150 protein-coding genes, 1 tRNA gene, 2 pseudogenes and 1 riboswitch are annotated in these 188,719 nt (G+C 73.2%); of the genes and pseudogenes, 103 read left to right on the forward strand and 50 right to left on the reverse strand.

Going from position 1 to position 188,719, the window contains the following annotated elements; genetic code table 11:
* Window positions 1-135: 135 nt before the first annotated feature.
* Entirely contained in the window at window positions 136-846 is a 711-nt protein-coding gene (locus ABD358_RS12930; protein WP_344631100.1) for a DegT/DnrJ/EryC1/StrS family aminotransferase, read from the forward strand.
* Between the two features lie 78 nt (window positions 847-924).
* A tRNA-Thr gene (locus ABD358_RS12935) sits at window positions 925-997 on the forward strand.
* Between the two features lie 79 nt (window positions 998-1,076).
* Here ABD358_RS12935 and ABD358_RS12940 read toward each other — a convergent pair.
* Window positions 1,077-3,722, reverse strand: a complete 2,646-nt coding sequence (locus ABD358_RS12940; RefSeq protein WP_344631234.1) for a SpoIIE family protein phosphatase — start codon at window positions 3,720-3,722, stop codon at window positions 1,077-1,079.
* 451 nt (window positions 3,723-4,173) lie between these two features.
* Here ABD358_RS12940 and ABD358_RS12945 point away from each other — a divergent pair, with 451 nt between their 5' ends.
* From ABD358_RS12945 to ABD358_RS12980, 8 genes are all read left to right on the forward strand, one after another.
* Window positions 4,174-9,630, forward strand: coding sequence for a HAMP domain-containing protein (locus ABD358_RS12945; RefSeq protein WP_344631101.1), 5,457 nt, complete (start codon window positions 4,174-4,176; stop codon window positions 9,628-9,630).
* A 247-nt stretch (window positions 9,631-9,877) separates the two neighbouring features.
* Complete coding sequence (locus ABD358_RS12950; protein WP_344631102.1) at window positions 9,878-10,555, forward strand: response regulator; 678 nt, start codon at window positions 9,878-9,880, stop codon at window positions 10,553-10,555.
* Between the two features lie 135 nt (window positions 10,556-10,690).
* Complete coding sequence (locus ABD358_RS12955; protein WP_344631103.1) at window positions 10,691-13,423, forward strand: DNA translocase FtsK; 2,733 nt, start codon at window positions 10,691-10,693, stop codon at window positions 13,421-13,423.
* A gap of 188 nt (window positions 13,424-13,611) precedes the next feature.
* Window positions 13,612-14,412 (forward strand): helix-turn-helix domain-containing protein, encoded by an 801-nt coding sequence (locus tag ABD358_RS12960; protein WP_344631104.1) that lies wholly within the window; start codon window positions 13,612-13,614, stop codon window positions 14,410-14,412.
* Window positions 14,413-14,461: 49 nt separating this feature from the next.
* Entirely contained in the window at window positions 14,462-15,973 is a 1,512-nt protein-coding gene (rimO, locus tag ABD358_RS12965; protein WP_344631105.1) for a 30S ribosomal protein S12 methylthiotransferase RimO, read from the forward strand.
* Complete coding sequence (gene pgsA / locus ABD358_RS12970; protein WP_344631106.1) at window positions 15,970-16,626, forward strand: CDP-diacylglycerol--glycerol-3-phosphate 3-phosphatidyltransferase; 657 nt, start codon at window positions 15,970-15,972, stop codon at window positions 16,624-16,626. The genes rimO and pgsA overlap by 4 nt, the downstream gene beginning before the upstream one ends.
* Window positions 16,616-17,164 (forward strand): CinA family protein, encoded by a 549-nt coding sequence (locus tag ABD358_RS12975; RefSeq protein ID WP_344631107.1) that lies wholly within the window; start codon window positions 16,616-16,618, stop codon window positions 17,162-17,164. The genes pgsA and ABD358_RS12975 overlap by 11 nt, the downstream gene beginning before the upstream one ends.
* A gap of 94 nt (window positions 17,165-17,258) precedes the next feature.
* Entirely contained in the window at window positions 17,259-17,642 is a 384-nt protein-coding gene (locus ABD358_RS12980; protein WP_344323785.1) for a helix-turn-helix domain-containing protein, read from the forward strand.
* Between the two features lie 216 nt (window positions 17,643-17,858).
* Here ABD358_RS12980 and ABD358_RS12985 read toward each other — a convergent pair whose 3' ends face one another.
* On the reverse strand, window positions 17,859-18,656 hold the full coding sequence (locus tag ABD358_RS12985; RefSeq protein WP_344631108.1) for an Fpg/Nei family DNA glycosylase: 798 nt from the start codon (window positions 18,654-18,656) through the stop codon (window positions 17,859-17,861).
* Between the two features lie 102 nt (window positions 18,657-18,758).
* Window positions 18,759-23,477 carry an Lhr family ATP-dependent helicase gene (locus tag ABD358_RS12990; RefSeq protein WP_344631109.1) on the reverse strand — a complete coding sequence of 1,573 codons (4,719 nt, stop codon included), beginning with the start codon at window positions 23,475-23,477 and terminating at the stop codon, window positions 18,759-18,761.
* A 69-nt stretch (window positions 23,478-23,546) separates the two neighbouring features.
* Between ABD358_RS12990 and ABD358_RS12995 the strand changes: the two genes are divergently transcribed.
* From ABD358_RS12995 to recX, 6 genes are all read left to right on the forward strand, one after another.
* Window positions 23,547-24,398 (forward strand): helix-turn-helix transcriptional regulator, encoded by an 852-nt coding sequence (locus tag ABD358_RS12995; protein WP_344631110.1) that lies wholly within the window; start codon window positions 23,547-23,549, stop codon window positions 24,396-24,398.
* A 10-nt stretch (window positions 24,399-24,408) separates the two neighbouring features.
* Window positions 24,409-25,206: an AzlC family ABC transporter permease gene (locus ABD358_RS13000; protein WP_425576313.1), complete on the forward strand. Its 798-nt coding sequence runs from the start codon at window positions 24,409-24,411 to the stop codon at window positions 25,204-25,206.
* Window positions 25,203-25,511 carry an AzlD domain-containing protein gene (locus ABD358_RS13005; RefSeq protein WP_344631111.1) on the forward strand — a complete coding sequence of 103 codons (309 nt, stop codon included), beginning with the start codon at window positions 25,203-25,205 and terminating at the stop codon, window positions 25,509-25,511. Before ABD358_RS13000 ends, ABD358_RS13005 begins: the two co-directional genes overlap by 4 nt.
* Window positions 25,512-25,556: 45 nt before the next feature.
* On the forward strand, window positions 25,557-25,751 hold the full coding sequence (locus tag ABD358_RS13010; protein ID WP_344631112.1) for a DUF3046 domain-containing protein: 195 nt from the start codon (window positions 25,557-25,559) through the stop codon (window positions 25,749-25,751).
* A gap of 213 nt (window positions 25,752-25,964) precedes the next feature.
* On the forward strand, window positions 25,965-27,098 hold the full coding sequence (gene recA / locus ABD358_RS13015; RefSeq protein WP_344631113.1) for a recombinase RecA: 1,134 nt from the start codon (window positions 25,965-25,967) through the stop codon (window positions 27,096-27,098).
* Between the two features lie 3 nt (window positions 27,099-27,101).
* Window positions 27,102-27,629, forward strand: coding sequence for a recombination regulator RecX (recX, locus tag ABD358_RS13020; protein ID WP_344631114.1), 528 nt, complete (start codon window positions 27,102-27,104; stop codon window positions 27,627-27,629).
* Window positions 27,630-27,940: 311 nt separating this feature from the next.
* Here recX and ABD358_RS13025 read toward each other — a convergent pair whose 3' ends face one another.
* From ABD358_RS13025 to ABD358_RS13045, 5 genes are all read right to left on the reverse strand, one after another.
* Window positions 27,941-29,521 carry an FAD-dependent monooxygenase gene (locus tag ABD358_RS13025; protein ID WP_344631115.1) on the reverse strand — a complete coding sequence of 527 codons (1,581 nt, stop codon included), beginning with the start codon at window positions 29,519-29,521 and terminating at the stop codon, window positions 27,941-27,943.
* Between the two features lie 172 nt (window positions 29,522-29,693).
* Window positions 29,694-30,605, reverse strand: coding sequence for an amino acid ABC transporter permease (locus tag ABD358_RS13030; RefSeq protein ID WP_344631116.1), 912 nt, complete (start codon window positions 30,603-30,605; stop codon window positions 29,694-29,696).
* Entirely contained in the window at window positions 30,602-31,279 is a 678-nt protein-coding gene (locus ABD358_RS13035; protein ID WP_344631117.1) for an amino acid ABC transporter permease, read from the reverse strand. The genes ABD358_RS13030 and ABD358_RS13035 overlap by 4 nt, the downstream gene beginning before the upstream one ends.
* Window positions 31,280-31,375: 96 nt before the next feature.
* Window positions 31,376-32,206, reverse strand: a complete 831-nt coding sequence (locus ABD358_RS13040) for a glutamate ABC transporter substrate-binding protein (RefSeq protein ID WP_344631118.1) — start codon at window positions 32,204-32,206, stop codon at window positions 31,376-31,378.
* A 48-nt stretch (window positions 32,207-32,254) separates the two neighbouring features.
* Window positions 32,255-33,031, reverse strand: a complete 777-nt coding sequence (locus ABD358_RS13045; RefSeq protein ID WP_344631119.1) for an amino acid ABC transporter ATP-binding protein — start codon at window positions 33,029-33,031, stop codon at window positions 32,255-32,257.
* A 253-nt stretch (window positions 33,032-33,284) separates the two neighbouring features.
* On the opposite strand from ABD358_RS13045, the gene ABD358_RS13050 reads away from it, so the two are divergent.
* Entirely contained in the window at window positions 33,285-34,004 is a 720-nt protein-coding gene (locus ABD358_RS13050; protein WP_344631120.1) for a response regulator transcription factor, read from the forward strand.
* Window positions 34,005-34,023: 19 nt separating this feature from the next.
* Window positions 34,024-35,454, forward strand: coding sequence for a sensor histidine kinase (locus ABD358_RS13055; RefSeq protein WP_344631121.1), 1,431 nt, complete (start codon window positions 34,024-34,026; stop codon window positions 35,452-35,454).
* Here ABD358_RS13055 and ABD358_RS13060 read toward each other — a convergent pair.
* Window positions 35,420-38,461, reverse strand: coding sequence for an alpha-mannosidase (locus ABD358_RS13060; RefSeq protein WP_344631122.1), 3,042 nt, complete (start codon window positions 38,459-38,461; stop codon window positions 35,420-35,422). The two genes, ABD358_RS13055 and ABD358_RS13060, sit on opposite strands and share 35 nt — an antisense overlap.
* A gap of 141 nt (window positions 38,462-38,602) precedes the next feature.
* On the reverse strand, window positions 38,603-39,601 hold the full coding sequence (locus ABD358_RS13065) for a TAXI family TRAP transporter solute-binding subunit (RefSeq protein WP_425576314.1): 999 nt from the start codon (window positions 39,599-39,601) through the stop codon (window positions 38,603-38,605).
* A gap of 543 nt (window positions 39,602-40,144) precedes the next feature.
* Between ABD358_RS13065 and ABD358_RS13070 the strand changes: the two genes are divergently transcribed.
* The 8 genes from ABD358_RS13070 to ABD358_RS13105 all read left to right on the forward strand — a co-directional run bounded on the left by ABD358_RS13070 (window position 40,145) and on the right by ABD358_RS13105 (window position 46,803).
* Window positions 40,145-40,804 carry a 4'-phosphopantetheinyl transferase family protein gene (locus ABD358_RS13070; RefSeq protein ID WP_344631123.1) on the forward strand — a complete coding sequence of 220 codons (660 nt, stop codon included), beginning with the start codon at window positions 40,145-40,147 and terminating at the stop codon, window positions 40,802-40,804.
* A 61-nt stretch (window positions 40,805-40,865) separates the two neighbouring features.
* Window positions 40,866-41,237: an ArsR/SmtB family transcription factor gene (locus ABD358_RS13075; RefSeq protein ID WP_344631124.1), complete on the forward strand. Its 372-nt coding sequence runs from the start codon at window positions 40,866-40,868 to the stop codon at window positions 41,235-41,237.
* Complete coding sequence (locus ABD358_RS13080) at window positions 41,234-41,467, forward strand: hypothetical protein (RefSeq protein WP_344631125.1); 234 nt, start codon at window positions 41,234-41,236, stop codon at window positions 41,465-41,467. Before ABD358_RS13075 ends, ABD358_RS13080 begins: the two co-directional genes overlap by 4 nt.
* A gap of 260 nt (window positions 41,468-41,727) precedes the next feature.
* Window positions 41,728-42,717, forward strand: a complete 990-nt coding sequence (locus ABD358_RS13085) for a TauD/TfdA family dioxygenase (protein WP_344631126.1) — start codon at window positions 41,728-41,730, stop codon at window positions 42,715-42,717.
* A 131-nt stretch (window positions 42,718-42,848) separates the two neighbouring features.
* Window positions 42,849-44,372: an amino acid adenylation domain-containing protein gene (locus ABD358_RS13090; RefSeq protein WP_344631127.1), complete on the forward strand. Its 1,524-nt coding sequence runs from the start codon at window positions 42,849-42,851 to the stop codon at window positions 44,370-44,372.
* Window positions 44,373-44,516: 144 nt separating this feature from the next.
* Window positions 44,517-44,735, forward strand: coding sequence for an MbtH family protein (locus tag ABD358_RS13095; protein WP_344631128.1), 219 nt, complete (start codon window positions 44,517-44,519; stop codon window positions 44,733-44,735).
* A 37-nt stretch (window positions 44,736-44,772) separates the two neighbouring features.
* Entirely contained in the window at window positions 44,773-45,711 is a 939-nt protein-coding gene (locus ABD358_RS13100) for an ATP-binding cassette domain-containing protein (RefSeq protein WP_344631129.1), read from the forward strand.
* 90 nt (window positions 45,712-45,801) lie between these two features.
* Window positions 45,802-46,803: an ArsR/SmtB family transcription factor gene (locus ABD358_RS13105; RefSeq protein WP_344631130.1), complete on the forward strand. Its 1,002-nt coding sequence runs from the start codon at window positions 45,802-45,804 to the stop codon at window positions 46,801-46,803.
* An 81-nt stretch (window positions 46,804-46,884) separates the two neighbouring features.
* On the opposite strand, the gene ABD358_RS13110 is transcribed toward ABD358_RS13105, so the two are convergent.
* From ABD358_RS13110 to ABD358_RS13145, 8 genes are all read right to left on the reverse strand, one after another.
* The gene (locus ABD358_RS13110; RefSeq protein ID WP_344631131.1) at window positions 46,885-49,440 is read right to left on the reverse strand and encodes an FtsX-like permease family protein; all 2,556 of its coding nucleotides are present in this window, start codon (window positions 49,438-49,440) and stop codon (window positions 46,885-46,887) included.
* Window positions 49,440-50,234, reverse strand: coding sequence for an ABC transporter ATP-binding protein (locus ABD358_RS13115; RefSeq protein ID WP_344631132.1), 795 nt, complete (start codon window positions 50,232-50,234; stop codon window positions 49,440-49,442). The genes ABD358_RS13110 and ABD358_RS13115 overlap by 1 nt, the downstream gene beginning before the upstream one ends.
* A complete protein-coding gene (locus ABD358_RS13120) occupies window positions 50,231-51,037 on the reverse strand; it encodes a sensor domain-containing protein (RefSeq protein WP_344631133.1) in 807 nt (268 codons plus the stop codon). The genes ABD358_RS13115 and ABD358_RS13120 overlap by 4 nt, the downstream gene beginning before the upstream one ends.
* Window positions 51,034-51,267 (reverse strand): hypothetical protein, encoded by a 234-nt coding sequence (locus tag ABD358_RS13125; protein WP_344631134.1) that lies wholly within the window; start codon window positions 51,265-51,267, stop codon window positions 51,034-51,036. The genes ABD358_RS13120 and ABD358_RS13125 overlap by 4 nt, the downstream gene beginning before the upstream one ends.
* Window positions 51,264-51,590: an ArsR/SmtB family transcription factor gene (locus ABD358_RS13130; RefSeq protein ID WP_344631135.1), complete on the reverse strand. Its 327-nt coding sequence runs from the start codon at window positions 51,588-51,590 to the stop codon at window positions 51,264-51,266. Before ABD358_RS13130 ends, ABD358_RS13125 begins: the two co-directional genes overlap by 4 nt.
* A gap of 184 nt (window positions 51,591-51,774) precedes the next feature.
* Window positions 51,775-52,308: a flavin reductase family protein gene (locus ABD358_RS13135; protein WP_344631136.1), complete on the reverse strand. Its 534-nt coding sequence runs from the start codon at window positions 52,306-52,308 to the stop codon at window positions 51,775-51,777.
* The gene (locus ABD358_RS13140; protein ID WP_344631137.1) at window positions 52,305-53,588 is read right to left on the reverse strand and encodes a cation:proton antiporter; all 1,284 of its coding nucleotides are present in this window, start codon (window positions 53,586-53,588) and stop codon (window positions 52,305-52,307) included. The genes ABD358_RS13135 and ABD358_RS13140 overlap by 4 nt, the downstream gene beginning before the upstream one ends.
* A gap of 35 nt (window positions 53,589-53,623) precedes the next feature.
* A complete protein-coding gene (locus ABD358_RS13145) occupies window positions 53,624-55,174 on the reverse strand; it encodes a tryptophan halogenase family protein (RefSeq protein ID WP_344631138.1) in 1,551 nt (516 codons plus the stop codon).
* 334 nt (window positions 55,175-55,508) lie between these two features.
* Here ABD358_RS13145 and sbnB point away from each other — a divergent pair, with 334 nt between their 5' ends.
* The 15 genes and pseudogenes from sbnB to ABD358_RS13220 all read left to right on the forward strand — a co-directional run bounded on the left by sbnB (window position 55,509) and on the right by ABD358_RS13220 (window position 81,256).
* Window positions 55,509-56,570, forward strand: a complete 1,062-nt coding sequence (gene sbnB / locus ABD358_RS13150) for a 2,3-diaminopropionate biosynthesis protein SbnB (protein WP_344631139.1) — start codon at window positions 55,509-55,511, stop codon at window positions 56,568-56,570.
* Between the two features lie 15 nt (window positions 56,571-56,585).
* Window positions 56,586-57,563: a 2,3-diaminopropionate biosynthesis protein SbnA gene (sbnA, locus tag ABD358_RS13155; RefSeq protein WP_344631140.1), complete on the forward strand. Its 978-nt coding sequence runs from the start codon at window positions 56,586-56,588 to the stop codon at window positions 57,561-57,563.
* A 196-nt stretch (window positions 57,564-57,759) separates the two neighbouring features.
* Complete coding sequence (locus ABD358_RS13160) at window positions 57,760-59,979, forward strand: MMPL family transporter (protein ID WP_344631141.1); 2,220 nt, start codon at window positions 57,760-57,762, stop codon at window positions 59,977-59,979.
* Window positions 59,980-60,137: 158 nt separating this feature from the next.
* Window positions 60,138-60,932 (forward strand): AfsR/SARP family transcriptional regulator, encoded by a 795-nt coding sequence (locus tag ABD358_RS13165; RefSeq protein WP_344631142.1) that lies wholly within the window; start codon window positions 60,138-60,140, stop codon window positions 60,930-60,932.
* Between the two features lie 168 nt (window positions 60,933-61,100).
* A pseudogene (locus ABD358_RS13170) lies at window positions 61,101-61,292 on the forward strand (helix-turn-helix domain-containing protein); the annotation flags it as partial.
* A gap of 24 nt (window positions 61,293-61,316) precedes the next feature.
* Window positions 61,317-62,141 carry a LysR substrate-binding domain-containing protein gene (locus tag ABD358_RS13175; protein ID WP_344631237.1) on the forward strand — a complete coding sequence of 275 codons (825 nt, stop codon included), beginning with the start codon at window positions 61,317-61,319 and terminating at the stop codon, window positions 62,139-62,141.
* Window positions 62,138-62,416 (forward strand): acyl carrier protein, encoded by a 279-nt coding sequence (locus ABD358_RS13180; RefSeq protein ID WP_344631143.1) that lies wholly within the window; start codon window positions 62,138-62,140, stop codon window positions 62,414-62,416. The genes ABD358_RS13175 and ABD358_RS13180 overlap by 4 nt, the downstream gene beginning before the upstream one ends.
* 26 nt (window positions 62,417-62,442) lie before the next feature.
* Complete coding sequence (locus ABD358_RS13185; protein ID WP_344631144.1) at window positions 62,443-63,678, forward strand: beta-ketoacyl-[acyl-carrier-protein] synthase family protein; 1,236 nt, start codon at window positions 62,443-62,445, stop codon at window positions 63,676-63,678.
* On the forward strand, window positions 63,678-64,775 hold the full coding sequence (locus ABD358_RS13190; RefSeq protein ID WP_344631145.1) for a beta-ketoacyl synthase N-terminal-like domain-containing protein: 1,098 nt from the start codon (window positions 63,678-63,680) through the stop codon (window positions 64,773-64,775). Before ABD358_RS13185 ends, ABD358_RS13190 begins: the two co-directional genes overlap by 1 nt.
* A 187-nt stretch (window positions 64,776-64,962) precedes the next feature.
* Entirely contained in the window at window positions 64,963-65,709 is a 747-nt protein-coding gene (fabG, locus tag ABD358_RS13195) for a 3-oxoacyl-[acyl-carrier-protein] reductase (RefSeq protein ID WP_344631146.1), read from the forward strand.
* 37 nt (window positions 65,710-65,746) lie between these two features.
* Window positions 65,747-66,454 (forward strand): 2-hydroxychromene-2-carboxylate isomerase, encoded by a 708-nt coding sequence (locus ABD358_RS13200; protein ID WP_344631147.1) that lies wholly within the window; start codon window positions 65,747-65,749, stop codon window positions 66,452-66,454.
* A gap of 110 nt (window positions 66,455-66,564) precedes the next feature.
* Window positions 66,565-78,153 carry an amino acid adenylation domain-containing protein gene (locus ABD358_RS13205; RefSeq protein ID WP_344631148.1) on the forward strand — a complete coding sequence of 3,863 codons (11,589 nt, stop codon included), beginning with the start codon at window positions 66,565-66,567 and terminating at the stop codon, window positions 78,151-78,153.
* A complete protein-coding gene (locus tag ABD358_RS13210) occupies window positions 78,150-79,010 on the forward strand; it encodes an ABC transporter permease (protein WP_344631149.1) in 861 nt (286 codons plus the stop codon). The genes ABD358_RS13205 and ABD358_RS13210 overlap by 4 nt, the downstream gene beginning before the upstream one ends.
* Before the next feature lie 25 nt (window positions 79,011-79,035).
* Complete coding sequence (locus tag ABD358_RS13215; RefSeq protein WP_344631150.1) at window positions 79,036-80,304, forward strand: cytochrome P450; 1,269 nt, start codon at window positions 79,036-79,038, stop codon at window positions 80,302-80,304.
* Window position 80,305: 1 nt separating this feature from the next.
* Window positions 80,306-81,256 (forward strand): TauD/TfdA family dioxygenase, encoded by a 951-nt coding sequence (locus ABD358_RS13220; protein WP_344631151.1) that lies wholly within the window; start codon window positions 80,306-80,308, stop codon window positions 81,254-81,256.
* A gap of 80 nt (window positions 81,257-81,336) precedes the next feature.
* Here ABD358_RS13220 and ABD358_RS13225 read toward each other — a convergent pair whose 3' ends face one another.
* The gene (locus ABD358_RS13225) at window positions 81,337-82,140 is read right to left on the reverse strand and encodes an FkbM family methyltransferase (protein ID WP_344631152.1); all 804 of its coding nucleotides are present in this window, start codon (window positions 82,138-82,140) and stop codon (window positions 81,337-81,339) included.
* Between the two features lie 253 nt (window positions 82,141-82,393).
* On the opposite strand from ABD358_RS13225, the gene trpC reads away from it, so the two are divergent.
* Window positions 82,394-83,215 carry an indole-3-glycerol phosphate synthase TrpC gene (gene trpC, locus ABD358_RS13230; RefSeq protein WP_344631153.1) on the forward strand — a complete coding sequence of 274 codons (822 nt, stop codon included), beginning with the start codon at window positions 82,394-82,396 and terminating at the stop codon, window positions 83,213-83,215.
* On the opposite strand, the gene trpD is transcribed toward trpC, so the two are convergent.
* Entirely contained in the window at window positions 83,187-84,209 is a 1,023-nt protein-coding gene (trpD, locus tag ABD358_RS13235) for an anthranilate phosphoribosyltransferase (RefSeq protein WP_344631238.1), read from the reverse strand. The two genes, trpC and trpD, sit on opposite strands and share 29 nt — an antisense overlap.
* A 185-nt stretch (window positions 84,210-84,394) precedes the next feature.
* Between trpD and pdxR the strand changes: the two genes are divergently transcribed.
* Window positions 84,395-85,762 (forward strand): MocR-like pyridoxine biosynthesis transcription factor PdxR, encoded by a 1,368-nt coding sequence (gene pdxR, locus ABD358_RS13240; protein WP_344631154.1) that lies wholly within the window; start codon window positions 84,395-84,397, stop codon window positions 85,760-85,762.
* Here pdxR and ABD358_RS13245 read toward each other — a convergent pair.
* Both ABD358_RS13245 and ABD358_RS13250 read right to left on the reverse strand, forming a co-directional pair.
* Window positions 85,749-86,402 carry an anthranilate synthase component II gene (locus ABD358_RS13245; RefSeq protein WP_344631155.1) on the reverse strand — a complete coding sequence of 218 codons (654 nt, stop codon included), beginning with the start codon at window positions 86,400-86,402 and terminating at the stop codon, window positions 85,749-85,751. The two genes, pdxR and ABD358_RS13245, sit on opposite strands and share 14 nt — an antisense overlap.
* Complete coding sequence (locus ABD358_RS13250; RefSeq protein ID WP_344631156.1) at window positions 86,396-87,919, reverse strand: anthranilate synthase component I family protein; 1,524 nt, start codon at window positions 87,917-87,919, stop codon at window positions 86,396-86,398. The genes ABD358_RS13245 and ABD358_RS13250 overlap by 7 nt, the downstream gene beginning before the upstream one ends.
* A 235-nt stretch (window positions 87,920-88,154) precedes the next feature.
* Here ABD358_RS13250 and ABD358_RS13255 point away from each other — a divergent pair, with 235 nt between their 5' ends.
* Entirely contained in the window at window positions 88,155-89,513 is a 1,359-nt protein-coding gene (locus ABD358_RS13255) for a class II 3-deoxy-7-phosphoheptulonate synthase (RefSeq protein ID WP_344631239.1), read from the forward strand.
* On the opposite strand, the gene ABD358_RS13260 is transcribed toward ABD358_RS13255, so the two are convergent.
* Entirely contained in the window at window positions 89,425-90,210 is a 786-nt protein-coding gene (locus ABD358_RS13260) for a thioesterase II family protein (protein ID WP_344631157.1), read from the reverse strand. The genes ABD358_RS13255 and ABD358_RS13260 overlap by 89 nt on opposite strands.
* Window positions 90,211-90,461: 251 nt before the next feature.
* On the opposite strand from ABD358_RS13260, the gene miaB reads away from it, so the two are divergent.
* The 9 genes from miaB (at window position 90,462) to panD (ending at window position 100,945) form a co-directional block, all read left to right on the forward strand.
* The gene (miaB, locus tag ABD358_RS13265; RefSeq protein ID WP_344631158.1) at window positions 90,462-91,979 is read left to right on the forward strand and encodes a tRNA (N6-isopentenyl adenosine(37)-C2)-methylthiotransferase MiaB; all 1,518 of its coding nucleotides are present in this window, start codon (window positions 90,462-90,464) and stop codon (window positions 91,977-91,979) included.
* 75 nt (window positions 91,980-92,054) lie between these two features.
* Window positions 92,055-92,762 (forward strand): class III extradiol dioxygenase subunit B-like domain-containing protein, encoded by a 708-nt coding sequence (locus ABD358_RS13270; protein ID WP_344631159.1) that lies wholly within the window; start codon window positions 92,055-92,057, stop codon window positions 92,760-92,762.
* A gap of 117 nt (window positions 92,763-92,879) precedes the next feature.
* On the forward strand, window positions 92,880-93,818 hold the full coding sequence (gene miaA / locus ABD358_RS13275) for a tRNA (adenosine(37)-N6)-dimethylallyltransferase MiaA (RefSeq protein WP_344631160.1): 939 nt from the start codon (window positions 92,880-92,882) through the stop codon (window positions 93,816-93,818).
* Window positions 93,819-93,924: 106 nt separating this feature from the next.
* Window positions 93,925-94,410, forward strand: a complete 486-nt coding sequence (locus ABD358_RS13280; RefSeq protein ID WP_344631240.1) for a hypothetical protein — start codon at window positions 93,925-93,927, stop codon at window positions 94,408-94,410.
* Window positions 94,411-94,459: 49 nt separating this feature from the next.
* A complete protein-coding gene (gene dapF / locus ABD358_RS13285) occupies window positions 94,460-95,362 on the forward strand; it encodes a diaminopimelate epimerase (RefSeq protein ID WP_344631161.1) in 903 nt (300 codons plus the stop codon).
* 83 nt (window positions 95,363-95,445) lie between these two features.
* Window positions 95,446-97,536: a RelA/SpoT family protein gene (locus ABD358_RS13290; protein ID WP_344631162.1), complete on the forward strand. Its 2,091-nt coding sequence runs from the start codon at window positions 95,446-95,448 to the stop codon at window positions 97,534-97,536.
* 174 nt (window positions 97,537-97,710) lie between these two features.
* Window positions 97,711-99,210 carry a GTPase HflX gene (hflX, locus tag ABD358_RS13295; RefSeq protein ID WP_344631163.1) on the forward strand — a complete coding sequence of 500 codons (1,500 nt, stop codon included), beginning with the start codon at window positions 97,711-97,713 and terminating at the stop codon, window positions 99,208-99,210.
* A gap of 498 nt (window positions 99,211-99,708) precedes the next feature.
* Complete coding sequence (locus ABD358_RS13300) at window positions 99,709-100,017, forward strand: chorismate mutase (RefSeq protein ID WP_344631164.1); 309 nt, start codon at window positions 99,709-99,711, stop codon at window positions 100,015-100,017.
* Window positions 100,018-100,528: 511 nt separating this feature from the next.
* The gene (gene panD / locus ABD358_RS13305; RefSeq protein WP_031508764.1) at window positions 100,529-100,945 is read left to right on the forward strand and encodes an aspartate 1-decarboxylase; all 417 of its coding nucleotides are present in this window, start codon (window positions 100,529-100,531) and stop codon (window positions 100,943-100,945) included.
* A gap of 88 nt (window positions 100,946-101,033) precedes the next feature.
* Here panD and ABD358_RS13310 read toward each other — a convergent pair whose 3' ends face one another.
* Window positions 101,034-102,227, reverse strand: coding sequence for a trypsin-like serine peptidase (locus ABD358_RS13310; RefSeq protein WP_344631165.1), 1,194 nt, complete (start codon window positions 102,225-102,227; stop codon window positions 101,034-101,036).
* A 110-nt stretch (window positions 102,228-102,337) separates the two neighbouring features.
* Window positions 102,338-103,552, reverse strand: a complete 1,215-nt coding sequence (locus ABD358_RS13315; protein WP_344631166.1) for a trypsin-like serine peptidase — start codon at window positions 103,550-103,552, stop codon at window positions 102,338-102,340.
* 192 nt (window positions 103,553-103,744) lie between these two features.
* Between ABD358_RS13315 and ABD358_RS13320 the strand changes: the two genes are divergently transcribed.
* The 3 genes from ABD358_RS13320 to ABD358_RS13330 all read left to right on the forward strand — a co-directional run bounded on the left by ABD358_RS13320 (window position 103,745) and on the right by ABD358_RS13330 (window position 108,654).
* Window positions 103,745-105,787 (forward strand): IucA/IucC family protein, encoded by a 2,043-nt coding sequence (locus ABD358_RS13320; protein WP_425576315.1) that lies wholly within the window; start codon window positions 103,745-103,747, stop codon window positions 105,785-105,787.
* A gap of 17 nt (window positions 105,788-105,804) precedes the next feature.
* The gene (locus ABD358_RS13325; protein WP_344631168.1) at window positions 105,805-106,554 is read left to right on the forward strand and encodes a GNAT family N-acetyltransferase; all 750 of its coding nucleotides are present in this window, start codon (window positions 105,805-105,807) and stop codon (window positions 106,552-106,554) included.
* A gap of 78 nt (window positions 106,555-106,632) precedes the next feature.
* Window positions 106,633-108,654, forward strand: a complete 2,022-nt coding sequence (locus tag ABD358_RS13330) for an ATP-dependent DNA helicase (protein WP_344631169.1) — start codon at window positions 106,633-106,635, stop codon at window positions 108,652-108,654.
* Between the two features lie 119 nt (window positions 108,655-108,773).
* Here ABD358_RS13330 and lexA read toward each other — a convergent pair whose 3' ends face one another.
* Window positions 108,774-109,577, reverse strand: coding sequence for a transcriptional repressor LexA (lexA, locus tag ABD358_RS13335; protein WP_344631170.1), 804 nt, complete (start codon window positions 109,575-109,577; stop codon window positions 108,774-108,776).
* 395 nt (window positions 109,578-109,972) lie between these two features.
* Between lexA and nrdR the strand changes: the two genes are divergently transcribed.
* Both nrdR and ABD358_RS13345 read left to right on the forward strand, forming a co-directional pair.
* Window positions 109,973-110,629: a transcriptional regulator NrdR gene (gene nrdR, locus ABD358_RS13340; RefSeq protein ID WP_344631171.1), complete on the forward strand. Its 657-nt coding sequence runs from the start codon at window positions 109,973-109,975 to the stop codon at window positions 110,627-110,629.
* A gap of 111 nt (window positions 110,630-110,740) precedes the next feature.
* Entirely contained in the window at window positions 110,741-113,608 is a 2,868-nt protein-coding gene (locus tag ABD358_RS13345) for a vitamin B12-dependent ribonucleotide reductase (protein ID WP_344631172.1), read from the forward strand.
* Between the two features lie 327 nt (window positions 113,609-113,935).
* On the opposite strand, the gene ABD358_RS13350 is transcribed toward ABD358_RS13345, so the two are convergent.
* Together ABD358_RS13350 and ABD358_RS13355 are read right to left on the reverse strand one after the other, a co-directional pair.
* Entirely contained in the window at window positions 113,936-114,649 is a 714-nt protein-coding gene (locus tag ABD358_RS13350) for a DUF5710 domain-containing protein (protein WP_344631173.1), read from the reverse strand.
* 127 nt (window positions 114,650-114,776) lie between these two features.
* Window positions 114,777-115,307, reverse strand: coding sequence for a TerD family protein (locus ABD358_RS13355; RefSeq protein WP_344631174.1), 531 nt, complete (start codon window positions 115,305-115,307; stop codon window positions 114,777-114,779).
* Window positions 115,308-115,780: 473 nt separating this feature from the next.
* Between ABD358_RS13355 and ABD358_RS13360 the strand changes: the two genes are divergently transcribed.
* Window positions 115,781-116,608, forward strand: a complete 828-nt coding sequence (locus tag ABD358_RS13360; RefSeq protein ID WP_344631241.1) for an SDR family oxidoreductase — start codon at window positions 115,781-115,783, stop codon at window positions 116,606-116,608.
* Here the strand turns inward: ABD358_RS13360 and ABD358_RS13365 are convergent.
* Window positions 116,562-117,170 (reverse strand): TetR/AcrR family transcriptional regulator, encoded by a 609-nt coding sequence (locus ABD358_RS13365; protein WP_344631175.1) that lies wholly within the window; start codon window positions 117,168-117,170, stop codon window positions 116,562-116,564. The genes ABD358_RS13360 and ABD358_RS13365 overlap by 47 nt on opposite strands.
* Window positions 117,171-117,289: 119 nt before the next feature.
* Between ABD358_RS13365 and ABD358_RS13370 the strand changes: the two genes are divergently transcribed.
* From ABD358_RS13370 to ABD358_RS13390, 5 genes are all read left to right on the forward strand, one after another.
* Window positions 117,290-118,714: an amidase gene (locus ABD358_RS13370; RefSeq protein WP_344631176.1), complete on the forward strand. Its 1,425-nt coding sequence runs from the start codon at window positions 117,290-117,292 to the stop codon at window positions 118,712-118,714.
* Window positions 118,715-118,757: 43 nt separating this feature from the next.
* Window positions 118,758-119,366, forward strand: a complete 609-nt coding sequence (locus tag ABD358_RS13375; RefSeq protein WP_344631177.1) for a YdbC family protein — start codon at window positions 118,758-118,760, stop codon at window positions 119,364-119,366.
* Window positions 119,367-119,440: 74 nt separating this feature from the next.
* Entirely contained in the window at window positions 119,441-120,169 is a 729-nt protein-coding gene (locus ABD358_RS13380) for a histidine phosphatase family protein (protein WP_344631178.1), read from the forward strand.
* Between the two features lie 186 nt (window positions 120,170-120,355).
* Window positions 120,356-121,033: a ribonuclease HII gene (locus ABD358_RS13385; protein ID WP_344631179.1), complete on the forward strand. Its 678-nt coding sequence runs from the start codon at window positions 120,356-120,358 to the stop codon at window positions 121,031-121,033.
* 81 nt (window positions 121,034-121,114) lie between these two features.
* The gene (locus ABD358_RS13390; RefSeq protein ID WP_344631180.1) at window positions 121,115-121,723 is read left to right on the forward strand and encodes a hypothetical protein; all 609 of its coding nucleotides are present in this window, start codon (window positions 121,115-121,117) and stop codon (window positions 121,721-121,723) included.
* A gap of 24 nt (window positions 121,724-121,747) precedes the next feature.
* Here the strand turns inward: ABD358_RS13390 and ABD358_RS13395 are convergent, their stop codons facing one another.
* Entirely contained in the window at window positions 121,748-122,323 is a 576-nt protein-coding gene (locus tag ABD358_RS13395; protein WP_344631181.1) for a hypothetical protein, read from the reverse strand.
* A gap of 235 nt (window positions 122,324-122,558) precedes the next feature.
* A complete protein-coding gene (locus tag ABD358_RS13400) occupies window positions 122,559-124,724 on the reverse strand; it encodes a RecQ family ATP-dependent DNA helicase (RefSeq protein WP_344631182.1) in 2,166 nt (721 codons plus the stop codon).
* Window positions 124,725-124,854: 130 nt separating this feature from the next.
* Here ABD358_RS13400 and ABD358_RS13405 point away from each other — a divergent pair, with 130 nt between their 5' ends.
* The 4 genes from ABD358_RS13405 (at window position 124,855) to ABD358_RS13420 (ending at window position 130,006) form a co-directional block, all read left to right on the forward strand.
* Window positions 124,855-126,024, forward strand: coding sequence for a DUF4192 domain-containing protein (locus ABD358_RS13405; RefSeq protein WP_344631183.1), 1,170 nt, complete (start codon window positions 124,855-124,857; stop codon window positions 126,022-126,024).
* Between the two features lie 55 nt (window positions 126,025-126,079).
* Entirely contained in the window at window positions 126,080-126,814 is a 735-nt protein-coding gene (locus ABD358_RS13410) for an NUDIX hydrolase (RefSeq protein WP_344631184.1), read from the forward strand.
* A gap of 200 nt (window positions 126,815-127,014) precedes the next feature.
* On the forward strand, window positions 127,015-128,052 hold the full coding sequence (locus tag ABD358_RS13415) for a FadR/GntR family transcriptional regulator (RefSeq protein ID WP_344631185.1): 1,038 nt from the start codon (window positions 127,015-127,017) through the stop codon (window positions 128,050-128,052).
* A gap of 385 nt (window positions 128,053-128,437) precedes the next feature.
* Window positions 128,438-130,006, forward strand: coding sequence for an RNA polymerase sigma factor (locus ABD358_RS13420; RefSeq protein WP_344631186.1), 1,569 nt, complete (start codon window positions 128,438-128,440; stop codon window positions 130,004-130,006).
* 544 nt (window positions 130,007-130,550) lie between these two features.
* Here ABD358_RS13420 and ABD358_RS13425 read toward each other — a convergent pair.
* On the reverse strand, window positions 130,551-130,781 hold the full coding sequence (locus ABD358_RS13425) for a DUF7455 domain-containing protein (protein WP_344631187.1): 231 nt from the start codon (window positions 130,779-130,781) through the stop codon (window positions 130,551-130,553).
* Between the two features lie 469 nt (window positions 130,782-131,250).
* Here ABD358_RS13425 and ABD358_RS13430 point away from each other — a divergent pair, with 469 nt between their 5' ends.
* Window positions 131,251-133,353 carry a DNA gyrase/topoisomerase IV subunit B gene (locus tag ABD358_RS13430; RefSeq protein ID WP_344631242.1) on the forward strand — a complete coding sequence of 701 codons (2,103 nt, stop codon included), beginning with the start codon at window positions 131,251-131,253 and terminating at the stop codon, window positions 133,351-133,353.
* Between the two features lie 159 nt (window positions 133,354-133,512).
* Window positions 133,513-133,926: a DUF485 domain-containing protein gene (locus tag ABD358_RS13435; RefSeq protein ID WP_344631188.1), complete on the forward strand. Its 414-nt coding sequence runs from the start codon at window positions 133,513-133,515 to the stop codon at window positions 133,924-133,926.
* Window positions 133,927-134,019: 93 nt separating this feature from the next.
* Here ABD358_RS13435 and ABD358_RS13440 read toward each other — a convergent pair whose 3' ends face one another.
* Window positions 134,020-134,922: a ferredoxin family protein gene (locus tag ABD358_RS13440; protein WP_344631189.1), complete on the reverse strand. Its 903-nt coding sequence runs from the start codon at window positions 134,920-134,922 to the stop codon at window positions 134,020-134,022.
* Window positions 134,923-135,064: 142 nt separating this feature from the next.
* On the opposite strand from ABD358_RS13440, the gene ABD358_RS13445 reads away from it, so the two are divergent.
* Complete coding sequence (locus ABD358_RS13445) at window positions 135,065-136,111, forward strand: CobW family GTP-binding protein (protein WP_344631190.1); 1,047 nt, start codon at window positions 135,065-135,067, stop codon at window positions 136,109-136,111.
* Between the two features lie 92 nt (window positions 136,112-136,203).
* Here ABD358_RS13445 and ABD358_RS13450 read toward each other — a convergent pair whose 3' ends face one another.
* Complete coding sequence (locus ABD358_RS13450) at window positions 136,204-138,651, reverse strand: DNA gyrase/topoisomerase IV subunit A (RefSeq protein ID WP_344631191.1); 2,448 nt, start codon at window positions 138,649-138,651, stop codon at window positions 136,204-136,206.
* 227 nt (window positions 138,652-138,878) lie between these two features.
* Between ABD358_RS13450 and ABD358_RS13455 the strand changes: the two genes are divergently transcribed.
* From ABD358_RS13455 to ABD358_RS13470, 4 genes are all read left to right on the forward strand, one after another.
* Entirely contained in the window at window positions 138,879-140,258 is a 1,380-nt protein-coding gene (locus ABD358_RS13455) for a M16 family metallopeptidase (protein WP_344631192.1), read from the forward strand.
* A gap of 68 nt (window positions 140,259-140,326) precedes the next feature.
* Window positions 140,327-141,694 (forward strand): M16 family metallopeptidase, encoded by a 1,368-nt coding sequence (locus tag ABD358_RS13460; RefSeq protein ID WP_344631243.1) that lies wholly within the window; start codon window positions 140,327-140,329, stop codon window positions 141,692-141,694.
* Between the two features lie 351 nt (window positions 141,695-142,045).
* A riboswitch (cyclic di-AMP (ydaO/yuaA leader) is annotated at window positions 142,046-142,208 on the forward strand.
* Window positions 142,209-142,220: 12 nt separating this feature from the next.
* A complete protein-coding gene (locus ABD358_RS13465) occupies window positions 142,221-143,096 on the forward strand; it encodes a M23 family metallopeptidase (protein WP_344631193.1) in 876 nt (291 codons plus the stop codon).
* 215 nt (window positions 143,097-143,311) lie between these two features.
* Window positions 143,312-144,016, forward strand: a complete 705-nt coding sequence (locus tag ABD358_RS13470) for a GntR family transcriptional regulator (protein ID WP_344631194.1) — start codon at window positions 143,312-143,314, stop codon at window positions 144,014-144,016.
* Between the two features lie 208 nt (window positions 144,017-144,224).
* On the opposite strand, the gene ABD358_RS13475 is transcribed toward ABD358_RS13470, so the two are convergent.
* Window positions 144,225-144,506, reverse strand: coding sequence for an HPr family phosphocarrier protein (locus tag ABD358_RS13475; protein WP_344631195.1), 282 nt, complete (start codon window positions 144,504-144,506; stop codon window positions 144,225-144,227).
* A 188-nt stretch (window positions 144,507-144,694) separates the two neighbouring features.
* Here ABD358_RS13475 and ABD358_RS13480 point away from each other — a divergent pair, with 188 nt between their 5' ends.
* From ABD358_RS13480 to ABD358_RS13495, 4 genes are all read left to right on the forward strand, one after another.
* Window positions 144,695-147,442 (forward strand): bifunctional acetate--CoA ligase family protein/GNAT family N-acetyltransferase, encoded by a 2,748-nt coding sequence (locus ABD358_RS13480; protein WP_344631196.1) that lies wholly within the window; start codon window positions 144,695-144,697, stop codon window positions 147,440-147,442.
* 28 nt (window positions 147,443-147,470) lie between these two features.
* Window positions 147,471-148,064, forward strand: coding sequence for a DUF5998 family protein (locus ABD358_RS13485; protein ID WP_344631197.1), 594 nt, complete (start codon window positions 147,471-147,473; stop codon window positions 148,062-148,064).
* The gene (locus ABD358_RS13490; RefSeq protein WP_344631198.1) at window positions 148,064-149,263 is read left to right on the forward strand and encodes an alkaline phosphatase family protein; all 1,200 of its coding nucleotides are present in this window, start codon (window positions 148,064-148,066) and stop codon (window positions 149,261-149,263) included. Before ABD358_RS13485 ends, ABD358_RS13490 begins: the two co-directional genes overlap by 1 nt.
* Before the next feature lie 72 nt (window positions 149,264-149,335).
* Complete coding sequence (locus ABD358_RS13495; RefSeq protein ID WP_344631199.1) at window positions 149,336-150,010, forward strand: thymidine kinase; 675 nt, start codon at window positions 149,336-149,338, stop codon at window positions 150,008-150,010.
* A 42-nt stretch (window positions 150,011-150,052) separates the two neighbouring features.
* Here ABD358_RS13495 and ABD358_RS13500 read toward each other — a convergent pair whose 3' ends face one another.
* A complete protein-coding gene (locus ABD358_RS13500) occupies window positions 150,053-150,868 on the reverse strand; it encodes a VOC family protein (RefSeq protein ID WP_344631200.1) in 816 nt (271 codons plus the stop codon).
* Between the two features lie 249 nt (window positions 150,869-151,117).
* On the opposite strand from ABD358_RS13500, the gene ABD358_RS13505 reads away from it, so the two are divergent.
* Complete coding sequence (locus ABD358_RS13505; protein WP_344631201.1) at window positions 151,118-151,951, forward strand: sulfurtransferase; 834 nt, start codon at window positions 151,118-151,120, stop codon at window positions 151,949-151,951.
* 58 nt (window positions 151,952-152,009) lie between these two features.
* On the opposite strand, the gene sepH is transcribed toward ABD358_RS13505, so the two are convergent.
* Window positions 152,010-153,044, reverse strand: coding sequence for a septation protein SepH (sepH, locus tag ABD358_RS13510; RefSeq protein ID WP_425576316.1), 1,035 nt, complete (start codon window positions 153,042-153,044; stop codon window positions 152,010-152,012).
* 505 nt (window positions 153,045-153,549) lie between these two features.
* Window positions 153,550-154,881 (reverse strand): D-arabinono-1,4-lactone oxidase, encoded by a 1,332-nt coding sequence (locus ABD358_RS13515; protein ID WP_344631203.1) that lies wholly within the window; start codon window positions 154,879-154,881, stop codon window positions 153,550-153,552.
* A 167-nt stretch (window positions 154,882-155,048) separates the two neighbouring features.
* On the opposite strand from ABD358_RS13515, the gene ABD358_RS13520 reads away from it, so the two are divergent.
* A complete protein-coding gene (locus ABD358_RS13520; protein WP_344631204.1) occupies window positions 155,049-156,161 on the forward strand; it encodes a ferrochelatase in 1,113 nt (370 codons plus the stop codon).
* 89 nt (window positions 156,162-156,250) lie between these two features.
* Window positions 156,251-157,054, forward strand: coding sequence for an inositol monophosphatase family protein (locus ABD358_RS13525; protein ID WP_344631205.1), 804 nt, complete (start codon window positions 156,251-156,253; stop codon window positions 157,052-157,054).
* 87 nt (window positions 157,055-157,141) lie between these two features.
* On the opposite strand, the gene ABD358_RS13530 is transcribed toward ABD358_RS13525, so the two are convergent.
* Window positions 157,142-157,321 (reverse strand): hypothetical protein, encoded by a 180-nt coding sequence (locus ABD358_RS13530; RefSeq protein WP_344631244.1) that lies wholly within the window; start codon window positions 157,319-157,321, stop codon window positions 157,142-157,144.
* Window positions 157,322-157,687: 366 nt separating this feature from the next.
* On the opposite strand from ABD358_RS13530, the gene ABD358_RS13535 reads away from it, so the two are divergent.
* The 4 genes from ABD358_RS13535 to ABD358_RS13550 all read left to right on the forward strand — a co-directional run bounded on the left by ABD358_RS13535 (window position 157,688) and on the right by ABD358_RS13550 (window position 161,159).
* Complete coding sequence (locus ABD358_RS13535; protein WP_344631206.1) at window positions 157,688-158,341, forward strand: response regulator transcription factor; 654 nt, start codon at window positions 157,688-157,690, stop codon at window positions 158,339-158,341.
* 6 nt (window positions 158,342-158,347) lie between these two features.
* On the forward strand, window positions 158,348-159,625 hold the full coding sequence (locus ABD358_RS13540) for a sensor histidine kinase (RefSeq protein ID WP_344631207.1): 1,278 nt from the start codon (window positions 158,348-158,350) through the stop codon (window positions 159,623-159,625).
* A gap of 414 nt (window positions 159,626-160,039) precedes the next feature.
* Window positions 160,040-160,339: a DUF4193 domain-containing protein gene (locus ABD358_RS13545; RefSeq protein WP_176164529.1), complete on the forward strand. Its 300-nt coding sequence runs from the start codon at window positions 160,040-160,042 to the stop codon at window positions 160,337-160,339.
* Between the two features lie 16 nt (window positions 160,340-160,355).
* Window positions 160,356-161,159: a hypothetical protein gene (locus ABD358_RS13550; RefSeq protein WP_344631208.1), complete on the forward strand. Its 804-nt coding sequence runs from the start codon at window positions 160,356-160,358 to the stop codon at window positions 161,157-161,159.
* 55 nt (window positions 161,160-161,214) lie between these two features.
* Here ABD358_RS13550 and ABD358_RS13555 read toward each other — a convergent pair whose 3' ends face one another.
* Window positions 161,215-161,670 (reverse strand): DUF3093 domain-containing protein, encoded by a 456-nt coding sequence (locus ABD358_RS13555; RefSeq protein ID WP_344631209.1) that lies wholly within the window; start codon window positions 161,668-161,670, stop codon window positions 161,215-161,217.
* 58 nt (window positions 161,671-161,728) lie between these two features.
* Here ABD358_RS13555 and ABD358_RS13560 point away from each other — a divergent pair, with 58 nt between their 5' ends.
* The 6 genes from ABD358_RS13560 (at window position 161,729) to ABD358_RS13585 (ending at window position 165,738) form a co-directional block, all read left to right on the forward strand.
* Window positions 161,729-162,313, forward strand: coding sequence for a PaaI family thioesterase (locus ABD358_RS13560; protein WP_344631210.1), 585 nt, complete (start codon window positions 161,729-161,731; stop codon window positions 162,311-162,313).
* Entirely contained in the window at window positions 162,310-162,837 is a 528-nt protein-coding gene (gene dut / locus ABD358_RS13565) for a dUTP diphosphatase (protein ID WP_344631211.1), read from the forward strand. Before ABD358_RS13560 ends, dut begins: the two co-directional genes overlap by 4 nt.
* A gap of 1 nt (window position 162,838) precedes the next feature.
* Window positions 162,839-163,612 carry a DUF3710 domain-containing protein gene (locus tag ABD358_RS13570; protein ID WP_344631212.1) on the forward strand — a complete coding sequence of 258 codons (774 nt, stop codon included), beginning with the start codon at window positions 162,839-162,841 and terminating at the stop codon, window positions 163,610-163,612.
* A gap of 86 nt (window positions 163,613-163,698) precedes the next feature.
* A complete protein-coding gene (locus ABD358_RS13575) occupies window positions 163,699-164,484 on the forward strand; it encodes an ABC transporter ATP-binding protein (protein WP_425576319.1) in 786 nt (261 codons plus the stop codon).
* An 87-nt stretch (window positions 164,485-164,571) separates the two neighbouring features.
* Window positions 164,572-164,982: an OB-fold nucleic acid binding domain-containing protein gene (locus tag ABD358_RS13580; RefSeq protein ID WP_344631213.1), complete on the forward strand. Its 411-nt coding sequence runs from the start codon at window positions 164,572-164,574 to the stop codon at window positions 164,980-164,982.
* Between the two features lie 3 nt (window positions 164,983-164,985).
* Window positions 164,986-165,738 carry a DUF3159 domain-containing protein gene (locus tag ABD358_RS13585; RefSeq protein WP_425576317.1) on the forward strand — a complete coding sequence of 251 codons (753 nt, stop codon included), beginning with the start codon at window positions 164,986-164,988 and terminating at the stop codon, window positions 165,736-165,738.
* Window positions 165,739-165,794: 56 nt separating this feature from the next.
* Here the strand turns inward: ABD358_RS13585 and ABD358_RS13590 are convergent, their stop codons facing one another.
* The 3 genes from ABD358_RS13590 to ABD358_RS13600 all read right to left on the reverse strand — a co-directional run bounded on the left by ABD358_RS13590 (window position 165,795) and on the right by ABD358_RS13600 (window position 169,432).
* Entirely contained in the window at window positions 165,795-166,505 is a 711-nt protein-coding gene (locus ABD358_RS13590; RefSeq protein WP_344631214.1) for a potassium channel family protein, read from the reverse strand.
* Entirely contained in the window at window positions 166,502-167,170 is a 669-nt protein-coding gene (locus tag ABD358_RS13595) for a potassium channel family protein (protein ID WP_344631215.1), read from the reverse strand. The genes ABD358_RS13590 and ABD358_RS13595 overlap by 4 nt, the downstream gene beginning before the upstream one ends.
* Window positions 167,171-167,242: 72 nt before the next feature.
* Entirely contained in the window at window positions 167,243-169,432 is a 2,190-nt protein-coding gene (locus ABD358_RS13600; RefSeq protein ID WP_344631216.1) for an MMPL family transporter, read from the reverse strand.
* 96 nt (window positions 169,433-169,528) lie between these two features.
* Here ABD358_RS13600 and ABD358_RS13605 point away from each other — a divergent pair, with 96 nt between their 5' ends.
* Window positions 169,529-170,011: a MarR family winged helix-turn-helix transcriptional regulator gene (locus tag ABD358_RS13605; protein ID WP_344631217.1), complete on the forward strand. Its 483-nt coding sequence runs from the start codon at window positions 169,529-169,531 to the stop codon at window positions 170,009-170,011.
* On the opposite strand, the gene ABD358_RS13610 is transcribed toward ABD358_RS13605, so the two are convergent.
* Window positions 169,911-171,728: an SDR family oxidoreductase gene (locus tag ABD358_RS13610; RefSeq protein ID WP_425576318.1), complete on the reverse strand. Its 1,818-nt coding sequence runs from the start codon at window positions 171,726-171,728 to the stop codon at window positions 169,911-169,913. The genes ABD358_RS13605 and ABD358_RS13610 overlap by 101 nt on opposite strands.
* Window positions 171,729-171,740: 12 nt before the next feature.
* On the opposite strand from ABD358_RS13610, the gene ABD358_RS13615 reads away from it, so the two are divergent.
* The 4 genes from ABD358_RS13615 to ABD358_RS13630 all read left to right on the forward strand — a co-directional run bounded on the left by ABD358_RS13615 (window position 171,741) and on the right by ABD358_RS13630 (window position 178,403).
* Complete coding sequence (locus ABD358_RS13615; protein ID WP_344631219.1) at window positions 171,741-173,774, forward strand: APC family permease; 2,034 nt, start codon at window positions 171,741-171,743, stop codon at window positions 173,772-173,774.
* A 79-nt stretch (window positions 173,775-173,853) separates the two neighbouring features.
* Window positions 173,854-175,245, forward strand: a complete 1,392-nt coding sequence (locus ABD358_RS13620) for a class I SAM-dependent RNA methyltransferase (protein ID WP_425576320.1) — start codon at window positions 173,854-173,856, stop codon at window positions 175,243-175,245.
* A 1,234-nt stretch (window positions 175,246-176,479) separates the two neighbouring features.
* Window positions 176,480-176,905: a MerR family transcriptional regulator gene (locus ABD358_RS13625; RefSeq protein WP_344631221.1), complete on the forward strand. Its 426-nt coding sequence runs from the start codon at window positions 176,480-176,482 to the stop codon at window positions 176,903-176,905.
* 280 nt (window positions 176,906-177,185) lie between these two features.
* Complete coding sequence (locus ABD358_RS13630) at window positions 177,186-178,403, forward strand: MFS transporter (protein WP_344631222.1); 1,218 nt, start codon at window positions 177,186-177,188, stop codon at window positions 178,401-178,403.
* Window positions 178,404-178,514: 111 nt separating this feature from the next.
* Here ABD358_RS13630 and ABD358_RS13635 read toward each other — a convergent pair whose 3' ends face one another.
* The gene (locus ABD358_RS13635; RefSeq protein WP_344631223.1) at window positions 178,515-178,982 is read right to left on the reverse strand and encodes an ATP-binding protein; all 468 of its coding nucleotides are present in this window, start codon (window positions 178,980-178,982) and stop codon (window positions 178,515-178,517) included.
* A gap of 155 nt (window positions 178,983-179,137) precedes the next feature.
* On the opposite strand from ABD358_RS13635, the gene ABD358_RS13640 reads away from it, so the two are divergent.
* Complete coding sequence (locus tag ABD358_RS13640) at window positions 179,138-179,827, forward strand: methyltransferase domain-containing protein (protein ID WP_344631224.1); 690 nt, start codon at window positions 179,138-179,140, stop codon at window positions 179,825-179,827.
* A gap of 69 nt (window positions 179,828-179,896) precedes the next feature.
* On the opposite strand, the gene ABD358_RS13645 is transcribed toward ABD358_RS13640, so the two are convergent.
* Window positions 179,897-180,049 (reverse strand): hypothetical protein, encoded by a 153-nt coding sequence (locus ABD358_RS13645; protein WP_344631225.1) that lies wholly within the window; start codon window positions 180,047-180,049, stop codon window positions 179,897-179,899.
* A gap of 140 nt (window positions 180,050-180,189) precedes the next feature.
* On the opposite strand from ABD358_RS13645, the gene ABD358_RS13650 reads away from it, so the two are divergent.
* From ABD358_RS13650 to ABD358_RS13670, 5 genes are all read left to right on the forward strand, one after another.
* Window positions 180,190-180,774 carry a hypothetical protein gene (locus ABD358_RS13650; RefSeq protein ID WP_344631226.1) on the forward strand — a complete coding sequence of 195 codons (585 nt, stop codon included), beginning with the start codon at window positions 180,190-180,192 and terminating at the stop codon, window positions 180,772-180,774.
* Window positions 180,771-181,055, forward strand: a complete 285-nt coding sequence (locus tag ABD358_RS13655; protein WP_344631227.1) for a type 1 glutamine amidotransferase family protein — start codon at window positions 180,771-180,773, stop codon at window positions 181,053-181,055. The genes ABD358_RS13650 and ABD358_RS13655 overlap by 4 nt, the downstream gene beginning before the upstream one ends.
* A gap of 16 nt (window positions 181,056-181,071) precedes the next feature.
* A complete protein-coding gene (locus ABD358_RS13660) occupies window positions 181,072-183,354 on the forward strand; it encodes an NACHT domain-containing protein (RefSeq protein WP_344631228.1) in 2,283 nt (760 codons plus the stop codon).
* Window positions 183,355-183,562: 208 nt separating this feature from the next.
* Entirely contained in the window at window positions 183,563-184,420 is an 858-nt protein-coding gene (locus ABD358_RS13665; protein WP_344631229.1) for a helix-turn-helix domain-containing protein, read from the forward strand.
* A complete protein-coding gene (locus ABD358_RS13670; RefSeq protein WP_344631230.1) occupies window positions 184,417-184,605 on the forward strand; it encodes a DUF397 domain-containing protein in 189 nt (62 codons plus the stop codon). Before ABD358_RS13665 ends, ABD358_RS13670 begins: the two co-directional genes overlap by 4 nt.
* A gap of 413 nt (window positions 184,606-185,018) precedes the next feature.
* On the opposite strand, the gene ABD358_RS13675 is transcribed toward ABD358_RS13670, so the two are convergent.
* The 4 genes and pseudogenes from ABD358_RS13675 to ABD358_RS13690 form a co-directional block, all read right to left on the reverse strand.
* A complete protein-coding gene (locus tag ABD358_RS13675; protein ID WP_344631231.1) occupies window positions 185,019-185,852 on the reverse strand; it encodes an aminoglycoside adenylyltransferase domain-containing protein in 834 nt (277 codons plus the stop codon).
* A 53-nt stretch (window positions 185,853-185,905) separates the two neighbouring features.
* A complete protein-coding gene (locus ABD358_RS13680; RefSeq protein ID WP_344631232.1) occupies window positions 185,906-187,039 on the reverse strand; it encodes a hypothetical protein in 1,134 nt (377 codons plus the stop codon).
* Between the two features lie 31 nt (window positions 187,040-187,070).
* Window positions 187,071-188,069, reverse strand: a complete 999-nt coding sequence (locus ABD358_RS13685; RefSeq protein ID WP_344631233.1) for a hypothetical protein — start codon at window positions 188,067-188,069, stop codon at window positions 187,071-187,073.
* Window positions 188,070-188,153: 84 nt separating this feature from the next.
* Window positions 188,154-188,719, reverse strand: a pseudogene (locus tag ABD358_RS13690) (DUF6297 family protein); the annotation flags it as partial.

Below are 188,719 nucleotides of genomic sequence, written 5' to 3' on the forward strand. Positions count from 1 at the left end.
CACGGGGGACCGTGTGGGAGAGTAGGTCGCCGCCGAACAATTCGTTGCCGTGGTCCCCGGGATTTCGTCCCGGGGACCACGGCATTTTTGCGTTGTGTCACCGGGAGTTCACGTGGCACCGCCAGCATCGCCGTCATGGGGACGACGACACTGGGCAGCACGCTGCGGTCGAAACTCGAAGAGCAGCGCATAGGCGTCGGGGACGAAGTCGTCGTTCCTGCCTACTGCGGTAGCGAGGTGGCGGCCGCTGTGAAGGCGACGGGGGCATCGCCCGTCTTCGCCGACATCGACCCGGGGAGCCTCTGCCTCGATCCCGCCTCCGTCGCCGAGGTCCTGTCCGAACGGACCGCTGCCGTGCTCCCCGTGCACCTCTTCGGGCACCCTGCCGACATGGTCTGCCTGCGCGCGTTGGCGCAGAAGCACGGGGCGCAGGTGATCGAAGCCGGCGAAGGAGGCGCGGTTTCCTCGATGGAGACCGCGCGGCGCCGGCAGCACGCGGAATTCCTGAGCGAACGATTGAACGGCGTGATGGTTCCGCGGGTCGCGACCGGGGTGCGGCACGGGTACGAGCAGTACGTGGTCCGGATCCCGGGGAACGGACGACCCGACCGGGATGCCTTCAAGCAGGCGCTGAGGGCGCGCGGCGTGCCGTGCCACGTGCCGGTGAAGACGCCCCTGTACCGGCTGCCGGAGTTCCGGGCGGACGTCTGGTTGCCCGAGAGCGAGCGAGCGGCCGGTGAGTGTCTGGCGCTGCCGCTGGACGCGGCGATGACCCGTCGTGAGCTGCAGCGGATCGTCTCGGCCTGCAATGCGCTGGGCGGGCTGCTGATGGAGCCGGCCTGCTGAGCGGTCGAGTCTCCGAGGCCCGGGGGCGGGGTGGTCGGAGAGGCCGCGGACTTCGGGTATGATCTATCCCGTTGCCGCGCCCCAATAGCTCAGTCGGCAGAGCGTCTCCATGGTAAGGAGAAGGTCTACGGTTCGATTCCGTATTGGGGCTCAGTGAAGTGATGACGATGAGGCCCCCGCCGGAAGGCGGGGGCCTCATCGTCATCCGTCCCCTTCCGCTCCCGCGTCGGTCACTCGGGAACACGCATGGCGAGGATCGCCATGTCATCGGAAGGCGCGTCGGCGGCGAAGCGTTCCACGGCCCGCATGATGCGAGCGGCGACGGCCCCCGCGGTCAGGCCCGTACAGGTGGTGAGGACATCGGCGAGACCGTCGTCCCCCAGCATGCGGGAGCCCTCCCGCCGCTCGGTCACCCCGTCGGTGACGCACAACAGCACGTCGCCGGGATCGAGGGTCAGCGTCTCCTCGTACAGCTCCAGGTCCTCCAGCACACCGAGGAGGGGCTGGGGTTCGGCGGCCGGCTCGACGCTGCCGTCCTGGCGCAGGCGCAGAGGCAGCGGATGGCCGGCGCAGACGATCTTGAGAGTCGCGCCGCCCTCGGGCTTCGGCCACAGCTCGCCGTAGAGCAGGGTCAGGAAGCGGCTGCGGGACCCCTCGTCGAGGATCGCGGCATTGAGCCGCTCCAGGACCGCCGGGCCGCCGAAACCCTCACGGGCCAGAAGACGCAGCGCGTGGCGGGCCAGACCGGTGACCGCGGCCGCCTCGGGACCGGTTCCGCAGACGTCGCCGATGGCGAAGCCGTACGCGCCGTCGCGGATGGGGAAGATGTCGTAGAAGTCGCCGCCGACCTCGTTGCCCTCGCCCGCGGCACGGTAGATCACCTCCACCTCGACACCGGGGACCTCGGGCAGCTCGGGCGGCAGGAGGCTGCGCTGGAGGGACTGGCTGATGGCGGTCCGCTCGCTGTACAGCCGGGCGTTGTCGAGGGCGAGAGCGGCCCGGCGCGAGAGGTCCTCGGCCAACTCCAGGATCTCCTGGCGGAACCGTTCCTCGGTCGGCTTGCCCAGCGTCAGCATGCCGATGACACGGTTGCGGGCCACCAGCGGCAGCACCACCGTCTCCCCGCCGACCGCCGCCGCGGTGGCGAGAGTGGTGCCGGTGACGCCGGCGGAGGGGCGGTCGCCGGAGAGGCCGGTCTGGTCCAGCCCCAGGCTGCGCAGAGAGGTGCGCAGGGCGGCGGAGTGCGCCGCGTCGCCCGGGGCGGTCCACACCCGGGCGCCGGGCGTGGGCACCGGGTCGGGCGGGGGAACCTTGGCGAGCAGCGCCTTGAGGCCGTCGATGCGGTCCTCGTCCTCGTGGAGTACGTAGGAGAGCTCGGGTTCGGAGGACTGGTCGGCGATGGTGTAGACGGCACACCAGGAGGCGAGGGTGGGAACCGTCATCTGGGCCATCAGGGCGAGCGTCTGGTCGCGGTCGAGGGTGCCGGCGAGCAGGTCGGAGGCCTCGACGAGGAAGGAGAGCGAGCCGCGGCGCAGCCGTTCCAGCTCGGTCAGCCGCGCGGACTCCACGGCGAGCGCGATCCGGTCCGCGGCGAACTGCAGGCGGAGCGCCTCCTCGTTGGTGTAGCGGCCGGGGGCCTCGGCGGAGACGCCCAGGGAGCCGGTCAGCCGTCCCTCGACCTTCAACGGGACGGTGACCACCGAGCGCATGCCCGTCCCCTCCAGCAGGGGAACCGCCCCCGGCACCGCGGCGAGGTCCTCGTGGACCGAGGGCATCCGGGCCGACCCGTACCGGCCGGTGCCGGCCTCCACCGGGACGCGGGCGAAACGCTGCCGGGCGGACGGCAGTCCGGTGGTGGCGCGGACCTCGAGCTCGGTCTCGTCGTCCGTGGCCAGCAGGAGGAAGGCGGCGTCGCCGTCGAGCATGTCCCGGGCGCGCTCGACGGTGCGCTGGAGGAGGCCGTCCAGATCGTCCGGTGGAGGCGAGCCGATGAAGATCTCGAAGGGATCGGCGGAGCGCTCACGGCTCTCGGAGGTGTTCGTGGTGTCGGACGCCGAACCGCGCGCCGGGGACTGCAACACCGCGCGTTCGTGGTCGCGCACCAGCAGGCAGACGGTGGAGGGCTCGCCTCCTGCGTCGCGGACACGCAGGTGGGAGGCGTAGACCGGGATCGTGCGGCCGTCGGCACCGCGGATGCCGTACGAACCCTCCCAGCGGGAGAGGGCCAGGGCCTCGGCGATACCGGTGCCGATGCCGGGGGTCTGGGGCCAGGCCGTCAGATCGGTGAGCGGTTTGCCGACCACCTGCTCGGAGGTGTAGCCGAACAGTTCGTGCGCGTCGCCGTTCCAGGAGGAGACGGCGCCGCCGCTGTCGACCTGCACCACGGCGACACGCACCCGGGCGTCGGCGACGGGCAGGGCGCTGTCGGGGAGCACGGGACCGGCGCTGCGGGTGCCGACCGGCCGTTCCGGGAGGTCGAGCCGGAACCAGACGCGCTTGTCGGTGGCGGTGTACTCCACGCCCCAGCGGTCGGCGAGCGAGGAGCACAGCAGCAGGCCGCGTCCCCCCTCGCGGTCGGGATCGCCGTAGTGGCGCCCCAGGTCCTGGACGGGCAGCCCCCGGTCGGGGTAGCGGTCGACGACCTCGACGCGGACACTCCCCTCGCCGTCGTGCAGGCACAGGACGTCGGCGGCGGTTCCGGCGTGGACGACGGCATTGGTGACCAGTTCACTGGTGAGGACCACGGCGTCGTCGATCACCTCCGCCAGACCCCAGCCCTGGAGGGTGTCCCGCACGAAGGCGCGGGCAGCCGCCACCGAGCGTCCGACCGGCTCGAAGGTAGCCGCAGCTCGCGCCGTGATCACTGTTCTCCCCATGGCTCTGTTGTCGGAGTTGTCGGAGTTGCCGGAACTACCGGAGTTGCCGGAGTTGTCAGAGGTGCCGGAGGCATTGGAGCTGCCCGCGTCGCAGGAGCCGCCGGCGCCGTCCTTGCGCGCCGGTGCCGAAGGTGTGCGCTGGGCGCCCACCGCCGCCGCGGTCAGCCCTTGTCCGGCACTCGCCTCGTCCACCGCAGCGCCCCTCCGTCGCCCGTCGTGACCACGTGCCGTCGCGGCCCCGGGGGGCCGGGGCGGATGGACGGCCGGATGCCAGGTTACTTACGTTCACGGTGCGAGCGGGCCCCGGATACGAGTGTTTCCCCCTTGAGGCGATCGGTCGGCGGTGTGCGATGCTGCCGAACTGTTATCGCCAGGTTCCACCATGGTGAAACACTGGGAGAGCTCGAAGGGAATGCCCGGGCGGAACGTTCGATCCAGCGGGAGGGACACGGTGCAGTCTGGCGGAGCGGCGCGAGGCGCCAGCACGCGCACGAGGAGTGGACGGTCCCGGGCGAGCGGGACGATCGAGGTGGACGCGGCCGCGGTCAACCGGCTGCTGAACGCTCTCGAGGCGATGCGGGACGGGAACTTCCGCAAACGCCTCACCGTGGCCGGGGACGGCCCGATGGCCGAGATCGCGGCCGTCTTCAACGAGGTCGCCGACCGCAACCTCCACCTGACCAGTGAGCTGGCCCGGGTGCGCAGGGTGGTCGGCAGGGACGGCAAGCTGACCGAGCGGCTGGAGACCGGGGCCTGCGAGGGCGCCTGGGCCGCGGCCATCGACGCGTCGAACGCGCTGGTGGACGATCTGGTGCGGCCCGTCTCCGAGGTGGGACGGGTGCTGTCGGCGGTGGCCGAGGGCGACCTGGAGCAGCGGATGGACCTGAGGGTCCAGGGTCCGGACGGGACGACGCACCCACTGCGGGGCGAGTTCCTGAAGGTGGGCCGCACGGTCAACGGACTGGTCGACCAGCTCTCCACGTTCACCGACGAGGTGACGCGCGTCGCCAGCGAGGTCGGCACCGAGGGCAAGCTGGGCGGACAGGCCCGGGTGCGCGGCATGTCCGGTTCCTGGAAGGACCTGACGGACTCCGTCAACACCATGGCGTCCCGGCTCACCGCGCAGGTGCGGGACATCGCGCTGGTGACGACGGCGGTCGCCAAGGGCGACCTCTCCCGCAAGGTCACCGTGCACGTGGCCGGCGAGATGCTGGAGCTGAAGAACACCGTCAACACGATGGTCGACCAGCTCTCCGCCTTCCAGTCCGAGGTGACGCGCGTCGCACGCGAGGTCGGCACCGAGGGCCAGCTGGGCGGCCAGGCCCGGGTACCCGGCGCGGGAGGCGTGTGGAAGGACCTGACGGACTCCGTCAACACCATGGCGGGCAACCTCACCTCCCAGGTGCGCGAGATCGCGCGGGTGACGACGGCGGTGGCCAACGGCGACCTGTCGCAGAAGGTGACGGTGAACGCGCGCGGCGAGGTGGCGCAGCTCGCCGACACCATCAACACGATGACGGAGACGCTGCGGACGTTCGCCGACGAGGTGACGCGGGCCGCGAGCGAGGTCGGCACCGAGGGCATCCTCGGCGGACAGGCGCAGGTGCCCGGTGTGGCCGGCACCTGGAAGGACCTGACGGACTCGGTGAACACCGCGTTCCGCAACCTCACCGCCCAGGTGCGGGACATCGCCCAGGTGACGACGGCGGTGGCCAACGGCGACCTGTCGCAGAAGGTCACCGTGGACGTCTCCGGCGAGATGCTGGAGCTGAAGAACACCGTCAACACGATGGTGGACCAGCTGTCCTCCTTCGGTTCCGAGGTCACCCGGGTGGCCCGGGAGATCGGCGTCGAGGGCGAGCTGGGCGGCCAGGCGCAGGTGCCCGGCGCGGGAGGCGTGTGGAAGGACCTGACGGACTCGGTGAACACCGCGTTCCGCAACCTCACCGCCCAGGTCCGCAACATCGCCCAGGTGACGACGGCGGTGGCCAACGGCGACCTGTCGCAGAAGGTCACCGTGGACGTCTCCGGTGAGATGCTCCAGCTGAAGAACACCGTCAACAGGATGGTCGATCAGCTGTCGTCGTTCGCCGAGCAGGTGACCCGGGTGGCCCGTGAGGTGGGCACCGAGGGGCGGCTGGGCGGCCAGGCCCGGGTCGACGGCGTCTCCGGCACCTGGAAGGACCTGACGGACTCCGTCAACTCCATGGCGGGCAATCTGACGGCCCAGGTCCGCAGCATCGCCCAGGTGACGACGGCGGTGGCGCGCGGTGACCTGTCGCAGAAGATCGAGGTCGATGCGCGGGGCGAGATCCTGGAGCTGAAGAACACCCTCAACACGATGGTGGACCAGCTGTCGTCGTTCGCCGAGCAGGTGACCCGGGTGGCGCGCGAGGTGGGCACCGAGGGGCGGCTGGGCGGCCAGGCGCAGGTGCCCGGTGTGGCCGGCGTGTGGCGCGATCTGACGGACTCCGTCAACGGCATGGCGGGCAATCTGACGGCCCAGGTCCGCAATATCGCCCAGGTCGCGACGGCGGTGGCGCGCGGTGACCTGTCGCAGAAGATCGAGGTCGATGCGCGGGGCGAGATCCTGGAGCTGAAGAACACCCTCAACACGATGGTGGACCAGCTGTCGTCGTTCGCGGAGCAGGTGACCCGGGTGGCGCGCGAGGTGGGCACCGAGGGCATCCTCGGCGGACAGGCCGAGGTGGAGGGCGTCTCCGGCACCTGGAAGGACCTCACCCAGTCCGTCAACGGCATGGCGAACAACCTGACCTCCCAGGTCCGCAACATCGCCGAGGTGACCACCGCGGTCGCCCGGGGCGACCTCTCCAAGAAGATCACCGTCGACGCCAAGGGCGAGATCCTCGCCCTGGTGACGACCGTCAACACGATGGTGGACCAGCTGTCGTCGTTCGCCGAGCAGGTCACCCGGGTGGCCCGTGAGGTGGGCACCGAGGGCATCCTCGGCGGACAGGCCCACGTGCCGGGTGTCACGGGCATCTGGAAGGACCTCAGCGAGAACGTCAACCTGATGGCGTCCAACCTGACGGGCCAGGTGCGCAACATCTCCCAGGTGGCGACGGCGGTGGCCAACGGCGACCTGACGAAGAAGGTCACCGTCGAGGCGCGCGGCGAGGTGGCCCAGCTCGCCGACGCCGTCAACACCATGGTGACGACGCTGTCGTCGTTCGCCGACGAGGTGACCCGGGTGGCGCGCGAGGTGGGCACCGAGGGCATTCTCGGCGGACAGGCCCACGTGCCCAGGGTGTCGGGCACGTGGAAGGACCTGACGGAGTCCGTGAACTCGATGGCCTCCAACCTCACCGGCCAGGTCCGCAACATCGCGATGGTCACCACCGCGATCGCCAAGGGCGACCTCACCAAGAAGATCGACATCCAGGCCCGGGGCGAGATCCTGGAGCTGAAGACCACCATCAACACGATGGTGGACCAGTTGTCGTCGTTCGCCGAGCAGGTGACCCGGGTGGCCCGTGAGGTGGGTACCGAGGGGCGGCTGGGCGGCCAGGCCCGGGTCGACGGCGTCTCCGGCACCTGGAAGGACCTCACCGAGTCGGTGAACGAGATGGCGGGCAACCTGACCCGCCAGGTGCGCGCGATCGCCGCGGTCGCCGCCGCGGTGACCCGCGGCGACCACAACGTCAAGATCGACGTGGATGCCGCGGGGGAGATCCTGGCACTCCAGGACAACATCAACACCATGATCGCCACCCTGCGCGAGACCACACTCGCCAACCAGGAGCAGGACTGGCTCAAGGGCAACCTCGCCCGCATCTCCGGTCTGATGCAGGGCCGCCGCGACCTGGAGGACGTGGCGAGCCTGATCATGAGCGAGCTGACCCCGGTGGTCTCCGCCCAGCACGGCGCCTTCTTCGTGGCCGCCCCGACCGGCAGCGGCTCGGAGATCGGGGTGGGGGCGGACGAGGACGGCTCGTACGAGCTGCGGTTGATCGGCAGCTACGGCTACTCCCCGAGCACCATGCCCACCACCTTCCGTCCGGGCGAGTCCCTGGTCGGCACCGCGGCGGAGGAGAGGCGCACGGTCCTGGTCGAGCACACGCCGCCCGGCTACCTGAAGATCTCCTCCGGGCTCGGCGAGGCGCCGCCCGCCCACGTGATCGTGCTGCCGCTGCTGTTCGAGGACAGGGTGCTCGGCGTCATCGAACTGGCCTCCTTCCAGCCCTTCACCCAGATCCAGAAGGACTTCCTGAGCCAGATCGCCGAGATGATCGCCACGAGCGTCAACACGATCAGCGTCAACACCAAGACCGAGCTGCTGCTGAAGCAGTCGCAGGAACTGGCGGAGCAGCTCCAGGAGCGCTCGATCGAGCTGGAGAGCCGGCAGCGGGCGCTCCAGGCGTCCAACGAGGAGCTGGAGGAGAAGGCCGAGCTGCTCGCCAAGACCAACCGCGACATCGAGATCAAGAACTCCGAGATCGAGGACGCCCGGCAGGTCCTGGAGGAGCGCGCCGAGCAGCTCGCGGTCTCGATGCGCTACAAGTCGGAGTTCCTGGCGAACATGTCGCACGAACTGCGCACCCCGCTCAACTCGCTGCTGATCCTCGCCAAGCTGCTGGCCGACAACGCCGAGGGGAACCTGACCCCCAAGCAGGTGGAGTTCGCCGAGACGATCCACGGAGCGGGCTCCGACCTGCTGCAGCTGATCAACGACATCCTCGACCTGTCCAAGGTCGAGGCGGGCAAGATGGACGTCAGTCCGACCCGCATCGCGCTGGTGCAGCTCGTGGACTACGTGGAGGCGACGTTCCGGCCGCTCACCGCGGAGAAGGGGCTCGACTTCTCGGTGCGGGTCTCGCCCGAGCTGCCCCCGACGCTCCACACCGACGAGCAGCGGCTGCTGCAGGTGCTGCGCAACCTGCTGTCGAACGCGGTGAAGTTCACCGACAGCGGCGCGGTGGAGCTGGTGATCCGCTCGGCCAAGTCGGACGTGCCCGAGTCGATCCGCGAGCAGATGCTGGAGTCCGGCTCGCTGCGCGATCCGGACGCCGACCTGATCGCGTTCTCGGTGACCGACACCGGCATCGGCATCGCGCAGAGCAAGATGCGCGTGATCTTCGAGGCCTTCAAACAGGCGGACGGCACGACCAGCCGCAAGTACGGCGGCACCGGGCTGGGCCTGTCCATCAGCAGGGAGATCGCGCGGTTGCTCGGTGGCGAGATCCACGCGGTCAGCGAGCCGGGCCGGGGGTCGACCTTCACCCTCTACCTGCCCCTGACGTCGGCCGAGCCGTCGTCCCAGGGCTACGCGCAGGCCGGCGGTCCGGAGACCGCGGGCCCGCGGACCGCCGAGGGCGAGCCCGGAGCGGGGGAGGAGGCGGACACGCTGGACGTGCCCGCTTCGGAGCGGGCCGCCGCGGAGCTCGCCTCCCGCCGCCGCACGGTGTCCCTGCCGGAGAAGCAGCCGGCGCGGCAGGACGGGGACCGCCCGGGTGCGGAGGCGGCACGGCCGGACGGCGACCGGGCGGCGCAGGGGCGCCGTCCTGGCGCCTTCAACGGCGAGAAGGTGCTCATCGTCGACGACGACATCCGCAACGTCTTCGCGCTCACCAGCGTGCTGGAGCAGAACGGCCTGCAGGTGCTCTACGCCGAGAACGGGCGTGAGGGCATCGAGGTGCTGGAGCAGCACGACGACGTGGCGCTCGTGCTGATGGACATCATGATGCCCGAGATGGACGGGTACGCCACCACCTCGGCGATCCGGAGGATGCCGCAGTTCGCCGGGCTGCCGATCATCGCGCTGACGGCCAAGGCCATGAAGGGCGACAAGGAGAAGAGCATCGACTCGGGGGCCTCGGACTACGTCACCAAGCCGGTGGACACCGATCACCTGCTGTCCGTCATGGCGCAGTGGATGCGCGGGAAGTGATGTGCGATGGTTCCGGGGGTCGGCAGCCGGTGCGCCGGCCCCCGGGGTGCATTACGTGTGAAGTGCTGTATTCGGGGAACCTTCGGGTCTCTCGCAGCGTTTCACCTACGTGCACAGTGACATCTCGGTGACAGGGTGTGGTGGGCCGCGAGGTGGGGCTACCATGACCGGCACAAGAACGGGCGGCGCAAAGGAGTCGTTGCCAGTGGCGGCGTCCAGGGCGCTGCCGGGGCGAGGAGGACGGGCCATGGTGCAGAAGGCCAAGATCCTCCTGGTCGATGACCGGCCGGAGAATCTGCTGGCGCTGGAGGCCATCCTCTCCGCGCTGGACCAGACGCTGGTGCGGGCATCGTCAGGGGAGGAGGCGCTCAAAGCGCTGCTCACGGACGACTTCGCGGTCATCCTGCTGGACGTGCAGATGCCGGGGATGGACGGTTTCGAGACCGCCGCCCACATCAAGCGGCGCGAGCGCACCCGGGACATCCCGATCATCTTCCTCACCGCGATCAACCACGGCCCGCACCACACCTTCCGCGGCTACGCGGCCGGTGCCGTCGACTACATCTCCAAGCCGTTCGACCCGTGGGTGCTGCGGGCGAAGGTGTCGGTGTTCGTCGATCTGTACATGAAGAACGTCCAGCTCCGCGAGCAGGCGGCGCTGCTCCGGCTCCAGCTGGAGGGCCGGAGCCCGGACGAGGACGGCGCCAAGGGGCCCTCGGGGCTGCTGGCGGAACTCTCCGCGCGCCTGGCCGCGGTGGAGGAGCAGGCCGAGGCGCTCTCCAAGCACCTGGACGAGTCGGCGGACGCGGCGGCGGTGGCCACGGCGGCCCACCTGGAGCGCAAACTCAGCGGCCTGCGCCGGGCACTTGACGCGCTGGACCCCGGAAACGGCGGGCGGACGACCTCGCTGCCCTCGCAGAACTGACGGGGGGCGGACCGGTCCGCCCGTCCGCGCCGGCACCTGGCGGGGTGTCACGTCCGATCCGCCGACGGCGCGTCCGTCCCACCGGTCCCGCGGGTGCCCGTGTCCGGTGGGTCCCTCGCGGGTAATCTCGGCACCATGGCCTCACGTACGTCCGGCAAGGCCGCCAAGAAGGCGCCAGCGAAGAAGGCTTCGGTCAGAAAGCCCCCGGCATCGAGGTCCGCCGCGCCCAGGAAACCACCGGCGAAGAGAGCGGCGGCGAAGAAGGCGCCCCCGAAGCCCGCGCCGTCGCCCACCAACGGCGTCTACCGTCTGGTCCGCGCCCTGTGGCTCGGTCTCGCCCACACAGTCGGCGCGCTGTTCCGCGGGATGGGCCGCGGCGCCAGAGGGCTGGACCCGGCGCACCGCAAGGACGGGGTCGCCCTGCTGCTGCTCGGCATCGCCCTGGTGGTCGCGGCCGGAACCTGGTCCAGCCTGGACGGCCCGGTCGGCGATCTGGTCGAGATCCTGGTGACCGGCGCCTTCGGACGTCTGGACCTGCTGGTGCCGGTGCTCCTGGGCGCCGTCGCCGTGCGGCTGATGAGGCATCCGGAGAAGCCGGAGGCCAACGGACGGATCGTCATCGGGCTCTCCGCGCTGGCCGTCGGCGCGCTGGGGCTGGTGCACATCGCCTGCGGCGCGCCGGGGCGCGGCGAGGGCGACGAGGCGGTGCGGGACGCGGGCGGCATGATCGGCTGGGCCGTCTCCAAACCCCTGATCTTCACCGTCGGCGAGGCGCTGGCCGTCCCCCTGCTGCTGTTGCTGACCGTCTTCGGGCTGCTGGTCGTCACCGCCACGCCCGTCAACGCCGTCCCTCAGCGGCTGCGGCAGCTCGGCGTGCGGCTGGGGGTGGTGGCGGACGACGGGCAGCGGCGCGGGGCGTACGCCGAGTACGCCGAGCATGACGAGTACGGCGCGTACGGCGACCCGGAGGAGGAGCCCCGTCCGCCGCGCAGGGCGAATCTCCGCAAGGGGGGCGACGACGCGTTCCAGGCAGAGAAGAAGGCGCTGGACAGCCGTCGCCGCTCCCGCCGCTCCGCGTCCGCCGACGGTTCCCCGGACGCGGTGGACGTGGCCGCGGCCGCGGCGGCCCAGCTGGAGGGGGCCGTCCTGCACGGCGTCCAGCCCTCGCCGCTGGTCGCCGACCTCACCAGCAGGGTCAGGGCCGACCGGGAGGAGCGCGAGCGCACCGGCAGTCCGACGGCTCCCACGGTTCCGGAGGCGCAGAAGGCTCCGGTCCCCGGAGGCCCGGGGGCGCCGGAGACCGGGCGGGGTGCGGTGCCGGACCTCACCAAGACGGTCGCCGAACCGGCCGGGCCCCTGCCGCCGCGTGCCGAGCAGCTCCAGCTGGCGGGGGACGTCACCTACACCCTGCCCCCGCTGGACCTGCTGCGGCGCGGCGGTCCGGGGCGCACCCGCAGTGCCGCCAACGACGCGGTCGTCGCGGCGCTGACCAACGTCTTCTCCGAGTTCCGGGTGGACGCGGCCGTCACCGGCTTCACCCGCGGCCCGACGGTCACGCGCTACGAGGTGGAGCTGGGGCCGGCGGTGAAGGTCGAGAAGATCACCGCCCTCGCCAAGAACATCGCCTACGCCGTCGCCAGCCCGGACGTGCGGATCATCAGCCCGATCCCCGGCAAGTCGGCGGTCGGCATCGAGATCCCCAACACCGACCGGGAGATGGTCAACCTCGGCGACGTGCTCCGCCTGGCCGAGGCCGCGGGCGACGACCACCCGCTGCTGGTCGGCCTCGGCAAGGACGTCGAGGGCGGCTACGTCACGGCCAACCTGGCGACGATGCCGCACATCCTGGTGGCCGGCGCGACCGGGTCCGGGAAGTCGTCCTGCATCAACTGCCTGATCACCTCGGTCATGGTCCGCGCCACTCCGGAGGAGGTCCGGATGGTGCTGGTGGACCCCAAGCGGGTCGAGCTGACGGCGTACGAGGGCATCCCGCACCTGATCACCCCGATCATCACCAATCCGAAGAAGGCCGCCGAGGCCCTCCAGTGGGTCGTGCGCGAGATGGACCTGCGCTACGACGACCTGGCCGCCTACGGCTTCCGGCACATCGACGACTTCAACGCCGCGGTGCGCGCGGGCAAGGTGAAGGCGCCGGAGGGCAGCGAGCGGGAGCCGGCCCCGTACCCCTACCTGCTGGTCATCGTGGACGAGCTGGCCGACCTGATGATGGTCGCGCCGCGCGACGTGGAGGACGCGATCGTGCGGATCACGCAGCTCGCGCGGGCCGCGGGGATCCACCTGGTGCTGGCCACACAGCGTCCCTCCGTCGACGTCGTCACCGGTCTGATCAAGGCGAACGTGCCCTCGCGGCTGGCCTTCGCCACGTCCTCCCTGGCCGACAGCCGGGTCATCCTCGACCAGGCGGGCGCCGAGAAGCTGATCGGCAAGGGCGACGGGCTCTTCCTGCCGATGGGTGCCGGGAAACCCACCCGCATGCAGGGCGCCTACGTCACCGAGGAGGAGGTCGCGGCCGTCGTGGGGCACTGCAAGAAGCAGATGAACCCGGTCTTCCGCGACGACGTCCTGACCGGCCAGGGCAGGAAGAAGGAGATCGACGAGGAGATCGGCGACGATCTCGACCTGCTGTGCCAGGCGGCCGAACTGGTGATCAACACGCAGTTCGGCTCCACCTCGATGCTCCAGCGGAAACTGCGTGTGGGGTTCGCGAAGGCGGGCAGGCTGATGGATCTCATGGAGTCCCGGGGGGTGGTCGGTCCCAGCGAGGGGTCCAAGGCCAGAGACGTGCTGGTCAAGCCGGACGAGCTGGACGACGTGTTGGCGATGATCCGCGGCGAAACTCACTCGTAAGGGTGAGAGGGACAACCGTTTCCCCTGGTTAAACGTCAACTTGGAGGAGGGCGCGGTTATGTGTCCATCCCGGGGCGGCAGGGCCGTCCCTATGGCGGACAGACCCCCTCCGCCCGCTTGCCCCACCCTTCCGTCCCCCCTCTAGACTGAATATCCAGCAGGTGGCTACACGCTCGAAAGGCGCCCCCGTGTCCATCGGCAACTCCCCCTCGGAAGACCGGCCTTCCGTCGGTCAGGCGATCCAGCAGGCCCGTATCGACGCGCGACTGACGGTGGACGAGGTCAGCGCGACCACCCGCATCCGCGTCCCGATCGTGCACGCCATCGAGCAGGACGACTTCTCCCGTTGCGGAGGCGACGTCTACGCGCGCGGCCACGTCCGCACGCTCGCCCGGGCCGTAGGCCTCGACCCGGACGAGCTGGTGGCCCAGTACGAGGCCGAGCACGGCGGACGTCCGGCCCCGACACCGGCGGCCACCCTCTTCGAGGCGGAGCGCATCCGCCCCGAGCCGAGCCGCCCCAACTGGACCGCCGCCATGGTCGCCGCGATCGTGGCGGTGGTCGGCTTCGTCGGCTTCACCCTTTTCAGCGGCGGCGACGAGCCGTCGAACACCCCGGTGGCCCAGGAGGACGTCCCCGAGTCCGCCGACCGGCCCGACCCGGCCAAGCCCGCCGATCCCAAGCCGGAGCCGTCCGTCTCCGAGAGCGCCATCGCAGCCGCCCCGGCGGACAAGGTCACGGTCAAGCTGGTCGCCGAGGGCGGCGACAGCTGGATCTCGGCCGAGGACCACAACGGGCGGCTGCTCCACGAGGGCGTGCTGGAGGACGGGGACTCGAAGACCTTCACCGACGACAAGCGGATCGACCTGGTGCTCGGCAACGCCGGAGCGATCAGCCTCTTCGTCAACGGCAAGGAGGTCGACAAGGTCGGCGAGGCCGGCCAGGTGCAGCGCGTCAGCTACACCAAGGGCGATCCCGAGCAGGGGTGACCAAACCCTGACGGCGGGAGGGGCGGCGGGGACGAAGTAGGCTGAGTCCATGCCCGAACGCCGTACCGTCGCCCTCGTCACCCTTGGCTGCGCACGTAACGAGGTGGACTCGGAGGAGCTCGCGGGCCGTCTGGCGGCGGACGGCTGGGAGCTCGTCGAGGACGCCGCCGAAGCGGACGTCGCCGTCGTCAACACCTGCGGCTTCGTCGAAGCCGCGAAGAAGGACTCCGTCGACGCCCTGCTGGAGGCCAACGACCTCAAGGACCACGGGCGGACCCAGGCCGTGGTCGCCGTCGGCTGCATGGCGGAGCGCTACGGCAGGGAACTGGCCGAGGCGCTCCCCGAGGCCGACGGGGTGCTCGGCTTCGACGACTACGCCGACATCTCCGAGAGGCTGAGGACCATCCTCGCCGGGGGCGCGCACGTCCCCCACACCCCGCGCGACCGGCGCAAGCTCCTGCCCATCAGCCCGGTCGAGCGCCAGGGCGCCGCCGTCGCGCTGCCGGGCCACGGCGATGCCGGTGACGTCGGCGACGCCGCGGCGACCGCCCCCGCCGACCTCCCCGACGGGGTGGCCCCCGCCTCCGGCCCCCGGGCGCCGCTGCGGCGCAGGCTGGGGAGCAGCCCGGTCGCCTCGGTGAAACTGGCCTCCGGCTGCGACCGCCGGTGCTCGTTCTGCGCCATCCCCTCCTTCCGCGGCGCCTTCGTCTCCCGCCGCCCCTCGGACGTGCTGGCCGAGACCCGGTGGCTGGCCGAGCAGGGGGTGAAGGAGGTCATGCTGGTCTCCGAGAACAACACCTCCTACGGCAAGGACCTGGGCGACATCCGGCTGCTGGAGACGCTGCTGCCGGAACTGGCCGCCGTGGACGGCATCGAGCGGGTCCGGGTGAGCTATCTGCAGCCCGCCGAGATGCGGCCGGGACTGATCGACGTCCTGACCGGAACCGAGAAGGTCGCCCCCTACTTCGACCTCTCCTTCCAGCACTCGGCCCCGGGCGTGCTGCGGGCCATGCGCCGCTTCGGCGACACCGACCGCTTCCTGGAACTGCTGGACACCATCCGCTCCAAGGCCCCGCTGGCGGGCGTCCGGTCGAACTTCATCGTGGGCTTCCCCGGGGAGAGCGAGGCGGACCTCGCCGAGCTGGAGCGGTTCCTGACCGAGGCGAGGCTGGATGCGATCGGCGTCTTCGGGTACTCGGACGAGGAAGGTACCGAAGCGGCGACCTACGAGGACAAGATCGACCCGGAGGTGGTGGCCGAACGTCTGGCCCACATCTCACGGCTCGCCGAGGAGCTGACCGCGCAGCGCGCGGAGGAGCGCATCGGCGAGACCGTACGGGTGCTGGTCGAGTCGGTGGACGAGGAGGACGGCCCGGTGGGACGGGGGGAGCACCAGGCCCCCGAGACCGACGGGCAGGTCTTCCTCACCGGCTCCTCGGAGCTCTCCGTGGGACAGATGGTCGAGGCGAAGGTGGTGGCGACCGAGGGTGTGGATCTCGTTGCAGAGCCGCCCCCGAACATCGCACGGGAGCGGCCCCAGAGTGAGGAGGCGGGAACATGACGGACATCCACGCCTCCACGGCGAGCGGTGGACCTGTGGTGAGACCGAAGAGCGGCCCGAAGAGCAGCGCTGCCGGCAAGGTGAGCCTGTGGAACATCGCCAACATCCTCACCATGGTGAGGCTGCTCCTGGTGCCGGCCTTCGTGGTCCTGATGCTCGCCGAGGGAGGACACGACCCCGCCTGGCGCTCCCTCGCCTGGGCGGCCTTCTCCATCGCCATGATCACCGATCTCTTCGACGGCGAACTGGCGCGGCGGTACGACCTGGTCACGGACTTCGGCAAGATCGCCGACCCGATCGCGGACAAGGCGATCATGGGAGCGGCGCTGGTCTGCCTCTCCGCCCTCGGCGACCTGCCCTGGTGGGTGACGGCCGTGATCCTGTTCCGGGAGATCGGCATCACCGTGATGCGTTTCTGGGTGATCCGGCACGGCGTCATCCCGGCCAGCCGCGGGGGGAAGCTGAAGACCCTCGCCCAGGGGATCGCCGTGGGGATGTACATCCTGGCGCTGACCGGGCCGCTCGCCACACTGCGCTGGTGGGTGATGGCCGCGGCCGTGGTGCTGACGGTCGGTACCGGCCTGGACTACGTACGGCAGGCGGTGACCCTGAGGCGGGCGGGACTGGCGGCGGAGCGCGCCCATGAGCAGTGACGCCACCACCGCGCAGGTGTTGAAGCTGCTGGCGGACCGGGGCCAGACCGTCGCGGCCGCCGAGTCGCTGACAGGAGGACTGGTCTCCGCCGAACTGACGGAGGCCCCCGGCGCCTCGGTCACCGTGCGGGGTTCGGTGACCGCCTACGCCACCGCCGTCAAGCACGAGGTGCTGGGCGTGGACGGGCCCCTGCTCGAGGAGCGGGGCGCGGTCGACGCGGATGTGGCCCGCCGGATGGCGGAAGGGGTCCGGCGGCTGCTGGGCGCGGACTGGGGCGTGGCGACGACGGGGGTCGCCGGCCCCGAACCCCAGGACGGGCAGCCGGTCGGCAGGGTCTACGTGGCGGTCGCGGGACCGGGAGGGCCGGAGCGGGGCCCCCGTGCCGTGGCGCGGCGACTGGACCTGGACGGCGACCGGAAGGAAATCCGCGACGCGAGTGTCCGTGCGGTTATCCGGCTGCTCTTGAGCGAACTCATGGAAAATGCGGCGACAAAGGATACGGAACACAGTGGGGGGAATGGATGTTTGCAGCCCTGAGTGAACACAGCATCGCTCCCCGCACGGCCGCGGCTGTAGGCGGTACGGTGGGGCATGAAGGATCCGGGTCAGCGGTCCTAGGAGGGAGCCACCGATGATTCTGCTCCGTCGCCTGCTGGGTGACGTGCTGCGTCGGCAGCGCCAGCGCCAGGGCCGGACCCTGCGCGAAGTCTCCTCGTCCGCCCGGGTGTCACTCGGTTACCTCTCCGAGGTCGAGCGGGGTCAGAAGGAGGCTTCCTCCGAACTGCTCGCGTCGATCTGCGAGGCGTTGGACGTGCGGATGTCCGAGTTGATGCGGGAGGTCAGTGACGAGCTGGCACTCGCGGAGCTCGCGGAGTCCGCGGCGAGCGACACGGTGCCCGCGCCGATGCGCCGTCCCGTTCTCAACCCGGTGTCCGTGACGTCTGTCACCGGACGCCCGGACGAACGGGTGACGATCAAGGCACCGACGGAAGCCGTCGACGTCGTCGCCGCCTGATCGGAGCGGCCCGAGGCACACACCGGGACAGTCGGTACGGGCCCGGCCGGGGCGTTCACAGCGCCCCGGCCGGGCCCGGTACGGCAGACGCCGTCGGGCTGCCCGCGGCCAATGGGGGCGTCGGTGAGGACGTGGTGGTCCCACCGGTGAGCAGAGCGGCGCGGGGGCCGGTTCGGCAGAGGGCGCGGGCGGCTGCACGCCCCGGCGCGCCCGTCGTCATGCCGGAGACGGTCCCGCCTGGCAGTGCGGACACCAGTACGCCACACGCTGCCGGTCCGCCGGGTCCGGCATCCGCTTGCGGACGGGAGTGCCGCAGCGCAGACACGGCCGTCCCGCGCGGCCGTACACCCACAGACTCCGGTCCGCCCGGGCATCGCCGGTGGTGACGCGCCGGACCCGCTCCTTGTTCACCTCCAGCAGTTTCCTGGCCAGGGCCGGCAGGCGCGCGGGCTCCGGCACCTCTCCCACCGGCAGCCAGGGGGTGACCCGTGCCAGGAAGCACAGCTCGGCCATGAAGATGTTGCCGATCCCGGCGAGGTTGCGCTGGTCGAGCAGGGCCTCGCCGACCGGGCGGGCCGGATCGGAGAGCAGCCGCCGCAGCGCCTCGGCCGCATCCCAGTCGGGACCGAGGAGGTCCGGCCCGAGGTGGCCGACCACCTGGTCCTCGTCGGCGGTGCGCAGCAGGCCGAGGACGGGAAGGCGGTAGCCCACGGCCGTCCGGGAGGCGGTGGCGAGAACCGCGCGGATCTGATGGCCGGGACCGCCGTTCCACCGCTCGCCGGGAGCGTAGGTGCGCCAGGCGCCGTCCATCCGCAGATGCGAGTGGAGCGTCAGGCCGCCCTCGAAACGGGTGAGGAGGTGCTTGCCCCGCGCGGTCGTCTCCAGCACCCCGCGGCCGGTGAGGTCGGTGGTGGCGAGCTTCGGCACGCGCAGGTCGCAGCGGGCGAGCGGTGCTCCCGACAGCGCCCGGTGCAGTTGCCGGGCGGTGCGCCAGACCGTGTCTCCCTCGGGCACCGCGATCCGCCTTCCCTCTCGCCGTCCGTCTCGTCCGCTCGTGCCTGCGCCGTCTCCACTGTGGCACGGCCGCGGGACGCCGCCTCCGTGCCGCGGGCGCCGTCACGCGCGCAGTCGCAGGCCCTTCGGGGTGGCGTGGAAACCGGCGGCCTCCAGAACACGGCCCAGCGGGGAGCCCAGGACGGGGGAGCCGTTGGCGCGCTCGACGGTGAGAGTGCCCACCATGCCCTGGCGCGCGGCACGGGCCAGGGCCTCGACCCCGGCGTCCAGGGTGGGGCCCCCGGTCCGCCAGGCCAGGAGCGTCTTCCCGCCGCGTTCGAGGTAGAGGACCAGTTCGCCGTCCACGAGGACCACCAGGGAGCCGGCCTTCCGGCCCGGCTTGTGGAGGGCGGCGCGGCCCGTGCCGGAACCGTCGGCGGAGGCCGTCGGGGGCTCGGGCCAGGGAAGGGCGACACCATAGGCGTTGGCGGGGTCGGCGGCGGCCAGGACGACCGCCCGCGGGCGGGAGCCCTCCGGCTTCTCCCGGGCCGTGGCGATCGCCCGCAGCCGGTCCACCGCCCCGTCCATGGCGAACTGTGCGGCGCCCAGGCCCTCCACCACATAGCCGCGGCGGGCCCGGCCGCTCTCCTCGAAGACCGACAGCACCCGGTACGCGGCCGAGAAACCGCCCTCCACCCCTTCGGCGGCCACAGCGCCCCGGGTGACCACACCGTGCCGGTCCAGAAGGGTGCCGGCCAGGGCGTGGGCGCGGAGGGTGGGGTCGGCCTCCGGTTCGGGCAGCAGCGACCAGCGGCCCGCCACGGTCGGGGGGCCGTTCCGGGACGCGGTGGGACGGGCGGAGCGGGACGCGGTGGACAGGGCGGCCAGGGAGCCGTACCGGCCCCGGGGCGTGGACCGCCTGGCGCGGTGCGCCGTGGCCCCCGCCGTGCGGCCGGAGCCGAGCAGCGCGCGGAGGGGAGCGAGGGAGTCGTTGGTGAGCCGCCCGGACCAGGCCAGCTCCCAGACCGCTTCGGCCAACTCCGTGTCGGACGCTTCGGCCCCGGCGGCGCGGACCCGTTCGGCGATCTGCCGGAAGAACAGCCCGTACCCGCCCGAGAGGGCCTCCAGAACCGCCCGGTGGACAGGGGTGGGCTCCAGTGGATGCGGGGGAGGCAGCAGCAGGGGCGCGGTGTCGGCGAGGTGAAGGCGGACCCAGCCGTCCTTGCCGGGCAGCGCGCCCGCGCCCGACCAGAGCACCTCCCCGGTGGTGGTCAGCTCGTCCAGCATCGACGGGTGGTAGTCGGGGACCCGGGAGGGCAGGACCAGCCTCTCCAGGGCGGAGGCGGGCACGGGGGCGCCCTGCAACTGCTCGACGGCGCGCAGCAGTCCGTCGGCGCCGCGCAGACCGCCCGCGCCCAGATGCTGCCACTGGGGGAGGAAGGCGGCGAGCGCCGCGGGCGGCACCGGCTCCAGTTCCTGGCGCAGCGCGGCCAGGGACCTGCGGCGCAGCCGCCGCAGGACGGTGGGTTCGCACCACTCCTGCCCCACCCCCGAGGGGTGGAACTCGCCCTGCACCAGGCGGCCGGAGGCGGCCATCCGCTGCAGCGCGCCGTCGGCGACCGCCGTGCCCAGTCCGAAGCGTTCGGCGGCCTGGACGGTGGTGAACGGGCCGTGGGTGCGCGCGTACCGGGACAGCAGGTCGCCCAGCGGGTCGGCGACGGGTTCGGTGAACGCCTCGGGCACCCCCACGGGCAGCGCGACGCCGAGCGCGTCGCGCAGCCGTCCGGCGTCCTCGACCGCCGCCCAGTGCTCCCGTCCCGCGAAGCGGACCCGGATGGCGCGCCGGGCGTGCTCCAGCTCCCGCGCCCACCGCGGATCGGCGCCCCGCTCGGCCAGTTCGCCGTCGGTGAGCGGGCCCAGCACGCGCAGCGCGTCGGCGACGCCCTCGACGTCCTTGACCCGGTGGACCCGCTCCCCGGCATCCCCGCCGGGAAGCCACTGCAACTCGCGCTCCAGCTCGGCCAGCACCTCGGGGTCGAGCAGCTCGCGCAGCTCACTGCGGCCCAGCAGCTCGGCCAGCAGCCGGGAGTCCAGCGACAGAGCGGCGGCCCGGCGCTCGGCGAGCGGCGAGTCGCCCTCGTACAGGTACTGCGCGACGTAGCCGAAGAGCAGGGAACGCGCGAACGGGGACGGCTCGGGCGTGGTGACCTCCACCAGGCGTACCCGGCGTGCCTCGATGTCGCCCATCAGCTCGGCGAGGCCGGGCACGTCGAAGACGTCCTGGAGGCATTCGCGCACGGCTTCCAGCACGATGGGGAAGGAGCCGAACTCGCTCGCCACCTGCAGGAGCTGGGAGGCCCGCTGGCGCTGCTGCCACAGGGGGGTGCGCCTGCCCGGGTCGCGGCGGGGGAGGAGCAGGGCGCGGGCGGCGCACTCGCGGAACCGGGAGGCGAACAGCGCCGAACCGCCCACCTGGTCGGTGACGATCCGCTCCACCTCGTCCTTCTCGAACAGCACGTCGGCGGTGCCCACCGGCGGCTCCTCCGGCTCGTGACCCGTGGCGCCGAACTCCGCGCCCAGGCCCAGTCCGGTGTCCGCGTCCGGGTCGGGGCCGAAGCCCAGCAGGTCGGTTTCCGGCAGGCGCAGCACGATGCCGTCGTCGGCGTGCATCACCTGCGCGTCCATGCCGAACCGCTCGGTCAGCCGCGCGCCCAGCGCCAGGGCCCAGGGCGCGTGCACCTGGGCGCCGAAGGGGGAGTGGACGACGATCCGCCAGTCGCCCAGCTCGTCGCGGAAGCGCTCCACGACGATCGTGCGGTCGTCCGGGACGTGTCCGCAGGCCTGCCGCTGCTCGTCGAGGTAGGCCAGCACGTTGTCGACGGCCCAGTCGTCCAGACCGGCCGCGGCCAGCCGCTTCCGGGCGGCTTCGGGCGGCAGACCGCCCACCTCGCGCAGGAACGCGCCCAGCGCGCGGCCCAGTTCCAGCGGACGGCCGAGCTGGTCGCCCTTCCAGAACGGCAGCCGCCCCGGGACTCCCGGGGCGGGGGAGACCAGCACCCGGTCGCGGGTGATGTCCTCGATCCGCCAGCTCGTCGTGCCGAGGGTGAACACGTCGCCCACCCGCGACTCGTAGACCATCTCCTCGTCCAGCTCCCCGACGCGGCCGCCGCCCTTCTTCGGGTCGGCGCCGGCGAGGAAGACGCCGAACAGGCCGCGGTCGGGGATCGTCCCGCCCGAGGTGACCGCCAGCCGCTGGGCCCCGGGGCGTCCGGAGACGGTGTGGGCCACGCGGTCCCACACCAGGCGCGGGCGCAGCTCGGCGAAGGCGTCGGAGGGGTAGCGCCCGGCGAGCATGTCCAGTACGGCGGTGTACGCCGACTGCGGCAGCGACGCGAAGGGCGCGGCGCGGCGGACGACCGAGAGCAGCTCGTCGACGTCCCAGGTGTCCATGGCCGCCATGGCGACGAGCTGCTGGGCCAGCACGTCCAGAGGGTTGGAGGGCACCTTCAGCGCCTCGATGGCGCCCTCGCGCATCCGCTCGGTGACCACCGCCGCCTGGACCAGATCGCCGCGGTACTTGGGGAAGACCACCCCGGCCGAGACCGCGCCCACCTGGTGGCCCGCGCGGCCCACCCGCTGCAGCCCGGAGGCGACCGAGGGCGGGGACTCGACCTGGACCACCAGGTCCACCGCGCCCATGTCGATGCCCAGCTCCAGGCTGGAGGTGGCCACCACGGCCGGCAGGCGGCCCGCCTTGAGCTCCTCCTCGACCTGCGCCCGCTGCTCCTTGGAGACCGAGCCGTGGTGGGCGCGGGCCAGCACCGGCGGCGCGCCCCCGGCGGACCCCGACCCGCCCATCAGCTCGGCGGGCGAGGGGCTCTCGGGAACCGGCTCGCCGGTGGCCCGCTCGTGGGCGATCTCGTTCAGCCGGTTGCACAGCCGCTCGGCCAGGCGCCGGGAGTTGACGAAGACGATCGTCGAGCGGTGGGCCTGGACGAGGTCGGCGATCCGCTCTTCCACGGACGGCCAGATCGACGGCCGGTCCCCTTCGCCGGCGGGGCCCGCCCCGCCCGCCTCCCGGACGGGCGAGCCGCCCAGCTCGCCCATGTCCGGCACGGGCACCACGACCGACAGGTCGAACTCCTTGCCCGAGGGCGGCTGCACGATCCGCGCGCCGCGCCGCGGGGAGAGGAAGCGGGCCACCTCGTCCACCGGGCGGACCGTCGCCGACAGGCCGATCCGCCGCGCCGGGCGGTCCAGCAGCTCGTCCAGCCGCTCCAGCGAGAGCGCCAGGTGGGCGCCGCGCTTGGTGCCGGCCACGGCGTGCACCTCGTCCAGGATCACCGTCTCGACTCCGCGCAGGGCCTCGCGGGCCGCGGAGGTGAGCATCAGGAAGAGCGACTCCGGCGTGGTGATCAGGATGTCGGGGGGACGCCTGACCAGCGCCCTGCGCTCGGCGGCCGGGGTGTCCCCGGAGCGGATGCCGACCCGGATGTCCGGCTCGGGCAGCCCCAGCCGGACCGACTCCTGCCGGATGCCGGTGAGCGGACTGCGCAGGTTCCGCTCCACGTCCACCGCCAGCGCCTTCAGCGGCGAGACGTACAGCACCCGGCAGCGGCGGGCCGGGTCGGCGGGCGGGGGCGCGGCGGCCAGCCTGTCCAGTGAGGCGAGGAAGGCGGCCAGCGTCTTGCCGGAACCGGTGGGCGCGACGACCAGCACGTCGCTGTCCTCGGCGAGCGCCCGCCAGGCACCTTCCTGGGCGGCGGTGGGCGCGCGGAACGCTCCCGCGAACCACGCACGGGTCGCGGGGGAGAACATGTCGAGAGCCGGTGCCCGGTGCATGCCTCCATCGTGCACCCCGGCACTGACACCGCCGCCGGACCGTCCCCCCGTGCCTCGCACAATGGACCCATGGGCACGGAGGAGTGGGCACGGCACTGGCGCTACGACCGGCTGCCGGACACGGACCTGCTGCGTGCCCGGTACATCCGGCACACCTTCCCCCCGCACGCCCACGACGGCTACGTGTTCGCCGCCGTCACCGGCGGAGTGGAGGAGGTCGGGCTGCCGGGGGGCGTCCTGCGGGCCGGCGCGGGGTCCGTCGTCATGATCAATCCCGAGGTGGCGCACACGGCGCGCGCCGGGGCGCCGGAGGGCTGGGCCTACGCCACGCTCTACCCGGCGGTCGGCACGGTCGCCGCCATCGCCGCCGAGACGACCGCCCTGCGGGGCACGGCGGGGTTCCCCGAACCCCTCGTGCACGATTCGGAGGCCGCGCGCCTGATCACCGGGGTGCACCGGGCGGCCGAGCAGGGGAACGCCCTGGCCGCCGACAGCCTGCTGAGGGTGGCCGTCGCCAGGCTGCTGCGCCTGCACGGAGGTCCGCTCCCGGCGCGTCCGGTCCGCACCGCGGGTGCCCGCAACGCCGCACGCGCCCGCGAGATCCTCCTGGAGCGGATGACGGATCCGCCTACCCTGGAGCAGCTCGCGGCGGAGCTGGGGACGAGCCCGTTCTCGCTGCTGCGCGCCTTCCGCGAGCGGTACGGCATGCCGCCCCACGCCTGGCTCACCAGCGCGCGGGTCCGCCGCGCCCGCGGACTGCTGGAGGACGGTGTGCCGCCGGCCCGGGCGGCCACGGCCGTCGGCTTCGCCGACCAGCCCCACCTGGGACGGCACTTCCGCCGGATCGTCGGAGTGCCGCCCGGCGCCTACCAGCGCGAACGCGCAAGAACGTACAAGACGGGGAGGAAGGGCCGTCCGTAGTCTCGGAGCCGTGTCAGAACGGATCAGCAGCATTCCCCACACGGAGGACACCCCGGTGGATGTCCCGGCGGACACCCCGCCTGACGTTCCGGCGGAGGCGCGGGCGGACGCCGCCGGGCCGCCGTCCCCGGGCGGCGACCGCGCCGTCGTCCGGGACGCGCTCGGCGTCGGAGTGGCCGTCGGCCTCTCCGGCTTCGCCTTCGGGGTGACCTCCGCCGCCGCCGGGCTCGGCCTCGCCCAGACCTGCGCCCTCAGCCTCCTGGTGTTCACCGGCGCCTCGCAGTTCGCCCTCGTCGGCGCGCTCGCCGCGGGCGGCAGTCCGCTCACCGCCGCGGCCGGGGCCTTCTTCCTCGGCGTCCGCAACGCCTTCTACGGGCTGCGGCTGTCCACGCTGCTGCGGCTGCCGCGCGCGGTGCGTCCCGTCGCCGCCCAGCTGGTCATCGACGAGAGTTCGCTCGTGGCCCTGGCCCAGCGCGACCGGCGTTCCGCCCGGATCGGGTTCACCGTCACCGGTGTCACCCTCTACCTGCTGTGGAACCTCACCACGCTGTTCGGCGCGCTGGGCGCCGCGGCGATCGGCGACACCGGCGCCTGGGGGCTGGACGCGGCCGGGCCCGCCGTCTTCCTGGCGCTGCTGGCCCCCATGCTGCGGACGGCGGAGGAGCGCGTCACGGCCGGGCTCGCGGTGCTGCTCGGCCTGGGGCTGCTGCCGGTGCTCCCGGCCGGGGTCCCCGTCCTGGTGGCGGCGCTCGCGGCCCCTCTGGTGCTGCTGGCGCGCGGGCGGCGGGCCGGGGAGGAGGCCCGGTGAGCGTCTGGATCGCCATAGGGGTGACGGCCGTCGGCTGCTACCTCGTCAAGCTCCTCGGCCTGTCGGTGCCCGCCGGGGCGCTGGAGCGCCCGCTGGTGCGGCGGCTGGCGGCCCTGCTGCCCGTCGCGCTGCTGGCAGCCCTCACCGCGCAGCAGACCTTCGAGGGGGACGGCGGCACGCTGGTGGTCGACGCCCGCGCCGCGGGTGTCGCGGCGGCGGCGGTCGCCCTGGTGCTGCGCGCGCCGTTCCTGGCGGTGGTGGCCACCGCCGTCCTGGTCACCGCGGGGGTGCGGGCCCTGGGGTGATCCCGGGCGGTCGGCCGTTCCGCGCGGTCGGCCGATACTGGAGGCATGCGGTTGACGGTTTTCTGGGAGCGGATGGCTGCCCACTTCGGCGAGGCGTACGCCGACTCCTTCGCACGTGACCACGTGATGTCCGAGCTCGGTGGGCGGACGGTGCACGAGGCCCTGGAGGCGGGGTGGGAGGCGAAGGACGTCTGGCGTGCGGTCTGCGCCGCCATGGACGTCCCAGCCGACCTGAGGTGAGGGAGGGCCTGGGGGCGCGCCCTTCGATTTCCGGCCCTGACCTGCTGCTTTCCGGTTTTCCACAGGGCGGCGGGGCAACTTGACACAGAAATCGAACAGCCATTCTCATGAGAGGGCCGGGCGGCTGGGAGACGGCGTCCGGGCCGATTGTCAGTGGCAGGCGCTAGCGTCTTTGACGTGAAGCGATCGACTCAAGCGAACCGGGTGGCACCCATGGCAGGAACCGACCGCGAGAAGGCGCTCGACGCCGCGCTCGCACAGATTGAACGGCAGTTCGGCAAGGGCGCCGTCATGCGTCTCGGCGAGCGGCCGAACGAGCCAGTGGAGGTCATCCCCACCGGGTCGACCGCGCTCGATGTGGCGCTGGGCGTCGGCGGCTTCCCGCGCGGCCGGGTGGTGGAGGTCTACGGGCCGGAGTCCTCGGGCAAGACGACCCTGACCCTCCACGCGGTGGCCAACGCCCAGAAGATGGGCGGCACGGTGGCGTTCGTGGACGCCGAGCACGCGCTGGACCCGGAGTACGCCAAGAAGCTGGGCGTGGACGTGGACTCCCTGATCCTGTCGCAGCCGGACAACGGCGAGCAGGCGCTGGAGATCACCGACATGCTGATCCGCTCCGGCGCGCTGGACCTGATCGTGATCGACTCGGTGGCCGCCCTGGTGCCGCGGGCGGAGATCGAGGGTGAGATGGGCGACTCCCACGTCGGTCTCCAGGCCCGGCTGATGAGTCAGGCGCTGCGGAAGATCACCGGTGCGCTCAGCCAGTCCAAGACCACCGCGATCTTCATCAACCAGCTCCGCGAGAAGGTGGGCGTGATGTTCGGCTCTCCGGAGACGACCACCGGTGGCCGGGCGCTGAAGTTCTACGCCTCGGTGCGGCTGGACATCCGCCGCATCGAGACCCTCAAGGACGGTACCGAGGCGGTCGGCAACCGCACCCGCGTCAAGGTCGTGAAGAACAAGGTGGCCCCGCCGTTCAAGCAGGCCGAGTTCGACATCCTCTACGGCGTGGGCATCAGCCGCGAGGGCGGGCTGATCGACATGGGCGTGGAGCACGGCTTCATCCGCAAGTCCGGCGCCTGGTACACCTACGAGGGCGACCAGCTCGGCCAGGGCAAGGAGAACGCCCGCAACTTCCTCCGCGACAACCCCGACCTCGCCAACGAGATCGAGAAGAAGATCAAGGAGAAGCTGGGCATCGGCCCGAAGCCGGAGACCGCCGAGGGCGAGCCGGGCGCGGAGACCGCCGTGCCCGCCGAGGCCCCGGCCGCGGCCACCGCGGCGAAGACGGTGACCGCGCCGGCGAGCCGGGCCAAGGCCGTCAAGAGCACCGCGGCCAAGAGCTGAGCCGTGGCGGGACGCCAGGAACTCCCGGCCGACCCGGAGGAGCGGGCGCGGGCGATCTGCCTGCGCCTGCTCACCGGAACGCCGCGCACCCGCGGCCAGCTCGCGGAGGCACTCCGCAAGCGGGAGGTCCCCGAGGACGTGGCCGATGCGGTGCTCTCCCGGTTCGAGGACGTCGGACTGATCGACGACGCGGCGTTCGCCGACGCCTGGGTGGAGTCCCGGCACCATGGCAGGGGGCTCGCCCGCCGGGCACTCGCCCGGGAGCTGAGGACCAAGGGGGTGGACCCCACTCTGATCGACAACGCGGTCGGACAGCTCGATCCGGAGCAGGAGGAGAGGACGGCCCGCGCCCTGGTGGAGCGCAAACTGCGTACCACCAGGGGGCTGGACCGGGACAAGCGGCTGCGCCGGCTCGCCGGGATGCTCGCCCGCAAGGGGTATTCCGAGGGACTCGCCCTGCGGGTGGTCCGGGAGGCGCTGGAGGCGGAGGGGGAGGACGTGGAGGACTACCCCCTGCACGGCATGGACTGAACCCGGCCACCGGCCGGAGGGCGGGCAGCGCCCCGGGCGGGCGCCGTCCCACCGTCAGGGCTCCGGCTGTCCCCATGGTCGCCGGCCTCACCGCTGATCACCGGCCGGCGGTGCCCGGTGCGGGTCGGCACTCGCCGGAATCCTCACCCACGCCCTGATGACAGCAGGCGTCCTCCTGACGCCCTCCCCGCCGCTCGGCTCCCTTCTCCGGCTTCAGCGTCCGACCGTCCTGCGGACGCTGTGCTCCTCCGGCTCCCCCGCCCCGGCTGCTTCGGAAACTCCCCGGACCCTCCCCGGACGCGAGGGGGTCTTCACGGCCCGTCCACCCGGTCGCCGGAGCACTCGCCCGGTCCGTCCGGCCCCACGGCGCCGACGCCGCGTATCGCCTCGGCACAGGCGCGCAGTTCGCCCGAGCGGGCCGCCGGCAGCGCGGCCACCAGATGGCCGTCCGGACGGACGACCAGGACGGTGTGGGGAGCCGCGCCCGCATAGCTCTCGGTCACCAGCAGCCCGGCGGGCACGGGCAGTCGTCCCACCGCGGCGGCCAGTTCCGGCATCAGTCCCGCCGACAGCCAGTGACGGCTGTCCCACACGTGGGTGCCCGGGGCGACCAGCAGCACCAGCAGTTCACGCCCCAACCGCTGCCACAGCCGTCCCCGCGACCCGTCCAGGGCCGTCACCGGCACGTCGTCCACCGGCGAGCCCGGTTCGGTTCCGACGGAGACCGCGCCGGGCACCGTGTCCCTCCCCGGAGTCAGGGGCGAGTCCCCGTAGCGGGGAGGTCCGCCCAGCGGCCCGCGCCCCAGATGCGCGTCCGTCAGCAGGTCCAGGGCCCCCCGGGAACCGCCGGGGAGCAGGGTGCGCAGCCCGCCGCCCCCGCGCACCAGCGGCAGGGCCTGGTCGAGGGCGCGCAGCCGGGCCCTGGCCGCCCCCCGGCGCTCCGCCTCGTAGCTGTCGAGCAAACCCTCCGGCGCCAGGCCGTTCCGGCACAGGGCCAGCCTCCAGGCGAGACCGACGGCGTCCCGCAGCCCCTCGTCGACCGGCTGGGTGCCCAGCGCCCCCAGCAGCCGGGCCGCGTCCCCGGCCAGGAAGACGCGGCCCGAACGCCACTGCCGCGCCAGCCGCTGGTGCGCGATGTGCACCCCCGTGTCCAGCAGCTCGTACGGCGGGACCGGATCGCACCAGGCGGAGAGCGTCTGCCGTATCCGGGCGACCAGCTCCTCCGGAGTGACCAGGTCGCCGCGCGGCGGCAGCAGCCAGTCCAGCCGCCACACCCCGTTCGGCAGCGGGCGCGCCACCACCTCGCCGCCCCCGCCGGGGAGGTCCCGGTGCAGCAGCGCCTCCCCGTCCCAGGGCAGCTCCACACGCAGCGCCGCCACCGCGTGCCGTTCCACGGAGGTACGCCCGGGGAAGCGGATCCGGAGCAGTTTGCGCACGGTGGACCGGGCCCCGTCGCACCCCACCAGATGACTGCCGCGCCACCAGGTCCCCCCGGGGCCGCGGGTGCGGGCCGAGACCCCGTGCGCGTCCTGCTCCAGCTCCTCCAGACGGGCCCCTGGGACGACCCGGGCCAGGGGCTCGCGCTCCAGCGCGGCCCGCAGGCTCCGCTCCAGCGCGTACTGCTGGATGTGGACTGGTGAGCCCGCGGGATCCAGATCCACCCGGCGCACCGCCTGGTGCCGCCGCTCGGTGCGCCACGCCGCCCACCGCGCACCGCCCAGCACGGACACGTGCGCCGCCGTGTCGGGCCGCAGCACACAGGTGCGGGCCGCCCGCTGTTCGACCTCGCCGTCGCCCGCGTCGAGCACCACCGACGGAACACCGTGGCGCGCGAGCGCCAGCGACAGCGCGAGTCCGACAGGTCCCGCGCCGACGACGATCACCGGGTCCACGACGGGCGGACCTCGCAGTTCTCACGGTCCTTGGACGAAGGGGGAGTTGAAGCCGTCGGAACCCGGTACACGATCACACAACGTATGCAACCCACCTGCCCGCTTCCCCGTCAAGCGACGGGATCACAGGCAGGTGGGTGCGGGGAGCGGAGGAGCCGGCTGCGGCGTGCCGCTACTCCTTGCGGGCCTGGGGTACGACGTGGGGCTCGTCGAACTCCATCTCGGTGTTGGTGTCGGCGTGGAGCACGGCGCCGGTCGACCGCTTGCCGCGCCGGATCCGGCCCTCGACCCAACTGGCGAAGCTGGTGAGCAGGTAGTTCAGCACCACGAAGATCAGCGCGATCACCGTGAAGGCGGCGATGGTGTTGGCGCCGTAGTTGGCGGTGATCAGCCGGACCTGGCTCAGCAGCTCCATGTAGCCCAGGAGCGCGCCGCCCAGCGCGGTGTCCTTGACGATCACCACGAGCTGGCTGACCAGCGCCGGCAGCATCGCCGTGACCGCCTGCGGCAGCAGCACGTAGACCATGATCTGGCCCTTGCGCATGCCGATGGCCTTGGCCGCGTCGGTCTGTCCGGAGGGCAGGGAGAGGATGCCCGCCCGGACGATCTCGGCGATGACGGAGGCGTTGTAGAGCACCAGGCCCGTCACCACGGCGTACAGCGGGCGCAGGTCGGAGGAGATGTCGGTGAACTGCGCGTACGCCGCGTTGGCGAAGAACATCATCAGCAGCACCGGGATGGCGCGGAAGAACTCCACCACGGTGCCGGCGGGTACGCGGACCCACCGGTGGTCCGACAGCCGGGCCAGGCCGAACAGCGCACCCAGCGGAAGCGCGATGACGATGGACAGGGCCGCCGCCTTGAGGGTGTTGAGCAGGCCCGGGATCAGGTACGTCGTCCACACCCGACCGTCGGTGACGAACGGGCTCCACTTCTCCCCGGCGAGCTGGTTCTTGTCGGCCATGATGTCCAGCACCCACCACAGGGTGAGGCCGAGGAGAACCACGAACACCACGGAGTAGATGATGTTGCGCGCCTTGGCCCGCGGGCCGGGGGCGTCGTACAGAACGGAGAGGTTGCTCATCGCTTCACCGCCACGCGCTTGCTGACCCAGCCCAGCAGCATGCCGGTCGGGAGTGTCAGGACAACGAACCCGAAGGCGAACATCGCGGAGACCAGGAAGATGGCGTCGCTCTCGTACTCGATCATCGTCTTCATCAACGCCGCGGCCTCCGCCACTCCGATGGCGGCCGCCACCGTGGTGTTCTTGGTCAGGGCGATCAGGACGTTCGCCAGCGGCGCCACCACGGAGCGGAACGCCTGGGGAAGGACGATGAGGAACAGCACCTGGAAGAAGCTCAGCCCCAGGGCGCGCGCCGCCTCGGCCTGCCCGACGGGCACCGTGTTGATGCCCGACCGCAGCGCCTCGCAGACGAAGGTGGCGTGGTAGGCGATCAGTCCGAGCACGGCCAGCCTGAAGCCGATCACCTCGAAGTCGCTGCCACCGGCCAGCGTGATCCCCAGTGTCTGGAACAGCCCCAGCGAGGCGGCCAGGATGATGACCGTCAGGGGCGTGTTCCGTACGACGTTGACGTAGGCGGTGCCGAAGGCGCGCATCAGCGGCACCGGGCTGACCCGCATGGCGGCCAGGACCGTCCCCCAGACCAGGGACCCGATCGCCGAGTAGACGGCGAGCTGCACCGTCACCCAGAAGGCTCCGAGCACGTCGTACTGCCCGGAATCAAGAAAGTCGAACACGTTCTCCCGCGCTCCCGCCTCGTCGGATGGTGTCTCGTCGGATGGCGTTCAGGGACGCCGTGTGCCGCCCGGCCGGGCGGCACACGGCGTCGGCCGTCACTTCTCGGTGATCTCCGGAGCGGGCTCGTACTCGTAGCCGGCCGGACCGAAGTGCTTCTTCGCGGCCTTCTCCCAGGAACCGTCCTCGACCATCTTCTCGAGGGCGTCGTTGATCTTCTTCCGCAGCTCGGTGTCGCCCTTCTTCAGGCCGATGCCGTACGGCTCGTCGCTGAGGCTGAGGCCGGCGAGCTTGAACTTGCCCTGGTGCTCCTTCTGCGCGGCGTAGCCGGCCAGGATGGAGTCGTCGGTGGTCAGGGCGTCGACGGCCTTGTTCTCCAGGCCGGTCAGGCACTCCGAGTAACCGCCGTATTTGATCAGGTTGGCCTTCGGGGCGAAGTCCTTCTTGACGTTCTGCGCCGAGGTGGAGCCGGTGACCGAGCAGAGCTTCATCGAGCTGTCGTCGAGGTCGTCCTCGCTGCGGACGGTGTTGTCGTCGGCCCGCACCAGCAGGTCCTGGTGGGCGAGGAAGTACGGGCCGGCGAAGTCCACCCGCTTCTTGCGCTCGTCGTTGATCGTGTAGGTGGCGACGATGAACTTCACGTCACCGTTGGCGATCATGTTCTCGCGCTCGGCGCTGGGGGCCTGCTTCCAGACGATGTCCTTCTCGTCGTAGCCCAGCTCCTTGGCGATGTACTTGGCCACGTCCACGTCGAAACCGGTGTACTCGCCGTCCTGGGTCTTCAGGCCCAGACCCGGCTGGTCGAACTTGATGCCGATGTTGATCTTGTCGCCGTCCGAACCGCTCTCGCCGCCCCCGCCGCAGGCCGTGGCGGTCAGGGAGAGGACGAGTGCGGTGGCGGCCGTGAGGCCGGCTTTGCGGAGATTCATGGTGAGCATCCCTGGAATCGAGTAGTGCGTGGTTCCGCTGAGCCGAGCTCAGTGGTGAAGGATCTTCGACAGGAAGTCCTTGGCGCGGTCGCTGCGCGGGTTGCTGAAGAACTGGTCGGGAGTGGCCTCCTCGACGATCCGCCCGTCGGCCATGAAGACCACCCGGTTCGCGGCGGAACGGGCGAAGCCCATCTCGTGGGTCACCACGACCATCGTCATGCCGCCCTGCGCCAGCTGCTGCATGACCTCCAGGACCTCGTTGATCATCTCGGGGTCGAGAGCGGAGGTCGGCTCGTCGAAAAGCATCACCTTCGGGTCCATCGCCAGAGCGCGGGCGATGGCCACGCGCTGCTGCTGACCTCCGGAGAGCTGGGCGGGGTACTTGTCGGCCTGGGTGGCCACACCGACCCGGTCGAGGAGGGAACGTGCCTTCTCCTCGGCGGTCTTCTTGTCGATGCGCCGGACCTTGATCTGGCCGAGCATCACGTTCTCCAGCACCGTCTTGTGCGCGAAGAGGTTGAAGGACTGGAAGACCATGCCGACGTCGGCCCGCAGCCGGGCCAGCTCCTTGCCCTCGGCGGGCAGGGGCTTGCCGTCGATGGTGATCGTTCCGGAGTCGATCGTCTCCAGGCGGTTGATGGTGCGGCACAGCGTGGACTTGCCGGACCCCGAGGGCCCGATGACGACGACGACCTCGCCGCGCCCGATGGTCAGGTTGATGTCCTGGAGGACATGCAGGGCACCGAAGTGCTTGTCGACGTTCTTCAGGACGACCAGATCATCCGCCGCCGGCGCGGCGTCCTTGGTCACCGATACGTTGCTCATCGGCGTCATTCGCTCCGTCCTCGTCGGTTGAGGGGACCTTAGTGACCACCGCCGACCAACGTCATCACATCTGAGCTGAACTTGAGCATAACGATCCAGCAGCAACCGGACATATCCCGTGAAGGGGGCGGCGGATGGCGTACCGGCTGCATAACGTATGCGTTCGTGCTGCTGACGGACCCGTGGCACGCCGTCCACGGGCGGTGGGACGCCCGGCACACGGGGAGGCACGGGGAGAGGGGGGAGGAGGCCCATGAGACTGCTGCTCGTGGAGGACGACGACCGCGTCGCCGCGGCGCTGTCCGCCGTACTGGCCCGGCACGGGTTCGACGTGGTGCACGCGCGCAACGGCGAGGAGGCCCTCCAGCGCCTGCTGCCGGGCGGCACGGCCCCGCCCTTCGGGGTGGTCCTGCTCGACCTCGGCCTGCCCGACACCGACGGCTTCGAGGTGTGCGGACGCATCCGCCGGCTGACCGCGGTACCGGTGATCATGGTGACGGCGCGGGCCGACGTGCGCTCCCGCGTCCACGGTCTCAACCTCGGCGCCGACGACTACGTGGTCAAGCCGTACGACACGGCCGAGCTCCTCGCCCGCATCCACGCCGTCAGCCGCCGCAGCGCCGCTCCCGTCGCCGGGCCCGCTCCCGAGGGCGGCGGAAGCGTCTCCGGGGACGCGCGGCGGCTGGTCCTGGGGCCGCTGACCATAGAGACCGCCACCCGCCGGGTGACGGTGAACGGGGAGGCCGTCTCCCTCACCCGCAAGGAGTTCGACCTGCTCGCGCTGCTCGCCCAGCGCCCCGGCGTGGTCTTCCGCCGCGAGCAGATCATCAGCGAGGTGTGGCGGACCAGCTGGGAGGGCACCGGCCGCACCCTGGAGGTGCACGTGGCCTCGCTGCGCTCCAAACTGCGGCTGCCGGCCCTCATCGAGACGGTGCGCGGAGTCGGCTACCGGCTCGTCGCCCCCACCGGCTGACCCCGAACGGACCGCCGCCGTGCGCACCCGCCTGCTCGCCGTCCTCATCACGCTGATGGCCGCCGTGCTGCTCGCTCTCGGCTTTCCGCTCGCCGCGAGCATCGCCGCCGCGGAACAGCAGGCCGTCGTCGTGGACCGCATCGACGACACCGCCCGCTTCGCCTCCCTGGCGCAGTACGTCACCACCCGCCCCCCGGCCAGCAGTCCCACCACGGCCGAGGCCCGGCAGCGGGACGACAGGCTGGCCACGCTGTACGACGAACTCGCGCGCTACCACGACCTCTACGGCATCCGCGCGGGCGTCTTCTACCGCGACCGCACCCCGATGGCCGCGGCCCCGGAGGACTGGCAGATCCCCGAGGAGGGGGAGGGCGCCGCGGCCTTCGCCGAGGCGCTGGTCGGACGCCGCAGCCACGATCCCGCCCAGGTGTGGCCCTGGGACGGCGGCCGGCGGATAGCAGTCGCCTCGCCGGTGGTCCGCGACGGAGACGTCGTCGCCGTCGTGCTCACCGACTCGCCCACCGGGCCGATGCGGTCCCGCATCCTGCGCGGCTGGCTGCCGCTCGCGGCCGGGGAGGCGGCCGCCATGCTCGTCGCGGTGGCCCTGGCCTCCAGGCTGACCGGCTGGGTGCTCGAACCGGTGCGGGTCCTGGACAAGGCCGCCCACGACATCGCCACCGGGCGGATGGCGTCCCGGGTGGCGGCCTCGGGCGGGCCGCCGGAACTGAGGCGCCTGGCGCGGTCCTTCAACGAGATGGCAGACCACGTCGAGACCGTCCTGGAGCAGCAGCGGGCCTTCGTCGCCGACGCCTCCCACCAGTTGCGCAACCCGCTCTCCGCGCTGCTGCTGCGCATCGACCTGCTGGCCCTGGAGCTCCCCGAGGACAACGAGGAGATCGCCTCGGTACGGGCCGAGGGCAAGCGCCTGGCCCGGGTGCTCGACGACCTCCTCGGCCTCGCGCTCGCCGAGCACACCCCCGCCGACCTGCGGCTGACCGACATCGCCGAGCTCGCCGCCGAACGCGTCGCCGCCTGGCGGCCGGTCGCCGACGACAAGGGGGTGGCGCTGCGCGCGGAGGGGCACGGGGCGGTGGCGGGCTGGGCCGATCCCATCGCCCTGTCCAGCGCGCTGGACGCGGTCGTGGACAACGCGCTGAAGTTCACCCCCGCCGGGGAGTCGGTCACGGTCCTCGTCTCCCCCGACGGCGACCGGGTGGTCGTCGAGGTCGCCGACCGCGGACCCGGCCTCACCGAGGACGAGCTGACCCGGATCGGGGACCGCTTCTGGCGCAGCGGCCGCCACCAGAACGTCTCCGGCTCCGGACTCGGGCTGTCCATCTCCCGCGCGCTGCTCGCCGCGGGCGGGGCGACGATCTCCTACGCCCACAACGAGCCGCACGGCCTGCGGGTGCTGATCAGCCTGCCGCGGAACGCGCCAGACGCAGGGTGAGGATCTGGAACGGGCGCAGCCGCAGCACCACCGCGCCGGACTCCCCGACCTCGTACGCGTCCCGGCCCGCAGGCCCCTCCAGGGGGCGTTCCAGCAGGTCGGTGGCGGTGACGGAGACGACGGGGAACCCCGCGGCGAGCGTGGCCCGCGCCCGCCCGCCGTACGCCTCGTACAGCCGCAGCACCACGTCCCCGCCGCGGTCCTCCGCCAGCTTCACCGCCTCCACGACCACCTGGTCGCTGTCCACCGTCACCAGCGGCGCCACCGGCGAGCCGCCGGGGACGGACCGCTCGGGCAGGTTGAACGCGTGGCCCTCGCGCACCGCGTCCGCGATCGTCGCCCCCGGCACGAGCCCGTAGCGCATCCGGTGCGTGCCCCGGTCGGCCTCCGGGTCCGGGTAGCGCGGCGCGCGCAGCAGGGACAGCCGCACCGTCGTGGTCTGCCCGCCGTCCGGGCGGACGTCCCGGGTGACGTCGTGGCCGTAGGTGCAGTCGTTGACCAGGGCCGCTCCCCAGCCCGGCTCCGCCACGTGGATCCAGCGGTGCGCGCAGACCTCGAACTTCGCCGCGTCCCACGAGGTGTTGGCGTGGGTGGGGCGGAGAACGTGCCCGAACTGGGTCTCGGCGGCCGAGAAGTCGGCCTTGACGTCCAGCGGGAACGCGGCCTTGAGGAACTTCTCGCTCTCCCGCCAGTCCACCTCGGTGTCGATCTCCACCACCTTGCTCCCCGCGCGCAGCACGAGGCGCTGGACCACCGCCGAGGCGCCGAAGGAGCGCCGCACCGTCACCGACGCCTCGTCCGCGGCCGGGGGACCGGGCCGCAGTTCGTCGAGGCCGGTCAGGTCCGTGGTGGTGTGCCGGTAGAAGGGGTCCACGTCCCAGGCGTCCCATTTGTTGGGGAGGTCCGGGTGGAGCTGGAGCAGGTTGGCGGCGGCTCCCGGGGCGACCGCCTCGCGGTCGGCGACGAGGTCGTACGCCGACACCACCAGGCCGCGCCCGTCGATCTCCACCCGCACCAGCCCGTTGTCCAGGACGTACCCGCCGCCCGGCCGCTCCCCGGCGGTCACCGGCCCGCCCGTACGGCCCGGCAGCGGCAGCGCGCCCCCGGCCGGGATGCCGCGCCGGGCGTGCGGGGCCCCGTTGAAGACGACCGCCCCGCCGTCCCCGCCGGCCAGCGCCCGCTGCGCGGCGCCGGTGATCTCCTCCAGCTCGCGGTGCACCCGGGCGTACGTCTCGCGTGCCTCGCGGTGCACCCAGGCGATCGACGAGCCGGGCAGGATGTCGTGGAACTGGTGGAGCAGCACCGTCCTCCACAGCCGCTCCAGCTCCTCGTACGGGTACGGGCGCCCGGTCCGCACCGCCGCCGTGGCCGACCACAGCTCGGCCTCGCGCAGCAGCGACTCGGCGTACCGGTTGCCGCGCTTGGCGCCCGCCTGCGAGGTGTAGGTGCCGCGGTGCAGCTCCAGGTACAGCTCGCCCACCCACACCGGGGCGTCCCCGTACTCGGCCCGGGCCGCCCCGAAGAACGCGGCGGGCGGCTCCACGGCCACCCTCGGCGAGCCCTCCAGATCGCGCAGCCGCCTCGCCCGCGCCAGCATCTCGCGCGTCGGGCCCCCTCCGCCGTCGCCGAAGCCGAACGGCACCAGCGAGCGGGTGCCGCGGCCCTTCTCCCGGTAGGTGCGGGCGGCGTGCGCCAGCTGGGCGCCGCCGAGGTCGGAGTTGTAGGTGTCCACCGGCGGGAAGTGCGTGAACACGCGGGTGCCGTCGATGCCCTCCCACCGGAAGGTGTGGTGGGGGAAGACATTGGTCCGGTTCCAGGAGATCTTCTGCGTCAGGAACCACTCGGCGCCCGCGAGCCGCGCGATCTGCGGCAGGGCGGCCGTGTAGCCGAAGGAGTCCGGCAGCCACACCTCGCGGGTGTCGACCCCGAACTCCTCCAGGAAGAACCTCTTGCCGTGGAGGAACTGCCGGACCAGCGCCTCGCCGCCGGCCATGTTGGTGTCGGACTCCACCCACATCCCGCCCACCGGCACGAACCGCCCCTCGGCGACCCTCTGCCTCACCCGGTCCCACAGCCCGGGCCGGTGCTCCTTGAGCCAGGCGAACTGCTGCGCCTGGGACATCGCGAAGACGTACTCCGGGTGGGTGTCCATCAGGTGGAGGGCGTTGGCGACCGTCCGCGCGACCTTGCGGACGGTCTCGCGCAGCGGCCACAGCCAGGCGGAGTCGAGGTGCGCGTGGCCGACCGCGCTGATCCGGTGGGCGGAGGCGTGGGCGGGGGAGGCCAGCGCGTCCGCCAGGCACGCGCGGGCGCGGGCGGCCGTACCGGGGACGTCGGCGGGGTCCAGGGCGTCCAGGGCGCGCTCCAGGGCCCGCAGGATCTCCCACCGCCGCGCCTGGTCCGCGGGGAGCTCGCGCATCAGCCCGTCCAGCACCTCCAGGTCGCGCGCCAGCTCCCACACCCCGGTGCGGAGGACGGCCAGCTCCATGCGGCGCAGCCGGTACAGCGGCCGGGCGTGCGCGGTCGGCCGGTCGCCCTGCCGGGTGGGACGCCGCCCGGCGAGGACCGGGTTGGCGGCGGCCTCGACGTACAGCTCGACCTCCTCCCCGCCCCGGACGGGGCCGCCGACCGGCACCCAGTCGCTGTGCGGGTGGAGGCCCTTGACCACCTCGCCGTCCGCGCGGTGGACCAGGCCCTCGCACTGGAAGCCGGTCATGCCCCGGTCGAAGCCGATGTCGAGCACCGCCTCGACGGTGCGCCCGGCCCACTCCGCGGGCACCCGCCCGGTCACCCTGAACCAGGTGGTCCCCCAGGCGGGGCCCCAGGCGTCGCCGACGGCGGCGGGCCCGTACGGGGCGGCCAGGCCCTCGGCGGCCGGCACCGGCTCCCCGGGGACGTCCCACCGCCCGACGTCCAGGGGGACGGAGTCGCCGCGGACGGCGGGGAGGACCCTCTCGCGCAGGACGCGGTCCAGGCGGTCTTCCACGATGCTGCGGTCGTCGTGCATGCGGCGGCTCCGGTGGTTCGCCGGCGGGGAACGCCAGAGGCATTGCCTCCCCAAGGCGGTGCCAATCCTCCCGCCGCGCGGACACGGCGGCGACCGCCCCACCGGCCCCGTCGCGCCCCGCGACCTCCCGGGACAGAACAGCTAGGACTTGACCGAGCGGTAGTAGCGCTCGGCCCCCCGGTGCAGGCCGAGCGGATGGGTGTAGATGGCGGTGCGCAGATCGACCTTCTGCGCCGCGTGCACCTCACGGCCGATGCGGTCCCGGCTGTTGATCACCGAGCGGGTGATCCCCTCGGTCAGCGCGTCGTCCGTGCCGTCCACGGTCACCAGCAGGTTGGCCACCGCGATCGTCTCGACCGCCTTGCCCCGCTGGACGGCGGGGTAGGCGTCGGCGGGCATCAGCGCGGCCCGGTAGGAGCGGGTCTCGGGCTCCTGGGCGTGCAGCCTGGGCACCAGGTCGCCGAGCGGGACGAGGCGGATGTCGGTGGTCCCGGCGAGCTCCTCGACCGCTCCGGTCGGCAGCCCGCCCGACCAGAAGAAGGCGTCCAGCTCGTCGCGGACCAGCAGGTCCGGCATCCGGTCGATGCCCTCCGGCACCGGGACGACGTCCCGCCGGGGGTCCAGCCCCGCCGCCCGCAGCAGCCGCCCGGCGATCAGGTGGACGCCGGAGCGCCGCTGCCCGAGCCCGACCCGCATCCCCTTGAGGTCCTCCACCGCGCGCACCGGCGAGTCCGCCGGGACGACGAGCTGGACGTAGTCGTCGTACAGCCGCGCGCAGGCCCGCAGCCGGGCGGCGCCCGGCCGGTCCTCCTCCAGGTAGGCGGCCACCGCGTCGGCCGCGGCGATGGTGAACGACGCCTCGCCGGAGACGAGCCGCTCGATGTTCTCCACCGAGCCCTCGCTGGGACGCAGCGTCACGTCCACCCCGGGCAGGTCGCGGCCCAGCTGCTCCTTCAGCAGCTCCCCGTAGCGCTCGTAGACCCCGCCCCGCGCGCCCGTCGCGAAGACCACCGACCCGCTCGGGGCCGGACCGCCGCCGGGCAGCAGCCACCACAGCAGCAGCGCCAGCGCGGCCGCCGCGCACGCGGCGGCTCTCAGCGGGCGCCGGTTCAGGGGGCGGCGCGACGGCGGGGGGACCACGGGACGATCCTGCCAGGGCGCGCACGCGGAGGGGAGGGGCGGGGGCCCCGCGGCCTCGCCCCCGGAGCGGCGGCCGCCCGCCGACGTCAGCGGGGCGTCAGCGCGGACGGCCAGCATGGGGTGCGGATGGTGGCGGCACGCCGGCCCGACGGCGTCACCCGGACACCCGCGGGCACCGCTGCGCGGGTGTCCGGGGCCCGGCAGACGGCCGCCACGCGGGCCTACCGCGACGGAGCCGCACATGGAGACGATCGGCGCGTACGCGCCGCGCGCCGCCGGGGAGACCCGGGGGGAGGCGCTGGACGGGCCCCTGGCGCCGTTCCCCCGCGACAGCGCCACCCGGACGCACCGGTACTCCGGTCCGCATCCGGCACCGTGTTCGTCCGCCCTGCGGCCGGAGCGCGGGCCCGCGGTCGTACCGCCCTCCGCGGGCCGGAACCGTCCGCTCCCCCGCCTTGAGCAGCGCAGCCCGTCCGCGCGGGCGGCGCGCCCCGCCCGCCGGCCGAGCCGGTGAGGGAATCCCCGCACCGCCGGGGGCCCCGGGTGATCCGGCCGATCCTGCCGGCCCGCGTCGCCGTGGCCGAGACCTTCGCGGACGTTCCCTGCCGCCTCCTTCCGGAGGAACGGGCCGCGCTGGGCGACGTCGCGGAGGGACGCCGCCGGGAATTCGCCACGGTGCGGCACTGCGCCCGCCGTGCCATGGGCGGGCTGGGCCTGCCGCCCCTGCCGCTGCCGCCGGGAGCCGGGGGCGCCCCCCGCTGGCCGGACGGGGTGGTCGGCAGCATGACGCACTGCCGCGGTTACCGGGCCGCCGCAGTGGCCCGGCGCGAGGACGCACGGGCGGTCGGGATAGACGCCGAGCCCCACCGTCCGCTGCGCGAGGGGGTCCTGGAGAGGATCTCGCTCCCCGGGGAACGGGAGCGGCTGGCCGGTCTCGAACGCTCTGCCGAGGTGTGCTGGGACCTGCTGCTGTTCTGCGCCAAAGAGGCCGTCTACAAGGCGTGGTACCCCCTCACCGGCGTCCGGCTGGCCTTCGGCGACGTGGAGGTCCTCCTCGCCGCCCGTACCGGAACCTTCCGGGCGCACGTCGTCGGGGACGGTGCCCGGGGCGTGGCGGGACCGGTGGCCTTCGGGGGGCGCTGGACCGTCTCCGGGGACCTGGCGGCCGCGGCCGTGGTGGTGCCCCCGGAGCCGAGCTTTTGATATATGCCCAGGTCATGGGAGAGTTCGGTCATACGGTTTTCCGGGACGCCAGAGGTGGATCATGACGAGCGAGGAGCTGCTGGCCGTGCTCGCCGCCGTGGGTCATGCCCAGCGCCTGCGGATCGTCGCCGAACTCTCCGGTGGCCGGATGTACGTCAGTGAGCTGGCCCGCCGGTTGAAGATGTCCCGGCCCCTGCTGTACATGCACCTGGAGCGGCTGGAGAAGGCCGGTCTGGTGGTGGGCAGCCTGGAGCTGTCCGAGGACGGCAAGGCGCTGAAGTACTTCGAACTGGCGCCGTTCGACCTGCGCCTGAATGTCGATACGATCCTCGCGGCCGTACAGGCCGACGAGGCCGGCCCGCCGGACGCGGATGCCACGCCGGAGCCGACGGACGAGCAGGGGATTCAGGACGTGAAGGGGAAGCGCACATGACCGGGGGCATCATCGCCATCGCCGTCGTGTTCATCATCGTCGGTGGCGTCACGGCGATGGTGGTCGCCTACTTCAGACTGCAGCGGCACCGCGCGGACGCCGTCGCCATGGCCTCCTACCGCAAGCTCGCGGAGGACGTGATCACCCGGCAGGAGGCGCTGCAGGGCCGTCTGGACGAGCTGGGCGACCGTCTCCGGGACGTCGAGAACCTGCTCCGCAGCGTCGACTGACCGGTTTCCGCAGGTCCGACCGGACTGCTTTGACCTGCAACTTTTGTGGACCGCTTAAGGACATGTCCGGTCCGTGCGGGTGTTTCTAGACTCGGTGCCGTCCTGCTGGGCACGGCGCCACGCCTGCTGTCGCACGCCGGAAGTCGAGGACCTCCGCTGCCGCCGGGTTCCCGGCGCGCGCCGCGTCGTCGGGCGGACCGGGTCGACCTCGGACGAGGCGGCCGGTGTCCGCGCCCACGACGAGAAAGGGATGGTCGGGCATGTCAGGTTCTGGCGTCCACCTCAACGACGAGATTTTCCCCCCCACGTTCCGGTGTGAGGCGCCGGGCCTCGACGCGGCGGAGTGGGCGGCGCGCAACCGCCCGTCCATCGAGGAACTGCTCCGCGAGCACGGGGTGGTCCTCATGCGCGGTTTCGGCGTCGGCGGCGTCGAGGCGTTCGAGGCGGTGGCCGCGTCGCTGGTGAGCCGGCTCTACGGGGACTACGGCGATCTTCCGCACGAGAAGGACGCCGACCGCGTCTACAAGTCGACGCCCTACCCGGCTCGGCAGTCGATCCTCTTCCACCACGAGAGTTCGCACATGCCGCAGTGGCCCCGGCGGCAGTTCTTCTGCTGCCTGCAGCCCTCCGCGAAGGGCGGCGCGACCCCGATCGTCGACGGCCGCAGGGTGTGGGCCGGACTGCCGGAGGACCTGCGCGCCCGTTTCGAGGAGCACGGCATCCGCTACGTGCGGAACTTCATCCCCGGGCTGGACGTCGGCTGGGAGCAGATGTTCGGCACCTCCGACCGGGCCGAGGTGGAGGAGCGCTGCCGCGCCCAGGGAGTGGAGTGCGAATGGCGCCCCGACGGCGTACTGCGGACCGTGCAGACCGCCCCGGCCGTCGTCCGGCACCCCGACACGGGGGAGAAGGTCTTCTTCAACCAGCTCTTCCTGCACCACACGGCCTGCCTGGAACCCTCCGTGCTGGAGGTGATGCGGTCGCTGTTCGGGGACGACGAGAGCGCGTACCCGCGCAGCGCGTCGTTCGGCGACGGCTCCCCGATCGGTGACGACACGGTCGCGCGGCTGTGGTCCCTCTACGACGCCCTGGCACAGCGGTTCACCTGGGAGCGCGGTGACGTGGTGGTCATCGACAACATGCTCGTCTCGCACGGCCGTGATCCCTTCGAGGGCGAGCGGAAGATCATCGTGGCGATGGGGGACATGGTCACCCGCGCCGCGCTGACCGGCGGAGCCATGGCCCGCTGACCCCCCTCCGGGCGGGCGGGCACTCCCCGCCCGCCCGGCCCCGAGTTCGACGCGCGAGCGGACAGCACGAGCAGACGACAGGAGCGACGATGGCCCCGTCAGCGGTACACACAGGAATACTCTCCGGCGAGGTGCGCGACATCGGAGCGGCCTCGGTGGTGCAGATCGTGCGCGAGCACGCCGCACTGCGGCCGGACGCCGTGGCGGTGGAGTCCGCCGGCGAGCTTCTGACCTACCGGCGGTTGTGGCACCGGGTCCTGGTACTGGCCGCCGCGCTGGACGAGGCCGGCATCGGCTCCGGCGACCGGGTGGCCCTGTGGGCCGACCGGACCGCCGGGACGACGGCCGCTGCCCTGGCCGTCATGCTGCTGCGCGCCGCCTACGTGCCCATCGACCCCACCCACCCCGCGGAGCGGGTGAGCGCGGTGCTCGCCGGCGCACGGCCCGCCGCTCTCCTGCACGACGGGGCGGGGGCCGGCGGCGCCCTGCCCGCGCCGGACGTGCCCGTCATCGACGTACGGGCCGTCGCGGACACCCCCGCGCCACCGGAGCGCGAGCTGCCGCGCGCCGAGGACATCGCCTACGTCGTCTTCACCTCCGGATCGACCGGCGCCCCCAAGGGCGTCATGGTCGAACACGGCTCGCTCGTCAACTACACGGCCTGGTGCGGGAACCTCGTCGGCCGGGAAGGAATCGGCAGCCCCCTGTTCGCCAGCCTCGGCTTCGACCTGGCGATGACCTCGCTGTGGGTGCCGCTCGCCCAGGGACTGCGGGTGGTGACCGTGGCCGGCCTGTGGGACCAGGCCACGCTCTTCGGCCCCCGCCAGGACGCCTACACCTTCGTCAAACTGACGCCCTCCCACGCGCGCTTCTTCGACCTCCTGGCCGAACCCCCCCACTACAGCCGGGCCACCCGGCTGCTGATGTTCGGGGGCGAAGGGCTCGATCCGGCGCTCGTCTCCTCCCTGGGGCCCCGCCTGGACGGGGTGAGGCTGGTCAACCACTACGGCCCGACCGAGACCACGATCGGCTGCTGCGCCCACCGCTTCGACAGCACCCGCCTCCCCGGCACCCCGACGGTGCCCATCGGCACACCCGCCTGGAACACCCGGGCCTACGTGGTGGACGAGAACCTGCGGCCGCTGCCGCCCGGAAGCCCCGGAGAGCTGGTGATCGCCGGTCGCGCGGTCGCCGCGGGCTACCTGGGCGACCGCGACCCGGACGGGAGGTTCCTCGACGAGCGCGAGCTCGGCCGGGAACCGGGCAGGGCGTACCGTACCGGCGACATCGCCGAACTCCTCCCGGACGGCAGCCTGCTCCATCTCGGGCGCCGGGACGACCAGTTGAAGGTCAACGGCCACCGGGTCGAGCTGGGGGAGCTGCGCCACCACGTGCTGGCCGTGCCCGGGGTCGCCGACGCGGCCTTCGACATCGTCCGGGGGGCGGTCGACACCCTGGAGCTGTTCGTACGGCCCGTGCGTCCGCAGGCCGACGGCGAGGCGCTCGCCGAGGCGGTGCGCAAGGCGCTCGCCGGGGCACTGCCCTCGGCCCTCGTACCCGGCACCGTCCGTACCGTCCCGGAGATCCTGTTCAACTCCAACGGCAAGTGCGACGTCGCGGCCACACGGCGACTGCTGGAGGGGCCGGCCCGGTAGCCGCCGGGCCTTCCGCATCAGAGGAAGGTCAGCGTCGTGTCAGCGGGCTACGGAAGCATGGCGGGACAGGGCCAAGGCTCTGACCTGCGCCGAAACGATCGGCGGGTCCGTACCGCACACAACCTTCCGAGACGGAGTGCGAACGTGTCGAATCCCTTTGACGACCAGGACGGAACGTTCCTCGTACTGGTGAACGACGAGGACCAGTACTCGCTGTGGCCGGCGTTCGCCCAGCGCCCGGACGGCTGGACGGTGGCCCTCGACGAGAGCCCGCGCGACACGGCGCTGGCCTACATCGAGGAGCACTGGACGGACATGCGCCCGCGCAGCCTGCGCGAACCCTCCGCCGGCCGGACCTCTTGAGAGGCCGCCGGTTCGCCGGACAGCGGGAGGGCGACACGTGAACACAGCGATTCAGGCGGAAGGGCTGCGCAAGGGCTACCGGGGGAACCAGGCGCTCAGAGGCGTCGACCTGTCGGTGCCGGCCGGTACGGTGCTGGGCCTGCTCGGTCCGAACGGCGCCGGCAAGACCACCACGGTGCGCGTACTCGCGACCCTGCTCGAACCGGACGGCGGTCGTGCCGAGGTGGCCGGGTTCGACGTGGTGCGCAGCCCCCGCGAGGTGCGCCGCCGCATCGGCCTGGCAGGCCAGTACGCGGCGGTGGACGAACTCCTCACGGGGCGCGAGAACCTGGCCCTGATCGGCACACTGCTCCACCTGGGCCGACGCGCCGCCCGGGCCCGCGCGGCCCGCCTGCTCGACCGGTTCGACCTGGTCCATGCCGCCGACCGGCCGGTCCGTACCTACTCGGGCGGCATGCGGCGGCGTCTGGATCTGGCGGCCTGCCTGGTCGCCACCCCCTCGGTGCTCTTCCTCGACGAGCCCACCACCGGCCTGGACCCGGTGAGCCGGACGGCCCTGTGGACGGCGGTCCGCGAACTGGTCGCCGACGGCGTCACCGTGCTGCTGACGACGCAGTACCTGGAGGAGGCCGACTTCCTCGCCGACCGGATCGCCGTCGTCGACTCGGGCCGGGTGATCGCGGAGGGAACCCCGGACGAACTCAAGCGGAAGGTCGGCGAGGAGCGGCTGGAGATCGTCGTGGCGCATCCCGGGACGCTGTCCGCCGCGGTGTCGGCCCTGCGGAGGGCGACCGCCGCGGAGCCCACGGTGGAACCGGACAGGGCACTCGTCTCCGTCGTGCTCGACAACGGCATGGACGGCCTTGCCGGCGCGGTCGACGCCCTGCGGCAGGAAGGCGTCGAGGTCGCCGACTTCGCACTCCGCAGGCCGACCCTGGACGACGTCTTCACCACTCTCACCGGCCGTTCGGCCTGAACGGCCGCTCTGTCCTCCGGCGGCCGGGCCGCAGGACCGCCAACGGGCCCGGCCGTCTCCTTCTCACCCGCATGACACACGAGGGTCACCATGCAGAGAATCCACTTCGGTGCCACGGACCTCGCCAGGATCCGGCTGACGACCACAGCCGGTCCGTTCGCCGAGACGGTCTTCGCGGCCGGGCTCCTGGGGCGCGGCGTCGGCGCACCCTACGCACGCTGGCGCAGTCACGTCGGAAAACGGCTGCCCCGCTGGGCGGGGCAGCCGGCGTACGGAGGCGCGGCCCCCGACCTGGACGCGCTGCTCGAACAGGCGGAGCGGTACGGGGACGACTCCGGCGCGGCGCCGCCGCGCCCGTGGTCGGCCGCCCGGTCGTCGTCACCCGACCTGACGGAGGTCTGGCGCACGGGGCTGGCGCCCTACTGGGAGCGGCTGCGCGCGTACATGGAGGCCGAGTGCGAGGCACGCGGCAGGATCGTGATGTCCGGGGGAGTGGAGCGGCTGCTGGCCACCCTGCATCCCAGGATCACCTGGCGGTCCCCGGTCCTGGAGGTTCCCGGCGGTCCCGACGAGGACGTCTTCCTGGACGGAAGCGGCCTGACGCTCGCCCCGTCGGTATTCCTGAACCACCGGCCGGGCCAGTTGCTGGGCGCGAGGTCAGGTGAGGGCCGGACCCTGCTGGCCTTCGCCGCGCCGCCCGACGCGCGCTCGGCCGCGCTGCTGTGGGAGGAGCCCGGCGACGGCGCGCAGTCGCTGGGCGCCCTGGTCGGCCAGACCAGGGCCGCCGCGCTGCGGGTGCTGCGGGCCGCGTGCACCACCAGCCAGCTGGCCGACCGGCTCGGCATCTCCGCGGCGGGCGCCAGCCAGCACACCGCGGTGCTGCGGGAGACCGGGCTGATCACCACCCGCCGGATCCGCAACACGGTGCTGCACACGGTGACCCCGCTGGGCGTCGCCCTGCTGGACGGCCGTACCGTACGGACCCTGCCGGGCCAGGGCGCCAGGCGCCGGGAGCAGCAGACGCCCGGTCATGCCCCGGCGGAGACGTTCGACGGTGTCGTCCCGCGGCAGGTCGTACGGCACGCCTCGTGACCGCCTTCGCGGCGGTACGGCGGTGTGAGGAGGCCCCGGTGCGCGGACCGCGCACCGGGGCCTCCTCACACCGCCGGGGAACTACTCGCGGACGCCCACCACACCGCCGATGCGGTTTCGCAGGACGATCCCGGTCGACAGCAGCGTGGTGACCAGGGTCAGACCGAAGGCGGCGGCGATCACCGCGACGAGGATCCACGGGGAGCCCTCCGGGACCGGCGAGCCCAGCACGCTGATGCTCAGCGGCACCAGTGTCAGCGCCGCGACCAGTACTCCGAGCACGATGCCGGCCGCGGCGACCAGGAACGCCTCCACCGCCATCATCCGCATGACCTGTCGGCGGGTGGAGCCGATGAGCCGCTGGAGCATGAACTCCCGCCGCCGCTCGGTCGTGGAGATCACCTGGGTGTTGACCAGGGCGATCGTCGCGTAGCCCACCACCATGCCGAGCAACAGGTAGGACATCCAGGCCTGGGTGTCGTCCTGTTCGGCCTGGACGGCGGTGAGCGTCTTCCGGTCGGTGACGACCAGGCCGGGCTGCCGGTCGGCCAGCTTCGACAGCGTGCCGGCCAGCGTCGCGTGGTCCGTTCCCGGCTCGGCCTTCACCATGATCTGCGGCAGCAGGCCGGAGTCGGTGTGCGGGGCCAGGAGGGAGGCCGGTACGAGGGCGGTCTCGTAGCCGCGCCGTCCGTCGAGGGTGGCGACCAGTTCCAGGTCGACGTGCGTGCCGTCGCCCAGCCGCATCGGGACCGTGTCGCCGAGTCCGCGGCCCGCGGCGCGGGCCAGCTCCGTCGGCAGGGCCACGGTGTTCCCCCGCAGGTCGGCGAGACTGCCGCTGGAGGCGCGGTAGGCGGTCGTCCTGTCCACCCCGGCCGCGGTGACGCCCTGGAGCGGCACCTCGGTGGGCTCCGGCTCGTCGTCCTCGTCCTCCCCGTCGCCGTCCGCCCGCTTCGGAGCGGGCGGCTCGATGTATCCGACGCTGGAGACCTGGGCGGAGGCGGCCGCGACTCCGGGCTGCTCCGCCACGACGTCCACCGTCTCCGGAGGAAGGCCGCCGGCGGCGGTGACGACCAGATCGGCCCGGAGGTTCTCCTCGAAGGCCCGCTGGGCGCCGAAGGACTGCGTGGTCTGCAGGTAGATCAGGGCCATGGCCAGGCCGCTGGCGAGCATGACGGGCATCACCGCCCCCGCGTACCGGCTCGTGCGCGCCTTGGCGTTGAGGGAGGCGAGACGCCCCGGGAGCCCGGTGAGCAGGCGCACCGGCCCACGCAGCACAGCGGTGATGGCCTTGGCCAGGCCGGGGCCGAGCAGACCGAAGCCGGCCGTCCACAGCATCGCCGCGGGGGTCGCCGTGCTGCCCGCCGACGGGCCGGCCATGTTCGCGGTGACGATGGCCAGCGCGGTGCCGCCGCCGAGGAAGAGCAGCGCGAAGACGAGCCGGCCCTTGCTGAACCAGCGGCGCTGCAGGGACGCCTCGGCCAGTGCCTCGGTCGGCCGGGTGCGGGTGGCCGTCCGCGCCCCGAGGAACGCCGCGCCGAGAGCGGTGAGCAGCGCGGTGCCCACGCCGACGGCCATCGGCACCCAGCCCGCGCGGAACGCGATCGTCTCCGGTACCACCCCGGCGCCGGCGAAGGCTTCCAGGAGCCACCTGCCGATCAGCGGACCGGGGAAGCACGCGAGCGCGGTCGCGACGACGGCGATGAGGAGCGTCTCGCCGAGGACCATGCGCCGCAGTTGGCGGGGGGTGGCGCCGATCGCCCGCAGCAGCGCCGACTCCCGCTGGCGCTGGTGGAGCGCGATGCCGACGGTACTGGAGACGACGAAGACGGTGACCGCCGCGGACAGGCCGCCGAAGACCGAGGCGAGGGTGACCAGCTTGCCGCCCTCGGCGATCACGTCGGGGTTCTCCGCCCAGCCGCGCTCGTCCCCCGAGAACACGGACGCCGGCCGGCCGCCGACCGCTTTCTCCACGTCCCGCTCCACCGCGCCGACGGCGGTTCCGGGGGCGGTGAGCACACCGATGGAGTCGACCAGGCCGGGGCGGCCGGTGGCCCGCGCGGCCTCGGAGTCGGTGAGGAAGACCGTCTCCGGGGAGCCAGGGCCGGAAACCAGCGCGGTGACGCGGTACCGTCCGCCGTCGCCGCCCAGGGCGAGCCCCACCTCCTGGCCGACGCGTGCGCCGGCGCGGTCGGCGAACCGCGCGTCCAGGGCGATCTCGCCCGGACGCGACGGGGGCTTCCCCTCGTCGACCCGGTACGGGGCGAGCTTCGCGGAGGACCAGCCGTGGCCGGTCAGCCGGCCGGCCGGCCGACCGCCGTCGCCCAGCACCGTGGCCGGGAACGACACGTCGGGCACCGCCTCGGCGACGCCGGGCACCGCCTCGATCCGGTCCACCAGATCGGCGTCCAGGCGAACTCGTTCGGTGAACACGTCACGCCGGGTACCGGGGTAGCGCTGGTCGCCGGTGACCACGATCGGCGAGGCGGCGAGGCGTTCGGGCGGGGCCGCGCTGTGCAGTCCGGTCTCGAACAGCCCGCCGCAGCCCACGACGATCGCGGCGCCGAAGAACAGCGCGATGAACGACGCGATGAAGCCGCCCTTGTGGAAGCGCAGGGTCTTGAAGGCGAGTCCGATCATCACCGCACCCCGTGCGAGGTGCGCGGCGCGGTGGACTCGTTGCCCCAGGCGCCCAGGTGGGTCATCCGCTCGGCGACCAGGTCGGCGGTCGGCCGCTCCAGGGCGCTGACGATCCGGCCGTCGGCGAGGAACAGCACGCGGTCGGCGTGTGCGGCGGCGACCGGGTCGTGGGTGACCATCACGATGGTCTGCCCGGCCCACTGGACGGCCTCGCGCAGCAGTGTGAGCACCTCGCGCGCGGTGTAGGTGTCCAGGGCGCCGGTCGGCTCGTCACCGAAGATCACCGCCGGCTTCGTGACCAGGGCCCGCGCGATGGCGACCCGCTGCTGCTGGCCGCCGGAGAGTTCACCGGGCCGGTTGTTCCGGCGGGAGGCCAGGCCGACCCGCTCGATGACCTCGTCGACCTCGGACCGGTTGGGGCGGCGGCCCGCGAGGCGCAGCGGCAGGGTGACGTTGTCCACCACGTTCAGGGCGGGCAGCAGGTTGAACGCCTGGAAGACGAAGCCGATGCGCTCCCGGCGGAGCTCGGTCAACTCCTTCTCGCCGAGCGGACCGAGGTCCACACCGTCCAGCAGCACGGTGCCCGACGTGGGCCGGTCCAGCCCGGCCGCGCAGTGCAGGAAGGTGCTCTTGCCCGAGCCGGAGGGGCCCATCACCGCAGTGAAGCTGCCGCGGGGTAAACCGATGCTGACGCCGTCGAGGGCGGCCACACGGTTCTTCGAGCCACCGTAGATTTTGCGCACGGAGTCGAGTTTGACGACCTCGTGGGCGTATGGACTCGGCGTCCCGTTCATGTGTTCTGTCCTCCGTGTGCGGTGGGCCCGGGGACCGGGCGGGATGGGGAGAGGGGCGAGGAGAGGGGCGAGGAGAGGGGGCCGGGCTCGGCGAGCACGCGCTTGGCCTGCGCGAGTGGGTCGGGAGGCGGCCGGAGCAGGGTGTGGGCGAGGGTCAGCTGCACCCGGGCGGCCGCCACCACGGCGTAGGAGGCGTACGCGGCCAGGACCAGGAAGACCGCGGAGGCGGTCAGCGCGGCCGGCCAGGTGTCGATCCACACGCCGATGCCGGTGCCGTCCGACCGGCCCAGCCGCACACCCTCCATCCGGCCGCCGCCCGCCAGGCGCGATTCGACGGCCCAGAACCACAGGGGCAGCGACACCCCGGTCAGGAGCAGCAGCCAGACCGCCAGTGCGAGCGCGTCCAGCAGCAGGAGGAAGGGGAAGAGCAGGATCAGGTAGCAGCAGTCGCGGAAGAACGCGGGATCGGTGCAGCGGGCTTTGAGGTGTCCGGCGAATCCCGGCTCGGTGGCCTCCTGGTAGACGTACGGTATCGGCTCGTCGACCAGGGCGGCCCGGCCCCGTTCGACCTGGGCGCAGCACCGTACGACCCATGCGGAGCCGACGATCAGCGCCACGGTGACGGTGAGCTGGCTGAATACCGCGCCCGCCAGCACCGCGGCGGTCGCCACGGCGAAGAGCACCGGCCCGGCCGCCAGGTGGCCGGCGAGGTACCCGGTCGCGCGCCAGGGAGCGGGGGAGAACAGCATGCGCAGCGGGTTGCCGTTCCGCGGCAGCCGGGCGCCGGGCAGAAGGATGCTCATCCCACGCTCCGCAGCAGGTGCTCGATCGCCTTGAGCCGTGTGTCGAGCGTGCCCAACTGCTGTTGCAGGGCCTGGTGGCCGGCGCTCGCCTCCTCGGCGAGCTTGCGGTAGGAGGCCATGGCGACGGCGTCCGCGCGGTGCCGCTGCAGTCTGAAGTAGGCGACCACACTCGCCGTGACACCGCCGGCGAGGATCAGGACGATGGCGATGGTGATGACGGCGCCGGTCATGTGCGGTTTCCCTTCACGTCGCTGTGCCGTGCCGCGTCCGCCGCCACGGCCGCGACTATCGTCTCGGCGTTCACTCGCAGGTCGAACGGCCCCAGTTCGAAGTACTTCAGCGCCTTGCCGTCCTCGGACAGCTCCAGGCTGCCCACCACCAGACCGGCCTTCTCCAGCCGCTCCAGGTGCATGTACAGCAGGGGCCGGGACATCTTCAGCCGGCGGGCCAGCTCACTGACGTACATCCGGCCACCGGCGATCTCCGCGATGACCCGCAGGCGCTGGGCATGACCCACGGCGGCGAGCACGACCAGCAGCTCCTCACTCGTCACGGCGGTCCGCCCTCTCGCTGCCGGAAGCATGTAAGTTCAGACTTACACATGCCTTTGTGGGCTGTCAAACGTCTAGGGAGTGCTTACCCGTCCCCGGAACGGCGCGCCCCGGGGACGGCGCGAGGGCCCGGCCCCACCGGGGCCGGACCCTCACTGCCGTGCCGGCGCGGGCGCCGGCGACGTCTCAGCTCCGGGACCAGTGGCGGTACTGCCGCAGGCCGTACAGGAGCGGGGGGTGGGGGTTCCGCCGGACGATCCGGCTGATCCGGCCGAACACGGTGACGTGGTCGCCCACCTTCTGGGTCAGCGTGACGTCGCAGTCGGCGACGGTGTGCGCGTCCCGGGCCAGGTGCGGCCCGGCCGTGTCCGGTGTCCGCTCCCACGGGAGCATCTCGAAGCGGCGCGGGTCGCCGGACGCGAACAGCTCGGCGGCCTCCTGCGCCCCCTCGTGCAGCAGGTTGACGGCGAAGGTTCCGCTGTGCGCGACCGCCTCCAGCGTCGGGCTGCCGTCACGCAGGCAGACCAGCAGGGTCGGGGGGTCGAGCGAGACGCTGCACAGCGAGGAGCAGGTCATGCCGCGGGGTTCCCCCTGAGAATCGGTGGAGGTGACCACGCAGACACCCGTGGGGAAGCCGCTCATCATCGTCCGGAAACCCTCGGAGGTGGCCGCGACGGCCGTCGGTGCGGCGGAGGCGGTCTGTGTGGCGGAATCGGTCATCGCACACCGCTTTCTGTCTGGAGGGGGAGCTTCCCGTGCTCGGGACGCCTCCCCGCGCGGGCGTGAAGGTTCAGGAGGGGGCCGGTCATGGTGGTCGTCGCCAGGGCCATCACCGTCAGCGCCAGGACCACGGGGGCCGACAGGACGCCGGCGGCGTGACCGGCCTGGAGCACGATCAGCTCGGTGAGTCCGCGGGTGTTCACCAGGATGCCCACCTGCCGCGCGGTACCGTGCGGCAGGCCGCCGAGCCGGGCGCCGGCGTAGCCGCCGAGGATCTTGGCGGCACAGCCGAGCACGACGGCCCACGCGATCAGCGACCAGGGCGCGGTGGAGAAGGCGCCGCTCAGCACGGTGACGCCGGTCACCACGAAGAAGACGGGGGCCAGGGCACGGCCGGCGCGGGAGACGGAGGACACCGCACGGGCCCAGGGGGCTCCCGCGTCGCCGGGAATCGCGAAGCCGACCAGGGCCGCGCCGACGACCGCCGTCATCCCCAGGTGCTCCATGGCGAGCGCCACGGCGAGGGCCGTCGCGCCGAGGACGACCGCGGCGGTGCCCGGCAGGTGTGCGCAGAACTCGCGTGCCGGGCGGGTGCGCAGGCCGTACCGCACGGCCGCCGCGCACAGCAGACCGAGCAGCAGCGCCCGGAGGGAGGCCAGGGAACCCGACGGATCCCCCGCCCCGAGGCCGATCGCGACCGTCAGCAGCAGCCATCCCACCGCGTCGATGGCGATGGCCGCGGTCAGAGCGGTCTGCCCCGCCGCCGACCGGCTCATGCCCCGGTCGGTCAGGATTCTGGACATCACCGGCACCGCGGTGATGGTCATCGCCACCGCGAGCATCAGGACGAAGGAGGGCAGCGGGGCGTTCCCGCGGGCCGCGGTGTCCCCGGTGAGCAGGATCCAGCCGGCCAGGAGAGCGCCGGCGCACAGGGGCGGGACCAGGGCTCCGGCGACCACCCAGCCGGCGGTGCGCCGTGCGGGCCGGTCCGGGCCGACCCGCAGTTTGTGCGCCAGACCGACGAGGTAGAGCACCAGGCCGGCCTCGCCGACGAACTTCAGGGCGTCGAACACGGGCCCCGGCAGCACCGTGTCGAGGGAGGTCTCACCGAAGGCGGCGATCACGGCGGGGCCGGCCAGCAGCCCCACCGTGACCTCCCCGACCACCTCCGGCTGGCGCAACCGCCGTGCGGCTCCCCGGCCCGCGAGGGCGAGAAGCAGGACGGCGGCGAGAGCCCCCGCCACGTGCGCGGTGTGCGCCAAGGCGTTCGGGACGTCCATTCCAAGAGTCCTTCCCGGAGCTCCGGTCGGCCTGCTCAGCGCATCCCGGCGAAGTAGTCGTAGGCCTTCGGCAGCACTTTGACCAGCTGCTGCGTCTTCTCACGGATCCGCTCGAACTCCCGCTGCGCGGCCGTGCTGTCGGAGAGGTAGAGAGCGGGGGAGGGCTTTATGTCGATTCCGCCCATTCCCAGCAGGACGCACATGTACGAGTACGGCGGCAGGCCGTGGTAATAGGGGAAGACCGTCTCCGTGTCCGGGACCTGCGTCTGCCACTTCTCGATGCGTTCCGCCAGGGAGTCGGGGATCTTCCGGGTCTTGGTGTCGCGCCAGTACTGGGTGTCCGACCGCTTGGCGGCGACGTAGTGCAGTACCAGGAACTCCCTCACACCGTCCATGACGTTGGAGACGGAACTGTTGTAGAGATCGCGCTGGACGGGGTTCCAATCCGCGCCGGGGAAGTACTTGACGAGCTGCTCGATGGCGTGGTGAATGAAGAATATCCCGGTGGACTCCAGCGGCTCGACGAATCCGCTGGAAAGGCCGATGGCCACGCAGTTCCTGACCCAGGAGTTCCTGCTGCGGCCGATGCGCATACGAATGTGGTTGGCCTCGACATCGGCTGCGGAAGGGCCGACGAACTCTCTGAGGGTACGTTCCGCTTCTTCGGGCGAGAGGTAGTCCTTGGCGTACACGTAACCGGTGCCGACCCGGCCCATCAGCGGAATCGTCCAGATCCAGCCGGCGTCCTGGGCGGTGGCCGTCGTGCACGGAAGAATTCCGCGGCGCTCCATGTCCATCGGCACCTGGAGGGCGACCGCGCTGTCGTTCGGGAGGGTGTCCTGGTAGGAGATGAACGGCTCCTCGAGAGCCTTGTTGAGAAGCAGCCCGCGGAAACCGGTGCAGTCGATGAACAGGTCTCCGGTGATGTCGCCGTGCTCGCTCGTGCGGACCCCGGTGATCCAGCCGCGCTCGTCGAGGGAAACCTCCCGGACGTCGTCGACGATGTGCCTGACGCCGCGCACCACCGAGTAGGTCGTCAGGTACTTGGCCAGCAGGGCGGCCTCGAACTGGTACGCGTAGGGGAACTGCGTCTTGCCCTGGTGCTCGGACATCGTCAGGCCCTGCATCTCTTCCGCGCCCTCGTCGAAGGGCTGGTCGATGAGCGTGCCGTCCATCCGGCGCGGGCTGAGCCCGGCATCGATGACCGAGGCCATGACGAAGCAGTCCTTGTCGAACCGGTCGGTCGGTCCTTCCTTGAGCCACCAGTCGGTCAGCGGGAAGCCGTTGACCGACCGCATCTGCTCGAAGGGGTGGTAGAAGTAGTGGCCCTTCTCGCGCCAGTTCTCGAACCGGACGGCGAGCTTGTACGTGGCGTTGCAGAAGGGCATCCAGTCCTTCTCCTTGAGCCCGAGGAACTCGAAGAAGTGACGGATGTCGCTGAAGGTGGCCTCGCCGACTCCCACGGCGCCGACGTTTCCCGATTCGACCAGGGTGATGTTTATTCGGTCCGCGAACGCAGCCTTGAGGTACGAGGCCGTCATCCAACCCGCAGTTCCGCCGCCCACGATCACGACATTGTTGAGCACTGACGACTCCTGTTCGGTGGGTTCATGGGTACCGGCGTCGGAGGGGACCCGCCCGCCGGGGGCCGGTGGGCGGCCGCCGAAGAAATCTCGGGGTGGCGCCACCGAGAATTGACTCTAGGTCGGCGGGGAAGGGGCGGACAGACCATTAAGCGTCGGACGAAAATCGCAGGTGAGCGGGGAAACGGAGGCCGGGTGGCCCGTCCGCCGAGACGTCAGCCCTGTGTCAGCGGGACTTGGCAGCATTGCCGGGCGAATGTCCCGGTGGTTCGTCGGCCAGTGACGCTCCGCCGTGAGGTGGCGACGGGCCCGCCCGCCTACTGCAATGGAGTTGTGCATGACCCAGCAAGTCCATGTACCACCGTTCGCCGTGATTCCCGGCGCACAGGTGCACCGCGTCCTGTCCGGCCACGAGAAACGCACCCTCGAACTGGTGGAAGCGGCCTACCTGGTACACGGTGAGGGCGACACGGTGAACCCGCCGTCGTACTTCCTGCGCTTTCCCGACCGCCCGGCCTCGCGGATTATCGCCCTGCCCGCTTCGATCGGAGGCGACACGCGGGTCGAGGGGCTGAAGTGGATATCCAGCTTCCCCGACAACGTGGTTTCGGGGATCCCCCGGGCCTCGGCGGTCCTGGTGCTCAACGACTACGACACGGGTTACCCGTTCGCGTGCCTGGAGAGCTCCATCGTCAGCGCGGCCCGTACCGCGGCGTCGGCAGCCCTGGCGGCCGACCTGCTCTCGCGCGACCGCGCCCGTCCCGCACGGGTGGGCTTCGTCGGCACCGGGCTCATCGCCCGCCACATCCACACCTATCTGGTCGGGACCGGCTGGTCCTTCGGCGAGGTGGGCGTGCACGACCTGTCCGCCGAGCACGCGGAGGGTTTCCGCGCGTACGTGGAGAGCACCGGCGCCGGCGGCCGGCTCACCGTGTACGAGCAGACCGAGGACCTGGTGCGCTCCTCGGATCTGGTGATCTTCGCGACCACCGCCGCGGCCCCGTACATCCACGCCCCGGAGTGGTTCGCGCACAACCCGCTCGTCCTGAACATCTCGCTGCGCGACCTGGGCCCCGAGGTGATCCTCGCCTCGGCGAACGTGGTCGACGACGTGGAGCACTGCCTGAAGGCCGACACGTCCCCGCACCTGGCCGAGAAGGCGACGGGCCGTCGGGACTTCATCGACGGGACCCTGTACGACGTGATGACCGGCCGCGTGAGCGTCCCGGCCGACCGCCCCGTGGTGTTCTCGCCCTTCGGCCTCGGCGTCCTGGACCTCGCCGTCGGCAAGCACGTGTACGACACGGTGCGCGACAGCGGCGAACTGATGGTCGTCGACGGCTTCTTCCACGAAACCGACCGATACGGGCGCGCCGGCGCGGCCGGCGGCCCCCACTGAGGCGGGGGACCGGACGTGCCCGTGATCTCCGCACCGGCGGACTTCCACGTGGACGACCTCTACGTGGACCTGCGGCCCATCCTCGACACCCCTCTCTACCTGAAGTGCGAGGGCTTCAACTTCGCCGGCTCCATCAAGCTGAAGGCGGCGGCGGCGATGGTCGACGACGCCGAGAGAAGAGGTGAACTCACCGCGGACTCGATCATCGTGGAGTCCTCCTCGGGAAACCTCGGGGTCGCACTGAGCATGATCGCGGCCGACCGGGGCTACCGGTTCCTGTGCGTGACGGACACCCGCTGCAACCTGGCCACCCGGCGGCTGATGGAGGCACTGGGCGCCCAGGTGCACATCATCACCGAGCCGGACCCGGAGAACGGGTTCCTGGGCGCCAGGCTGGACCACGTGCGGCATCTGTGCGCCTCGGACGACCGCCACGTCTGGCTCGACCAGCACGCCAATCCACACAACTGGATGGCCCACTACCGGACGACGGCACCCGCCATCGCGGAGCACTTCCCCGATCTGGACGTGCTGTTCGTGGGGGCCGGCACGACCGGCACCCTCATGGGCTGCGCGCGGTACTTCAAGGAGAGGCGGCGCCCGGTCACGGTGGTGGCCGTCGACTCCGTGGGGTCCGTCACCTTCGGCGGTCCGTCGGGGCCCCGGATGATCCCGGGGCTGGGCACCGGCGTGCGGCCCAAGCTCCTCGACGAGTCCTTCGTGGACGACGTGGTGCACGTGCCGGAGGCCGAGGCGATCCGGGTGGCCCACCGGCTGGCCGCGGGCGGCTTCCTGTTCGGCGGCTCCACCGGAACGGTGGTCAGCGGTGCCATGGGCTGGCTGGCCGGCGGCGGGAAGGGCGGCCGGGGCACGGCCGTGGCGATCTCCCCGGACCTCGGGGAGCGCTATCTCGACTCGGTCTACCAGACCAACTGGGTCAGCGACATCTACGGCGCCCACGTCTTGGAGCATGACTCGATCCGAACCCGATGAAGGACGCTCCCACGGTCCCGACCAGGCATTACACGGCTCCCGTCCCCGCCGGCGACGGGAGCCGTCCCGTGTGCGGCGCCGTACGTCCGGCGATTCGGCCAACACTCCGGCTTACGGTTGACGGCCCCAAGAGGCACGTGTAATCGTTCTCTTACACCCGTTGGGTGGTCGTTACGACCCTGAAGGAGCTGAAACAGTGGAGAAGCAGCCGATCACCGTGAGGGTGGCCAGCTGGAGCGCCTTGAGGCCAGGGCGGGCGATCGCCGCGTGGTTCGCGTTCGTGGCCCTGTGCCTGGCCGTCGGAATCTCGGTCGGCACCAACAGCGCCGTGGCCGAGGACTACCGGATCGGCGAGTCCGGCCGGGCCGAGGCCATCGCGACGGAGGCCGGCCTGGAGCAGCGGCCCACCGAGCAGATCATGTTCAGCTCCCGGTCGGGGGAGCTGAACGAGGCCCAGGCCAGGGAGGCCGCCGAGGAGCTCACCGGCCGGATGGAGAAGCTGCCCGAGGTCCTCGGGGTCGCCGATCCGGCGCTCTCCGCCGACGGCGAGATGCTCATGGTCGAGGTGACCATGAAGGGCCCCAAGCGGGAGGCCAAGGAGTACGTCGACCCGCTGCTGGAGCAGACGGCCGCGGTGCAGGCGGCCCACCCCGACCTCCTCGTGGAGGAGACGGGTGACGCCTCGGTCAGCAAGGGACTCAACAAGCAGCGCAGCGACGACCTCGCCAGGACCGAGGCGATCACCTTCCCGGTCACCCTGGTCACCCTGCTGATCGTCTTCGGATCGCTGGTCATGGTCGGCGTCCCCCTGCTGCTGGCGCTCTCCTCGATCGCGGCCTCGGTGGGACTGTCCATGGTGGTCTCCCACCTGGTGCCGGACGCGGGCGTCGGCATGAACGTCATCCTGCTGATCGGCATGGCGGTCGGCGTCGACTACACCCTCTTCTACCTCAAGCGGGAACGCGAGGAGCGGGAGAAGGCGGCCGGCGGCCTCGGCCCGGAGGCGCTGGTCGGTATCGCCGCGGCGACCGCCGGCCGGGCGATCGTGGTCTCGGGCCTGGCGGTGATCGTCTCCAGTGCCACCCTGTTCCTGGCCACCGACATCATCTTCTCCTCGCTGGCCACCGCGACCATTCTCGTGGTCTTCGTCGCCATGGTCAGCTCGGTGACCGTGCTGCCCGCCCTGCTGGTCAAGATCGGCCGGCGCGCCGACCGCCGGGCCGCCCGCGCCCGGGCACGCGGCAAGCAGGTCAGGCAGCGCGGGCCGGAGCGGACCGGCCGGCTGTTCGCTGCCCTGCTGAACCCGGCCAGGAAGCGCCCGGTGGCCACGCTGGTGGTCTCGACCCTCGCCGTGATCGGCCTCGCCCTCCCCGCGTTCGGCATGGAGCTGCGGGTGCTGAACAAGGACACGCACTCCCGGGAGATCCCGGAGATGCAGACCTACGACCGGCTCAACGACGCCTTCCCGGACCGCCGGGCCGAGCACTGGGTCGTCGTGCGGTCCGGCGAGGAGCGGACGGGGGAGACGCGGGCGGCGCTCCGGGAACTCGCCGAGCGGGCCAAGGCCGATCCGCTGTTCTCCGACAAGGAGCCCGAGGTGCGGACGTCGCAGGACGGGCGGGTCAGCGTGATGACACTGGCCGTGCCGCACCGCCTCAGCTCCGACGAGGCCGCCGACTCCCTGGAACGGCTGAGGGAGGACTACCTGCCGCGGACGCTGGGCGGGGTGGAGGGCGCCGAGTACGGTGTCGACGGTCCGGTCGCGGTCGACGTCGACTACCTGGCCCACCAGAACGACAAACTGCCGATCGTCGTGGGGTTCCTCCTGCTGCTGACTTTCGTGATGACCATGCTGGTCTTCCGCTCGGCGGTCATCGGCCTGCTCGGTGTGCTGCTCAACCTGCTGTCCGTCGGCGCGGCCTTCGGTCTGGTGGTCGTCTTCTTCCAGTGGGGCCTGGCCTCGACCCTGTTCGGTTTCGACGAGAGCGCCACCAACGCCATCGGCTCCCGGGTGCCCCTGTTCCTCTTCGTGATCCTCTTCGGACTGTCGATGGACTACCAGGTGTTCGTCGTGAGCCGGATCAAGGAGGCCGTGGACGGCGGGATGCCCACCCGCCAGGCGGTGATGGACGGCATCGAGAAGTCCGCCAAGGTCGTGACCAGCGCGGCCGTGGTGATGGTGACGGTGTTCGCCAGCTTCATGTTCCTGCACCTGGCCGAGATGAAGCAGATCGGCTTCAGCCTCGCGGTGGCGGTCCTGCTGGACGCCTTCATCATCCGGGTCATGATCCTTCCCGCGGCCATGACCCTGCTGGGCGACGCCAGCTGGTGGCCCTCGCGCAAGACGCGGCGCACGCCGGCCGCCCCCGGGACCGGTGACAGGCAGGCGGCTCCTGCCCCGGTACGCATCCCCTAGCCGCCACCCGCGGACTGGCGCCGGACCGGATCCCCCACCGGTTCGGCGCCTCCCGTGCCATACCACTGCGGTGCGCGGCGGCGAACCAAGTGGTATTTCCCCCGTTGGGGTGACGCCGGGCAGAATTCTCTCGCACCGATGAAGATGGGGGAACATCTGTGGAGATCAACATTCTTGGGCCGCTTTCTCTGTCGAACGGGAAAAAGCGGCACGCAATGGCATCGAAGCGAGCAGGTGCCGTGTTGACTCTCCTGGCGCTTTCGCCGGGAGTCCCGGTCCACTTCGACCAGATCGTGGACGAGTTGTGGCCGAATCAGTCGATGGCCAACCCGCGCAACGCTCTGCAGGCCAATGTCGGACGTCTGCGGAAATTCCTGAAAACGGTTGCCGGACAGGGCGGCGACTTGCTCGTACGCACCGCGGGCAACGGCTATGTCCTCGATGTTCCGGCCGAGGCCGTGGACGCCCATCGCTTCGTCGAGATGGCCGATACCGGTACGGAACTCGTCCGCCGGGACCCGGTCGGGGCCGTCGCGAAGCTGGAATCGGCGCTGTCCCTGTGGCGCGGTCCCGCGCTGCTCGACGCCTGCGACGGCCTGCGCTGCCGCGTCCGGGCGGCCTACCTGGAGGAACGCCGGATCACCGCCTACGAGGACCTCATCGAGTCCAAGCTCGCCATCGACGTCGAGCGGGTCCCACTGGCCGAGTTGAGACAGCTGGCGGACGAGCATTCCGGCCACGAGCGGCTCAGCGAACTGCTGATGCTGGCCCTCTACCGGGACGGGAGACAGGGGGAGGCTCTGGAGGTCTTCCACGGGGCGCGCCGCCGGCTGGCCGACGATCTCGGCCTCGAGCCGGGACGCGCCCTGCGCCGCGTCTACCAGGCGATCCTGAACCAGGACGAAACGCTGGGGGAGCCGCGCCGGGCGCTCCTGCAGGCGGCGCACGTGTAGGAAAAAAATCGACTTGACACTTCCTTTGGTCACCGTTTACCGGAGGTTCGCCCGGCGTGGATTCCGGACTCCCCGAGGCAAAGCCGTGGTGGACAGGCTGTGTCCGCCCTGTTAGCGTGTCGACCGAATCGACAGCCACGGTATTATGAGCCGAATTTTCCGCTTTTGATGGGGGAGTTCGTGGACATCGAATTACGGCACGCCAGGACGGTGGCAATTATAGAGCGAGCCGGGAGTATTTCGAAAGCCGCTGCCGAATTAAACATTCCCCAGTCCAGTCTCACGGCCCAGTTGCGCAGAATCGAGAAGGCGGTGGGCGGGCAGCTGTTCGTGAGGTCTCCCTCGGGAGTCGTTCCCACGGCTCTGGGGGAGCACCTCATCCCCATGCTGGCCGATCTGATCCAGCGCGCGGACATGGTGATCGTGGAGGCAGCGGCCCACGCCTCCGAGGTGTTCCGTTTCGGAAACGCGGAATGGACGCCCCCGTCCCTGCACAGTGCGCTCCAGTCCTCCCTGCCCGCGGCCGAGGTGCAGACCGAGACGCTCAGCCCGGCCGACGCCGTGGAAGCGGTCTACCGCGGCTGGCTCGGTGCGGCGCTGGTCCCGAGCATGTCGCTGGTGGCGCCGGCCGACCTCCCCGAGACGGTCCTGGACCAGGCCGTCGTCGTACGGGAACCGGTCTGGCTGGCCGTGCCCCGGGAGCATGCCCTGACCCGCCGCACCGCGGTGGAGATGGACCAGCTCGCGACGTTCAGATGGGTCCGCTACGCGCGCAACCACTGGTTCCACCCGATCGAGAAGCACCTGTTCGACAAGGCGGACTGCGCCGATCCCGAGGTGCTGCACTACGTCGACGGCCACCACGAGGCGATGAACTGGGTACGGGAGGCTCGGGCGGCCGCGCTCACGACGCCCTCCGGCGCCACCCCGGACGTGTCGCTGGTGCCGATCTCCGACACCGAGAGCACCGAGATGCTGCTGGTGTGGCGCCGCGGCTCCATGGCCAAGGCCATGCTGTCCAGACTCGTGAAGACGGTGCGCGGCTACTACCGCGAGTACGCCCGCACGATCCCTCGCTACTGGTCCTGGATCAAGGAGCACCCCGGCGACTTCCCCGAACTGGGCAGAACCATCGGGGCGGGGCGTCAGCCCGTGGTCAGTCTCGCATCAGCCCTCTGTCAGGACGGTCCGACACCATCGTCCGCATGACTACTGCGAAGAGCGTCGACGCCGAGGGCCGTACCACGATCAAGGAGATCATCTGCGACATCCTCGAGATCGACGCGGACGAGATGACCGACACCAGCCGCTTCAAGGAGGACCACGAGGCCGACTCGATGGGCGCCATCGAGATCCTCTCCCAGCTCGAGCGTGCTTTCGGGGTCGACATCGACCAGGCCGAACTGGCCCGGATGGTCAACCTCGAGAGCGTCGTCGCCGTCGTCGACGAGGCCGTGGCGGCCAAGGCGGCCTCGTCCCACTAGGCACCGGCACCGGACGACGGGAGCGCATGGTGTACGACAACGGTCAACGGCCGCGCCGAGTGGTGATCACCGGACTCGGGACGGTCAGCAGCATCGGGCTCGGTGTCACAGCCTTCCTGGACGGCCTGAGAGCCGGGCGCAGCGGGGTCAAGCCGATCACGGCCTTCGACACGACGGGTTTCGCGCACGACAACGCGTGCGAGGTGGACGACTTCGACCCCGCCGAATGGATCCGGCGAGTGGACCCGGAGGAACTGGGACGGGCCACGCAGTTCTCGGTCGCCGCGGCCAACATGGCCGTGGCGGACGCGGGACTGACCCCTGAGGAGCTCAGGCGGCGCAGGGCGCTGGTCTCCGTCGGAACCACGGACGCGGAGTCCCGCGACCTCGATGCCTTGGTGGGAACCCAGCTGAACGAGGGCCCGGAGCGGATGGCGCCCGGCGTGGTACGCCGGGCGCAGGCCGGACGGCTGTCCACCGGCATCGTCCGCGAACTGGGGCTCGTCGATGTCGAGGCGCTCACCCTTCCCACCGCCTGCGCGGCCGGCAACTACGCCATAGGCAACGGATTCGACGCCATCCGCGACGGCGATGTCGAGGTGGCGCTGTGCGGCGGCGCGGACGCGGTGTGCCGCAAGACCTTCGCCGGGTTCTACCGGCTCGGCACGATCGCCCCCGAGGTCTGCCAGCCCTTCGACAAGGACCGCAAGGGCATCCTGACCGGCGAGGGCGCGGGCATCCTCCTGATGGAGAGCCTGGAGTCGGCGAGGGCGCGCGGCGCCCGCGTCTACGCCGAGGTGCTCGGCTACGGGCTCAACTGCGACGCCCACCATCCCGTCGCACCCGACCGGGACAGCCTCGCCCGGTGCATGGAGGTCGCGCACCGCAACGCCGGGGTGAAACCCGAGGACATCGACTTCATATCGGCACACGGCACCGGCACCCGGGCCAACGACGTGACCGAGGCGGGGGCCATCAGGCAGGTCTTCGCCACCCCCCCGCCCACGGTCTCCATCAAGTCCATGATCGGGCACTCCATGGGGGCGGCGAGCGCGCTCGCCTCGGCCGCCTGTGCCCTGGCCCTCACCGAGGGCTTCATCCCGCCCACCGTCAACCACCGGGAGACCGACCCGGAGTGCGGCCTGGACTGCGTGCCCAACGAGGCCAGGCCCGCCGAGCTGAACGTGGTCCAGAACAACGCGCTCGCGTTCGCGGGCAACAACGCCGTGCTGGTCCTCGGCCGGTACAGGGAGGCCGAGTGATGTCCGGACTGGTCTTCTCCGCCTGGTCGGCGGTCTCCCCCTACGGAGTGGGAAGCGAGGCGTTCACCGAGGGGATCGCCTCCGGACGCGGCGCGGTCGGCGAACTGGACCGCGCCGCCCATCCCGGCCCCTTCGACCGGTGCGGTCTCATACCCGACTTCACCGCGGCCGAGTACGTGGGCCGGAAGGGCACCCGGACGATGGACCGGGTGACCGCGATCGCCGTCACCGCGGTCGGCCGCCTGCTGGCCTCCTGCGACCCCGGACTCACCGCCAGACCCGAGCAGGTCGGTCTGGTCCTGGGCACCGGATCGGGCAGCGTCCAGAGCATCATGGACTTCACCCGCGATTCCCTCACCGGCGAGCGCCCGTACCACGTCGACCCGGCGCGCTTCCCGAACACCGTGATGAACCGGGCCGCCGGGCAGAGCGCCATCTGGCACGGCATCAAGGGGCCCAACACCACGGTCGCCGGCGGCTGGCTGACCGGACTGCTCGTCCTGAGCTACGCGGTGCGCCTGCACCGCGGCGGGCACTGCCTGCGGGTGCTGTGCGGCGCGGCCGAGGAGTACTCGACCCAGCGCGCCTGGCTGGAGTGGCACGGCCGCGCTCCCGGGGACCGGGAGACGCCACTCGGCGAGGGCGGCGCCGTCTTCCTGCTGGAGAGCGCGGAGGACGCGCACGCCGCCGGACGCGTGCCGCTGGCCGAGGTCCGGGCGACCCGCTTCAGGGCTTACGGGGAGCAGCACGAGGTCCGCCCGGCGCTCGCCGTCTGTGTGCGCGACGCGCTGGAGGCGGCCGGTGTGGCGGCCGGGGACGTCCGCCGCGTGGCGCCGCTCGGCGCGGGCGGCGCACTCGCCGCGCAGGAGGAGGCCGCCGTCACCGACGCCCTCGGCGGTGTGGAACCCGAGTGGATCCGCTGCCGGCCGCTGCTCGGGGACACCTCCGCGGCCTCCACGAGCCTGCAGCTCGCGGCGGTGCTCGCGGCGGCCGGCGGATCCGGGCTCGGTCCGGACGAGGCCGCGCTGGTCACCGGCGTCGAGAGGGACGGCACGGTCGGCTGCGTGGTTCTCGGGGGCAGCGGCCCCCGGACGTAGGCAACAGGATCCCGGTACGGCCCCGCCCGCGCCGCGCGCCGGCGCCCGGCCGGACGCGCCCGCCCGCGCACCCGGCGGAGCCCGCCGCGACCGTCACCCGGCGCAGCACGCCCCGCGGCGCGCGGCGGAACGGAGCGCCCCGCCGGGGCCCGGCCGGCGAATCGTGTCCACCAAGGAGAGAACAAGCATGTCCGCAACCGATCGACGCGTCGCGCTGGTGACCGGAGGATCCCGGGGAATCGGCCGCCACGTGGTGACCCGGCTCGCCCGGGACGGCTACGACGTGGCCTTCTGCTACCAGTCGAACAAGGAGGCGGCCGACGAGGTGGCCGAGGAGGCCGCCGCCGCCGGGGCACGGGTGTACACGGCACGGACCGACGTGACCGTGCACGAGGCCGTCCGCGCCTTCGTCCGGGACGGCGAGAGGGAACTGGGCCCGCTGCACACGGTCGTCTCCTGCGCGGGCATCGTCCGCGACAACCCGCTGGTGATGCTGCCGGAGGCCGACTGGGACTCGGTGGTGCGGGTCAACCTCGACGGCACCTACAACCTCTGCAAGGCCGCCGTCTTCGCCATGATGAAGCGCCGGACGGGCTCGGTGATCACCATGTCCTCGATCGCCGGCGTCCACGGCAACGCCACCCAGACCAACTACTCGGCGACCAAGGCCGGGATCATCGGCTTCACCAGGGCGCTCGCCAAGGAGGTCGGACGCTACGGCATCCGGGCCAACGCCGTCGCGCCGGGCTTCGTCGAGACCGACATGCTCTCCGGACTCTCCGACGACCACGTGCGGAAGATGACCGACCGGATACCGCTCGGCCGGTTCGGCCGTCCGGAGGAGGTCGCCGACCTGGTGGCCTTCCTCGCCTCCGACCGCGCCTCCTACATCACCGGCCAGGTCCTGGGGATCGACGGCGGCCTCGTCGTCTGAACCCGGCCGCCCCTACCAGCGGAAGCGTGATGCCACCATGCCCAAGAACAAGACGCCGCGGTTCTACTTCTCCCTGCGCAGCCCCTACTCCTGGCTCGCCTACGAGGAGCTGACCACCCGCCACCCCGATCTGGTCGGCCGCCTCGAGTGGGTGCCGTTCTTCGAACCGGACGACCTGAGCGCCCAGCTGCTCGCCGAGGAGGGCGGCAGGTTCCCCTACTCCGAGATGTCACGGGAGAAGAACAGGTACGTCCTCCAGGACGTCGGCAGGATCACCAAGGCCCGGGGAATCGCGGTCACCTGGCCGGTCGACAGGAACCCGGTGTGGGAGGTGCCGCACCTGGGCTACCTGGTTGCCGACCGCGCCGGCCGGGGCCACGACTACATCGCGGCCTGCTACCGGGCCCGCTTCGGGGAGGGCCGCGACATCTGCGACCGGTCCACCATCGCGGACATCGGAGCCGGGCTGGGCATCGACCGGCGGGCGGTCTCCGAGGCGAGCGACGACCCCGGACTGCGGGCCGAGGGCGTCCGGATCCTGCTCGACGTCTGCCGGGACGGCGTCTTCGGGGTGCCCTTCTTCGTGCACGGCTTCACCCGCTTCTGGGGCCTGGACCGGCTCGACTCCTTCACCGGGCACCTGCGTTCCGGGGCGCTGCCGGCGGCCGCCGTACCGGAGCCGCTCGCCGGCGCGGTGGCCCTGGGCCGGTCAGCCGACGACGGACACGCCGGCGGCTGCGGCTGACCGCCGCGGCACCGCGCGCCGGCACCGCATCAGTTGGGGGTCAGCCCTGTGTCAGCGCACTCCTGAACCATCGACGGCGGGAACTCGATGACCTTCGCTAGGGGATTGGTATGACTCACGTTCAGACGGCCGGCCTGCCGCTCACCGCCGGTCAGAAGGACATCTGGTTCGACGAGAAGCTGTCCGGGGGCGGTGCCTCCTACAACACCGCCATCTACTGGGACATCCGCGGACCGCTGGACCTGGAGCTCTTCCGGGCCGCGCTGGAGCGGCTCGTGGAGGAGTCGGAGTGCCTGCGGGCGCGCTTCACCGAAGTGGACGGCGAGCCGCGGCAGTTCGTCGAGCCGCTGGCCGAGGTGCCGCTGACGGTCACCGACGTCAGCGGCGCCGAGGACCCGGCCGGGGCGGCCCGCGAGGCGATCCGCGCCGACCTGCGGGTACCGCTGCTGCCGGCGGCCACCCCGTACGTGCCCCTGTTCCGGCTGAGCGTCTTCACACTCGCCGAGAACCGGACCTTCTTCTGCCTCCTCAACCACCACCTGGTCTCCGACGGCTTCAGCTACGTCATCTACTGGCAGCGGCTGTCCGCGATCTACGAGGCGATGCTCAAGGGCACCTCCCTGGACGAGGGCCGCTTCCCACCGCTGCAGACCCTGATCGAGGCCGAGGCGGCCTACGGCGACTCGCCGCGCGCCGAACGTGACCGCCTCTACTGGGAGGAGCGGATGGCCGACCGGCCCGAGCCGGTCAGCCTCGCCACCCGCGATGCGGAACCCGCGCAGGAGTTCCGGCGCGAGGAGACCGTCCTGCCGGACCGGATCGCCGAGCGGCTGCGCGCCGTCGCCTGGGAGGCCCGGGTGACCTGGCAGACCGTCCTCGTTGCGGCGCTCGGCGCGTACACCCGGCGGATGACCGGGACCGACGACGTGCTGCTGTCCCTGCCGGTGACCGCGCGGGTGGGCGGCACGATGCAGGGGATCCCCGGCATGGTGGTCAACTACCTGCCGCTGCGCCTGGGCGTGCGGCCCGGGACGACCCGCGCCGACCTGCTGGCCGAGACCTACCGGGCGTTCTCCCAGGCGCTCAAGCACCAGCGCCACCGGGTGAGCCGGATCCGCCGCGCGATGGGCTTGCCGAGCGACGACCGCAGGCCGTTCGGGCCGTTCGTCAACATGATGCCGCAGATCGAGAAGCTGGGCATCGGCCCCTGCGAGGCCACCCTGTACAGCCCCTCCACCGGCCTCGTCGACGATCTGGAGTTCACGATCGCGGACAAGGGCGCGGACGGGATAGGCGTCGACCTCAGCGGCAACGAGAGCCGCTACTCGCAGAGCGAGGTGCGCGACCACCTGACCCGCTTCGTCGGTTTCCTCGACCGCTTCCTGACCGCCGACGCGGACCACCCGCTGGACGCCCTCGACCTGCTCGCGGCGGACGAGGCGGAGCGGCTCTCGGCCGCGCTGACCGGTCCCGTGCGCCAGGAGCCCTACCACGGTGTCGTGGAGCGCGTACGGGAACAGGCCGCCGCACGTCCCGACGCCCTGGCCGTCACGGACGACGGCGGCAGCCTGACCTACGCCGAACTCGTCGGCCGCGCCAGCGCCCTCTCCCGCCGGCTGGACGGCGACGGGCCGGTGGCCGTGCTGACCGACCCCGGGCGGGACTTCGTCACCGCCGAACTCGGTGTGCTCGGCTCCGGCCGGGCCTTCCTGCCCCTCGACCCGCGGGTCCCCCTGGCCCGCCTCGCCGAGCTGCTGCGGGACAGCGGCGCGACGTGCGTGCTCGCCGGCGCCGTGCACCGGGAACTCGCCGAACGGGCCGCCGCCGAAGCCGCGGACACGTCCGCGGCGCCGGTCCCCGTGCTCGTCCTGGACGGGGCGCGGGACGCCGCGGACGACCTCGCCCCGGTCGTCGGCGGGCCGCTCGACCTGGCCTACGTGATCTACACCTCGGGCTCCACGGGCCGCCCCAAGGGGGCCATGGTGCAGCGCGGCGGCATGGTCAACCACCTGTCGGCCAAGATCGAGGAACTCTCCCTGGACCACACGGACGCGCTGGTCCACAACGCGCCCGTCACCTTCGACGTCACCGTCTGGCAGACGCTGACGACCCTGCTCGTCGGCGGCCGGGTCCGTGCCGTCTCCCGGGACGACGCCGCCGACCCCGAGGCCCTGTTCGGCGTCGTCGCCGCCGAGCGCCTGACCGTGCTGGAGGTCGTGCCGTCCCTGCTGCGCGCCACCCTGGACGCCTGGGACGCGGCCGGGTCCGCGCCCGAGCTGCCCGCCCTGCGCTGGATGGTCTCCAACGGCGAGGCGCTCCCGGCCGATCTGTGCGAGCGCTGGTTCGCGTACTGCCCCGGCATCGCCCTGGCCAACGTCTACGGGCCCACCGAGTGCTCCGACGACGTCACCCACGCGTACGCGCGCACGGCCGCCGAGGTGCCGGACGCCTACATGCCCATCGGCCGCCCGCTGCGCGACACGCGCCTGCACGTCCTGGACGACGGCCTGCGCCCGGTGCCGTACGGCGTCCCCGGCGAGCTGTTCGTCGCCGGCGCGGGCGTCGGACGCGGCTATCTCGGCGATCCGGGCCGCACCGCCGCCGTCTTCGTGCCCGACCCGTTCGCCGGGGACGGCTCCCGCATGTACCGCACGGGCGACCAGGTGGTGCTGCAGGCCGACGGGCAGCTGATGTTCGTCGGGCGCCGCGACCACCAGGTCAAGATCCGGGGCCAGCGCGTCGAGCTGGGCGAGGTCGAGGCCGCCCTGCGGGCGCTGCCAGGCATCGCGGACGCGGCGGCCGCCGCCGTCGAGGACCCCGCCGGGCACCGGCGCCTGGTCGGCTACGTCGTCGCGGAGACCGGTGCCGGACCCGTGGACACCGGTGCCGTACGCGACCGGCTCGCCCGGGTGCTGCCGGAACACATGGTCCCCGCGGTGCTCACCGGGCTGCCCGCGCTGCCGCTGACGGCACACGGCAAGGTGGACCGCAAGGCGCTCCCGGCCCCCCGCTTCGCCGCGGACGACGGCGGCCGGGCGCCCCGCACGCGTGAGGAGGAGATCCTCTGCCGGGTCCTGGCCGAGGTCCTCGGCCTGCCCGCGGTCGGCGCGGACGACAGTTTCTTCGCCCTCGGCGGCGACAGCATCAGCGCCATCCAGGTCGTCAGCCGGGCCCGCGCCGCGGGACTGACCGTCACCTCCCGCGACGTCTTCCGGCACCGCACGCCCGCCGCCATCGCGGCCGTGGCAAGGCCGGCGGACACCGCCGCTGTGCCCGCCGGGGACGACGGCGTGGGGGAGGTCGACCTGACGCCCATCGCGGACCAGCTCCGCGAGGAGCTCTCCGGAGTGCCCGACGCGGTCCGGGAGTTCGGCCAGTACGCGACCGTCTCGGTGCCGGCCGGGGCCGACCCGGGACGGGTCGAGGCCGCGGTGCGCGCCCTTCTGGAACGGCACGACGCGCTGCGCATGAGGCTGACCGCCCCGGCGCCGGGCCTGTGGTCCCTGGAGGTGCCGCCCCGGGAGGCGGCGCCCGCGGCCGGCGTGTTCGACAGGGTGGAGGTCGCGGTCGGCGCGGATCCCGGCGCCGTCCTCGCCGAACAGGTCGCGGCGGCCCGGGCGCGACTGCGTCCCGAGGAGGGCCTGCTGGTGCGGGCGGTACTGCTGGACGAGGGTCCCGAGCGCCCCGGCCGGCTGCTCCTGGTGATCCACCACCTCGCCGTCGACGGCGTGTCCTGGCGGATCCTGCTCCACGACCTCGAGACGGCGTGGAACGACCTCGGGGCGGGCCGCGAGGTGCGCCTGGAAGCGGTCGGCACCTCCTACCGGCGCTGGGCCCGCGCCGTGTCCGAGCACGCGCGCACCGGCCGGCGCACCGCCGAACTGCCGTTGTGGACGCGGCAGACCGACGGCCGGGCCGTCCGGCTCGGGGACCGCCCCCTGGACTCGGAGCGGGACGTGCACGGCAGCGCCGGCCGACTGCGGGTCGAACTGCCGGCCGAGCAGACGGCGGCGATCCTCACCCGGGTGCCCGAGGCACTCCACGCCGAGGTCAACGAGGTCCTGCTGACGGGACTGGCCCTCGCCCTCGCCGACCGCGGCAGGCGGGAGGCGGACGGCGGCTCGCGCGTCCTGGTCGAACTGGAGGGCCACGGCCGCGAGGAGATCGCCGACGCCGCCGGCCCCGTCGACCTGTCGCGGACCGTCGGCTGGTTCACCAGCGTCTTCCCCGTCGGCCTGGAGATGGGCGACGTGGACTGGACCGAGGTGTGGAACGGCGGACGGTCCTGCGGCACGGCTCTCAGGGAGGTCAAGGAGACACTGCGCTCCCTGCCGGACCACGGCTTCGGCCACGGCCTGCTGAGGCACCTGAACCCGCAGACCGCCACCGTCCTGGCCCGCCGCCCCGTCCCGCAGGTCGGCTTCAACTACCTGGGCCGCTTCACCACCGGCTCCGGCGGCGACTGGTCCATGGAAGCCGGCGCCTCCGGTCAGACCGCCGCGCCCGGCACCCCGCTGCGGCACGTCCTGGAAGTGGTCTCCCTGACCGAGGACCGCCCCGGCGGGCCGGTGCTGACCGCCGAGTGGACCTGGGCGGACGGCATCCTCTCCGAGGACGACGTGCGGCGGCTGGCCGACGACTGGTTCCGCGCCCTCGGCGCCCTCGCCGAGCACGCCGGGCGGCCCGGCGCGGGCGGCCGCACTCCTGCGGACTTTCCGCTGGTGACGGTCTCCCGGCAGGAGATCGAGCAGTACGAGAGCGACGTCGAGGACCTCCAGGACATCCTGCCGCTCTCCCCGCTCCAGAGGGGCCTCCTCTTCCAGGCCGAGTTCGACCGGCACGGCACGGACGCCTACACCCTCCAGGTGGTCATGGACATCGCCGGCCCGCTCGACCGGGCCGCGCTGCGCTCCGCCGTGACGGTCCTCCTGGAGCGCAACCCGGGTCTGCGGGCCTGTTTCCGGGAGCGGGACGCGGGGGACCCCGTGGCGCTGGTGTCCGGCTCGGTGGAACCGTCCTGGACCGAGATCGACCTGACCGGACACGCGGACGCCGAGGCCGAGGCCGGGCGGCGGACCGACGAGGAGTGGCTGCGCCGCTTCGACGTCGCCCGGGCCCCGCTGACCCGGTTCACCGTCTACCGGCTCGGCGACGACCTCCACCGCGTGGTGTGGACCGCGCACCACATCCTGGTGGACGGCTGGTCGCTGTCCGCGGTGCTGGCGGAGGAACTGGTCACCCTGTGGTCCAACGGCGCGGACGCCTCGGCGCTGCCGCCGGTCGCCTCCGCGCGCGGCTACCTGGAGTGGTCGGCCGCGCAGGACAAGGAGGCCGCGCACGAGGCATGGCGCAAGGAGCTGGCCGGCATCGACGAGCCGACCAGGCTCGGCCCGGCCGAGCGGGAGCGCGTCTCCGCGCTGCCCGGCACCCTGTCCGTGGAACTGCCCGGGGAACTGACCGCCGCGGTGACCGAGTGGGCCCACTCCCGCGGCCTGACGATGAACACCGTCGCCCAGGGCTGCTGGGCCGTCGTCCTGGGGCGGCTCACCGGCCGGCGGGACGTGACCTTCGGCGCGGTGGTCTCCGGACGGCCGGAGGAACTGCCGGACGTCGAGCGGATGATCGGCGCCTTCATGCACACCCTGCCGGTGCGGGTGAACCTGGACCCGTCGACGACCTTCGAGGCGATGCTGGACGACCTCCAGGACCGCCAGCTCGGTCTGGAGCGGCACCAGCACCTGGGGCTGGCCGAGGTGCAGCGGAGCGTCGGCATCGGCGAGCTGTTCGACACCGTGGTGAGCTTCCACAACTACCCCTCCGGCGTCCTCGACGGCATCGGCGAGCGCATCCCTGGCCTGAGCGTGCTGGACTGGGAAGCGCGGGTCATCGCCGAATACCCGCTGGCGCTCGGCGTGTTCCCCGGTGAACGGATGCGCGTCGAGGCCCAGTACCGCACCGACGTCTTCGCGGCCGAGGAGGTCGACGCGATCCTGCGGCGGTTCGTGCGGATGCTGGAGACGCTCGCCGACGCACCCGGCGCCACGCTGGGCCGGCTCGACGCGCTGGCCGACGACGAGCGGCGGCGGCTGCTGGAGGACTGGTCCGGTGCCGCCGCCGTGGCGCCGGCGCCCACCGCGGTGGCCTGCGAGGTCTTCGAGGCACGCGCCGCGGCCGCGCCGCACAAGGAGGCGGTCGTCCTCGGCGCCGAGGAGGTGTCCTACGCGGAGCTGAACGCGCGGGCCAACCGCCTGGCACGCCTGCTGGCCGGCCGCGGCGCGGGACCGGAGCGGACGGTCGCCGTGATGCTGCCGCGCACCCCGCGGATGGTGGAGGCGGCGCTCGCGGTGCTCAAGGCCGGTGCCGCGTACCTGCCGGTGGACCCCGCGTACCCCGCCGACCGCGTCGCCCACATGCTGGCGGACGCCGGGCCGACGCTGCTGCTGACCGACGCCGCCACGGCGGACCGCCTGTCCGGCCTGGAGATCGAGCCGCTGGTCGTCGACGGCCCCGTCGCCACCGAGCTGCTCGCCGGGCTGCCGGAGGAGGACCTCACCGACGCCGACCGCGCCGCGCCGCTGCGCGCGGAGCACCCGGCGTACGTCATCTACACCTCCGGGTCCACCGGCCGGCCCAAGGGCGTGGTCGTGGCGCACAGCGGGCTGCTGTCGATGGTCGGCAGCCTCGTGGAGCGCTTCGGACTCGACGACGGCACCAGGGTGCTGCAGTTCGCGTCCTTCAGCTTCGACGCCTCGGTGTGGGAGATCATGCTCGGCCTGCTCACGGGCGGCACGCTGGTGATCGCCGACGAGGAGTGCCGTACGCCCGGCCGCCCGCTGGTCGACCTGATCAACCGGGCCCGCGTCAACCTGGCCGGCCTGCCGCCGGCCGTGGTGGGCGGGCTGCCGGAGGACAGCGAGCTGCCGGCCGATCTGCGTCTGGCCGTGGCCGGCGAGGCCGTGCCCGCCGAGATCGTCCGGCGGTGGTCCGGGCACGTCAGGCTGTACAACGGCTACGGCCCGACCGAGGCCGTGGTGAGCTCCACCGTCAGCGGTCCGCTCTCGGGCACCGGGCGCCCGCCGATCGGGCGGCCCACCACCGCGCACCGGGTGTACGTCCTGGACCGGCACCTGCGGCCCGTCCCCGCGGGCGTCGTCGGGGAGCTGTACGTCGGCGGCGGCCTGGCCCGGGGCTACCTGGCCCGCCCGGAGCTGACCGCGCAGCGCTTCGTGGCCGACCCGTTCGGCCCCGCGGGATCCCGTGTGTACCGCACCGGCGACCTGGTGCGCTGGCTGCCGGACGGGGAACTGGACTACATCGGCCGCGTCGACGACCAGGTCCAGCTGCGCGGCTTCCGGATCGAACCGGGGGAGATCTCCTCGGCCCTGCTGGCCGTGGAGGGCATCGAGCAGGCCGCGGTGGTCGTCCGCGAGGACGAGACGGGCGACCGTCGCCTGGTGGCGTACGTCGTGGCCTCCGATCCGGCCGCCCTCACCGACTCCTCGCTCAGCGGCACGCTGCGCGAGCGGCTCGCCGAGACGCTGCCGGACTACATGGTGCCCTCGGCGGTGGTCGCCCTGGAGCGACTGCCGCTCACCGCGCAGGGCAAGCTCGACCGCAGGGCGCTGCCCGCGCCGGACATGACCGGGACCCTCCGCGGCCGAGAGCCGCGCACCCCCGTCGAGGAGATCCTCTGCGGCCTGTTCGCCGACGTCCTCGGCCTCCCCCGGGTCTCCGTCGACGACGACTTCTTCGAGATCGGCGGGCACTCCCTGCTGGCGACGAGGCTGGTCAGCCGGGCCCGCACCGCCCTCGGCGTGGAACTGCCGATCCGCTCGCTGTTCGAGGCGCGGACCGTGGCGGCCCTGGCGGACGTGGCCGAGGCCGCCGGGCACGCCAGACCGCCGCTGACGGCGGCACCGCAGGGCGCCGAGCGACCGCTGTCCTTCACCCAGCAGCGGCAGTGGTTCCTCAACCGCAGCCAGGAGCGGGCCGACGGCACGTACAACACGCCGATGGCCTTCAGACTCTCCGGCCGGCTGGACACCGCCGCCCTGCAGGCCGCCCTGACCGACGTGGCCGAGCGCCACGAGGTGCTGCGGACGGTCATCCCCGACAACGACGGCGTGCCGTCGCTGCGGGTGCTCGACGCGCGGTCGGGCGCCCCGACCCTCAGGGCCCGCGCGGTGTCCGAGGACGGACTCGCGCAGGCGCTGACCGCCGAGGCCGACCTGGGCTTCGACCTCACCAGGGAGCCACCGCTGCGGGCGAGGCTGTTCTCCACGGGCCCGGACGAGTGCGTCCTGCTGCTGGTCTTCCACCACATCGCGTTCGACGGCTGGTCGATCGTGCCGCTGCTGACCGACATCTCCACCGCCTACCGGGCCCGGTGCGGGGGACGGGCACCGCGGTGGGCGCCTCTGCCGGTGCAGTACGCCGACTTCGCGGCGTGGCAGCGCGAGCTGCTGGGCTCCCCGGACGACCCCGGCAGCGCGGCCTCGCGGCAACTGGCCTTCTGGCGGGACGCCCTCGCGGGCCTGCCGGAGGAGCTCGACCTGCCCACGGACTTCCCGCGGCCCGAGGTCGCCGGCTTCTCCGGCGACACGGTGATGTTCGACCTGGAACCCGAACTCCACGAGCGGCTGGTCGGGATCGCACGGCAGACCGGAACCACCGAGTTCATCGTCTTCCAGGCGGCGCTGTCGGCGCTGCTGACCAAGCTGGGGGCCGGGGCCGACATCCCGTTGGGCATCTCGGTGGCCGGACGCACGGACGAGGCGCTCAACGATCTGGTCGGCATGTTCGTCAACTCCCTCGTGCTGCGCGGCGACACCAGCGGCGATCCCTCCTTCCGCGAACTCCTCGACCGGCTGCGGGAGACCGACCTGGCGGCCTACTCCCACCAGGACGTGCCCTTCGACCAGGTCGTCGACGCGCTCAAGCCGTCCCGCTCGCTCTCCAGGCACCCGCTGTACCAGGTCGTGCTGAGCGTGCAGAGCCACGGCGACCAGCCGCTGGACCTCACCGGACTCACGGTGCGGCCCGAGTACGTCGAGTCCCGCAGGGTCAAGTTCGACCTGACGCTGGAACTGCTGCCCTGGCCCGGTGAGGGCGGTATGCGCGGCCTGCTCGGCTACCGGACCGACCTGTTCACACGGGCCACCGCGGAACGCATGGCGGAGCAGTTCGGGCAGGTGCTGCGCACGGTGGCCGCCGACCCCGGCGTCCGGCTCAGCGGCCTGGAACTGCTGGTCGGCGAGGAGCGCGAGCGGATACTGCGCGACCGGAACGACACCGGGCGCGAACCGTCCGCGGCGACGCTGCCCGAGCTGTTCGCCGCGCAGGCCGCCCGCACCCCGGAGGCGGCCGCGGTCGGGGACGGAGCGCACGCCCTCGGCTACGCCGAACTGGACGCGCGCTCCAACCGCCTGGCGCGCCGGCTCATCGCCTGCGGCGCCGGTCCCGAGCGGGTCGTCGCCCTCGCGGTGTCCCGGCCCGTGGACCGGGCCGTGGCGATGCTCGCGGTGCTCAAGGCCGGTGCCGCCCACGTGTCCCTCGCGGCGGACGAACGGGCCGGCCGGATCAGGGCGCTGTTCGCCGACACGCGTCCGGTGTGCGTGCTGACCACCGCGGGCCTGGCGAGCAGACTGCGCAGCACGGGCGTGCCCTCCGTGGTCCTCGACGGGCCCGACGCGGACGCCGGCTCGGCGGCCCCGGTGACCGACGCCGACCGCACGGCCCCGCTGCGTCCCGGACACGCCGCGTACGTCATCCGGTCCGGCGACGCGTCGGGCCGCCCCCGCGGCACGGTCGTCGAGCACCGCGCGGCGGCCAACCGCCTGGCCTGGGCCGCGGAACACGGTGGCCCCGGGCGGACGGAACCGCTCGCGGCGCTGTTCTCCGGAGCCGGAGTGCCGGGCGGGGAGCCGCTGCCGCCGGACTGGGCGACACCGCGGACGTTCGGCCCGGATGGAGGGGAGTGGAACACACGGGTGTACGTCCTGGACGAATGGCTGAAGCCCGCGCCGCCGGGAGTCGTCGGCGAACTGTACGTCGCCGGAGCCGGACTGGCCCGCGGCTACGCGGGCCGTCCCGCCGCCACCGCCGAGCGTTTCGTGGCCGACCCGTTCGGACCGGCCGGCTCCCGCCTGTACCGGACCGGCCGGCGCGTGAAGTGGGACGCGGACGGGAACCTGCTGGACCCCGAAGCGATGCCCGCCACCGGGACGGCGAAGGACGCCGGGACCGGCGCGGCCCGGCAGGGGGAGTCGCTGACTCCGGCCGAGGAGTTGCTGTGCGGCCTGGTCGCCGAGGTGCTGGGGACCGATGGGTTCGGTGTCGAGGAGAACTTCTTCGAGGCGCCGGGCGGCAGCCTGGACAGCATGAAGTCGTTGCGGCTGGTGAGTCTGGCGCGCAGGTCCGGGCTGGAGGTCGGGATCGCCGATGTGTTCGCCCACCAGACGGTGCGGGCCCTGGCGGCGGCCGTCGGATCCGGACCGGAGCCCTCCGGTGGGCAGGGGGAGTCGCTGACTCCGGCCGAGGAGTTGCTGTGCGGCCTGGTCGCCGAGGTGCTGGGGACGGACGGGTTCGGTGTCGAGGAGAACTTCTTCGAGGCGCCGGGCGGCAGCCTGGACAGCATGAAGTCGTTGCGGCTGGTGAGTCTGGCGCGCAGGTCCGGGCTGGAGGTCGGGATCGCCGATGTGTTCGCCCACCAGACGGTGCGGGCCCTGGCGGCGGCCGTCGGATCCGGACCGGAGCCCTCCGGTGAGCGGCCCGCCGACGCGCCGAAGGCACCGCGGGAGACGCCGGCCCCGGCGCCCGCCCGCCGCCACAGCACCCAGATCATGGCGGACGCGATCGACGAGACCGACGGCCTGGACCACGCGAACCCGTTCGCCACGATGCTGCGCATCAGGCCGACCGGCAGCCGCCCGCCGGTGTTCTGCCTGCACAGCGGCGTCGGATTCGCGCTGTCGTACATGCCGCTCACCCGCCACCTCGGCCCGGAGTACCCGGTCTACGGCATCCAGGCGCCGTGCGTCGTGAGCGACGCGCCGCTGCCGGGAAGCGTCGAGGAGATCGCGGCCGAGTACATCGGAATGATGAAGGCGGTCCGGCCCGAGGGGCCGTACCACCTGTTCGGCTGGTCGCTCGGCGGCTTGCTGGCCTACGAGATCGCCGTCCAACTGCGCCGGGCCGGGGACGAGGTCGGCCTGGTGGCGAACCTGGACTCCTACCCGCGCACCGGGATCGCCGACGACCGCGACGAGCAGGCCCTGCTCGCCTGGCTGCTGGAGGGCATCGGGCATCACCGCTCGGAGTTCGGCGACCGCGACCTGGTGGCCGGGGACGTGCTGGACGCCCTGCGGCGCGACGACAGCCCCCTGGCCCGCATGGGAGAGCAGCGGATGATCCGCATGGTGAACCTGATGATCCACCACCAGTCGCTGAACACCCGTTACCGGCCGGGCGACTTCGACGGCACCATGCACCTGTTCCTCGCCGAGGACTCGCAGTGGGGCGACACCGGGGCGGACAAGGAACGGCTGTGGGAGCCGTACTTCGGGGGCACGCTGAGGGTGCACCGGATCGCCACCACCCACGACGACATCCTCAACCCCGGTCCGCTGGCGCGGATCGGCCCGATCGTCGCGGCCGAGCTGGACCGTCTGCACACGGAGCGGAACGGGGCGGGCCGATGACGGCGACCCTCACGGAAACGGAACGGCACGGCGCCCCCGGGAGCCCGACGGCTCCCGGGGTCCCCACCGGGCCCGGCGCGCTGCTCGTCGAGGTGCTCGCGGTCGCCGGCCGGCGGCTGCGCCACCTCGGCAGGGCGCCGGGCCGGGTGCTCGGCGTGGCCCTGAGCCCCCTGGTGTCGATGGTGATGCTCGGCTACCTCTTCCGCGACGCCGTCACGCCGCCGGCGGGCGGGGAGTACACCGAGTACGTCTTCGCCGGCGGCGCGGTCCAGGTCGCCCTGGCCTGCGTCGGTCCGACCGCCGTGTCGGTCGCCCTGGACCTCCGGGGCGGGCTGGTGGACCGGTTCCGCTCCCTGCCCATCAGCAGGTCCGCGGTGCTGTTCGGGCACACCCTGGCGGACCTGCTGGTCGGATTCGCCGGCATGGCCGTCGTCACCGGCACCGGGCTGCTGCTCGGCTGGCGGCCCCGTGCCGGACTCCTGCCGGCGCTCGCCGGGTTCGGCCTGATCGCGGTCCTCGTCTACGCCATGCTCTGGCTCGGCGTGCTGCTGGCGATGACGCTGCGCAACGTGGAGACGATCAGCGTCGTCACCCCGTTCATCGTCGTGGTCCTGCCCTTCCTGTCCAACGCGTTCCTCTCCCCGCGGTCCATGCCGGGCCCGATCCGCCCGCTCGCGGAGTGGAACCCGGTCAGCGCCGTGATCACGGCCTGCCGCGACCTGTGGGGCAACCCGACGGCGCCGGGGGGCGGATTCCCCGCCGAGCACCCCCTGGCCGTGGCCGCGGTGACGCTGGGCGCGCTGTTCGCGGTCTGCGTCACCGTGGGCCTCCGCCGCTACCGCACCGCAGGCTCCTGAGCCCGAGCACCGAGGAGACAACCGCATGACCACGCAGCACCTTCCGCCGGCCCACGCAGACGCAGGACCACGGCCCGGCGGTCCCGGCTCCGTCGATCTCACCGATCCGCAGACGTTCCTCGACAACGACCCGCACGCCATGTGGCGCCGGTTCCGGGAGGAGAGCCCGGTCCACTGGCAGGAGACCGACACCCCGGTCCCCGGCTTCTGGGCGGTCTCCCGGTACGCCGACGTCCTGGACGTCTACCGCGACAACAAGAGGTTCACCTCCGAGCGGGGCAATGTCCTGGCGACCCTCCTCCAGGGCGAGGACTCCGCCTCCCGCAAGATGCTCGCCGTCACCGACGGCAAACGGCACCGTGAGATACGCAACCTGATGCTCAAGTCCTTCTCCCCGCGCGTCCTGGCCCCCGTCGTGGAGGGTGTGCACCGCCGCACCCGCGCATTGGTCGCCCAGGCGCTGGAGCGGGGGGAGCTGGACTTCGTCACCGACGTCGCCGACCACATCCCGATCAACACGATCGGCGACCTGATGGACATCCCGGCCGCCGACCGCGAGCGGCTGGTCGAGTGGAACACCCAGACCCTGTCCCGGCACAGCTCGCAGGACAGCGAGCTGGACGAGGTGATGGCCCGCAACGAGATCCTGCTCTACTTCTCGGACCTCGCCGCCGAACGCCGCAGGAACCCCGGCGAGGACGTCATCAGCACCCTGGCCACGGCCACCGTGGACGGCGAGCCGCTGTCGGAGGAGGAGATCGTCTTCAACTGCTACAGCCTCATCCTCGGCGGCGACGAGTCCAGCCGCATGTCCTCCGTCGGCGGCCTGATCGCGTTCGCCGAACACCCCCGGCAGTGGCGGAGGCTGAAGGAGGGCGGGGCAGGCGTGGAAAGCGCCACCGAGGAGGTGCTGCGCTGGACCACCCCCGCCATGCACTTCGGGCGCCGTGCGCTGGTGGACGTGCCCGTCCGCGACCGGGTGATCCGGGCCGGCGACATCGTCACCCTGTGGAACAGCTCCGCCAACTTCGACGAGGAGGCGTTCGCGGAGCCGTACGTCTTCGACATCGCCCGCGACCCCAACAAGCACGTGGCCTTCGGACACGGTCCGCACTTCTGCCTGGGGGCCTTCCTGGGCCGGACCCATGTGAACGCCATGGTGGACGCGCTGCGCACGATGGTCGCCGACATACGGCTCCAGGGACCGCCCCGGCGCCTGTACTCCAACTTCGTCCACGGCTACAGCGGCCTGCCCGTGGCGCTCACCGCCGAACCGGTGGGAAGGGAGAGCTGACATGGAGGAGGAGAGGAGGACGGCGGGCGGCACCGGCCTGACCGTTCTGCACGTGGAGGGTCCCGTGGACGCCTGGGACCGGGCCCGGCGGCACGAGGTGCGCGAGCGGGTGGGCGAACTGCTGGCCGAGTGCGGCGTGGTCATGGTCCGCGGACTGGGGGTGGAGGACTCCGGCGGGTTCCACCGGACCGTCACGGCCTTCGGCGACCCGCTGATCGGCAGCTACCGCGGCGGCAACACGCCGCGCGTGACGGTGTCCGACGGCGTGTTCACCTCCACCGAGTACCCGGCGCGCTACGACATCTCCCTGCACAACGAGATGTCCTACGCCCACCGCTGGCCCAGCCGGCTGTACTTCTGCTGCCTGACCGCCCCCGAGAGCGGCGGCGCCACACCGGTCTGCGACGGACACGCCCTCCTGGAGGACCTGGACCCAGAGGTCCGCGCGCGCTTCGGCGCCGGAGTCGTCTACCGGCAGCACCTGCACGGCGGTCTCGGGCTCGGCAAGTCCTGGCAGGACACCTTCGAGACCGGTGACCGGTGGGTGGTCGAGGAGTTCCTGCGGGCCTCGCGGGCCGAGTTCCGCTGGACCCCCGAGGGGGGCCTGCGGGTGAGCCAGCACCGCCCGGGAACGCGGATCAACCCGCTCACCGGGCGGGAGGTCTGGTTCAACCAGGCCGACCAGTGGCACCCGTCGAACCTGCCGGGCGACGAGGGCAGGGCCCTGCTGTCGCTGATCGGCAGCGTCGACGACCTGCCGCACTGGGTGACATACGCCGACGGCACACCCATCCCGGACGAGGACCTGGCCGAGGTGCGCGCGGCGGCCGGGAGGAACAAGCTCGTCGAGCCCTGGCAGGCCGGGGACGTGATGATCGTGGCGAACATGTCGGTCCTGCACGGCCGCGAGGCCTTCACGGGGGCGCGCCGGGTCGTGGTCTCCATGACGTGACCCGCGGGCGGAACCGGGAAGGCGCCGGCCGGCGCGGCGGAACGGCAGCCGCGCCGGCCGCGCCGTGCCCCCCGGGGGTGCTACCCGGCGGCGGCCGGGTCCGGGCGGTGGGCGAAGAGCGAGTGGCGCCCCGACTCCGCCGGGCCGTCGTCGCCGAGCGGGACGACGGCGAACCCGCGCTCCCGCAGGTACTCGCGGACTTCGGGGAGCCGTCCCTCCGTCACGGTGCCGGGCTCGTCGTGCACCTCCAGGGCGATCCGCCGGATCAGCGGCCAGTGGTCGTCGTCCACGCCGCGGAGCACGTCGGCCTCGGCGCGCTGGACGTCCACCTTGAGCATGTCGATGCGGGTCACCCCGCACTCGGCGATCACGTCCGACAGCCGCCGGGTCCGGCAGACGTAGGGCTCCTCCCGGAACCGGTACTCCAGCATCTCGTCCAGGAGGTCCGCCGCGTCGCCGAGGTCGTCCCGCCGCTCGGCGAGCACCCGCTGCCTGACGAACTCCCGGTCGACCCCGGTGGCGGCGTGGGAGGATGCCGCCGACATCGTCGTGTAGCCGGGGTAGAAGACGAAGTCCGCCTCGCCCTCGGTGTCGGACAGGGCGTACGGGAAGAGCCTGGCAGGCACCCCGTGGGCCACCAGATTGCGCTCCAGCTTCCGGAAGACGGGAGGCAGCGGTTCGAAGGCGTAGACCACGGCGGCGGGGCACACGGTGCGCACGAAGAGCGAGTAGAGGCCGATGTTCGCCCCGACGTCGAAGACCACCGAGTCCGGGGGGAGGGACACGCCGTCGGGGAGGTAGGCGCGGCGCACGAATATCTCCTCGTAGAGGAAGGAGGTCTCGTGCGCGTTGATGCCCTCGATCAGTTCCGGAACGACGTCCACGGCTTCTCCTCACTCCTCACGGGCAGACGGGAGCACAAGCCTGCAGGAGGGCGCTGACGGGAGGCTGACGTCCCGGGATGCGGACATCCGAGCCGCGACGGCCGCGCCCGCCTGGGACTTTCGACGGACGCTTAAGGACCTGGCTCCGCTCCGCCGCCGTTCCTAGGGTCCCTTCTCGATGACTCGTTCCCGGCTGGCCGGACGGCCCGCCGGTCCGGCGCCCGGGCACCCGGGCACCCGGGAGGAGACGGTGATGAACGTTCTCGACGGAATCGTCGCATGGGCCCGTGCCGGTCTGGAGGCGCGCCGGAGGGAGGTGCCCGAGGCCGTCCTGCGGGACAGGGCGTCGGCGGCCGGCACCCCGGTGGACTGCGCCGCCGCGCTGCGGGGCGGGGACGGAACACGCGTCATCGCCGAGGTGAAGCGGGCCAGCCCCTCCAGGGGGCCGCTGGCGGAGATCGCCGACCCCGCGGCCCTCGCCGGGGAGTACGAGGCGGGCGGCACGGCCGCGGTCAGCGTCCTGACCGAGCGGCACCACTTCGGCGGCTGCCTGGACGACCTGGACGCGGTGCGGGCGCGGGTGGGTGTCCCGGTGCTGCGCAAGGACTTCGTCATCGACGCCTACCAGCTGTGGGAGGCGCGGGCGCACGGCGCCGACATGGCGCTGCTGATCGTCGCGGCGCTGGAGCAGCCGCACCTGGCCGACCTGGTGGCCCTGGCCGTGGACATCGGCCTGACGCCGCTGGTGGAGGCGCACGACGAGGCGGAGGCGGAGCGGGCGGTGGCCGCCGGCGCCACCGTGGTCGGCGTCAACGCGCGCGACCTGCGGACCCTGGAGGTGGACACGGAGACCGTGGCGCGGGTCCTCCCGCGCATACCGCGGGACGTCGTGCGGGTCGCCGAGTCCGGAGTGCGCGGCCCGGAGTGCGCGGCCCGGTACGCGGCCCTGGGCGCGGACGCGGTCCTGGTCGGTGAGGCGCTGGTCACCGGCGGGCGACCGCGCGCCGCGGTCGCCGAACTGCTCGCCGCGGGCCGGCGCCCGTCCGTCACACCTCCGCCGCCCGCTTGGCGGTGACGGCGGCCCACCGCTCCAGGACGGCCGCCGCGGCGCCCGAGTCCACCGCCTCGGCCGCGCGTTCCATGCCGGCCGCCAGTCGTTCGGTGACGGACCGGCCGCCGGGATCGAGCGCCGCCAGACCGGCGGAGGCCGACAGCAGCACAGCGTCCCGCACGGGACCGCGAGCCCCCGCGAGAACCTCGCGCGCCACCCGGGCGTTGTAGGCCGGCTCCCCACCGCGCAGCGCACCGGGATCCGCGAGCTCGATGCCCACGTCACGCGGGTCGAAGACCTCGGCGCGCACCCCCGAGCCGTCGACCAACCAGACCGTGGAGGTGGTGGTGACCGTCAGTTCGTCCATCCCGTCGTCGCCGCGGAAGACCAGCGCCGACACCCCCTGGCGGGCCAGCACCCCCGCCAGCAGGGGGCCCATTCGCGCATCCGCCACCCCCAGGGCCAGGGCCGCGGGGGAGGCGGGGTTGAGCAGCGGGCCCAGTGCGTTGAACACGGTGCGCACGCCGAGCTCCCTGCGCGGCCCGGCCGCGTGCCGCATGGCCGGGTGGAAGGCCGGGGCGAAACAGAACGTGATGCCGGTCTCCTCGACCACCTCGGCGAGATCGGCGGCCGGGAGGGACAGCACCACCCCGAGCTCCTCCAGTACGTCGGCCGAGCCGCAGGCGGAGGAGGCGGATCGGTTGCCGTGCTTGACCACCCGCGCCCCGGCCGCGGCGGCCACGACCGCCGACATGGTGGAGACGTTGACGCTGTCGGAGCCGTCGCCCCCGGTGCCGACGATGTCCACTGCGGGGCCGGGCACCTCCAGCGGCAGAGCGTGCCGCCGCATGGCGCGCACCAGGCCCTCGATCTCCTCCACGGTCTCGCCCTTCGCCCGCAGGGCCACCATCAGCCCGGCGAGCCGGACCGGCCCTGCCCTGCCCGACATCACCTGGTCCATGGCCCAGTCGGTGTCCCGTGCGGACAGGTTCTCCCGCTCCAGCAGCGCGTTCAACATGTCCGGCCAGGTGCGGGCCTGCGGTTCTGCGATCACGGAATTCTCCCTGGAAGGCTTCGGAGGAGATTTTCTTCGTTCAGTGTGCGAGCGGCCGCAGGGGGATTTCCAGACCACCGTCCGACCACATGTACGGTCCAATTCGAAGATGGGGGATTTCCGTGGCCCTGCACATGACGGTCGAAATCGTGAGGGATTCCGGCGTATCCCTGACCGCCCAGATCCAGAGTTTCATCAGGAGGGAGATATCCGAGGGCGTCCTGCATCCCGGAACCCGGCTGCCCTCCAGCCGCCGGCTCGCCCATGACCTGGCCGTCTCCCGGAGCGTGGTCGTGGAGGCGTACGGCCAGCTCGTCGCGGAGGGGTACCTGGAGGCGGTCCAGGGCGCGGGCACCCGGGTGGTCCGCCACCTGAGCCCCGAACCCGTCGTGCCGGCGCTGCTGGACGAGGGCGGCGAGGTGCCCGCCGTTCGCTGGAACCTGCACACCGGAGGGCGCAACCTGCCGCCGTTCCCGCGCCGGGAGTGGCTCGCCTGCTACCAGCGCGCCCTGTGGTCGGCGGCCTCCGCCGACCACGGCTACCCGCCGCTGGCGGGGGAGGCCGGTCTCCGCGTCGAGCTGGCCCGCTACCTGGGGCGGGTGCGCGGCGTGCGCGCGACCGGCGAACGGGTGATGGTGGTGGCCGGATTCGCCCAGGCGCTCGGTCTGCTCTGCTCCGTCCTGCGGGAGGACGGGACCGCCGCCATCGGCATCGAGGACCCCGGCCACCCCGGGCAGAGGCAGTTCGTCCGGGAGAGCGGGCTGCGGGTGGTGCCGGTCCCCGTCGACGAGGAGGGCATCGACACCGAGGCGCTGGCCGCCTCCGGGGTGCGCGCCGTCCTGGTCACCCCCGCCCACCAGTTCCCCACCGGCGTCGCCCTCTCCGCCCGGCGCCGCGAGGCGCTGATGCGCTGGGCGCGGGAGACCGGCGGACTGGTGGTCGAGGACGACTACGACGGCGGCCTGTGGTACGAACGCGGCCCCCGCCCCCTGGCCCTGCAGCGCCTGGCTCCCGAGCACGTGGTGTACGCGGGCACGGCGAGCAAGACACTGGCGCCCGGGCTCCGCCTGGGGTGGCTGGCCGCGCCGGAGGACCTGCTGGACCGGCTGCTGAGGGCCCGGGCCCGGCACGACCTGGGCACCGACGTACTCACCCAGCTGGCTTTCGCCGAGATGCTGCGCGGGGGGCTGCTCGACCGCCACCTGCGGCGGCTCAACTCCCACTGCCGCAGACGCCGTGACGCCCTGGAGGAGGCCGTCCACCGCCACCTGCCGGGAGCCGAGGTCACCGGCAGGGCGGCCGGCCTGCACGCGTACGTGCGGCTGCCCCGGCACACCGACGAGGCGGGGGTGGTGGCCGGGGCGCTGCGGCGCTCGGTCGCGGTGCGCGGCGGCGCCGCTTTCCGCCTCCGCCCCCGGCGGAGCGCGCCCGCCCTCGTGGTGAACCACGCGCACCTGCCCCGCTCGGGGGTGGCGGAGGCCGTCCGCACGCTGGGGGAGGTCGTCAGCCGCCGGTGAGTCCGGCCGCCCCGGCACCGCGCGCTGTCGCCAGGAAGTTCTCCAGCATCGTCAGCCCGCCGGTGGTCATGATGCTCTCGGGGTGGAACTGGACTCCCTCCACCGGCAGGGTGCGGTGCCGCAGCCCCATCACATAGCTGTGGTCGGCGGCGACGGCCGTGGTCTCCAGTTCCCCGGGCAGCGGCTCGGAGACCACCAGCGAGTGGTACCGGGTCGCCTCCAGCAGGGTGCCCAGGCCCTCGAAGACGCCCCTGCCGTCGTGCCGCACGGTGCTGGTCCGCCCGTGCATCACCTGGTCGGCCACCTCCACCCGGCCTCCGTAGGCCAGGGCGATGGCCTGGTGGCCCAGGCAGACGCCGAGCAGCGGAACCCGGCCGGCGAAGCGGTGCACCAACTCGACGTGGCCCGACTCGGCGGGATGGCCGGGGCCGGGACCGAGCACCACCGCATCCGGTCCGCACGCGGCGAGCTCGTCGGGGGAGCGGGTCAGGGAGCGAACCACCCGCGTCCGCGCACCGAGGTGGCGCAGATACCGTTCGATGATGTGCACGAAGCTGTCGTAGGCGTCGATCAGCAGCACCCTGGGCCCGTCGGCCGCCCGGCCCGGCACGGCTTTGTCCGCGGTCTCCCCCGTCAGCACGGCAGCAGCTCCTCCCCCGTCAGCGCCCAGTAGGCGGCGCCCATCTTCGCCAGCGTCTCCCGCCACTCGGCCTCGGGCTCCGACTGCGCCACCAGGCCCGCCGAGCTCTGGGTGGAGTATGTGGTGCCGTCGTACTCGATGGTGCGGATGCACAGGGCCAGTTCGCTCCATCCGCGCACGTCCACCAGGCCCACCGCGCCCGCGTAGCTGCCGCGCCGCTCGCGTTCGAGGCTGTCGATGATCTCCATGGCCCGCACCTTGGGCGCGCCGGTCATGGTCCCCGCCGGGAACGTCGCGCGCACCGCCTGCCAGGTGTCCACGCCTTCCTCCAAGCGGCCGGAGACCGTGGAGACGAGGTGGAAGACGTGGGAGTAGCCCTCCACCGCCATCAGCCGGTCCACCGGCAGAGTGCCGGGCCGGCACACCCGGCCGATGTCGTTGCGGCACAGGTCGACCAGCATGATGTGCTCGGCGCGTTCCTTGACGCTCTCCCTCATCTCCTTGACCCGCCGCGCGTTCTCCTCCTCGTCCGGTCCGCGCGGGGCGGTGCCCGCGATGGGACGCATCACGAGTTCGCCGCCCTCGATCCGGAAGAACAGCTCGGGGCTCGCGCCGATCAGCATGCCGCCCGCCCGGGGCATCAGGTACAGGTAGGGCGAGGGGTTGCGGCCGCGCAGCCGCCGGTAGACGTCCGGGGGGGTCAGCTCGGTGCGGACGTCGATGCGGTGGCCGATCTGGATCTGGTAGATGTCCCCCACCCGGATGTGCTCCAGGCACCGGTCGGCCCACTCCAGGAACGTCTCGCGGTCGACGCTGTCGTGCACCGAGAGCGGTGCGGGCGCGCCGGGCACGTCCGGGGCGGGCCCGTCCGCCGTGTTCCCGGCCGCCTCCAGGGCCGCCGCCGCGATCGTCTCCGCCGGCGCCGTCCGCTCGGTGAACGCGTCGCTCTCGGCCCGCAGCAGGCGCACCGTCCCCCGGACGAGGTCGTACCAGACGGTGTCGCGGAAGAGCGTGAGCGTGACGTCGGGGCCGTGGGGGGCCTTGGTGCGTTCGGGCAGGGACTCCATGTGCCAGACGGATTCGTACGCCAGGGAGGTCAGGAACCCGAAGGCGTAGGACGTCACGGGTACGTCGGTGTCCACGGCGAACAGCCGCTGGGCCCGGGCCGGCAGCTCCCAGAACCGGTCGGCGTCGGTGATGCGCAGCCGCCGCACCCCGGGCGCGGGAGCGGTGCCTTCCGCGACCAGTCCGGCCTGCTCGCCCGCCAGGACGAGCGCCCGCACGACGGCGGGGGCCCCGTCGATGTCCACATGCCCGTCGTACATCCGTATCTCGGCCAGCCGCCCGACGCCGACGACGGCCGAGCGCCGGTCCCGGCCGGAGCCCTCCACGCTCTCGAAGAGGAAGACCTCCTCCTGCCGGTGGAACCCCCGCAGGCGCGTGTACAGGTCGAGGGGGTCGTGGGGCGGCAGGTCGTCGGAGGCGATCCGCACCCCGATTCGTTCGATTGTCGGCATGGTCAACTCCCAGTGGGTCGGGGCCGCCGGCGTTTCCACGGGCCGGTCGCTCTGTCGTGTCCAGCAAAACAGCGTCCGGGAATCCCGTGCCAGACCAATCGATTGCGTCGGGGGCGTACCACTCGGAAAACGCTTGACCCGGGAGCGGGGGCTGGGCTGAGCTGAAAAGGAACCCGCTCCGAATTCCGATTCGGTCGGCGCGACGCCGAGGAAAAGACACGAGGAGTTCCGTGTGATGAATTCTCCCGCCGATTCATGGCGTGCGTTTCCCGCGGCACAGCAGCCACAGTGGCCCGACGGGGAGGCGCTGCGTTCCGCGACCGGGTGGCTGTCCGCCGCGCCCCCGCTGGTCTTCGCGGCCGAGTGCGACCTGCTGCGCCGCCGGATGGCCGCGGTCGCCCGGGGCGAGGCCGTCCTGCTGCAGGGCGGCGACTGCGCCGAGACCTTCGCGCGGACGACCACCGAGGCGATCCGCGGGACGCTCAAGACGCTGCTGCAGATGGCCGTCGTCCTCACCCACGCCACCGCCCTGCCGGTGATCAAGATCGGCCGGATGGCCGGGCAGTACGCCAAGCCGCGGTCGAGCCCGGTCGAGCGGAGGGACGGCGTCGAGCTCCCCTCGTACCGCGGCGACGCGGTGAACGGCCTGGAGTTCACGGCGGAGGCCCGCCGCCCCGACCCGGCGCGGATGCGGCGGATGTACGAGAGCTCCGCGATGACGCTGAACCTCGTCCGGGCTCTGACCACCGGCGGGTTCGCCGACCTGCGTCAGGTCCATGCCTGGAACCGGGGCTTCGTGGCCGGCTCGCGGGCCGGCGAGCGCTACGAGGAGCTGGCCGGGGAGATAGAGCGCAGCCTCGCCTTCATGCAGGCGTGCGGCGTCGACACCCGTGAGCTGGGAACCGCCGAGTTCTTCGTCGGGCACGAGGGCCTGCTGCTGGACTACGAGTCGGCGCTGACCCGCGCCGAGCCGGGAAGCGGCCGCTCCTACGCCACCAGCGGCCATCTGCTGTGGATCGGCGAGCGGACCCGTGACCTGGACGGCGCGCACGTGGAGTACTTCTCCCGCGTCCACAATCCGATCGCCGTCAAGATCGGCCCGTCCGCGACACCCGACAGCGTGCTCGGCCTCGTCGACCGGCTCGACCCGCGGCGCGAGCCGGGACGGCTGACCTTCGTGGTCCGCGCCGGAGCCGACCGTGTCCGCGACACGCTCCCCGTCCTGGTGGAGAAGGTGACCGCGGAGGGCGCCCTGGTGTGCTGGGTCAGCGACCCGATGCACGGCAACACCGTCACGGCGGCCAGCGGCCACAAGACCCGCAGCTTCGACACGGTCATGGAGGAGGTCCGGGGCTTCGTGGAGGTCCACCGGGAGCTGGGGACCCACCCCGGCGGCGTCCACGTCGAACTGACCGGCGACGACGTGACCGAGTGCGTCGGGGGCGGCAACGCCGTCCTGCCCGAGGATCTGCACCACCGCTACGAGACGGCCTGCGACCCCCGCCTCAACCACGCCCAGTCGCTGGATCTGGCCTTCCGCCTCGCCGAGATGTACCGGGACCGGCCGTCTCCCGCTCCCACGCCTCCCCGATGACCGCGAAGGGCGGCTCCGAGGCCAGGTAGAAGTGGTCCCCGGGGAGCGTCCGCATCCGGAACCGGCCGCGGGTCGACTCCTTCCAGGCGGACACCTGCCCGGCGTCCACCCGCGGGTCGCGGTCCCCGACGAGCGCGGTGACCGGACACCTCAGCGGAGCCGCCCGGTGGGGCCCGTAGGAGGCGAGCATGCGGAAATCGGCGTCGATGTAGGGCATGACGAGCTCCACGAAGGCGGGGTTCCGCAGCAGTTCCGCGTCCGTGCCGCCCAGCTCGATCAGCGTCTCGGCGATGGACTTCTCGTCCCACGCCGCGGCCGCGTCGGGGTCCGGCCGCATCAGCCGTGGCGCCCGGGCGCTCGAGGCGAACAGATGGGCCACCTCCAGGCCCTCGTCCTCCAGCGCCCCGGCCACCTCGTAGGCGACGATCGCGCCCATGCTGTGCCCGAACAGCGCGGTGGGCCGTCCGTCCAGCAGCGGGCGGACGGCCTCGGCGATCCGGCGGGCCATGGGGACCAGTTCGGTGGCGGGCGGCTCGGCGATGCGCTCGGCGCGGCCGGGATAGCACACGGAGTGGACCTCGTGGTCCGTCAGCGACCTGCTCCAGGAGCGGAAGAAGTAGGGGGAGCCCCCGGCGTGGGGGAAGCAGATCAGCCGCCGTGCCGCGAACGGCCTCGGCTCGACGCACTGTGTCCACATCGCCTTGCCCTCCAACCCCGGATGCCGTCCGTGACGGCCTCATGGTCCCGTCCACCGCTGACGGTCCGCTGACGGCCCGGCCCCGGGACACCGGCGCTCCCCGGAGGGGCGACCCGCGCAGACGTGCGCGCGCCGCCGGGGGCGGGGCTCCGGCCGGGATCCGCCGCGGGGGGACGGCGCCGCGCGGCCCCGGGCGCGGAACCCGGGCTCGGGGTCGGGGAGCGTTCCGGGAACCGCCTACCCTTGTGTGCATGACCAGCAGCGACCGGAGCCGGGCAGTGGGTGTCGGCAAGAGCTACGAGATCCGCACCTACGGGTGCCAGATGAACGTCCACGACTCCGAGCGTCTCGCCGGCCTCCTGGAGGAGGCCGGCTACGTGCGCGCGCCCGAGGGCGCCGACGGCGACGCCGACGTGGTCGTCTTCAACACCTGCGCGGTGCGGGAGAACGCCGACAACAAGCTGTACGGCAACCTCGGCCACCTCGCGCCGAAGAAGGCGGCCCGGCCGGGGATGCAGATCGCGGTCGGCGGCTGCCTGGCTCAGAAGGACCGCGACACCATCGTCAGGCGGGCGCCCTGGGTCGACGTGGTCTTCGGCACCCACAACATCGGCAGCCTGCCGGTGCTGCTGGAGCGCGCCCGCGTCCGGCAGGAGGCGCAGGTCGAGATCGCCGAGTCGCTGGAGACGTTCCCCTCCACGCTGCCGACGCGGCGCGAGAGCGCGTACGCGGCCTGGGTGTCCATCTCCGTTGGCTGCAACAACACCTGCACCTTCTGCATCGTCCCGGCGCTGCGCGGCAAGGAGAAGGACCGCCGTCCCGGCGACATCCTCGCCGAGATCGAGGCACTGGTCGCCGAGGGCGTCACCGAGATCACGCTGCTGGGGCAGAACGTCAACGCCTACGGCTCCGACATCGGCGACCGCGAGGCGTTCTCCAAGCTGCTGCGGGCCTGCGGCGGGGTCGAGGGCCTGGAGCGGGTCCGCTTCACCTCGCCGCACCCGCGCGACTTCACCGACGACGTCATCGCCGCCATGGCCGAGACCGAGAACGTGATGCCGCAGCTCCACATGCCGCTGCAGTCCGGCTCCGACCGCGTGCTGAAGGCGATGCGCCGCTCCTACCGGCAGGAGCGCTACCTGGGGATCATCGAGAAGGTCCGGGCCGCGATCCCGGACGCGGCGATCTCCACCGACATCATCGTGGGCTTCCCCGGCGAGACCGAGGAGGACTTCGAGCAGACCCTCCACGTGGTGCGCGAGGCCCGCTTCGCGCAGGCGTTCACCTTCCAGTACTCCAAGCGCCCGGGCACCCCGGCCGCCGAGATGGACGGGCAGATCCCCAAGGAGGTCGTGCAGGAGCGGTACGAGCGTCTGGTCGCCCTCCAGGAGGAGATCTCCTGGGAGGAGAACAGGAAGCAGATCGGCCGGACCCTGGAGGTCATGGTCGCCGAGGGCGAGGGGCGCAAGGACGACGCCACCCGGCGGCTGTCCGGCCGGGCCCCCGACAACCGCCTGGTGCACTTCACCCGCCCCGACGAGCCGGTCCGCCCGGGCGACATGGTCACCGTCGAGGTCTCCTACGCCGCCCCGCACCACCTCCTCGCCGAGGGCCCGGCGCTGGCGGTGCGCCGCACCCGCGCCGGCGACGCCTGGGAGCGGCGCAACGCCGCGCCCGCGCCGGCGGGCAAGGGCGTGATGCTCGGCCTGCCGACCGTCGGCGTCCCCGCGCCGCTGCCCGCCGCCCCGGACGGCTGCCGCACCTGCTGAACCGCTCCGACCGGCACCGGCGTCCCCGCCGCACACCCTCCGGCGGGGACGCCGTGCGGCGGTAGGCTGCGCCCCATGCTTGTCGCCGCCGCCGTATGCCCATGCCCGCCGCTGCTGGTGCCCGAGGTCGCCCGGGGCGCCGCGCACGAGATGGACGACGCGCGGGCCGCCTGCTACGACGCCATCGCCGTCCTGGCCGCCGCGCGTCCCGACCGCCTCCACGTCGTCGGCGCCGCGGACCCGTCCGGCCGGGGCAGGCATCCGCAGGGGGCCGTGGGCTCCTTCGCGCCCTTCGGCGTCGGCCTGGAGGTCCGCCTCGGTCCGGGAGGGCCCGCCGACCGCCCCCTGCCGCCGTCCCTGGCCGTGGGCGCCTGGCTGCTGGAGCGCACGGGCTGGGGCGCCGCGCCCGTCGAGGGCCTCGCGGTGGAGGAGTCGCTGCCGGGCGAGCGCTGCGCGGCCGAGGGACGGGAACTCGCGGAGGGCGCCGGGCGCGTGGCCCTGCTCGTGATGGGCGACGGCACCAACTGCCGGACGGAGAAGGCGCCGGGCCACCTCGACGAGCGCGCCGCCCCCTTCGACGCGGCCGCGGCCCGGGCCCTGGAGCGGGCCGACACCGAGGCGCTGCTGGCGCTGGACGAGGGGACGGCGCGTGAACTGGGGGCGTGCGGACGAGCCGGCTGGCAGGTGCTGGCCGGCGCGGCGGAGGGCGCCGGGCTGAAGGGCCGCCTGCTGTACGACCGGGCGCCGTACGGCGTCGGGTACCTGGTGGCGAGCTGGTCATGAGCCGGCCGTGAGCCGGCCCCGACCGAAGACGGGCGCCGCCCGCCGCCACCCACCGCAGCCCCGCCGCACGGCATCACTCGTTCGGAGCCTGGGCCGGGCGTTTGGGAGACTTGCCCCGTGAGCAGCGCACCCCCCACCCCCCGTGTGATCGCCGTGGTCGGCCCCACCGCGGCCGGAAAGTCCGACCTGGGCGTCGCCCTCGCCCGGCACCTGGACGGCGAGGTGATCAACGCCGACTCCATGCAGCTCTACCGCGGCATGGACATCGGCACCGCCAAGCTGACGCCCCGGGAGCGCCAGGGCGTCCCGCACCGCCTCCTCGACGTCTGGGAGGTCACGGTCACCGCCAGCGTCGCCGAGTACCAGCGGCTGGCCCGCGCCGAGATCGACCGCCTGCTGGCCCAGGGGCGCACGCCCGTACTGGTGGGCGGCTCCGGCCTGTACGTGCGCGGCGCCATCGACGCCCTGGAGTTCCCGGGCACCGACCCGGCGGTCCGCGCCCGGCTGGAGGCCGAACTGGCCGAACACGGTTCCGGGGCGCTGCACGCCCGGCTCGCCGCCGTCGACCCGGAGGCCGCCCGGGCCATCCTGCCCGGCAACGGCCGCCGGATCGTCCGCGCCCTGGAGGTCGTGGAGATCACCGGGCGCCCCTTCACCGCCAACCTCCCCGGCCCCGAGTCCGTCTACGACACCCTCCAGATCGGTGTCGACGTCGCCCGCCCCGAACTGGACGAGCGGATCGCCCGCCGGGTGGACCGGATGTGGGAGGCCGGGCTCGTCGAGGAGGTGCGCGCGCTGGAACGCGCCGGGCTGCGCGAGGGACGCACCGCCTCCCGCGCCCTGGGCTACCAGCAGATACTGGCCGCGCTGGCCGGGGAGTGCACCGAGGAGGAGGCGCGCGCCGAGACCGTACGGGCGACCAAGCGCTTCGCGAGGCGCCAGGACTCCTGGTTCCGGCGGGACCCCCGGGTGCACTGGCTCGACGGCTCCGCCGACCGCCGCGGGGACCTCGCCGAGCGGGCCCTGGCCCTCCTCGAACGAGCGGTCACAGCCTGATCACGTCATGGCATCGGGACGCGCCGCCGACCGTGGACGGCCGCCCGGGCGTGCCATCATCGGCTTCGGGTGAGCCGTACAGCCGGAGTTGGGAGGGCACGTGGCGATGGAGGCCGGCCCTCGTGGCAGTGAGGAACCGGCCGTCGAGCCGGTCGGGGCCGACGGTCCGGGGAACGGTGCCGGACACGACGGTCCCCCGGACCCGGGCGTTCCGGACGTCCCGGACGTCCCGGAGGAGGCCGTCGCGGGCGGCGGCGAGTCCTACGGCGAGCTCCGCCCGCCCCGGCGGCTGCGCCTGTGGCAGATCGCGCCGATCGTGGGCCTGGCGGCGATCGGTTCGCTGATGTTCGCCTTCCCCCTCGCCTTCGGACTCGGCGACGGTGGAGCGGTGGTCGCCATGCTGGGCCTGCTGCTCAGCTGCTGCGCCGCGGGCTGGGGCATGATGGCGGCCCGCCGCGCCGGTCTGGGCTGGCCCGGCCTGCCGCCGCGCGGTTCGGGCGAACGGCCCGACTGGCGTCTGGTCGCCCTGTACACCGCCGTCGCCGCCGCGCTCGTCGTCCTGGCGGTCTGGCGCGTCGCCCGGCTCCGCTAGGGACGGACGGCCCGGCGGCGCCCGTACGGGCCCCCGTACGATGGACACCGTGGACAACGCAGCGCCCGTGCGGTTCCTCAAGGGACACGGCACCGAGAACGACTTCGTGATCATCCCCGACCCGGACGGGACGCTGGACCTGTCCCCGGAGGCCGTGGCCCGGCTGTGCGACCGCCGCGCCGGGATCGGCGGGGACGGCCTGCTGCGCGTGGTGCGCTCCGCGGCCCACCCCGAGGCGCGGGCGATGGCCGGCGAGGCCGAGTGGTTCATGGACTACCGCAACGCCGACGGCAGCATCGCGGAGATGTGCGGCAACGGCGTGCGGGTCTTCGCGCGGTACCTCCAGTGGGCCGGTCTGGCCGACGCCGGAGACCTCGCGGTCGCCACCCGGGCGGGTGTGCGCCGGGTGCACCTGGCCAAGGACGGCGACGTCACCGTCCACATGGGCGCCGCGCGGCTGCCCGGCGGACCCGGCCCGTCGGTCACCGTCACCGTGGGCGAGCGCAGCTGGCCCGCCCGCAACGTCAACATGGGAAACCCGCACGCCGTCGCCTTCGTCGATGACCTCGCCCACGCGGGCGACCTGCTGACGGCCCCCGCCGTCGCGCCGGCCGACGCGTACCCCGAGGGAGCCAACGTCGAGTTCGTCGTGGACCGCGGGCCCCGCCACGTGGCCCTGCGGGTGCACGAGCGCGGCTCCGGCGAGACCCGCTCCTGCGGCACGGGCGCCTGCGCCGTGATGGTCGCCGCCGCCCGCCGCGACGGCGCGGACCCGGCCGCCGACGGCGCCCCGGTCACCTACACCGTCGACGTGCCCGGCGGGCGGCTGGTGATCACCGAGCACGCGGACGGCGGCATCGAGATGACCGGACCGGCGGTGATCGTGGCCGAGGGCGCCCTCGACCCCGACTGGTTCGCGTCCGTCCGGGAGAATGACCGCTCGAACGGGTGATCCCGGCCATTGTGAACGGGAGGCGGCACGCGGCGCATGGCAAGCTCGGTAGGATCAAGCCCCCCGGCGCAGTGGGAGGTGCCTTGAGCGCAGTACGGAGCCTTCGCAAGCTCGGTCGTGCGGCCCTCCTGGGGTCGTCCTCCCGTCACGCCCTCCCCGACGCCATCGAGCACGTGGCCAAGGCCCACCGCGCCCACCACCCCGGCGCCGACCTCGACATCCTGCGCCGCGCGTACGTCCTGGCCGAGTCCTCGCACCGCGGCCAGATGCGCAAGAGCGGCGAGCCGTACATCACCCACCCCCTCGCCGTCACCCTGATCCTGGCCGAGCTCGGCGCCGAGACCACCACGCTGACCGCCTCGCTGCTCCACGACACGGTCGAGGACACCGACGTCACCCTCGACCAGGTACGGGAGGAGTTCGGCGAGGAGGTGAGCTACCTCGTCGACGGCGTCACCAAACTGGAGAAGGTGGACTACGGCGCCGCCGCCGAGCCGGAGACCTTCCGCAAGATGCTCGTCGCCACCGGCAACGACGTCCGGGTGATGTCCATCAAGCTCGCCGACCGGCTGCACAACATGCGCACCCTCGGCGTGATGCGGCCCGAGAAACAGGCGCGGATCGCCCGCGTCACCCGCGACGTGCTGATCCCGCTCGCCGAGCGGCTCGGGGTGCAGGCGCTCAAGACCGAGCTGGAGGACCTCGTCTTCGCCGTCCTCCACCCGGAGGAGTACGCCCGCACCCGGGAGCTGATCCGCGAGCACAACGCCGGCCCCGACCCGCTCGCCGAGATCGCCGAGTCCGTACGGGCCGTGCTGCGCGAGGCCGGCATCGCCGCCGAGGTCCTCATCAGGCCGCGGCACTTCCTCTCCGTCCACCGGGTCCTGGCCAAACGCGGCGAGCTGGGGCCCTGCGACTTCGGGCGGCTGCTGATCCTGGTCGCCGAGAACGCCGACTGCTACGCGGTCCTGGGGGAGCTGCACACCTGCTTCACCCCGGTGATGTCGGAGTTCAAGGACTTCATCGCGGTCCCCAAGTTCAACCTGTACCAGTCGCTGCACACCGCCTTCGCCGACCCCCGGGGGCGGGTGGCGGAGGTCCTGGTGCGCACCCGCCGGATGCACCGCGTCGCCGAGGCCGGAGTGATCGCGCTCGGCGACCCGCACCGGACCTCCGGCGACGAGGCGGCCGACGGCGGCGAACGCGCCGACCCCACCCGGCCCGGCTGGCTGGAGCGCCTGCTGGAGTGGCAGAGCCACGCCCCCGACCCGGACACCTTCTGGGCCGAACTCCGCGACGACCTGGCCCAGGACCGCGAGATCACCGTCTTCTGCACCGACCCGGGCGGCACCGGCCGTGTCGCCACCCTCCACCTGCCGGCGGGCGCCACCTGCGTGGACGCCGCCTACGCCCGCTACGGCGCGGCCGGGCACGCCCTGGTCGGGGCCCGGCTGGACGGGCAGCTGACACCGCTGGGCACCGTGCTGCGCGACGGCGACGCGCTGCAACTGCTGATGGCCCCCGAGGGCGCCTCCGGCCCCTCCCCGCAGTGGCTGGAGCACGCCCGCACACCCACCGCGCGGATCGCCATCCGCGCCTGGCTCGACTCCCGTCCCCGCGAATCCCGCGCCCAGGACGCGGCCCGTCCGGAGCCGGAGGCCGACGCCCCGGCGGCCGGCGGCGCCGCGGAGCGCGTCCGCGCGGAACGCGTCCGCGAGAAACCGGCGGCCGTGACCGAGCCGCCCGGCGCGCCCGTACGGCTGGCCCGCTGCTGCACGCCCGTGCCGCCCGACGCCGTGGTCGGCTTCGCCGTCAGGGGCGGCGCGGTGACCGCCCACCGGGAGAACTGCCCGACGGTGGCCCGGATGACCGCCGCCGGACGCGAGACCGTACCCGTGCGGTGGCAGGCGTCCGACGCGGGCTGCCGGGTGACGCTGTACGCCGAGTCGCTGAGCCGCCCGCACCTGCTCGCCGACCTCACCGAGGCCATCGCGGCGGAGGGCGCCGCCGTGGTCTTCGCGGAGGTGGAACCCCCGCGGGAGCACCGGGTGCGGCACACGTACACCCTGCTGCTGCCCGACGCCGGCGACCTGCCCCGGCTGATGCGGGCCATGCGGGACGTCCCCGGCGTCTACGACGTCGTGCGCGCCACCCGTGACCAGGGCTCCTCGTAGCCGTCCGGGGGACGGGGACCGCCGCGCAAACCAGGTGACGGCCGGGCCGCGCCGTGTCACCATCATCGTGGTCGGGGCCGCGGCCCGGGCCGGAGTTCTTTCCCGCTCCCGGGGAATGTTCCGGATGCCGTGCGCGTTATCCCGATACCTTCACTTCTACGACGTAAGGACACAATGACCTCCTCTTCCTTCCTTCCGCAGAACGGCCAGCGCACCGCCGAGTCGTACCGCCGAGCCGACGCCCTGATGGAAGAGGACGTCGCTTGGATCCCCGAGGTCGACGGCGAGCGCGACGGCGACCAGTACGACCGTCACGAGCGCGCCGCGCTCCGCAGGGTCGCGGGCCTGTCCACCGAGCTCCAGGACGTCACCGAGGTCGAGTACCGGCAGCTCCGCCTGGAGCGCGTGGTGCTCGTGGGCGTGTGGACCTCCGGCACGGTGCAGGAGGCCGAGAACTCCCTCGCGGAGCTGGCCGCCCTCGCCGAGACGGCGGGCGCGGTCGTCCTCGACGGGGTGATCCAGCGCCGTGACAAGCCCGACCCGGCCACCTACATCGGTTCCGGCAAGGCCCAGGAGCTGCGCGACATCGTGGTGGAGACGGCGGCCGACACCGTCGTGTGCGACGGTGAGCTCAGCCCCGCCCAGCTGATCCACCTGGAGGACGTCGTCAAGGTCAAGGTGGTGGACCGCACCGCCCTGATCCTCGACATCTTCGCCCAGCACGCCAAGTCCCGCGAGGGCAAGGCGCAGGTCTCGCTCGCGCAGATGCAGTACATGCTGCCCAGGCTGCGCGGCTGGGGCCAGTCGCTGTCCCGGCAGATGGGTGGCGGTGGCTCCGGTTCCGCGGGCGGCGGCATGGCCACCCGCGGTCCCGGTGAGACCAAGATCGAGACGGACCGGCGGCGGATCCGCGAGAAGATGGCGAAGATGCGCCGGGAGATCGCGGAGATGAAGACCGGCCGCGAGATCAAGCGGCAGGAGCGGCGCCGCAACAAGGTGCCCTCGGTCGCCATCGCCGGGTACACCAACGCCGGCAAGTCCTCGCTGCTCAACCGGCTCACGGGCGCGGGCGTCCTGGTGGAGAACGCGCTGTTCGCCACCCTGGACCCGACCGTGCGCCGTGCCGAGACGCCCAGCGGGCGGGCGTTCACGCTGGCCGACACCGTCGGCTTCGTGCGGCACCTCCCGCACCACCTCGTCGAGGCCTTCCGCTCCACGATGGAGGAGGTCGGCGACGCCGATCTGATCCTCCACGTGGTCGACGGCGCCCATCCGGCGCCGGAGGAGCAGCTGGCCGCCGTGCGCGAGGTGATCCGGGACGTCGGCGCGACGGACGTGCCCGAGATCGTCGTGGTCAACAAGGCGGACGTGGCCGACCCGCTGGTCCTGGCGCGGCTGCTGCGCGCCGAGAGGCACGCCATCGCGGTCTCGGCGCGTACCGGCCAGGGCGTCGACGAGCTGCTGGAGACGATCGACCGGGAACTGCCCCGTCCGGGCGTGGAGCTGACCGCGCTGGTGCCCTACACCCGCGGTGACCTGGTCTCCCGCGCCCACGCCGAGGGCGAGGTGCTCTCCGAGGAGCACACCGAGGGCGGCACGCTCCTGTCCGTCCGTGTCCACGAGGAGCTCGCGGCGGAGCTGAGGGCGTACGTCACGGCGGACGCGGGGGCCTGATCCCCGCCTCCCCACGGCCGCGCACCGGGCCCGTCCCCTTCACGGGGGGCGGGCCCGGTGCGCGTACCGCGTTCGTGCCAAAGGGGCGGCCGCGATTCCGCTCATCCCCCGGAGACGGTGCCGTGCCGCGCGCCGTGTCCGGGGCCGGAGGCCCGCGGAGGCTCCGGGGACGTCTGCGGTCGTGCGGCACGGGCCGAGCGGGTCCGGGTCCGGCGGCTCGGTGTACACGGCGTCACCCGACCGCTGCCCGGGCCGGATCGCCCCGGCCCGCCGCCGGCGCCCTGCTGTACGGCGAGTCGGCCACGGGCGCGTCGAGGGGCTCCAAAGTGCCGACCACGGCGACCCGGGACTTCGGCGCCGTGGACCCCGGCGGCGCGACCTTCGGGCGGCGTTCTGCCCCGGTGGCACCGCCGGCGGCGGAGCGGGACCGGAGCGCGGTCACCGAGCGGACGGCCGGAGGCGGCTGCTGCGAGGCCCACCGCGTGGAATGATGACGGCATGCCGAGCCCCGACGCCCCGTCACTCGCCGGGATCCGTGCTCTGATCGACACGCTCGACGGGGAGTTGGTCGACCTGCTCGCCCGGCGCCAGAGGCTGGTGCGGGCGGCGGCGGCCCTCAAGGCGGACGAACAGGCCGTGCGAGCCCCGGACCGGGCCGAGCGCGTCATCGCCGCCGCCCGGCTGCGGGCCGAGTCCGCCGGCCTGGCGCCCGAGGTCGCCGAGGCCGTGTGGCGGGCCATGGTCGGGGCGTTCATCGAACTCGAACTGGCCGAGCACCGCCGGACCGCGGCGCCCGGTGACGCCTGAACCACGCCGCCCGGCCGCAGCGGCCCCCGAGCACCGGAACGTCCACCGGAAAGCGCGTCCCGGGCTCCGGTGGCATGCGCGCCCCCGGCGCCTCCCGCGCATCGCGTCACCCGTCGCAGGAGCGCACCGGCCGACGACCGCCCGGAGCGCCGAACCGGCGCCTATGTCCCGGTGCTGACCGGTGGTCATGCCGCGTGCCGCCGGACCGGCCGGAGTGGTCCCGGCCTGACGGGCAGGGAAGCCGGACCCCGGTGTGGCGATCGTCACGAGGGTCTTCGAGGGTCGTTGCGTAGGCTGGTCTCGGCCGTTCGCAAGGGACGGCCGGGGGAGTGGGAGCAACCCCGGACACCCTTCGCGACGTCCGGCGCACCGTCGGGAAAGTCGGCGTCCGGTCGGCACGGGTTCTGGGGAACCCGGGAGGCCGCCCGGACACACGACTGGCTGTAAGGTGTGATAACAGCCCTTGACCTGCACGAACGCAGGCAGGGAGCCTACTTGCGGGAGTGCACCCATGTTGCGAACCATGTTCAAGTCCAAGATCCACCGGGCCACGGTCACCGAGGCGGATCTCCACTACGTGGGCTCCGTCACGATCGACGCGGACCTGATGGAGGCGGCGGACCTGCTGCCCGGGGAACTCGTCCACATCGTCGACATCACCAACGGCGCCCGTCTGGAGACGTACGTCATCGAGGGGCGGCGCGGCTCCGGGGTGATCGGGATCAACGGTGCCGCCGCACACCTCGTCCACCCCGGCGACCTGGTGATCCTCATCAGCTATGCGCAGATGGACGACGCGGAGGCCCGTTCCTTCCGGCCGTCGGTCGTGCACGTCGACGCGGACAACCGCATCGTGGAACTGGGTGCCGACCCGTCCGAGCCGGTTCCCGGCAGCGACACCCGGCGCAGCCCGATGGCGATGGCCTGAGCGGTCCGGCGCCGGACACGGCGGGGCCCCGCCGCTCCGCGGGAGCGGCGGGGCCCCGGTGCTCCGGTGGGCGCGGGTCCCGGACCGGTCAGCTCCGGCCCGCGAACTTCTTGCTGATCGCGTCGAAGACGCCCTTGGCGTTCGGGCCGAGGAACGGACCCGCCAGCCAGGAGGCGGGCCGCGAACCGATCGAGGTGACGGAGACGATCTCCGGTTCGCCGTCCGCGCCCTCGATCAGCCAGCTGCCGCCGGAGGAACCGCCGGTCATGGTGCAGCCGATCCGGTACATCGCCGGTGCCGACGGGTCGATGGTCAGCCGGCCGGGCCTGTCGGTGCAGGTGTACATCAGCACGCCGTCGTACGGCGGGGCCGCCGGGTAGCCGTAGTTGCTCACTCCGGAGATCCGGGCCATCTGCGGGGCGTCGAAGTTGATCTCCAGGGCGGCGCCGACGGTCTCCTCCAGGGACTTGCCGGTCTTCTGCTCCGGCCGGACGTACAGCACGGCGAAGTCCTCCTGGGCGCCGCCGCCGCCCGATCGGGTGCCTTCCGAGATCCAGTAGTCCGTGGTCTGCGCCCAGGTGGCCCAGTACACGCCGTACGGTGCGACCTCGTGGTACGGCGCGGTGTCGACGTCGGCCGAGGAGCGGCCCTTGTCGTTGTAGGCGGGCACGAACGCGATGTTGCGGAACCAGCCGCCCTCCTGGCCGGCGTGGACGCAGTGGCCCGCGGTGGCGACGAGGTTGGACCTGCCCGGGTTGCGCGGGTCCTTCACGACGGTGCCGGAGCAGACCATGGAACCCTGGGGGGTGTCCATGAACACCTTGCCCACCGGGGCGGCGTGCTTGTGGTACGGCGTCTTCACCGGTTCGGCGTCCACCGGGGCCGGCTCGGGGTCGGTGGCTCCCCGGTCGGTGCCGGCGTTGGTGGAGACCGTCTTGGTGTTGTCCTCGGCCTCCTTCATCCGCTCGGGCTTCCACAGGCCCTCGATGACGGGGTTGACGAAGTCCTTGGCCTCGCGCAGCCAGCGGTCCTTGTCCCAGTTCTTCCACTCCCCGTTCTTCCACTTCTCGGGGTCGAAGTCCTTCAGGACGTCGGGGAGTTTCCTGGGCAGACCGAGGTCGTCGAAGTCGGCGTTGTCGCCGTCCTCCCGGGCGGAGGCGGCGGGCTTCGCGCCCGTGTCGGTCTCCTCGTCCGCCGGTCCGCACGCGCCGGCGGTGACGGTCAGGACGACGGCCATCGCCGCGGCGGCCAGGGCAGGGCGTCGCCTGTGTATCGGTGACATGGGTTGTACGTCCCCCAGTGGGTGTCGGGCGGGAGTCCGTCCGGCGCCGGCCGCCCCGTACGGGGGCGGGGACGGCGGCCGGACGGAGTCCCGCAACGGAACGGCCGGCGTCAGCCGGCGTACTTCTTGCTGACGGCCTCGTGGACGGCCTTGGCCTCGTCGCCCAGGCGCGGACCGGCCAGCCAGGTGTGGTCGAGGGTGCCGATGGACGTCACCGAGACCAGGACGGGCTTGCCGGAGGATCCCTGGGCGAACCAGCCGCCGCCGGAGGAACCGCCGGTCATGGTGCAGCCGATCCGGTACATCGTGGACTCCGACGGGCTCAGGGTCAGCCGTCCCGGCTTGTCGGTGCAGGTGTGCATGGTGAGCCCGTCGAAGGGCGGTGCGGCAGGGTAGCCGTGGGCCCGCACGGAGGGGAGCGCGGACACCGACGGGGTGTCGAAGTTGACCGGCACCGCGGTGCCCACGGCCTCCTCCAGGGACTTGCCGCCCTTCTCCTCGGGCTCCACGTGCAGCACCGCGAAGTCCTGCGAGGCTCCCGCCCCGCCCGTCCGGGCGCCCTCCGCGATCCAGTGGTCGGTGGTCGCCGCCCAGGTGGCCCAGTACACGCCGTGCGGGGCGACCTCCTCCGGGGAGGCCTTCTCCAGTTCGTCCGCCCCCAGCGCCCCGTCGTTGTAGGCGGGCACGAAGACGACGTTGCGGAACCAGCCGCCCTCCTGGCCGGCGTGGACGCAGTGGCCCGCGGTGGCGACGAGGTTGGACCTGCCCGGGTTGCGCGGGTCCTTCACGACGGTGCCGGAGCAGACCATGGCGCCCTGGGGGGTGTCCATGAACACCTTGCCCACCGCCGGGGCGTTCTCCCGGTACGGCGTCTGCACGGGCTGGGCCTTCTTCGGGGCCGGGTCGGGGTCGGTGACGCCCTCGTCCGATCCGCCGCCGTCACCGCCGCCGATGTCGGCGTCGTCGACCTGGCGGTCGTTCTCCTCGGCGTCCTTCATCCGGTCCGGGTCCCACAGGCCCTCGATGATGGGGTTGACGAAGTCCTTGGCCTCGCGCAGCCAGTCCTCCCTGTCCCAGTTCTTCCACTCCCCGTTCTTCCACTTCTCGGGGTCGAAGTCCTTCAGGGCAGCGGGCAGTTCGTCCGGCAGGCGGATGTCGCCGAGGCCTCCTCCGCCGGTGTCGCCGTCCTCCCGGGCGGAGGCGGCGGGCTTCGCGCCCGTGTCGGTCTCCTCGTCCGCCGGTCCGCACGCGCCGGCGGTGACGGCCAGGACGACGGCCATCGCCGCGGCGGCCAGCACGGACCGCCCCCTGCTCACAGATGACATGGGCGAAAATCCCCCTGAAACGGAACGTTGTGCCTCTGGGCTTGTCATGAACCTCTCGGAGAGAGGCGGCCCCCCACTATGCCGGTGATGCCGGTGACGGCGCGTGGCGGGTCCCCGGTTCCAAGTCGCCCGCGGGCGAAGGATCTTGGGCGCGACCGTGATCGGACAGGGGCGGCGTCGTTGTACGGGCGGATGCGCGGCGCGCCCAGCCGCGCCACGGGAACCGGACGACCACGCACCGGTGCGGTGCCCTCACCCCCCAGGGAGAATTCCGTGAACGCATGTCCCGGTCCGGACGGGAGGACGACGCGGGAAAGGCCCCCCGTTCCGCGGCAGCCGAGCCGCGGGGAGACGGCCGCGGAAGGCGCCGCCTCCGCCGCGGCCGGCGCGCCGCCGTGCCCCGCCGCGGGACGGGGCTCCGGCGATCCGCTGGAGCATCCCGACCCGGTACGGGCCGCGGACGCCGCGGCCTGCGAGAACCTGCTCCGCTGCTGGGTGCGCGAGAGCGGCCTGCCCGGGCCCGGCGACGGGGCGGTCCTGCGCGTCGCCCTCACGTCCTGCGGCCTGGTACTGGAGGTGCCCGTCCGGCACTGGTCCGCCACGGGGTGGCACCGCTTCGGCCCGCCCGTCCTGGCGGGGCCCGGCCCGGACACCGGCCTCCCCGCGGCCGTGTCCGGCACGGCCCCCGTCGACGCGGTGACGCTCGCCGCGCTGCTGGCGCGGGAAGCGGCGCACCACGGCACCGCGGAGCGGGGGAGCACGGTGGGGGAGAACGCGGCGCTGGTGGGACGGGTCGCCGACTCGGTGCGGCGCACCGCCGTCTTCATCGCCGACCGCCGCGCCCGGCCCGAGCCGCCGCCCGCCGCCGACCCGTTCCTGGACGGCGAGCAGTCCCTGCTCCTCGGCCACCCCCTGCACCCCGCGCCCAAGAGCCGCGAGGGACTCTCCGACGCCGAGGCGCGCGCCTACTCCCCGGAGCTGCGCGGCGCCTTCCCCCTGCACTGGATGGCCGTCGACCGGTCCCTCCTGGCCGCCGACTCCGCCTGGACCGTACGCGGCCGGACCGTGCCCGCCGAACAGCTCGTCACCGAGCTGGCCGGACCCGGTCTGCTCCGGCCCGCGGGGACCGTCCCGCTGCCGCTGCACCCCTGGCAGGCCCGCGAGGTGCGGCACCGGCCGGCCGTCGCCGCGCTGCTGGATGCGGGCCTGCTGCACGACCTCGGCCCGCACGGGGACCGGTGGTACCCGACCTCCTCCGTGCGCACCGTCCACCGGCCCGGCGTGCCCGCTATGCTCAAGCTGTCGCTGGCCCTGCGGATCACCAACTCCCGCCGCGAGAACCTCCGCAAGGAACTGCACCGGGGCGTCGAGACGCACCGGCTGCTCCGCACCGGCCTGTCCGAGCGCTGGCACGCCGCCTTCCCCGGCCGCCCCGGCTTCGACATCGTGCGCGACCCCGCCTGGGTCGCCGTCGACGGCGGGGACGGGGAACCCGTCCCCGGACTGGAGACCGTCGTCCGCCACAACCCGTTCGGGCCGACCGACGACGCGGTGTGCCTGGCCGGCCTCACCTCGCCCCGGCCCTGGCCGGGCGCCCCCGGCGGCGCGCTGCGCTCCCGCCTGGCCGACGTCGTCGCCCGCCTCGCGGCCCGTACCGGGCGGTCGCCGTCCGCCGTCGCCGCGGAGTGGTTCCTGCGCTACCTCCACGCCGTCGTGCGCCCCGTGCTGTGGCTGGACGCCGAGGCGGGCATCGCCCTGGAGGCCCACCAGCAGAACACGGTGGTCCTGCTCGACGGCGACGGCTGGCCGGTGGGCGGACGCTACCGGGACAACCAGGGCTACTACTTCCGGTCCTCCCGCCGCGAGGAGCTCCAGCGGCGGCTGCCGGGCGTCGGGGAGGCGGGCGACACCTTCGTCGACGACGAGGTCGTCGACGAGCGCTTCGCCTACTACCTGGGCGTCAACAACGTACTGGGCCTGATCGGCGCGTTCGGCTCCCAGCGCCTGGCGGACGAGCGGCTGCTGCTCGCGGCGCTGCGCCACTTCCTCACCGAGGCCGACCGCCCCGCGGACGGCGGACGCCGGTCGCCGCTGCCCGCCCTGCTGCTGCACTCCCCGACCCTGCGCTGCAAGGCCAACCTCCTCACCCGGCTGCACGGACTGGACGAACTGGTCGGACCGGTGGACACCCAGTCCGTCTACGTCACCGTCGCCAACCCCCTGGTGAAACCCTGACCAGCACAGGAGCCCGCATGCCCACAGGTGGCCCGTCGGCGGACCCCGTCATGTCCGCCCCGCTCTTCACGTCCGGCGCGTCCGCCGCGCCCGGTTCCTTCACCACATCCAGCACGGACGACACCCTCGACCTGCGCCTGCCCGCGGGGCCGGCCGCGCCGTCGTACGACGACACGCCTCCGTCCCAGGCTCGGACGGACCTGCTCGGCGCCGTCGCGGACTGGGGGCCGGTCACCACGGCCGCGGGCGTCTTCCGGCTCGTCCCGGTCCGCCTCGACCGCGACCTGAGGCTGATCACCGCCTGGATGAACGACCCCGTCGTGGCGGCCTTCTGGGGGCTGGCCGGCCCCAGCGAGGTCACCGCCGCCCACCTGCGCGCCCAGCTCGGCGGGGACGGCCGCAGCGTGCCCTGCCTGGGGATGCTCTCCGACGTCCCCATGAGCTACTGGGAGATCTACCGCGCCGACCTCGACCCGCTCGCCCGCCACTACCCGGCCCGTCCGCACGACACCGGCCTCCACCTGCTCATCGGGGGCGTGACGGACCGCGGCCGCGGCATCGGCACCGCGCTGCTGCGAGCCGTGTCGGACCTCGTCCTGGACAACAGGCCCCGGTGCGACCGCGTCGTCGCCGAACCCGACGTGGGCAACGTCCCCTCCGTCGCAGCCTTCCTCGGCGCGGGCTTCCGGCTGGCCGCCGAGACCGAGCTTCCCGGCAAACGCGCGGCCCTGATGGTCCGCGACCGGCGCCTGCGCCATGTCCTGTGACGCCGCCCCGCGCCCGCGCGGGGCGCACCGGGCGTTCCCGGAGCGACTGTCGGCGGCGCCGCGTAAGGTGGCATCCCTATGACCAAGCCCGCCCTCACAGAGCTCCTCCACGCCGCCGTCGCAGCCGTCGGCGGCACCGAACGTCCCGGCCAGGTCGCCATGGCCGAAGCGGTGGCCGAGGCCATCGCCGGCAACACCCACCTGCTGGTCCAGGCGGGCACCGGAACCGGCAAGTCGCTGGGGTACCTGGTGCCCGCCCTGGCACACGGGGAGCGCACGGTCATAGCGACCGCGACGCTCGCCCTGCAGCGGCAGCTGGTGGAACGGGACCTGCCGCGCACGGTCGAGGCCCTGCGCCCGCTCCTGCGCCGGCGCGCGGAATTCGCCATGCTCAAAGGCCGCTCCAACTACCTGTGCCTGCACCGCCTCCACGAGGGGGTGCCGCAGGACGACGAGGACGGGCTGTTCGATCCCTTCGAGGCCGCCGCCCCCACCAGCCGGCTGGGCAAGGACCTGCTGCGGCTGCGGGACTGGGCGGACGAGACCGAGACCGGCGACCGCGACGACCTCGCCCCCGGTGTCTCGGACCGTGCCTGGTCCCAGGTGTCGGTCTCCTCACGGGAGTGCCTGGGCGCCACCCGCTGCGCCTACGGCGCCGAGTGCTTCGCGGAGGCGGCGCGCGAGCGGGCCAAGCTCGCCGAGGTGATCGTCACCAACCACGCGCTGCTGGCCATCGACGCCATAGAGGGCGCACCGGTGCTCCCCGGCCACGACGTCCTGATCGTCGACGAGGCGCACGAACTGGTCTCCCGGGTCACCGGGGCGGCCACCGGGGAACTGACGCCGGGCGGGGTGAACCGTGCGGTGCGCCGGGCGGCCAAACTGGTCGACGAAAAGGCCGCCGACCGGCTCCAGGCCGCCTCGGAGTCCTTCGAGAAGCTGATGGAACTGGCGCTGCCGGGCCGCCTGGAGGAGATTCCGGAGGACCTCGGGTACGCCCTGGCGGCGCTCCGCGACGCGGCCCGCACGGTGATCACCGCGCTGGGCAACACCCGGGACAGATCCGTCCAGGACGAGGACGCCGTCCGCAAGCAGGCCCTGGCCTCCGTCGAGAGCGTTCACGGGGTCGCCGAACGCATCCTGACGGGCTCGGAGTACGACGTCGTCTGGTACGAGCGCCACGACCGCTACGGCGCCTCGCTGCGGGTCGCCCCGCTGACGGTCTCCGGGCTGCTGAGGGAGAAGCTGTTCGAGGACCGGTCGGTGGTTCTCACCTCCGCCACTCTCAAGCTGGGCGGGGACTTCGACGGTGTGGGCGCCTCCCTGGGGCTGACCGCCGAGGGGCGCGTCGAGGAAGGGAGCGTCGAGGAAGGGAACGGCGAGGACGCCGAAGCCGCCGATGCCGACGACGCCGTCCCGCGCTGGCGCGGCCTGGACGTCGGCTCGCCCTTCGACTACCGCAAGCAGGGCATCCTCTATGTCGCCCAGCATCTGGCCCCGCCCGGGCGGGAGGGCAGCCGCGGCGACATGCTGGACGAGCTGACCGAGCTGGTCGAGGCCGCCGGCGGACGCACCCTGGGGCTGTTCTCCTCGATGCGGGCCGCACAGGCCGCGGCCGAGGAGCTGCGGGGGAGACTGGACCTGCCGATCCTGCTGCAGGGGGAGGAGACCCTGGGGGAGCTGATCCGCCGGTTCGCCGCGGACGCCCGGACCTGCCTGTTCGGGACGCTGTCGCTGTGGCAGGGCGTGGATGTGCCCGGTCCCAGCTGCCAGTTGGTGGTGATGGACCGCATTCCGTTCCCGCGCCCCGACGATCCGCTGATGAGCGCGCGGCAGAAGGCGGTCGAGGAGGCGGGCGGCAACGGCTTCATGGCGGTGGCTGCCACCCATGCGGCGCTGCTGATGGCTCAGGGGGCGGGCCGTCTGGTGCGGGCGACGGGGGACCGGGGCGTGGTCGCGGTGCTGGACCCGCGGCTGGCACGGGCGCGGTACGGGGGCTTCCTGCGGGCCTCGATGCCCGACTTCTGGTACACCACCGACCGCAACCAGGTGCGCCGCTCCCTGGCCGCCATCGACGCCGCCGCGGAGGAGGCCGGGTAGGCCCGGGAACCGGAGAAGCCGGAGAAGGGGGCCGAGAGGCTCCGGGAACATGTGTGGGCGGGAACATGTGTGGGCCCCGGGACCGGCGCAGTGGTCCCGGGGCCGGCCTGGCGGGCGCCTCAGACGCGGCGCAGCACCGCGACGACCTTGCCGAGGATGGTGGCCTCGTCGCCGGGGATCGGCTGGTAGGCGGAGTTGTGGGGGAGCAGCCACACATGACCGTCCTCGCGCTTGAAGCGTTTGACGGTCGCCTCGCCGTCCAGCATGGCGGCGACGATGTCGCCGTTCTCCGCGACGGGCTGGCGGCGCACCGTCACCCAGTCGCCGTCGCAGATCGCGGCCTCCACCATGGAGTCGCCGACGACCTTGAGGACGAACAGTTCGCCGTCCCCGACGAGCTGGCGCGGCAGCGGGAAGACGTCCTCCACCGACTCCTCGGCCAGGATCGGGCCGCCGGCGGCGATCCGGCCGACCAGGGGCACGTAGGAGGCGGCGGGCTTGCCGGTGGTGTCGGTCGTCTGGCTGGTGGGAGCGTCGGCGGCGCGCACCTCGTAGGCCCGCGGCCGGTGCGGGTCCCGCCGCAGGAAGCCCTTGCGCTCCAGCGCCATCAGCTGGTGGGCGACGGAGGAGGTGGAGGACAGGCCGACGGCCTGGCCGATCTCCCGCATGGACGGCGGGTAGCCGCGGCGCTGCACGGAGTCGCGGATCACCTCGATGACCCGTCGCTGGCGGTCTGTCAGGCCGGAGCTGTCGGCCCTGATGCCCGGAGGGCGGCCGGGCAGTGAGCGAGTCGGTTTGGGGGCCTGCTGGCCGCTCGTTCCGTCGCTCTTCCCCGGGGAGGCGTTTGCTCCGTGCACATGATCGATTCGGTCCCGGGAACGGTCCCGTGCGGTGACGGTGGCGCTCTCTGCGGTGGTGCTCACGTCGGCCCCTCTCAAGCGGTTCTCCCTAGCTGGACAACGGTAGGTGCTTTCGAAAGGTTGCGCCAAACACACGTTCGAGTGAAGTTTCACCGATTAGCTGACGTAACCGATGTGGTGGGTGTATGGCCGCAGGGGCGCCGCCGATCGCTACGGTACCCTTTCGTGCGCTTCCGGCCCCGGCGATCCCGCGCGTGTGGCGTGTTCCGGCAACCGGCCACCAGATGTAGTGGTTAGATGGTCCGCGGTCACCCAGAACTTGTGGTCCCCCGTTCCTGAGGGGCGGAGGTCATCACCTATGCTGGGGGCCGCTTCGAGGGCCGTTCACCGGGCACTCGAAGGCTTGTCCAGTGCTGCGTTCGTGCTGCGCCGTCGAGGGTGAAGGAAGGTGGGGAGCGATGCACTGCCCCTTCTGCAGGCACCCCGACAGTCGCGTGGTCGACAGCCGCACCACCGACGACGGCACCGCGATCCGCCGGCGCCGCCAGTGCCCGCACTGCTCCCGCCGCTTCACCACGGTGGAGAACGCGTCACTGATGGTGATCAAGAGGAGCGGGGTCACCGAGCCCTTCAGCCGGAGCAAGGTGATCGCCGGAGTGCGCAAGGCGTGCCAGGGGCGCCCGGTCACCGAGGACGCGCTCGCCCAGCTGGGGCAGCGCGTCGAGGAGGCGGTGCGCGCCACCGGATGCGCCGAGCTGTCCACGCACGACGTCGGCCTGGCCATACTCGGCCCGCTGCGCGAGCTGGACCTCGTGGCATACCTGCGCTTCGCGTCCGTCTACCAGGCGTTCGACTCGCTGGAGGACTTCGAGGCCGCGATCGCCGAACTGCGCGCGGCGCGGGCCGACGCGCGCGGCGACGGCGGAGTCGCAGCGGACGACGGGGCCCCGGCGAGAGCCGCGGGCGCAGCTCCGGCCGGCACCCCCGCGGTCGCCGGCGGACACCGGAGCGGCACCGGTGGCGGGAGCGGCGAAGGGGACACCGGAGGCGGAAGAGGCGACGGGGGCGGCGCAGCCGCCGGATCTCCCGCCGCCCCGGTGGCCGCAGGAGACTGAGCGGCCCGCAGGACCCGACCGGAACGCTGTCGCGCTCCGGCCATCAGAACAGACACCGCACCCGGGATGGGCCGGGTGCGTCAGGGCGTTATGCCTGTACAGGGAGGCGGAATGACAGAGACGACGAGCGACCCGGCACGAGGCTCCAAGGCCAGGGGGAGCAAGGCCGGCAAGGGTCTGCGGTTCGAGCGCATCCACACCACCCCCGGGGTGCACCCGTACGACGAGGTGGTCTGGGAGCGCCGTGACGTCGTCATGACCAACTGGCGCGACGGCTCGGTCAACTTCGAGCAGCGCGGCGTGGAGTTCCCCGACTTCTGGTCGGTGAACGCGGTCAACATCGTCACCAGCAAGTACTTCCGCGGAGCCCTGGGCACGCCCCAGCGCGAGACCAGCCTCAAGCAGCTCATCGACCGCGTGGTGCGGACCTACCGCGCCGCCGGCGAGGAGCACGGCTACTTCGCCTCCCCGGCCGACGCGGAGATCTTCGAGCACGAGCTGACCTACGCCGTGCTCCACCAGATCTTCTCGTTCAACTCCCCGGTCTGGTTCAACGTCGGGACCAAGCAGCCCCAGCAGGTCTCGGCCTGCTTCATCCTCTCCGTCGACGACTCCATGGAGTCGATCCTCGACTGGTACAAGGAAGAGGGGATGATCTTCAAGGGCGGTTCCGGCGCCGGACTGAACCTCTCGCGCATCCGCTCCTCCAAGGAGCTGCTCTCCTCCGGCGGCAACGCGTCGGGTCCGGTGTCCTTCATGCGCGGCGCCGACGCCTCCGCCGGAACGATCAAGTCCGGCGGCGCCACCCGCCGCGCCGCCAAGATGGTCGTCCTGGACGTCGACCACCCCGACATCGAGGCGTTCATCGAGACCAAGGTCAAGGAGGAGGAGAAGATCCGCGCCCTGCGCGACGCGGGCTTCGACATGGACCTGGGCGGCGAGGACATCACCTCCGTCCAGTACCAGAACGCCAACAACTCCGTCCGCGTCAACGACGCCTTCATGAAGGCGGTCGAGAAGGGCGAGAAGTTCGGCCTGCGCGCCCGGCTGACCGGCGAGGTCATCGAGGAGGTCGACGCCCGCGCGCTGTTCCGCAAGATGGCCGAGGCCGCCCACGCCTGCGCCGACCCCGGCATCCAGTACGACGACACCATCAACCACTGGCACACCTCGCCGGAGTCGGGCCGCATCACCGCCTCCAACCCGTGCAGCGAGTACATGCACCTGGACAACTCCTCGTGCAACCTGGCCTCGCTGAACCTGATGAAGTTCCTGCGCGAGGACGAGCAGGGCGGCCAGTCCTTCGACGCCGAGCGCTTCGCCAAGGTCGTCGAGCTGGTCATCACCGCGATGGACATCTCCATCTGCTTCGCCGACTTCCCCACCGAGAAGATCGGCGAGACCACCCGCGCCTTCCGGCAGCTCGGCATCGGCTACGCCAACCTCGGCGCCCTGCTGATGGCCACCGGCCACGCCTACGACTCCGACGGCGGCCGCGCGCTGGCCGGTGCGATCACCTCCCTGATGACCGCCACGTCCTACCGACGCTCGGCCGAGCTCGCCGCGATCGTCGGCCCGTACGAGGGTTACGCCCGCAACGCCGAGGCCCACCAGCGCGTCATGCGCCAGCACGCCGACGCCAACACCGACGCCAAGCGCATGGACGACCTGGACACCCCGGTGTGGGCCGCCGCGACCGAGGCGTGGCAGGACGTGCTGCGGCTGGGCAAGAAGAACGGTTTCCGCAACGCCCAGGCGTCCGTGCTCGCCCCCACCGGCACCATCGGCCTGATGATGGACTGCGACACCACCGGCATCGAACCCGACCTGGCGCTGGTCAAGTTCAAGAAGCTGGTCGGCGGCGGCTCGATGCAGATCGTCAACAACACCGTTCCCAAGGCCCTCAAGCGCCTGGGCTACCAGCCCGAGCAGATCGAGGCGATCGTCGAGCACATCGCCGAGCACGGCAACGTCATCGACGCGCCGGGTCTGAAGCCGGAGCACTACGAGGTCTTCGACTGCGCCATGGGCGAGCGCTCCATCTCCCCGATGGGGCACGTGCGGATGATGGCCGCCGCCCAGCCGTTCCTGTCCGGCGCCATCTCCAAGACCGTCAACATGCCGGCGACCAGCACCGTCGAGGACGTCGAGGAGATCTACCTCCAGGGCTGGAAGCTCGGCCTGAAGGCGCTCGCCGTCTACGTCGAGAACAGCAAGGTCGGCCAGCCGCTCTCCGCCAAGAAGAAGGACGAGAAGGAGAAGGCCAAGGAGGGCGAGACGGAGAAGACCGTCGAGTACCGCCCGGTGCGCCGGCGCCTGCCCAAGGGCCGTCCCGGCATCACCACCTCCTTCACGGTCGGCGGCGCCGAGGGCTACATGACCGCCAACTCCTACCCGGACGACGGGCTCGGCGAGGTCTTCCTGAAGATGTCCAAGCAGGGCTCGACCCTCGCGGGCATGATGGACGCCTTCTCCATCGCCGTCTCGGTGGGCCTGCAGTACGGCGTGCCGCTGGAGACCTACGTCTCGAAGTTCACCAACATGCGCTTCGAGCCCGCCGGCATGACGGACGACCCGGACGTGCGGATGGCCCAGTCGATCGTCGACTACATCTTCCGCCGCCTGGCACTGGACTTCCTTCCCTTCGAGACCCGCTCGGCCCTGGGCATCCACTCGGCCGAGGAGCGCCAGCGCCACCTGGAGACCGGCTCGTACGAGCCGGCCGAGGAGGAGGTGGACGTCGAGGGGCTGGCCCAGTCCGCTCCGCGCCAGGTGGAGCCGCCCAAGCCGGTCAAGGCCCCGGAGCCGCAGGCCCCGGCTCCGGCGCCCAGGGAGGTCCACAGCTCCACGGAGCTGGTGGAGATGCAGCTCGGCCTCAACGCCGACGCCCCGCTCTGCTTCTCCTGCGGCTCCAAGATGCGCCGCGCGGGCAGCTGCTACCTGTGCGAGGGCTGCGGCTCCACCAGCGGCTGCAGCTGACGGCCGGCGCCGACGAGGCGTGAGCCACCCGCCGGGGCGGCGGGACCGGGAGACCGGTTCCGCCGCCCCGGCGTCCTCCGTCCGCGTACCGGGCCCCGCCGGTCCCCGGGCCGGGGGCGGGTCGCGCGGTCGCGGACCGGTGGCACGGCCCTGAGCGGTGGGAGGGGGACGAGGACGCACCCCGCCGCCGTACGGGTCCCGGCCCAGGCGCCCCGCGGACCGGGATCCGGTCCGCGGGAAGCACGGGCATGCCCTCCTTCCCCGCACGCCCCGCACACCGGCAGGCGGCGGATCCGGCTCCCCGGGACCCTCCGGCCGCCGCGGAAGTCAGGGACGGGCGGACCGCGCCGACGCGCGCAGGACGGTCTCGGCGACACGGGCACGGTCCCCGGCCCCGGGCGGCGGGGCGAGGGCGATGCCGGCGCCGGTGAGGATGCCGAGGTCCAGGCGCCAGACGGCCCGCGAGCGCTCCTCCCACACCGCGAACGCGGCGTCGACATGCCGGCGCGCTTCCGCCCCGGTCATTCCGGTGACCTTCATCAGATGGGCCAGGGCCCGGGCTCCGAGACCGCGGACCTCGGCGTAACCGAAATGGGTGACGGTGTGGCAGTCGGTGCACAGACAGATCAGCCGCTTGAGGGTCTGCACACGCGCGGCATCGTCGAAGACCCACCGCTCGTGGGCCTCCAGCCACCGCTTCGCCCCCCGGTCCCCGGCGGCCCCGCAGACCTCGCACCGATGACCGGCACGGCGGGTGATCACCCGGCGGAGCCGTTCCCAGTCCTTCGGGGCGACACAGGAGCGGACGTTGGTGAACCAGCAGGTGCGGGGCACCAGATCGACGAACAGGCCCTGCCCGAGCGTCCGGTCCTCGCCGGGCAGCAGATCGGGCACCTCGGGGGAGGCCGCCCACCGCTCCAGGGCGGCCGTGCCCGGGCGGGGGGCGTACCAGCGCCTCGCGGCCGGGTCCCAGCGGGCTCCCGCGGCCTTGGCCTCGTCCTTCTCCCCGTAGGGAACGTCCAGCCACAACCGCTCGGCCATGCGCGTCTCCCTCCCCCGGGCGGCGATCGTACTCCGGCGCCGACCGGGCACCCTGCAACGGGTCCCTCACCGCGGTTCCCGTCGGCCCCGTCGGCCCCGTCGGCCCGGGGCGAACCGGAGGGACCGGTCAGGACGCCGCGGCGCCCATCAGCGAGGCGAAGGCGTCCGGATCGGTGTCGAACCCGCGGACGTCCTCCCGGAACTCCCAGGTGCCCGAGCCGTTGCGGGTGAACTCCGCGACGGTCGCGGCCGTGGAACCGGAGACGGCGGAGAAGTCGTGCCGGGCCAGCTCGTCGTACCCCTCGGCGATCCGGACGGCGGTGTTCGCTATGTCGCCGAACGTCTTGCGCCCCGCGCTCTGCTGGATGGCCACGCCCACCACCACGCGGACGTACGAGGGCGCCATGCGGTTGAGCTCCAGGGTCATGACCTCGTCGTCGCCGAAGCCCAGGCCGGTCCTGCTGTCCCTGTTGAGGGTGATGGTGCCGTCGGACGAGCGCTTGTCGAAGTGCACGAGGTGGACGGGGTCGCCGTGCGGGTCGTCCGCGGAGTAGACCCCGGCGATGATGTCCAGGTCGTGGGAGGGCGCGCCGGAGGGACTGGGATCCCACTTGAGCGCCACCTGGACCTTCTCGACCCCCTTGCTGAGACTGCTCACCAGGCTCCCCTTCCTCGGAACTGAGCCGCCGCGGTACGTGCCCGCGCCCGGTGGGCGGGGCCACGGCCGGACGAGGATGCCCGACCGAGTGCGGAACCGGGCTCCGGCGAGGCGGGGACCGGCCGTGTGACCGGGCCTCGACCGCCGGGGCTTCGGACCGTTTGTCCATGGTGCCATGCGCGCGGCCCCGAGCAGGGCGGAAGTCGCGTATGAGCGAAGCCGGTTGACCGGGCGTCAGGCCGGTTTCCGCCGCCCGGACGGGCGGGAGGCGTCCGGCCGCGCCCACCGGGAGGTCGCCGGGGCCCGGAACCGCCGAGGGCCGCCGGCGCGGGCGGGCGAACGCTTCCCGGCGCCGGGGGAGGGCGGTCCGGCGGACGGGTGAGCCGCCGTGTCCGCGCGGGCCGTCCGGCCTCTTCCGTGGAAGTCCGTGGAAGGAGGAACCTCGTCGGGACGGTGGAAGGCCGGTGGAGCGCATGGAACCCGTCGAGTTCGGTGACGCCGCGAGCACCGGTCGCCGGGGCGCGGGCGGGAGCGTCCTGGTGACCGGGGGCACGGGCACGCTCGGCCGCCGCGTCGTGCGGCGGTTGCCGGAGGAGGGGCGCGCGGTACGGGTGCTCAGCCGCCGTCCGCGTCCCACCGGGGACCGCGAGCCGTACGACTGGGCGACCGGCGACCTGAGCACGGGGGAGGGGATCGACGCCGCCGTCGCGGGCGTCGAGGCGATCGTGCACTGCGCGACCACGATCGGGCGCGGGGACGTGGCCGCGACCCGCCGGCTGGTGGACGCCGCGCGCCGGTCGGGAGGCGACCCGCACCTGGTCCACATCTCCATCGTCGGGGTCGACCGGGTGCCGTTCGTCTACTACCGGGCCAAGTTGGCCGCCGAGCGGATCGTGGCGGAGTCGGGGCTGCCGTGGACCGTCCTGCGGGCCACCCAGTTCCACGACCTGATCGCCGGGATCGTCGACGCGCAGCGGATGCTGCCGGTGACGCTCGCGCTCGGCGGGGTGCGTTTCCAGCCGGTGGACGCCGGAGAGGTGGCCGACCGGCTCGCGGCCCTCGCCGTCGGCGGTCCCGCGGGCCGGGTGCCCGACGTGGGCGGCCCGCAGGTGCGCGACCACCGCGAGTTGACACGGGTGACGCTGCGGGCCCGGGGGCGCCGCCGCCCGGTGCTGCCGCTGTGGCTGCCGGGGGCCGTCTTCCGTGCCTACCGCGAGGGGGGCCATCTGGCGCCCGACCGTGCGGTGGGCCGCGTCACCTACGACGAGTACCTGGCCGCTCGGGCTCCCACAGCCGGGTGAGCCGCTCGTCCAGGATCTCCAGGGCCGCCTCGGGGGAGAGCCGCCCGATGAGGACGTGGGTGGTCAGGCCGTCGGCGAGGGCGAGCAGGGCGTCGGCCTCGCGCTCGGGGCGGGGGTGGGGCGGGTCGGTCGCCTCGGTGATCAGGCGCACCAGGAGGGCGCGCAGTTCGTCGTAGGCGCCGCGCACGACCCTCCCCAACGCGGGGGTGACGGCGGCCTGCGCCACGAACGCCAGCCAGACCCGGGCCTCCGCGCGGTGCTCCTCGGCCAGGAGGGAGACCTCGGCGAGGGTGTGGCCGAGGGAGACTCGCGCGGACCGGGTGGGCGAGGCGGCGAGTCGGGCGCGGACGCGGTCGGTGATGCGTTCGCCCACGTGCGTGAGGGCGAAGACGAGCATCTCCTCCTTGGTGCGGAAGCAGCGTTGGACGGCTCCCATGGACACCTCGGCCCGGGCGGCCACGTCGCGCAGGGTGACCCCCTCCAGGCCGCGTTCGTCGGCGAGGAGGCAGACGGCGTCGGCGATCCGCCGGCGGCGGCTGTCGTGGTCGATCCGTCGGGGCATGACCGCGGCCTCGCTTTTCCGATGCGCTTGTATCGATCACAGGATACTGTTCCGATGCAAGCGCATCGGAACGAGAGGTGCCCGCGGAGGCGGCGGGCGTCGTGGGGGAGGGACGGGAGATGAACGGTGGGGACGGTGCCCTGTGGCGATGGGAGGCCGGCGCGATCGCGCGGGCGGTCCGGGCCGGCGAGGTGAGCGCCACCGAGGTGGTCGAGCGTCACCTTGAACGGATCGCCGAGGTGAACCCCGAGGTCAACGCCCTCACCCGGGTGCTCGCCGACGCGGCCCGGGAGCAGGCCGCCGGAATCGACCACCGCCGCGCGGCGGGGGAGGACCCGGGCCCGTTGGCCGGTGTGCCGTTCACCGTCAAGGAGAACATCGCGGTCGGTGGAGTGCCGACCACCCACGGCGCCCGGTGGTTCCGGGACGCCACGGCCACGGCCGACGCCCCGCCGGTGGCCAGGCTCAAGGCGGCCGGGGCGATACCGGTGGGCCGCGGCAACATGCCCACCCTCACCCTCGCCGGGATGCACTCCCGCAGCGAACTCTTCGGCGACACGGTCAACCCCTGGGACCCCCGCGTCACCCCGGGCGGCAGCAGCGGAGGCGACGGGGCGGCCGTGGCGGCGGGCCTGGCGCCCCTGGGGCTGGGCAACGACTCCGGCGGATCGGTGCGCATCCCCGCGGCCTTCTGCGGCGTGACCGGTCTCAAGCCCACCGAGGGACGATTCCCCGCCGATCACCGGATCGGAGCGGAAGACCCGCCCCTGAGCGCCCAGACGATCCCGGTGGACGGCCCACTGGCCCGTACGGTCGGCGATCTGCGGCTCGCCTTCGAGGCACTGGCCGGCCCCGGAGCCGACCCGCGCGACCCGCGCGCCGTACCGGTGCCCACGCACGGGCCCGACGGCGGGCCCGTGCGGGTGGCGGTGGTCGCCGACCCGGGCGGCCGGGGCGTACACCCGTGGGTGCGGGAGGCGGTGGACACCGCGGCCTCGTACCTCTCGGACGCCGGATACGCCGTGACGGAGGTGCCCGACGTGCCGGTGCACGACGAGGCGCTGGAGGCGTACGGCAGGATGATCATGACCGAGTTCGCCCTGACCTGGCCTTCCGTCAGACGGATCCTCGGGGCGGGGGAAGACCGCTACATCGAGATGTCGATGGCGCGCACCGCGCCGGTGGACCTGCCGGAGTACCTGCGGCTGACCGGAGTGCGGCTGACGGTCCGACGGGCCTGGGCCGGGTTCCTCGCCGAGTACCCCCTGCTGCTCGGGCCCGTGTTCACGAGCCCACCGCCGGCGCCCGGCCTGGAGTCCCGCGACGAGGAGGGACACCGCGCGGTCGGCGAGGCGATGCGGTTGTGCGCCGTCACCAGCTTCGTCGGCGTCCCCGCCGTGGCCGTGCCCGCCGGGGTGTGGGGCGGCCTGCCGCACGGGGTGCAGATCATCGGGCAGGCGTTCCGCGAGGACCGGTGCCTGGCCGCGGCGGCGGTGGTCGAACGCGGAGCCGGACGGCTCACCCCCGTCGGTCCCCTTCTGTGACGAGCCATGCGATCAGCGCTCCATATGGCCGTACGATGGCGCGGTGTTGGTCAGGTGGATGCGGTGCACGGTGGTCGACCGACGCGGCTTCGAGCGGGGGCAGCGGAAGTGGGCGGGGCTGCTCGGCGAGCCGGGGTTCCGCGCGCAGGGCGGTGGCTGGAGCCGGTCCCGGCCGGGGGTGGCACACCTCTTCGGCTTCTGGGAGAGCCGCGCCTTCTACGACTCGTTCATGGCGCGCTCCCACGACCGGCTGGCGGCGACCCAGACCGGCACCCACAAGGACGCCCAGGTCCGCCTCTTCGAGTACCGATTCGACGTGAAGGTGGGGTTCCAGCCGCAGTTCGCGGACGCCGACCTGCTGCGCGTCGCCCACTGCACGGTCCGCCGGGAGCGCGTCGAGCACTACACCCTGATGCAGGAGAAGGTGTGGAACCCGGCGATGGCCGGTTCGCCCGGAATGCTGCGGGGGGTCTTCGCCCAGGCGCAGAGCGGGGACGAGTTCCTGGTGCTGTCGATGTGGGACTCGGCGGCGGAACACGGCAAGTACCGCACGGAGAGGATCGAGAGACTGGCGCTGCGCGCCCAGATCGGAGCCGACGTCACGGCGGTCGACGGGGACGTGATCGACCTCGAACCGGCGTGGACCGTCTGACGGGCCGGGCCCCGGTTCCGGCGGCCGTGTCCGCGCGGCGGGCCGGCCGGTCCCGGCACCCCTAGGCTGGACACATGGCACGACCCCGTCGCATCGTCCTGGTCCGGCACGGTGAGTCGGAGGGAAACCTCGACGACTCGGTGTACGAGCGGATCCCCGACCACGCCCTGAGCCTGACCCCCCGGGGGATCAGGCAGGCGGAGGCCGCGGGCGAACGGCTCCGGGAGGTCTTCGGCGACGAGCGGGTCTCGGCGTACGTCTCGCCGTACCGCCGCACCCACCAGACCTTCCGCGCCCTGCGCCTGGACCCGACGCGGGTGCGGGTCCGGGAGGAGCCCCGGCTGCGCGAGCAGGACTGGGGCAACTGGCAGGACCGCGAGGAGGTCCGGAAGCAGAAGGCGGCGCGCGACGCGTACGGGCACTTCTTCTACCGCTTCGCGCAGGGGGAGTCCGGCGCGGACGTCTACGACCGGGTCGGGGCCTTCCTGGAGAGCCTGTGGCGCAGCTTCGCCCTGCCCGACCATCCGCCGAACGTGCTCCTGGTCACGCACGGGCTGACGATGCGGCTGTTCTGCATGAGGTGGCTGCACTGGACGGTCGCGGAGTTCGAGTCCCTGTCCAACCCGGGGAACGGGGAGATCCGGATGCTGCTGCTGGGGGCGAACGGGCGCTACCACCTGGACCGGCCGTTCGAGCGCTGGACCACTCCCGAGTCGTACGCGGGGGCCTACGAGGGCGGCTCCGGGGAGACATACGGCCTGGCGCACTCCTACGAGCCCCGCACCAGGCGCCGCAACCGGTGAGAACCCGGCCCCGGGGCGGACGGCCGCCGCGGGACCGGGCCGGCGGGCAGACGGAGGCGGGCGACGGCGGGCAGACGGGTGCGGCCGTCGCGCACACCGGACACGGGCGCGTCGGGGGTGTGCGCATTGAGGGACGGGCCCCCTCGAACACCTTCCCGGCACGGGGGGCGTACCCTGGCTGGCGCCATGCCGTACGAGCCTCCCACCCACCGCGTCGAACGCTCCCTGCGCGCCACCACCGGAGCGAAGGTCGTCGCCGGAATCGACGAGGTCGGCCGCGGCGCCTGGGCGGGGCCGGTCACCGTCTGCGCCGCGGTCACCGGACTGCGGCGTCCGCCCGACGGGCTCACGGACTCCAAGCTCATCGGCCCCGGGCGCCGTGCCCGGCTGGCCGAGGAACTCACCGGCTGGGTCACGGCCCACGCGCTGGGGCACGCCTCCCCCCGGGAGATCGACGAGCTGGGGATGACGGCCGCTCTCAGGCTCGCCGCCGTGCGCGCCCTGGAGGCGCTTCCGGTCCGTCCCGACGCGGTCATCCTCGACGGCAAGCACGACTACCTGGGGGCGCCCTGGCGGGTCCGCACGGTGGTCAAGGGCGACCGGTCCTGTGTGGCGGTGGCCGCCGCCTCCGTGATCGCCAAGGTGCACAGGGACGCCCTCATGGCGCGGCTGGGCGACGAGTACGCCGCCTTCGGGTTCGACCGCAACGCCGGCTACCCCTCACCCGCGCACCGTGCCGCGCTCGCGGAACTGGGACCCACTCCCCACCACCGGCTGTCGTGGTCGTACCTGGACGCGCTTCCGAGGTGGCGGCACATGAAACGGACACGGGAGGACCGAGCCGAGCAGATCGGCCTCTTCTGACCCGGAGTCAAGCTAACGAAATCGCACCTTTTTCCGAACCCGGTGACACGTCGGGCTTCGGCGTTTGATAGACATCAGCCCATGCCTCACAGCTCCGAGGAGCCCAAGATCCACCCGAACGTCCCCGGCCCCCGCACCACGGCGGGCACCACCCGGACCCCCCACGTTCCCAGCCCCTCCGCCGTTCCCGGCCCCCGGCCCGCGCCGCCGCGAGGGGACCGCAACCGTCCCGCTCCCGACCGGCCCGCACCGGCCCGCGCCGCGGCGTCCCCGCGTCCCGCGGCAGGGCGTCCCGCCGCGCAGGCCAAGCCGGCCCCGCAGATCCAGCTGGTCGACGCCACCGAGGCGACCGCGGTCGAGACCGCCGACGAAACCGTCGACAAGCTGCTCGACGAGGGCTGCCGACCCGCGGACGTCCTGGTGCTGACCACCGGAGATCCGCACCCCTGGGCCCAGCACGAGCTCTCCTTCGGAGAGGACTCCTACTGGCGCCAGCAGGCCGAGGGCGAGGACGTCTTCTACGCCCACGCGTCGGCCGTCGGCCGCACCACCGCCCGTCCTGTCGTGCTGTTCGTCGTCAACGGAGGGACGGACGAGGAGGCCGCCCGCGCGCTGCCCGAGGCCCTTGCCAAGGCGGGCTCGCGGCTGGTCGTCTGCGGGGATCCGCAGAGGCTGCGCGGCCTGCTCTGAACCGTCGCCCCCGCGCCGGGCGGATCAGCGGGCCGCGGCGCGGTACGGCGTCCTGGTCCCTTCGCCTCCCGTCCCCCTGTTCCGGACGGCGGGGCCGAGGGACGGCCGTCGGCCGCGGCGGTCCTCACCGAACACCTGCCAGCCGGTACGGGTCAGTGTGATGTACGACCCGCACCGGAGACCGTGCAGGGTGCAGGCGTCGCGCAGGCCCCACATCCACGCACCGTCCTCCTCGGTCCAGCCGGAGCCGCCCTCGCGGCAGCACAGCAGGACAGCGGTGCGCACGGGCCTGCGCAGCCGCAGGTCGTGCGGGACGATCCCCCGCAGATGGGACAGCAGGAGATTGCGGCACTCCCAGCCGTCGGACACGGAACCGGGGCGGGTGAACGACGCGCTCGCGACGAGCCGTTCGTCCGGTCCGAGCACCGCGACGACGGTGGTGGCCGAATCCGGCCGGTGGCGGGCGTGGAGGCCGGCGACGACCCCGCGGGGGTCGCGCAGCAGGGGTATTCCGGCGGCGGCCCACTCGGCGGGTTCGAGAGTGCGGCCGAGGCGGGGCGCTGTGTCCGTGGACGACGGCGGGGCGAAACCGAAGGCCATGGTCCTCCTCCGTCCTTCATCCGTGGATCACGCCAATTCTCACCCGCGTGGACGACGACGGCAATGGAACGCCGGATGCCATGGGTCACTCGGGACCGCCACCGCACCGATGCCCGCCTCCTCTCCGGGACCTGGTTCCTCGGTTCCTCGGACCTCGGCGTCCGGGGCCGCCGGAAGCCCCTCCGCGTCGCTCCGCCGACGCCGGCGCGAGCGGCTTCCGGCGCCCTGCGGCGCGTCACCCCTGGACAGCGAGGACCAGCGGCATCACTTTGGCCGCGCCGGCCCGGCGCAACAGCCGTGCGGCCACGGCCAGGGTCCAGCCGGTCTCCGTGAAGTCGTCCACCAGCAGCACCGGCCCGCCGCGGTCCGTCACGGCCTCCGCCAGCGGCCCCGGCACGGTCAGTGCTCCGTGCAGCGCTCTGAGCCGCTGCGCGCTGTTGGTCCGCGGGACGCGGGTGTCCACCGCTTCGCCGGCGTACTCCACGGTGCCCAGCAGCGGTATCCGGCCGACCGCCGCGATCCGTTCCCCCAGCGACCGGATCAGCTGCGGTCGTGTCCGGGAGGCGATCGTCACCACCCCCACCGGCCGGGCGGGCGCCCCCTCCTCCCCGGAGGCCCATCCTCCGGGCCCCCTGGCCCAGTCGGCGAGCACCCCGACCACGGCGTCGGCCACATCGTCCGGCACCGGCCCGTCCGCCGACTGCGGGCCCAGCAGCGGACGCAGCCGGTTGCCCCAGCCGATGTCGGAGAGACGCCCCAGGGCCCTGCCGGGGGCGGCCTGCTCCCCGGGCGGGATACGGCCCTTGAGGTCCAGCCCGATGGCGGGCAGCCCCGTCGGCCACATCCTGCGGGGCTCCACCTCCACACCGGGACGCCGCAGTTCACCCCGCGCGGCCTCCAGCGACGCGGGATCGACCTCGGTGCCGAACCGCGGCCCCGCGCAGTTGTCGCAGCGTCCGCAGGGCGCGGCGTCATCGTCGTCCAACTGGCGCCGCAGGAACTCCATCCGGCACCCGGAACCGGCCGCGTACTCCCGCATCGCCCGCTGCTCGGCCTCCCGTTGTCGGGCCACCCAGGCGTACCGCTCCGCGTCGTAGGTCCACGGCTCGCCGGTGGCGACCCAGCCGCCGCGCACCCGCCGCACCGCTCCGTCCACATCGAGGACCTTGAGCATCATCTCCAGCCGCGAGCGGCGCAGTTCCACCAGAGGCTCCAGGGCGGGCAGCGACAACGGCCGGTCCGCCGCGGCCAGCACGTCCAGCGTGCGGCGCACCTGCTCCTCGGGCGGGAAGGCCAGGGACGCGAAGTACCGCCAGATCGCCTCGTCCTCCGGGCCGGGCATCAGCAGCACCTCGGCATGCTCCACACCACGCCCGGCCCGGCCCACCTGCTGGTAGTAGGCGATGGGGGAGGAGGGGGAGCCGACATGGACGACGAACCCGAGATCGGGCTTGTCGAACCCCATGCCCAGGGCTGAGGTGGCCACCAGCGCCTTGACCTTGTTGCCGAGCAGGTCGGCCTCCGCGGCCTCCCGGTCGGCGTTCTCGGTCTTCCCGGTGTAGGGGGAGACGGCGTGCCCGCGCTGCCGCAGGAACGCCGCCACTTCCTCGGCCGCCGACACCGTCAGCGTGTAGACGATCCCGGACCCCGGCAACTCGTCGAGATGGCTGTCGAGCCAGGCCAGCCGGTGCGCCGCGTCCGGCAGGTGCAGCACTCCCAGGCGGAGGCTCTCGCGGTCCAGGGGACCCCGCAGGACGAGCGCGTCCGTTCCCTCCCCGCCGGTGCCCAGTTGTTCGGCCACGTCGGCCGTCACCCGGGCGTTGGCCGTCGCGGTGGTGGCGAGCACGGGGACACCCGGGGAAAGTTCCGCGAGCATCGTCCGCAGCCGCCGGTAGTCGGGCCGGAAGTCGTGGCCCCAGTCTGAGATGCAGTGCGCCTCGTCGACCACCAGCAGCCCGGTCGTGGCGGCCAGCCTGGGCAGGACCTGGTCGCGGAAGTCGGGGTTGTTGAGCCGCTCGGGACTCACCAGCAGCACGTCGACCTCGCCCGCGGCCACCTCTGCGTGGACCGCATCCCACTCCTCGGTGTTCGAGGAGTTGATGGTGCGAGCGCGGATCCCCGCCCGCTCCGCCGCCTCGACCTGGTTGCGCATCAGTGCCAGCAGGGGGGAGACGATCACGGTGGGGCCGCCGCCGCGTTCACGCAGCAGCGCGGTCGCCACGAAGTACACCGCCGACTTGCCCCAGCCGGTGCGCTGCACCACCAGGGTCCGCCGGCGCTCCACCACCAGGGCCTCCACGGCCCGCCACTGGTCCTCGCGCAGGCGTGCCGTGCCGGTGGCGTCGCCGACGAGACGGGACAGCACGGCATCGGCCGCGGCGCGCAGGTTCTCCTCGCTCATGCGTCCATGCAACCCGATCGCACCGACACCGCGCGAACCGTCTGTGGACAACCAGTGATTCATGTGATCATCGCCGCCATTTGTGGACAATCGTGAGCGGCGGCGTGCCCGTCCGCGTCACTGTCGGGGCATGACACGTCACAGCGAATCCGCCCGGAAGCCGTCCGCCGCCACCCGGGTCACCCTGCGAGGCCCCGCCGAGCTGATCGACTCCCTTCCCTATCTGCTCGGTTACCACCCCGACGACTCCATCGTCCTGGTGGGGCTCCACGGTCCCAACGGACGCTTCGGCGGCCGGCTCCGGGTGGGCATCCCCACCGGGGAGGAGAACTGGGCCGACCTCGCCGGGCAACTCGCCGACTGCCTGCTCGGCAACAGTGCCGCGCGGGGCGGCCGCCCCGACGGCGCTCTCGTCTTCCTGTGCCAGGACCCGGCCGGGGGCGAGAGCGGCCGGGCCGTCATGGAGAGGCTCAGGCCGCTCGCACAGCGGCTGCGGACCGCCTGCGGGGCACTGGAGATGCCCGTGTACGAAGCGCTGTGCGTATCCGGTGGACGCTACTGGTCGTACTGCTGTCCGGACACCCGGTGCTGCCCCGCGGACGGCACCCCGCTGGGACTTCCCGGCACCTCGGTCATGGCGGCGGCCGCCGCGTACGCGGGGATGAGGGTGGAGGGCTCCCTCAAGGAACTGACCGCCAGGCTGGCACCACTCGGACCGCCGGTCGCGGAACCGCAGGAACTGGCCCTCGACCTGGCCGGTACGGCCCTCGTGCCCCGGATGCTCGGCGAGACCGACCGGCAGTCCGTACGCGCCGAGACCCTCGCGCTCGCCCGGAGGCTGCTCGACCGCTACCGGAACGCACCCGCTGCGGACCGGAGGGAAGGACGGGCACGGGCCGATGCCCGGGACGACGGACTCCTCTCCCACGAAGAGGCCGCCGCGCTGATCCTCGGCCTCCAGGACCGGGTCACCCGGGACTGGGCCGCCGAATGGATGGAGGACGAGGACGCGGCCCCCGCGCTCCGGTTGTGGCGGGCCCTGGCGAGGCGGTGCGTCGGCGCCTACGCCGAACACGCCGCCGCTCCGCTCACCCTGGCGGGATGGGTCGCGTGGTCCTGCGGCGACGAGCCCGCCGCGCGCGTGGCGCTCGGCCGGGCACTGGAACTGGACCCCGGGTACGTCTTCGCACGGCTGCTGCACAGCGCCTGCAACAGCGGGCTGGACCCCGAACCGCTGAGGCAGTGCCTCCGGCGGCAGCGGGCCGAACGCGCCGCCAAGACCGCGGCGACCCGCGACTGATCGCGGAGAAGGCGAAGCCGCTGTTTATCGTCAGGGAGACGACTATGATCACGGCATGCCCTACGACCCGTCGGCCTTTCCTCCTTTCGCCGTCACCGTCGATCTGGTCGTGCTCACCGTGCGCAGGCACGCACTGTGCGCTCTGGTCGTACGCCGGGGCGAACCGCCGTACCAGGGGCGGTGGGCGCTGCCCGGGGGCTTCGTTCGGGTCGACGAGGACCTCGAGGCCGCGGCGGCCCGGGAACTGGCCGAGGAGACCGGGCTGGAGGTGCAGGATCCGGGCAGTGACCACGTGGGCGCGCATCTCGAGCAGCTTGCGACCTACGGCGATCCGCGGCGGGATCCGCGGATGCGGGTGGTCAGCGTCGCCTATCTGGTGCTCGCTCCGGACCTGCCGTCTCCCACCGCCGGCGGGGACGCGCACAGTGTCCGCTGGGCGCCGGTGGACACCCTGCTGGATCCCGGTGAGGGTCCCGTGCCGCTCGCGTTCGACCACGGCCGGATCCTTGCGGACGGGGTGGAACGCGCCCGTTCGAAGATCGAATACTCCTCGCTCGCCACCGCTTTCTGCCCGCCGGAGTTCACGGTGGGGGAACTGCGGCGGGTGTACGAGGCGGTGTGGGGCGTCGCACTCGATCCGCGGAACTTCCACCGCAAGGTGACCGGGACTCCCGGCTTCCTGGTGCCGACGGGCGGTACGACGACCCGCCAGGGCGGCAGGCCGGCCCAGCTCTTCCGGGCCGGCGGCGCCACGCTGCTGAACCCGCCCATGCTGCGTCCGGAGATCTGAAGGAGCGCGGACGCCGTGCTCGCGGACCGCGGGTTCCGCGTCTCGTGTCCTCCCGCCGCGGAGCCGTGCCGCCGGGTGGTTCCCCCGCCACGGGAGCCGATCGCCGCCGGTGCGCGTCAACTTCCGTGTACGCCTGGCCGAAAGAGCGTTTCCTTCCGATAAGGCGTCAATTATGCAGGGGGCGCCGATCACCCTTTCGTGTGCTTTTCACCAAAGCCCTCAAGGCCGTCCGGAGCACCGCCGACAAAGGATGCGTGACTACCCTTGCGCACACCATGATGACCTCGGCCCGTTCCGTCGATTCCGGCTCCGCCGGCCCGGGCGAGGCGGACCGCTACGCCTATGCCGAGTCGACCGGCGCGGTGCGTGCCACCAGTGTCTCCGCCTGGGACGGCGGCGAGTCGGAGATGGCCCGGGCCGGACGCCGTACCGCCGGGAACCGGGGGCGCGGGCTGCACGGCCAACTCGTACAGCAACTGGGTCAGATGATCGTTTCCGGCGACCTCGGCGCCGACCGTCCCCTCGTTCCCGAGGAGATCGGCCAGCGCTTCGAGGTCTCCCGCACCGTCGTCCGCGAATCGCTCCGGGTGCTGGAGGCCAAGGGCCTGGTCAGTGCCCGCCCCAACGTCGGCACGAGAGTCCGCCCGGTCAGCGACTGGAACCTCCTCGACCCCGACATCATCGAGTGGCGTGCCTTCGGCCCCCAGCGCGAGGACCAGCGCCGTGAACTGTGCGAGCTGCGCTGGGCCATCGAGCCGCTCGCCGCCCGCCTCGCCGCAGACCACGGCCGGGACGAGATCCAGCAGCGTCTCGCCGACATGGTCGAGATCATGGGACACACGCTCGCTCAGGGGGATGCCCTGACCTTCTCCCGGGCCGATGCCGAGTTCCACGCCCTGCTGCTTCAGGCCGCGGGAAACCGGATGCTGGAGCACCTCTCCGGCATCGTCGCCGCCGCTCTCCAGGTCTCCGGAGCCCCCACCGCCGGCTGCGAGCGCCCCACCGAGGCGTCGGTGACCCACCACCGCAGGATCGCCGACGCCGTCGCCTCGGGGGAGGCCGCAGCCGCCGAGAGCGCGATGCGCAGGCTGCTCACGGGCTCCCCCGAGGCGACCGCGTCCGCGGCCTCGGGGGCGCCGGCCGCGGCGCCCGCCTCCACCGCCGCGGGGCCGGCGCCCGAGGCGCCGGCTGCGGGCGGATCCCCGGACCACGTGGTGCCCGCGCCGCGCGAGCACTGACAGTCGGCGCCGGCCTGCCCTCCCGGTGTCACCCGAACCCCGCAGGGTTCCGGCGGCACCGGGAGCCCCTGATCCACTTCCGTCGAAGCCCCCGGCCCACTCCGCCGCGCCTGCGAGCCGGGCCCACAACCCGGTTCTTCAGCGTGTAAAAGGCGATCTGGCCGTATATGTCCTGTGACTCGGGACACTCTAATTAGGCGTAACGCTTCGCGCGGCAGCGCGATGAGTCAAGAGGTGGCAGCCGCTGGGGAACGCGACGCCGTGTTCGGCTCCGCGTTTCCCGTCGCTACCACCCGAGCCGCCGGTCATCCCCGCCGGGGCTTGCAGGTTCCGGATCCTTCGTGGGCGGGGCCGAAGCCGTTTCCATCGTTCCGAGAGGTTGTTCGTGTCGGCCAGCACATCCCGTACGCTCCCTGCGGAGATCGCCGAGTCCGCGTCTGTGATGGCGCTCATTGAGCGGGGAAAGGCCGAGGGGCAGATCGCCGGCGACGATGTGCGTCGGGCCTTCGAGGCTGACCAGATTCCACCCACCCAGTGGAAGAGCGTCCTGCGTAGCCTCAACCAGATCCTCGACGAGGAGGGTGTGACGCTCATGGTGAGTGCCGCAGAGGCCCCCAAGCGCACCCGGAAGAGCGTCGCAGCGAAGACCCCGGCCAAGCGCACCGCCACCAGGACGGTCGCCGCGAGGAAGACCACCGTCAGGAAGACCGCCGCCACCAAGGTGGAGAGCCCGGTCGAGGACGTGGAGGAAGCCGCGGAGGAGGCCTCGGCCAAGCCCGCCAAGAAGGCCGTGGCGAAGAAGGCCACGGCGAAGAAGACCACCGCCAAGAAGGCCGTGGCGAAGAAGGCCACGGCGAAGACCGCCGCCAAGAAGTCGGACGTCGACGACCTGCTCGACGACGAGGAACTCATCGACGAGCCTCCGCTCAAGGGCGGCAAGGCCGCCGACGACCCCGCGGTCGACGCCAAGGGCGAGAACGAGGGATTCGTCCTGTCCGACGAGGACGAGGACGACGCCCCGGCCCAGCAGGTCGCCGCCGCGGGCGCCACCGCGGACCCGGTCAAGGACTACCTCAAGCAGATCGGCAAGGTCCCCCTGCTCAACGCCGAGCAGGAGGTCGAGCTGGCCAAGCGGATCGAGGCCGGACTCTTCGCCGAGGACAAGCTCGCCAACAGCGACAAGCTCGCTCCCAAGCTCAAGCGCGAGCTGGAGATCATCGCCGAGGACGGGCGCCGGGCCAAGAACCACCTCCTGGAGGCCAACCTCCGTCTGGTGGTCTCCCTCGCCAAGCGCTACACCGGTCGCGGCATGCTCTTCCTGGACCTGATCCAGGAGGGCAACCTGGGCCTCATCCGCGCCGTCGAGAAGTTCGACTACACGAAGGGCTACAAGTTCTCGACCTACGCGACCTGGTGGATCCGCCAGGCCATCACCCGCGCGATGGCCGACCAGGCCCGCACCATCCGCATTCCGGTGCACATGGTCGAGGTGATCAACAAGCTCGCGCGCGTCCAGCGCCAGATGCTCCAGGACCTGGGCCGCGAGCCCACCCCGGAGGAGCTGGCCAAGGAGCTCGACATGACCCCGGAGAAGGTCGTCGAGGTCCAGAAGTACGGTCGCGAGCCGATCTCCCTGCACACCCCGCTGGGCGAGGACGGCGACAGCGAGTTCGGTGACCTCATCGAGGACTCCGAGGCGGTCGTGCCGGCCGACGCGGTGAGCTTCACGCTCCTCCAGGAGCAGCTCCACTCCGTTCTCGACACGCTCAGCGAGCGCGAGGCGGGCGTGGTCTCGATGCGCTTCGGGCTCACCGACGGCCAGCCCAAGACGCTGGACGAGATCGGCAAGGTGTACGGCGTGACCCGCGAGCGGATCCGCCAGATCGAGTCCAAGACGATGTCGAAGCTGCGACACCCGTCCCGCTCCCAGGTGCTGCGGGACTACCTGGACTGATCCGCGTCCCGGCTGCTGTGCATGGCGAAGGCCGGTACCCCACATGGGGTACCGGCCTTCGCCATGCACAGCAGCCGGGGTTCCTCGGGATGCGGATACCGCTCGCATGGCCCACGCTGGATGGGACGGGATGGTTGTACGGTCAGGGAGGCCCCGTGGATCTGTTCCGGCAGGGGCTGCCCTGACAGGGACGGACGCACGGCTGCGCGCGGGCCGTCACAGAAGCGCCCGGAGCGGGACGGCGAGGGGCCGCCCGGCTGATGTGCGCTCCGCCCGCCCGGTCGGGAGTGCGCCGGGAGTGTGCGGAGTGCGGATACGGAATGAAGCGGGAGGACGTTGCGTCAGGAGCGGAGGAGCCGCTCGAGGCGGAAATCCGCGGAGGCGGCAGGGAGAGGCGGTTCCGTCCCGTGCCCGGGGGCCCCTCGCGGGGCGGAGTGGCATGGGTACGGGCGGTCACTCCCGGCGAGAGTGACCGCCCGTCGCGTCCGGCCTTGTGCCGGTCCGAGCTCGTCGGATGGGGACGCGGGTGCCGCCGGGTCTGCCGTCAGTGCTCGCCGTCGGTCTCGCTCGCGGAGGTGGTGTTGAGCCGCTCCGTCTCGTCCTGTATCTCCGCGGCGATCTTCTTGAGCTCCGGCTGGAACTTGCGGCCGTGGTGGGCGCAGAACAGCAGCTCTCCACCGCTGGCGAGCACAACACGCAGGTATGCCTGGGCGCCGCAGCGATCGCAGCGGTCAGCGGCCGTCAGCGGGCTCGCGGGGGTCAGAACAGTAGTCACGTCGCCTCTTCTCTAGCTCGACGAGCTGTCGTACCAGGGTCAACATCCAACCAGGCCGAAAACGTTCCCGCTCGTGGCTTTTCCTCGAAAATCTCTGTGTGAGGTGGCTGACATGTTGCCGGGTTGGCGGCGAATGAGCCGTTTACAGAGATGTGTTGATCCTTGCCGTCTTGCGTTGTCTGTTCGGTTTTCTCCTCCGGAGCCGGTCTCCCGGTCTGTTCCTGAGGACGTGCCCGGAGCCTAGATGGTTCATGCCCGGAAGGGAACGTGATGTACACGTCACCCGAACGAGTTATCGAACACGTTGTCGACGCTGGGTTACCATGGGCCTTCTCCTGGGTGGCATCACCTCGGCTCTCCTGAGCCTCGGTACCCTCTGACCCGCAAGACAGCCATCCCCAGCGAAATTCAGCGAGGAGCGAACCGCGTGACCGCCGAGACTCCCCTGGCCTCCGGCAGGGGGACCCCCATGCCGTCCACCGCCCTGCTGACGGGGGCGGACCGCGACGGCTCCAGCTACACCGCGCGGCACCTGCTCGTCCTCGAAGGGCTGGAGGCGGTGCGCAAGCGGCCCGGCATGTACATCGGGTCCACCGACAGCCGCGGCCTCATGCACTGCCTCTGGGAGATCATCGACAACTCCGTCGACGAGGCCCTCGGAGGTTACTGCGACCACATCGAGGTGATCCTCCACGAGGACGGCTCGGTCGAGGTGCGGGACAACGGCCGCGGCATCCCCGTCGACGTCGAGCCCAAGACGGGGCTGTCGGGCGTCGAGGTCGTGATGACCAAGCTGCACGCCGGCGGAAAGTTCGGAGGCGGCTCGTACGCCGCCTCCGGCGGTCTGCACGGCGTCGGCGCGTCCGTCGTCAACGCCCTGTCCGCCCGTCTCGACGTCGAGGTCGACCGAGGCGGACGCACCCACTTCATGAGCTTCCGGCGCGGTGTTCCCGGGATCTTCACCGAGCCCGGCCCGGACGCCCCCTTCGATCCGGCGAGCGGTCTGCGCAAGGGCAAGAAGGTTCCCAAGGACCGGACCGGGACCCGGGTCCGGTACTGGGCCGACCGGCAGATCTTCCTCAAGGACGCCAGGTTCTCCCTGGAGAACCTGCACGCCCGCGCACGCCAGACGGCCTTCCTCGTGCCCGGCCTGACCATCGTCGTCCGCGACGAGCGCGGAATCGACGGTGCCCCGCCCGCCGAGGAGGTCTTCCACTACGAGGGCGGCATCAGCGAGTTCTGCGAGTACCTCGCCCAGGACAGGCCGATCTGCGACGTGCTGCGCCTCACCGGGCAGGGCACCTTCAAGGAGACCGTCCCGGTCCTGGACGAGCGCGGCCACATGATCCCCACCGAGGTCACTCGTGACCTGGGCGTCGACATCGCGCTGCGGTGGGGGACGGGGTACGAGAGCACGGTCAGGTCGTTCGTCAACATCATCGCCACGCCGAAGGGCGGCACCCACGTCGCCGGCTTCGAGCGGGCGCTCACCCGGACCGTGAACGAGGTGCTGCGCTCCGCCAAGCTGCTGCGCGTGGCGGAGGACGACATCGTCAAGGACGACGCCCTGGAGGGTCTGACGGCGGTCGTCACCGTACGGCTGGCCGAGCCCCAGTTCGAGGGGCAGACCAAGGAGGTGCTGGGCACCTCGGCGGCCTCCAGGATCGTCGCCCAGGTCGTCGCCAAGGAGCTGAAGGCGTTCCTGACCTCCACCAAGCGCGACGCCAAGCAGCAGGCCCGCGCGGTGCTGGAGAAGGTCGTGGCCGCGGCCCGCACCCGCATCGCCGCCCGCCAGCACAAGGAGGCCCAGCGCCGCAAGACCGCGCTGGAGTCCTCCTCGCTCCCGGCCAAGCTCGCCGACTGCCGCAGTGACGACGTGGAGCGCAGCGAGCTGTTCATCGTCGAGGGCGACTCGGCGCTGGGCACCGCCAAGCTCGCCCGGAACTCCGAGTTCCAGGCGCTGCTGCCGATCCGGGGCAAGATCCTCAACGTCCAGAAGTCGTCCGTCTCCGACATGCTGAAGAACGCCGAGTGCGGGGCGATCATCCAGGTCATAGGGGCGGGATCCGGCCGGACCTTCGACATCGACCAGGCGCGCTACGGCAAGGTGATCTTCCTCGCCGACGCCGACGTCGACGGGGCGCACATCCGCTGCCTGCTGCTGACGCTCTTCCAGCGGTACATGCGGCCGATGGTCGAGCAGGGCCGGGTCTTCTCGGCGGTTCCGCCGCTGCACCGGATCGAGCTGGTCAACCCCAAGCGGGGGCAGAGCAAGTACATCTACACGTACTCCGACAACGAGCTGCGCCAGACGCTGCTGGAGCTGGAGAGCCGCGGCATCCGCTACAAGGACTCCGTCCAGCGCTACAAGGGCCTGGGCGAGATGGACGCCGACCAGCTCGCGGAGACGACGATGGATCCGCGCCACCGCACCCTGCGGCGCATCAACATCAGCGACCTGGAGGCCGCCGAGAGGACCTTCGACCTGCTGATGGGCAACGAGGTCGCGCCGCGCAAGGAGTTCATCACCACCTCGGCGGCGACGATGGACCGCTCCCGGATCGACATCTGACGGCCCCGGCCGCCCGCGCCGTCCCCGCTCCCGGAGCCGCCCGGAGCGGGGACGGCGTCTTCCTGCGGTCCGGGTTCCCGGTTCCCGGGGCACCCCCTGAAAGGGTGAGAAGCCCTGATTGCCCCGGCATGGGTGTCGCGAATCCGGCCATCCTGGGGCATGCGGATCGACGACCCCTGGTACGACGCCTTCGCCTCCGGCCGGGACGGGAGGCCCGAGGATCCCGCGGGGACCGTCCCGGAGCGGCCCGGCGCCGGGCCGGAGGACCGCACCGGCGCCCGCGCGGCCCCCTCGGGCCGGACGGCGCGCCGTCGGCGCCGCTTCGCGCTGCCCGCCGCCGTGGCCTTCCTCGTCTGGTGCCCGGCGTACGCGGTCACCGCCACCGCCGCGCCGGACCTGATGGGCCGCCCTCTGGGTGGCGGACCGCTCACGGTGGGGTTCCTCGCCGGACTCGCGCAGTTCTCCGCGGTGTCCCTGCTGGCCCGGGCGTACGTCCGGCACACCCGCCCGCGCCGGCGCGTCGGGGACCCGTCCGGCGAGTCGGGTGGCGGGCGGAGCGGAGCGGTCCGGTGACCGCCTTCCCCCCGGCCGGGCTTCATCGGGAGCCGGCCGGACGTCCCTCCTGCCTCCTGGGCCCTCCGGCCGGCGCCCGGAGGGCTCGCCGGCTCACCGCGGTGCGATCGACGTGACCGTCATCCGGGGCTGAGGGGCGGGGGAGGTTCCGCAACTGGCGGGCAGGGGCGGCACGGCGGTGTCCTCGGCGACCGTGACGCGCCAGGAGCGGCCGTCGAGGTGGTCCACCGTGACGGTCCACTCCGGAGCGGTGCCCTCGGTGCGGGAGACCGTCAGGGCGTCGGCCCCCGCCTCGCCCGTCAGCCCGCGGACCGCCAGATCGGCCGCCTGCCCCGGGCGCTCCCACGCCGACCGGCCGCGGCAGCCCGTGGTGACGACACGGCCGCGGCGCACGCCGTCCAGGACGTCCTTGACGGCGTGGCCGCCCAGCCGGCCGTAGGTGTAGCCGTGGGGCAGGGTCAGCAGAGTGGGGGCGAAGCGGTGGCCGCCGAGGTGGGTGATCTCCCAGACCTCACCGGCGTCGGAGGCGGCGAGCTCGGCCGCCAGCGGGCGGCCGAGCAGGGCGCAGCAGCGGTCGCGCCTGCCGTTGGTGCACACCAGCGCGAGGGGGTCGCCGGCGTACGGCTCCCACAGACCGCCGTGGTCCCCCTCGCCGAGGGCCGTCATGTCCAGGTCGCGCAGCGCCTCCGGATCGGGAAGCACACAGGTGCGCACCCAGGAGCGGCCGGGGAGGGTGTGGGCGAGATAGACCCGGTGGTGGGAGGGGCCGTGGCGGTCCGGGTGGCGGCCCGGGCGGCGGATCAGCGCGATCCGCACCCCGGTGCCCTTGGCGGCCCGCTCCAGCGCGCGGCCGAGGTCCGGATCGAGGTGGCTGTGGGAGACGGCCTTGGCGCCCCACGGCCCGGGCTGCTCGACGAGCAGCCAGGTCCGGGCCGTCGCGGCGGTGGCCGCGAGGGGTTCGGACAGGGCCTGGGAAGCGGCCGAGCAGGTACTCACACAGGCGAGCCTAATCTCCGCGGTGCCCGGCGTTCTCCCCGACCACCTTGCCGGCGCCGGGCGGTCGGCTACGATCGGCAGCCGTCCCGCAGGACTGCCACCCGCACGCACCCGCACGCACCCGCACGATGGAGGCGCGAGCTTGGTCACGAAGAGGATCCCGGTCGTCGTCCTGGCGGGGTTCCTGGGCTCGGGGAAGACCACCCTGCTCAACCATCTCCTCTCCCACAGCGGGGGAACCCGCATCGGGGTGGTCGTCAACGACTTCGGCAGCATCGAGATCGACGCCATGGCGGTGGCGGGACAGGTCGACTCGATGGTCTCCCTGGGCAACGGCTGTCTGTGCTGCGCCGTCGACACCGACGACCTGGACGAGATGCTGGCCCGGCTCACCCGTCCCTCGGCACGCATCGACGTCATCGTCGTCGAGGCCAGCGGTCTGGCCGAGCCGGAGACACTGGTCCGGATGATCCTCGCCGGCACCGACGAGCGCGCCGTCTACGGCGGGCTGGTGGAGGTCGTCGACGCGGCGGAGTTCGAGGCCACCCGGGCCGCGCATCCGGAGATCGAACGGCACCTCGCCCTGGCCGATCTGGTGGTGCTCAACAAGGCCGACCGCGTCGGAGAGGACGAGCTGGAGGCCCTGGGGGGCGAACTGCGGCGGCTGGGCCGGGGCGCGCCCGTCGTCACCGCCGTCCACGGGCGCGTCGACCCGGAACTGCTCTTCGACCGGCGCCCCCGGCAGGAGGAGACGCGGGCCGTACGGCAGCTCTCCTTCGAGGACGTGTGGGCCGAGCTGCGGGAGCAGGAGGACGGCGGGCACGGCGCCCACTTCCACACGGCCTACGAGAGCGTGGAGTTCACCACCGACCGGCCCGTGGACCCGCGCCGGCTCATGGAGTTCCTCGACGGCAGGCCCGAGGGCCTCTACCGCATCAAGGGCTTCGTGCACTTCGGCGTGCCCGGACACCGGCAGAAGTTCACCGTCCACGCGGTCGGCCGCTTCCTGCGCTTCACACCCGGGCCGTGGGGACGCGACGAGCCGCGCGTGACGCGGCTGGTGCTGATCGGCTCGGGCATCGACGCCGGAGCCGTCCGCGGGGAACTGGCGGCCTGCGAGAGGACCGGCTCCCCCGAGGAGGCCGGCCCCGACAGCATGTGGGGCGTCCTGCGCTACACGCGCCCCTGAGGCCGCCCCCGGCCCCCCGGTACCGCGGAGCCCCCGCCGCGCACCGCGGCGGGGGCTCCGGGAAACCGGTGAGGCCGGTGAGGCCGGTGCCGTCACACCGGACCGGCGACCGCCGAGACCTGCTTGGCCAGCGGGATGCCCGAGCCGTCGCGGCGCGGGTCCGCCTCGGGCAGCTCGACCGGTGAGCCCTTGGCGTCCGCCGCGCGGGCGGGGGCGGCACCGGCCCAGGCGAACGTGAGGCAGTCCTCGCCCTTGAGGAAGCGCTGGCAGCGCACCCCGCCCGTCGCCCGGCCCTTGCGCGGGTACTGGTCGAACGGTGTCAGCTTGGCCGTGCCCAGCGAGTCGAGCAGGGTGCCGCGCGAGCCCGCGACCGTGAAGACCACCGCGTCGGAGGCGGGGTCGACGGCGGTGAAGGAGATCACCTTCGCGCCCTGGCCCAGCTTGACGCCCGCCACACCGCCCGCCGGGCGGCCCTGCGGCCGCACCTGCCCGGCCGGGAAGCGCAGCAGCTGCGCCTCGTCGGTGATGAAGACCAGGTCCTCCTCGCCGGTGCGCAGCTCCACCGCGCCGACGATCCGGTCGCCCTCCTTGAGGGTGATGACCTCCAGCTCGTCCTTGTTGGCGGGGTAGTCCGGCACCACCCGCTTCACCACGCCCTGCTCGGTGCCCAGCGCCAGGCCGGGGGAGGACTCGTCCAGCGTGGTGAGGCAGACCAGTTCCTCGCCCTCCTTCAGGGAGAGGAACTCGGTGAACCGCGCGCCGCCCGCCAGGTTCGGCGGGGAGTTCTCCGGGAGCTGGGGCAGGTCGACGACGGACAGCCGCAGCAGGCGGCCCAGGGAGGTCACCGCGCCCACCTCGCCCCGGGCCGTGGCGGGAACGGCCGAGACGATCACGTCGTGCTTGCGGCGCTTGGCGGAGGAGTCGAGGACGGGCTCGCCGCCCGCGGTGCGGGCCAGCAGACCGGTGGAGGACAGCAGCACCCGGCACGGGTCGTCCGCGACCTGGAGCGGGACGGCCGCCGCCGGGACGTCCGCCGACTCCAGCAGCTGGGTGCGGCGCGGGGTGCCGTACTTCTTGGCGACCGCGGCCAGCTCCGAGGAGACCAGCTTCCGCAGGGCGGCGTCGGACTCCAGGATGGTGGTCAGCTCGTCGATCTCGGCCTTCAGCCGGTCGCGCTCGGCCTCCAGCTCCAGCCGGTCGAACTTGGTCAGGCGGCGCAGCGGGGTGTCGAGGATGTACTGCGTCTGGACGTCGGACAGGCCGAACCGCTCGATCAGCCGCTCCTTGGCCTGCGCGGCGTTCTCGCTGGACCGGATGATCCTGATGACCTCGTCGATGTCGACCAGCGCCACCAGCAGGCCCTCGACCAGGTGCAGCCGGTCCCGCCGCTTGCCGCGCCGGAACTCGCTGCGCCGCCGCACCACGGAGAAGCGGTGGTCGACGTAGACCTCCAGCAGCTCCTTCAGGCCCAGAGTCAGCGGCTGGCCGTCGACCAGGGCCACGTTGTTGATGCCGAAGGACTCCTCCATCGGCGTGAGCTTGTAGAGCTGCTCCAGCACGGCCTCGGGGTTGAAGCCGTTCTTGATCTCGATGACCAGGCGCAGCCCGTGCTGGCGGTCGGTGAGGTCCTTGACGTCGGCGATGCCCTGGATCTTCTTCCCGTTGACCAGGTCCTTGATCTTGGAGACGACCTTCTCCGGGCCGACGTTGAAGGGCAGTTCGGTGACGACCAGGCCCTTGCGCCGCGCGGTCACGTTCTCCACGGACACCGTGGCGCGGATCTTGAAGGTGCCGCGGCCCTTGGTGTACGCGTCCCTGATCCCGTCCAGCCCGACGATCCGGCCGCCGGTGGGCAGGTCCGGGCCGGGCACGAAACGCATCAGCGTCTCCAGGTCCGCGCCGGGGTACCTGATCAGGTGCCGGGCGGCGGCGATCACCTCGCCCAGGTTGTGCGGGGGCATGTTGGTGGCCATGCCGACCGCGATGCCCGAGGCGCCGTTGACCAGCAGGTTCGGGTAGGCGGACGGGAGGACGGCGGGCTCGGACTCGCTGCCGTCGTAGTTGGGCGCGAAGTCGACGGTCTCCTCGTCGATGGACTCCACCATCAGCCCGGCCGCCGGGGTGGAGCGGCACTCGGTGTACCGCATCGCGGCGGGCGGGTCGTCGTTGCCCAGGGAGCCGAAGTTGCCGTGCCCGTCCACCAGCGGCAGCCGCATCGAGAACGGCTGCGCCATGCGCACCAGCGCGTCGTAGATGGCGCTGTCGCCGTGCGGGTGGAGTTTGCCCATCACCTCGCCGACGACGCGTGCGCACTTGACGAACGGGCGCTCGGGCCGCAGCCCCATCTCGTGCATCTGGTACAGGATCCGCCGGTGGACCGGCTTCAGGCCGTCGCGCGCGTCGGGCAGGGCGCGGGAGTAGATGACGGAGTAGGCGTACTCCAGGAAGGAGCCCTGCATCTCGTCGACGACGTCGATGTCGAGGATGCGCTCCTCGAACTCTTCCCCGGGGGGCGGGGTCTTCGTGCTGCGGCGGGCCATCGCGGCTGCGACTCCTTCTTGCGTACTGCTTCTCGCTGGTGCGGGCTGTGCCGGCTCCCGCCGGGCGGGGCGCGGACGGTGACCATTGTGGACCTCGGCACCGACAGCCGGATCCCCGCCCCGAACCGTACGGGAACTTCGCGCTTTGTCGGGCCGCTTGCATACAGTGACCACACACGCGTTGTGAGAACGCGGTCCGCGATCGCGATCGAAGGGACTCCCTGCCCATGGCTCACACGGCCACGCCCCCGCCCACCGCCGGCGGCCTGACAGCGACCGAGCACCGCCTGTCCAACGGCCTGCGCGTGGTGCTCTCCGAGGACCACCTGACGCCGGTCGCCGCGGTGTGCCTCTGGTACGACGTCGGCTCCCGCCACGAGGTCGAGGGCCGCACCGGTCTGGCGCACCTCTTCGAGCACCTGATGTTCCAGGGGTCGGCCCAGGTGAAGGGGAACGGCCACTTCGAGCTCGTGCAGAGCGCCGGCGGCTCGCTCAACGGAACCACCAGCTTCGAGCGCACCAACTACTTCGAGACCATGCCCGCCCACCAGCTGGAGCTGGCGCTGTGGCTGGAGGCCGACCGCATGGGCTCGCTGCTGGCCGCCCTGGACGAGGAGTCCATGGAGAACCAGCGCGACGTGGTGAAGAACGAACGACGCCAGCGGTACGACAACGTGCCCTACGGCACGGCCTTCGAGAAGCTGACGGCGATGGTCTACCCCGAGGGCCACCCGTACCACCACACCCCCATCGGCTCCATGGCCGACCTGGACGCCGCCTCCCTGGAGGACGCGCGGGACTTCTTCCGCACCTACTACGCGCCGAACAACGCCGTGCTGGCGGTCGTCGGCGACATCGACCCCGAGCAGACGCTCGCCTGGGTCGAGAAGTACTTCGGCTCCATCCCCTCCCACGACGCCAAGCGGCCGCCGCGCGACGGCACGCTGCCGGACGTCATCGGCGAGGAGATCAAGCAGGTCGTGCGGGAGGAGGTGCCCTCCAGGGCGCTGATGGCCGCCTACCGGCTGCCGCACGACGGCACCCGCGAGGCGGACGCCGCCGACCTGGCGCTGACCGTGCTCGGCGGCGGCGAGTCCTCCCGCCTGCACAACCGCCTGGTCCGCCGCGACCGCACCGCCGTCACCGCGGGCTTCGGCATGCTGCGGCTGGCGGGCGCGCCCTCGATGGGCTGGCTGGACGTGAAGACCTCCGGCGACGCCGAGATCGCCGACATCGAGCGGGCCGTCGACGAGGAGCTGGCCCGCTTCGCAGCCGAGGGGCCCACGCCCGAGGAGATGGAGCGTGCCCAGGCCCTGCTGGAGCGCGAGTGGCTGGACCGGCTGGCCACGGTCGGCGGCCGTGCCGACGAACTGTGCCGGTACGCCGTGCTGTTCGGCGACCCCCAGCTCGCCCTGACCGCGGTGGAGCGCGTGCTGCAGGTCACCGCCGACGAGGTCCGCGAGGTGGCCGCGGCCCGGCTGCGCCCCGACAACCGCGCGGTGCTGGTCTACGAGCCCACCGAGGCGACCGCCCCCGACACCGCGGCCGACGTCGCCGACGGTGCCACCGTCTCCGACACCGACGACGACCAGGAGGCCGCCCAGTGAGCGACGCCGCTGCCCAGTCCCCCGACCAGTCCGAGAAGAAGTCCGAGCACCCGGAGAACGGCGTCTCGATGGAGTTCCACCCCCAGCCCAGCGGCGGGCAGCCCAAGCCGTGGGCGTTTCCGGCCCCCGAGCGCGGCGAGCTGTCCAACGGCCTGACCGTGCTGCGCTGCCACCGCCCCGGGCAGAAGGTCGTCGCCGTCGAGGTCAGCCTCCGGGCGCCGCTGGACGCCGAGCCCCGGGAGCTGGAGGGTGTGGCCGCGATCATGGCCCGCGCGTTCAGCGAGGGCACCGACCGGCACAGCGCCGAGGAGTTCTCCGCCGAGCTGGAGCGCTGCGGCGCCACCCTGGACGCGCACGCCGACCATCCCGGGGTGCGGGTCTCCCTGGAGGTCCCGGCCTCCCGGCTGGACAAGGCACTCGGCCTGCTCGCCGACGCGCTGCGTGCCCCGGCCTTTCCGGAGAGCGAGGTCGAGCGGCTGGTGCGCAACCGGCTGGACGAGATCCCGCACGAGCTGGCCAACCCCGCCCGCCGGGCGGCCATCGCGCTCTCCGGCGAGCTGTTCCCGGGCGCCTCCCGGCTCTCCCGTCCCCGCCAGGGCGCCCAGGAGACCATCGAGCGCATCGACGCCGCGGCCGTGCGCTCCTTCTACGAGACGCACGTGCGGCCCTCGGCCGCCACGGCCGTGGTGGTCGGCGACTTCACCGGGGTGGACCTGGACAAGTCGCTCGCCGACACCCTCGGCGCCTGGACCGGTACCTCCGCGGAGCCCCTGCGGGTGCCGCCGATCACGGCCGACGACACGGGCCGGGTGGTCATCGTCGACCGTCCCGGCTCGGTGCAGACCCAGCTCCTCATCGGCCGGGTCGGCCCGGACCGGCACGACCGCGTCTGGCCCGCCCAGGTGCTCGGCACGTACTGCCTGGGCGGCACGCTCACCTCCCGCCTGGACCGGGTGCTGCGCGAGGAGAAGGGCTACACCTACGGCGTGCGCGCCTTCGCCCAGGTGCTGCGGTCGGCCCCGGACGGCACCGGCGCCTCCCTGCTGGCGATCAACGGCTCGGTGGCCACCGATGTGACGGGGCCCGCACTGGCCGACCTGTGGCAGGTGCTGCGCACCCTGGCCGAGGAGGGCCTCACCGACGCGGAGCGGGACGCGGCCGTGCAGAACCTGGTGGGTGTCGCCCCGCTGCGGTACGAGACGGCGGCGGCCGTGGCCGACACCCTCGCCGATCAGGTGGAGCAGCACCTGCCCGACGACTACCAGGCGCAGCTCTACGCCCGCCTCGCCGAGACCGGCACCGTGGAGGCGACGGCGGCGGTCGTCGCCGCCTTCCCGGCCGACCGCCTGGTGACGGTCCTGGTGGGGGACGCGTCACAGATCGCCGGCCCGGTGCGGGACCTGGGGATCGGAGAGGTGACGGTCGTCACCGACTGAGGGGGAGCCGGACGATCCGGTGGTGACGGCCGTCACGGCCCGGAAGGGGTCGCGGCGCGCCCGGGGTGACGGCCGTCACGGGTTCAAGAGGGCCGCGGCACACCGGAGGTGACGGCCGCCACATCGGGGAAGTGGCGGCCGTCACGTTCGGGCGGCCGGCAAGTCCCCTCAGGACCGGGGCCCTTGGTGTGCTTGTCATATCAAGGGCCTTTGTCATGGGCGGATTGGCGCTTCCGGTGGAAGCGGGATGTGGCATGAGATACAAAATGCCCGATTTGTTTGCTTGCTCAAGCGTGGCCGTTTAGCTTCGAATCCGTTGGCCGTCAGAAGCGCCCACGTCCGTGGCCGCCGGCCTGCGCATCGCCGAGTCCCCCGTCTGGGGGAGCCGGGGACCCACCCTCCGCCTCCAGCGCGCGAGGGGTATCCCACCGGGGTGAATCGAGCCGAGTGCTCGTAGGAGACCTTCCTGCTCCGAACCCGTCAGCTAACCCGGTAGGCGACACGGAAGGAAAGGAGCACGCCGCACATGGCGTTCACCCGTGCCACCGAGAAGGTCACCGAGAAGGTCACCGCCTTCACCGGGAAGCTCTCCGAGAAGCACCAGCTCTCCGGCCGCGCCGTCCGCACGGGCGCCGGCCTGCTGGGAGCCGCCACCCTCGCCGCCACCGGCGTGGTGGGCACCATCGCCACCCCCGCCGTCGCCGACTCGGGCGACACCCACAAGACCTACGCCCTGGGCTTCGCGCAGGCGATGGCCGTCGGCGACACGATCGCCGACGACGTCCGGGCCCAGGCCGAGGCGCAGCAGCGCGCGGCCGACGTCTCGCGCGAGAAGGCCGAGGAGATCGCCGCCGCCAAGGCCGCCAAGGCCGAGAAGGTCGCCAAGGAGCGCGAGGCCGCGCGCAAGGCCGCCGCGGCCGAGGAGGCCGCCCGGGAGCGCGCCGCGACCGAGGAGCGCCGCGCCGAGCGGGCCGCCGAGCGCCGTGCCGCGAGCGGTTACGTCGACCCGGTCGCGGGCGTGAACACCACCACCCTGTACAAGCAGGCCGGCGCCTCCTGGTCCTCCGGCACGCACAGCGGCGTCGACTTCGCCGCCGCCTCCGGCACCCCCGTGCGGGCCGTGGGCCCGGGCACCGTGGTGACGGTCGGCTGGGGCGGCGCGTACGGCAACCAGGTCGTCATCCGCCACGACGACGGCCGCTACACCCAGTACGGCCACCTGTCCGCCACGAGCGTGAGCCCCGGCCAGCGGGTCGAGGGCGGCCGGCAGATCGGCGCGGTCGGCTCCACCGGCAACAGCACCGGTCCGCACCTCCACTTCGAGGCCCGTACCGGCGCCTACTACGGCTCCGACATCGACCCGGTCGCCTACCTGGCGGCCAAGGGCGTCGACGTCCGCTGATCCCCGGACGGGACCCCGGAGCGACACGGACGCGACCGCGGAGATCGAGCGCCCCCGGCCATACGGCCGGGGGCGCCTCCGCGTCCGGCGGGCCCGCGCCGGGAGGCATGTTTTCCGCCTGTTCTCCGGTGGGCATCGGAATTTCCGTGGCGGTGGAATACAGTTCGAGTCTGCGGAGCCATCGGAAACGCGGAGACGACGGCGGAGGTCGGCCCATGCGCATTTCGGCGCACATGGTGTGCACTGCGGTCCGCGACGACATCGTCTCCGGCTTCTTCCCGCCCGGCGCCCGGCTCACCGAGGAACTGCTCGGCAGGCGCTACGGCGTCTCGCGGATCCCGGTGCGCGAGGCGCTGCGCACCCTGGAGTCGGAGGGCTTCGTGACCACCCGCCGGCACGCGGGCGCCTGCGTCGCCGAACCCACCGAGCAGGAGGCGGCCGACCTGCTCGACGTCCGGGCCCTGCTGGAGCCGCTGGGCACCGCCCGGGCGGCCCGGCGGCGCACCGAGGCGCAGCTGGGGGTGCTGCGCGGCCTGGTCCGTCTGGGGCAGCAGCGCGCCGAGCAGGGCCACCTCTCCGACCTGCGGGTCCTGGGGGACTGGTACCACGACACCCTGGCCCGGGCGTCCGGCAGCCCGACCCTGGCCGCACTGCTCACGCAACTGCGCCGCAAGATCACCTGGGTCTACGCCGCGGAGCCGGCGGTACGGGTCCCGGACGTCTGGCGGGAGCGCGGCGCCATCGTGGACGCGATCGCCCGCGGGGACGCGGAGCGGGCGAGGGCCCTGGCGGTCTCGCACGTGGAGCGCTCCGTCGCCGTCCGCCGCGAGCAGCGTCCGGTGGCCGTGCGAGCCTCCCGCGGCGGGGCCGCCGTGAGAAGGACGAAACATTCCCTCAACACGGGAAGCGGTAATCCGTAACGGCGGACGTATATCCATGAGGGTGTCCGTGGCGGAAAACACACGGATGAATTGACCGGGTGATTCCCCCGGATATTACGGGAGGCGGCGGAGCGCAATGCCCCGCCGCCTCCCGCGGTGTTTTCCGCTGTCTTCTCCCGGAGCCTCCCGCGGCGCCTTCCGCCCGGCGTGCTCCTCCCGGCCGTCCTCCTGTGTCCTCCTGCGTTCTTCAGAGGGTCCCGGGGAGCTCGTCCAGGCCCTCGGAGACCAGCTTCGCCAGCCGGTCCAGGGCGGTGTCGGCGTCCCCGGCGCCGGAGGCCAGCACGACCTCCTCGCCGCCCTCCACGCCCAGCCCCAGGACCGAGAGCATCGAGGCGGCGTTGACCGGATCGCCCCCGGGCCTGGCCACGGTGACGGGGATGCCGGACGCGGTCACGGCACGGACGAAGATCGCGGCGGGACGGGCGTGGAGGCCCTCGGCCCAGCCGACGGTGACGCGGCGCTCAGCCATGGTGTCGTCCTTCGGGTCGGATCGGCTGTCCGGGCCAGCTTTGCACACGGGAAGGACAGGGCGGGGCAAGGGACGCCCCCGGCCCGTTCCCCGCCCGGCCCGCGCGCCCGCCCGCGCTCCCCGCGGACGTCCCGCCGAAGCCCCCGCCGGGGGCCGCGAACCGGGGTGCCGGTGGCTAGGCTGACCTCATGCGGACGCCGACCGAGCCTGCCTACCCCGCCCACTGGGAGGCCGACGTGGTGCTGCGGGACGGTGGCACGGCCCGGATCCGTCCCATCGCCCCCGACGACGCCGACCGCCTGGTCCGGTTCTACGAACAGGTCTCCGACCAGTCGAAGTACTACCGCTTCTTCGCCCCCTACCCCCATCTCAGCGACCGCGACGTGCGCCGGTTCACCCACCACGACTACGTCGACCGGGTCGCCCTGGCCGCCGTCGTCGGCGACGAGTTCATCGGGACCGTCCGCTACGACCGCATCGACGGCACGGGCCGCCCCGCCTCCCTCCCCGCCGACGAGGCCGAGGTCGCCTTCCTCGTCCGCGACGACCACCAGGGGCGCGGTGTCGGCTCCGCCCTGCTGGAGCACATCGCCGCCTGCGCCCGCGAGCGCGGCGTGCGCCGCTTCGTCGCCGAGGTGCTGCCGGCCAACACCAGGATGGTCAAGGTCTTCACGGACGCCGGCTACTCGCAGAAGCGCAGCTTCGAGGAGGGCACGGTCCACCTCACCTTCGGGATCGAGCCGACCGAGCAGTCGGTGGCCGTGATGCGGGCCCGCGAGCAGCGCGCCGAGGCCCGCTCCGTGCAGCGGCTGCTGTCCCCCGGCTCGGTCGCCGTCATCGGGGTCAGCCGCGGGCCGCGCGGCGCCGGGCGCACCGTCCTGGCGAGTCTGCGCGAGGCGGGCTTCACCGGCCGCGTCTACGCCGTCAACCAGGCCTTTCCGCAGGAGACGGCCGAGGTGGAGGGGGTGCCCGCCCACCGGTCGGTGCGCGAGATCCCCGAGCCCGTCGACCTGGCCGTCGTCGCCGTCCCCGCCGAGCGGGTGCCGGGCGTCGTCACCGAGTGCGGCGAGCGCGGCGTGCAGGGCCTGGTCGTCCTCTCCGCCGACTTCGACCGCGGCGAGCAGCGCGAACTGGTCCGCCGGGCCCGCTCGTACGGGATGCGCATCATCGGCCCCAACGCCTTCGGAGTGATCAACACCGCCCCCGGCGTCCGGCTCAACGCGACCCTGTCGACCGAGACCCCCGAGCGCGGGCGCATCGGCCTGTTCACCCAGTCCGGCGCGATCGGCATCGCCGTGCTCGACGCCCTCCACCGCCGGGGCCACGGGCTCGGCGGCGTCTCCGCCTTCGTCTCCGCCGGGAACCGCGCCGACGTCTCCGGCAACGACGTCCTCCAGTACTGGGACGACGACCCCGACACCGACGTCGTCCTGATGTACCTGGAGTCCTTCGGCAATCCGAGGAAGTTCAACCGCCTGGCCCGGCGCACCGCCGCCCGCAAGCCGATCGTCGTGGTCAAGGGGGCCCGGCACAACGCCAGCGCCCCGCCCCCCGGACACGTCGTCCCCGTCAGCCGCACCCCCGACGCCACGGTCTCCTCGCTGCTGCGGCAGGCCGGGGTGATCCGCGTCGACACGGTCACCGAGCTCGTCGACGCAGGGGTCCTGCTGGCCGCCCAGCCGCTGCCGGCGGGCCCGCGCGTGGGCATCCTGGGCAATGCCGAGTCGCTGTGCCTGCTCACCTACGACGCCTGCCTCGCCCGGGGGCTGCGGCCCCAGCCCGTCACCGACCTGACCACCGAGGCCATGCCCGGCGACTTCCGGGCCGCCCTGCGCCGGGCGCTGGAGGACCCGGCCACCGACGCCGTCGTGGTCACCGCGATCCCGTGGGTGGACGACCCCCGGGGAGGGTGGGGCGCGGCCGAACTGGCCGGGGCGCTGCGCGGAGCGGTCGGGGAGGCCGGGGACGCCGGGGCGGACGCCAAACCGGTGGTCATCGTCCACCTGGCCATCGAGGGCCTGGACGCCGCGCTCGCCGAGCACGGCCTGCCCGCCTACCCCTCGCCCGAGCGCGCCGTGGACGCCCTGTCGGAGGCCGTCCGCTACGCGACGTGGCGGAACCGGGCCCGGACCCCCGGCCGGGTGCCCGAGTACGACGACGTCGACGAGGCGGCCGCCGCCGCCCTCCTCGCCCGCGTCCTGGAGCGGGAGCGCGATCCGCGGCACAGCGTGCCGCTGAGCGGGAAGCAGACGGCCGAGCTGCTGGGGCACTACGGCATAGCCGTGCAGCGCGCCCTGCCCGCCCCCGACATGGGCGCGGCCCTGGCCGCCGCGCGGCGGCTCGGCTACCCCGTCGCCCTGAAGACCACCGCCCCCCACCTGCGCCACCGGCCCGACCTCGGCGGCGTACGGCTGGACATCACGGACAGGTCCGGGCTGCGGCACGCCTACGCCGAGATGACGCAGCAGCTCGGCAGGCCCGCGGAACTGAGGCCCGTCGTCCAGGCCATGGCCCCCCGCGGCGTGGACACCGTGGTGAAGGCGGCCGTCGACCCCGCCACCGGCGCGGTGCTCTCCTTCGGCCTGGCCGGCCCGCCCTCCGAGCTGCTGGGGGACACCGCCCACCGGCTCGTCCCCGTCACCGACCGGGACGCCGCGGACCTGGTCCGCTCCATCCGCTCCGCGCCCGTGCTGTTCGGCTGGCGCGGGGCGCAGCCGGTGGACACCGCCGCCCTGGAGGAGCTGCTGCTGCGCGTCTCCCGGCTCGTCGACGAGCATCCCGAGATCGTCTCCGTGGACCTGGAACCGGTGGTGGTCGCCGCACGCGGCCTGACCGTCCTGGACGCCGCCGTCCGCGTCGCCGACGCTCCCGCGGCGTTCGGCACGGGCAACCCCGCCTGGGCCGACCTGGGGCCCCGCCGCCTGCCCGCGTACTGAGCCGCCCGCTCACCGTAGGATGGGCGGCATGGCGAAGACCGGTACGACGACCCAGGGGCTGCGCGCGGCGATCGAGCGCAGCGGCTACTACCCGGCTCTCGTGGCCGAGGCGGTCGAATCCGCCGTGGGCGGGGAGCCCGTGGACTCGTATCTGGTTCACCAGGAGACGACGTTCGACTCCAACGAGGTGCGCCGTCACGTCACGGTGCTGGTGCTCACCGACACCCGGTTCATCGTCAGCCACACCGACGAGCAGCCCGCCGACGGCACCTCCCCGACCCCGTACGCCACGACCTCCACCGAATCGGTGAAGCTGGAGCGGATCTCCTCCGTCGTGCTCAGCCGCGTCGTGGCCAACCCCGAGTCCTACACGCCGGGCACCCTGCCCCGCGAGGTGGTCCTCACCATCGGCTGGGGCGCCGTCTCCCGCCTGGACATGGAGCCCGCCAACTGCGGCGACCCCAACTGCGAGGCGGACCACGGGTACACGGGTTCCCTCACCGCCGACGACCTCTCGCTGCGCGTCAGCGAGACGGGCGACGGGCCGGACACCGTCCGCCAGGCGCTCGCCTTCGCACAGGCGCTCTCCGAGGCCACCGCGGCGACCGCCGGCGCCCGCTGATGGCCCGGTTCCCCGCGCAGGGCCCGGCCCCGTACGACCCGGTGCCCCTGGACCCCCGCACCGCCCCCGTGCCGCGCTACGGCGAGGCGTCCCTGGCCGACCTGCTCCCCGCCGTGGCCGAGGGACAGGGCGTGCCGGGGGTGACGTCGGGGCTGAAGCTCCAGCCGGCGGACCGGGTCTGCGTCTTCCTCGTGGACGGCATGGGCTGGGAGCTGCTGGCGTCCCACCCCGACGAGGCGCCCTTCCTGACCTCGCTGCTGCCCACCTCCCGCGGCGGCACGGGGGAGCCGATCACCGCGGGCTTCCCCTCCACGACCGCCACCTCGCTCGCCTCGGTGGGCACCGGGCAGGTCCCCGGGGCCCACGGACTGCCCGGCTACACCGTGCTCGACCCGGCGACCGGCGAACTGATGAACCAGCTCCGCTGGCAGCCGTGGACCGACCCGTACCTGTGGCAGCCCTACCCCACCGTCTTCCAGCTCGCCGACGCGGCGGGGATCGCCGCCTGCCAGGTCACGGCGCCGCACTTCGAGCACACCCCGCTCACGAAGATCGCGCTGTCCGGCGGGGCCTTCCACGGCAGGCTCTCCGCCGAGGAGCGGATGGACTTCGCCGCCGACCGGCTGGGCTCGGCCGACCGCTCGCTGGTCTACACGTACTACGCCGAGCTCGACGGCAACGGCCACCGCTACGGTGTGGATTCCGACGCCTGGCGCGGCCAGCTGATGTACGTCGACCGGCTCGCCCAGCGCCTGGCCGAGCAGCTCCCGCCGCGCTCGGCCCTCTACATCACCGCCGACCACGGCATGGTGGACATCCCCCGCGACCCCGAGGCGCGGTACGACTTCGACGAGGACTGGGAGCTGCGCGCGGGCGTGGCACGTCTCGGCGGCGAGGGCCGGGCCCGCCACCTGTACGCCGTGCCGGGCGCCGCGGGGGACGTCCACGCCGTCTGGCGCGAGGTCCTGGGGGACCGGGCGTGGGTGGCGACCCGGGACGAGGCGATCGAACTCGGCTGGTTCGGCCCGCGGGTGGACGACCGGGTGCGCGCCCGGATCGGCGACGTGGTGGCCGCGATGAGCGACGGCGTCGCGGTCGTCGCCACCGAGAGCGAGCCCAACGAGTCCGAGCTGGTCGGCATGCACGGCTCCATGACGCCCGCCGAGCAGCTGGTCCCCCTGCTCGAGGTCCGCACCTAGAACCCGTGCCCGGGGCCGCGCGCCCTGTGGAGCCATGCCCCCGACGACCCGCCGAAAGGTCCCGAACCCCCCATGCCCGAGCTGGTTTTCTTCTGCGGAACGATGGACTGCGGGAAGTCCACTCTCGCCCTCCAGATCCAGCACAACCGCTCGGCGCGGGGCCTGTCGGGCATGATCTTCACCCGCAACGACCGGGCGGGGGAGGGGCTGCTGTCCTCCCGGCTCGGCCTGGTCACCGAGGCCGTCGAGGCGGGCGAGGGGTTCGACTTCCACGCCCATCTGGTGAAGCACCTGACGGCGGGCGGCCGCACGGACTACGTGATCGCGGACGAGGCGCAGTTCCTGGCCCCCGAACAGGTGGACCAGCTCGCCTGCGTCGTCGACGACCTGGGCATCGACGTCTTCGCCTTCGGCATCACCACGGACTTCAGGACGAGGCTCTTCCCCGGCTCCCAGCGGCTGATCGAACTGGCCGACCGGATCGAGTCGCTCCAGGTCGAGGCGCTGTGCTGGTGCGGCGCCCGGGCCACGCACAACGCCCGTACGGTCGGCGGGAGGATGGTCGTCGAGGGCGCCCAGGTCGTCGTCGGGGACGTGGGGGGAACCGGGGAGGAGGTCGGCTACGAGGTACTGTGCCGACGTCACCACCGGCGCCGCCTCACCGCCGCCACGGCCCGGGCCGGCGCGCTCTCCCCGGACGTGCTGCCCGTGGACGGCGTGGAGGCCCCGGCTCCCTCCCGGAGCTGATCGGGGGGAGGGGCCGGGGCCGGCCGCGGGCGCCGGCGGGGCTCAGCCCTCCCTGCGGATCACCGCGAAGGGCGCCCCCTCGCGGTCGGCGAGCCGTGCCAGCCGCCCCCGGGGCGAGTCCTGGGGGGCCGTCAGCACCCGTCCGCCGAGCTCGGTCACCCGGCGCGCCACCGCGTCGGTGTCCTCCACCTCGACGTACATCAGCCAGTGGGAGCCGCGGTCGCGCGGCATCGAGGCGCCCATGCCGTTGATGCCCCCGACGACCCGGTCGCCCGCCGTCACGGTGAGGTAGCCGAACTCCCCGTCCCCCTCCGGCCCTTCGCCGGACGCCGGCGCGGTCCCCTCGGCGGGGCCGGTCTCCAGGCCGAAGACCGTCCGGTAGAACTTCTCGACGGCCGACGTCCGACGGGTGATCAGCTCGTTCCACACCACCGTGCCCGGACCGCCGTCCATGTGGGCCGCGGGACGCGTGCCCGCCTGCCGGATCCCGAAGGACGCCCCGGCCGGGTCCGCCGCGATCGCCACGCGCATGGTCCCGTCCATGTCCAGCGGCCCGACCCCGACCGTTCCGCCGCACATGCGGACCAGGTCCGCCGCCGCGTCGGTGTCGTCGGCCGCCAGGTAGGGGAGCCAGGCGGCCTGGCACTGCCGCCCGGGCGGCATCTGGCCGATGCACGCGACCTCGCGTCCGCCGAGTACGGCGCGGGCGTGCGGCCCGGCCCCTCCCGGCCCCGGACCCGGCCGGTACTCCCAGCCGAACAGCTCGTGGTAGAACTCCTGGCTCGCGGCCGGGTCCTCGGCCAGCAGGCTCACCCAGCAGGGGGTTCCCGGAGCGCACCGGGTCGCAGCCTCGGTCATCTGTTCACTTCTCTCCTCGTGACCGTCGTCGATGCGGTCGTTCGGTGATGGTCCGCGCACTGCCGGTGCCCATGCTCTCATCCGCCGTCCCGGAACCCTCCGGGCCGTACCCGGGAAAGGGACTCCCCAGGGGGTGGAACATCCGGCACGCCGCCTCGCGCCCGTTCCCTCGCGTGTTCCGCGCGCGGGTGCGGGCCGCGCCGGGAGGGAAGCGGGACGCGGAGCGCACGGCCGCGCGAAGATACGGCCATGGCAGTCATCGTTTCCCCTACCCAGCTGGCGCAGGAACTCAACGGAACTCATACCCCGCCGGTGCTGCTCGATGTCCGCTGGGAACTGGGCGGCCCACCCGGCCGCCCCGCGTACGAGGCGGGCCACCTGCCCGGCGCCGTGTACATCGACCTCGACACCGAACTGGCCGGGCCGGTGGGGGAGGGGACGGGGCGTCACCCCCTCCCCGATCCGGAGGTGTTCGGCGCGGCGATGCGCCGGGCCGGGGTCCGCCACGACCGCCCGGTGGTGACCTACGACAGCGGCCACGGCTGGGCGGCGGCCCGCGCCTGGTGGCTGCTGCGCTGGGCCGGCCACGAGGACGTACGGGTGCTGGACGGCGGTCTGGCGGCCTGGGACGGCCCGCTGACCCGCGAAACCCCCCGCCCACCCGAGGGCGACTTCACCCCCCGGCCGGGATCGGTGCCCGTGCTCGACGCGGACGGCGCGGCGGACCTGGCCCGTACCGGTGTGCTGCTCGACGCCCGCGCGGCCGAGCGCTACCGGGGCGAGGTGGAGCCGATCGACAAGGTCGCCGGGCACATCCCCGGCGCGCTCTCGGCCCCGACGGTCGAGAACGACGCGGAGGGGGGCGGCCTCCGGCCCGCGTCGGAACTGGCGGGCCGTTTCGCCGGACTGGGCATCGACGCGGACACCGAGGTCGGCGTCTACTGCGGTTCGGGCGTCTCCGCGGCGCACGAGGTCCTCGCGCTGGCGGTCGCGGGCATCGACGCGGCGCTGTACGTGGGCTCCTGGTCGCAGTGGAGCGCCGACCCCTCCCGCCCGGTGGCGACGGGCCCCGAGCCCGGCTGAGACCCGCCGGGCCCCGCGGACCGGCCGCTCGGCCGGCCCGCAGGGCCCGGGGAGGCGCTCACTCCTTCTTCTTGCGGCGGGTGCCGAAGACGATCTCGTCCCAGCTCGGGACCGCCGCCCGGCGGCCCGGGCGTACGCCGTCGGCCTCGGCCTGGCGGTCGGTGCTGCCCGTGAGGCGGTCGCGGTGGCCGGACACCGAACGCGGCATGAGCACGTCGGCGTACGCGCTTCCCGCGCTCGCCGCCGGCGCCGGGGGTTCCACCGGCTCGGCCTCCTCGTCGGCCTCGTCCGGCACGTCCGGAGGGGACGACTGCTCCGGCACGACGAGATCGCCCCGGAAGCTGGGCACCGCCTCCAGGAGGCTGGTCAGCGAGTCCCGCTCGCCCCGGCCGTCCTGGCCCACGGTCTCCGGCGGCTCGGACGCGGAACTCTCCGAGCGGTCCGGGCGGTCCGTACGGTCGAAGCGGTCGCGCGGCAGCCGGGCGATGCGCGGCACGAACGGGAAGCTCGGCTCGGGGGTGTCGTCGCTCTCCCCGATCAGCGCCCGGGCCTCGTCGTCCACGGCCTGCACCAGCCGCCGCGGCGGGTCGTACGTCCAGCTCGCCGAGTGCGGCTCGCCGGCCACCCGGTAGACGAGCAGCACCTCCCAGGTGCCGTCGTCCCGGCGCCAGGAGTCCCACTGCACCGTCTCCTTCTCGGCGCCGCGCCTCGACAGGCGCTCGGAGACGATCTCGCCGAGCTGCGGGCCGGTGCTCTCGCCGGGGCGGCGCACGGGGGTCTTGCGGGCCCGCTCGGCCATGAAGGCGCGCTCCGCCAGCACCGGCCCCTCGAACCGCCGTACGCGGTCGACGGGGATGCCGGCGAGCTGGGCGACCTCCTCGGCCGAGGCACCGGCCCGTATCCGGGCCTGGATGTCGCGGGGGCGGAGGTGGCTCTCGACCTCGATCTCGATCTGCCCCAGCCGGGCGCGGTCGTTGCGGACGGCGGCGCGCAGCCGCTCGTCGATCGGAAGGGTGTACTCCGTGTTGTCGGCAGCCTTGAGCACCAACCGTGTGCCGTCGTTGCTGACGGCCACGACACGCAGTTCGGGCATGGGAACCTCCCGGATGGTGCCTGCCGACGTCACGTGCGTCGCTGCTCCCGCTAGACGAGTGTGGCGTGCCCGGGTGCAGCCTGCCACAACCTTGCCGACTTGCCCGGCGTGTCGGGCCCGCGCCCACGTCCGCCGGTGTGGCACGGTTGCCTGTTGGCCACGCACAGTGACCGCGAGGGCCGCTCCGCGTGGTACTGGCCGACCGGGACCAAGGCCAGGGCTCGCCACACTACTCCATTGGGACCATGCCAGTGGATCGGCACGCCGCCCAAGTTCTCACAGCCGCGGGGAGTTGGCCACCGCGGCGGGGGTAAAAAGCCGGTTGTGGTTGTGCGGTCCGTCACGGAACGCGCCGGTGGCCCGCCGGCGCCGGGCCGCGGCCCCGGCCGGGAACGCGTCCTCCGGCCGCCGGGGAAGACGTGTGCGACCCGGCCCGTAAGGGGGACGGACGGGGAGGGAAGGTGACGGCGTCGGAGTGGAGGGGGCTCGGAGCCGGCCCGCGCCGTCAGTCGCCCAGCACGCGCCGCAGGTGGTCGTTGCCGAACACCCGTTCCGGGTCCAGCCGGTCGCGCAGCGCGGTGAACTCCCCGAAGCGGGGGTAGACGCCCGCCAGGTACTCCGCGTCGCGGCTGTGCAGCTTCCCCCAGTGGGGACGCCCCTCGTGCGCGGTCATGATCCGCTCGGCCGCGGTGAAGTACCGCTCGTGCGGGGTGCCCCGGTACATGTGCACCGCGATGTAGGCCGTCTCGCGGCCCGAGGCCGTGGACAGAGCGATGTCGTCGGCGGGCGTCACCCGCACCTCCACGGGGAAGTTCACCCGCAGGTCCGAGCGGTCGACCACCGATCTCAGCTCGCGCAGGGCCTCCACCGCGGCGGCCCGGGGGAGGGCGTACTCCATCTCCACGAAGCGGACCCTGCGCGGGGAGGTGAAGACCCTGTAGGGGATGTCGGTGTAGGTGCGGGCCGACAGGGCCCGGCCGGCGATCCGGGCGATGCCCGGCACGGCCGCCGGCACGGTCCGCCCCAGCGAACAGGCCGCCTGGAAGACCCCGTTGGAGAGGAACTCGTCCGTCAGCCAGCCGGACAGGCGCGGCAGCGGCTCGGCCGGCCCCGCGCTGCGGTTGTTCCGCTTGGTGACGCAGCGGTCGGTGTGCGGGAACCAGTAGAACTCGAAGTGCTCGTTGTCGCGCACCAGACGGTCGAAGTCCGCCAGCACCGCGTCGAGGCGCATCGGCTCCTCGCGGGCCGTCAGCAGGAACAGCGGCTCCACGGCGAAGGTGACCTCGCTGATCACCCCGAGCGCCCCCAGCCCGACCCGGGCCGCGGCGAAGACGTCGGCGTTCTCCCGCGGCGAGCACCGCAGGACCGAGCCGTCCGCCAGGACCATCTCCAGTTCCCGGACCTGGGCGGCGAGCGAGCCGGAGTCGCGGCCGGTGCCGTGGGTGCCCGTGCTCAGCGCGCCGGAGACGGTCTGCTCCATGATGTCGCCCATGTTGGCCAGGGACAGCCCCTCGGCCGCCAGGGCCTCGTTGAGCCGCTTCAGCGGGGTCCCGGCGGCGACGGACACCGTCCCGGCCTCGCGGTCGATCCGGCGTATGCCGGTGAGGCGGTCGGGGCGTATCAGCATTCCGCCGGTGACGGCCACGGGGGTGAAGGAGTGCCCGGTCCCGGCGGCCTTGACGGTCAGGCCGTCCTCGGCGGCCCGGCGCACCGCCTCGGCGAGGGCCCCGGTCGTGGAGGGGGCCACGGTCCGCAGCGGCCGGGCCGTGGCGTTGCCCGCCCAGTTGCGCCATGTGGGCGGGGCCGGACGGCCGCGCCGGGTGGTGTGCGTGCTCATCCGTGCGGGCCCTCCCCATAGGCTCCACGTGCCTCGCGTCACCGGAAGTCCCCGGCGCGGGAGGGCGGGCCCGGCCGGCCGGTGGAGGGATCATACTCGTGCGTCCGCCCGGACGTCCGGCGGTGGGTCCCGGTCGGGAGCGGAGGACCGGGTGGCAGGATCGGGACATGCCCGATGAGCTTGATGTCCGTCCCTACGACGCGCTGCTGCTGCTGTCCTTCGGAGGGCCCGAGGGGCCCGACGACGTGGTCCCCTTCCTGGAGAACGTCACCCGCGGACGGGGGATCCCGCGGGAGAGGCTGGAGGAGGTCGGGCAGCACTACTACCTCTTCGGCGGGGTCAGCCCGATCAACGACCAGAACCGCGCGCTGCTGGCCGCCCTGCGCGAGGACTTCGCCGCCCACGGCCTGGACCTGCCGGTGTACTGGGGAAACCGCAACTGGGCCCCGTACCTGACCGACACGCTGCGCGAGATGGTCCGCGACGGACGGCGCCGCATCCTGGTCCTGGCCACCAGCGCCTACGCCTCGTACTCCGGCTGCCGCCAGTACCGGGAGAACCTGGCCGACGCGCTCGCCGCCCTGGAGCAGGAGGGGCTGGAGCCGCCGCGGGTGGACAAGCTGCGGCACTACTTCAACCACCCCGGCTTCGTCCGCCCCATGGTCGACGGGGTGCTGGCCTCCCTCGCCGAACTGCCCGAGGAGGTGCGCGACGGGGCGCACCTGGCCTTCACCACCCACTCCATCCCCACCTCGCAGGCCGAGACCTCCGGCCCCGAGGGCGGCGCGTACGTCGCCCAGCACCTGGACGTGGCACGGGTGATCGCCGACGCGGTGCGCGAGGAGACGGGCGTCGACCGCCCCTGGGAGCTGGTCTACCAGTCCCGCAGCGGCGCCCCGCACATCCCCTGGCTGGAGCCGGACATCTGCGACCACCTGGAGGCCCTGAGCGAGCGCGGGGCGCCGGCCGCGGTGATGGTCCCGATCGGGTTCGTCTCGGACCACATGGAGGTCCTGTACGACCTCGACACCGAGGCGAAGGCCAAGGCCGGGGAACTGGGGCTGCCCGTGGCGCGGTCCGCCACCGTCGGCGCGGACCCGCGCTTCGCGGCGGCCGTGCGGGACCTGGTGGTGGAGCGCGCCGCCGCCGAGCGGGGCGGGCGCCCCGAACGCTGCGCGCTGGGCGCGCTGGGCCCCAGCCACGACGTGTGCCCCGTGGGCTGCTGCCCGGGCCGCACCCCCAGGCCCGCCGCGGCGGGCGCCGACAGTCCGTACGCCTGACGCCCGGGGTCTTCGGGCCCCGGGTCTTCCCGGAGGGTCCGGAGACCCCGGAGGCGTGCGGAGATCCGAGCGGAGACCCAAGGAGAGACGTGACCGACGACCGGCTCAGGACCGAACTGCTCGACCTCGCCCTGGAGGCCGCCCGCCGGGCGGGGGAGCTGCTGCGCGACGGCCGCCCCGCCGACCTGGGGGTGGCGGCGACCAAGAGCAGCCCCGTCGACGTCGTCACCGAGATGGACCTCGCCTCCGAGAGGCTGATCACCGGCTTCCTCGCCGAGCACCGCCCCGAGGACGGCTTCCTGGGCGAGGAGGGGGCGTCCACCGAGGGCGCCAGCGGGGTGCGCTGGATCGTCGACCCGATCGACGGCACCGTGAACTACCTCTACGGGCTCCCCGCCTGGGCGGTCTCCATCGCCGCCCAGTACCGGGGCGAGACCGTGGTCGGCGTGGTCGAGGTGCCGCCGCGGGGCGAGACGTACCACGCCGTGCTGGGCGGGGGAGCCTGGCGCAACGGGGAGCGGGTGAGCTGCCGGCCCTCGCCGCCGCTGGACCAGGCGCTGATCGGCACCGGCTTCAACTACGTCGCCGAGCGCCGCACCGCGCAGGCCGAGGTGGTCCGGAAGCTGCTGCCGAAGGTCCGGGACATCCGCCGGTCGGGCTCGGCGGCCATCGACCTGTGCGACGTCGGCGGCGGGCGGCTGGACGGCTTCTACGAGCGGGGACTGCACCCGTGGGACGTGGCCGCGGGCGACCTGGTCGCCCGCGAGGCGGGCGCGCTCACCGGCGGCCGGCCGGGTGAGGCGCCGGGCTTCGAGCTGACGGTGGCCGCCTCGCCCGGGGTCTTCGCCGTGCTGCGGCCGCTGCTGGACGAGCTGGGCGCCTGGCACGACTGACCCGGCCGCCGCGGGGCGGACACGCGGCGGGGCCCCGGGCCCGTGGCCCGGGGCCCCGCCGACAGGTTCACACGGCTCCGCGACCGGTCAGGCGCCGGAGGCGCCGACCTCCACCTCCACTCCGTACTCGGCGGCCAGACGGCGCAGGTCGTCGAGCTCTGCCTGCTCGACGTCCACCAGGTAGTCGTCGCCCGACTCGCGAGCGCGGATCAGGTCGGATTCGGTGTTCCGTATGCGCTGCAGAATGCCTGCGGTGAACGCGTCCATGGTGCGCCCCCTCGTCATGGTCGTTGGCACGGGGGTGTGCCGAGGATGGGACGATCACGGTGCGGTCCCCGGAACGGTCGACCGACGGATCCTTCCGCTGCGGTGGGGAAGGGGGTCGTGACCTGCCGTCTACAGGGCGTGATCGCGGGTGTGCTGTCGTCTTCCCCACCCCAAACCTCAGAGAAACCTCAATGGGGACGAAAATTAGGTGAACGGCTGCGGCGGGAGTCGCTTACGGTCCGTTTACCGACGTCGGAGGCAGGATGGGGGGTGTGTCCCGGCTTCGGAGGCGTTTGCCGGCTCCGGCGGCCGGGGGACGTGTCCGGGGCGCACCGCCCCTCACCGCGACGCAGGAAAGGACACTCCGTGCGCGTACTCGTCGTCGAGGACGAGCAACTGCTGGCCGACGCCGTGGCCACCGGGCTGCGCCGGGAGGCCATGGCCGTCGACGTGGTCTACGACGGCGCCGCGGCCCTCGAGCGCGTCGAGGTCAACGACTACGACGTGGTGGTCCTCGACCGCGACCTGCCGCTGGTCCACGGCGACGACGTCTGCCGCAGGATCGTCGAGCTGGGGCTGTCCACCCGGGTGCTGATGCTCACCGCCTCAGGCGACGTCAGCGACCGTGTGGAGGGCCTGGAGCTGGGGGCGGACGACTACCTGCCCAAGCCCTTCGCCTTCAAGGAGCTGGTCGCCCGGGTGCGGGCGCTCGGCCGCCGGACCACCGCGCCCCTGCCGCCCGTGCTGGAGCGCGCCGGCATCCGGCTGGACCCCAACCGCCGCGAGGTGTTCCGCGACGGCCGCCAGATACAGCTGGCGCCCAAGGAGTTCGCGGTGCTGGAGGTGCTCATGCGCAGCGAGGGGACGGTGGTCTCGGCCGAGCAGCTCCTGGAGAAGGCCTGGGACGAGAACGCCGACCCGTTCACCAACGTCGTGCGGGTCACCGTGATGACCCTGCGCCGCAAACTCGGCGAGCCGCCGGTGATCGTCACCGTGCCCGGCTCCGGATACCGCATCTGAGCTCCCATGACGACCAGCACATCCGGCGCTCCCGCCGCACCGCCCCCGCCCCCGTCCGCGCCCCCCAAACCGACCTGGGACCCCTTCCAGCCGCGGGGCGCCCACCCCTGGCTGCGACCCACCATCCGGATACGGCTCACCCTGCTGTACGGCGGGATGTTCCTGATCGCCGGGATGGTGCTGCTGACGATCATCTACCTGCTGGCGGCCCAGGCGCTGAAGGACGGCAGCCACCTGCCCTTCCAGATCATCGGGGTGCGGGACCAGACCACCGACGCCGTCTGCCCGCTCCCGAGCCGGGCGGACGGCGGGGGGCTGACCACCTCGGAGCTGACCGCGGCCGTCCAGCAGTGCATGGAGCGCCAGCGGCAGATCGCCCTGGACGTCCTGCTCCAGCGCTCCCTGCTGGCGCTGCTGGGCCTGGCGGTGGCAGCGTTCGCCTTCGGGTACGTGATGGCGGGCCGGGTGCTCTCGCCGCTGGGGCGCATCACGCGCACCGCCCAGCAGGTCGCGGGCTCCGACCTGCACCGCCGGATCGAGCTGGACGGGCCGGACGACGAGCTGAAGGAGCTGGCCGACACCTTCGACCGGATGCTGGACCGGCTGGACCGGGCGTTCACCGCCCAGCAGCGGTTCGTCGCCAACGCCTCGCACGAGCTGCGCACCCCGCTGGCGATCAACCGCACCCTGCTGGAGGTCCAGCTCTCCGACCCCGACGCCCCGCCGGAGCTGGTCCAGCTCGGCAAGACGCTGCTGGCCACCAACGAGCGCAGCGAGCAGCTGGTGGAGGGACTGCTGCTGCTCGCCCGCAGTGAGAACGAGATCGTCGACCGCAAGCCCGTGGACCTGGCCGAGGTCGCCTCCCAGGCCCTGGAGCAGGCGCGCGGCGAGGCCAGGGCCAAGGGCGTGGAGCTGCGCGGCGTACGGCAGCCCGCGTACGTGCAGGGCAACGGCGTGCTCCTGGAGCGCGTCGCGCTCAACCTGGTGCAGAACGCCGTGCGCTACAACGTCCCGGAGGACGGATGGGTCTCGGTGGCCACCCGGGCGCAGCCGGGGCAGGCGGTGCTGGAGGTGGAGAACACCGGGCCGATGGTCCCGGCGTACGAGGTGGACAACCTCTTCGAGCCCTTCCGGCGGCTGCGCACCGAGCGCACGGGCAGCGACAAGGGCGTGGGCCTGGGCCTGTCGATCGTGCGGTCGGTGGTGCGCGCCCACGGCGGTATGGTGCTCGCCCGGCCGCGCGAGGACGGTGGTCTGCTGGTGCGGGTCACCCTGCCCGTATGACGTCCGGGGGCGGCCGGACGATCATGGAACGGCCGGGCCGTCGGCGAGTGATACGGGGTTGATGCGAGGAATGACGGGTTTGTTGCGACCGTTGTGATCGATCACACACACGATTTTTCGGTCGCGTACGATCCACGGCCGAGACCCTGCCGAAAAATGCCGGAAAATCCATGTTTCCGCAGGTCGTGATCGTGGAAAGGAGGGGAGACGGTGCGTGTGAAGCGCACCTTCCGGGCCGTTCCCGGCCCTGGTCGGCGGCCAGCTCCATCACCCCATCAGGGGCGCGGTTGGGTGTCGATTGAGTAACAGGGCTTGATGTGAGGCAAAATCTGCGCCTCGGGTCGGGCACAAGTCCGGCCTCTCGCGCGTTACGTGCGCTGGAGACACCACAGACACCCAGAGGGGGAGAGCGATATGGCAACCGACTACGACACTCCACGCAAGACCGATGACGATGTCAACGAGGACAGCATCGAGGAACTGAAGGCCCGCCGGAACGACAAGTCCGCCTCGACCGTCGACGTCGACGAGTTCGAGCAGGCCGAAGGTCTCGAACTGCCCGGAGCGGACCTCTCCAACGAGGAGCTGTCCGTCCGGGTGCTGCCCCGCCAGGCCGACGAGTTCACCTGCATGAGCTGCTTCCTGGTCCACCACCGCTCGCAGCTCGCCGCGGAGAAGAACGGCCAGCCCATCTGCCGCGACTGCGCGGCCTGAGCCGGAGCGCCGGCTGATGGCGGTCGACGACGCACGTGACGGCGAGCGGGACCGGAAGGACTCGCTCGCACCCGTACCCGCGTCCGCGTCCGCAGCCACCCGTGGCCGGGGGCTGCGGCGCCTCGGGAGGACGCGGGCACTCGACAGGCACGAGCGGGGACCGCGCGGGCGCGGCACGGTCAGAGCGTTCCTGGGCGTGGTGGCCGACCGGATCGTCGACATCGCGCCCAGGATCCCCGTCCGCGACCTGGACACGCTCCGCCGGCAGTTCCCGGGGCTGGGGCCCGAGGAGCTGGCCGACAGGCTCATATCCGGCGCCATGAAGGGCACCGCCACCGTCGGCGCCGGAGTGGGCGCCTCGGCGATGCTGCCGGTGCCCCCGGCGATGCCGGCCGAACTGACCGCCGAGGTCGTCGGCGTGGCGGCCGTGGAACTCAAGCTCATCGCCGAGCTGCACGAGGTCTACGGCCTGCGCCCGCCCGGCAACGCCAGGGAGCGGGCGGCCGCCTACCTCGCCGAGTGGTCCGAGGAACGCGGCCTGGAGCTGACCAGGCCGGCGTCGTTCGGCGCCGCCTTCGGCAGCCACATGAGGCGCACACTGCGCCAGAGACTCCTCAAGCGCACCCTGCGCAACCTCCCCAACCTCACGCCGTTCATGATCGGAGCGGCCGTGGGGGCGCTGATGAACCGGCGCGACACCAGAAGACTCGCGGAGCGGATCCGCCAGGATCTGCGCCAAAGGCGGACCCCCTGGGACGCCCTCCCCGCGGCGGAGGCGCCCGGGAAGGACGGCGGCGCACCCGGGACGGACGAGGGCTGAGAAGACGCCCCCCGCCGGCGCCCCCGCGCGGCGGACGGCCCCGCCGCCCGGCCGCTCAGGCGCGGGCCCTCTCCAGGGCGTCGGCCAGCGCCCGCGGCGCGCGGGTGGACAGGTACAGGTACGGGGTGGGGTCCTCCGGGTCGGCGACCTCGACGCGGACGGCGGTGGGGACGTAGCCGCGCAGCAGCATGTACGCACGGGGATCGGCGCGGTGGGTGCGCCAGGCGAGAGCCTCCCCGGCGTCCAGGACGCGCACCTCGCCCAGCGCCGACACCGGGATCCGGGCGTCCCCCGCCACCAGGGAGTCGGAGAGCACGCGGACGCGGGCCGAGCCGTAGGCGCTGACCGCGACGGCCGCCAGCGACGTGCCCACCACCAGGCCGCCCAGCAGGGGCAGGACGCCGTAGGGGTACAGGACCAGGCCGACGGAGGTCCCCAGCAGGGCCGCGATCAGCCACCAGGAGCGGGGCGCGGTCAGACGCTCGTCGTACAGCACGCCGGGAGAGAGCATGGGTCCAGCTTGGCACGCCCGCGACCGGATCCCTGACCCGGCGGTAAGGTCAGCACCCGTGAGCGACACCAAGACATCCCTGACTCCGCCGGAGGACGCCGAGGCCCCGGTGCGTCACCCCGAGGCCCCCGCGCCCGGAGAGCCGCTGGGCGCGCACTACGCCCAGTGCTTCGGCTGCGGCGCCGAACAGCCGCACGGACTGCACCTGGAGGCGCGGGCGGGCGAGGGCGTCGCCGTCACCGCGGAGTTCACCGTCCGGCCCGCCCACCAGGGGGCGCCCGGCCTCGCCCACGGCGGGCTGCTGGCCACCGCCATGGACGAGATACTGGGGTCCCTCAACTGGCTGATGCACACCATCTCGGTCACCGGACGCCTGGAGACCGACTTCCTGCAGCCCGTGCCCGTGGACTCCGTGCTGTACCTGGAGGCGCGGGCCGTCGCCCGCCGCGGACGCAAGATCTACTGCACCGCCACGGGCCGGATCGGCGGCCCCGAGGGCCCCCTCGCGGTCCGGGCCGACGCGCTCTTCATCGAGGTGAAGGTCGACCACTTCGTGGAGAACGGCCGCAAGGAGGAGATCGAGGCGGCCATGGCCGACCCCGACACCGTCCGGCGCGCCCGCGCCTTCGAGGTGAACCCGTGAGCCGTCCGTCCCTCGACGTGCTGATCCGCCGCCTCGACCCCGAGGTGCCCCTCCCCTCCTACGCCCACCCCGGCGACGCGGGCTGCGACCTGGTCACCACCGAGGCCGCCGAACTGGCCCCCGGGGAGCGGGCCGTGCTGCCCACGGGGGTTTCCATCGCCCTGCCCGAGGGGTACGCCGCCTTCGTGCACCCGCGGTCGGGCCTGGCCGCCCGCTGCGGGGTCTGCCTCGTGAACGCCCCCGGGACCATCGATGCCGGGTACCGTGGGGAGATCAGGGTGATCGTGGCCAACCTGGATCCGCGCGAGAGCGTGCGGTTCGAGCGCTTCGACCGCATCGCCCAGCTCGTCGTCCAGCGAGTCGAGAGGGTGCGCTTCCGCGAGGTGGAGGAGCTGCCGGACTCGGCACGGGCGGCGGGGGGTTTCGGCTCCACGGGCGGCCACGCCGCACAGGGCCACGCTGCACAGCACAACCATTACGCTGCGGTCGCGGCCGACGAGGCCGCGGACCTGAAGGGACAGTGACGTGTTCGGACGTCGTCGCAAGAAGAAGGTAGGGCCCGAGGGCGCCTCGGACGAGTTCGAGACGGAACGATCCGACGAGAGCGCCGACGCGTCGGACGGTTCCGCCGCACCGTCCCGGGTGAAGCTGCCCCCGGCGCCCCGGCCGGACGGCCCCTGGGACGTGAGCGAACTGCGCGCGCCGGAGGAGGGCCGCGTCAACCTGGGCGGCCTGTACGTGCCGGGCGTACCGGGCATGGAGCTGCGGGTGGAGGTCGCCGGCGACGCCATCGTCGCCGCGACGATCGTGCTGAAGGACAGCGCCATCCAGCTCCAGGCGTTCGCCGCGCCCAAGCGCGAGGGCATCTGGGACGAGGTGCGCGAGGAGATCGCCAGCGGCATCACCAAGCAGGGCGGGATCATCGACGAGGTCGAGGGCCCGCTGGGCTGGGAGCTGCGCGCCCAGGTGCCGGTCCAGCTCCCGGACGGCAAGAGCGGCATGCAGGTCGTGCGCTTCGTCGGCGTGGACGGTCCCCGCTGGTTCCTGCGCGGTGTCATCTCCGGTCAGGGCGCGGTGCAGCCGCAGGCCGCCGGACTGCTGGAGCAGATCTTCCGGGACACGGTCGTGGTGCGCGGCGACGGCCCGATGGCCCCGCGCGACCCGATCGTCCTGAAGCTGCCGAACGACGCCCAGATGGTGCCCGACGGCGTCCAGCAGGAGCCGGCCCAGGAGGGCTCCCGCTTCGCCGGGGGCATCGACAAGCTCCACCGCGGCCCGGAGATCACCGAGGTCCGCTGACCCCCGGTCCGGCGGAGCCCTGCGGCCGCGCAGGCGGCAGGGTCCCGCCGCCGGCGGGCCGCCCCCGGCCCGCGGGCCGGGGGAGCATCCGTTCGCCGACGGCGGCGGCGGGCGGGACGCTAGGCTCGACACCGTCCGGGCGTCCGGAAGGGGGAGACCGTGTGAACACCGTGGTCGAGGTCGAGGATCTGCACCACTCCTACGGTCAGAAGCCCTCCGTCACCCGTGTCCTGCGGGGTGTGTCGCTCACCGTCCGGCAGGGGGAGTTCGTCGCGGTCACCGGGCGTCCCGGTGTCGGCCGAAGCACTCTCCTCGGGCTCGTCGGCGGGCTCGACAGCCCCGTCTCCGGCCGGATCACCGTCGACGGGGTGCGGCTGGACGAGCTGGGCGAGCAGGAGCGGCTCAGGCTGCGCCGCGACCGCATCGGCTTCGTCTTCCCCTCCTCCGGCCTGCTGCCCGTCCTCACCGCGGCCGAGAACGTCGGGGTGCCGCTGCGGCTGCGCCACGTGCCGCCGGGGGAACGGGACGAGAGGGTCTCCCTGCTGCTGTCCGAGGTCGGTCTGGCCGACCGGGCCGGACGGCGTCCCGACGAACTGAGCGGCGGCCAGCGGCAGCGTGTCGCCCTCGCCCGGGCCCTGGCCAACCGTCCCGCGCTGCTCGTCGCCGACGAACCCGCCGCGCAGCTCGACGCCGAGTGCGGGGCCGCCCTCCTGGAGCTGCTGTACACCCTGGTGCGCCGCCGGGAGGGCACGGCCCTGGTCGCCACCCACGACGCCTGGCTGCTCTCCCGCGCCGACCGCGTCCTGGAGCTGCGGGACGGCCTGCTGAGGGAAGCGGGCCCGGAGCGCAGGCCGGTTCCCAGCCCGTCCTGAGCGCGGTCCGAAGCGACTCTCGACACATCCGGGCTTCCGGCCGCCGACGGAGTTACCCCCGGTGAGGGGCGCGGGTACGCTGGCCGCATGAGTGGCGTTACCCGACTCGAGAGGCAGGGCGGCCGGCTGCGTCGCCTGCTCGGCCGGCTGTCGTCCTCGCAGGAGGACCTGCTCTCCGCCGAGCTGCGGCGCGACACCGAGGACAGCGGCTGCACCCGCATCTGCGACTGCGGCGACCGGCAGATCGTCAAGGTGGCCGGTACGCTGCGCACGGTGACGCAGCGCCCCCGGGCCGGCGTGCCCGCACTGGAGGCGGAGCTGTTCGACGGATCCGCGCCCCTGGACCTGGTGTGGCTGGGCCGGCGGTCCATCGCGGGCATAGAGCCGGGCCGCAGGCTGATCGCCTCCGGCCGGATCGCGATGAACCACGGCCGTCCGGTGCTGTTCAACCCCAAGTACGAGCTGCGCCCCATCGGACAGGACAGCGGACAGGAGTAGCGGGTGACCCCTCACGACAAGCCGGCCCCCGGCACGGCCGAGGCCGGCGCGTCCGGCCCGACGGTGACGGACAAGGCCCTGATGGAGGCCTTCGGAGGAGTCTGGGGCATGGTGGACACCACCGTGCCCGGACTGGTCTTCGTGCTGATCTACACGATCCAGCGGGACATGCACCTCGCGGCCGTCGCAGCCGTGGGGCTGAGCGTGGTGCTCGCCCTGATCCGCCTGGTGCGGCGCGAGACCCTCAAGCACGCCTTCAGCGGTGTCTTCGGGGTCGGCATCGGCGCGGTCTTCGCGATGATGTCGGACGACGCCAAGAACTTCTACCTGCCGGGCATGCTCTACACCCTGGGCCTGGCGGTCGCGTACTGCCTCTCGGCGGTGCTGCGCTTCCCGCTGATCGGCGTGCTGCTCGGGCCGCTCATGCGGGAGAACCTCTCCTGGCGCACCCGCAACCCCGGCCGGCTGAAGGCGTACACCAAGGCGACCTGGGCCTGGGGCCTGGTCCTGCTGGGCAAGTCGGCGATCCTCTTCCCCATCTACTTCTGGGGGGACGTCACCCAGCTCGGCTGGGTGAAGGTGGCGCTGGGCATCCCGCCGCTGCTGCTGTGCGTCTACCTGACCTACGTCTTCCTCTCCAAGGCCCCGCCGCCGATCGACGTGATCGCCGAGATGGAGGCCGAGGAGGCGGCCGAGCGGGAACGGGAGCGGCTCGGGGCCGAGCAGCGGGCGGACGGGGCGCGGGCGGAATCCTGACCGTGCGGCCCGCCCCGGAGTCCGTCCGGGGCGGGCCGGCAGGCGGGGGCGCGGACCTAGAGTTCGTCCGCCTCCTCGTCGTCCTCACGGCGCGGAGGCTCGGGCTCGCGCCGCACCGACAGCAGTTCCTCCAGCTGCCCCTCGCGGGCCTGGGCGGCGACGAACAGCAGCTCGTCGCCCTCCTCCAGGGAGTCGTCCGGGCCCGGGGTCAGCACCCGGCTGCCGCGGATTATCGTCACCAGCGAGGTGTCCTCGGGCCACCGCACGTCGCCCACCCGCGTCCCGGCGAGCGCCGACTCCGGGGGCAGGGTCAGCTCGACCAGGTTGGCGTCGCCCTGGCTGAACCGCAGCAGCCGTACCAGGTCGCCCACGCTGACGGCCTCCTCGACCAGCGCGGACATCAGCCGCGGGGTCGAGACGGCCACGTCGACGCCCCAGGACTCGTTGAACAGCCACTCGTTCTTGGGGTTGTTCACCCGCGCCACGACCCGCGGCACGCCGTACTCGGTCTTCCCCAGCAGCGACACCACGAGGTTGACCTTGTCGTCGCCCGTGGCGGCGATCACGACGTTGCAGCGCTGGAGCGCAGCCTCGTCCAGCGAGGTGATCTCGCAGGCGTCGGCCAGCAGCCACTCGGCCTGCGGCACCTGCTCCACCGCGATGGCGGCGGGCGACTTGTCGATGAGCAGCACCTCGTGGCCGTTCTCCAGCAGCTCCGCGGCGATGGAGCGGCCCACCGCCCCGGCCCCGGCGATCGCGACCCTCATCGCCTCTCTCCTTCCGGCCCCCTGGAGAACGCCGCCTCCACGTCGCCGACCTGGTCGCAGCGCATCATCACGTGGATCAGGTCGCCCTCCTGGATCACGGTGTCGGAGGTGGGCAGCATCGCCTCTCCCAGGCGGGTGATGAAGGCGACCCGGGTGCCCGTCTCCTGCTGGAGCCGGCTGACCCGGTGCCCGACCCAGGCGGTGGAGGCGTGCACCTCGGCGAGCTGGACGCCGCCGGTGGGGTCCAGCCACAGCGGCTCGGCCCCGGAGGGCAGCAGCCGGCGCAGCATCTGGTCGGCCGTCCAGCGGACCGTGGCGACGGTGGGGATGCCCAGGCGCTGGTAGACCTCGGCGCGGCGCGGGTCGTAGATCCGGGCCGCCACGTTCTCCACGCCGAACATCTCGCGCGCCACCCGGGCCGCGATGATGTTGGAGTTGTCGCCGCTGCTGACCGCGGCGAACGCCCCGGCCTCCTCTATCCCCGCCTCGCGCAGGACGTCCCGGTCGAAGCCGACGCCCTCCACGCGGCGTCCGCCGAAGGCCGGGCCCAGGCGGCGGAAGGCCGTGGGGTCCCGGTCGATGATGGCGACCGTGTGTCCCCGGTGCTCCAGGGTCCGAGCGAGTGCGGCGCCCACGCGCCCGCACCCCATGATGACGATGTGCATGAGGCCGCTACCCCGTACCTTCCCCTGCCGCGACGACCCTGGCCAGCATCGCGCATCATCCTTCCCGCCCCGTCAGGGGCACCCACCGGAGGCGTTGTCCGGCCGTAACGCTACCCGGCGTCCGCCGGGCGGGCCCCCTCCCGGTCCCCCCGGGGCCGTGTCGGGCCGGGGCGCGTCACCGCGGTGACGCAGCGCGCTCGGCCACCACACGGCGGGGCCGATGTCCCTGGTGAGGGCGGGGACCAGCAGGGAGCGGACGACGACGGTGTCCAGCAGGACGCCGAACGCGACGATGAAGGCGATCTGCACCATGAAGGAGAGGGGGATCACCACCAGGGCGGCGAAGGTGGCGGCCAGCACCACCCCGGCCGAGGTGATCACCCCGCCCGTGGCGGTCAGCCCCTTGAGGACGCCCAGCCTGGTGCCGTGGCGCAGCGCCTCCTCGCGGACGCGGGTCATCAGGAAGATGTTGTAGTCCACGCCCAGCGCGACCAGGAACACGAAGCCGTAGAGGGGGATGGAGGGGTCCGTCCCGCTGAAGCCGAGGAGGTGCTCGAAGACCAGGGCGGCGACGCCGAGGGTGGCCAGGAAGTTCAGGGCCACGGTCGCCACCAGGAGCACCGGCAGCACCAGCGACCGCAGCAGCGCCATCAGGATCAGCAGGATGATCACCAGGACGACGGGGATGATGGCCGCCCGGTCCTCCCGCGCGGTGTCCTGGGTGTCGAGCTGCTGGGCGGTGTAGCCGCCGACCAGGGCGTCCGCGCCGTCCACCGCGTGCACCGCCTCGCGCAGCCGCTCCACGGTCCGCAGGGCCTCCTCGGAGTCGCTCGCGTCCGACAGGGTCGCCTGGACGCTCACCCGGCCGCCGGCGACCAGGGGCTCTCCTCCGCCGGGGCGGCCGGAGGAGGTGACGGGCGCGGCCGAGGCCACGCCCTCGGTGTCCCGCGCGGCGGCGGTGACCTCCGCCACGCGGCCGGCGTCCGCGATGATCACGGCGGGGTTGCCGGAGCCGCCGGGGAAGTGCTCGGTCAGCTTCTCCTGGGCGGTGACGGACCGCGCCTCGCCCACGAAGGTCTCGCTCAGGGGTACGGCCCGGGAGGACAGCGTCGGGAAGAACGCGGCGGCGACGGCCAGGCACGCCAGCGAGACGGCCCACACCCGGCGCGGGGAGCGGTCCACCAGGGAGGCGACCCTGCCCCACACCCCGCCCGACGGTTCCGGGCCGGCCGGGTCGGCGGGCGGCTTGGGGCGGGCGGGCCAGTACGCGGCCCGGCCCAGCGCGACGAGCGCGGCGGGCAGGAAGGTCAGGGCGCTGAGCATCGCGCAGGCGATGCCGATGGCGCCGACCGGGCCCAGGGCCCGGTTGTTGCGCAGGTCGCTCAGGAGGAGCGCGAGCAGGGCCAGGGCGACGGTGGCCCCGCTGGCGGTGATCGCCCCCAGGGAGCGGCGCAGCGCGGCCCGTCCGGCGGCGAGCCGGTCGCCGCGCAGGGCGAGTTCCTCGCGGAAGCGGGCGGACAGCAGCAGCCCGTAGTCGGTGGCGGCGCCGATGACCAGGATGAACAGGATGCCCTGCACCTGGCCGTCCACCCGCACCAGGTCCTCCCTGGCCAGGAAGTACACGATCGCGCAGGCCAGGGAGAGGGCGAAGACGGAGCCGAGGATGATGGCCAGCGGCAGCAGCACGCTGCGGTAGACCAGGAGCAGGATCAGCAGGACGACGATCAGCGCGACGGCCAGCAGCAGGCCGTCGATCCCGGCGAACGCCTCGGAGAGGTCGGCCTGGGTGGCGGCCGGACCGGCGACGTGGACGGAGGCGCCCTCCACCTTCCCCGCGGCCTCGCGGAGGGAGTCGACCACGTCGGGGAGCCGGTCGTCGAGGTCGGGGGCGAGCTGCACCACGCCCTGGAGCGCCTCGCCGTCCTTCGACGGCAGGGCGGGGGAGGGACGGCCCTCCACGCCGGGGGCGTCGGCCAGCCCGGCCAGGACGCGGCCGGCCTGCTCGCGCTGCTCCGCGCCGAGCCGCCCGTTCGAGGCCTCCCAGACGATGACGGCCGGCACGGTCTCGTCGGTGCGGAAGGCCTCCTGCTCGTGGATCACCTTCGTCGACTCGGCGCTCTCGGGCAGGAAGGAGGCCTGGTCGTTGACGGAGACCTCGCCGATCTTCCCCGCGTACGGGCCGAAGACGCCGCCGACCGCCAGCCAGACGACGATCAGCGCCGCGGGCACCAGCCACCGGAGGACGCGTGGTGTGGGTTTCATCGACTCCCCTGATCTGAAGGATGCGTGTTCCGCCCCGGCGGGCAGATATCTTTACCATCAAGAAGCTTTACGACCAAGAATGTATATCGTGGACGGGTGAGCGAATCGGACGACCCCACCAGCCTCCAGGCGTTCGCCGTCCTGCTGCGCCGCACCAACGGCGAGTTCAGCCGGATGGCACAGGACTTCGCCCGGTCCCAGGGGCTCCACCCCACCGACGTGCAGGCCCTGGTGGAGATCCTGGACGGCGGGGAGGACGGGCCCGTCACCCCCGGCCTGCTGCGGGAGCGGCTCCAGCTCACCTCCGGCGCGGTCACCGCCTGCCTGGACCGGCTGGAGCGCGCGGGCCACATCCGGCGCACCCGGGACTCGGCCGACCGCAGGACCGTTCACCTCCACTACGCGCCCCGGGGCCGGGAGGTGGCCCGCGAGTACTTCCGTCCCCTCGCGCAGGCCACCGACGCCGCCCGGCGGCGCTTCAGCGACTCCGAGCTCCGCGCCGTCGTGCGCTTCCTGGCAGCCATGAACGAGGAACTGGCCGCGCTGCGCCGCCCCGGCGGGAACCCGCCCCGCTCCTGAGCGCGTACCACCGGCGCCGCCCGGCGCGCGTGGTGCCCGTCTTCCCGGAACCGGCCGCCGCCACTCCCGCCCCCGCGGCCCCCGCCTCCGTCTTCGCTTCTGCCTCCGCCGCGATGTTGCGCGCCATCCCGCCGAACACCACGGCGTGGAACGGCGCCACGCCCCACCAGTACGCGTGCCCCGCCAGGCCCCGCGGATGGAACAGCGCACGCTGCCGGTAGACCGTCCGCCCCGACCGGTCGCGGTCGACCGCCAGTTCCAGCCAGGCCAGACCCGGCAGCCGCATCTCCGCCCGCAGCCGCAGCAGCCGCCCCGGCTCGATCTCCTCGACCCGCCAGAAGTCCAGCGCCTCCCCGACCCGGAGCCGGGCCGCGTCCCGCCGCCCGCGGGCCAGCCCCACCCCGCCGGCCAGCCGGTCGAGCCATCCCCGCGCCGCCCAGGCCAGGGGGAAGGAGTACCAGCCGTGCTCGCCGCCGATGCCCTCCACCACGCGCCACAGCGCCTCGGGAGGAGCGGCGACCACCCGGTCCCGCAGATCGGTGTAGAGGCTGCCGCCCGCCCAGTCCGGGTCCGTGGGCAGCGGATCGCTGGGAGCGCCGGGGACGGACGCGGAGGACCAGCGGGTGGCCACCCGCGCCTCCCGAACCCGCTCCAGGGCCAGGCGCAGCGCCTCGGCGAGGCCCAGCGGGCCGCCCGGCGGGTCCGGCACGTACCGGGCGATGTCGTGCTCGGCGCAGACCACCTCGTGCCGCAGCGACTCCGTCAGCGGCCGGGCGAGCGCGGCGGGCACCGGGGTGACCAGCCCGATCCAGTGGCTGGACAGGGCGGGGGAGAGCACCGGCACCGGCAGGACGACGCGCCGCCGGAGCCCCGCCGCCTCCGCGTGGAGCCGCATCATCTCCTGGTACGTCAGGACGTCCGGACCGCCGATGTCGAAGGCGCGGTTCACCTCCGGCGGCAGGCAGGCGCAGCCGACCAGGTAGCGCAGCACGTCGCGGACGGCGATCGGCTGGAGCCGGGTGCGCACCCAGCGCGGGGTGACCATCACCGGCAGCCGCTCGCTCAGGTAGCGCAGGATCTCGAACGACGCCGACCCCGAGCCGATCACCACCGCCGCCCGCAGCACGGCCGTCGGCACCCCGGAGTCCAGCAGCAGACGCCCCACCTCGGCCCGGGAGCGCAGGTGAGGGGAGAGGTCCCGTTCGGGGACGCCGCGCGGGGTCAGCCCGCCGAGGTAGACGATCCGGCGCACCCCCGCGGCCCGCGCCCGCTCGCCGAAGACCCGCGCCGCCCTGCGGTCGGTCTCCTCGAAGCCGGGGCCGCCGCCGAGGGAGTGCACCAGGTAGTAGGCGACGTCCACCCCCTCCAGCGCCGCGCCCGTCGAGGCGGCGTCGGTCACGTCGCCGCGGACGATCTCGACCTCCCCGGCCCAGGGGTGGTCGCGCAGCCTGCCGGGGACACGGGCCAGGCAGCGGACCGCGTACCCGGCCGCCAGCAGCTCGGGCACCAGCCGTCCGCCCAGGTAGCCGGTGGCCCCGGTGACCAGGCAGCGGAGCGGCCGCCCGGCGCCCCGGTCCGCCGTCCCGCCGCCGTTCCCGTGACCGCGCACACGGCCATGCTCGGCCCCGCGGACACCCTCCGCAACCGCGCCGCCGCGCCGCTTCCCGCCGCCCGCGGCCGGTGGACGGCGGTTCGTCCGTTCGGCGGGGCACGGCATACGATCCCATGCGTGTCCAAGCTGACCGACGTGTCCAAACGGATTCTGATCGGCAGTGCGCTGCGGAGCGACCGGCTCGCCGAGACGCTTCTGCCCAAGCGCATCGCCCTGCCCGTCTTCGCCTCCGACCCCCTGTCGTCGGTCGCCTACGCACCGGGCGAAGTCCTGATGGTGCTCTCCGTCGCCGGGTTCTCCGCCTACCACTACGGTCCGTGGATCACCCTCGCCATCGTCGTGCTCATGCTCACGGTGGTGGCGTCCTACCGGCAGAACGTCCGCGCCTACCCCTCCGGCGGCGGCGACTACGAGGTCGCCACCGTCAACATCGGCCCCCGCGCCGGACGCACCGTCGCCAGCGCCCTGCTGGTGGACTACGTGCTGACGGTGGCCGTGTCGGTCACCGCGGGCGTGGACAACCTCAGCTCGGCCGTGCCCTTCGTCGCCGAGAACAAGACCGGCGTGGCCCTGGCGATCATCGCGCTGCTGACCGTGATGAACCTGCGGGGCGTGCGCGAGTCCGGCACGCTCTTCGCCGTCCCCACCTACGTCTTCGTCGCCGGAGTCCTGGCCATGATCGGCTGGGGGGCCTTCCGCGGGCTCGTGCTGGGCGACACCATGGAGGCGCCCAGCGCGGACTACCGGGTCCTCGCCGAGCAGGGGGACCTGGCCGGGGCCGCGCTGCTGTTCCTGCTGCTGAGGGCCTTCTCCTCCGGCTGCGCCGCCCTCACCGGCGTGGAGGCCATCAGCAACGGCGTCCCCGCCTTCCGCCGTCCCAAGAGCCGCAACGCCGCCACCACCCTGGCCCTCATGGGCGGCCTGGCCGTCACCATGTTCTGCGGCATCATCGCCCTCGCGCTGGCCACGAGGGTGAAGATGTCCGAGACGCCGGCCACGGACATCCTCATCGACGGCGAGCCCGCCGGCCCCGGCTACCACCAGGACCCGGTCATCGCCCAGGTCTCCGCCGCCGTCTTCGGCGACGGCTCGCTGCCGTTCCTGGTGCTGGCCGGAGCCACCGCGCTGGTGCTGTTCCTGGCCGCCAACACCGCCTACAACGGCTTCCCCGTCCTCGGCTCGATCCTCGCCCAGGACCGCCTCATGCCCCGCCAGCTCCACACCCGCGGCGACCGGCTGGCGTTCTCCAACGGCATCGTGCTGCTCGCCGTCGCCGCGGGCGCCCTGGTCTACGCCTACGACGCGGACTCCACCCGGCTGATCCAGCTCTACATCGTCGGCGTCTTCGTCTCCTTCACCCTCAGCCAGACCGGCATGGTCCGGCACTGGAACCGCCACCTGCGCGAGGAGGGCGACCCCGCCGCCCGCCGCCGGATGGCGCGCTCGCGCGTCATCAACGCCTTCGGCGCCCTCTTCACCGGGCTGGTCCTGATCGTGGTGCTGGCCACCAAGTTCGTCCACGGCGCCTGGGTGGCCCTCATCGGGATGGCCTTCTTCTACGCGCTGATGAGCGGCATCCGGCGGCACTACGACCGGGTGTCCGAGGAGCTGGCGGTGGCCGAGGACGAGGGCCGCGACGAGATGGCCCGCCCCTCGCGGGTGCACTCCATCGTCCTCGTCTCCAAGATCCACAAGCCGACCCTGCGGGCCATCGCCTACGCCAGGCTGGTGCGCTCCGACGTCCTGGAGGCCCTCAGCGTCAACGTCGACCCCGAGGAGACCCGCGCCCTGCGCGAGGAGTGGAACCGGCGCGGCATCGACGTCCCCCTCAAGACCCTCGACTCGCCCTACCGCGAGGTCACCCGGCCCGTCGTGGAGTACGTCAAGAGCCTGCGCCGCAACAGCCCGCGCGACGTGATCAGCGTCTACATCCCCGAGTACGTCGTCGGCCGCTGGTACGAGCAGCTGCTGCACAACCAGAGCGCCCTGCGCCTCAAGGGGCGCCTGCTGTTCACCCCCGGCGTGATGGTGACGTCCGTGCCCTACCAGCTGGAGTCCTCCGAGCGCGCCCGCCTGCGGGCCCGCCGGCGGTCGGAGTGGAGCGCGCCCGGCGCGGTGCGGCGCGGCTCCGCGGACCGGCACGAACCGTAGACGGCGGTCACCCGCGCGGGGGCGGTAGTCTGGACGACTGCCGTCCTTGGCGCACCCCACCTCCTGGAGCGACTCCCTGATGTCCCCCGCAACGCCTCCCACCACGTCCGCCGCCGCGCAGCCCGGCACCGACGGCGCCGCCCCCGCGTCGCTGGCCGGCCGGGAGTACGAGGTCGAGGTCGGCCCCGTCGCGCACGGCGGCCACTGCGTCGCCCGCACCGAGGAGGGCCGGGTCCTGTTCGTCCGCCACGCCCTGCCCGGCGAGCGGGTCGTGGCGAGGGTCACCGAGGGGCGCGAGGACTCCCGTTTCCTGCGCGCCGACGCCGTGGAGATCCTGGAAGCCTCCAAGGACCGCGTCGAGCAGCCGTGCCCCTTCGCCGGACCCGGCCTGTGCGGCGGCTGCGACTGGCAGCACGCGGCCCCCGGCGCCCAGCGGCGCCTGAAGGCGTCCGTCATCGCCGAGCAGCTCCAGCGGCTGGCCGGCCTGTCGGCCGCGGACGTCGGCTGGGACGGCACCGTCGAACCCGCGCCCGGCGACAAGGTCCCCAAGGGCGAGGTGCCGGCCTGGCGCACGCGCGTGCAGTACGCCGTCGACGAGGAGGGACGCGTCGGGCTGCGCCGCCACCGTTCCCACGAGATCCAGCCGATCGACCGCTGCCTGATCGCCGCGCCCGGCGTGAGCGAACTCGGCGTCGAGAAGCGCGCCTGGCCGCAGACCGCCGCCGTCGAGGCCGTCGCCGCCACCGGCTCCGGCGACCGCCAGGTCCTGGTCACCCCCAGCCCCGGCGGGCGGCTGCCGCTGGTGGAACTGGACCGCCCGGTGTCGGTGATGCGGGTGGAGGAGTCCCGCGCCCGGGGCGGGGAGCGGACCGTCCACCGCGTCCACGGCCGCCCCTACGTCCGCGAACGCGCCGCCGACCGCACCTGGCGGATCAGCGCGGGCGGCTTCTGGCAGGTCCACCCCAAGGCCGCCGACCTGCTGGTGGAGGCCGTGATGACCGGCCTCACCCCGCACAAGGGCGACATGGCCCTCGACCTGTACTGCGGCGCCGGGCTCTTCGCCGGCGCCCTGGCCGAACGCGTCGGGGAGAAGGGCGCGGTGCTGGGCATCGAGGCGTCCAAGCGCGCCGTGGAGGACGCCCGCCACAACCTCGCCGACCTCGACCGGGTCCGCGTCGAGCGGGGCACGGTGGAGAAGGTCCTGCCGCGCACCGGCATCACCGAGGCCGACATCGTCGTCCTGGACCCGCCCCGCTCCGGCGCCGGACGGAAGACGGTCCGGCAGATCGCCGCGCTCGGCCCGCGCCGCATCGCCTACGTCGCCTGCGACCCGGCGGCCCTCGCCCGCGACCTGGCCTACTTCGGCGAGGAGGGCTACGTCCCGCACTTCATGCGGGCCTTCGACCTGTTCCCGATGACCCACCACGTGGAGTGCGTCGCCATCCTCAAGCCCGCGGAGAAGGGCTCCTGACCCGAGGTCCCGCGGAGAAGGGCTCCTGACCCGGGGTCCCGCGGACCCGGGGGCTCCGTCCGGCCTGCCCCCGGGCGCCCGCCGGGCGGAACGGCCGCTCCCCCCGCGGAACCGTCCTGGTCTGCGGTTCCGTGGAGCGGCAGCCCTCGTGCCGGCCGTGGTACGAGGGCATCGCCCGGAACCCCCGGCGCTCGGCCGGAGGACCGCCGCAGCCGGATCCGGCTGATCCAGCGGCACGAGCCGGAACTGGTCGTGGGCCGGGCCGACCGGCGCGGTGACGTCGAACTCGTCGACCTCCACCGCCTGTACCACGGGCGGTGAAGGGCAGGGGAACGAGCGGCCGACCCGGCGCCGTCCGGCACACCGTGGACTCCGGTCCCGTCGGGGCGTTGCGGTGAGGCCGGTCGCGCGTGCTCGGACCGGCGCCGGGGCAGAGCAGGCCGCGTTCCATGAGGTCGTCCGTCTCGGCCCAAGTGATGAAACGGCAGGAGCCGGTGCCCAGGCCGACGGCGACCGGCAGGTTCCCGCCGAGCCGCGTGTCCCCGCGGCCGTGGTCGGGGTACCCGACGTGGCCGTGGGGAGCGATGAACCGCCCCCGGTCCGTGAAGCAGTGCTCCGGGACGGCCCGCACCCCGGACAAGACCCCCGGACGGCGCTTTCCCTCGCCGGGAACTCGGCGGCTCTCCGCTCGGCTTCTCTCCGGCCGAGGATCTCGGCCGGTCCCCCCGGGACGGTGGCGGCGGTACGCGGACTCTGCCGGGCCGGGCGTCGCTCCGAACCGCGGGCCGGTTGCGGGCGTCACCCGGCCCTCCGAGGGGAAACGCGGGCCCGTCTCGCCGGTGAGGCGGCGTACGGCGGCGCGCTGCCACTCGGTGAGGTGGACGACGGCCCACGGCGGCACGGGGAAGGCCACCACGCCGGCCGCGAAGCGCAGCGCCACCGCGCCGGCCGGGGCCGGCCCGCCCCACGCGCCGACCGGGTGTCGACCGGGTGGGGCTGCCAACCTGGGATCGGACAGGTCAGATCGCGCGCGGAGACGGCGGCCCACACGACGGCCCACACGACGGCCCCCAGGAACGACAGACCGGCCAGCGCCGTGTTGACGAGGAAGAACGCGAGGGCCTTCCGCGGCCGCCACCGGTGGCCGGGAGGCGTCCCGCACGCACCGCCGGGGTTGTCCGTCGCGTGCCGCGCACCGGAGCATGGTGGCCGTTGGTGAGCCGTGGACCGTGCCGTGAACGGAGACGTCGTGCAGATCGGGGAGTTGTCCGAGCGAACGGGTGTGAGCCGGCGGTCCATCCGCTACTACGAGCAGAAGGGGCTCCTGCGGGCCCGCCGCACCGGCAAAGGGTGGCGGGAGTACGACGAGGACGCCGTCAACAGGGTCCTCAACGTGAGGGAGCTGCTGCGGTCCGGACTGACCGTCGAGGACATCCGGCAGGTCGAGCCCTGCCTGTCCATGGAGATGGCCGACTTCATGTCCTGCTCCGACGCCGACCACGCGATCGCCATGTACGAGGAACGGCTGGCCGTCATCGACGAGAAGGCGGCGCTGCTGCAGCGGCACCGTGAGGAACTGGTGCGCCGCATCGCGATGCTCCGCACCCGGTCCGGGGCCGACGACTTCGAGAGGATCCTCAAGAACGCGCGGAGGACGTGAGGAGCCGGGCGGACTCGGGAATCCCCGCCGCCGGACGACACGGGACACGTCCCCGGCCAAGGGTGCGGCCTCCTTTCACGGCCGCTCCCCGGGCTCGGGCTTGACCCTGACACCGGTGTCACCACCTAGCGTCCCGTGGGTGCGTGGCGCCGCGGCGCAGGCCGTGAGCCGGAAGCCGCCCGGTGCCCGCTTCCCATCGCTGCGAGCGCGCGCGTCCCCCGGGCGGAGGGTGAGCCTCCCGCCCGGGCGGCGTTCCGGCGCGTGTGACGGAGGTCCGCCCATGATGAGAAGAGCCCTTCCCGGCTGGCTTCTCGTACTGTTCCTGACCCTGCTGGCCACGGCCACGGACGAGTTCGTCATCGCCGGCGTGCTCAAGACGATCGCGGCCGACCTGGACGTCGGCGTCCCGGCCGCCGGGCAGTTGGTGACGGTGTTCGCCGTCGTCTACGCGCTGGGGGCCCCGACGCTGGCGGTGGTGTTCGAGCGCTTCCCCAGGCGCACCGTGATGGTTCTGGGGCTGCTGGTCTTCGCGCTGGCCAATGCGGCCGCCGCGGTCGCGCCGGGGTACTGGGCGCTGATGGCGGCCCGGGTGCTCGCCGCCCTGGCCGCGGCCGTGGTGACCTCGGCCGCCTTCGCCACGGCGGCCATGGGCGCGCCGGAGGGCATGCGGGGGCGTTACCTCGGCGTGGCCACGGCGGGAATGACGGCGGCGCTGTTCACCGGGGTGCCGCTCGGGTCGTGGTTCGGCGGTGCCTTCGGCTGGCGGGCGACGTTCTGGCTGATCGCCGGCGTGGGGACGGTCGCCGCGCTCGGGCTGCTGGCCACGGCACCGCGCATCGCCGGCGGCGAGCCCGCGCCGCTGCGGGAGCGGCTCGCCCCGCTGCGGAACACGGCCGTGCTGCGCCTGGTGACGGTGACCTTCCTGGCGGCGAGCGGCGGCCTGATGTTCTACACCTACCTCGCGGCCTACACGGCCGAGGTCGCCGGCGGCTCCCACGGGCTGCTGTCGGTGGTGCTCCTGACCGTCGGCGTCGCGGGCCTGCTCGGCGCCGTGCTGGCCGGCCGCGCGGCCGACGCGCTGGGCCCGCGGCGCAGCCTCCGCCTGGTCGTCGGCGGGCACGCCCTGGCGCTGGCGCTGGCCGCGGCCCTGGTGTTCAGCGGCATCGGCAACCCGATCGTGATGGGCGCCGTCATCGCCTTCTGGGCCGTGTTCGCCTGGGGCCTCAACCCGCCGATCCAGGGGAGCATCATGGGCGCGGCGGGCCCCCGGGCGGCGATGACCGCCCTCGCGCTGAACATCTGCGGTCTCTACCTCGGCACCGGGGTGGCGGGCGCTCTCGGCGGCGCGGTCATCGGCATCGCGGGCATCGGCTGGGTGCCCGTGGCGGCCACCGCGGCGATGACCCTCTCGTTCCTCCTCGTTCCTCCTCGGTCCGCGCACGGCGCCCGGAGCGGGGGCCGGGCACCGGAACGGGCCCCGACGGCCGTCGACACCTGAGAACCCCCGCGACGGCGCCGGCGGAACGGAGGCCGCCGTGCCGTCCGGACGACCCGAACGGGCGTGACGAAGGGGCCGCCGGGCGGCGCGCCCGGAGGCCGGTTCTCTCGGTCAGTGCCCGTGTCCGGACGCGTTCCCCGCGGGCCGCGGCGGGGGGTCGAACTCCGCCCACACCGTCTTGCCGCCGGGCGGGTAGGGGTCGGTGCCCCAGCGGTCGGCGAGGGCGTCCACCAGGAGCAGCCCGCGGCCGGACTCACTGTCCGGGCCCGGCGCCGGGCCGGGCTCGGGCGTCTTGTCGCCGCGGGTGTCGGTGACCTCGACCAGGAGGACGCCCGTCACGCCGTTGAGGGTGAGGGCGATCCGGAAGTCGCGGCCCCGCACGCGCCCGTGCAGCGCGGCGTTCGCGGCCAGTTCCGCCACGACCTGTTCGGCGCGGTCGGCGACGGACGGCGGCAGGGGCCAGGCGCGGAGCTGCCCGGCGGCGAGCAGCCGGGCGAGGCGGGCTCCGCGGCGGGTGGAGGACAGCCGCTGGGCGAACGTGCGGACGCTGCCGGTCTCTTGGGGCGTTGCCAGGTGCATGCGACCACGCTGGCGGACGCGCGGGGACGTCTGCCAGCGGTGGACCCCGTACCGCGTGTCACCGTACGGAGACGCCGGGTGGCCGTTCGGCCGACTCGGTGACGACGCCGCGCATCACGGTCCGGCACCGGGCCGCACCCACCAGGATGGGGCGGGTGACCGGCACCGCAGACCTCTGGCACCACTACGGCCGCGCCCGAGCCGGGCGCGACCGCGCCGTCCCCGGGGCCTTCCACTGGACCTGGAGCCAGGACGGCGGCCCCGGCCCGGAGCTCCTGGGCGACCTCTCCGGGCGGACCGTGGGCGACCTCGGCGCCGGGGCCGCCCGGCACGCCGCGCACCTCGCGGTCCGCCACGCACCCGCCCGGGTCGTCGCCGTCGACGCCTCCCCGGCGCAGCACGGGACCGCCACCGACCTCTTCGGGCACCTCGCGCCGCGCCTGCGCATCGTGCTCTCCGGTGCCGTACCGCACCTGCACACGGCGGCCGGCGCCTACGACGTGCTGTACAGCGTCTTCGGCGCGGTCGACTTCACCGACCCGCGCGAGCTGCTGCCCGCGGCGGCCGCCGCCCTCCGGCCGGGCGGACGGCTGGTGTTCTCCACCCTGGCGCACCACGTGGGCGGCGCCCCCGCGCGGACGGACGTCACGGCCTCCGAGATCCCGGCGAGGACCCCCGACGGCGGGACGGCCACGATGCGCCGCTGGGTGCTCCGGGCACACGTCTGGGCGGAGGTCCTGGACGGGGCGGGGTTCACCCGGATCGGCACCGAGGTGCTGCCCGCGACGGGGGAGGGGCCGCGCGCCGCCGACACGCTGCTGGTGACCGCCCACCGCCCCCGCTGAGCCGCCCTCCGGCCACGCCGCCCGCCGACGCCCGCCGCGGCCTCCTGTGTCCCGCGCCCCGCGTGTTCCTCAGGCCCCGGCCTCCTCGTGCGCTTTCCGCAGCTCCCGCAGGCTCGCGGCCCCGCGCTCGGCCGTGGTGATGTGGCCGAGGCCGAGGGCCGTCGTGGCGCGCCCGCAGAGCTGGAAGGCGTCCTCACGTGTGCGCGGGGCCGGCGTCCGCATCCCGCGCAGCGCCGGGAAGTCCGCCTTCGGGGAGAGCTCGGTGAGCGACGTCCGGTTGCGGTCCCTGGCGGACAGTTCGCCGCGCAGGACGTCCGCCGAGGCCCTTCATGGCGGTGGGCCCCCGGCTAGGCTCCTCCTCCATGACCGGAGCCCCTGCCGTCCCGGGCGCGGCACACCGAGCGTCACCGGCCCCGGGCGTCCTGGCACGCACGTACGCCCTGACCGTCGTGGCCTACGTGCCGCTCCTCGCCCTCCTGCTCGTCCCGGACCTCATGCGCAGCAGAGCCGGCTCCGAGGCGATGCTCGCGGTCGGCATGACGCTGCTGTCGGCGCTGGTGGTGGCGGCGCTGGTGGTGGCGGCGGTGGTGGTCGCTCCCGAGGTGAGCGCCAAGGCGGCGCCGCAGGGCGACCTGTGGCGTTTCGGCCGGGCGCGCGCACGCGTCCGCACCCTGGTCCGCGCCCGCCGCCGCGCCTACTTCCTCCGCCTGGGCGAGTTCGCCGTCCTGTGTCTGGCGGCACAGGGCGCGGGGGGAGTCCTCGCGTGGGCGATGCCGTACATCAGGGAGAACCCGGCCCACGGGACCGACCCGACGCAGGACGCCCGGATTCTCGACTATCCGAACTACGCGGCCCAGGCCGTCGTCATCTACCTGGTCACCTGTTGTGCCTTCGCCTGGTACGCCACCCGCCTGCGCGCCCTGTCGCTTCTGGCCGACCCCGAATGACCGGCGGCGCCCTCCCCGCCTCGGAGCGGGTGGTCGTCTACGGCGGGTACGCCACCGCCGCCGGTGTCTCGGCCGGTACCGACCCGGTCCTCCGCCTGGCCGCCCGGATGGCCGGTGACGAGGTCGTCGAGGCCGTCGAAGTCGTCGAGGCCGCCGAGGCCGTCCGCCTCGTCGTCGAGTACGGCCCCCGCCCCGCGTCCCGACGACCGGCCAGGCCCGGCCCGTCCGGGAAGCCTCACGATTCGGTCACTCTCCGCCAGCGAGCCGTGATTCTCCGGTGATGATGGGGAGATGGTGGTGAACCGGCGACGCTTAGTGGGGTATGCGGCGGCCTGGTCGTGCGGGCTGCTGTGTCTGGTCTCCGTGGCCTGGACGGCAGGTGCGCTGCGGGACGGGAGCGGCAGCACCGCGGACACGGCGGGGCTCCTCCTGGGACTGGCCGGCGTGGGCCTCGCGGCGGCGGGCCTGTGGGCCGCAGTCCGGGCGCTGCGGGAGCACCGGACCGCGGCGGTGATCGCCACGGAACTGGCGGGGGCGGTCCTGGCGGAGGAGGGAAGGCAGTACAAGCAGCTTCTGGGCGGCGACCCCCAGGCCCTCAACACCGCGATCGACCTGCGGTTCGTCCGGGCCGAGGCATCGGGGCCCGCCGGCGGCGGAGGAGGCGGCGGGCACGCCGGGGGCAGCCTGCGGGGCATCGCCGCGTACTACCGCTCGCTCTCCCCCGGGCGTCTGGTCGTCACGGGCTCCGCCGGTGACGGCTCCGCGGACGCCGGGACGGGGAAGACCGTCCTCGCCGTGGCGCTGATCCTCGGGCTGACGCGGGACCGCGCCCCCGGCGAACCGGTTCCGGTCCGGCTGTCCGCGGCATCCTGGCCCGGCGGCTCCGTCCGGGACTGGCTCGTCCGCCATCTGACCGGCGCGTTCCACCTGCCCCGCCGGGAGGCCCGCTCCGTGGTGGACGCCAACCTCGTCATGCCGGTCATCGACGGCCTGGACGAGATGGACGCCGCCCCGCGGCCCGGATACACCTCCCGGGCGGCGCAGCTGCTGCGCGCCGTCGAGGGCCACCCGTGGCAGGGGGAGAAGGCCCCGGTGGTGCTCACCTGCCGCCGTCCGCACTACGAGGCGCTGGTCGCGGCCGACGCCCAGCTCCAGGGGGCGGCGCGGATCGAGATCGTCCGGGTGGCCGGCGGGGACGTCCGCTCCTACCTCGAGTCCAGGATCGGCTACTCGGCGCGGAACCTCGCCCGCTGGGAACCCCTGCTGGACGCGCTGGACGCGCCCTCGGCCCCCGCCGCGCTGGTCGACGCCCTCGACACGCCCTGGCGGCTGACGCTGGCGGCCGTGGTGTACGAGGAGCGTGACCCCGGGAGCGGCGAGTTCCTCCGCGACCCGAAGGACCTGGTGCGCCTGGCGGAGCGCGGCGAACTCCACGGCTACCTGCTGGACCGCTTCGTCAAGGCGGCCGTCAACGCGCCGCCGGAGGAGGGCGGGCAGCGGCCCCTGGCACGCCCGGACCCGGAGGCCGTGTGGCGTCACCTGGCGGTCCTCGCCGCCTACCTGCACGGCAACGCGGCCACGCCGTCCCGGACGGTCGCGGGCCGCCGGCTGTCGGGCACGGACATCGTGCTCCACGAGCTGTGGCCGCTGGCCGGTCCCCGCAGGGCCCGTGTGGTCAGCGCTCTGTTCTTCCTGATGGTCGTCGCGGTGTTCCTGGTGCCCTACCTCCTCACCGACAGCTTCAACAGCACGACCGGCAGCGCGGCCTTCGTCGCGATGGTCTGGGCGATCACAGCGGGCGCGGCCGCCTACGCCGTCGCCTGGCCGCAGCCCGCGCGTCTGTCCCTGCTGCCCCTGGCCACGTCCTCCGGGCTGCGGCGCACGGTGACCGCGGCGCTGGTGGGCGGGGCCGCCGGCGGGGTGGGCGGCGATCTCTTCTACGACTGGCTCGGCCATTCCGCGTCCGGAACATTCCCGTACCTGGCCGGCGAGTTCGTCTACTGGCCGGCCGTACCCGGCTGGATGGGCTTCGGCTGCCTGCTCTACCTCACGCTCGGCGCACGGCACCACTCCGTCGGCGATCCGCGGAGCGCGCTGCGGGACGACCTGACCGCCTGCCTGGTCTCGGCCGTCCTCATCGGGGCGCTGGAGAGCGTGGAGATCCTGACCCTGCCCGCCTACGAGCAGTTCTTCCTGTTCGAAGGCCCGATGCTGGTTCCCACCATGACGATCAGCGGACTGGTCCTCGTCGTCGGGTGGGGGTTCCTCCTGTCGCTGGCGGGCGCCTTCCCCGCCACCCGGGGACTCCGCGCCGTGCTGGGCGGACCGGCGACGCTGCGCCACACCGCGCTTCTGCTGTGCACGCGCGGAAGGCTTCCGTGGCGGCTCGGGAGTCTCCTCCACCACTGCTACGACCTCGGGCTGCTGCGCGCCGCCGGGGGCGCCTACCAGTTCCGCCACCTGGAGTTGCAGGAGCACCTCGCCACCCGGCCCCACCCGCCCGACCTCCGGCGGGACGGGGAACGGCGGGACGGCGAACGCGGGGCCGCGGGCTCGGAGAGCGGATGTCCGGCCCGGTGAGGGGCCGTGCCGCTCACGTACCGCCGCCGACCGCGTACGGCCGCCCCGGCAGCCGCGTCGCCGAACGGGACGCCGTGACCGCCGTGGCCCGTATGGAGAGTCAGAGTACGGACACTGTGGGTGGACGGTGCGCGGTCCGATCGGTCAGGCTGGACGGGTTCGGCCGCGGGGGAGACCGCGCACAGCACAGCACGTGGAGGGGCCGCCCATGACCGTTGACGACGCCTGTACGACGACGGGCGGGGACGTGGGACGGGAGCCCGACCCGTCGGACAGCCTGCGGACCTTCGGCGCCGTCGTCCAGGCCCTGCGCGAGCACGCCGGCCTCAGCCGCGCGGACTTCGGCGAACGGGTGCGGTACTCCAAGCACACCGTGGAATCGGTGGAGTTGGGCCGCCGGATGCCCGACGAGTCGTTCGTGGAACGGGCGGAGGAGGCCCTGGGCAACACCGGCGCCCTCCGGAAGGCCGCCAAGTACCTGACGCGCGGTGAACCGGGCCTGGCGGCCTGGTTCCGCCAGTGGGCCCGCCTGGAGCGGGTGGCGGTCAGCCTGTGCACGTACGAGTGCAGGCTGGTGCCCGGGTTGTTGCAGTCGGAGGGGTACATGCGCGCCCTCTGCGAGAACGACATTCCGCCCCTGACGGACGACGCCCTGGAAGCCACCGTACGGGCGCGGCTGGAGCGGCAGCAGTTGCTCCACGAGAGGCCCAGCACGGCCTTCGACTTCATCGTCGACGAAGCTGTTTTCATGCGTCGCATCGGCGGAGCTGAGGTCACCCGTGGTCTGTTCGATCACGTCCTTGAAGCCGTCAAAGCCAGGAACGTGACGCTCCAGATCATGCCTGCCTGCACCGAGTACCACGCGTGCCTGGCTGGACCGATCCAACTACTGGAAACCCCGGACGGACGCTGGCGCGGGTACTCGGAGGGGCAGGAGAACGGTCGCTTGATCGCTGACCCGAAGGAGGTCAGCAAGCTGCACATGCGCTATGCGAGACTGCGTTCGCAGGCCCTGCCCCCGAAGGAATCCGTGGGCCTGCTTGAGCAGATGCGAGGAGCGCTATGAGCGGAACGACTGACCTCGACTGGTTCAAGTCCAGCTACAGCAGCGCGCAGGGCGACAGTTGCATCGAGGTCGCCGTCACCGAACAGGTCGTCCACGTGCGGGACTCCAAGGACGTGAGCCGTCCGGCCTTCGCGGTCGGCCGCGAAGGCTGGGACCGGTTCGTACGGTACGTGGCGGGGGAGTAGCGCGGACGCGCCTCCGCGCGGTCAGCCTGATGCCGGGCCGGGCATCCGTTTGCCCGCGCGGAGGGCGGCACCTCCTGGCAGACAGAGCAGCGATACGGCGGACAGGGCCCAGGGAGCACCGCCCTCCGCGTACACCGGGCCCGCGAACATGCTTGCGGCGACGAGCGCGAGGAACGAGCCGGAAGCATCCAGGAGGCTGTCCTCGTGGCGGTCTTCGCCGGGGTTCGCCTTCGAGTGGCGGGCCCGGATTCCGGAAGGCTTTCCCGGCCAGGCGAGTCATGTCAGCATTCTGCATATTATAAAAAAGTGTGCCAAGCGGTGCTGTTGGACCACGACCGCCCGTGACGGAAAGCGGCGGAAGGCGGACGCATTCCTGCCCGTGTCGGCCCGTAGCGCTTACCGGTGGCAGCTCGTCAGGCCTGGCCGTGACCGGGCGCGTCACCGCCCGGAGCAGGGCGGGCAGGGCGCGTCCTCGTACTGTGCTGCCGGGCTCGGTCCGCGAGGGTGCGGGCGAGTGCGGTCACCCGCGGGGTGAGACCGGTCCAGTCGTCGGCGGCCGTACCGAGGTAGCCGGCCCGGGCGCGTTCCAGCAGTTCGCGGTCGGCTGCCGCGAGCGTCCGCGCGACCGCCTCGGCGGCGGTGTCCTTGGGGACGATCCGGCCGGTGTCGAGCGTGACGAGGACGCGGGCCAGGGTGAGGAGGGCGTTGCGCTCATCGCCTTCGATCCCTTCCAGGACGTCCGGGACGACGGCGAGGACAGCGTTCCCGAGCAGCTCGGGCGGGACGGAGGGGACGACGTCGCCGAACGCGGGCCCGCGCAGCGCCCGGTGCGCCGAGTGAGCGGTGGCCAGGAGGACGACGGTGTCGGGATCGTCCGCGGGTTGCGGGAGGAGGCCGTCGGCGAGGTCTTCGCGTAGCCACTCGCCGTACTGGAAGTCGCGGCGAGGCGTTCCCGTCAACGGGCGGACGTCGTCGACGACGATGCCGGTCAGTTCGACGGGCCGCCGGTGCGCCGCGTCGGGGAAGCGTTCGGCGTGGCCGCGCCACCCGGAGACGCGCGACAGCAGCGAGACCAGCGCGGCACGCTCGGGCGCGGTCAGCGACCTGCGGGTGAGCATGAGCAGGTCGATGTCGCTGTCCGGACGCAACCCCGAGGCGGTAGCGGAGCCGTGGAGGTAGAGGCCGACGAGGTCTCCCGGGTTCTCCCGGTCCAGGTGCTCCAGGAGAGGGGCGATCAGTTCGTCCATCACCTCCCAGGCTAAAGGCCCGGGGGAGTGACGCCCCGACGCCGCGCGTACCCTCAGGCCCGTGCCCACACCCGGAGGACGTCACCCGCCTCGGAGAGGGTGTACCAGGTGCCGTCGCCGAGCGGCCGGGGCGAGCCGAACACCCGCTCCGGGTAGGCGACTTGGCCCAGCACGCGCATGCGGGTGAGGTCGATCGCCCAGTGGCGGGCGGGGCCCCACTCGTCGTCGGTCTCGGCCGTCCCCGCGACAGCGGTGTCCTCGTCGAGGAAGCCGCCCTCGTAGTCCCAGCCCGGCTCGTACTCGTCGTCCTCGCCGTACCCGTCCTCCCCGCCGTCCTCCGGTCCGGTGCCGGGGTGCCGGGGCACGGCGGGGGCGGCGTCCAGTTCGGCGAGGACCGAGTGGTCCCCGGTCCGGTGCACGGCGAGGATCTCCTGGTAGTGGGTGACGGTCAGGAAGCGGTCGCCGGACGGGCTGACGTCGAGCAGGACGCGGATGTCGTCCCCGACGCGCTCGGCGGTCAGCTTCTCGCCGTCCCAGCGGCCCCAGTACAGCGGCACCCCGTCCTGCCCCTCGCCCAGCGTCAGCCCCATCCGCCGGGGGTCGGGGTGGGGGACGTGCACCGAGCCGTGGACGGCCGTCCGCGTGTCCGCCCGGCCCAGGACGCGCCCGTCGGCTGCGTCGACCACCAGCCACTCCTCCCTCGCCTCCGCGTCCGGGCCGTCCGAGGCGAGGGGGGTGCGGACGTGGGCCCACACCAGAGACCCGTCCGCGGAGAAGACCGCCGAGCCGCGGTCGGGGTACCGGTGGTCGCGGCGGCCGTCGTACTCCCCGGCGGAAGCGTGCAGCTCACGGCAGCGCGCACTCCAGCAGCCGTGGCGGATCTCCCAGCGCACACGGCCGCCGGCGTCCACCGCGCGCAGGGCGTGCGTTCCGGAGAAGACGGCCAGGTCCCTCTCCGGCGACACCGCGCAGGGACCGAGGCGGCGACGCCAGGGCGCGGGGAAGCGGACCGGCGCGGCCCCGCCCGTCCCGGCGGTCAGCCCGTCCAGGTCGTACGCGACCGCCTCGGCGTCCCCCTGCTGGACGAGCAGTCTCCGCCCCGGCCACCGCAGCACGTACGGGGCGTCGGCCGCGGCGCGGTCCAGGGGTGCTTCGAGGGAGGCGACGAGACGGGCGGTGACGGACACGGGGGCTCCTGGAGAGGTACCGGACGAGGGGTCACTGGATGTCGAGGCGGACCGGGTGGGAGGCGTCGGCGGCGCAGGTGAAGACGCGGAGCTCGCCGAAGCGGCCCACGGTGACGTCCGGGCCGCCGTGGCTGCTCCCGACCGTGAGGAGCAGCCGCGTCCCGGCGCCGCAGGACGGGCGGTCGACCCGGACGCGGCCGGTCAGGTGCCGGCTCGGCCGGCCGCCGACCTTCCAGCCGGACCGGCAGGCCAAGCGGTGGTGGTCGACCCCGCGTGCCGCGGCCCACGCCCGTGCCCGCTCGGCGAGGGCGGCCGGGAGGTCGTCCGTGCTCGGCAGGTCGGCGACCCGGACGGGATCGACCGTGCAGGACGAGGGCAGGCAGAGGTCGAGGGCGCGGTGCGGGCGGGGCGGGTCCGCCACGGCGTCCACGGCCGCCGCCGCGCGGTACCGCAGCTCGACCGCGGGCCCGCTGTAGTGCGGCTGGCCGGGAAGCCCGCTGTGGTCGTTCGGGCACCACAGCACCTGGAGGACGTCGGCGCCGTCCGGGCGGGGCAGGCCGGGGACGTCCCGCGCGTGGAGCTGCGCCACCGGGACCATCGGCACGTCCGGACCGCCGGTGTCCGCCACCCACCGCACCCGCTCCCAGGTGGTCATGTCCAGGGAGGAGGCGCCGTCGAGGATCCTGTCCGGGGTCTCGGCCTCCTCGGGCGGCATCGGGGGTCTCCGGCCCGATCGGCGGCGCTCGCGCCGGGCCCGCCCCATCCGCTCCAGCGCCTCGCGCTCCTCGTCCGTGAGCCTTTTCCGCACCCGCGCCATGTGGGGGTGCGGGCACAGCGGCCACGGCTCGCCGGCGGGCCACAGCAGGGGGCCGCCGACGGAGCTGTCCCGCACGCCGGGCGACCCCGCCGCCGGCCGCAGCAGGACGGCGGCGCGGACGTACTCCGCCAGTTCGGGCACCTCGGCCACCAGGTCGGCCACCAGATCGGCCACCAGGGTCTCGGCGGACGGGTCGGGGGGCGTCACGGGCACGGCTCGCTTCCACGGGTCGGGACGGGGGAGGTGGTGCGCGCACACCGTACCCGCGGGGTGCGACAGGACGGCCGTGCCGCCGCGTCACCGCGCGCGGGCACGGGCGCCGTGACGCGCCCACCACAGCATCGACAGGGCCAGCAGCCAGCAGGCGGCGACGCGGGCCGGCCACCCCAGGGGCATGCCGAGCAGCAGGGGGACCGCCAGCACCCCGGCGACCGGCCCGGAGGCGTGCCACAGGACGCCCAGCAGCGGGCCGGCGCCGGCGAGTGCGGGGCCGCTGAACAGCAGCCAGGCGGGCACCGGGGTGCGGTAGGCGCTCACCAGTCCGGTGGCGACCAGTGCCGGGACCGCCGCCAGGGTGAGCAGCGGGCCCGCGACGGGGGCGAAGGGCACGGTGAGCAGGCAGCCCGCGGCGGTGAGGAGGAGCACCGGCACGATCGCGTGCTCCACGGCGACACGCCCGCGGGGGCGGGGCGACCAGGCCGTGCGCCGGGGATCGTCGGCGTCCAGCCGCGCGGGCTCCAGCAGGGCGGAGGCGGCGAAGCAGCCCAGCGCGGAGGCCGCGGGCGGGGCGAGGGACGCCGCCCCGCCTCCGGCCGCCGCGCCGGCGGCCAGGGCCGCGGGCGGCGTCTCGGACTTCCTGCTCC

The organism is Streptomyces glaucosporus (assembly GCF_039533345.1).
Lineage (GTDB): Bacteria > Actinomycetota > Actinomycetes > Streptomycetales > Streptomycetaceae > Streptomyces > Streptomyces glaucosporus.

Coding starts and splice junctions, on each gene's coding strand:
- ABD358_RS13465 (WP_344631193.1), top strand. CDS start 142,221: ATGGCGTTCACCCGTGCCACCGAGAAGGTCACCGAGAAGGTCACCGCC.
- ABD358_RS13185 (WP_344631144.1), top strand. CDS start 62,443: ATGGTGTACGACAACGGTCAACGGCCGCGCCGAGTGGTGATCACCGGA.
- ABD358_RS13370 (WP_344631176.1), top strand. CDS start 117,290: ATGAACGGTGGGGACGGTGCCCTGTGGCGATGGGAGGCCGGCGCGATC.
- ABD358_RS13515 (WP_344631203.1), bottom strand. CDS start 154,881: ATGAGCACGCACACCACCCGGCGCGGCCGTCCGGCCCCGCCCACATGG.
- ABD358_RS13300 (WP_344631164.1), top strand. CDS start 99,709: ATGCCGAGCCCCGACGCCCCGTCACTCGCCGGGATCCGTGCTCTGATC.
- panD (WP_031508764.1), top strand. CDS start 100,529: ATGTTGCGAACCATGTTCAAGTCCAAGATCCACCGGGCCACGGTCACC.
- ABD358_RS13085 (WP_344631126.1), top strand. CDS start 41,728: ATGTCAGGTTCTGGCGTCCACCTCAACGACGAGATTTTCCCCCCCACG.
- ABD358_RS13050 (WP_344631120.1), top strand. CDS start 33,285: ATGAGACTGCTGCTCGTGGAGGACGACGACCGCGTCGCCGCGGCGCTG.
- ABD358_RS13135 (WP_344631136.1), bottom strand. CDS start 52,308: ATGACCGATTCCGCCACACAGACCGCCTCCGCCGCACCGACGGCCGTC.
- ABD358_RS13325 (WP_344631168.1), top strand. CDS start 105,805: ATGCCCACAGGTGGCCCGTCGGCGGACCCCGTCATGTCCGCCCCGCTC.
- ABD358_RS13380 (WP_344631178.1), top strand. CDS start 119,441: ATGGCACGACCCCGTCGCATCGTCCTGGTCCGGCACGGTGAGTCGGAG.
- ABD358_RS13400 (WP_344631182.1), bottom strand. CDS start 124,724: ATGAGCGAGGAGAACCTGCGCGCCGCGGCCGATGCCGTGCTGTCCCGT.
- ABD358_RS13125 (WP_344631134.1), bottom strand. CDS start 51,267: ATGACCGGCGCCGTCATCACCATCGCCATCGTCCTGATCCTCGCCGGC.
- ABD358_RS13595 (WP_344631215.1), bottom strand. CDS start 167,170: ATGCACATCGTCATCATGGGGTGCGGGCGCGTGGGCGCCGCACTCGCT.
- ABD358_RS12990 (WP_344631109.1), bottom strand. CDS start 23,477: ATGCACCGGGCACCGGCTCTCGACATGTTCTCCCCCGCGACCCGTGCG.
- ABD358_RS13480 (WP_344631196.1), top strand. CDS start 144,695: ATGCGGACGCCGACCGAGCCTGCCTACCCCGCCCACTGGGAGGCCGAC.
- ABD358_RS13360 (WP_344631241.1), top strand. CDS start 115,781: ATGGAACCCGTCGAGTTCGGTGACGCCGCGAGCACCGGTCGCCGGGGC.
- ABD358_RS13040 (WP_344631118.1), bottom strand. CDS start 32,206: ATGAATCTCCGCAAAGCCGGCCTCACGGCCGCCACCGCACTCGTCCTC.
- ABD358_RS13310 (WP_344631165.1), bottom strand. CDS start 102,227: ATGTCACCGATACACAGGCGACGCCCTGCCCTGGCCGCCGCGGCGATG.
- ABD358_RS13365 (WP_344631175.1), bottom strand. CDS start 117,170: ATGCCCCGACGGATCGACCACGACAGCCGCCGCCGGCGGATCGCCGAC.
- ABD358_RS13115 (WP_344631132.1), bottom strand. CDS start 50,234: ATGAACGGGACGCCGAGTCCATACGCCCACGAGGTCGTCAAACTCGAC.
- ABD358_RS13205 (WP_344631148.1), top strand. CDS start 66,565: ATGACTCACGTTCAGACGGCCGGCCTGCCGCTCACCGCCGGTCAGAAG.
- ABD358_RS12930 (WP_344631100.1), top strand. CDS start 136: ATGGGGACGACGACACTGGGCAGCACGCTGCGGTCGAAACTCGAAGAG.
- ABD358_RS13550 (WP_344631208.1), top strand. CDS start 160,356: ATGGCGGTCGACGACGCACGTGACGGCGAGCGGGACCGGAAGGACTCG.
- ABD358_RS12950 (WP_344631102.1), top strand. CDS start 9,878: ATGGTGCAGAAGGCCAAGATCCTCCTGGTCGATGACCGGCCGGAGAAT.
- ABD358_RS13580 (WP_344631213.1), top strand. CDS start 164,572: ATGAGTGGCGTTACCCGACTCGAGAGGCAGGGCGGCCGGCTGCGTCGC.
- ABD358_RS13200 (WP_344631147.1), top strand. CDS start 65,747: ATGCCCAAGAACAAGACGCCGCGGTTCTACTTCTCCCTGCGCAGCCCC.
- ABD358_RS13030 (WP_344631116.1), bottom strand. CDS start 30,605: ATGAGCAACCTCTCCGTTCTGTACGACGCCCCCGGCCCGCGGGCCAAG.
- ABD358_RS13490 (WP_344631198.1), top strand. CDS start 148,064: ATGGCCCGGTTCCCCGCGCAGGGCCCGGCCCCGTACGACCCGGTGCCC.
- ABD358_RS13210 (WP_344631149.1), top strand. CDS start 78,150: ATGACGGCGACCCTCACGGAAACGGAACGGCACGGCGCCCCCGGGAGC.
- ABD358_RS13120 (WP_344631133.1), bottom strand. CDS start 51,037: ATGAGCATCCTTCTGCCCGGCGCCCGGCTGCCGCGGAACGGCAACCCG.
- ABD358_RS13110 (WP_344631131.1), bottom strand. CDS start 49,440: ATGATCGGACTCGCCTTCAAGACCCTGCGCTTCCACAAGGGCGGCTTC.
- ABD358_RS13450 (WP_344631191.1), bottom strand. CDS start 138,651: ATGGCCCGCCGCAGCACGAAGACCCCGCCCCCCGGGGAAGAGTTCGAG.
- ABD358_RS13505 (WP_344631201.1), top strand. CDS start 151,118: ATGGCAGTCATCGTTTCCCCTACCCAGCTGGCGCAGGAACTCAACGGA.
- ABD358_RS12980 (WP_344323785.1), top strand. CDS start 17,259: ATGATTCTGCTCCGTCGCCTGCTGGGTGACGTGCTGCGTCGGCAGCGC.
- ABD358_RS13075 (WP_344631124.1), top strand. CDS start 40,866: ATGACGAGCGAGGAGCTGCTGGCCGTGCTCGCCGCCGTGGGTCATGCC.
- ABD358_RS13280 (WP_344631240.1), top strand. CDS start 93,925: ATGGAGGCCGGCCCTCGTGGCAGTGAGGAACCGGCCGTCGAGCCGGTC.
- sepH (WP_425576316.1), bottom strand. CDS start 153,044: ATGCCCGAACTGCGTGTCGTGGCCGTCAGCAACGACGGCACACGGTTG.
- hflX (WP_344631163.1), top strand. CDS start 97,711: ATGACCTCCTCTTCCTTCCTTCCGCAGAACGGCCAGCGCACCGCCGAG.
- ABD358_RS13470 (WP_344631194.1), top strand. CDS start 143,312: ATGCGCATTTCGGCGCACATGGTGTGCACTGCGGTCCGCGACGACATC.
- ABD358_RS13620 (WP_425576320.1), top strand. CDS start 173,854: ATGTCCCCCGCAACGCCTCCCACCACGTCCGCCGCCGCGCAGCCCGGC.
- recA (WP_344631113.1), top strand. CDS start 25,965: ATGGCAGGAACCGACCGCGAGAAGGCGCTCGACGCCGCGCTCGCACAG.
- ABD358_RS13495 (WP_344631199.1), top strand. CDS start 149,336: ATGCCCGAGCTGGTTTTCTTCTGCGGAACGATGGACTGCGGGAAGTCC.
- ABD358_RS13430 (WP_344631242.1), top strand. CDS start 131,251: ATGCCGTCCACCGCCCTGCTGACGGGGGCGGACCGCGACGGCTCCAGC.
- ABD358_RS13250 (WP_344631156.1), bottom strand. CDS start 87,919: ATGCCGACAATCGAACGAATCGGGGTGCGGATCGCCTCCGACGACCTG.
- ABD358_RS13255 (WP_344631239.1), top strand. CDS start 88,155: ATGAATTCTCCCGCCGATTCATGGCGTGCGTTTCCCGCGGCACAGCAG.
- nrdR (WP_344631171.1), top strand. CDS start 109,973: ATGCACTGCCCCTTCTGCAGGCACCCCGACAGTCGCGTGGTCGACAGC.
- ABD358_RS13350 (WP_344631173.1), bottom strand. CDS start 114,649: ATGGCCGAGCGGTTGTGGCTGGACGTTCCCTACGGGGAGAAGGACGAG.
- pgsA (WP_344631106.1), top strand. CDS start 15,970: ATGACGGACATCCACGCCTCCACGGCGAGCGGTGGACCTGTGGTGAGA.
- ABD358_RS13385 (WP_344631179.1), top strand. CDS start 120,356: ATGCCGTACGAGCCTCCCACCCACCGCGTCGAACGCTCCCTGCGCGCC.
- ABD358_RS12975 (WP_344631107.1), top strand. CDS start 16,616: ATGAGCAGTGACGCCACCACCGCGCAGGTGTTGAAGCTGCTGGCGGAC.
- ABD358_RS13045 (WP_344631119.1), bottom strand. CDS start 33,031: ATGAGCAACGTATCGGTGACCAAGGACGCCGCGCCGGCGGCGGATGAT.
- ABD358_RS13105 (WP_344631130.1), top strand. CDS start 45,802: ATGCAGAGAATCCACTTCGGTGCCACGGACCTCGCCAGGATCCGGCTG.
- ABD358_RS13315 (WP_344631166.1), bottom strand. CDS start 103,552: ATGTCATCTGTGAGCAGGGGGCGGTCCGTGCTGGCCGCCGCGGCGATG.
- ABD358_RS13545 (WP_176164529.1), top strand. CDS start 160,040: ATGGCAACCGACTACGACACTCCACGCAAGACCGATGACGATGTCAAC.
- rimO (WP_344631105.1), top strand. CDS start 14,462: ATGCCCGAACGCCGTACCGTCGCCCTCGTCACCCTTGGCTGCGCACGT.
- ABD358_RS13645 (WP_344631225.1), bottom strand. CDS start 180,049: ATGCGGACGCCGGCCCCGCGCACACGTGAGGACGCCTTCCAGCTCTGC.
- ABD358_RS13475 (WP_344631195.1), bottom strand. CDS start 144,506: ATGGCTGAGCGCCGCGTCACCGTCGGCTGGGCCGAGGGCCTCCACGCC.
- trpD (WP_344631238.1), bottom strand. CDS start 84,209: ATGTTGAACGCGCTGCTGGAGCGGGAGAACCTGTCCGCACGGGACACC.
- ABD358_RS13460 (WP_344631243.1), top strand. CDS start 140,327: ATGGAGTTCCACCCCCAGCCCAGCGGCGGGCAGCCCAAGCCGTGGGCG.
- ABD358_RS13260 (WP_344631157.1), bottom strand. CDS start 90,210: ATGTGGACACAGTGCGTCGAGCCGAGGCCGTTCGCGGCACGGCGGCTG.
- ABD358_RS13650 (WP_344631226.1), top strand. CDS start 180,190: ATGACCGGAGCCCCTGCCGTCCCGGGCGCGGCACACCGAGCGTCACCG.
- ABD358_RS13010 (WP_344631112.1), top strand. CDS start 25,557: ATGCGGTTGACGGTTTTCTGGGAGCGGATGGCTGCCCACTTCGGCGAG.
- sbnB (WP_344631139.1), top strand. CDS start 55,509: ATGACCCAGCAAGTCCATGTACCACCGTTCGCCGTGATTCCCGGCGCA.
- ABD358_RS13455 (WP_344631192.1), top strand. CDS start 138,879: ATGGCTCACACGGCCACGCCCCCGCCCACCGCCGGCGGCCTGACAGCG.
- ABD358_RS13655 (WP_344631227.1), top strand. CDS start 180,771: ATGACCGGCGGCGCCCTCCCCGCCTCGGAGCGGGTGGTCGTCTACGGC.
- ABD358_RS13630 (WP_344631222.1), top strand. CDS start 177,186: ATGATGAGAAGAGCCCTTCCCGGCTGGCTTCTCGTACTGTTCCTGACC.
- ABD358_RS13080 (WP_344631125.1), top strand. CDS start 41,234: ATGACCGGGGGCATCATCGCCATCGCCGTCGTGTTCATCATCGTCGGT.
- ABD358_RS13485 (WP_344631197.1), top strand. CDS start 147,471: ATGGCGAAGACCGGTACGACGACCCAGGGGCTGCGCGCGGCGATCGAG.
- ABD358_RS12955 (WP_344631103.1), top strand. CDS start 10,691: ATGGCCTCACGTACGTCCGGCAAGGCCGCCAAGAAGGCGCCAGCGAAG.
- ABD358_RS13395 (WP_344631181.1), bottom strand. CDS start 122,323: ATGGCCTTCGGTTTCGCCCCGCCGTCGTCCACGGACACAGCGCCCCGC.
- ABD358_RS13635 (WP_344631223.1), bottom strand. CDS start 178,982: ATGCACCTGGCAACGCCCCAAGAGACCGGCAGCGTCCGCACGTTCGCC.
- ABD358_RS13220 (WP_344631151.1), top strand. CDS start 80,306: ATGGAGGAGGAGAGGAGGACGGCGGGCGGCACCGGCCTGACCGTTCTG.
- ABD358_RS13665 (WP_344631229.1), top strand. CDS start 183,563: ATGACCGTTGACGACGCCTGTACGACGACGGGCGGGGACGTGGGACGG.
- miaB (WP_344631158.1), top strand. CDS start 90,462: ATGACCAGCAGCGACCGGAGCCGGGCAGTGGGTGTCGGCAAGAGCTAC.
- ABD358_RS13215 (WP_344631150.1), top strand. CDS start 79,036: ATGACCACGCAGCACCTTCCGCCGGCCCACGCAGACGCAGGACCACGG.
- fabG (WP_344631146.1), top strand. CDS start 64,963: ATGTCCGCAACCGATCGACGCGTCGCGCTGGTGACCGGAGGATCCCGG.
- ABD358_RS13190 (WP_344631145.1), top strand. CDS start 63,678: ATGTCCGGACTGGTCTTCTCCGCCTGGTCGGCGGTCTCCCCCTACGGA.
- ABD358_RS13500 (WP_344631200.1), bottom strand. CDS start 150,868: ATGACCGAGGCTGCGACCCGGTGCGCTCCGGGAACCCCCTGCTGGGTG.
- ABD358_RS13610 (WP_425576318.1), bottom strand. CDS start 171,728: ATGCCGTGCCCCGCCGAACGGACGAACCGCCGTCCACCGGCCGCGGGC.
- ABD358_RS13590 (WP_344631214.1), bottom strand. CDS start 166,505: ATGAGGGTCGCGATCGCCGGGGCCGGGGCGGTGGGCCGCTCCATCGCC.
- ABD358_RS13520 (WP_344631204.1), top strand. CDS start 155,049: ATGCCCGATGAGCTTGATGTCCGTCCCTACGACGCGCTGCTGCTGCTG.
- ABD358_RS13180 (WP_344631143.1), top strand. CDS start 62,138: ATGACTACTGCGAAGAGCGTCGACGCCGAGGGCCGTACCACGATCAAG.
- ABD358_RS13390 (WP_344631180.1), top strand. CDS start 121,115: ATGCCTCACAGCTCCGAGGAGCCCAAGATCCACCCGAACGTCCCCGGC.
- ABD358_RS13330 (WP_344631169.1), top strand. CDS start 106,633: ATGACCAAGCCCGCCCTCACAGAGCTCCTCCACGCCGCCGTCGCAGCC.
- ABD358_RS13600 (WP_344631216.1), bottom strand. CDS start 169,432: ATGAAACCCACACCACGCGTCCTCCGGTGGCTGGTGCCCGCGGCGCTG.
- ABD358_RS13140 (WP_344631137.1), bottom strand. CDS start 53,588: ATGGACGTCCCGAACGCCTTGGCGCACACCGCGCACGTGGCGGGGGCT.
- ABD358_RS13270 (WP_344631159.1), top strand. CDS start 92,055: ATGCTTGTCGCCGCCGCCGTATGCCCATGCCCGCCGCTGCTGGTGCCC.
- ABD358_RS13320 (WP_425576315.1), top strand. CDS start 103,745: ATGCGCGGCGCGCCCAGCCGCGCCACGGGAACCGGACGACCACGCACC.
- ABD358_RS13345 (WP_344631172.1), top strand. CDS start 110,741: ATGACAGAGACGACGAGCGACCCGGCACGAGGCTCCAAGGCCAGGGGG.
- ABD358_RS13540 (WP_344631207.1), top strand. CDS start 158,348: ATGACGACCAGCACATCCGGCGCTCCCGCCGCACCGCCCCCGCCCCCG.
- ABD358_RS12995 (WP_344631110.1), top strand. CDS start 23,547: ATGGGCACGGAGGAGTGGGCACGGCACTGGCGCTACGACCGGCTGCCG.
- ABD358_RS13060 (WP_344631122.1), bottom strand. CDS start 38,461: ATGCACGACGACCGCAGCATCGTGGAAGACCGCCTGGACCGCGTCCTG.
- ABD358_RS13675 (WP_344631231.1), bottom strand. CDS start 185,852: ATGGACGAACTGATCGCCCCTCTCCTGGAGCACCTGGACCGGGAGAAC.
- ABD358_RS13410 (WP_344631184.1), top strand. CDS start 126,080: ATGCCCTACGACCCGTCGGCCTTTCCTCCTTTCGCCGTCACCGTCGAT.
- trpC (WP_344631153.1), top strand. CDS start 82,394: ATGAACGTTCTCGACGGAATCGTCGCATGGGCCCGTGCCGGTCTGGAG.
- ABD358_RS13405 (WP_344631183.1), top strand. CDS start 124,855: ATGACACGTCACAGCGAATCCGCCCGGAAGCCGTCCGCCGCCACCCGG.
- ABD358_RS13435 (WP_344631188.1), top strand. CDS start 133,513: ATGCGGATCGACGACCCCTGGTACGACGCCTTCGCCTCCGGCCGGGAC.
- ABD358_RS13670 (WP_344631230.1), top strand. CDS start 184,417: ATGAGCGGAACGACTGACCTCGACTGGTTCAAGTCCAGCTACAGCAGC.
- ABD358_RS12940 (WP_344631234.1), bottom strand. CDS start 3,722: ATGGGGAGAACAGTGATCACGGCGCGAGCTGCGGCTACCTTCGAGCCG.
- ABD358_RS13555 (WP_344631209.1), bottom strand. CDS start 161,670: ATGCTCTCTCCCGGCGTGCTGTACGACGAGCGTCTGACCGCGCCCCGC.
- ABD358_RS13530 (WP_344631244.1), bottom strand. CDS start 157,321: ATGGACGCGTTCACCGCAGGCATTCTGCAGCGCATACGGAACACCGAA.
- ABD358_RS13175 (WP_344631237.1), top strand. CDS start 61,317: ATGCTGGCCGATCTGATCCAGCGCGCGGACATGGTGATCGTGGAGGCA.